General features: G+C 69.1%; 174 protein-coding genes, 1 tRNA gene and 1 pseudogene (1 of these 176 only partly in view). 88 read left to right on the top strand and 88 right to left on the bottom strand.

Going from position 1 to position 184999, the window contains the following annotated elements; all coding sequences use genetic code 11:
* Positions 1-439 (top strand): PEPxxWA-CTERM sorting domain-containing protein (locus DJ019_RS11900; RefSeq protein WP_133255295.1); only part of this gene is annotated, 439 nt, incomplete at its 5' end.
* Positions 440-672: 233 nt separating this feature from the next.
* On the opposite strand, the gene DJ019_RS11895 is transcribed toward DJ019_RS11900, so the two are convergent.
* The gene (locus DJ019_RS11895; RefSeq protein WP_276310009.1) at positions 673-936 is read right to left on the bottom strand and encodes a hypothetical protein; all 264 of its coding nucleotides are present in this window, start codon (positions 934-936) and stop codon (positions 673-675) included.
* Between the two features lie 288 nt (positions 937-1224).
* Between DJ019_RS11895 and DJ019_RS11890 the strand changes: the two genes are divergently transcribed.
* The 12 genes from DJ019_RS11890 to DJ019_RS11835 all read left to right on the top strand — a co-directional run bounded on the left by DJ019_RS11890 (position 1225) and on the right by DJ019_RS11835 (position 13619).
* The gene (locus tag DJ019_RS11890; RefSeq protein WP_111276245.1) at positions 1225-1653 is read left to right on the top strand and encodes a single-stranded DNA-binding protein; all 429 of its coding nucleotides are present in this window, start codon (positions 1225-1227) and stop codon (positions 1651-1653) included.
* A gap of 449 nt (positions 1654-2102) precedes the next feature.
* Complete coding sequence (locus tag DJ019_RS11885; RefSeq protein ID WP_111276244.1) at positions 2103-2279, top strand: helix-turn-helix transcriptional regulator; 177 nt, start codon at positions 2103-2105, stop codon at positions 2277-2279.
* A gap of 698 nt (positions 2280-2977) precedes the next feature.
* Positions 2978-3358: a hypothetical protein gene (locus DJ019_RS11880; RefSeq protein ID WP_111276243.1), complete on the top strand. Its 381-nt coding sequence runs from the start codon at positions 2978-2980 to the stop codon at positions 3356-3358.
* Complete coding sequence (gene mobF / locus DJ019_RS11875; RefSeq protein ID WP_111276242.1) at positions 3358-6192, top strand: MobF family relaxase; 2835 nt, start codon at positions 3358-3360, stop codon at positions 6190-6192. The genes DJ019_RS11880 and mobF overlap by 1 nt, the downstream gene beginning before the upstream one ends.
* A gap of 83 nt (positions 6193-6275) precedes the next feature.
* Entirely contained in the window at positions 6276-6884 is a 609-nt protein-coding gene (locus tag DJ019_RS11870; protein WP_111276241.1) for a hypothetical protein, read from the top strand.
* Between the two features lie 35 nt (positions 6885-6919).
* The gene (locus DJ019_RS11865; RefSeq protein ID WP_111276240.1) at positions 6920-7207 is read left to right on the top strand and encodes a hypothetical protein; all 288 of its coding nucleotides are present in this window, start codon (positions 6920-6922) and stop codon (positions 7205-7207) included.
* Between the two features lie 89 nt (positions 7208-7296).
* Positions 7297-7500: a hypothetical protein gene (locus tag DJ019_RS11860; protein WP_111276239.1), complete on the top strand. Its 204-nt coding sequence runs from the start codon at positions 7297-7299 to the stop codon at positions 7498-7500.
* A 477-nt stretch (positions 7501-7977) separates the two neighbouring features.
* Complete coding sequence (locus tag DJ019_RS11855; protein WP_165843989.1) at positions 7978-8766, top strand: glutathione S-transferase family protein; 789 nt, start codon at positions 7978-7980, stop codon at positions 8764-8766.
* A gap of 22 nt (positions 8767-8788) precedes the next feature.
* Positions 8789-9772, top strand: coding sequence for an NADP-dependent oxidoreductase (locus DJ019_RS11850; protein ID WP_111276237.1), 984 nt, complete (start codon positions 8789-8791; stop codon positions 9770-9772).
* A 70-nt stretch (positions 9773-9842) separates the two neighbouring features.
* Positions 9843-10460 (top strand): TetR/AcrR family transcriptional regulator, encoded by a 618-nt coding sequence (locus DJ019_RS11845; RefSeq protein ID WP_165843988.1) that lies wholly within the window; start codon positions 9843-9845, stop codon positions 10458-10460.
* A gap of 104 nt (positions 10461-10564) precedes the next feature.
* Entirely contained in the window at positions 10565-11176 is a 612-nt protein-coding gene (locus tag DJ019_RS11840; protein WP_111276235.1) for a glutathione S-transferase family protein, read from the top strand.
* A gap of 100 nt (positions 11177-11276) precedes the next feature.
* Entirely contained in the window at positions 11277-13619 is a 2343-nt protein-coding gene (locus DJ019_RS11835; protein ID WP_111276234.1) for a TonB-dependent receptor, read from the top strand.
* A 289-nt stretch (positions 13620-13908) separates the two neighbouring features.
* On the opposite strand, the gene DJ019_RS11830 is transcribed toward DJ019_RS11835, so the two are convergent.
* Both DJ019_RS11830 and DJ019_RS11825 read right to left on the bottom strand, forming a co-directional pair.
* Positions 13909-15219: a tyrosine-type recombinase/integrase gene (locus DJ019_RS11830; RefSeq protein ID WP_205854146.1), complete on the bottom strand. Its 1311-nt coding sequence runs from the start codon at positions 15217-15219 to the stop codon at positions 13909-13911.
* 82 nt (positions 15220-15301) lie between these two features.
* Positions 15302-15377: transfer RNA gene (locus tag DJ019_RS11825), tRNA-Ile, on the bottom strand.
* 113 nt (positions 15378-15490) lie between these two features.
* Here DJ019_RS11825 and DJ019_RS11820 point away from each other — a divergent pair.
* Positions 15491-16234 (top strand): SIMPL domain-containing protein, encoded by a 744-nt coding sequence (locus tag DJ019_RS11820; protein ID WP_111276232.1) that lies wholly within the window; start codon positions 15491-15493, stop codon positions 16232-16234.
* On the opposite strand, the gene DJ019_RS11815 is transcribed toward DJ019_RS11820, so the two are convergent.
* From DJ019_RS11815 to DJ019_RS11805, 3 genes are all read right to left on the bottom strand, one after another.
* Complete coding sequence (locus DJ019_RS11815; RefSeq protein WP_133255294.1) at positions 16231-16749, bottom strand: hypothetical protein; 519 nt, start codon at positions 16747-16749, stop codon at positions 16231-16233. The genes DJ019_RS11820 and DJ019_RS11815 overlap by 4 nt on opposite strands.
* On the bottom strand, positions 16694-17050 hold the full coding sequence (gene panD / locus DJ019_RS11810) for an aspartate 1-decarboxylase (RefSeq protein ID WP_111276230.1): 357 nt from the start codon (positions 17048-17050) through the stop codon (positions 16694-16696). Before panD ends, DJ019_RS11815 begins: the two co-directional genes overlap by 56 nt.
* Before the next feature lie 192 nt (positions 17051-17242).
* Positions 17243-18118, bottom strand: coding sequence for an alpha/beta hydrolase (locus DJ019_RS11805; protein ID WP_111276229.1), 876 nt, complete (start codon positions 18116-18118; stop codon positions 17243-17245).
* A gap of 170 nt (positions 18119-18288) precedes the next feature.
* On the opposite strand from DJ019_RS11805, the gene DJ019_RS11800 reads away from it, so the two are divergent.
* The gene (locus DJ019_RS11800) at positions 18289-19533 is read left to right on the top strand and encodes a serine hydrolase domain-containing protein (protein WP_111276228.1); all 1245 of its coding nucleotides are present in this window, start codon (positions 18289-18291) and stop codon (positions 19531-19533) included.
* A gap of 4 nt (positions 19534-19537) precedes the next feature.
* On the opposite strand, the gene DJ019_RS11795 is transcribed toward DJ019_RS11800, so the two are convergent.
* Positions 19538-19894: a hypothetical protein gene (locus tag DJ019_RS11795; RefSeq protein ID WP_111276227.1), complete on the bottom strand. Its 357-nt coding sequence runs from the start codon at positions 19892-19894 to the stop codon at positions 19538-19540.
* A 115-nt stretch (positions 19895-20009) separates the two neighbouring features.
* Between DJ019_RS11795 and DJ019_RS11790 the strand changes: the two genes are divergently transcribed.
* Entirely contained in the window at positions 20010-20231 is a 222-nt protein-coding gene (locus DJ019_RS11790; protein WP_111276226.1) for a flagellar basal body rod C-terminal domain-containing protein, read from the top strand.
* 70 nt (positions 20232-20301) lie between these two features.
* On the opposite strand, the gene DJ019_RS11785 is transcribed toward DJ019_RS11790, so the two are convergent.
* On the bottom strand, positions 20302-20754 hold the full coding sequence (locus tag DJ019_RS11785) for a DUF6152 family protein (RefSeq protein WP_111276225.1): 453 nt from the start codon (positions 20752-20754) through the stop codon (positions 20302-20304).
* Positions 20755-20809: 55 nt separating this feature from the next.
* The gene (locus DJ019_RS11780) at positions 20810-21673 is read right to left on the bottom strand and encodes a hypothetical protein (RefSeq protein WP_111276224.1); all 864 of its coding nucleotides are present in this window, start codon (positions 21671-21673) and stop codon (positions 20810-20812) included.
* A gap of 127 nt (positions 21674-21800) precedes the next feature.
* Between DJ019_RS11780 and DJ019_RS11775 the strand changes: the two genes are divergently transcribed.
* The gene (locus DJ019_RS11775) at positions 21801-22421 is read left to right on the top strand and encodes a TIGR02466 family protein (protein ID WP_111276223.1); all 621 of its coding nucleotides are present in this window, start codon (positions 21801-21803) and stop codon (positions 22419-22421) included.
* 13 nt (positions 22422-22434) lie between these two features.
* Here the strand turns inward: DJ019_RS11775 and DJ019_RS11770 are convergent, their stop codons facing one another.
* From DJ019_RS11770 to DJ019_RS21195, 7 genes are all read right to left on the bottom strand, one after another.
* Positions 22435-24072, bottom strand: a complete 1638-nt coding sequence (locus tag DJ019_RS11770; protein WP_111276222.1) for a M28 family metallopeptidase — start codon at positions 24070-24072, stop codon at positions 22435-22437.
* Positions 24073-24173: 101 nt separating this feature from the next.
* Positions 24174-26102 (bottom strand): RNA polymerase sigma factor RpoD, encoded by a 1929-nt coding sequence (rpoD, locus tag DJ019_RS11765; RefSeq protein ID WP_111276221.1) that lies wholly within the window; start codon positions 26100-26102, stop codon positions 24174-24176.
* A 401-nt stretch (positions 26103-26503) separates the two neighbouring features.
* Positions 26504-29047, bottom strand: coding sequence for a TonB-dependent receptor (locus tag DJ019_RS11760; RefSeq protein WP_133255293.1), 2544 nt, complete (start codon positions 29045-29047; stop codon positions 26504-26506).
* Between the two features lie 79 nt (positions 29048-29126).
* Entirely contained in the window at positions 29127-31043 is a 1917-nt protein-coding gene (gene dnaG, locus DJ019_RS11755) for a DNA primase (RefSeq protein ID WP_111276219.1), read from the bottom strand.
* 46 nt (positions 31044-31089) lie between these two features.
* Positions 31090-31950: an RNA polymerase sigma factor SigJ gene (sigJ, locus tag DJ019_RS11750; RefSeq protein ID WP_111276268.1), complete on the bottom strand. Its 861-nt coding sequence runs from the start codon at positions 31948-31950 to the stop codon at positions 31090-31092.
* Positions 31951-31960: 10 nt separating this feature from the next.
* Positions 31961-32518, bottom strand: coding sequence for a hypothetical protein (locus DJ019_RS11745; protein WP_111276218.1), 558 nt, complete (start codon positions 32516-32518; stop codon positions 31961-31963).
* 2 nt (positions 32519-32520) lie between these two features.
* Complete coding sequence (locus DJ019_RS21195) at positions 32521-32913, bottom strand: hypothetical protein (RefSeq protein WP_205854145.1); 393 nt, start codon at positions 32911-32913, stop codon at positions 32521-32523.
* Between the two features lie 133 nt (positions 32914-33046).
* Between DJ019_RS21195 and DJ019_RS11735 the strand changes: the two genes are divergently transcribed.
* The gene (locus DJ019_RS11735) at positions 33047-33448 is read left to right on the top strand and encodes a GxxExxY protein (RefSeq protein ID WP_111276217.1); all 402 of its coding nucleotides are present in this window, start codon (positions 33047-33049) and stop codon (positions 33446-33448) included.
* Between the two features lie 323 nt (positions 33449-33771).
* Here DJ019_RS11735 and carA read toward each other — a convergent pair whose 3' ends face one another.
* Complete coding sequence (carA, locus tag DJ019_RS11730; RefSeq protein WP_111276216.1) at positions 33772-34941, bottom strand: glutamine-hydrolyzing carbamoyl-phosphate synthase small subunit; 1170 nt, start codon at positions 34939-34941, stop codon at positions 33772-33774.
* 202 nt (positions 34942-35143) lie between these two features.
* Here carA and DJ019_RS11725 point away from each other — a divergent pair, with 202 nt between their 5' ends.
* The 3 genes from DJ019_RS11725 to DJ019_RS11715 all read left to right on the top strand — a co-directional run bounded on the left by DJ019_RS11725 (position 35144) and on the right by DJ019_RS11715 (position 36838).
* A complete protein-coding gene (locus DJ019_RS11725) occupies positions 35144-36082 on the top strand; it encodes a sensor histidine kinase (protein ID WP_111276215.1) in 939 nt (312 codons plus the stop codon).
* 10 nt (positions 36083-36092) lie between these two features.
* Complete coding sequence (locus tag DJ019_RS11720) at positions 36093-36530, top strand: DUF1330 domain-containing protein (protein WP_111276214.1); 438 nt, start codon at positions 36093-36095, stop codon at positions 36528-36530.
* Between the two features lie 62 nt (positions 36531-36592).
* A complete protein-coding gene (locus tag DJ019_RS11715; RefSeq protein WP_111276213.1) occupies positions 36593-36838 on the top strand; it encodes a DUF1272 domain-containing protein in 246 nt (81 codons plus the stop codon).
* Between the two features lie 3 nt (positions 36839-36841).
* On the opposite strand, the gene DJ019_RS11710 is transcribed toward DJ019_RS11715, so the two are convergent.
* Complete coding sequence (locus DJ019_RS11710) at positions 36842-37957, bottom strand: response regulator (protein ID WP_111276212.1); 1116 nt, start codon at positions 37955-37957, stop codon at positions 36842-36844.
* Positions 37958-38116: 159 nt separating this feature from the next.
* Between DJ019_RS11710 and DJ019_RS11705 the strand changes: the two genes are divergently transcribed.
* A complete protein-coding gene (locus tag DJ019_RS11705) occupies positions 38117-38818 on the top strand; it encodes an HAD family hydrolase (RefSeq protein WP_111276211.1) in 702 nt (233 codons plus the stop codon).
* A gap of 85 nt (positions 38819-38903) precedes the next feature.
* On the opposite strand, the gene DJ019_RS11700 is transcribed toward DJ019_RS11705, so the two are convergent.
* From DJ019_RS11700 to DJ019_RS11685, 4 genes are all read right to left on the bottom strand, one after another.
* Positions 38904-39638, bottom strand: coding sequence for an anti-sigma factor (locus DJ019_RS11700; protein ID WP_111276210.1), 735 nt, complete (start codon positions 39636-39638; stop codon positions 38904-38906).
* Positions 39635-40192: a sigma-70 family RNA polymerase sigma factor gene (locus DJ019_RS11695; RefSeq protein WP_240606454.1), complete on the bottom strand. Its 558-nt coding sequence runs from the start codon at positions 40190-40192 to the stop codon at positions 39635-39637. Before DJ019_RS11695 ends, DJ019_RS11700 begins: the two co-directional genes overlap by 4 nt.
* Positions 40193-40277: 85 nt before the next feature.
* Positions 40278-40691 carry a cupin domain-containing protein gene (locus DJ019_RS11690; RefSeq protein ID WP_111276209.1) on the bottom strand — a complete coding sequence of 138 codons (414 nt, stop codon included), beginning with the start codon at positions 40689-40691 and terminating at the stop codon, positions 40278-40280.
* Positions 40692-40728: 37 nt separating this feature from the next.
* The gene (locus tag DJ019_RS11685) at positions 40729-40974 is read right to left on the bottom strand and encodes a hypothetical protein (RefSeq protein WP_240606453.1); all 246 of its coding nucleotides are present in this window, start codon (positions 40972-40974) and stop codon (positions 40729-40731) included.
* A gap of 222 nt (positions 40975-41196) precedes the next feature.
* Here DJ019_RS11685 and carB point away from each other — a divergent pair, with 222 nt between their 5' ends.
* Complete coding sequence (carB, locus tag DJ019_RS11680; protein WP_111276207.1) at positions 41197-44487, top strand: carbamoyl-phosphate synthase large subunit; 3291 nt, start codon at positions 41197-41199, stop codon at positions 44485-44487.
* Between the two features lie 3 nt (positions 44488-44490).
* Here the strand turns inward: carB and DJ019_RS11675 are convergent, their stop codons facing one another.
* Positions 44491-44757 carry a hypothetical protein gene (locus DJ019_RS11675; protein WP_133255292.1) on the bottom strand — a complete coding sequence of 89 codons (267 nt, stop codon included), beginning with the start codon at positions 44755-44757 and terminating at the stop codon, positions 44491-44493.
* Positions 44758-44920: 163 nt separating this feature from the next.
* Here DJ019_RS11675 and DJ019_RS11670 point away from each other — a divergent pair, with 163 nt between their 5' ends.
* The 12 genes from DJ019_RS11670 (at position 44921) to DJ019_RS11620 (ending at position 56763) form a co-directional block, all read left to right on the top strand.
* Positions 44921-45601 carry a VIT1/CCC1 transporter family protein gene (locus DJ019_RS11670; protein WP_240606452.1) on the top strand — a complete coding sequence of 227 codons (681 nt, stop codon included), beginning with the start codon at positions 44921-44923 and terminating at the stop codon, positions 45599-45601.
* 70 nt (positions 45602-45671) lie between these two features.
* A complete protein-coding gene (locus DJ019_RS11665) occupies positions 45672-46658 on the top strand; it encodes a hypothetical protein (RefSeq protein ID WP_111276204.1) in 987 nt (328 codons plus the stop codon).
* A 223-nt stretch (positions 46659-46881) separates the two neighbouring features.
* Positions 46882-47055 (top strand): hypothetical protein, encoded by a 174-nt coding sequence (locus DJ019_RS20960; protein ID WP_165843987.1) that lies wholly within the window; start codon positions 46882-46884, stop codon positions 47053-47055.
* Positions 47056-47275: 220 nt separating this feature from the next.
* Positions 47276-48061 (top strand): SDR family NAD(P)-dependent oxidoreductase, encoded by a 786-nt coding sequence (locus DJ019_RS11660; protein ID WP_111276203.1) that lies wholly within the window; start codon positions 47276-47278, stop codon positions 48059-48061.
* 55 nt (positions 48062-48116) lie between these two features.
* Complete coding sequence (locus DJ019_RS11655; RefSeq protein ID WP_111276202.1) at positions 48117-48617, top strand: P-loop nucleotide/nucleoside kinase family protein; 501 nt, start codon at positions 48117-48119, stop codon at positions 48615-48617.
* A 181-nt stretch (positions 48618-48798) separates the two neighbouring features.
* Positions 48799-49272 (top strand): transcription elongation factor GreA, encoded by a 474-nt coding sequence (gene greA, locus DJ019_RS11650; RefSeq protein ID WP_111276201.1) that lies wholly within the window; start codon positions 48799-48801, stop codon positions 49270-49272.
* Between the two features lie 10 nt (positions 49273-49282).
* Complete coding sequence (locus tag DJ019_RS11645; protein WP_111276200.1) at positions 49283-50254, top strand: mitochondrial fission ELM1 family protein; 972 nt, start codon at positions 49283-49285, stop codon at positions 50252-50254.
* A 132-nt stretch (positions 50255-50386) separates the two neighbouring features.
* Positions 50387-52912 (top strand): beta strand repeat-containing protein, encoded by a 2526-nt coding sequence (locus DJ019_RS11640; RefSeq protein ID WP_205854144.1) that lies wholly within the window; start codon positions 50387-50389, stop codon positions 52910-52912.
* A 156-nt stretch (positions 52913-53068) separates the two neighbouring features.
* The gene (pseG, locus tag DJ019_RS11635) at positions 53069-54091 is read left to right on the top strand and encodes a UDP-2,4-diacetamido-2,4,6-trideoxy-beta-L-altropyranose hydrolase (protein ID WP_111276198.1); all 1023 of its coding nucleotides are present in this window, start codon (positions 53069-53071) and stop codon (positions 54089-54091) included.
* A 40-nt stretch (positions 54092-54131) separates the two neighbouring features.
* Positions 54132-54776: a class I SAM-dependent methyltransferase gene (locus DJ019_RS11630; protein ID WP_111276197.1), complete on the top strand. Its 645-nt coding sequence runs from the start codon at positions 54132-54134 to the stop codon at positions 54774-54776.
* Positions 54773-56020 carry an NAD(P)-binding protein gene (locus tag DJ019_RS11625; RefSeq protein WP_240606451.1) on the top strand — a complete coding sequence of 416 codons (1248 nt, stop codon included), beginning with the start codon at positions 54773-54775 and terminating at the stop codon, positions 56018-56020. Before DJ019_RS11630 ends, DJ019_RS11625 begins: the two co-directional genes overlap by 4 nt.
* Entirely contained in the window at positions 56017-56763 is a 747-nt protein-coding gene (locus DJ019_RS11620) for a WbqC family protein (protein WP_111276196.1), read from the top strand. Before DJ019_RS11625 ends, DJ019_RS11620 begins: the two co-directional genes overlap by 4 nt.
* Here the strand turns inward: DJ019_RS11620 and DJ019_RS11615 are convergent.
* Entirely contained in the window at positions 56727-58253 is a 1527-nt protein-coding gene (locus DJ019_RS11615; RefSeq protein WP_240606450.1) for a flavin-containing monooxygenase, read from the bottom strand. The genes DJ019_RS11620 and DJ019_RS11615 overlap by 37 nt on opposite strands.
* 166 nt (positions 58254-58419) lie before the next feature.
* Between DJ019_RS11615 and trxB the strand changes: the two genes are divergently transcribed.
* Genes trxB through DJ019_RS11600 form a run of 3 tightly spaced genes read left to right on the top strand, consistent with a single transcriptional unit; the run spans position 58420 to position 60287 of the window.
* Entirely contained in the window at positions 58420-59433 is a 1014-nt protein-coding gene (gene trxB / locus DJ019_RS11610) for a thioredoxin-disulfide reductase (protein WP_111276194.1), read from the top strand.
* A gap of 7 nt (positions 59434-59440) precedes the next feature.
* On the top strand, positions 59441-59926 hold the full coding sequence (locus DJ019_RS11605) for a GNAT family N-acetyltransferase (protein WP_111276193.1): 486 nt from the start codon (positions 59441-59443) through the stop codon (positions 59924-59926).
* A 37-nt stretch (positions 59927-59963) separates the two neighbouring features.
* Entirely contained in the window at positions 59964-60287 is a 324-nt protein-coding gene (locus DJ019_RS11600) for a hypothetical protein (RefSeq protein WP_111276192.1), read from the top strand.
* Between the two features lie 3 nt (positions 60288-60290).
* On the opposite strand, the gene DJ019_RS21555 is transcribed toward DJ019_RS11600, so the two are convergent.
* Entirely contained in the window at positions 60291-61493 is a 1203-nt protein-coding gene (locus DJ019_RS21555) for a cell wall hydrolase (protein ID WP_205854143.1), read from the bottom strand.
* A gap of 163 nt (positions 61494-61656) precedes the next feature.
* On the opposite strand from DJ019_RS21555, the gene DJ019_RS11590 reads away from it, so the two are divergent.
* Positions 61657-64023 (top strand): hybrid sensor histidine kinase/response regulator, encoded by a 2367-nt coding sequence (locus DJ019_RS11590; protein WP_111276190.1) that lies wholly within the window; start codon positions 61657-61659, stop codon positions 64021-64023.
* 9 nt (positions 64024-64032) lie between these two features.
* Here DJ019_RS11590 and DJ019_RS11585 read toward each other — a convergent pair whose 3' ends face one another.
* The gene (locus tag DJ019_RS11585) at positions 64033-64812 is read right to left on the bottom strand and encodes a hypothetical protein (protein ID WP_111276189.1); all 780 of its coding nucleotides are present in this window, start codon (positions 64810-64812) and stop codon (positions 64033-64035) included.
* Positions 64813-64856: 44 nt separating this feature from the next.
* Entirely contained in the window at positions 64857-66884 is a 2028-nt protein-coding gene (locus tag DJ019_RS11580) for a PAS domain-containing hybrid sensor histidine kinase/response regulator (protein WP_111276188.1), read from the bottom strand.
* A 373-nt stretch (positions 66885-67257) separates the two neighbouring features.
* Here DJ019_RS11580 and nadA point away from each other — a divergent pair, with 373 nt between their 5' ends.
* From nadA to DJ019_RS11560, 4 genes are all read left to right on the top strand, one after another.
* Positions 67258-68343 (top strand): quinolinate synthase NadA, encoded by a 1086-nt coding sequence (gene nadA, locus DJ019_RS11575; RefSeq protein WP_111276187.1) that lies wholly within the window; start codon positions 67258-67260, stop codon positions 68341-68343.
* Positions 68343-69851: an L-aspartate oxidase gene (locus DJ019_RS11570; protein ID WP_111276186.1), complete on the top strand. Its 1509-nt coding sequence runs from the start codon at positions 68343-68345 to the stop codon at positions 69849-69851. The genes nadA and DJ019_RS11570 overlap by 1 nt, the downstream gene beginning before the upstream one ends.
* A gap of 58 nt (positions 69852-69909) precedes the next feature.
* Entirely contained in the window at positions 69910-70764 is an 855-nt protein-coding gene (nadC, locus tag DJ019_RS11565; RefSeq protein ID WP_111276185.1) for a carboxylating nicotinate-nucleotide diphosphorylase, read from the top strand.
* 93 nt (positions 70765-70857) lie between these two features.
* On the top strand, positions 70858-71385 hold the full coding sequence (locus DJ019_RS11560; protein WP_240606448.1) for a Rid family hydrolase: 528 nt from the start codon (positions 70858-70860) through the stop codon (positions 71383-71385).
* 3 nt (positions 71386-71388) lie between these two features.
* On the opposite strand, the gene DJ019_RS11555 is transcribed toward DJ019_RS11560, so the two are convergent.
* Complete coding sequence (locus DJ019_RS11555; RefSeq protein WP_111276184.1) at positions 71389-72075, bottom strand: DJ-1/PfpI family protein; 687 nt, start codon at positions 72073-72075, stop codon at positions 71389-71391.
* A gap of 81 nt (positions 72076-72156) precedes the next feature.
* Between DJ019_RS11555 and DJ019_RS11550 the strand changes: the two genes are divergently transcribed.
* Complete coding sequence (locus DJ019_RS11550; protein WP_111276183.1) at positions 72157-73092, top strand: GlxA family transcriptional regulator; 936 nt, start codon at positions 72157-72159, stop codon at positions 73090-73092.
* On the opposite strand, the gene DJ019_RS11545 is transcribed toward DJ019_RS11550, so the two are convergent.
* The gene (locus DJ019_RS11545) at positions 73089-73634 is read right to left on the bottom strand and encodes a DUF1003 domain-containing protein (RefSeq protein WP_111276182.1); all 546 of its coding nucleotides are present in this window, start codon (positions 73632-73634) and stop codon (positions 73089-73091) included. The genes DJ019_RS11550 and DJ019_RS11545 overlap by 4 nt on opposite strands.
* Positions 73635-73696: 62 nt before the next feature.
* On the opposite strand from DJ019_RS11545, the gene DJ019_RS11540 reads away from it, so the two are divergent.
* Positions 73697-74515, top strand: coding sequence for an SDR family oxidoreductase (locus DJ019_RS11540; protein WP_111276181.1), 819 nt, complete (start codon positions 73697-73699; stop codon positions 74513-74515).
* Here DJ019_RS11540 and DJ019_RS11535 read toward each other — a convergent pair.
* Complete coding sequence (locus DJ019_RS11535; protein ID WP_111276180.1) at positions 74478-75410, bottom strand: cell wall hydrolase; 933 nt, start codon at positions 75408-75410, stop codon at positions 74478-74480. The genes DJ019_RS11540 and DJ019_RS11535 overlap by 38 nt on opposite strands.
* A 431-nt stretch (positions 75411-75841) precedes the next feature.
* Here DJ019_RS11535 and DJ019_RS11530 point away from each other — a divergent pair, with 431 nt between their 5' ends.
* Positions 75842-76021 (top strand): hypothetical protein, encoded by a 180-nt coding sequence (locus DJ019_RS11530; RefSeq protein ID WP_111276179.1) that lies wholly within the window; start codon positions 75842-75844, stop codon positions 76019-76021.
* A 151-nt stretch (positions 76022-76172) separates the two neighbouring features.
* On the opposite strand, the gene DJ019_RS11525 is transcribed toward DJ019_RS11530, so the two are convergent.
* On the bottom strand, positions 76173-77144 hold the full coding sequence (locus tag DJ019_RS11525) for a hypothetical protein (RefSeq protein ID WP_111276178.1): 972 nt from the start codon (positions 77142-77144) through the stop codon (positions 76173-76175).
* Positions 77141-77485, bottom strand: a complete 345-nt coding sequence (locus DJ019_RS11520; RefSeq protein WP_111276264.1) for a PadR family transcriptional regulator — start codon at positions 77483-77485, stop codon at positions 77141-77143. Before DJ019_RS11520 ends, DJ019_RS11525 begins: the two co-directional genes overlap by 4 nt.
* Before the next feature lie 119 nt (positions 77486-77604).
* Between DJ019_RS11520 and DJ019_RS11515 the strand changes: the two genes are divergently transcribed.
* From DJ019_RS11515 to uvrB, 3 genes are all read left to right on the top strand, one after another.
* On the top strand, positions 77605-78510 hold the full coding sequence (locus DJ019_RS11515; RefSeq protein ID WP_111276177.1) for an alpha/beta fold hydrolase: 906 nt from the start codon (positions 77605-77607) through the stop codon (positions 78508-78510).
* A gap of 68 nt (positions 78511-78578) precedes the next feature.
* Positions 78579-79127 (top strand): cytochrome b, encoded by a 549-nt coding sequence (locus tag DJ019_RS11510; protein WP_111276176.1) that lies wholly within the window; start codon positions 78579-78581, stop codon positions 79125-79127.
* A gap of 102 nt (positions 79128-79229) precedes the next feature.
* Positions 79230-81473, top strand: a complete 2244-nt coding sequence (gene uvrB, locus DJ019_RS11505; protein ID WP_111276175.1) for an excinuclease ABC subunit UvrB — start codon at positions 79230-79232, stop codon at positions 81471-81473.
* Between the two features lie 111 nt (positions 81474-81584).
* On the opposite strand, the gene DJ019_RS11500 is transcribed toward uvrB, so the two are convergent.
* Positions 81585-82340 carry a hypothetical protein gene (locus tag DJ019_RS11500; protein ID WP_111276174.1) on the bottom strand — a complete coding sequence of 252 codons (756 nt, stop codon included), beginning with the start codon at positions 82338-82340 and terminating at the stop codon, positions 81585-81587.
* Positions 82341-82789: 449 nt separating this feature from the next.
* Between DJ019_RS11500 and DJ019_RS11495 the strand changes: the two genes are divergently transcribed.
* Positions 82790-83077, top strand: a complete 288-nt coding sequence (locus DJ019_RS11495) for a hypothetical protein (RefSeq protein WP_111276173.1) — start codon at positions 82790-82792, stop codon at positions 83075-83077.
* Positions 83078-83363: 286 nt separating this feature from the next.
* On the opposite strand, the gene DJ019_RS11490 is transcribed toward DJ019_RS11495, so the two are convergent.
* Complete coding sequence (locus DJ019_RS11490) at positions 83364-83630, bottom strand: GNAT family N-acetyltransferase (RefSeq protein ID WP_111276172.1); 267 nt, start codon at positions 83628-83630, stop codon at positions 83364-83366.
* A 62-nt stretch (positions 83631-83692) separates the two neighbouring features.
* Here DJ019_RS11490 and DJ019_RS11485 point away from each other — a divergent pair, with 62 nt between their 5' ends.
* Together DJ019_RS11485 and DJ019_RS11480 are read left to right on the top strand one after the other, a co-directional pair.
* Positions 83693-84259, top strand: a complete 567-nt coding sequence (locus DJ019_RS11485) for a DUF3617 domain-containing protein (RefSeq protein WP_133255291.1) — start codon at positions 83693-83695, stop codon at positions 84257-84259.
* Positions 84260-84359: 100 nt separating this feature from the next.
* Positions 84360-84848, top strand: coding sequence for an SRPBCC family protein (locus DJ019_RS11480; RefSeq protein ID WP_111276170.1), 489 nt, complete (start codon positions 84360-84362; stop codon positions 84846-84848).
* A gap of 4 nt (positions 84849-84852) precedes the next feature.
* On the opposite strand, the gene DJ019_RS11475 is transcribed toward DJ019_RS11480, so the two are convergent.
* From DJ019_RS11475 to flgK, 4 genes are read right to left on the bottom strand one after another with little or no spacing between them, the layout of a single operon-like run.
* On the bottom strand, positions 84853-86043 hold the full coding sequence (locus DJ019_RS11475) for an acetyl-CoA C-acyltransferase (protein WP_111276169.1): 1191 nt from the start codon (positions 86041-86043) through the stop codon (positions 84853-84855).
* 48 nt (positions 86044-86091) lie between these two features.
* On the bottom strand, positions 86092-87282 hold the full coding sequence (gene mnmA / locus DJ019_RS11470; RefSeq protein ID WP_111276168.1) for a tRNA 2-thiouridine(34) synthase MnmA: 1191 nt from the start codon (positions 87280-87282) through the stop codon (positions 86092-86094).
* 45 nt (positions 87283-87327) lie between these two features.
* Positions 87328-88257 carry a flagellin gene (locus tag DJ019_RS11465; RefSeq protein WP_111276167.1) on the bottom strand — a complete coding sequence of 310 codons (930 nt, stop codon included), beginning with the start codon at positions 88255-88257 and terminating at the stop codon, positions 87328-87330.
* Between the two features lie 10 nt (positions 88258-88267).
* The gene (gene flgK / locus DJ019_RS11460) at positions 88268-90364 is read right to left on the bottom strand and encodes a flagellar hook-associated protein FlgK (RefSeq protein ID WP_111276166.1); all 2097 of its coding nucleotides are present in this window, start codon (positions 90362-90364) and stop codon (positions 88268-88270) included.
* A 384-nt stretch (positions 90365-90748) separates the two neighbouring features.
* On the opposite strand from flgK, the gene DJ019_RS11455 reads away from it, so the two are divergent.
* The 4 genes from DJ019_RS11455 to sciP all read left to right on the top strand — a co-directional run bounded on the left by DJ019_RS11455 (position 90749) and on the right by sciP (position 94838).
* Positions 90749-92341: a flagellar hook-length control protein FliK gene (locus tag DJ019_RS11455; RefSeq protein WP_111276165.1), complete on the top strand. Its 1593-nt coding sequence runs from the start codon at positions 90749-90751 to the stop codon at positions 92339-92341.
* A 5-nt stretch (positions 92342-92346) separates the two neighbouring features.
* Positions 92347-93081 carry a flagellar hook assembly protein FlgD gene (locus tag DJ019_RS11450; protein WP_111276164.1) on the top strand — a complete coding sequence of 245 codons (735 nt, stop codon included), beginning with the start codon at positions 92347-92349 and terminating at the stop codon, positions 93079-93081.
* A gap of 53 nt (positions 93082-93134) precedes the next feature.
* Positions 93135-94385, top strand: a complete 1251-nt coding sequence (locus tag DJ019_RS11445) for a flagellar hook protein FlgE (RefSeq protein ID WP_111276163.1) — start codon at positions 93135-93137, stop codon at positions 94383-94385.
* Between the two features lie 168 nt (positions 94386-94553).
* Complete coding sequence (gene sciP, locus DJ019_RS11440) at positions 94554-94838, top strand: CtrA inhibitor SciP (RefSeq protein WP_111276162.1); 285 nt, start codon at positions 94554-94556, stop codon at positions 94836-94838.
* 74 nt (positions 94839-94912) lie between these two features.
* Here sciP and DJ019_RS11435 read toward each other — a convergent pair whose 3' ends face one another.
* The gene (locus DJ019_RS11435; RefSeq protein ID WP_111276161.1) at positions 94913-95269 is read right to left on the bottom strand and encodes a RusA family crossover junction endodeoxyribonuclease; all 357 of its coding nucleotides are present in this window, start codon (positions 95267-95269) and stop codon (positions 94913-94915) included.
* Between the two features lie 81 nt (positions 95270-95350).
* Here DJ019_RS11435 and fumC point away from each other — a divergent pair, with 81 nt between their 5' ends.
* Both fumC and DJ019_RS11425 read left to right on the top strand, forming a co-directional pair.
* Positions 95351-96742 carry a class II fumarate hydratase gene (gene fumC, locus DJ019_RS11430; protein WP_111276160.1) on the top strand — a complete coding sequence of 464 codons (1392 nt, stop codon included), beginning with the start codon at positions 95351-95353 and terminating at the stop codon, positions 96740-96742.
* A complete protein-coding gene (locus DJ019_RS11425; RefSeq protein WP_111276159.1) occupies positions 96742-97170 on the top strand; it encodes a GNAT family N-acetyltransferase in 429 nt (142 codons plus the stop codon). Before fumC ends, DJ019_RS11425 begins: the two co-directional genes overlap by 1 nt.
* 84 nt (positions 97171-97254) lie before the next feature.
* On the opposite strand, the gene DJ019_RS11420 is transcribed toward DJ019_RS11425, so the two are convergent.
* On the bottom strand, positions 97255-98223 hold the full coding sequence (locus DJ019_RS11420; RefSeq protein WP_111276263.1) for a polyprenyl synthetase family protein: 969 nt from the start codon (positions 98221-98223) through the stop codon (positions 97255-97257).
* Between the two features lie 176 nt (positions 98224-98399).
* Here DJ019_RS11420 and DJ019_RS11415 point away from each other — a divergent pair, with 176 nt between their 5' ends.
* Positions 98400-99143 carry a tRNA1(Val) (adenine(37)-N6)-methyltransferase gene (locus tag DJ019_RS11415; protein ID WP_111276158.1) on the top strand — a complete coding sequence of 248 codons (744 nt, stop codon included), beginning with the start codon at positions 98400-98402 and terminating at the stop codon, positions 99141-99143.
* Positions 99144-99230: 87 nt separating this feature from the next.
* Here DJ019_RS11415 and DJ019_RS11410 read toward each other — a convergent pair whose 3' ends face one another.
* Positions 99231-99539 carry a GNAT family N-acetyltransferase gene (locus DJ019_RS11410; RefSeq protein ID WP_111276157.1) on the bottom strand — a complete coding sequence of 103 codons (309 nt, stop codon included), beginning with the start codon at positions 99537-99539 and terminating at the stop codon, positions 99231-99233.
* Positions 99540-99772: 233 nt separating this feature from the next.
* On the opposite strand from DJ019_RS11410, the gene rsgA reads away from it, so the two are divergent.
* Together rsgA and DJ019_RS11400 are read left to right on the top strand one after the other, a co-directional pair.
* Positions 99773-100849: a ribosome small subunit-dependent GTPase A gene (gene rsgA / locus DJ019_RS11405; RefSeq protein WP_111276156.1), complete on the top strand. Its 1077-nt coding sequence runs from the start codon at positions 99773-99775 to the stop codon at positions 100847-100849.
* Positions 100850-100927: 78 nt separating this feature from the next.
* The gene (locus DJ019_RS11400) at positions 100928-101938 is read left to right on the top strand and encodes a hypothetical protein (protein WP_133255290.1); all 1011 of its coding nucleotides are present in this window, start codon (positions 100928-100930) and stop codon (positions 101936-101938) included.
* A gap of 18 nt (positions 101939-101956) precedes the next feature.
* Here the strand turns inward: DJ019_RS11400 and DJ019_RS11395 are convergent, their stop codons facing one another.
* Positions 101957-103114, bottom strand: a complete 1158-nt coding sequence (locus DJ019_RS11395; protein ID WP_111276154.1) for a mechanosensitive ion channel family protein — start codon at positions 103112-103114, stop codon at positions 101957-101959.
* Between the two features lie 117 nt (positions 103115-103231).
* On the opposite strand from DJ019_RS11395, the gene DJ019_RS11390 reads away from it, so the two are divergent.
* On the top strand, positions 103232-104863 hold the full coding sequence (locus DJ019_RS11390; RefSeq protein ID WP_111276153.1) for an NAD(P)/FAD-dependent oxidoreductase: 1632 nt from the start codon (positions 103232-103234) through the stop codon (positions 104861-104863).
* 262 nt (positions 104864-105125) lie between these two features.
* Here the strand turns inward: DJ019_RS11390 and ilvC are convergent, their stop codons facing one another.
* Together ilvC and DJ019_RS11380 are read right to left on the bottom strand one after the other, a co-directional pair.
* A complete protein-coding gene (ilvC, locus tag DJ019_RS11385; RefSeq protein WP_111276152.1) occupies positions 105126-106145 on the bottom strand; it encodes a ketol-acid reductoisomerase in 1020 nt (339 codons plus the stop codon).
* A gap of 90 nt (positions 106146-106235) precedes the next feature.
* Positions 106236-106808, bottom strand: a complete 573-nt coding sequence (locus DJ019_RS11380; RefSeq protein ID WP_240606447.1) for a hypothetical protein — start codon at positions 106806-106808, stop codon at positions 106236-106238.
* Between the two features lie 212 nt (positions 106809-107020).
* Here DJ019_RS11380 and arfB point away from each other — a divergent pair, with 212 nt between their 5' ends.
* On the top strand, positions 107021-107446 hold the full coding sequence (arfB, locus tag DJ019_RS11375) for an alternative ribosome rescue aminoacyl-tRNA hydrolase ArfB (protein ID WP_111276150.1): 426 nt from the start codon (positions 107021-107023) through the stop codon (positions 107444-107446).
* Positions 107447-107449: 3 nt separating this feature from the next.
* Here arfB and DJ019_RS11370 read toward each other — a convergent pair whose 3' ends face one another.
* Positions 107450-107626: a YegP family protein gene (locus DJ019_RS11370; RefSeq protein ID WP_111276149.1), complete on the bottom strand. Its 177-nt coding sequence runs from the start codon at positions 107624-107626 to the stop codon at positions 107450-107452.
* A 119-nt stretch (positions 107627-107745) separates the two neighbouring features.
* Here DJ019_RS11370 and DJ019_RS11365 point away from each other — a divergent pair, with 119 nt between their 5' ends.
* On the top strand, positions 107746-108306 hold the full coding sequence (locus DJ019_RS11365) for a hypothetical protein (protein ID WP_111276148.1): 561 nt from the start codon (positions 107746-107748) through the stop codon (positions 108304-108306).
* A 4-nt stretch (positions 108307-108310) separates the two neighbouring features.
* Here the strand turns inward: DJ019_RS11365 and DJ019_RS11360 are convergent, their stop codons facing one another.
* The 7 genes from DJ019_RS11360 to DJ019_RS11330 all read right to left on the bottom strand — a co-directional run bounded on the left by DJ019_RS11360 (position 108311) and on the right by DJ019_RS11330 (position 116241).
* The gene (locus DJ019_RS11360) at positions 108311-109087 is read right to left on the bottom strand and encodes a sulfite exporter TauE/SafE family protein (RefSeq protein WP_111276147.1); all 777 of its coding nucleotides are present in this window, start codon (positions 109085-109087) and stop codon (positions 108311-108313) included.
* A gap of 83 nt (positions 109088-109170) precedes the next feature.
* Positions 109171-111759 carry an ATP-dependent chaperone ClpB gene (gene clpB, locus DJ019_RS11355; RefSeq protein WP_111276146.1) on the bottom strand — a complete coding sequence of 863 codons (2589 nt, stop codon included), beginning with the start codon at positions 111757-111759 and terminating at the stop codon, positions 109171-109173.
* Positions 111760-111879: 120 nt separating this feature from the next.
* Complete coding sequence (locus DJ019_RS11350; protein ID WP_111276145.1) at positions 111880-113826, bottom strand: alpha/beta hydrolase family protein; 1947 nt, start codon at positions 113824-113826, stop codon at positions 111880-111882.
* A 75-nt stretch (positions 113827-113901) separates the two neighbouring features.
* Positions 113902-114333 carry a DUF1178 family protein gene (locus DJ019_RS11345; protein ID WP_111276144.1) on the bottom strand — a complete coding sequence of 144 codons (432 nt, stop codon included), beginning with the start codon at positions 114331-114333 and terminating at the stop codon, positions 113902-113904.
* A gap of 9 nt (positions 114334-114342) precedes the next feature.
* Positions 114343-115158 carry a carbon-nitrogen hydrolase family protein gene (locus DJ019_RS11340; RefSeq protein ID WP_111276143.1) on the bottom strand — a complete coding sequence of 272 codons (816 nt, stop codon included), beginning with the start codon at positions 115156-115158 and terminating at the stop codon, positions 114343-114345.
* Positions 115159-115177: 19 nt separating this feature from the next.
* Positions 115178-115435: a glutaredoxin 3 gene (grxC, locus tag DJ019_RS11335; protein ID WP_111276142.1), complete on the bottom strand. Its 258-nt coding sequence runs from the start codon at positions 115433-115435 to the stop codon at positions 115178-115180.
* A 32-nt stretch (positions 115436-115467) separates the two neighbouring features.
* Positions 115468-116241 (bottom strand): ComF family protein, encoded by a 774-nt coding sequence (locus tag DJ019_RS11330; protein ID WP_111276141.1) that lies wholly within the window; start codon positions 116239-116241, stop codon positions 115468-115470.
* On the opposite strand from DJ019_RS11330, the gene DJ019_RS11325 reads away from it, so the two are divergent.
* Positions 116240-117079 carry a methyltransferase domain-containing protein gene (locus DJ019_RS11325; protein ID WP_111276140.1) on the top strand — a complete coding sequence of 280 codons (840 nt, stop codon included), beginning with the start codon at positions 116240-116242 and terminating at the stop codon, positions 117077-117079. The two genes, DJ019_RS11330 and DJ019_RS11325, sit on opposite strands and share 2 nt — an antisense overlap.
* 101 nt (positions 117080-117180) lie before the next feature.
* On the top strand, positions 117181-118083 hold the full coding sequence (locus DJ019_RS11320) for a hypothetical protein (RefSeq protein ID WP_111276139.1): 903 nt from the start codon (positions 117181-117183) through the stop codon (positions 118081-118083).
* On the opposite strand, the gene DJ019_RS11315 is transcribed toward DJ019_RS11320, so the two are convergent.
* From DJ019_RS11315 to mutT, 4 genes are all read right to left on the bottom strand, one after another.
* A complete protein-coding gene (locus tag DJ019_RS11315; protein WP_111276138.1) occupies positions 118080-119099 on the bottom strand; it encodes a beta propeller repeat protein in 1020 nt (339 codons plus the stop codon). The two genes, DJ019_RS11320 and DJ019_RS11315, sit on opposite strands and share 4 nt — an antisense overlap.
* Positions 119099-119515, bottom strand: coding sequence for a secondary thiamine-phosphate synthase enzyme YjbQ (locus DJ019_RS11310; RefSeq protein WP_111276137.1), 417 nt, complete (start codon positions 119513-119515; stop codon positions 119099-119101). Before DJ019_RS11310 ends, DJ019_RS11315 begins: the two co-directional genes overlap by 1 nt.
* Positions 119515-120858, bottom strand: a complete 1344-nt coding sequence (locus DJ019_RS11305; RefSeq protein ID WP_111276136.1) for a sensor histidine kinase — start codon at positions 120856-120858, stop codon at positions 119515-119517. Before DJ019_RS11305 ends, DJ019_RS11310 begins: the two co-directional genes overlap by 1 nt.
* An 83-nt stretch (positions 120859-120941) precedes the next feature.
* Positions 120942-121346, bottom strand: a complete 405-nt coding sequence (gene mutT / locus DJ019_RS11300; protein WP_111276135.1) for an 8-oxo-dGTP diphosphatase MutT — start codon at positions 121344-121346, stop codon at positions 120942-120944.
* Positions 121347-121632: 286 nt separating this feature from the next.
* Here mutT and DJ019_RS11295 point away from each other — a divergent pair, with 286 nt between their 5' ends.
* Positions 121633-123075, top strand: a complete 1443-nt coding sequence (locus DJ019_RS11295) for a DEAD/DEAH box helicase (protein ID WP_111276262.1) — start codon at positions 121633-121635, stop codon at positions 123073-123075.
* A 57-nt stretch (positions 123076-123132) separates the two neighbouring features.
* A complete protein-coding gene (locus DJ019_RS11290) occupies positions 123133-125049 on the top strand; it encodes a glycosyltransferase family 2 protein (protein WP_111276134.1) in 1917 nt (638 codons plus the stop codon).
* On the opposite strand, the gene argJ is transcribed toward DJ019_RS11290, so the two are convergent.
* Both argJ and DJ019_RS11280 read right to left on the bottom strand, forming a co-directional pair.
* On the bottom strand, positions 125027-126475 hold the full coding sequence (gene argJ, locus DJ019_RS11285; protein ID WP_165843986.1) for a bifunctional glutamate N-acetyltransferase/amino-acid acetyltransferase ArgJ: 1449 nt from the start codon (positions 126473-126475) through the stop codon (positions 125027-125029). The genes DJ019_RS11290 and argJ overlap by 23 nt on opposite strands.
* Complete coding sequence (locus tag DJ019_RS11280) at positions 126472-127413, bottom strand: peptidylprolyl isomerase (RefSeq protein WP_111276133.1); 942 nt, start codon at positions 127411-127413, stop codon at positions 126472-126474. The genes argJ and DJ019_RS11280 overlap by 4 nt, the downstream gene beginning before the upstream one ends.
* 145 nt (positions 127414-127558) lie before the next feature.
* Between DJ019_RS11280 and DJ019_RS11275 the strand changes: the two genes are divergently transcribed.
* Positions 127559-128728, top strand: a complete 1170-nt coding sequence (locus DJ019_RS11275) for an acetyl-CoA C-acyltransferase (RefSeq protein WP_111276132.1) — start codon at positions 127559-127561, stop codon at positions 128726-128728.
* 197 nt (positions 128729-128925) lie between these two features.
* Here the strand turns inward: DJ019_RS11275 and DJ019_RS11270 are convergent, their stop codons facing one another.
* Both DJ019_RS11270 and DJ019_RS11265 read right to left on the bottom strand, forming a co-directional pair.
* Positions 128926-129486, bottom strand: a complete 561-nt coding sequence (locus DJ019_RS11270; protein ID WP_111276131.1) for a hypothetical protein — start codon at positions 129484-129486, stop codon at positions 128926-128928.
* 81 nt (positions 129487-129567) lie between these two features.
* On the bottom strand, positions 129568-130920 hold the full coding sequence (locus DJ019_RS11265) for a sensor histidine kinase (protein ID WP_111276130.1): 1353 nt from the start codon (positions 130918-130920) through the stop codon (positions 129568-129570).
* A gap of 267 nt (positions 130921-131187) precedes the next feature.
* On the opposite strand from DJ019_RS11265, the gene secA reads away from it, so the two are divergent.
* Complete coding sequence (gene secA / locus DJ019_RS11260; RefSeq protein ID WP_111276129.1) at positions 131188-133944, top strand: preprotein translocase subunit SecA; 2757 nt, start codon at positions 131188-131190, stop codon at positions 133942-133944.
* A 21-nt stretch (positions 133945-133965) separates the two neighbouring features.
* Here the strand turns inward: secA and DJ019_RS11255 are convergent, their stop codons facing one another.
* Complete coding sequence (locus DJ019_RS11255) at positions 133966-135594, bottom strand: GMC family oxidoreductase (protein WP_111276128.1); 1629 nt, start codon at positions 135592-135594, stop codon at positions 133966-133968.
* Positions 135595-135626: 32 nt separating this feature from the next.
* Positions 135627-136829 (bottom strand): aminotransferase-like domain-containing protein, encoded by a 1203-nt coding sequence (locus DJ019_RS11250; RefSeq protein WP_111276127.1) that lies wholly within the window; start codon positions 136827-136829, stop codon positions 135627-135629.
* A 295-nt stretch (positions 136830-137124) separates the two neighbouring features.
* Between DJ019_RS11250 and DJ019_RS11245 the strand changes: the two genes are divergently transcribed.
* Positions 137125-138507, top strand: a complete 1383-nt coding sequence (locus DJ019_RS11245; protein WP_111276126.1) for a flavin-containing monooxygenase — start codon at positions 137125-137127, stop codon at positions 138505-138507.
* Between the two features lie 3 nt (positions 138508-138510).
* Here DJ019_RS11245 and DJ019_RS11240 read toward each other — a convergent pair whose 3' ends face one another.
* Positions 138511-140382 (bottom strand): alkyl/aryl-sulfatase, encoded by a 1872-nt coding sequence (locus tag DJ019_RS11240; protein ID WP_111276125.1) that lies wholly within the window; start codon positions 140380-140382, stop codon positions 138511-138513.
* Between the two features lie 152 nt (positions 140383-140534).
* Between DJ019_RS11240 and DJ019_RS11235 the strand changes: the two genes are divergently transcribed.
* Positions 140535-142025: a serine hydrolase domain-containing protein gene (locus tag DJ019_RS11235; protein ID WP_111276124.1), complete on the top strand. Its 1491-nt coding sequence runs from the start codon at positions 140535-140537 to the stop codon at positions 142023-142025.
* Here the strand turns inward: DJ019_RS11235 and DJ019_RS11230 are convergent.
* From DJ019_RS11230 to DJ019_RS11220, 3 genes are all read right to left on the bottom strand, one after another.
* Positions 142022-142624, bottom strand: coding sequence for a hypothetical protein (locus tag DJ019_RS11230; protein WP_133255289.1), 603 nt, complete (start codon positions 142622-142624; stop codon positions 142022-142024). The genes DJ019_RS11235 and DJ019_RS11230 overlap by 4 nt on opposite strands.
* A 94-nt stretch (positions 142625-142718) precedes the next feature.
* Positions 142719-143771: a DUF2855 family protein gene (locus tag DJ019_RS11225; RefSeq protein WP_111276122.1), complete on the bottom strand. Its 1053-nt coding sequence runs from the start codon at positions 143769-143771 to the stop codon at positions 142719-142721.
* A gap of 21 nt (positions 143772-143792) precedes the next feature.
* Complete coding sequence (locus DJ019_RS11220; RefSeq protein ID WP_111276121.1) at positions 143793-145187, bottom strand: carotenoid oxygenase family protein; 1395 nt, start codon at positions 145185-145187, stop codon at positions 143793-143795.
* A gap of 111 nt (positions 145188-145298) precedes the next feature.
* On the opposite strand from DJ019_RS11220, the gene DJ019_RS11215 reads away from it, so the two are divergent.
* The 4 genes from DJ019_RS11215 (at position 145299) to DJ019_RS11200 (ending at position 151423) form a co-directional block, all read left to right on the top strand.
* Complete coding sequence (locus tag DJ019_RS11215) at positions 145299-145898, top strand: TetR/AcrR family transcriptional regulator (RefSeq protein WP_111276120.1); 600 nt, start codon at positions 145299-145301, stop codon at positions 145896-145898.
* 48 nt (positions 145899-145946) lie between these two features.
* Positions 145947-147098, top strand: a complete 1152-nt coding sequence (locus DJ019_RS11210; RefSeq protein ID WP_111276119.1) for an epoxide hydrolase family protein — start codon at positions 145947-145949, stop codon at positions 147096-147098.
* 39 nt (positions 147099-147137) lie between these two features.
* On the top strand, positions 147138-148145 hold the full coding sequence (locus DJ019_RS11205) for a beta-eliminating lyase-related protein (RefSeq protein ID WP_111276118.1): 1008 nt from the start codon (positions 147138-147140) through the stop codon (positions 148143-148145).
* A 323-nt stretch (positions 148146-148468) separates the two neighbouring features.
* On the top strand, positions 148469-151423 hold the full coding sequence (locus DJ019_RS11200; RefSeq protein WP_165843985.1) for a TonB-dependent receptor plug domain-containing protein: 2955 nt from the start codon (positions 148469-148471) through the stop codon (positions 151421-151423).
* A 135-nt stretch (positions 151424-151558) separates the two neighbouring features.
* Here DJ019_RS11200 and DJ019_RS11195 read toward each other — a convergent pair whose 3' ends face one another.
* Both DJ019_RS11195 and DJ019_RS11190 read right to left on the bottom strand, forming a co-directional pair.
* Positions 151559-152557, bottom strand: a complete 999-nt coding sequence (locus DJ019_RS11195; protein ID WP_111276116.1) for an NAD(P)H-dependent flavin oxidoreductase — start codon at positions 152555-152557, stop codon at positions 151559-151561.
* 86 nt (positions 152558-152643) lie between these two features.
* A complete protein-coding gene (locus tag DJ019_RS11190; protein WP_111276115.1) occupies positions 152644-153603 on the bottom strand; it encodes an acetyl-CoA carboxylase carboxyltransferase subunit alpha in 960 nt (319 codons plus the stop codon).
* A 162-nt stretch (positions 153604-153765) separates the two neighbouring features.
* Here DJ019_RS11190 and DJ019_RS11185 point away from each other — a divergent pair, with 162 nt between their 5' ends.
* Positions 153766-154539, top strand: coding sequence for a glycine zipper family protein (locus tag DJ019_RS11185; RefSeq protein ID WP_111276114.1), 774 nt, complete (start codon positions 153766-153768; stop codon positions 154537-154539).
* Between the two features lie 29 nt (positions 154540-154568).
* Here DJ019_RS11185 and DJ019_RS11180 read toward each other — a convergent pair whose 3' ends face one another.
* Positions 154569-155480, bottom strand: a complete 912-nt coding sequence (locus DJ019_RS11180; RefSeq protein WP_111276113.1) for a site-specific tyrosine recombinase XerD — start codon at positions 155478-155480, stop codon at positions 154569-154571.
* Positions 155477-156664: a hypothetical protein gene (locus DJ019_RS11175; RefSeq protein WP_111276112.1), complete on the bottom strand. Its 1188-nt coding sequence runs from the start codon at positions 156662-156664 to the stop codon at positions 155477-155479. Before DJ019_RS11175 ends, DJ019_RS11180 begins: the two co-directional genes overlap by 4 nt.
* 68 nt (positions 156665-156732) lie before the next feature.
* Here DJ019_RS11175 and DJ019_RS11170 point away from each other — a divergent pair, with 68 nt between their 5' ends.
* On the top strand, positions 156733-157281 hold the full coding sequence (locus DJ019_RS11170) for a shikimate kinase (RefSeq protein WP_111276111.1): 549 nt from the start codon (positions 156733-156735) through the stop codon (positions 157279-157281).
* Positions 157278-158390, top strand: a complete 1113-nt coding sequence (gene aroB, locus DJ019_RS11165; RefSeq protein WP_111276110.1) for a 3-dehydroquinate synthase — start codon at positions 157278-157280, stop codon at positions 158388-158390. Before DJ019_RS11170 ends, aroB begins: the two co-directional genes overlap by 4 nt.
* A 104-nt stretch (positions 158391-158494) precedes the next feature.
* Here aroB and DJ019_RS11160 read toward each other — a convergent pair whose 3' ends face one another.
* Together DJ019_RS11160 and DJ019_RS11155 are read right to left on the bottom strand one after the other, a co-directional pair.
* A complete protein-coding gene (locus tag DJ019_RS11160; RefSeq protein ID WP_111276109.1) occupies positions 158495-161464 on the bottom strand; it encodes a TonB-dependent receptor plug domain-containing protein in 2970 nt (989 codons plus the stop codon).
* 354 nt (positions 161465-161818) lie between these two features.
* Positions 161819-162070: a DUF3297 family protein gene (locus tag DJ019_RS11155; RefSeq protein ID WP_111276108.1), complete on the bottom strand. Its 252-nt coding sequence runs from the start codon at positions 162068-162070 to the stop codon at positions 161819-161821.
* A 95-nt stretch (positions 162071-162165) separates the two neighbouring features.
* On the opposite strand from DJ019_RS11155, the gene DJ019_RS11150 reads away from it, so the two are divergent.
* Positions 162166-164376 carry a S9 family peptidase gene (locus DJ019_RS11150; RefSeq protein ID WP_111276107.1) on the top strand — a complete coding sequence of 737 codons (2211 nt, stop codon included), beginning with the start codon at positions 162166-162168 and terminating at the stop codon, positions 164374-164376.
* A 19-nt stretch (positions 164377-164395) separates the two neighbouring features.
* Here the strand turns inward: DJ019_RS11150 and DJ019_RS11145 are convergent, their stop codons facing one another.
* Entirely contained in the window at positions 164396-165148 is a 753-nt protein-coding gene (locus tag DJ019_RS11145; protein ID WP_111276106.1) for a class I SAM-dependent methyltransferase, read from the bottom strand.
* A 113-nt stretch (positions 165149-165261) separates the two neighbouring features.
* Here DJ019_RS11145 and DJ019_RS11140 point away from each other — a divergent pair, with 113 nt between their 5' ends.
* Positions 165262-166053: a hypothetical protein gene (locus tag DJ019_RS11140; protein WP_111276105.1), complete on the top strand. Its 792-nt coding sequence runs from the start codon at positions 165262-165264 to the stop codon at positions 166051-166053.
* 12 nt (positions 166054-166065) lie between these two features.
* Here the strand turns inward: DJ019_RS11140 and DJ019_RS21675 are convergent.
* The 3 genes and pseudogenes from DJ019_RS21675 to DJ019_RS11130 all read right to left on the bottom strand — a co-directional run.
* A pseudogene (locus tag DJ019_RS21675) lies at positions 166066-166164 on the bottom strand (PEPxxWA-CTERM sorting domain-containing protein); the annotation flags it as partial.
* Positions 166165-167315: 1151 nt separating this feature from the next.
* Positions 167316-167591, bottom strand: a complete 276-nt coding sequence (locus DJ019_RS20780; RefSeq protein ID WP_133255288.1) for a hypothetical protein — start codon at positions 167589-167591, stop codon at positions 167316-167318.
* A gap of 292 nt (positions 167592-167883) precedes the next feature.
* Positions 167884-168261: a glycine zipper 2TM domain-containing protein gene (locus DJ019_RS11130; protein WP_111276103.1), complete on the bottom strand. Its 378-nt coding sequence runs from the start codon at positions 168259-168261 to the stop codon at positions 167884-167886.
* A gap of 180 nt (positions 168262-168441) precedes the next feature.
* On the opposite strand from DJ019_RS11130, the gene DJ019_RS11125 reads away from it, so the two are divergent.
* Positions 168442-169215: an SDR family NAD(P)-dependent oxidoreductase gene (locus DJ019_RS11125; protein ID WP_111276102.1), complete on the top strand. Its 774-nt coding sequence runs from the start codon at positions 168442-168444 to the stop codon at positions 169213-169215.
* A gap of 6 nt (positions 169216-169221) precedes the next feature.
* On the opposite strand, the gene DJ019_RS11120 is transcribed toward DJ019_RS11125, so the two are convergent.
* On the bottom strand, positions 169222-170208 hold the full coding sequence (locus DJ019_RS11120) for a hypothetical protein (protein WP_133255287.1): 987 nt from the start codon (positions 170206-170208) through the stop codon (positions 169222-169224).
* 2 nt (positions 170209-170210) lie between these two features.
* Positions 170211-170867, bottom strand: a complete 657-nt coding sequence (locus DJ019_RS11115; RefSeq protein WP_165843984.1) for a PEP-CTERM sorting domain-containing protein — start codon at positions 170865-170867, stop codon at positions 170211-170213.
* Positions 170868-171087: 220 nt separating this feature from the next.
* On the opposite strand from DJ019_RS11115, the gene DJ019_RS11110 reads away from it, so the two are divergent.
* The 3 genes from DJ019_RS11110 (at position 171088) to DJ019_RS11100 (ending at position 173724) form a co-directional block, all read left to right on the top strand.
* Complete coding sequence (locus tag DJ019_RS11110) at positions 171088-172218, top strand: sensor histidine kinase (RefSeq protein WP_133255286.1); 1131 nt, start codon at positions 171088-171090, stop codon at positions 172216-172218.
* A gap of 1 nt (position 172219) precedes the next feature.
* Positions 172220-172963 (top strand): LytR/AlgR family response regulator transcription factor, encoded by a 744-nt coding sequence (locus tag DJ019_RS11105; RefSeq protein ID WP_111276098.1) that lies wholly within the window; start codon positions 172220-172222, stop codon positions 172961-172963.
* A 437-nt stretch (positions 172964-173400) separates the two neighbouring features.
* Complete coding sequence (locus DJ019_RS11100; protein ID WP_111276097.1) at positions 173401-173724, top strand: hypothetical protein; 324 nt, start codon at positions 173401-173403, stop codon at positions 173722-173724.
* Positions 173725-173733: 9 nt separating this feature from the next.
* Here the strand turns inward: DJ019_RS11100 and DJ019_RS11095 are convergent, their stop codons facing one another.
* Entirely contained in the window at positions 173734-174294 is a 561-nt protein-coding gene (locus DJ019_RS11095) for a class I SAM-dependent methyltransferase (RefSeq protein ID WP_111276096.1), read from the bottom strand.
* A gap of 70 nt (positions 174295-174364) precedes the next feature.
* Positions 174365-174886 carry a DUF1993 domain-containing protein gene (locus DJ019_RS11090; RefSeq protein ID WP_111276095.1) on the bottom strand — a complete coding sequence of 174 codons (522 nt, stop codon included), beginning with the start codon at positions 174884-174886 and terminating at the stop codon, positions 174365-174367.
* A 141-nt stretch (positions 174887-175027) separates the two neighbouring features.
* Between DJ019_RS11090 and DJ019_RS11085 the strand changes: the two genes are divergently transcribed.
* On the top strand, positions 175028-175426 hold the full coding sequence (locus DJ019_RS11085; RefSeq protein ID WP_111276094.1) for a YciI family protein: 399 nt from the start codon (positions 175028-175030) through the stop codon (positions 175424-175426).
* 3 nt (positions 175427-175429) lie between these two features.
* Here the strand turns inward: DJ019_RS11085 and DJ019_RS11080 are convergent, their stop codons facing one another.
* Positions 175430-175888 (bottom strand): MarR family winged helix-turn-helix transcriptional regulator, encoded by a 459-nt coding sequence (locus DJ019_RS11080; protein WP_111276093.1) that lies wholly within the window; start codon positions 175886-175888, stop codon positions 175430-175432.
* Positions 175889-176005: 117 nt separating this feature from the next.
* Here DJ019_RS11080 and DJ019_RS11075 point away from each other — a divergent pair, with 117 nt between their 5' ends.
* Positions 176006-176425: an organic hydroperoxide resistance protein gene (locus DJ019_RS11075; protein ID WP_476742282.1), complete on the top strand. Its 420-nt coding sequence runs from the start codon at positions 176006-176008 to the stop codon at positions 176423-176425.
* 4 nt (positions 176426-176429) lie between these two features.
* Here the strand turns inward: DJ019_RS11075 and DJ019_RS11070 are convergent, their stop codons facing one another.
* From DJ019_RS11070 to DJ019_RS11045, 6 genes are all read right to left on the bottom strand, one after another.
* Positions 176430-177335, bottom strand: a complete 906-nt coding sequence (locus DJ019_RS11070) for a phytanoyl-CoA dioxygenase family protein (RefSeq protein WP_111276091.1) — start codon at positions 177333-177335, stop codon at positions 176430-176432.
* Between the two features lie 61 nt (positions 177336-177396).
* Positions 177397-180048 (bottom strand): methionine synthase, encoded by a 2652-nt coding sequence (gene metH, locus DJ019_RS11065; protein ID WP_111276090.1) that lies wholly within the window; start codon positions 180046-180048, stop codon positions 177397-177399.
* The gene (locus DJ019_RS11060) at positions 180048-180512 is read right to left on the bottom strand and encodes a DUF6882 domain-containing protein (RefSeq protein ID WP_111276089.1); all 465 of its coding nucleotides are present in this window, start codon (positions 180510-180512) and stop codon (positions 180048-180050) included. The genes metH and DJ019_RS11060 overlap by 1 nt, the downstream gene beginning before the upstream one ends.
* Complete coding sequence (locus DJ019_RS11055; protein WP_111276088.1) at positions 180512-181573, bottom strand: homocysteine S-methyltransferase family protein; 1062 nt, start codon at positions 181571-181573, stop codon at positions 180512-180514. The genes DJ019_RS11060 and DJ019_RS11055 overlap by 1 nt, the downstream gene beginning before the upstream one ends.
* Positions 181570-182502, bottom strand: coding sequence for a methylenetetrahydrofolate reductase [NAD(P)H] (gene metF / locus DJ019_RS11050; RefSeq protein WP_111276087.1), 933 nt, complete (start codon positions 182500-182502; stop codon positions 181570-181572). Before metF ends, DJ019_RS11055 begins: the two co-directional genes overlap by 4 nt.
* Positions 182499-183470: an ArsR/SmtB family transcription factor gene (locus DJ019_RS11045; protein WP_111276086.1), complete on the bottom strand. Its 972-nt coding sequence runs from the start codon at positions 183468-183470 to the stop codon at positions 182499-182501. Before DJ019_RS11045 ends, metF begins: the two co-directional genes overlap by 4 nt.
* Positions 183471-183543: 73 nt before the next feature.
* Here DJ019_RS11045 and DJ019_RS11040 point away from each other — a divergent pair, with 73 nt between their 5' ends.
* Positions 183544-184050, top strand: a complete 507-nt coding sequence (locus tag DJ019_RS11040) for a P-loop NTPase family protein (protein ID WP_111276085.1) — start codon at positions 183544-183546, stop codon at positions 184048-184050.
* Here the strand turns inward: DJ019_RS11040 and DJ019_RS11035 are convergent.
* Positions 184047-184999, bottom strand: partial view of a calcium-binding protein gene (locus DJ019_RS11035; protein ID WP_111276084.1) — the 3' end only. The gene runs 1426 nt beyond the window's last position; the window shows 953 of its 2379 coding nt (coding positions 1427-2379); its start codon lies off the right edge, out of view; the stop codon is at positions 184047-184049. The genes DJ019_RS11040 and DJ019_RS11035 overlap by 4 nt on opposite strands.

Here is a 184999-nt window from a genome sequence, read left to right as displayed (position 1 = left end):
CCCCGAAACGCCAGATATCATCGCGATCCAATCTGGAAGCTTGAAAACAATATCGTTTTCGAAAGCCGTTTCTAACGTCTATTTGGCGCTTGTGAGTTGGAACAACAACTCCGGCACCTTTAATCAGCCGATTACGCCCGTGAGCGCTGGATGTGGCTTCTTTGGGTGCGGCGATTTCACGAATGTGACCGACTACAGCTTCACGAGTCAGGGCGAACTCCACGGCATACTCAAGTTCGCCGGCAACTTCAGCAGCGTCTCGTTCACCGACAACTCCGAAGACTGGCACGGAATCACGGTTGGCATTGGAGGCCTCGCGCCGGCGGCGCCCGGCGGTGGCGCGGTGCCTGAGCCTGCGACCTGGGCGCTGCTGATCATGGGATTTGGTGGCGCGGGAGCGATGCTCCGCCGTCGCAGCGCTGCCGCTGCCGCTGCCTAGTTCCAACGCAAGCCGCAGTCTCCAGCCCCAGCGGCAACGCTGGGGCTGTCGCCGCGCCTAGCTCGGCCCCGTTCATCATCAACCCCGTCTTGGCCCGACATGGCAAACGCCATGATGGCAAGATCAGTCTTCTCGCGGGGGCGGCCAGCTCAATTCCCGCCAGCGCGGAGAGCAAGATTCCCACCGGGCTGACCTGCGAAGGTCCTGTTGAGCTCCGCGCCTGATGGAGCCCGTCAGACGATCCCAAGCGCGCGCATAGCCTCGGCTACCCGGATGAAGCCTACGATGTTCGCCCCTAGGACGTAGTCGCCAGGAGCGCCGTAGGCCTCAGCCGTTTCCGCGCAGCGGTCGTGGATCCCTCGCATGATTGCAGCAAGCCGGGCCTCCGTCTGTTCAAAGGTCCAACTGTCGCGGGACGCATTCTGCTGCATTTCAAGCGCAGAGGTCGCGACGCCACCGGCGTTGGCCGCCTTCCCGGGGACGCCCAGCGCACTCACGAGGCCAGTTCATACACCTGGTCTCAGTTCTGGCTTGAACGAACCGGTCCGCTGGCGGCCCCCGCGATCGATCTCGGAAACCTGACGTATGCGTTCGTCGCGCGAAATCGACCTGCCTTGCAGGCGGGCCTGCTCGGGTCCCACCCATCTTCGGCTAGCGCCTGCAGACCGGTTCCCCCGGGCCCGGATTTCGCGCGCCGCCCTGCCCCACGTCGAACGGCTCCGTGATCGCGGGATGGCCCCGCGAGCGGCCGGGCTCCTCCCGGCCTTCGGAACGGAGACAAGACGATGTTGAACAAGACCCAACTCATCGGCCGCCTGGGCGCCGACCCGGAAGTCCGCAGCCTCAACGACGGCGCCAAGGTCACCAACCTGCGCCTCGCCACCACCGAGACCTGGAAGGATCGCGAGACCGGTGAGCGCAAGGAGCGCACTGAGTGGCATCGTGTGACGGTGTGGGGTGACGGCTCCGCAAACTACCTGTCGCATGCGCGAAAGGGCGCCATGGTTTTGATCGAGGGCCGGCTCTGCGCCCGCAGGTGGACCGATGCCAACGGCGCCGAGCGCACCTCAACCGAAGTGGTCGTGCAGCCTCGCGCTGGTGGCCAAGTCCGGATCCTGGGTAGCCGTCCCCATGATCGAAATCGCCCACCCAAGCCGAGCACCCGCCAGCGAACCCCAACCGCTCGTCGCCTCCAACCGAGCACGTCGAACTGAACGCCTAGATTCATTAGTGGCCCGCCCTTGACGGGCGGGCCATCTCCCACGCCGCGACACGGCCACTAGGGCGATCAGGTCGCGCCCTCCGCTCCTGTGCCGTCGACTCAACTTCGCTTCCGGCAAGCCGGCAATAGTCCGCCCAGAAACAGGGCGAAGCGGCCCAGTCATAGTTGAGACACGTGACATGAGGTGCGGCAGGCTGTCGCAGCCATGCCGGCTAGTCGGACTTTGCGCGCCGCAAAATTGCCGGCGCCTATAAGTCTTAGCTCTTGCAGAAGGCTACTTAAGCCCCCCGAAGGGGATGCGAGATTCCGAGCATCTAGTCAATTGAAAATGCTCGTTAACCGCAACTTTTGTTCCTCGCTTGTTCCCGACTTTCCGACCCATCCTACGTGGGCCAGCACGCCGCTGGCGGCCCATCTCGGGCTTCGCACATAGGAGCGTTGATGAACGCAAATACCCTGATCGGTTGGAAGACCCTGCGCCCCATGGTGGGCAACCTGGGCCGCACCACTTGGTGGCGGCTTGTTCGAGCGGGGGAGGCCCCGGCTCCCATCCGGATTTCGCCAGGCCGCGTCGCCTGGCGCTTGACTGACATCCTCGACTGGATCGCGTCCCGCTGACGCACGGCGGCCTGACGCACAACGCCGGGGGCGGCAGCGACTGCTGCCTCCGGCATTTCCGAAAACCCCAATCTGTGAGCGCAACCATGCATGTGCATCTTGCGGCTACGGCCTCATCTGGCCGGGCCCTATCCACCGAACCCGCTAACTTCATCGTAGGTGATGCGTACCTTCAGCGTAGGTACTTCGTACCTTCGCACCGTGGCGTCGCATGTCGCCGGGGGCACATTGTAGCGATGGCGCCCCAGTCTGCGCCTAGCTTCCGGCATCGTGCGTGGCCGTTTGTAGATCAGCTGTCGCCGACTGTAGATCGCGTGTTGCCACTTGTAGATCGGTTGTGGCCGGAAATCTACTTCCGCGCGCATTTCGGCTTCCGCCGCTCGCGCTATGAGCGCGTTTCTGTCGTACGGCGATGTATTGGCGTCGAATGGGCGTCGAATGAGCGTCGTATGCGTGTCGAATACGGCCCCTTCGGGCGTTACGCTCGACGTCGGCCCGCATTTGCCCTCCTGCCGCCCAGCGAATTCCGCCTCTCTCAGCCCTTAAATTGGCTGATACACCATACGCACCCTCGCGGTGCCGCTAGCCAATTGATCTAGCTGGACTTTCTCCAACTCAAGCTCACGACAGTCGTAGTGCTCGCGAACTACAGAAGCGGCGCTTCCGCCGCCCAAACCCTCATGACTTCAAGGTGTTAGATGTATCACAATTCTACTACGAAGAGCGGCGCGCTTTCCGACCCCATCCAGCTGCGCCTCAGCCCGGTCATGGTGCTTTCGCTCCGGACCGCGGCCCAGGCCCACGGTCGCAGCCTCCACGACGAAATCCGGGATCGGCTTGAGCGGGTCGACAAATTCGACCTTCAGATCCAGGGCCTCAGAGCCGAGCTCGCCCTTCAGGGCGCCGTCGATCCTCGGCCCGAGGATCGCATCCTCCACCGCCTGCTTCAACTGCTGGGCATGGTCGCGGAGGTGCTGAGCTTCCTGCGCCGCAGTCGTCCCGTCGACATCGAGGCGGCCCAGCGGGAGGTGGAACGCCACAAGCTTCCCGTCTGGGCTCGCCGACGGGAGGACCGCTGATGCTGACGCACAAGGTTCTCACCCGGCAGGACGTCGGCGACGTGGCCAGCTATTACGGTGACGGCGCCGACGACTACTACGCCAAGGAGGGCGAGGCGCAGGTCTGGCAGGGCACGGGCGCCGAGTTGCTCGGTCTGGTCGGCGAGGTCGATGCGGACCGTTTCCGCCAGCTCCTGGCGGGCCAAGTCGAGCCTGGCGGACCGGCCTCGCGCCGCTCCACCCGGGACGACGCCAAGACCCGGATCGGCATCGACCTGACGTTCTCGGCGCCCAAGAGCGTTTCGTTGCTGGCGCTGATCGGCGGGGACGCTGCTGTGGTCGCCGCGCACGACCGGGCGGTGACGCTCACGCTGGAGGATGTCGAGCGACGCGCGGAGGCTCGGCAAAAGATCGATGGAGTTTCGCGGATCGAGAAGACCGGCAACCTGATCATCGCCAAGTTCCGCCACGAAACCACACGGGCCTACGATCCGGCCCTGCACACCCATGCGGTGGCGATGAACTTGACCCGGCGTGCCGACGGCGAGTGGCGAGCGCTGCACAATGACGAGATCATCCGCGCCACCGCCTACATGGGCGCGGAGTACCGCGCCCACCTGGCGCGCGAGCTCGAGACCCTAGGCCATGAGCTTCGGTATGGGCCTCAAGGCACGTTCGAGCTGGCGCGCTTTTCTCGGGAGCAGATCGAGGCCTTCAGCGTACGTAGCCGGGAGATCGAGGCGGAACTGGCGCTTAAGGGGCGAACCCGTGGGAGCGCCTCGCGAGCCGAGCGCCAGGCAGCGACTATGAAGACCCGCGGGCGCAAGGAACCCCACCTTGACCGGGCCCAGCTCCATGCCCAGTGGGTGGAGCGCGCGCGCGAAGCCCAGTTGGACCTGCAGGCTGCCCCCCGGCCGAGGGGCCTCTTCAAGATGCTCCAGAAGTTCTGGTCGCCGGCCAAGGTGGCCGAGCACGTCAAGGCGCGCCTCGCCGTGGAATCGGCCATGCGGCACATCGGCGAACGCGAGGCGGCCGTCTCCCATGAGCGCCTGATCGCCAAGGCGTTGGAATACGGCATGGATGGCGTTCGGTCCGGGGCGATCTTCACTGCCATCCGTGAGGCTGTTGCGGAGGGTGAGATCGTCGCCGAAGCGCCCCGCTTCTTCGCCGCAGGCGAGCGGGGCGAGGCTGCCCGCACGGTCGATGATCTGGTGCGTGACCTGATGACCGAGGGCCAGCGCGAGCCTGTGGCCCTCGCGCTGGTGCAAGACGCCATCGTGACGGGAAGGCTCATCGAGGCCCCTCGCCGCTACGCCACCCCCGAAGCCATAGCACGCGAAGAGAAGGTGCTGCGGATCGAGCGGGAGGGCCGCGGCGCCCTCATCCCACTCGCGAAGGACGAAAGTGCCCTGGAGCGCCTCCTGCGGACAAAGCTGAATGCAGGACAGTTGGATGCGGTCAGGGTCATGCTGACCACCCCGAACCGCGTGGTCGGCATCGAGGGGCTCGCGGGCACGGGCAAGAGCTTCATGTTGAAGGCAGCGGCCGCCGAGGTCGAACAGGCGGGCCACAAGGTGCAGATGCTCGCGCCCTATGGCGGCCAGGTGAAAGCACTTCGGGAGTTCGGACTCGAAGCCAGGACCGTCGCCTCGTTCCTGAACTCACAGCGCAACAGCCTAGACAGCAAGTCCGTGCTGGTGATCGACGAAGCCGGCGTCATGCCCGCTCGCCAGATGGCCAAGGTGCTCGAGGCCGCCGAGGCGGCAGGCTCGCGCGTGGTGCTGATCGGAGACCGCGCCCAGACCAAGGCGATCGAGGCCGGCCGGCCCTTCGACCAGCTGATCCGGGCGGGCATGCCCACGGCTGGCATGAAGGAGATCCAGCGGCAGTCCAATTCCCTCCTGCGTGAAGCCGTGGGATTAGCGGCCGAGGGGGCGGCGAAGGCTGCGCTGGAGAAGCTCGGCGACGTGATAGAAATCCGCGACGCCGGGGCGCGCCGGCGAACGATCGCAAAGGACTATGCTCGCCTCTCACCTGAAGCGCGCAAGGAGACACTTATCCTCTCGGGCACCAATGAAGGCCGGCGCGAGATCAAGACCCGGGTACGCGAAGCGCTGGGGCTCGCTGGCCAGGGCAAGGTGCTGGAGTGTCTCGTGCGGCGCGACACCACCCAAGAGGAACGGCTGTTCGCCAGGAACTATCACGTCGGCGACCGGGTGCAGCCGGAGCAGGACCATCGCGCCCTGGGCCTGAAGAGGGGCGAGCTCTACACGGTCGAGGACACGATCGCCGACAAGCTGACGCTCCGGAGCCCCACGGGTCGTCAGCTGCGCATCGATCCGGCTGAACTGCGGAATGTCTCGGTTTACGAGACGGTCCGCCAGGAACTGGCGCGCGGCGACGTCGTACGGATCACGCGCAACGATGCGGCCAAGGACCTGGCAAACGGCGACCGCTTCACGGTGACATACGTCGGCTCGCAAAACGTCTTCCTGGAGTCAGGCAAGCGGGAAGTCAGTCTGCCCCGTGATCGGCCCATGCACATCGACTGCGCCTACGCGACTACAGTCCACAGCAGCCAGGGCCTTACCGTGGACCGGGTGCTGATCGAGGCCGAAACCAACCGCAAGACTACCTCCGGTGACACCTTCTATGTCGCGATCTCACGGGCCCGGCTTGAGGCGCACGTCTACACCGATGACGCACAAGGTCTGCCGCGCGCGATCGATCGGGAGTTCCAGAAGTCGGCGGCGCTCGACTTGCAGCGGCAGATCGATCGCCCATCGAAGGCCGGCGGCGACTGGCAAAGAGAGCGCGTGTCTAAGCCCGCAGGCGATTGGGAGATGGAGCGGTGATGCCGAAGTCCGCATCTCCGCCGTCAGCAGGAGGAGGAGGAAGGGTCTGAAGGGGCGCGAAACGCGCATCAGAGGAGCACCACGTGCCGCCGACCCCGAACACCCTCCACGCCACCCGCCAGGATGATGGCCTGCCCCCGGACCTCGCCGCCTTGATCGACGCCGAGATCTACGCCTGCGAGCGGGTAGCCACCCACCCGACCCAGTATCACTACGAACTTCAAGACCGGCTCCAGGCCCTAGGTGAGCGTCTCGGCTACATCTCCAAGCTTGAGTACTGGACGCCCGCGATCCTGGATGGCCGGCGGGGCCAGCTCGATGTGGTTTGGACCGCCCGGGATGGACGCCGTGGCGTAGCCTTCGAACTCGACGCCAGTTGGCGGCGCAGGTCGATTGTGAAGCTGCTTCATATGGCGGCGACCCATTACCCGGTGTGGATCGTATACGGCGACCCGTACATGACCTTCGCGCCCGAGGACTACGCCCTAGACCGGTTGATCCTCATCGAGCCCGACCTTGCCAGATTGCCGCCCCTCTGCCGCGCACGGCCGGGGCGTGAGCGGTTGGAGGCATATCGGCTCGAACAGCGGGCGCTCAAGGCTGAGCGGCGATTGGCGGAGGCGGCGGCTCGTCGCGAAGCCGAGGAGACCAGCAAACCTGCTCCGGAAGCGAAAGAGGAAGGACGGGCGTGAAGGGGCGCGAGAACGCGCAACAAAGGAGTGCATCCGTGCAGCCCCCTCGGACCACCGACACCCCGCAATGCAACCACACGGGCGATGATGCTCAGAGCGTCGGCTCGCCCTTCGGCCCGGCGACGGCGCGCCTTATCCGCTGGTTCCTTTACGGGATATGCCTTCTCGGCGGCGCGGCGACGGGGACGTCGATCGTGACCCTCCTACTCTACCAGCCTACCGACTGGCGCTGGGCATGGCTGGGCGCCGGTGGCCTCTTGACGGGGGCCTGCGCGGTCGGACTCAGCGGCTACTTCCCGCGGCCTGATGGCAATGCGTCGTGAGGGCACGCCGTCAGGGACGCCGTCGGCGCAAACACCTCCGCGTCCTGCACCGGGCGCAGTCCGGATACTGCGCCGGCTGCGGACAGCTCATGGACCTGGGCGTCGCACTGCCACCCGACAGTCCGCTTCGGCCGTCGTTCGATCACTACGATCCCGCGCATCTCGGCGGCCGGCGGACCGTTCGGAATGGCTTGCTCAAGCACCAGCAATGCAACGAGCGGCGCGGATCCCACTTGCCGACCGGCTGTGACATGATCTGGCACTGGCTCGTCCTGGCAAAGCTGGACGGCTGAACATCCCGTCGCCATCGGTAAGGGGGCGTGGAGCGGCGATCTGCGCTGGAAGCAGACAGTCCGGGCTTCTGAGAAGCGCCAGTTGCGGTCGTTGGCATCGCTCCGGAAACAGGACCTTCGCGGCTGTGACCGAAGGCACGGAGCCGTCCCCCCGGCCGACCTTGGGTTTGGTCACTGCATTCGATTTCGCCGGTCTATGACTTAAAGAGTAGCCCTTCGGCGCGCCGGACTTCAACGAGGGCGCCGGTCATGTCGGCGCTCTTTCTTCGCTCTGGGCGTTGGTGGGCGTAGGCGACCCGCCAAGCCACGGCCACGATAGCGATCATCGCCGTCGCCGCCATACCGGTTACCCGCGGTGGTGCCGGAGGTTCGGCGCTTTGCAAGTGGCGCCCGACTTGCGCCGACCCGTTAGTGACGATACCGTTACTTAATCACGCGACCGGTCGGCCAACCGGAATGACAAGGCAGGGGACGCACATGACAATCGAACTCAACCGGCGCGCCGGTCTCGCGGCATTGGCCAGCTTGGCGGCTGCGCCGGTGGCGGCCGCCGCTGCGACACAGGGCAAGGGCTCGCCTCTGCCGCCCATCAGCATCTACCACCTCGAGGGCCGCCGCTCGGAGCGGGTGGTCTGGCTGATGGAAGAGCTGGGCTTCCCCTACAAGCTGGAGTTCAAGCGCGGCGACCTGATGGGATCGATGGCGCTGATCAAGGCGTTCAGCCCAATCGTGCCGATGGCGCCCACCGTGAAGTACGGCGACCAGGTGCTGGTCGAGTCCGGCGCGATCATGGAACTGATCCTCAACCGCCACGCGCCCGGCAAGCTGCAGCCCGATCTCGGGAGCGCGGACTATCCCCACTACCTGATGTGGATGCACTATGCGGAGGGTTCGCTGGCCGCGAAGCTGTTCTCAGACTATCGCGCCTGGATGCAGCAACCGCCGAAGGAGCGCTCGCGGCTGGTGGACTCCGAGGCGGTCGTCGAGTTCGCGGAAGAGTTCTTGAAGGCGCACGAATGGTTCGGCGGCGCGGCTTTCTCGGCGGCCGACATCATGATGCTGTTTCCGCTTCGGGTGGCGACCGAGCTCAACATCGTCGATGCGGTGCAATTTCCTAAGGTGGCGGCGTGGAAGGCGCGGGTCGAGGCCCGCCCGGCCTACCAGCGCATGCTTGCCAAGGCGCGCCCGGACGGGATGATCGGCATGCTGCGCGCCCTGCCCCAGCACGCCCCGTCCGGTCCCCGGTCGCCCGGCCCGACCCGCTAACCCACTTTGGAGATGAGCTGAGATGACCGCAGCACGCCAGGTCCACCTCGTCCGCCGTCCGAACGGCGTCCCGGTCGCCGACGACTTCGCGGTGGTCTCGGTCGATGTCCCCGACGCCGGCGACGGCGAGGTACAGGTCCAGAACCTGCTGATGTCGGTCGACCCCTACATGCGGCCACGCCTCACGGCGGACCAGCCGCTGAACGTCGCCATGATCGGCGGCGGCATCGGCCGGGTCGTACAGTCCCGCAACCCGAAGTTCGCCGAAGGAACGCTGGTCCGCCACGGCGTGGGGATGCAGGAGCGCTTCATCTCGGACGGCAAGGGCCTGCAGGCCCTGAACCCCGACCCAGCGCTGTCGCTCAGCGTCTACATGCACGCCCTGGGCGGCACGGGCATCACCGCCTACGGCGGCCTGCTGGAGGTGGGCGCGCTGAAGGTCGGCGAGCAGGTGTTCGTCTCGACGGCTGGCGGCGCCGTGGGTTCGGTCGTGGCCCAGATCGCCAAGATCAAGGGCTGCTATGTGGTGGGCTCCACCGGCGCGGACGACAAGGCCGCCTGGTTGAGGGACGAGGTCGGGCTGGACGCCGTCATCAACTACAAAGTCCAACCGCTGAAGACGGCCCTGGCCGAGGCCATGCCCAAGGGCATCGACGTCTACTTCGAGAACGTCGGCGGCTCGCACCTAGACGCCGTGCTACCGCGGATGAACGTGCGGGGCCGGATCCCGGTCTGCGGCATGATCTCGACCTACAACGGCGGCGGCGAGGGCGTGCGCAACCTGTCGGCCATCATCTACAGCCGCGTGCGGATGGAAGGGTTCGTGGCTAGCGACTTCCCGCACCTGCAGACCAAGTTCGTGGAGGACATGACCGGCTGGCTGAAGGACGGCCGCATGAAGTACCAGGAGACTATCCTGGACGGCTTCGAGCGCGCGCCCGAGGGGTTGATCGGCCTGTTTTCCGGACTCAACAGCGGCAAGATGCTGATCCGCGTTGCCGACTGATCGCACGCTGGACGCGCAGGCCTCCGCTCGGGATGATGACAGGGTTGGCCGACTGAACGGGCGGGGGCTTGTGACCACATCCAATCGAACCGGGCCTGACGGCGCCAAGATCGTGCAGAAGCGTCTGAAAGGCTCGGAGCGCCGCGACGTGTTCCTGGACGCCGCCGCCGCGATTGTGCTCGAGCAGGGCGTGGCGTCGGTGACGATGGAGGGCGTGGCCCAGCGGTGCGGGGTGAACAAGTCCCTGCCCTACCGCTACTTCGCCGACCGTGACGCCGTGCTGGCGGCGCTGTTCGACCGCGAGCAGGCCAACTACGCCGCCCGCTGGACGCAGGAACTGCCGCAGGACGCCACCTTCGACGCGGCGGTCCGGGCGGCGCTGCGCCACTGGTGCGTCCGGTCGGACGAGAGCGGCGAGCTCTTCCTGCGCCTGGTCACCGACAGCGGCCGGTTGCGCGAGCGGGCGCGGGAGATGCAGGAGGCCAACGCTAAGGGCTGGGCGCTCGGCCTCAAGCGCGCCTATGGCCTGCCGGACGACGTGGCCCTGCAGTACGCCTGGTTCATGGTGACCGGCGTCACCGGCTTCCTCGCCGCGCGGAACGGCGACGACGAGGCGCTGATCGAGACGATCACCGTGGCAGTGGTCGCCGGCGCCGAGGCGCTCAAGGCGAAGCACGCCAGAAAGTGAACTGATCCTGCCCTGCGCCGGGCAAAGAAGGCTTGCGCACACGCCTTAAGTAACGGTACCGTTACTCTTATAGAGCTGCTCAGGAGGCGGCCGGGAGGGAAACGATGAAGCTCTACGGCGAAGACAATCCGGCGCCCAATCCGCGGCGCGTCCGCATCTTCCTGGCCGAAAAGGGCGGGAGCGTCGAACACGTCCGCGTGCCGATGCGCGAGCGCGGCCACAAGGCGGCCGACTTCCTGGCCAAGAACTCGCTGGGCCAGCTTCCGACGCTGGAACTGGATGACGGCACGTTCCTCAGCGAGAGCGTCAGCATCTGCCGCTATCTGGACGAGACTCTGCCCGGTCCATCGCTGTTCGGCTCGACCGCCCGCGAGCGCGCCGAGGTCGACATGTGGATCCGGCGGATCGAGTTCCAACTCATGAACCCGATCGGCCAGATCTGGCGCCACACCCATCCGCTGACTGCCGCGTTGCTGACCCAGTTCAAGGACTTCGGCGAGTCGAACCGGCCGCGCATCGAACAGATCTATCACTGGCTGGACAGCGAGCTGGCCGGGAAGGCGTTCATCGCTGGTGAGGCCTACTCCATGGCGGACATCATCGCCCTGACCACCGTCGACTTCGGCCTCTTCATCGGCGTCCCGATCCCGGCGGACTGCGCGAACGTCCTCGCCTGGCACGGCCGCGTCTCGGCCCGCCCGAGCGCCAGCGCCTAGTCGAACCACCATCCGGCCAACCTTGCCGTCGCCATTAAGTGACGGTAACGTGACTTAACATAACAACGCCGCCCGAGGCGATGAGGGGAAGGAACGAGAGATGACCGCTCGCACGAGCACGCGTCCGCAACGGGCGCTTCTGGCCGGCGCCGCCGTCGCGGCGCTGGCGTCCGCCCTGGCCGGATCGGCCTCGGCACAGGCGACGGCCACCATCGACGAACTGGTGGTGACCGCCCAGAAGCGCGCCGAGAATGTCCAGGACGTTCCGCTGTCGATCACCGCGGTGAAGGGCGAGGCGCTGGAGGCGCTGCACGTCACCCAGGCCCAGCAGCTGACGCTGATCGACCCGTCCGTTCGCTTCAAGCAGAGCCTCAGCAACAGCGCCTCGGGCTTCCTGATCCGCGGCATCGGGACCAGCAGCTTCTCGGCCGGCATCGAGCAGAGCATCTCCACTGTGGTGGACGGCGTGGTCCTGGCCGACCCCGGTAGCCTGTCCACCCTGGCCGACGTCGAGCGCGTCGAGATCCTGCGCGGACCGCAGGGCATGCTCTTCGGCAAGAACGCCTCGGCCGGCCTGGTCCACTTCATCACCAAACGTCCCGTGCTGGACGACAATTCCGGCAAGGTCCGGGTCGAAGTCGGCGAGCGCGGCGAGCGCAACTTCGAGGCCATCGGCAACGTTGCCGTCGGCGACACCGCGGCCCTGCGCCTGGTGGTGGTCCACAACGAGCGCGACGGGATCATCAAGAACGTGGCGCGCGGCGGCGACGATACCGACCCGCGCAAGGTCACCGGCGTGGCGCTCAAGTTCCAGTGGAAGCCTACCGAGAACCTGACCGTCTTCGCCCAGGCCGACCGGTCGCAGAGCGACACTTTCTGCTGCGCCTCCACCTGGCGGAAGGTCACGCCCGGCTATGCGCCGGCGGTCACGAACGCTCAGTACGGCATCGTCGCCGGGCCGAAGAATCTGGCCGTTGCGGCCAACGGCGACTTCTTCGGCAGCAGCCGCGCCCAGGGCCTGGCGCTGCATATGGACTATGACGTCTCAGGCTTCACGCTCAGCTCGATCTCGGCCTATCGCGAGGCACGCCGGGTCGGCTTCTACGACGGCGACCTGACGCCGGTCAGCTACATCGACCTCAACGGCGGCGCCGGCGACACCAAGTGGTTCACCCAGGAACTGCGCCTGACCTCGCCGATCGGTGAGCGCTTCGACTACGTGTTGGGCCTCTACTACTACAACTCGACGGCGGACTCGGAGATCACCCAGCGGGGCCAGCTCACCTGGATCCTGCCCGCCTCGAACGGCCAGGTGTTGCGGGTCGTCCCGACCCAGCCGGCGGGCACGGTCTTCCAGACCTCGACCTTCAACACCATCGGCTCGGACAGCTACGCGGCGTTCGGCCAGGGCACGTTCCACGTCACCGACAAGCTGGACATCATCGGCGGCCTGCGCGGAACGCATGACGTGGTGAAGCTGAACTACCGCCGCGACCCGGTGACAGGCACGGTGTTCATTCCGGGTTCGGTCGCCCTGCGCTTCGACCAGGACATCAAGAACGACAACCTCTCGTGGCGCATCGGGCCGCGCTACAACGTCACCGACGACATCATGATCTACGGGACGGTGTCGAAGGGCTACAAGGGCCCCGGCTTCAGCGGCCTGGGCGCCACCGTTGCGGGCTCGAACCAGCGGGTGCTGCCGGAGATCCCGACCAGCTACGAGATCGGCATGAAGTCGACGTTCTTCGACCGTCGCCTGCAGGTGAACATCTCGGCCTACGACACCAAGGTGAAAAACTTCCAGGCCCAGGTGTCGGACCTCTCCAGCCCCACCTATTCCAGCCGCATCACCAACGCCGGCTCGATCAAGACCAAGGGCGTCGAGGTCAATGTCGTCGCGCGGCCGATGGCCGACCTGAACGTGACCTTGGGCGGGGCCTACACCCATGCCCGCTACCTCGATTTCAATGGCGTGCAGTGCTACTTCGGCCAGCCCAAGGTGGCGCAGGGCGGCCCCTGCACGGCCCCGCCGGCCAACCCCACCTCGATCGACGGCTTCTTCAACGCCAAGGGCCTGCGCCTGGCCGCAGTTCCGACCTGGGTTTTGGGCTCGACCGTGTCGTACGAGCGCCAGCTCAGCGAGAACATCCGCGGCTTCGCCCAGGCGAACTGGAACTGGCAGAGCGACACCAACTATTCCGCCAACGGCGATCCGGGCACGATCCAGAAGGCCTACAGCCTGGTGGGCGGCCGCGTGGGCGTGAGCGGGCCGGACGATAAGTGGACCTTCGCCATCTACGCCTCGAACCTGTTCGACAAGCGCTGGGCGGCCCAGATCACGCCCTCGCCGGTGACCACCCTGAACCCGGGCGGCTACTTGCAATACTTCAGCCCGGACTCGGTCCGGCGGGTGGGAGCGAGCTTCGAGACGCGCTTCTGATCCGCCAAAGGGGCCGTCGCGGGGGAAGCGCGGCGGCCCATCGGGTTTGAGCTGCCTGGGGGCGATGAGGTGGGCCTCCCGCGACCCTTGCGTTTGCCGGTTGATGCATGAGCCGGTGGATGCGCTCCAGAGGCGCCTCCGTCTCGGGGCTCGGAGCCAATGGCCAGCGGCCAAGCTGCGGACGGTCGAGATATCGGGATGGGGCGGTTAGGGCACATTGGCGCGACGATCCCGATCGACAGCTTTGCGCCACGAGTTCGCATTGGCACTGCGGCGTCCCGCCCTGCCCTCACACCACCTTCAATCCGCCGCTTCGCCGCTGCGGCGACGCTATCCGCTCCAGATGGGAGGACCACCAGTTCATCATCTCGCGCCGGCCGGACAGCCATTCGGCGGCGTTATAGATCGAGCGCACGTCGCCCTCGCAGTGGGCGAGCTGCATCTCAATCCAGTCACGATTAAACTCGCGCTCGTTGAGCAACGTTGACGCCGTGGAGCGGAAGCCATGCACCGTGGCCCGGCCGTGATAGCCCATCCGGTAGAGCGCGTAGATCATGGTGTTCTCGGAGAGCACCTTGCTGCGGGTGGGCGCCGGGAACAGGAACGCCGACCTGCCCGACGTCTCCTTGATGTCGCGCAGGATCCGCACAACCTGCGGCGAGAGCGGCACCAGGTGGTCCCGACGCATCTTCATGCGCTCGGCCGGAATCCGCCACAGCGGCCGGTCTCCATCCAGATCCTCGAACTCGCTCCAGACGGCAAAGCGGACCTCGGAGGTGCGGACGAAGGTGTGGATGACCAGTTGGAGTGCGAGGGTTGTCTGCGCGGCGCCGTCGTACGCCGCCAGGCGCTGCATGAACTCCGGCAGTTCGTTGGGACGCAGCGACGCGCGCCGCTTCGGCGCGCCTGGACTCCTCAGGGCGCCTCGCAAGTCCGCCGCGGGATCGCGCCGGCAACGGCCCGTCGCCACGCCGAAGCGGAAGATGCCGCTCGCCATCTGCAGGACGCGACGCGCCATTTCCGGCGCGTCGCGGGCCTCGATCCGTCGAACCGCTTCCAGCAGTTCCACGGGCTCGATCTCGGCGATCGGCCGCTTCCCCAACGCGGGCATCAAGTCGGCATCAAGCCGGGCTCTGAGCCGCTCTGAGTAGCTGTCGACCCAACCTTCGCGACGCGCGTCGAACCAGTCGTTCGCGACGGCTTCGAACGTGTGACCGGCCGCGATCTTCGCCTTCACCTTGGTGACCTTGCGCTCGTGCGAAGGATCGATGCCTTCGGCCAACAGGTCTCGGGCGGCTTCAGTGGCCTTGCGCGCGTCGCGCAGCGAGACGGTCGGGTACGCACCCAACGCCAGCAACTTTTGCTTCCCGCCGAACCGGTACGCGAGGCGCCAGAGCCTGGAGCCGTTCGGATTCACGAGCACGAAGAGGCCGTCGCGGTCGGCGATTTTTCGTGGTTTCGATTCGGACTTCAGGGTCCGGAGCTTGGCGTCTGAGAGGGACATGGCTGTTGGTATCGCGGCGAGAAGTGTTGGTATCAAGCACTTTTCGTACCAACAATGTTCACGGCCACGGGTGAAACGGCGCGAAACCGTAGCCACCGACAAATTCCGAATTTTGCATGTATAACAATGCGTTAACGGGGCTTAACCGGATCTTCCGAGACCGGCTGAAACCGGCTGCTGGTGGGCCCGGCAGGACTCGAACCTGCAACCAGACCGTTATGAGCGGCCGGCTCTAACCATTGAGCTACAGGCCCCTGCAGCGCAGGCCGGGGCGTTACCACGGGCTGCACGTCGCTTAAAGCTTGCGTTCAGGTTGGAACTGCGACGCTTGCCGACAATTCCTCCCCTACACGGACCGGAGACCCCGATGAAGACCCTGATGCGCGCCGCCACGCTGGGCCTCGTGCTCTCGACCGCCGCCGCCGCGCCCGCCGCGCTGGCCCAGGCGACGCCCCCGGCCGCGGAAAGCATGTTCCGCGCCACGACGCTCAACCTGTCGGCCTATGGCGAGACGAAGGTGGCGCCCGACATGGCGACCATCACCCTGGGCGTGATGACCGAGGGCAAGACCGCCGCCGAGGCCATGCAGGCCAATGCGACCCGGATGAACGCGGTGATGGCCAGCCTGCGCAAGGCCGGCATCCCCGACAAGGACATCCAGACCTCGAACCTCAACCTGAACCCGCAGTACCGGTACCAGGAGAACCAGCCGCCGCTGCTGGTCGGCTACCAGGCCTCGAACAACGTCACGATCACGGTGAACGACCTGAAGCGGCTGGGTCCGGCGGTCGACGCCTCGGTGGCATCTGGGGCCAACCAGGTGCACGGGATCAGCTTCGGCCTGCAGGACTCCACGGCGGCCGAGAACGCGGCGCGCGAGGCCGCCGTGAAGGCGCTGGCCGCCAAGGCGGACCTCTACGCCCGGGCGACGGGCCACAGGGTGAGCCGGCTGGTCAGCCTGAGCGAAGGCGGCGGCTATGCGCCCCAGCCGCCGATGCCGATGGTGGCCTACGCCGCCAAGCGCGAAGCGATGGACGCCGGGACCTCGATCGCCGGTGGAGAGCTGAAGGTGCGGATCGACATCACCGGGCTCTACGAGCTGGCGCGCTAAGGCGCCGGCTTCGAGACCTTCGCCCGGCGGAAGGCGCCTTCCAGGCGGTCGGCCATCATCCGGCCCGGGAAGGCGCGGTCGCCCTCCATCATGGCGGCGTAGACCAGATCCGTACCGGCGATGGGCCCCGCGGCCCAGCCGACCCCGCGCGAGGCGTCGGCGGTGGTATTGCAGGAGAGCGCTCGCGGCTGGCGATCCTTCGCAGTCGCCTTCAAGAGATCCTCCACCTGTCGCGCCCCGGGGGCGTCGCAGGCCGGGAAGGTCTTCGCGCAGGTGGTGGCGGTGTTGTAGCGGTAGAGCAGACGCCCGGATCCAGCCTCGGCGATCAGCACGCAGCTGTTGGGGTCGCCGATCGCCCGCGAGACGGCGGCGTCCAGCTCGCCCTTGTCCACGCCCGGAGGCGCGGTCGGCGAGCAGGCGGCGAGGCTGACGGCCGCCAGTGCGGCGGCCGCGAGGACCTCAGGCGGCCTTCTTGATCTCGTTGTCGTCGTCCAGCAGGACCACAGTCGGGGCATAGTTCCGCGCTTCCTCGGCCGGCAGCATGCCATAGGTCACTACGATGACCTTGTCGCCCTTCTGCACCAGGCGGGCGGCGGCGCCATTGACGCCGATCACACGCGAGCCGCGCGGGGCCTCGATGGCGTAGGTGGTGAAGCGGGCGCCGTTGGTGATGTTGAGGACGTCCACCTGCTCGTGCGGCAGAATGCCGGAAGCGTCGAGCAGATCCCGGTCGATGGCGATCGAGCCCTCGTAGTCGAGGTCGGCCTGGGTGACCGTGGCGCGATGCAGCTTGGCCTTCATCAGGGTGAGCAGCATAGGCGTAGCGTCCTCCTGCATGCCGGACTTCGTCGGCGAGCGGGCATATACGCACGTGAAGCGCCGCATTCAATGCGGCATCGCAGCAGCCGTAACGCTGGGGCAATCACGCCGGCTTTCCCTTACGACGTACAGGATCGCGGCCAATGCGAGCCCCGCGAACCCGTTCCCGCTGCCGCGCCGCAGCACGGATCAGTCCGCGGCCGCCGCGTGCCGGCGCAGGAAGTCGGTCATCTCCTCCAGCACCGGCGCACGCCCTCTCAGCGGGCGCGAAAGGGCCAGCACCATGCGGACGTGATCCACGCCAGGATAGTGCCGCTCCTCGACCGGCACGCCCGCCGCGCGGAGGCTCCGGGCCAGCGCGATCGTATTCTTCGGCCAGACCATGCTGTCGGCCTCCCCGGTCGCCAGGAATGCGGGCGGCGACTGCGGGCCGACGAAGGCCAGCGGCTGGGTGGACGGCAGGTCGGGCGCGCCACCGAAGATGCGCTCGGTGATGTCGCTGCGGATCGGCAGGAAATCGTAAGGCCCCGACAGCCCGGCGATCGCCCTCACCCGCGCCGGATCGACGCCGGCGGCGGAAAGGTACCGGCGGTCCAGGCCCAGCATCACCGCGTTGTAGGCGCCGGCCGAGTGCCCGACGAGGACGATGCGGTCGGGGTCGCCGCCGAAGCGGGGCGCGTTCTCGACGCTCCAGCGCACCGCCTGCGCGCCATCCTCGAGGAAGCCCGGGTACTTGACCTCGGGATAGAGCCGGTAGTCGGCGACCACGGCGACGAAGCCCTTCGAAGCCAGGGCCCGACCCACCCAGTTATAGTCCTGCCGCCGGCCGCTGTCCCACGACCCGCCATAGAAGAACACCGCGACGGGCGCCTGCCCCCGCGCACCGCGTGGCGCGTAGACGTCCAGCATCTGCCGTGGTCCGGCCCCATAGGCCGCCCCGCGCACGACATGCGAGGCCGGATCCTTCGGCGACAGCGTCGCGAACATCGTCAGCGGCGAACAGGCCGAGGTCAGGGTCGCGAGCGCGGCGGCCAGGGCTGAGCGTTTGGAGAGCGGGGGCGGCATGGGCTCCACTCACGTACGGAGACGATCGCGGGCGCGCAACGTCCGCGGCCCTTGCCGGGGTCTACGCGGCCCGGTCGCCCACAGATGCAGCCGAATTTCCCCGCGGTCAGCCTTGACGTCACCCCCCGCGACCGGCGCAATGAACTGAACAGTGATAAGGGAGGCGATCCATGGACGGTGCTCAGGCCCCGGCTGGTTTCAATCGGGATGCTCTGGCCCAGGTGGGTCCGGCGCTGAAGGGTATCGTGGACCAGGGGGCGCTGTCGGGGATCGTGACCCTGACCTGGCGCCGCGGCGAGGTGGCGCAGGTCAATACGATCGGCCACCGCGACATCGCCGCCGGCCTGCCGATGGAGCGCGACACCCTCTTCCGCATCGCCTCGATGACCAAGCCGGTCACCTCGATCGCCGCCATGATGCTGATCGAGGAAGGCAAGCTGAAGCTGGACGACCCGATCACCCGCTGGATGCCCGAGTTCAAGGACATGCGGGTTCTGAAGAACGCCGCCGGCCCGCTGGACGAGACCGTGCCGGCGGCGCGCGAGATCACGGTGGAGGACCTCTTCACCCACCGCTCGGGCCTCGCCTACGGCTTCACCTCCATGGGCCCGATCGCCCACGCCTATGACAAGCAGCTCGGCTCGCCGCTGATCAACGCCCTGTCGCCCGACGCCTGGCTGCAGGCGCTGAGCGAGCTGCCGCTCAGCTACCAGCCGGGCGAGCGCTTCCACTACAGCCACTCGACCGACGTGCTGGGCTTCCTGGTCGCCCGCATCGAGGGCAAGCCCCTGGGCGAGGTGCTGAAGGCGCGGATCTTCGATCCGCTGGGCATGTCCGACACCGGCTTCTGGCTGGCGCCCGAGAAGCACGGCCGCCTGGCCAAGCTGTACGAGGCCAAGGCGGACGGCAGCCCGCTGAAGGACGTGTCGATCCCCCACTCCGAGACGCCGATGGCCTTCGAGGCGGGCGGCGGCGGCCTGATCTCCACCGCCGACGACTATCTGAAGTTCGCCCGCATGATGCTGGGCCGCGGCGAGGTGGACGGCGTGCGGCTGGTGAAGGCCGAGACCATCGACCTGATGTGCGCCAACCGCCTGACGGACGTGCAGCGCACCCACGACTTCCTGGGAATGCCGTTCTGGATGAGTCAGGGCTTCGGCCTCGGCGTCTCGATGATCCTCGACGCCCAGAAGCACGAGTGGATGGGCGCGGGCGCGGAAGGGGCGTTCGGCTGGCCGGGCGCCTTCGGCACCTGGTGGCAGGCCGATCCGAAGAACGACATGATCCTGGTCTACCTGATCCAGGACTCCATGCCGCTGGGCCCCGAGGCGGTCACGGCCATGCAAGGGCAGCGACCCACCGGCCGCATCGCCCTGCCCGTCTTCCAGAAGATGACCTACGCCGCCCTGAGTTGATCGCTCAGCGCGGCGGCGTCCGCGGCGCTGCGCAGATCGGCCGATCTCCCACCTTGTCGCCGATGAGGCTGCCGTCGCGGGCGGCCTCGCGGCGGGCGATGTTCAGCGCCCTGCCCTCGGGCGGCGGCGTCTGCTCCTTGGCGCAGATGGAGACCCGGACCCGCTGGCCGCCGTCGGGGCAGGTGCAGATGTCCTCGCGCGGGTCGAGCCGGCTGCCGGGGACCTTGCAGACGGCCGGGATCAGCTGACCGCCGACCTCGATGCACTGGATCGTCCAGGTGGGCGGATTTTCCGTCACCGGCTGGGCGCCCGCCGCGCCCGCGGCCATGGCGAAGACGGCTGTAAGGATGTGACGTCGCATGGGAGGCTCCTGGGGCATTTCGAGGATACGCCGGCTCCACACCCTCGGCTTCGAAAAACTGCGTTCACCACGTCTGCGAGCCTGGGGTTAACCGCCGCCATGGCAGCGTGGCGGAATGGACCCGATCGCAACCGCCCGCTACGGCCTGATGGCCGCCACCCAGCGCTTCGAGAGCTCGGCGGTGCGCGTCGCCACCCAGGGCGTCGAGGGCTCGGACGTGGACGTCGGCCAGGAGATGGTCGGCATGATCGAAGCCAAGACCGCCTTCTCGGCCAATATCTCGGTCATCAAGTTCGCCCAGGACATGTGGGACTCGCTGCTCGACCTGCAGCGCTGAACCGATCGCTCTCGGCGACGAAAAAGGGGAGCCTCGCGGCTCCCCTTTCCGTATCCGGCAGGCGGCGGCCCTACTTGTCGTTGGGGTCCGAGCCGTCCTTCGGGGCGCCCGTGCCCGACGAGCCCATGAACAGCTTGCGGCCATCCGGGAAGGTCACGTCGCGGCCGTTGGCCTTGCAAGCCGGACGGCAGAGCTTGTCCTTGGACTGATAGCCGCGAACGATGATCTCGGTGCCCGGCGGCAGCGACGCCTTGGTGATCCCCGACCGCATCAGGGTGTTGGGCGTGCCGCCCTCCACCATCCACGCCGTCGTCTGGCCGGTCTTCGGGTCGACCGCGTTGATGTGCACCCAGGCGTGCGGGTTGATCCACTCCACGCGGGTCACCTTGCCGCGCAGGAGCACGGGGGCCTTGCCATCGAACTCGGCGGCGAAGGCATGGTGGGCCCATGCGGCGCCGCCCACCGCGGCGGCGGCGAGGGCCGCGCCGAGCGCCCCCGCGATGATCAGTTTCTTGTTGTCCATCTTGCGCCTCCAACGCCGGATGATCGTCTTTGTCAGGCCGGGCGACGAGCCCGGATTATTTCAGCGGCTCCTTGCGGAGATCGCCGTACATCAGCTCCTCCACGAACTCGACGCATTTGAACTGGCCGAGCCGGGCGTCCTCGCCCTGCCGCTTGTAGAGGTTGAAGCTCATCTTCCACGGCCGGGTGAAGGTGGCCGGATCCGTGATGGTGGCCTCGTATCGCATGGTCATGGGACCGGTCGGCGTCCAGCGCTCGACCACCGTCATCTGGTCGGAATGGTGGTTGCCGGCCCGGTCGAACCAGGAGCGGTCGTTCATGCCCGTCACGGTGACGACCAGGGTGTCGCCTTCCCACTTGGCGACCGACTGGCCCATCCACGTATCCACCGGCGCCGGGCCGGGATCGGTGAACAGCATGTTCCGGACCGCGCCCGCGTATTCGTAGGCGACCAGCATCGACTTCTCGGACTGGAAGATCTGGAACGGCAGATGCATGTAATTCGCCCGCGGCACGCCGGGCAGGTAGCATTTCACCTCCGGGTCGCGCTCCAGGTAGTTGGCGCGGTTCTCGTCGCGCAGCGCCTTGGCCTCGGGCTTGTAGGGGATCTCGCCGCCTTCGACGATGCCGGGACCCGCGGGAACCGCGCCGACCGCGCCCAGCGCGACCACGGCCTTGGCCGGAACCGGCACGAAGGGGCCAGGCCGTAGCTGCAGCGCCGCCCGGGCGCCATGGGGCTCGATGTCCCAGCCGGCGGTGTTCATCACCTGCCAGACGCCATTGAGGTCGGGCTGGCTGGTTCCCGGGATGCGGGGCGCCTTGTAGGCCGCGGCGGCCTTGGCCTTGCCCTGCGCCTGGACCGCCGCCGGCGCGCCCGCCAGCAGGCCCGCCACAGCCAGCGCCGTCACGATGCTCTTCATGCCCTCGTTCCCCCAACGGCGGCCTTGTTGGTCGGCCACCTGTGTTTCACCCGAGCCTAGTCGCGGATCGGGCGGTTCGCCAGCGCGGGAGCTTTGCGCCCGGCCCGGGCTGCGCTAAGCCGCCCGCATGCCTCTGCGCCCGCTCTTCGCCACGCCGATCTACGAAGCGACCCTTACAACAGACCGGTCCTTCGAAAATTTCAATGCCGAGATTTTGGATGCCTGCCGCCTGCTGGAGGCCGAGGACCAGGCCGGCCGTCGGTGGTGTCGGGAGCACAGCTACGGCGGCTATACCTCCTATGCCTCCCTGAACGACCTGCCCCAGCGGATGAGCGTCTTCGGCGAGTTGAAGGCGAAGCTCGACCGCCACGCCAAGGCCTTCGCCGAGGCGCTGGACTTCGATCTCGGCGGCGGCCGCCTGCGGCTGGACAGCCTGTGGGTCAACGTCCTGAAGCCGGGCGCGGGCCATACCAGCCACATCCACCCGCACAGCGTGCTCTCGGGCACGGTCTATGTGGACATCCCACCCGGCGCGAGCGCGCTGAAGATAGAGGATCCGCGGCTGCCGATGATGATGGCGGCGCCGCCGCGCCGGAAGGACGCCCCCGAGGCGGTCCAGCCCTTCGTCTATCTGCAGCCCCGGCCCGGCACGATCTACATGTGGGAAAGCTGGCTCCGCCACGAAGTGACGACCAACCGCGCGAAGACGGCGCGGGTCAGCGTCAGCTTCAACTACGGCTGGCGCTGACCCACCGTTCGGATCAGTCGGCGATCGTCTGCTTCGGCGCGAACTTGCCCGCGAAGAAGTCGCCCTTGTTCCACAGCGGCCGCTGGTCCGCGTCGGCCAGTTCGCGGGCGATCTCGTAGTTGATGCGGGCGAACTTGGCGCCGGCGGCGTAGTCGATCCCCTGGCCCAGGTCGTCGCAGGGCTTGTGGTAGCAGTCCTTCAGGAAGCCCCGGAACTTGGCCTCGCCGCCGTTCTGGAAGCCGGTCATCAGGAAGGTCGACGGCACGCCCACCTCAACGAAGCGGAAGTGGTCCGAACGGGTGAACAGCCCCTCCTCCGGCATGGGGTCGGCCGACAGCGACACACCCATCCGTTGCGCCGCGCGCTGCACTGCGGGACCCAGGCTGGACCGCTCGGCGCCGAAGGCCACCACGTCCAGGAAGTCGTAGGTCAGGATCGGCATGTCGAGGTTGACGTTGGCCACCATCGGCCCGGCCACCGTGGGATTGCGGGCGAAGTACTCGGCGCCCAGCAGCCCCTTCTCCTCGGCCGTCACCGCCAGGAACAGCAGCGAGCGCTTCGGCTTCTGACCGGATTCCTGGAAGGCCCGCGCGACCTCCAGGGTCGTGGCGATGCCGCCGGCGTTATCCAGGGCGCCGTTGTTGATCTCGTCGCCGTTGAGGGGCGGCGTGATCCCGATGTGGTCCAGGTGGGCCGACAGGACGATCACCTCGTCCTTCAGCTTCGGATCGGAGCCTTCCAGCAGGCCGGCGACATTGGCGCTCTGGATGACCTTCATCTCGGTGCGCAGCGTCACATCCATGGCGGTCGCCAGCGGGAAGCGGGGCACGACGCCCTTCGGCTTGTCGGCTTCGGCGATCACCTGGGCGAAGGTCTTGGGCGCGCCGGCAAACAACTTCTCGGCGCCCTTGACGCTGATCGAGCCCAGGCCGGGCGTCCCGGGCGCCACGTCGAAAGCCGTCCCATCCGGCTTGCGCCAGGTCATCGCCCAGGCCTGCCACGAGCGTGCGCCTTCGGCGAACGGCCGCCGCAGCTCGTCCTTGGGCGTCGAGAGGAAGATCACCCCTACCGCGCCCGCCTTGGCCGCCGCCATCCGCTTGGTGCGGGCGTTGCCGTAGTAGGCGCGCTCCTCGGTCTGAAACCCGGGCGGGCCGCCGGACAGGACGACGACGATTTTCCCCTTGGCGTTCAGGCCCTTGTAGTCGTCGTGCTTCTTCTCCGGCGCGACCACGCCATAGCCGGCGAACACCAGCGGGGCGGAGACCTTGTGGTCGGCCGCCCCGGCATTGCGGCCGAGCAGGACCTCTTCGCCGAAGGCCAGGGGGCTGGCCGAACCGTCCTTGGCCCGAACCACGAACTCGCCCTTGTCGGCGGCGCGGAAGGCCACCATCGGCACCTGCTGGAAATAGCTCCCCTTGTCGCCCGCCGGCTTCAGGCCCAGCAGCGCGAACTGCGAGGCCACATAGTTCGCCGCGATGTCGTAGCCGGGGGAGCCGGTCTCCCGTCCCTGCAGCAGGTCGGACGCCAGGAATTCCACGTGCGCCTTCACATTGGCGGCCGAGCGTTCAAGGTCCGGAGCGGTTTGCGCCGCGGCGGGCGCAGCGAGGGCCAGCGCCACAGCGGTGGCGGTCAGAAGCTTCGGAAGACGCATAAGAAAGAACTCCCCGGACTTGCGGCCGGGGAGTCTTAGAGCATCGCGCGCGGGGCGCCAGTCCTAGCTGTCCAGGAAGCTCCGCAGCTTCCCAACAGTTCTTAGGAATCCAGGAAGCTTCTCAGCTTCCTGGACCGGCTGGGGTGCTTCAGCTTGCGCAGGGCCTTGGCCTCGATCTGACGGATCCGTTCGCGGGTCACCGAGAACTGCTGGCCGACCTCTTCCAGGGTGTGGTCGGTGTTCATGCCGATGCCGAAGCGCATCCGCAGCACCCGTTCTTCGCGCGGGGTCAACGACGCGAGCACGCGCGTCGTGGTCTCACGAAGGTTGCTCTGGATGGCCGCGTCGATCGGCAGGACCGCGTTCTTGTCCTCGATGAAGTCGCCCAGGTGGCTGTCTTCCTCGTCACCGATCGGCGTCTCGAGGCTGATCGGCTCCTTGGCGATCTTCAGGACCTTGCGCACCTTCTCCAGCGGCATGGCCAGCTTCTCGGCCAGTTCCTCCGGGGTCGGCTCGCGGCCGATCTCGTGCAGCATCTGGCGGCTGGTGCGGACGATCTTGTTGATCGTCTCGATCATGTGCACCGGGATGCGGATGGTCCGCGCCTGGTCGGCGATCGAGCGGGTGATCGCCTGCCGGATCCACCAGGTGGCATAGGTGGAGAACTTGTAGCCGCGGCGGTACTCGAACTTGTCCACCGCCTTCATCAGACCGATGTTGCCCTCCTGGATCAGGTCCAGGAACTGCAGGCCGCGGTTCGTGTACTTCTTGGCGATGGAGATCACGAGGCGCAGGTTCGCCTCGACCATTTCCTTCTTCGCCTGACGGGCCTCGCGCTCACCCTTCTGCACCGTCTGGACGATGCGGCGGTAGTCGTCGATCGGAACGCCCGTCTCCTGGGCCAGGGCCGCGATCTCATTGCGGATGTCGCCGATCTGGCCGCCGTCGTTCTCGGCGAACTTGGTCCAGCGCACGCCCAGCTGCTTGACCATGTCGGTCCAGTCGGGGCGCATCTCGTTGCCGAAGTAGGCCTTCAGGAACTCGGTCCGGCTGATGCCGTAGCTGTCGGCCAGGCGCAGCAGGCGGCCTTCCAGGACCATCAGGCGCTTGTTGATCGCATAGAGCTGCTCGACCAGCGCCTCGATGCGGTTGTTGTTCAGCTTCAGCGTCTTCAGGTGCTGGACGATGGTGCCGGCCGCGGCCTGGTAGGCGGCGCGGTCCTTTTCCGAGAGGTCCTCGCCCTTCAGCTTTTGGCCGACCAGCTTCTCCTGCAGCAGGCGGAAGGCTTCGAACTCGGCCGCGATGGCGTCCAGGGTCGCCATCACGCCCTCGCGCAGCTCGGCCTCCATCGCGCTGATGGTCGGGCCGGCGCCGTCGTCGAAGTCGTCGTCGCTCTCGCCTTCGCCCTCGGCCTTTTCCTCGCCTTCGGCTTCTTCGCTCTCCTCCGCGGCCTCGGCCGGCGTGGCTTCAACGGCGGGGTTCTGGCCACCGTAGGTCTGCTCGAGGTCGATCACCTCGCGCAACAGGATGCGGCCGCCTTCCAGCTCCTCGCGCCACACCATGATGGCTTCGAAGGTCAAGGCGCTTTCGCACAGCCCGCGGATCATGGTGTCGCGGCCGGCCTCGATGCGCTTCGCGATGGCGATTTCGCCCTCGCGCGACAGCAGCTCCACCGAGCCCATTTCGCGCAGGTACATGCGCACCGGGTCGTCGGTACGGTCGTAGGCGGGCTCCTTCGTCGTCTCGACGACGGCGCTCTCCTCGCGGACCGCGACTTCGCCGCCCTCCGCGTCGTCCTCGGACTCGACGACGTTGACGCCCATCTCGCTCAGCATGGCGAGGGTGTCTTCGATCTGCTCCGAAGTGACTTCTTCGCTCGGCAGAACCTTGTTCAGCTCGTCCATCGTGACGTAGCCGCGGGTCTTGGCCTGCTTGATGAACTTCTTGACCGCCGCATCCGTCAGGTCGAGCAGCGGACCATCGCCGCCCGTGGTTTCCGGGGTTTCGGCTTCGGCCGTGTTTGCGCTCATCTAATTCTCCGAAATCGGCGACCGCCCCGTGCAAGAGACAGGCCGAAAATGGTGGCCGGCGGAAAAGGCTGAAGGGGCCGCGACGTTACGACCCGCCATCCGCCAAAATCGTTCCCGTTCTGATCGTGCGCACGCCAGCGGAGACGCCTGAACCCAACTGGACACGCCACAGGAAATTGCGCCGCGGAGCACTCTCCGCCGCGACCCGTGGCCGTGTCCGCAGGCTCCCCAAGGGGGAGAAACGGCGCGACCGCTGGGATTTCCGCACATCGAGGGAGACATCATCATCCGCGAAGGGGGCGCGTCCGAGTTCGCAACGGCCCGTCGATGTCTGTCGTAAGCGCGCTAAATCCGCATCCCGCAGATGGCGCGCGAGTCGCCAGGAGTCAAGGTCGGCCGGTTCAGAAGAAGACTTTGCGGAAGCTGAGACGCACCGTCCGCCCCAGTGGATCCACCAGGTCCGGCTGGTAGCTTACAGGCGTCGCTCCGACAGCATCGCGCACCCGGATCCGCTCGTCGAACAGGTTGTCGACCGACAGGGAAACCCGGGCGCCCCGCAGGAAGCGGTTCCCGCGGGCGAAAGGCTGCATCCCCAGGTCCGCGAACAGCCGCAGGTTCACCGTGGTCAGGTCCGAGAAGGTCAGGTCCTGGCCGCCAAAGGCCGCGCCATTGACCTTCGTCCCCTCCTGCCAGCGCGCCGTCAGGCGCGCGCCCAGCCCATTGCGGGACACGCCGGCCTGAACGTCGACCTGATGCCGCGGCTCGCCACCGGACTGGCCCAGGGCGGAGCCGTCCAGCAGGTCGAGCGCCGGCACGCCCGGACGGATGAGGATCTCATCCTCCAGCCGCCAGGTGTGAAACGCCGCGAACTGGATCGCCCCGCCGCCAAACCGACCACCACCGAAGCCGCGGCCGACGGGGCCACCACCGGGCGCGCGGCGTTCGGCGCCTTCCGTCGGAGCCTGGCCGCCCGGGCGGGGCGGCGCCGGGTCGCCGGCGGGCTGCTGTGGCCCCTGGCTGGCGCCCGGCCCGCGCGTGCTCCGCAAGGGGCGGCTATAGTTGAAGCCCCAGCGCAGCTCCTCCTGATCGCGGCGCGCGAAGTTCACCGGACGCACGTCGACCTGCAACAGCCGCCCGTCCGCGCCGCGCACGAACCGCTCGGGGAAGGCCGCCTCGATCTCGGCTGTCGCCGCGGGGAAGGCCGAGATCAGGTCTTCCGTGCGCGAGCGGTTGTAGTCGGCCCGGAACACCAGGTCCGTGTCCTTCAGGGGGCGCAGGGTCAGCCCCAACTTCATCACCTGCCGGCTGTCGGCGACCAGGAATGGATTGCCGCCCGAGACCTGCGTCACCTCCACCGTTTCGCCACGGGTGAAATCGAAGACGCGCACGAGCGGCGTAGCGATCTCGGGATCGCCCAACTGCTGCACCGTGGGCGCGCCGTCCTCCTCCGTGAACGAGGCGATGATGCGCACCGGTTCAATCGGGGACCAGTTCACGCCCCCGCCGAAGGTCGTCAGCGTTCCGAAGTCCGACAGCTCATCGACGGCGACGTTCGCATTCAGCGAAAGGTCGCCGATCCTGCCCAGCACCCCGCCGCGGCGCGCGAGTGGCAGGTCCAGGTTCGCCTTAGCTCGGCCGACGTCGCGCGACAGGTCGGCATCGCGCCGGACGCCGCTGCGCACCGACCAGCTGTCGGACTTGAGCGTTTCCGCCCCGATCGTGAAGGCTGCGGACAGCGGCCCTGCCGGCAGTTCGGCCAGCGTCCCGTTCAGCAACAGCTCGGCGTCGGCGGACGTCACTGTGGAGCGGGCCCTGTCAGGCGCGCGATAGACCAGCAGGCTCGCTGGTGTCGGCGCGAACGGATCGGCCTGTCCCGCGTTCACCGCCGCCTGCAATGCGTCGCTGCCGAGGCCGCGCTCGGTGAGGCTGCGCGTGCGGCCAAGGTCGGCGTTGGCGGTGAGGGTCCAGCGCCACCCCGATACGGCCCCGTTGGCCGAGCCGCCGACATGGGCGCTGAGTCCGTCACCGATCCGCTGGAGGGCGCCGCGGGCGAGATCGTATCGGACCACGTCCAGGGCCTCGCCGGTAGGCGAGTATGGGCTGCCGGCCGGCACAGACACGCGGGTACTTCCCAGCCCCAGCATCCCGCGGCTCTCGGTGCTCTCGAGGCTGCCGTTCAGGCTCATGGACACGCCTTCGCCCAGAGTCCGGGCGAGCACGGTGTTGAGCGCCAGGCTCGATGTTTCAGGCAGCAGGGTCCGATAGGGCCGCAGGTCGGCGCCGGCCGTCGCGGCGGAATTGTCGATGAGGTCGCGCTCGCTCTCGAGCAACGAGGTGGCGCGGGCTGCCTTCACGTCGACCTGCAGGCGGGTGTCGCGCTGGATCCTCAGGCTGTTGACGTCCGCGTCGACGGCGGCGCGGCCGCCCTCCGTGGGAACGCGCAGCCCCACCTCGGTGGTCACGGCGTTGAAGCGGCGGCGCAGGACGAAGTTCACCACCCGCTGGTCAGCCCGGTAGCCGTAGCGAAGGGCCACTTCTTCGGGCAGGATCTCGACGCGGACGATGGCTTCCGGGGGCAGGTCGCGGATCTCGGCGAAGCTGGAGACCCGGGCGCCGTTCACCAGCGTGATCGGTCGCCCGCCACCCCGCCCCCGGCCGCTGGCCAGTTGCGGCTCCAGGGCGGCCAGCAGGTCGGCGACCGAACTTGCGCCGAGGCTGCGGATCTCGCGCGGGCCGAGGGTGATCTCAGGCGGAATGTCGCCGATGACAGACCCGCGCGGCTGGGCGGCGGCCTCGATCACCAGCTCATCGACTTCGTACTCGGCGTCCAGTTCGGGATCCGGACTGCGGGCTGAAGCTCCGGCCTGGGCGTGCGCCATGCCAGCGCCGAACATCAGGGTCGCGAGGCCAAGACCCAGCCCTCGCGCGAACTCACGACAATGCAAGCGATACTCCTCGACCCGACGTCCCGTGGCGCACTAACTCACAAACGGCCGACTTGGATCATTCCGTCGCAGGATGTCGTCAGTGCGGTAGAACGGGGCGGGCGTCCTCTCCGCCGTGCGCCCAGTCGCTGTTGATCAGCCGGCGCAGATGGTCGCGCTCGGCCTTCAGGCTGATCAGGGTGCTGGCGTCCTGGTCGCGGGACAGGTCCCGCGCTGCGGACTCCACGGCCCGCTCCAGGCTCTCCAGCTGCATGAGCAAGTCGAAAGCTTGCCGCCACAGTTCGCGCGCCCGCTCCCCACTCTCCTTCAGGAAGGGCGCAGCCACCCCGGCCCGCGCCGCCTCGCGCTCCACCCGGGCCAGGTCTTCTGGCGTAAAGCCGCTGGCCAGAAGGCGACGCTGCAGCGCCTCCATCTCCAGGTGATCGGTCTCGTAGCGCAGACGAACGAGCTCATGGGCGAGCCGGTCCAGCTTCTCGTCGCCAAAGCCACGCGAGCCCACCAGCTCGATGGAATCGTCCAGGACGGCCGGGTCCTTCACCGCCGCGATGGCCAGGGCCGCCGACAGGGCCCGCGGCGCGGCCCGCAGCCGCTCGGTCGCCTGCTTGGTCTCGGCGATGGCGCCCGACGGCGCGGCCCGCCGGCGCTTGTCCCAGCCGGCGCGCGACATCTCCCGCGCCGCCGCGCCCACCGTGTAGACCGGCTCCCGCGTCGGCCACAGGGCCTCGTAGCGGGCCAGCAGGTCCTCCTTGTAGGCGCCCGCGAGGTCCGCGTCGGGGATCGAGGCCGCCAGCTTGCGCAGCCGCACCTTCAGCGCCGTCTTCCGCTCGGGCGTGTCCAGCGGCTCGGCCTCGTCGCGCTCGCGGACAAACAGCGCCTCGGCGAAGGGCGTGGTCTTCGATAGCTGCGCCTTCAGCGCCGCCGCCCCCTGCTCGCGCAGCACGTCGTCAGGGTCCTTGCCGCCCTCGACGATGGCGAAGCGGAAGCTGCGCCCGGCCTTCAGCAGCGGCAGCGCCCGGTCGATCGCCCGCGACGCCGCCTGCCGGCCGGCCCGGTCGCCGTCGAAGCACAGCGTCGGCTCCGGGTGGTGGCGCCACAGCACCTCCATCTGGTCCTCGCCCAGCGCCGTGCCCATGGCGGCCACCGCCGCCACGCCCGCCCGGTGGCAGGCGATGACGTCCATGTAGCCTTCCACCACCACCAGCGGCGGGTCCTCGTCCGCCTTGGCCGCCGCCAGGATCTTGCGCGCCTCCGACAGGCCGTAGAGCTGGTGGCCCTTGTGGAAGACCGGCGTCTCGGGACCGTTCAGGTACTTGGCCCGCGCCTGCGGATCCATCGCCCGGCCGCCGAACGAGACCACCCGGCCCCGGGCGTCCAGGATCGGGAAGATGATCCGGTCGCGGAAGCGGTCGTAGGGCGCCCCGCCGTCCTCCGGCGCGATCAGCAGGCCGGCCTCGACCAGTTCGGCCGGCCGCGCCCCCTTGGTGACCAGGTAGTCCTTCAGGGCTGTCCGCCCCGAGGGCGAGAACCCCAGCCGGAACCGCCCCCACTCGCCTTCCGGCAGGCCGCGCCGCTCGAGATAGGCCCGCGCCTCGCGCCCCGGCGGGCGGCGCAGCTCGGCCTCGAACCACTGGGCGGCCAGCTCCAGCCAGTCGGCGAGGCCCTGGCGCTTCTTCTCCTGTTCGGCGCCGCGCGGGTCGACCGCCGGCAGCGGCACCCCCGCCTCCGCCGCCAGCCGCTCCACCGCCTCGGCGAAGCTCAGCCGCTCGGTCTCCTGCAGGAAGGTGATGAGGTCGCCGGTCTTGCCGGACGAAAAGTCGAAGAACTGCCCTTTCTCGTCGTTCACGTAGAACGAGGGGGTCTTCTCCTTGTTGAAGGGCGACAGGCCGACGTACTCGCGGCCCTGCTTGCGCAGCTTCACGGTGCGGCCGATCACGTCGGACGGCCGAAGCCGCGACTTGATCTCCTCCAGGAACCGCTCGTCGAACCGCCCGACCATCAGACGGAACCGCTATCACCGCTGGCCCCGCCGTGCGAGCGGACAGTCACGCCACGTGGCGCAGCTTCTCTGGATTTCTCACCTGATAGATGGCGGAGATCCTGCCCTCCCCATCCATCTCGAACGCCATGGTGGCCGGACCGTCGTCGTAGTGGATGACGAAGCCCATCAGGCCATTGATCCGCGCGGGGGCCAGGCGCTCCAGCGTGGGCAGCGCATGGCGCCAGTGCAGCCCTTGGAGCAGGTCGAGAATGTCATCCCGCCCCACCAGCACCCGGAGGGCGGCCTTCCGCTTGCCCCCGCCGTCGGTGACCATGATCGCATCCTGCGCCAGCAGGTCCGTCAGGCCGCTCATGTCCGCGCGCGCAGCGGCGGCCATGAAGGCGCCCGCAAGCTGCAGCGCGCGTTCCCGATCCACCGCGAACCTCGGCCGCGCATCCCGCACGTGCTCCCGCGCGCGGCTGGCAAGCTGGCGCACCGCCGCCTCGCTGCGCTCCAGAGTCCGGGCGACTTCGGCGTAGTCCTGGTCGAACACGTCGTGCAGCAGGAACACCGCCCGCTCCAGCGGCGACAGCCGCTCCAGCGCCAGCAGGAAGGCCACCGAGACCTCCTCGGCCTTCTCCACCGGATCCTCCATCAGGGGCTCGATCAGCGGCTCGGGCAGCCAGGGGCCCTTGTAGGCCGCCCGCTCGGCCTTGGCGGCGCGCAGCCGGTCGATGCAGAGCCGGGTCGTTGCGCGCACCAGCCAGGCCGCCGGATCGGCCACGTCGGCCGGCGCGCGCCGCCAGCGGATCCAGGCGTCCTGCACCGCGTCCTCGGCCTCGGAGACCGACCCCAGCATCCGGTAGGCCAGCCGCTTCAGCCGGCCCCGGTTGGCCTCGAAGGCGTCGGTCAGGCCTGCGTCCATGGCCGCCACCCTACGCCGCCAGGGCCGCCGGAGCCATGTGCGGCGCCACCGCCTCGCCGGCCACGGTCACCTTCGAGCAGGCCTTGCCGTAGCCCAGGGCGTATTTCAGCGTCGGGTACATCCGCGCCCCTACCAGGGCCAGGCCGATGGCCACCAGCGCCTTGTCGCCCCAGCGGCGGACGATCTCGTCGCGCAGCGGATCGCACGCCTCCATGTCGCGCGCCAGGCTGGCCTTGGCGAAGCGGTAGGCCAGGGCCGCCGTCTCGCCCATGGCCGTCTCGTCCCCGGCCAGGATGGCGCGGAGCACCTTCGGATCGACGCCGTTCGCCGTCGCGATGTCCACCGAGACCTGGGTGCACGGCCCGCAGTCCTCCGACAGCGTACCCACCAGCCCGGCCGCGATGAGGGCCTCGTGCGGGGCGGCCTTCACGTCCGCCGCCCGCGTTCCCAGCATGAACTTCACGAGGCTGGCCGGGCTCACGCGCAGCACGTGGCGCATGTAGCTGGCGTCATAGCCGAAGCTCTTCTCGAACCCGTCGATCCAGCGGGCGAGCATCATCCTGATCATGGTCAGGCTCCTTTCGGTTTGCGGAGAAGGGCCAGCGCCAGGGGGATGGCCGCGAACAGGTAGACGCCGATCAGGTCCTGGCGGATGTCGGCCAGCGGGTCGGCCCCGCAGGTGGCGTCATAGACATGGATCGCCGCGTGCATCGTCAGCCACGCCGCCGCTACGCTCAGCGCGGGCCAGCCCTGCGCCGGCCGCCAGGCGAACCAGCCGAGCGCACCGGCGCACATGACGTAGATCGCCCCGATGTCGCGCACGAAGTGCGGGTTGAACGGCCCCGTCGCCGGAACGCCCGGCACCGCGTCGTACCAGCCCAGCGGCGCCAGCAGCATCATCGCGCCGTTGGCGAGGAACCCCGCACCCAGCCCCCCCGAAACCCACCGGTCCCAACTCCGCATCACCCGCTCCCGAACCATTCGAAACCCAGGACGCGGCAACCGGCGCGGCTGTGACATAGAAACCAAACGAAACATCGGAGGCGATAAATGTTCTTGCATTGTTCCCTTGAGGGCCGACTGATATGCCTCGGACATGTCCGACGATCAGACTGACCCGAAGTCCGCGCTGCTCTGCGAACAGCAGACATTCCAGATCCGCGGCGCGGTCTTCGAAGTGAACCGCGTGATGGGACGAGGGTTTCTGGAGGCCGTCTACCAGGAATGCCTGGGCCTGGAATTCGCGAAGCGCGGCATTCCGTTTCGGGCAATGCCGAAGCTTCGTTTGGACTACAAGGGGACGCAGCTTCAGCAGACCTACCAGCCGGATTTCATTTGCTTCGAGCTGGTCGTCGTGGAGTTGAAGGTCGCACGAGAGATCGCGCCCGAACACCGCGCCCAGCTCCACAACTACCTCAAGGCCACTGGGCTTCGGACCGGATTGCTCGTGAACTTCGGAGGATCAGGCCCGGCGACAATCGAGCGCATTGTCCACTAGCGGCCACCGACCAGCACTGACCATCACGGACGTGGCGACCGCGCCGAAGGCGCATTCCAACCAGATCCGGGTGTGTGCAGCTGTCGTCCGTGATGGTCAGTGCTGGTCCGTGGTCAACTATCCAACAGCGCCCGCAGCTCTACTTCGCCTGTCCATCAGGCCGAAGCTTGAGCGAATTGTCCATTGAGGACCACGGACCAGCGCCGACCATCACGGACAGTCCCGATCAGCCAGATCCGTTTCGAAGGCGCCTTCGGCGCGGTCGCCATGTCCGTGATGTTCGGTGCTGGTCCGTGGTCAGCTATCCAACAGAGCCCGTAGCTCTACTTCGCCTGGTCCATCAGGCCGGCGAAGCGTTCGAAGAGGTAGAGGCTGTCGGTCGGGCCCGGCGAGGCTTCGGGGTGGTGCTGGACCGAGAACACGGGCCGGTCCTTCAGCGCCAGGCCGGCGTTGGTGCCGTCGAACAGGGACACGTGGGTCTCCACCACCGGCTCGGGCAGGCTGTCGCGGTCCACGGTGAAGCCGTGGTTCATCGACACGATCTCGACCTTGCCGGTCGTCAGGTCCTTCACCGGGTGGTTCGCCCCGTGGTGGCCCTGCTCCATCTTCACGGTCTTCGCGCCCAGCGCCAGCGACAGCATCTGGTGGCCGAGGCAGATGCCGAACACCGGCTTGCCGCTCTCCACCAGCTTGCGGATTTCCGGAACCGCGTACTCGCCCGTCGCGGCCGGGTCGCCCGGGCCGTTCGACAGCAGCACGCCGTCGGGGTTGCGCGCCAGGATCTCCTCGGCGGTCGTCTTGGCCGGCACCACCGTCACTCGCGCGCCCACCGAGACCAGACCCCGCAGGATGTTGCGCTTGACGCCGTAGTCCACGACCACGACCTCGTACTTCGGCTTGTCGCCCGCCTTGGCGTAGCCGCCGTTCCAGTCCCACAGGCCCTCGTCGTAGGTGAAGGGCTGCAGGCAGGAGGCGTCCTTGGCGAGGTCCAGGCCGACGAGGCCGTTCCAGGCCCGCGCCTTGGCCTGCAGGGCGTCCAGGTCGAACTGGCCGTCGGGATTGTGGGCGATGACCGCGTGCGGCATCCCCTGCTCGCGGATGCGCCGGGTCAGGGCCCGGGTGTCCACGCCGGCCAGGCCGATCACGCCGCGCCGGGTCATCCAGGTCTCGAGGTCGGCGTCGGCCCGCCAGTTGGCCGGCCGGGTCGGCACGTCCCGGAAGATGGCGCCGCGGGCCGCCGTCTCGGCCGAGCCCGACATCTGCTCGATGTCCTCGACGTTCGTGCCGACATTGCCCACGTGCGGGAAGGTGAAGGCCACGATCTGCGCCATGTACGACGGGTCGGTCAGGATCTCCTGATAGCCGGTCATGGCGGTGTTGAAGCACACCTCGCCGACCGCATCGCCGACCGCGCCGACGCCCACGCCTTGCAGGACGGTCCCGTCGGCCAGCACCAGAACGCCGGTGACGCCAGGCAGAAGGTCACGGCTCATGGAGGGCTCCTTTTTAGGGTCGTCATCGGGCGGACGCGGGACCGGTTCCCTCGACACGTTCCGGGCAAACGGCCGCGTACCTAGTGAGTCGGCGGAGCCGGGTCAATGCGACTTCGGGACAGCGCCCGCCTTGGTAGGAATTATATTGCGAATTCTATTTCTAATTGTACCGTCGTCGCAGTAGGGGCAGTGGGCGCCTGATGTGAAGCGTACGGCGACGAGCACCACGGACTGGGCCGCCGCGGCCGCCAGGGTTCCAGGCGTCATCCTGGCGCGCGGGCTGGAAGCTTTGGCCCGCCTGTCCCAATCGGCCGCGGAGCGGCTGGATCCCCATCCCACGGCCTCGCCTGAGCCGCCCGCCGCGCGCGTGGGCAGTCCGCTGCAGGTCGCTCGGGCGGCGCGCCTCAACGCCATGGGCGAGATGGCCGCCACCCTCGCGCACGAGCTCAGCCAGCCGCTGGCGGCGATTTCGAACTATGCCGCCGCCGCCCACCGCCTGGCCCCCGAGGGTCGCGCCGACGGCGATCTCGCCGATCTGCTGGCGCGCGTCACCGACCAGGCGGACCGCGCCGCCCGCATCGTCGCGCGCATCCGGCAGGGCGCGGGCCAGGGCGAGCTGACCGCCTCGCCCGAGGCCCTGCCCGACCTGTTCGCCGAGATCATCGACGTGGCCATGGCCGACGTGGCGAAGGAAAGCGTGATCCTTCGGTACGAGTTCGACCCCGACGCGGAACTGGTCCTGGCCGACCGGGTGCAGGTGCAGCAGGTGGTGCTCAACCTGCTCCGCAACGCCTTCGAGGCGATGGCGGACGCCTCCTGGCGCGAGTTGCGGATCGGGGCCGCGCCGGAGGGCGAGCACCACGTCCGCATCCATGTGATCGACAGCGGCGCCGGCATCCCGCGCGAGCTGGCCGACCGGCTGTTCGAGCCGTTCGTCACGGACAAGCCGCAGGGCATGGGTGTCGGCCTGTCGATCTCACGGGCCATCGTCGAGGCGCACGGCGGGCGCATCTGGGCCCAGCGCGCGGCGGGCGGCGGCGCGGCCTTCTACTTCACCCTGCCGCGCGCCGCGGCGGCCCGGCCAAGTCCGCAGACCGTAGCCGTGCGCCATGGTAAGGCCGCGTTGCGCCCCGCGACCTGAGGACCCTCACATGGCTGACAGCTACATCGACCCCGACCGCCAGGCCTGGGAAGTCTTCAAGTCCCTGCCGCGGGACGAGCCGATCCAGATGCTCAACCTGATCCGGCTCAAGCCCAAGGCCGAGTATCCCCCAGGCCACCCTGACCACGGCAAGGACCTCACCGGTCTCGACGCCTACCGCGCCTACGGCCGCACGACGGCTCATATCTTCAAGCGCCTGGGCGGACGGCAGGTCTGGGCGGGTAAGCCGCAGGTGATGGTCACCGGTCCGGCGGCCGAGGCCTGGGACCTCGCCTTCATCGCCGAATATCCGAACTCGGACGCCTTCATCGCCATGGTGCGCGATCCCGAGTACCGCGAACTTGTGCAGCACCGGACGGCCGGCGTGGCGGATTCCCGCCTGCTTCGGCTGGCGCCGGTGGAACCCGGCGAAGGCTTCGGGGAGTAGGCGGCAGAAAACGAGGGAAACTCGTCATATCTGCCAGGCAAGCCTTCTGGCAGATTGAGGCCATGCTCGCTCTGCGCCCCAACTGCGAATGCTGCGACCGCGACCTCCCGCCGGAGAGCACGGAGGCCCGCATCTGCTCATTCGAATGCACCTTCTGCGCCGTCTGCGCCGATACACGGCTGGGCGGCCGCTGCCCCAACTGTGGTGGCAATCTCGTTGGACGGGCGGTTCGTCCGCCCGCGGCGCTTGCGAAATTCCCGGCCTCGACCGAGCGGGTCCTGAAAGCGCACGCAGCCTGCGCCACCTGAAGGTCAGGCGGCCTGCGCCGGCAGGGCTTGTTGCAGGGCGGCGAACAGCGCCTCCACCCGGATGGGTTTGGCGATGTGCCCGTCGGCGCCCGCCGCCGCGCTGGCGTTCCGGTCGTGTGGCGAGGTGTTGGCGGACAGGACGATCATGGGGGTCCTCGCCCGTCCCGCCTGGGCCTCCTCCGCCCGGATGGCGCGGATCGCCGCCAGGCCGTCGACGACCGGCATCCTGAGGTCCATCAACACGACGTCGAACCCACCGGTGCGCCAGGCCTCCACCGCCTCGAAGCCGTTCTCCACCGTCACCACCTGCATGCCGGCCGCTTCCAGCATCAGCTCGATGACCTTGCGGTTGGTCGGATTGTCGTCGGCCGCCAGCACGCGCAGCGGCCGGTCGGGCGCGGCAGGCGGGCGCTCGTCCGGGGCAAGGTCGGCGTCGCCGTAGTCCAGCAAGCCGTTCACCAGCCGATCGAGCTGGCGCGCGGCCGCGCGGATGTCGGCGACGAGGGCCCGCTGGGACGGGCAAAGGTCTGTGGCGTCCAGCGCCTGGGCCAGACCCGCCACACCATTCAGCGGCGTGCGCAACTCGTGACTCATGTCGGCCAGGAACTCGGCCTTGGCCCGGTGCGCCGCCTCGGCGTGGGCCAGCGCCTGCTCCAGCGCCTCGGCCTGACGCTTCATCTCGGTGATGTCCACCCTCAGGCCGATCACCCCGCCGTCCGAGGTGCGCCGCTCCTCGATCATCAGCCAGCGCCCATCGGCCACCTGCTGCTCGTGGCGCTCCCCGGTGGCCGTGGCCAGCTTCGCTTCTCGCGCCGCGAGCCAGGCCTCCTCGCGTCCGATGGCGTCGGGATAGTCGCCGCGCCGCACCCCTTCGCGCAAAGTGTCGAGCAGCCGCGCACCGGGACGGAAGAGATCCGCCGAGCGATGGTAGATCTCGGCGTAGCGCCGGTTCCAGAGGACGTAGCGCCCCTGGGCGTCCAGGAAGACCACACCCTCCGGAATGGCGTCGATCACGTCGCGCAGGCGGGCCTCGGCCTGAGCGGCGTGCGCACGCGCTTGGGCCAGGGCGTGTCCGCCCAGCAGCCGCGCCACCCACGCGCCAAACCGGCCCAGGCCCATACTCAGTCTCCGAATCGATCGAGGACGAGCCTGGGCGTGGACGTTCGCGGAGGCGCGAAAGCCCCCACGCGAGACCGGAAATCCGCCCTGGGCGCCCTTTCTCCGCACAGCCCAGGCAGGCGATTGCACAACCAGCGGGCGCGGCCGTATTAGCGGCGCATGCGCATCACGACGGTCGGCCTCGATGCCGACGACACGCTTTGGCACAACGAGACCATCTTCCGCCTGACCCAGGATCGGCTGCGGGAGATGCTGTCCGGTTTTGCGGACCATTCGACCATCAACGCCCGCCTGGCCGAGGTCGAGAAGCGGAACCTGCGGCTCTACGGATACGGGGTGAAGGGCTTCACCCTCTCGATGATCGAGACCGCTATGGAGCTGACCGGCGGCAATCCGCCCGGCCGCCTGATCGCCGACATCCTGGCCGCGGGCCGCGAGATGCTGTCCGAACCCGTGGAGCCCCTGCCCGGCGTCGACCAGGCGTTGGCGGACCTTTCGGAGGCGGGCTACCGGCTGGTCCTGATCACCAAGGGCGACCTCCTCCATCAGGAGCAGAAGCTCGCCGCTTCAGGCCTCGGCGACCTGTTCGCGGCCGTGGAGATCGTCAGCGAAAAGGACGCGACCACCTACGCCCGCGTGTTCGATCGCTACGGCAGCGGCGCGGCCGAGGCCGTGATGGCGGGCAACTCGCTGAAGTCGGACGTCCTGCCGGCGCTGGAAGCCGGCGCCTGGGGCGCCCACATCCCCTACCCGATCACCTGGGCGCACGAGATGGCCGACGCGCCCAACGGGCATCCCCGCTTCGCCGAGCTGGCGAGCATCTCCGAGCTGCCGGGCTGGATCGCAGGACTGGGAAAGTAGGAACCAAGCAGAGATCGACTCCTGCCGTTCGTACCTTTCGTGGTTCCAAGAACGAAAAAGGCCGGCTTCGCAGCCGGCCTTTCCGTTAGAGCCTCGACAGCTTGCCGACGCCGATGACCGGACCGCTGGGCCCGTCGGGGTTCTTCGAGCCGCCGGGCGGTTCGACCGACACGGCCAGGGCCGCGCCTTCGGACATCTTCTGCATGACCTCGGTCGGCAGGGCGATGACCTTGGCCTTGCCGGACTCCACCAGGCCCAGGGACTTCGGATTGTCCTGGCCGGCGATCAGCCACAGCTCGTGCACCTTGTCGCGGTCGGACTGTTCCGGCAGCAGCGAGGTGACGATCAGGGCCTTCCGATCGGGATCGTACGAGGCCACGAACAGCGGCTGTGCGCGGCCTTCCTGGCTCACCATGCTGGCGCTCAGGAGCTGGCCCTGCGGCGCCACGGGGACTGGGCGATCCACGGTGACCGGGGGCTGGTTCACCTGCACGACCACGGCCGCGAGGCTGGCCGCGGCCAGGGCGAAGCCACCCACCGCCGCGTTCCGCCAGAAGCGGAGACGGCTCAGGATCTGGCCGTTGTCGTTGGCCGGCAGCAGGCGTTCGATCCGCGGCCAGAGGCCAGCCGGAGCCGTCACCGGCTCGACGGAGTCGAGCATGGGCGCCAGGCGCCCGCGCCAGGCCTCCACATCGGCGGCGAAGGCAGGATCGCGGGCCATCCGCTGTTCGGCGTCGGCGCGTTCGCGGGCGTTCAGCACGCCGAGCGCGTGTTCGGCCGCGAGGGCTTCGTCTTCTGTCAGGTCAGGGGCTTCGCTCATGACTGGAGGCACCCCTTCAGCTTCGCCAGTCCCCGACGGATCCAACTCTTCACGGTGCCGAGCGGAGCATCCATCCGCTTGGCTAAGGCTTCGTAAGTCACGCCCTCGAAAAACGCCGTGCGGATGACTTTTTCCGTGCGATCGTCCAGTTCGCCGAGGCAGGCGGACAGGCGATTGCGGTCATCCGCCGCGGACAGCAGCGTCTCGGCGCTGTCCGATCCATCGGCGATCTCCAGTTCGTCGACGGGCTCGGCATAGGCCATCGGTCCACGCGCCCGCAGGCGGTCGATGGCCCGGTTACGCGCAATCGTGGACAACCAGGTCATCACGCTCGCACGCCCAGAATCGAACCGATCTGCGCGTCGCCAGATGGTGACGTACACGTCCTGCAAAACGTCCTCACTCTCCTCGCGGTCGGAGAGGATACGGAGGCAAACCCCAAAAAGCTTCGCGGAGGTGGCGTCGTACAATTGTCGCAGGGCGTCGCGCTCGCCCGCGGCGATGCGCGCCATCAGCGGATTCAGCACGTCGGCGGAGGTGGCGGCGCTGGCCAAGTCAGACCCTATGGTTGCGTCGCCTGCGGCGAACGGTCACGCCGGAAGCTGCCCTTCAACGCGAAAAGACGCAAGCATTCCCGCGCTACGGGCGCCGCAGGATCGTGACCGCCGCGCCGGGCGGCGCCTGGTCGATGGTCAGGAGGCGGACAGGCTCGCCCCCGAGCGCCTCGGCGCTGTGCCACTGGTCCACCGCATCCACGACCCACTCACCGGCCGCGAGCTCGCGCACCTGGCCGGTGTCGAGGTTGGTGACTTTCAGCCGCCCGGCAAGCACCTGCACCAGCCGCGGATAGGGGTGCTTGTGCGGCGGCAGGCCGGCCCCAGCGGCGATCACCGTCTGGCCGACCGTGATTCTCAGGTCGCCGCCCGGCGCCCGGATCGGCTGGCCGCTCAGGGTCTGCTCGACCACGACCGGCTGGCCGACAGGGGGTGGCGATTGCGCCATGGCAGGCGCGGCGACGGCGAAGGCGGCGACGACAGGGGTGGCGCGGATCATCCCGCCAGCGTGGCGCAGACCTCAGCGGGAGGGAAGCCTAAGCCGCCGCGCTGCGCAGAGTGGCCTTGCGGGTGGCGGCGCGCTTTTCCTTCGCCCGCTCCATCCGCGCCTCGCGCCGCTGCTCCGCCTCGGCCTCCAGCGCGGGCAGCAGCTCGGCGGCGGCCGCCTTCTGCTTGTCTCCGCCGGCCTCCGAGAGCCGCCGCGCGTTGGCCAGCAGGTTCACGACTTCCTCGTCGCTGAGGGTCGGGATTCTCTCCAGCAGGCTCATGGGAACTCCATCCATCTGCGCCCAATCCTGGGCGCTCTGAATCGATAGAGCGCGAACGGCGGCTTAGTTTCATGATTCAAAACAGAAAAATCCGGGAACAATTTTCGCGCCCGCGACTTGCCGCCCCACGTGCTTGCGCCAGGGGGGCTCCCTCGATAAATGGGCGCCTTAACCTGCATGTCTAACCGGTGACGGCGCGTCCCATCCTGGCGCGGCCGTCCTTTCGCGCGAAAAAAGATGCCCAAACGCACCGACATCTCCTCGATCCTCATCATCGGCGCGGGGCCCATCGTCATCGGCCAGGCGTGCGAGTTCGACTATTCGGGCGTGCAGGCGTGTAAGGCGCTCAGGGCCGAGGGCTACCGGATCATCCTGGTGAACTCGAACCCGGCGACGATCATGACCGATCCGAACGTCGCCGACGCCACCTACATCGAGCCGATCACGCCGGAGATGGTCGAGAAGATCATCGAGAAGGAACGGCCCGACGCCCTGCTGCCGACCATGGGCGGCCAGACGGCGCTGAACACCGCCCTCGCGCTCGAGGAACGCGGCGTCCTGAAGAAGTTCGGGGTCGAGATGATCGGCGCCAAGGCCGAGGTGATCGACAAGGCCGAGGATCGCCAAAAATTCCGTGACGCCATGGACAAGCTGGGCCTCGAGAGCCCCAAGTCCAAGGCCGCGCACACGATGGAAGAGGCCATGGAAGGCCTGGAGTTCGTCGGCCTGCCGGCGATCATCCGCCCGTCGTTCACCCTGGCCGGGACCGGCGGCGGCATCGCCTACAACGTCGAGGAGTTCAAGGAGATCGTCGAGCGCGGCCTCGACCTGTCCCCGACCACCGAGGTGCTCATCGAGGAGAGCGTCCTGGGCTGGAAGGAGTACGAGATGGAGGTCGTCCGCGACAAGGCGGACAACTGCATCATCGTCTGCTCCATCGAGAACATCGACCCGATGGGCGTGCACACCGGCGACTCCATCACGGTCGCCCCCGCGCTGACGCTGACCGACAAGGAATATCAGCGGATGCGCAAGGCCTCGATCGACGTCCTGCGCGAGATCGGGGTCGAGACCGGCGGCTCCAACGTCCAGTGGGCGGTGAACCCCAAGGACGGCCGCATGGTCGTCATCGAGATGAACCCGCGGGTCAGCCGCTCGTCGGCGCTGGCTTCGAAGGCGACGGGCTTCCCGATCGCCAAGGTCGCCGCCCGCCTGGCCGTCGGCTACACGCTCGACGAGCTGATGAACGACATCACCGGCGCCACGCCCGCCTCGTTCGAGCCCAGCATCGACTACGTGGTCACCAAGATCCCGCGCTTCGCCTTCGAGAAGTTCCCGGGTTCCGAGCCCTACCTCACCACCCAGATGAAGTCGGTGGGCGAGGTCATGGCCATCGGCCGCACCTTCGCCGAGAGCCTGCAGAAAGCCCTGCGCGGCCTGGAGACCGGCCTGTCTGGCCTCGACGAGATCGCCATCGAGGGCGGCGAGGACCCCGAGATGGGCCACGCGGCCGTCCTGCGCGCCCTGGCCACGCCGACGCCCGACCGCCTGCGCGTCATCGCCCAGGCCTTCCGCGCTGGCCTGACCTGCGACGAGATCCACGGCGCCTGCAGCTATGAGCCCTGGTTCCTGCGCCAGATCGAAACCCTGGTCCGGACCGAGGAGCAGGTCCGCGCCAACGGCCTGCCCACCAGCGCCGCCGAATTCCGCCGGCTCAAGGCCCAGGGCTTCTCCGACGCCCGGCTCGCCCGCCTGACCCACACCACCGAGAAGGAGGTGCGCGAGCAGCGCCGGGCCCTCGGCGTGCGGCCCGTCTTCAAGCGCATCGACACCTGCGCCGGCGAGTTCCGCGCCGACACGCCCTACATGTATTCGACCTACGAGACCGGCGCCCTCGGCCAGACTCCCGACTGCGAGAGCGAGCCGTCGGACCGCAAGAAGGCCATTATCCTCGGCGGCGGCCCGAACCGGATCGGCCAGGGGATCGAGTTCGACTACTGCTGCTGCCACGCCGCCTTCGCCCTCGACGAGATCGAGGTCGAGTCGATCATGGTGAACTGCAACCCCGAGACCGTCTCGACCGACTACGACACTTCCGACCGCCTCTACTTCGAGCCGCTGACGGCCGAGGACGTGCTGGAGCTGATCGAGACCGAACGGGCCCGTGGCGAGCTGATCGGGGTGATCGTGCAGTTCGGCGGCCAGACCCCGCTGAAGCTGGCCAAGGCGCTGGAAGACGCCGGCATCCCGATCCTGGGCACCAGCCCCGACGCCATCGACCTGGCCGAGGACCGCGAGCGCTTCCAGCAGCTCCTGCACAAGCTGAAGATCGCCCAGCCGGTGAACGCCCTGGCCCGGAGCCGCGACGAGGCCTTCGAGGCGGCGCATAAGGTCGGCTACCCGGTCGTGATCCGCCCGTCCTACGTCCTGGGCGGCCGCGGCATGGAGATCGTCCGCGACGACGAACAGCTCGAGCGCTACATCAACACCGCCGTGCAGGTGTCGGGCGACAGCCCGGTGCTGATCGACCAGTACCTCTCGCGCGCCACCGAGGTGGACGTGGACGCCATCTGCGACGCGAACGGCGAGGTCTTCGTGGCCGGCGTCATGGAGCACATCGAGGAAGCCGGCGTGCACTCCGGCGACAGCGCCTGCTCGCTGCCGCCGTTCTCCCTCCGCGACGAGACCATCACCGAGCTGAAGCGCCAGACGGTGGCCATGGCCAGGGCGCTGAACGTGCGCGGCCTGATGAACGTGCAGTTCGCCATTGAGGAGCCGGAGAGCGCCAGCCCGCGCATCTACGTCCTGGAGGTGAACCCGCGCGCCAGCCGCACGGTGCCCTTCGTGGCCAAGACCATCGGCGAACCCGTGGCCGCAATCGCCGCCAAGGTGATGGCCGGCAAGCCGCTCTCGGAGTTCGGCCTGACCGACAAGCCCTATGACCACATCGCGGTGAAGGAGGCGGTCTTCCCGTTCGCCAAGTTCCCGAAGGTGGACACGATCCTGGGCCCCGAGATGCGCTCGACCGGCGAGGTCATGGGCCTGGACTGGATCCGCCCCGGGGAGGGCCCCGGCCCCGCATTCGCCCGCGCCTTCGCCAAGAGTCAGTTGGGTGGCGGGACCACCCTGCCGACCAGCGGATGCGTGTTCGTCTCGGTGAAGGACTCGGACAAGCCGTTCATCAAGGAAGCGGTCCGCCTCGTGCTGGACCAGGGTTTCCGCGTCCTCGCGACCTCCGGCACCGCGGCCTACCTGGCCGAACAGGGCCTGAAGGTCGAGGTGGTGAAGAAGGTGCTGGAAGGCCGCCCGCACATCGTCGACGCCATGAAGAACGGCGAGGTCCAACTCGTCTTCAACACCACCGAAGGCAAGCAGTCGCTGCTGGACAGCTTCGAGATCCGGCGGACGGCGCTGATGGGCAAGATCCCGTACTTCACCACGGCCCCGGCCGCGGTGGCGGCCGCCCGCGCCATCGCGGCCACGGCCGAGGCGCCCCTCGAGGTCCGGCCGCTACAGAGCTACGCGTAGACGCTATTCCTCCTCTGGAGCGTCGGGCTCGTCCTCGGTTCCGGCCTCCAGGATCTTCATCGCGTCGTGGAAGCGCTTCAACGCGCCGACCGAGGCCTGGACCCGCTGGGTCGCGGCCTGCACATCGCCCTGAGCGCCGTTGATCACGGCGAGGTTCGTGCTGGCGATGGCGTCGGCCAGAGCCTTGAGGCACCCCTTCAGCGCGGCGAAGTCGGCCGCCACATCCGGCCCCTCGTCGCCGTCGTCGATGAAGTCGTCGAGATGGACCATGCACGCCTCCGAAAGTTCGGGCCCGATGTGAAGCGGCCTGCGCCGGATGTCCATGCCCCGACGATCCAGATCAAGGCGGCTGGCGTCGGCCGCGCCTATGGGGTGAAGTGCTCGTCCGCTTCGACGGGCAATCATGAGAGTCACGCACATGGCGCCGCGGCACATGGAACGACACGCCATCGCGCGGATCGGCTGGCTGCGCGCCGCCGTGCTGGGCGCGAATGACGGCATCGTCTCGACGGCCAGTCTCGTGGTGGGTGTCGCCGCGGCCTCGCAGGGACGTTCGGAGGTGCTGATCGCCGGCGTCGCGGGCCTCGTGGCCGGCGCCTTCTCGATGGCCGCCGGCGAGTATGTCTCGGTGAGCTCCCAGGCCGACACGGAGAACGCGGACCTGGCGCGGGAGCGCGGCGAACTCGCCAGCCAACCGGCCTTCGAGCGCGAAGAGCTGGCGAACATCTACGTGGCCCGGGGCCTGGAACGGGAGCTGGCGTTCAAGGTCGCCGATCAGCTCATGGCCAAGGACGCCCTGGGCGCCCACGCCCGCGACGAACTCGGCATCTCCGAGATCACGGCGGCCCGCCCCATTCAGGCGGCGATCACATCGGCGCTTACCTTCGCGGTGGGGGCTGCCCTCCCCCTGGCGGCGGCGATGCTGGCGCCAGAGGGGCGCATCGTCATGGTCGTGTCGGTCGCCGCGATCCTGTTCCTGGCGGTCCTCGGCGCGATCGGCGGCCGCGCTGGCGGAGCGGGACTCTGGAAGCCGGTGGCGCGGGTCACCTTCTGGGGCGCGCTCGCGCTGGCCGCCACTGCCGGGGTCGGCGCCCTGTTCGGCGTCGCCGCCTGACTACGCTCATGCCCTGGAGCTATGCGCCGGGCGGATTTGCGGACCGGCGGAGGGTGCTAGCCTTTCACCGATGACCAGAGCTTTCGACCACGGGCGGAAGATCGCGCGCCGCACCCTGCTGGCGGCGGGCCCGGCCCTGGCCGCCGGCCAGGCCCTCGCCTCATCGCCCCCGGACGTCCGGGTGCGTGGCGGCAAGGCCTATTCGGAGTCGGCGATGGTGATGTCGGTGGCCGCCGACGGCTCCAGCGCCATGACCCTGCGGTTCTGCAGGTTCCCGGTCGAGGGGCTGACCTGGCTCTGGTGTCACATCCTGGTCGATGGCCAGCTCTACGCCTTCACCCGCCATGACCTGCCGTGCACGGGCGAGCGCCTGGCCGACACCCCCGCGGCCGCCTATGGCGCGGCGCCGCTGAAGGCTGGACTCGCGCGTACGGGTCGGGGGCGCGACCTTTCCGACGTCCAGCTTCACGCGGACCTGCGCTTCCACCGCAGCCGGAACGCGCCCCATGGGCCCGGCGCCGTCCACGGACGCTTCATGGGTCGGTTCTACCCGGTCGACGCCCTGGATACCCAGGTGCTGGAGGGGCGCGACGAGGTCTACGGCGCCTTCCGCGCCCAGGTCGAGATCGCCGGCCGCCGGTTCGTTCACGAAGGCCCCGCCAAGTTCCACGAGCAGCGCCAGACCGCGCCGCGCTTCGAGACACCGTTCTGCTACGCCTGGCTGGCCGGTCCGACCGCCGCCGCGACCACCCTCCTCATCCCGCCAGGCGCCACCGGCGGCTGGCGGTTCGATGGCGTCGAGGCTCCCCTGGCCGACATGACCCTCGACCCGCCAGGCAGCGAACGCCGCGCGGCGTGGCGTCTGAAGGACGGGCGCGTGCTGCCCGGCCGGCTACGCGCCCTCATCCGCTACGAGATCCCGATCTACGACCGGAATTGGCAGGGCAGCTTCGTCACTGGCGAGTGCGACGGCCGCCCGGTGGTGGGCGCGATGAACGACTGGCCCGGCCCGCCCGACATCTACGCCGCAGCCGCCACGCGCGGCCAGCGGTGGTAGGCGCTGGGGCGTCGCCACACCACCGCTTGTCCATTGACCATCGTTCTTCGTGGGCGCAGACTCTCTGCATCGCCTGACTGAGACAGGCGGCAAGGGCGCACCCCGGTGGCCCGTCTCCGCTTCGGCCCTCGCTGAAGCGCCGAACTTCCGGGGGACGCCCTCGGCGTCTGCCGCAGACTGGCGTGGAGCGACAGAACTCCACAACGGATTGCGAGGAAGAGTCATGCATACCGAGCCGCATACCGGCGAAGTACGTCACCACAAGCCGAAGCACCTGGCCGAGAAGTTCGAGGGCATGGTGGGCGTCATCATGGTCGCCGCCATCGTCCTGCTGGGGGTCGGCCTGATCTTCGGCATCCTGACGGCCGGCGACACGACGCCGAAGTGGATGCAATAGGTCGCTGATCGCCCGCGCGCCGGATCGAGACTGGACGCCGGCGCGCTCCTAGGCCCCTGAGACCGCCGGCCCGGCGCCGCCCGGCCGGCGGAGGGGTTTTTCTGGCCGCGGCGGCGGCCCGGCGCCGCGCCAAGTCGGCCGCGGTGATGGAAGTGCATTGGCGCCGCGAGGTCAGCCGCGCTACCACTCCAACTTATCAACGATAAGGGAGGAGGCGAAGATGGCGGGCCGTGTGAGCGGGAAGGTGGCGCTGGTCACCGGCGGCGCGAGCGGGATCGGACGCAGCGCGGCCGAGAAGCTGGCGTCGGAAGGCGCGACGGTGGTGGTCACCGATGTGCAGGACCACCTTGGCGCAGAGGTCGCGGCCGGAATTCAGAAGGCCGGCGGCAAGGCTGAATTCATCCATCACGACGTGACCAGCGAAGACGCCTGGATCGAAGTGGTCGCGCAGGTGAAGGCGCGCCACGGCCGGCTCGACATCCTGGTCAACAACGCGGGCATCGGCCTCGGCGGATCGGTGCTCGAGATGACGCTGGCCGACTGGAAGAAGCAGAATGCAGTCAACCTCGACGGCGTCTTCCTGGGCGTGAAGCATTCCATCCCGCTGATCCGCGAGGGCGGCCGCGGCGGCAGCATCATCAACATCTCGTCGGTAGCCGGCCTGAAGGGCGCGCCAAACCTCGCCGGCTACTGCGCCACCAAGGGCGGCGTCCGGCTCTTCACGAAGTCCGTGGCCATGGAATGCGCTGGGGCCAAGGACGGCATCCGCGTAAACTCGGTGCACCCGGGGATCATCGAGACTCCCATCTGGACCACCGTCCTCGGCGGCCAGCCGGGCGTGAACGCCCCGCCGGATCTGGACGCCATGTCCGAGTTGGCCGTCCCCCTGGGCGTGAAGGGCGTGCCCGAGGACATCGCCAACGGCATCCTGTGGCTGGCTTCCGACGAGAGCCGCTACGTGACCGGCGCCGAACTGGTGATCGACGGCGGGCTGAGCGTTCGCTGAGCCGGTTCGAACGTCGACTGTCGACGGGGGGCCGTCCATCCTCTAGACGGCCCTCATGTCCGCCACCCTGCACGTGATCTTCGGCCCCTCGGGCGCCGGCAAGACGACCTACGCTCACGCCTTCGCCCGCCGCGAGAAGGCGGTCGCCTTCATCCTCGACGAGTGGATGGCGAAGCTGTTTGCGCCCGACATGCCGGATCCCATCGAATACGACTGGATGATCGAGCGGGTGCAGCGCTGCGAGGCGCAGATCTGGTCGACGGCGGCCGGCGTCCTGGCCACGGGAACGCCGGTGATCCTCGATATCGGCCTGCTCCGTCGGGCCGATCGGGCCCGCGTGCGGGAGATCGCGGCCGCCGCCGACCTGCCGCTTCAGTTCCACTTCGTGACCGCCGACGTGGAGGTTCGCCGGGCGCGGGTCGCCGAGCGCAATGTGGTCAAGGGCGACAACTTCGCCATCGAGGTCTCGCCCGCCATGTTCGACTTCGCCGAGGGGGTGTTCGAACACCCCAGCCCCGAGGAACTCGCGGGCGCCATCGTCAGCGAGAGCGAGTAGCGCTCCCCCCCAAGGGATCGGCAGAGGTTTCGGCTCGCCGACGCCGCCCGGATTCCCAGACCGCCGCAGAGCGGGGACCTGCGCCCTTGATTTTTGCGGCGCACAATCCTAGCATTTCTGCCCCCGGGTCGCGTGCGCCAGCGGCCGGGTTGGGGATCACCACGGCGAACCTCGAGTCACGATGGAAAAAGTTCCGATGACCGTGGAGGGCTACAAGGCCCTCGACGAAGAACTGAAGCGTTTGAAGACGGTGGAGCGGCCGGCGGTGATCGCCGCCATCGCAGAAGCGCGTTCGCACGGCGACCTCTCCGAGAACGCCGAGTACCACGCCGCCAAGGAGCGCCAGGGCTGGATCGAAGGCCAGATCGCCGAGATCGAGGACAAGATGGCGCGCGCCCAGGTGATCGACGTCTCCAAGCTGTCGGGAAGCCAGGTGAAGTTCGGCGCCACCGTCTCGGTGGTGGACGAGGACACCGAGGAGGAGGCCCGCTACCAGATCGTCGGCGAGCATGAGGCCGACGTGAAGCGCGGCCGCGTCTCGGTCACCTCGCCGATCGCCCGGGCGATCATCGGCAAGGAGACCGGCGACGTCGTCGAGGTGAACACCCCCGGCGGCGTGAAGGCCTACGAGATCACCAAGGTGGAGTGGGTCTGAGGCCGACGCCGTGACGGCCGGCCGCCCCTTGCGGATCTGGGCCGTCTCCGACGGCCGGGCCGGCATTGAAGCCCAGGCCCTTGGCCTCGCCGAGGCGGTCGCGCGCCTTCGCCCTGCCCTGATCACCCGCAAGCGGATCGGCTGGCGGGGCGGGCTTGGCCGTCTGCCCTGGCGGATGATCCCCCCCGCGGCCCGCACGGGCGACGCCATCGCGCCGCCCTGGCCCGACATCTGGATCGCGGCCGGGCGAGCCACCCTGCCGCTCTCGACACGAATGCTGGACTGGGCGGACGGGCGAACCTTCGTCGTCCAGACCCAGGACCCGAAGGCTCCGCTGGCCAGGTTCGACCTGGTTGCGCCTCCGCAGCACGACGGCCTGACGGGACCGAACGTGTTCCCAATACTCGGCGCGCCGAACCGGATCACTCCCGAGGCCCTGGCCCTCGAGTTCGCCCGGTTTCAGGAGCGCCTGGCGCCGCTGCCTCATCCGCGAGTCGCCGTGGTCGTCGGAGGGCGCTCGAAGGCTCACCGCCTGCCCGCCGATCATGCCCGGCGGCTGGCCGGCGACATCGCCCGGATGATCGATGAGTCTGGCGGCTCGCTCATGCTGAGCTTCACGCGCCGTACGCCGGCGCCCGCGCGCGCGGCGATGTCAGGCGAACTGTCGAGCCTGCCGGGCGTGGTCTGGGATGGAACGGGCGAGAACCCCTACTTCGCCTTCCTGGCGGCGGCCGATGCGATCCTGGTCACCGAGGACTCTACGAACCTGGCCACGGACGCCGCCGCCACGGGAAAACCGCTGTTCATCCTTCCCATGCCCGGACACAGCGCCAAGCTCGCCCGCTTTCATGCCGAACTCGAGCGGCGGGGGATCGCCCGCCCGTTCGCCGGCGCCCTGACACCCGTCGATGCGTATGAGCCGCTCGCCGAGACGGACCGCTTGGCCCGCGAACTGTTGCGCCGATACGACGGATCGGCGTGACGACCTTTCCCGGACTCAACCTCCGGCAATGGATTCTTGCCCGGCTCGCCTGGCTCGGTAACTTTAGCTAAGGATTTGTGGATAGCCTCCCGGCAAGGGACGCAATCTGATTCGAACCGCGGGGGCCGCACAGTGGCGACGTACTTCTTCGAAACCATCACGGATGCTCAGGCGCTCGCTTATACGCCAGCTGACCAGCTCATCTTCACGACGCAGACGGTCTCCGCCTCCCAGGTCGCGGTTGTTTTCGTCCCGTTCACGATCAACACGCCGGACTATGTGATCCTGCAGGCGCCGTTCCGGAGCATCACCTTCTCTGACTCCGGCCTTCGCAACGAGTCCGACTTCCTGTTCGCCGATGGCTCCAAGCTCTTCGTCGGCCGCACGGTCGATGATTCCTTCACGGGCGGCGCCGGTAACGACGGCCTCTACGGTGGAGCCGGAGACGACACGCTCAACGGCGACGCGGGCAACGATGTGCTGCAAGGCAACCAGGGCAACGACTCCCTGGTCGGCGGCGCCGGCGACGACGTCATCTACGGCGGCAAGGACAACGACCAGATTACCGTGGGTGCCGGCACGGGCGCTCCGGGCATCCTGCAGTTCGGCCAGGGCAACCTCGGGGATGACTCGATCACCGGCGGGGCCACTGCCGACCTCCTGCTGGGCGGCCAGGGCAACGACAGCATCGACGCGTCCTCCGGCGGCGGCGACTTCCTGCTCGGCAACCTCGGCGACGACACGCTGGTGGCGGGCAGCTCGGCGGACACGCTCGGCGGCCAGGACGGCGTGGACTCCATCCAGGGCGGCGGCGGCTCCGACAGCCTGGACGGCGGCGAAGGCGCCGACACCATCGAGGGCGGCGCGGCCAACGACACCATCATCGGCGGGGGCGGCAATGACGTCATCCGCGCCCTGGCGGGCGTGAACTCGATCGTCGGCGGCGCCGGCGACGACAACATCGACGCCGACGGCGGCAACGACATCGTCGACTCCGGCGACGGACACGACACGGTCGACGCCGGCAATGGCGACAACACCGTCTCGGCCGGTTCCGGCAACGACAACATCACCACGACCGATGGCTCGGACAGCATCAGCGGCAGCGACGGTGACGACACGATCGCGGCAGGCAATGGCGACAACACCATCGCGGGCGGATCGGGCGCCAACTCGATCACCTCCGGGTCCGGTGGTGACGTGATCACGACCGGCGACAGCGACGACACGATCAATTCGGGCACGGGCTCCGACACGATCACCGCTGGCGCAGGAGCCAACAACATCACCCTGTCGGGCGGCTCGGTCACCACGGGCAGCGGGAACGATACGATCACCGCTAGCGGAGCTGGGACGGGCAGCTATTCCACCGGCGGCGGCAATGACGACGTGACCGGCGGCACGGGCGCCGACAGCGTTGACCTTGGGGACGGCAACGACGAGTACACGAGCACGGCTGGCAACGACACGGTCAACGCCGGCCTGGGCAACGACACGGTCACGACCGGAACGGGCGCCGACGTCATCAACCTCGGTGACGGCACGAACAACTCGGCCGACGGCGGCGAAGGCAACAACAGCATCACCGGCGGCACGGGCGAGGACTCGATCCGTGGCGGGACCGACAACGACACCCTGACGGGCGCCGCGGGTAACGACACGATCGCCGCGGAGGACGGTCTCGACATCATCAACGGCGGGGCCGGCGACGACGACATCACCTTCGTCGGCCGCGGCTCGGTCATCGGCGACGCCGGGAACGACGACATCAACGGCAGCACCAGCGACGACGACAGCATCATCGACGGCGGGACGGGCGACGACACGATCGCGGCCGGGACCGGCAACGACACCGTGGCAGGCGGCACGGGCGACGACGACATCACTGACGCCGGCGGCGCCAACTCCATCACGGGCGGCGGCGGCAACGACGACATCACCGCCGGCTCGGGCGCGGACACCATCACCACGTCGACCGGCAACGACACGATCAATGCGGGTGGCGGCAACAACTCGGTGATCGGCGGCGGCGGCGCCGACAACATCACCGCGGCTGCCGGCAACGATACGATCACGACCGGCTCGGGCGCCGATACGATCAGCGCCGGCGACGGCGCCAACCTGATCTCCGCGGGCGACGGCGCCAACAACATCACGGCCGGCGCCGGAGCCGACACCATCACCAGCGGAGCGAACGACGACACGATCGTCACGGGCAACGGATCGAATTCGGTGAATTCCGGCGGAGGGGCCGACACCATCACCGGCGGCACGGTGGCCGATACGATCACGGCTGGCGCCGGGGTCGATGAGATCGCCGGCGGTACGGGAGCCGATCAGTTCAATATCGGCAGCGGCGAAACGGGGATCACCGCGGCCACCGCCGACGAGATCACCGACTTCGAGAGCACCGACGTGTTCGAGTTCGGTCTCGCGGCCGGCAGCGGCACGAACTACTCGGAAAGCTCGGCTGCGAACTTCACCGACGCCCTCACGGCCGCCAATGCAGCCATGAACGGCACGATCCTCTACCACTCGGTCGAGGTCGGCGCTGACGTCTACGTCTTCATCGACTTCAATGGAGACGGGACGGCCGATGGCGCCGTCTACCTGTCGGGCACGGCCAACACGGACATCAGCTCGGCGAACATCATCTAGGCGGCGTCTCAACCGTCAGGAGCGGGGCCGCCCTTTGGGGCGGCCCTTTGCTTTTGGGCCGCATCAGCGCAAATGCACCGGCATGAGCGCGCTTTCCCGTGACGCGGTGCGCCCGGCCTGCCGTGATGCCGCCCCGTTCGAGGGCGATGGACAGCCATGACCGGCCCGCGAATCCTGTTCGTCGTCGACGCCGGCCCCAGCGTGGGCGGCGGTCACGTCATGCGCTCGCTCACCCTCGCCCGGGCGCTGGAGGCGCAGGGGGCCAGCTTCACCTTCGTCGGCCCGCCGGCCGTCAGCGAACTCCTGGACGCCTTCGCGCCCGACGCGGCCCGCATCGCGGCCGAGGACCTGGCGGCCGCCGCCGTGCGGGAATCCTTCGATGCGATCGTTTTCGATCACTATGGCCTTTCGGAGCCCGACCACCGCGCGATGGCCCAGGGCCGGCCGGTCCTGGTCATCGACGACCTCGCCAACCGCCCGCTCGGGGCGGACATCGTACTCGACGCGGGTCCCGGCCGGCGGGCCGAGGACTACAACGGCCTGATCCGCGCCCACGCCAGGCTGCTGCTCGGCCCGACCTTCGCGCCCGTCCGCCCGGAATTCGCGGCGCTTCGCGAGCCCGCGCTCGCCTGGCGCGGGGAGCCGGTTCAGCGCATCCTGATCGCCATGGGACTGACCGACGTCGGCGGGATCACCGCGCGGATCGTCGAGCGGGTGCGCCCGCGGGTGACCGACGTCGGGCTCGACATCGTGCTGGGCGGCGCGGCGCCCTCCATGGCCGGGTTGGCCAAGGTGGCCCGGCGCGATCAGCGCCTGCTGCTCCACGTCGACACGCCGCACATGGCCCGACTGACCGCCGAGGCCGATATCGGGATCGGCGCGCCCGGATCGTCGACCTGGGAGCGCTGCACCCTGGGCCTGCCGTCGCTGCTGATCGTGCTGGCCGACAACCAGCGGGCCGCCGCCCAGGCGGTGGCCGAGCGTGGCGCCGCCCTGGTGCTGGATGTCGCCGATCCCGACTTCGAGGCCGCGTTCGACCGGGCCTTCATGCGCCTGCTGCGCGACCCGGCCCTGCGCCGAAACCTCGCCACGTCCAGCGCCGCCCTGTGCGACGGCCTGGGCGCCGGCCGCACCGGCGAAGCCTTCCTGAACCTGATCGGGACGCGGAAAACCAAATAGCCTTAACGGAGTGTTCGCTTCCCCGGTCCAGAGATGGATCATGCGCGCGCTACCTGAGATTCGCGGCCTGAAGTATCCCGACGAGTTCGTCGTCCGGCACTTCTTCAAGCGTGGCCTGCACACTCGCAAGGGTCGCGTGCTGGAGCTGGGCTGCGGCGTCGGCAACAACCTCTCCCTCTATCTCACCTATGGCTGGGATTGCACCGGCGTAGACCTGGACGCTGGAGCTCTCGCCGACGCCCGCTTCAATCTGGGCGATGCGCCGGCATGGGTGCAGGCCGACCTGTCCGCCGGACTGCCGCCGCTGGACGGCCGGTTCGACGCGGTGATCATCCCGAACCTGCTCTGCTATCTCACTCTCGCGCAGGCGCGAGCAGTTCTGACGGGCCTGAAGACGGCCATGGCGCCGGGCGCGGAGCTCTTCGTGCGGACCCGGCTCGTCGACGACTATCGCTATGGCCGGGGCGTGGAGGAGGAGGCCGACGGCTTCCGTCTGGCCACCCCCGAAACCGGCGAAGATGGCCTGTTCAACCGCTTCTACACGCCGGCCGGCCTGGTGGAGCTGCTCGTCGAGACCCTCGCGCTGACCGATCGGACGGAACTGGCGTGCCGGTTCGACAACATCCAGTCGGGTCGTCGGGTGCCCGGCAACAGCGACCTCGTCGTGTGGGGATCTGTCCCATGAAGAGCGTGAAGATCATCGGCGGCGGCCTGACGGGCATCCTCGCGGCGTTCGAAGCCCATCGCCTGGGCGCGCGGCGGATCTCGATCCACGAACGCTTCGACCGACTTGGCGGCATCTCGCTCTCGGACGAACGGAACGGCCTGGAGATCCGGGAGGGCTGCATCTACTTCGGCGGCGCCGACGATCCGCTGCGCCGCCTTCTGGAGACCCAAGGCCAGCGCTTCGTGGAGTTCGAGAACCGCTTCGGATCGGTCAGCCCTGGGGAAGACGGTCTCGTCTACACAGAGGACTTCGGTGGCCCCGCGCTGCCGGCCGACAGCTTCCAGGTGACGCCGCCGGCAGGCGACAGCCTGGCCGATCGCATCGCCGCCTACCCTTCCGAGATCGCCTGGCCCCTGATGCGCTATGCGCGCTGGCACCTGGGCTTCGATCTCGAAGAAGCCCACGGCGACGCGGCGATCCCCATGGCGATCAACCGCGTCGTGCCCCTAGGCGTCGATTTCGCGGCCCTCGCCGAGGCGAAGCACAACGACCCGCTGACCAACGAACTCCTGGCCATCCCGCGCCGGCAGTGGGGCCGCACGGCCAATCTCGTCTGCAGCCTCCCCGAGGGCGGCTTTCCCGCCATGCTGCGCAACTGCGAACAGCGCCTCGCGGCGCTCGGCGTGTCGATCCACCCTGAAAGCCTCGTACCGCCGCGCCAGGCCCTGGCGGCCATGTCGGATGACGAGGTCCTTGTCTGGGCGGGCAATCCGACCCCGCTGTTCAAGGCCATGGGCGTGCCGACGCCCAAGCTGCTGCCCAAGAGCTTCGCCACCTACACCTTCGCCGCGCGGTGGAGCGGCGCCTGCCCGTTCTACGTCCAGAACTTCACCGCCGAGGGCGCCTGTTTCCGGATCTACGTCTACGAGAGCGCCGGCCAGACGCTGATCACGGCCGAGTGCGTGGCTGAGGCCGGCGACGCCGATCTCAGGGCGGAGATCTCGCGATTGCTTGCCGGGTTCGAAGGTGAGCTGCAGCTGGGCCAGATGCTCGCCACCTCGATCAAGCCGCGCTGGATCTACCATTCGATCGACGCCATGCAGCGGCTCACCCAGCTCCGCGCGGCGCTGGCTGACAGGTTCGGTTCCGCCTTCGTCCCGGCGGCCTGGGAGCCCTACGCCAAGGCCGAGAAATTCGCCCTGGTTAACGCACGCCTCGCCGCCGCGCTGGGCCTGGCGACGGAGCAGGTCGCCGCCGCATGAGCGCCCCCGGCCCGCGCCGGATCGCGGCGATCATGCAGCCGACCTACCTGCCCTATCTCGGCTATTTCCACCTGATCGCCGCCAGCGACGTCTTCGTCTTCCTGGACGACGTCCAGTTCGCGCGCCGATCCTGGCAGCAGCGCAACCGCATCCTCGGCGCCGCCGGCGAGGTGATGCTGACCGTGCCGGTCGCGAAGGCCGAGCGAGACGCGCCGATCAGCGACATCGTCATCTCCGACGCCGAGCCCTGGCGCGAGAAGCACCTGGCCTCGGCCCGCCACGCCTATGCGAAGCGGCCGTACTTTCAGGAGGGCATGGATTTTCTCGAGGCGCAGCTTGGCGCCCCCGCCACGCGGCTGGCCGATCTCAACTGCGGTTTGATCGAGGCGGCCGCCGAACGTCTCGGCTTACAGACCCAGTTCGTGCGGGCCAGCGCGCTGGCCACCTCGGGTCAGCGGTCGGACCACCTGCTGGCGATCTGCCGCGCCGTCGCGGCCGACGAATACCTCTCGCCGATGGGCTCGCAGGACTACATGGAAGACGATGGCGTGTTCGCCGCCGCCGCCGTTCCGGTCCGCTTCCAGGGGTTCGTGGAGATCCCCTACCCTCAGGGGCGGACGCCGTTCACCCCGTACATGGCCTTCCTCGATGCGGTCATGAATCTCGGCTTTGCCGGGACCCACGACCTCATCGAGCGAATGATGGCTCAGGCCGCCTTGGACGCCGCCGGGCCGCCCGCGTAGACGAAGGCCGCGTCGTCGAGGTCGATGAGCGGGAGTTCGTCCTTCTCACGCCAGTAGTCCTGGCTGTGCTGCCACTCGGGCTTGTCGCCACGCCTGGGCAGGAGGTGCATGCCGCGCATCAGATAGCCGGGGTTGAAGTTCTCCGGATCGATCCAGGTGGAGAGCGGCATGTCCTTGTCTTCCGGCCGCAGCGCGACCGAGACCTTCTTCACGCCCTTCGCGTCCATATGGTTCAGCAGCCGGCAGACGAAGTCGGCGATCAGGTCCGCCCGCAGGGTCCAGCTGGCGCGGAAGTAGCCGAACACCCAGACCATGTTGGGCACGCCGGTGAACATCATGCCCCGGTAGGTGACCGTGTCGGCGAAGTTCAGCGGCTTGCCGTCGACGACGAAGTTGATGTCGCCCAGGACGTTCAGGTTGAAGCCCGTGGCGGTGATGACCACGTCGGCCTCGAGCAGCTCACCCGACTTGAGCTGGATGCCGCCTTCGACGAACCGCTCGATCTCGTCGGTGACGACCGACGCCTTGCCCTGATTGACCGCCTGGAAGATGTCGCCGTCGGGGACGAAGGCGATCCGCTGGCGCCAGGGGCGATAGCTCGGCGTGAAGTGCTTGGCGGTCACTTCCGGGCCGACGAAGGCCGAGACGCCGGCGAGCAGTTCCTGTTTCACCGTCTCCGACTCTTCGAACGCGCGGCGGGTGAACTGGTCCTGATCGTGCAGCAGCTTGCGGCGGACGATCTCGTGAATCCACGTCTCGTCGATCTTGAGCTCGCGCAGGATGTCGGCCAGTTCGTTGGCGTTGCGGCCCGGGATGAAATAGGTCGGCGAGCGCTGCAGCAGGGTGACGTGCCCACAGTCGTCCGCAATGTTCGGCAGGAGAGTCGCCGCGGTGGCGCCGGACCCGATGATGACGACCTTCTTGTCCTTCAGCGACAGGTCCTGCGGCCAGGTCTGCGGATGGACGATCCGGCCCTTGAAGTCCTTCATGCCCGCCCACTCGGGCGTGTAGCCTTCGGACTGGCGATAGTAGCCCTGGCACATCCACAGGAAGTTCGCGGTGAAGGCCACGGATTCTCCCGTGTCGAGCCGCTCGGCCTCGATGGTCCAGAGATTGTCGCGGCTCGACCAGGTCGCGGTCGTGATGCGGTGGCGATAGCGGATGTGCTGGTCGAGGTCGTTCTCCTCGATCACCTCGCCCATGTACTTGAGGATCTCGTCCGCCGTCGCGATCGGCGGGCCGACCCACGGCTTGAACCGATAGCCGAAGGTGTAGAGGTCGCTGTCGGACCGGATGCCGGGATACTTGTGCGTCAGCCAGGTGCCGCCGAAGCTCTCCAGCGTCTCCAGGACGACGAAGCTCTTGCCCGGGCATTGCTGCGCCAGATGGTAGGCGCCCCCGATGCCGGAAATGCCGGCGCCGACGATCAGCACGTCGAAATGTTCAGTCGTCGCGGACGCCCTTGGCGCCACGTTCGTCGCAGTCGTCACATCCACCTCCCGGTTCATGTCGTTGGGCGCGCAGTGTCGAGACCGCGCGCGCCGCCACCTTGATCGAGATCAAGATAGGTTATCAACGATAATATAAATCGCGCCGCCGTGAAGCCGGATTCGTTCGGCCGTCGCACAGGCTCGGAATCGTCACTACATTGCAGGCATGTCCGAAGCTCGACCCGAACCCCGCTCCGTCCGCTGCCTGATCGTGGGCGCCGGCCCCGCCGGCTACACGGCCGCCATCTACGCCGCGCGCGCACTGCTGAAGCCCGTGCTGATCCAGGGCATCCAGCCCGGGGGCCAACTCACCATCACCACCGATGTGGAGAACTATCCGGGCTTCGCCGACGTGATTCAGGGCCCCTGGCTGATGGAGCAGATGCAGGCCCAGGCCGCCCACGTGGGGACCGAGATCGTCAGCGACATCGTGACGAAGGCCGACCTGTCCCAGCGCCCCTTCCGGCTGGAGACCGACAGCGGCCAGGTCTGGCTGGCCGAGACCCTGATCATCGCTACGGGCGCCCAGGCCAAGTGGCTGGGCCTGGAGACCGAGCAGAAGTTCCAGGGCTTCGGCGTCTCGGCCTGCGCGACCTGCGACGGCTTCTTCTACCGCGGCAAGAACGTGGTGGTGGTCGGCGGTGGCAACACCGCGGTGGAGGAGGCCCTGTTCCTCACCAATTTCGCCGCCAAGGTGACGGTCGTGCACCGCCGCGACGAGTTCCGCGCAGAGCGGATCCTGCAGGAACGCCTGTTCAACCATCCGAAGGTCGAGGTGATCTGGGACCACGCCATCGATGAGGTCCTGGGCGACACCGAACCGATGGGCGTCACGGGCGTGCGCCTGAAAAACGTGAAGACCGGCTCCACCCAGGTGGTCCAGGCGGACGGCGTGTTCATCGCCATCGGCCACGCCCCGGCCAGCCAGCTCTTCCAGGGACAGCTTGAGACGGACGCGTCCGGCTATCTGAAGGTGAAGCCCGGGACTGCCTCCACGGCGATCCCCGGTGTCTATGCCGCCGGCGACGTCACGGACGACGTCTATCGCCAGGCGGTCACCGCCGCCGGCATGGGCTGCATGGCCGCGCTCGAGGCCGTCCGGTTCCTGGCCGAAGAGGATCACAAGAAAGCCCACCAGCCGATCAGCCACGGCGAAGCCCAGAAGATCGGGGCCTGGTAGGACGGCCATGATCCGCTTTGCCCGCGCCCTCGACCGACCCGCCATCGCCGACGTGGTCGAGGCGGCGTTCGGGCAAGCGGACGAGGCGCGGCTGGTGGAACGGCTACGTGACGCCGGCGACGTCCTCTTCGAGCTGGTGGCCGAGGAGGCCGGCGCGGTGACCGGCCACGTCCTGTTCAGCCGCCTGTGGGTCGACCGGGCCGAACTGTTCGCCGCCCTGGCTCCGCTGGCCGTGCGCCCGGGCCTGCAGCGCGGGGGCGTCGGCTCGGATCTCGTGCGGCGGGGCCTCGAGCAGGCGCGCGAATTTGGAGCCCATGGCGTCCTCGTACTGGGCCACCCGGCCTACTATCCGCGCTTCGGGTTCGCGGCGGAGACGACGGCGCACGTAAGGGCGCCCTACAGTGGGAGTCCGAGCTTCATGGGCCTTGCGCTGGAGCCGGGAGCCTTCGACGCGCCCATGCACGTGGCCTATCCGGACGCCTTCTCAGGCTAGGCTCGCCACTGCCTCCGCGTCGTGATGTAGTGCCAGGATGCAGGCCGCTTTCCTTCTTTCAGCGCTTGTCGCCGTTCCCATTCAGCCGGTCATCGCGCCGAAACCTGAGCCGGCTCCGGTCGTGCGACTTGCCAGGCCCGCCACCGATTTCGTGCCGGCCTACGCCCACGCGCCGCCCCCGCGGATACCCGGGGTCGCGCGCACGGCCATCGATCGCCGGCTCGACGACGACGTGACGAGTTCCTTTGGCTTCATGTGCGGCTTGAAGCCGGGCGCGGAGAGGAGCGGCTCGGCGGCCGCCCATGGCTACGATCCCACCGGCCGCTTCGTCGGCGCCCGGCTCAGCTTCGCCTTTCGCTGAGGCTTAGCTGCCCGGCTGGGCGATCGTGGCGGCCGCAGGCGCACCGGCGGCGGTCGCGGACTTCGCGTCCATGTCGCGCTCGAGCGCCTCCAGGCTCTGGTTGATCCGCCGCACCTCGTCGGGGGTCGGAGGGCGGCGCGTCGACAGCAGAGTCCCGCGCACGCGGGTGCGGTCGCCGCCCGGCGCCGTGGGGTCCGAGACCGTGTAGGTCCGCACCTCCCCCGCCACGGCCAGGGTGATCTTCCGCTCGCCGGGCACGCCCTGCGTCTCGGGCGAGAAGAGCCCGCCCTGCGTCCGTCCGTCGATGCCGCCCAGGATCGCCGGCGACAGATAGGCCTCGCCCCCGGCATAGCGGCCTGTGAAGGCGGGCGGCTCGCCCCACGGCCCCGTCCAGCGGTAGAAGATGTGCTGACCCACCTGGGCCATCTTGACCAGCGTCGGAGCCCAGTATGGCGCCACGTACTGTGCGTGATAGTGCGTCGCCGACCCCACCGTCTTGTCGACATGGCCGTTCAGCGCCCGCTCCGCGACGGCGCGCGCCCGCTTCCACAGCGCCGGAACCGGCGCATAGGCCAGGGAGCCGTCGCAGGTGAAGGTGAACTGGCAACCGGTGGCGCGGGCCGAGCCTTGATAGACCACGCCGCAGACCGTCTTTGGATACGCCGGATGCCGCATCCGATTCAGCACGACCTGGGCGACCGCTTCCTGGCCGACCTGGGGTTCCCGCGCCGCTTCGTAATAGACGGCCTGCGCCAGGCACTCGACCGCCCGCGCCCGATCCTCGCCCGAAGCCTTGAGCACGAAGGGCTTCATCGGCCGGATCGGCAGCTCCGCGAATGGGCGCAGGGCGTTCAGCTCCTCCGCCGTCTGCCCGTCCGCCGTGGCGAACCCCAGCGACGGCGCCTGATCGAGGTCGAGGCTGCCCCAGCCCTTGGGACGGGCCCAGAAGTCCGGCGCCCGCGAACCCGGATCGTGCCGCAGCGCCAGAGCCCGCATGGCCGGATCCATGCCGGACGCCAGTCTCAGCAGAGCGCCGTCCGACAGGTCCCGCGATACGAGGCGCACCGTCTCCGCCTGGCTCAACCCGCCATCGGCGGGCGCACAGGCAGGCCCGGCGGCCAGCACCGTCAGAGCCAGGGCGGCCCCGATCTTCACCCGCGAAGCACGGAGGGGATGGCGCGAGAATGTCTTCAGGGTCTTCCCCACGGTGCGTCCAAGGCGTCGCATATAGGCCCAAACCGGCGATATTTGGACTCGTGACAGGCAAAATTCGTGCAAGCGTCACGACGCGGGCGGGTCAACGGCTGATGGTTGCAACCCTAATGGCCCCGGCCCATGCTGAAGGGCTTGAAGGGGGCCTGATTATCCAATGACGCCGCCGCTATGGCCGCTGCGGTTGATCCCGAGGCGCTCGCCCGGGATCCTGGCGAGCCTGGGGATCAGCGTCGTCGCCCTTGGCGCGGCCGTCGCTGTCCGCGTGCTGGTCCTGGGTTTCGACCGAGGACTTGGCCTGTCCGTCACCTACTTCCCGGCCCTGATCGTGGTGACCCTCGCCGCCGGCGCCCGGTGGGGCTGGGCTGCGCTGGCCGCGGCGGTCGGCCTGCACCTCATCTCCCCGAGCGCCTTCGCGATCCCCAGCGACGCCCTCGCCCTGCTGGGCCTCTTCGTCCTCTCGGGAGCTATCACGGTCCTGGTGGCCGCAGGGTTCCGCGAGGCGCTGGTCCGCCTGGACGAGGCCGCCGAGGCCGAGGCGGCGGCGCAGCAGACCGTCATCGCCACCGAAGACCGGTTCCGCGCCCTGGCCGACAGCGCGCCTATCCTGATGTGGGTGACCCGGGTGGACGGCCGCCGGGAGTTCGCGAACCGCGCGTATGTCGACTTCCTGGGCGTGGGCTACCAGGACGCGATCGAGTTCGACTGGCGCAACGTGCTGCACCCCGACGACATCGCGCGCGTTCTACGGGAGCAGGCCGAGGGCGAAGCTTCGCGCAGCCTCTTCACGCTGGAGGCGCGCTACCTGCGCCACGATGGGCAGTACCGCTGGGTGCGATCGGTCTCGCAGCCGCGCTGGGGGGCCGACGGGGCGTTCGCCGGCTTCGTCGGTGTCGGCTACGACGTCACCGAGCAGCGCCGCGCCGAGGACCTGCTGCGCGAAAGCGAGCACCGCTTCCGCACCCTGGCCGACAGCGCGCCGATCATGATGTGGATCTCGGGCCCAGATAACCGACGCGAGTTCGTCAATCAGACCTACCTCGATTTCCTCGGCGTGGATTTCGCCACGGCGACCTCGGGCCGCCTCTTCGAGAAGGTTCATCCCGAGGACGCCCAGCCCCTCCGTCGCGACGCCGCCCGCCAAGGCGCCGAGGGAGGATCGATCACCGTCGAGGCAAGGTTCCGCCGGGCCGACGGCGAGTGGCGCTGGCTGCGCACCATCTCGAAGCCCCGGCTGGGTCCTGACGGAGAACTGCACGGCTATATCGGCGTCGCCTATGACACCACCGAGGCTCATCGGGTCCAGGGCGACCTCACCCGCATCAACGATCTGCTGGCCGAGCGCGTGGACGCCGCGCTGGCCGAGCGGGACGAGGCCGAGGCTGCGCTCCAGCGCGCGCAGAAACTCGAAGCGGTCGGCCGGCTGACCGGCGGTGTGGCCCATGACTTCAACAACCTCCTCACCGTGGTGATCGGCGCGCTCGACCTCATGCAGCGCCGGCCCGACGACGCGGTTCGCCGCGAGCGCATGATCGAAGCGGCGCTCGGCGCGGCGCGGCGCGGCGAGCGGCTGACCCAGCAACTTCTGGCCTTCTCCCGTCGCCAGGCGCTGAAACCCGAGCCGGTGGCCGTCGACGCGCTGCTCCTGGAGGGTGAGCCGCTGCTCCGTCGCGCGGTGGGCGAGACCGCCAGCCTGTGTCTGGACCTGCAGGCGCCGGGCGTCGTGGCCAACGTCGACCCGAGCCAGTTCGAGGCGGCGGTCATGAACCTGGTGGTCAACGCCCGGGACGCGACGCCCCCCGGTGGAGCCATCCGCATCGAGACGGCGGCGGTGCGCCTGGCCGCGCGGCAGATCGACCCCCTGGACGCAGGCGACTATGTCACCGTAGCCGTCCAGGACACGGGCGCGGGGATGGACGAAGCCACCATCGCCCGGGCCTTCGAACCCTTCTTTACGACCAAGGCGGCGGGGCATGGCACCGGCCTCGGCCTCTCGCAGGTCTACGGGTTCGCCCACCAGAGCGGCGGGGCGGTCACCCTCCACTCGGTGCGGGGCGAGGGAACCCGCGTCTGCCTCTACCTGCCCCGGGCGCCGGTCGACGCCGCTGCGCGGCCCGAGGCCGAGGCCGGCGCGACCGCCGCCGTCGGCCCGGCCCTAAAGGTGCTGCTGGTGGAGGACGACCCGCAGGTGGCGGAGCTGGCTGAAGCCATGCTGCGTGAACTCGGCCACAAGGTGACGCTCTGCGGGCACGCCGCGGCCGCGCTGGAGGTCCTCGACTCCGGAGAGCCCTTCGACCTAATGCTGACCGACCTGATCATGCCCGGCGCGCTGTCGGGCGTGGACCTCGCCCGCGAGGCCGTTGCGCGACGTCCCGATCTGCCAGTGATCCTGTCGTCCGGGTACACGGGCGAGGTGCTATCGGCCGCGGAGGAGTCGTCCTGGCCGCTGCTGCGCAAGCCCTATGGCCAGGACCAGCTCGCCCGGATGATCGCCGACGTGATGGCGTCGTCGGCAGGCGCCTGAGGCGCGACGTCAGGATCGGTAGAAGGCCTCGAAGCTCTCCAGTGGCGCGCCGGTGGCGAGGACGCTCAGCGGAAAGACCTTCCAGGGCGCCGACGGGTCCAGGCCCGGCAAGGCCGACACGACCGCGTCCCGCACCCCAGGCCGCACGCCCTCATCGCTGCCGATCAGCTGGCCCCAGAGCGAGTTGCCGTCCAGCCGCACAGGCTCGTCTCCGACCGACCGGCGCGATGCCCCATAGTCCGGAGGAAAGACCCGGCGATAGGCTTCGAGATTGTAGAGCCAGGATCGCCCGCGGATGTGGCTGGCCTGGGGCAGCCTGACCCGGACATGCGCCACCAGCGCCGCCATCTCGGCCTTGCGTCGGGCCAGCTTCGCGGCCGAGAGCGGCCCGCCCGCCTCGCAGGTGTCGGCGTTGCGGAAGTGGATGTGCACCGCTCCATCCGCCGAGGCCGCGTCGTCGCAGGCGAAACAGCCGAAGCCCGTCCGGCCCGGGCCCGGATACGTTTCCGGTTGAGCCGCGACGAACGTCGCCTGGACGATCGCAACCTGCTCCGACAGGTCGGCGGCCCGCTCCAGCGCCTCGGCGAACGGCGCCCAGGCCGGCGCAACCCCGGCGCTGATTCGGCCCAGGCCGAAACGCCTGTGCAGATTGGTGTGTCGCAAGACCATATCGCCCAGTGGCGCGCCGGTCAGCTCAGCCATCCGCCGCGCCAGCCTGAGCTGCACCTCGAACACACCGGCCAGCCGCGCGGCGCGCGTCGCTCGATCGGGCGGACTCTGAGACGGCATGGACCAAGCCTAGCCTCCGCGGCCGCCCATTTCAGCCGACGATTTCAGACCGCGGAGCCAGACTGTCTGGCGCCCGCCGCAGCGGACGCGACCACCCTGAGCAGTTCGTCGGCGTTGATGGGCTTTGAGATATGGCCGTCGGCGCCGGCCGCTCGGGAGGCGCTGACGTGCTCGGGCATGGCGTTGGCCGTGAGCACGAAGATCGGCGTGCGCAGGGCGCCGGCGGCCGCCTCCCGCGCCCGGATCTCGCGAACGGCCGTCAGCCCGTCCATCACGGGCATCTGGACGTCCATCAGGACCATGTCGAAGCCCCCTCCGGCGAAGGCCTCCACAGCCTCGGCGCCGTTCTCGACGCAGGCGAGATCCACGCCGGCCGAACCGAGGATCAGTTCCACCACACGGCGGTTCGTCGGGTGGTCCTCGGCCAACAGCACCCGCAGGCCGCCGACCGACACATCGTCTTCGAACTCGGCTTCCACCCGTTGGGGCGACGGCGTCGCCGACCTCGGCAGATCCAGCGTCAGCGTGAATGTCGCCCCGCGCCCGGGTTCGGCCTCGGCGTCCAGCGCCCCGCCCATGGCGTCCGCCAGGGCCCGCGAGATCGCCAGTCCCAGCCCACTGCCGCCGAAGCGCCGCGTGATCGATCCGTCGGCCTGCTCGAATCGCGCGAACAGGCGGCTCTTGGCCTCCGCGTCGAAGCCCATCCCGGTGTCGGAAACCCGGAACTCGAGCCCCCGGCCAGACGCCGCTGCGCCGACATGCAGGCGAACCCCGCCGTGCGTCGTGAACTTCAGCGCGTTGCCGAGCAGGTTCGACAAGATCTGGCGTAGGCGGGCGGCGTCGCCGACGTAGCACCCCGTGGCCTCCGGCGTGATCTCCACCTCAAGGTCCAGCCCCTTGGCCTGGGCGGCTGCGTCGAAGAGCGCCGCGCAGGCCGTCACCGACGAGGCCAGGTCGAACGGCTCGGGCCGCAGCTCGAACTTGCCCGCCTCGACCCGTGCCAGGTCGAGAATGTCGCTCAGCAGGGTCTCCAGCGTGCGCGCCGAGCTCTCGATGATCGAGACCATCTCCCGCTGCGGACCGGTCAGCGGCGTCCGCGCCAGGGCGCCCGCCACGCCCGCGACCCCATTCAGCGGCGTGCGGATCTCGTGGCTCATGTTGGCCAGGAACTCGGACTTGGCGAGGTTCGCCGCCTCCGCCCGCGCCTCCACCAGCTCGGCGCGCGCTTCGAGATCCGCCGAGATATCCTCCACGATCGACCAGATGTAACGCTGACCATCCGGGCCGGTCAGCGTCATGCCGTTGAGTCGAAGGGGCGTGCGGACGCCCGACTTCGTCACATAGTCCTTGTAGTAGGGACCGTAGCGGCCATGTCGCTCGAGCGACGCAAGCTGGGCCTCCTCGTCCGCCGCATATTCCTCCGGCGTGAGGGTCCAGTAGTCGAGCGTCAGGAGCTCTTCGCGGGCGTAGCCGGTGAGCTGGCAGAAGGCGTCGTTGAACTCCACGTACCGCCCGTCGAATGTCGTCAGGACGATGCCCAACGACGACAGCTCGAACAGCTTGCGCAGCTTCTCCTCGCTGGCCCGCAGATCATCATCCGCCTGCTTCCGGCGGGTGATGTCGGAGGCTATGCCGAGGTAGCCGGTGATCTCGCCGGTCGCGCCCTTCAGCCCCGTTATGTTCAGCAGCACCGACAACCGGCAGCCGTCCTTCCGGACGTAGGTCCATTCGTGCTCGTTGGGCAGGCCCAGTCGGGCCTTGACCACGAAAGTGTCGAAATCGGGCGTGACCGGCAGGCCCACCTCGGCGCCGAACTGCGTGGCCCGCGCGATCACCTCCGCTTCAACGTGAAGGACTTCCGGCGTGTAGCGGCCAATCATCTCCTCGGCCGCGTAGCCCAGCATCCGCTCGGCGGCTCGGTTGAATTCGGTGATCACGCCAGAGGGATCCGTGGCGATGATCGCGTAGCCGGCGCTGTCGAGGATCGCGGACTGGAGCTTCAGTCGCTCGAGAAGCTCGGGCTCCACCTCGATCTTCCCGGTCGTCAGGGCTGGCGTCTCCGATGGGCGCACGATCTATCCGAATATTGCGAATCTCATTCAAGCGAGCATCTACAACAGTTAACCGAGAATTATGCAGCACAACGTCGCCCAGTTATCGCTAGAGTTGCGCAGCTAACTATTCACACCGCATCGAAGATATATTTTCGACGAACTTCGATACTGCATCGCAGTTCGCTGAGCGTCTGGCGGTCGCACCGCACCCCCTGCCCCGGGGTCATCCGATCCACGGCCGTCACGGAATCACCCTTGCGCGCGCCGACATCAGCGCTATATGTGTCTGGCAGGTTATGCTCGAATTGAGCAAAAGCCTGAGGCGCCCGGGTCGCCCTGGCGCGTTTTTATAGGCCTGAGAAATGCTCACTTTGAGCATAAGGAGGGTTCCATGGCCGCCGACGGTTTCCAGTTCGCGTTCACCCCTGAGATCGAAGCTCAGACCTCTCCCATGTGGGAGAAGGTGAAGCGCCACGTCACGCCCATGGAGTGGCGTCTCCACGCTCCGCTCATCGCCGAGATCAACCGGCTGAAGCGCGAGAAGGACGCCGTCATCCTCGCCCACAACTACATGACGCCCGAGATCTTCCACGGGGTCGGCGACTACGTGGGCGACAGCCTGGGCCTGGCCAAGGAGGCCGCCCGCTCGGACGCGAAGATCATCGTCCAGGCCGGCGTGCACTTCATGGCCGAGACCTCCAAGATCCTGAGCCCCGAAAAGCGCGTCCTGATCCCGGACCTGCGCGCGGGTTGCTCGCTGGCCAGCTCGATCACGGGCGCGGACGTGCGCCTGATCAAGCAGCGCTACCCCGGCCTGCCGGTGGTCACCTATGTGAACACCACAGCGGACGTGAAGGCCGAGACCGACATCTGCTGCACCAGCGCCAACGCCGTGCAGGTGGTGGAGGAAGCCGCGCGCCAATGGGGCGTCGACCGGGTGATCCTGATCCCGGACGAGTTCCTGGCCCGCAACGTCGCCCGCCAGACCGATATCGGCATCATCGCCTGGAAGGGCCGCTGCGAGGTGCACGAGCGCTTCACGGCCGCCGACATCCTGGAGATCAAGGCCGCCTATCCGGACGCCGAGGTGCTCGCGCACCCGGAGTGCCCGGCCGAGGTGCTGGAGGTCTCGGATTTCGCCGGCTCGACCGCGGCGATGAACGACTACGTGCTGCAGCGGAAGCCGAAGCGCGTCGTGCTGATCACCGAGTGCTCGATGGCCGACAACGTGGCCGCCGATGCGGTGGGCACCGAGTTCGTGCGCCCCTGCAACCTGTGCCCGCACATGAAGATGATCAGCCTCGAGAACATCTACGAGGCCCTGCTGCACGAGCGCTACGAAGTCACCGTGGATCCGGCGATCGCTGATCGCGCACGGCTGGCGGTCCAGCGGATGGTCGACCTGCCGCCGCCGGCCCAGCCGGCCCGCTACGACCTCGTGAAGGCCCGCCACCACGTGGACGTGGAACTGATCTGATGGAGCGCATCCGCCACGATGGCGTGGTGGTGGTCGGCGCGGGGCTGGCGGGCCTTACCGCCGCCCTGGCCGCCGCGCCCGCCAAGGTTCTCGTCCTGACAGGGGCCCCGCTCAGCTTCGGGTGCTCATCGGCCTGGGCCCAAGGCGGGGTGGCGGCCGCGCTGTCGGCCGACGACGCCCCTGCCCTGCACGCCGCCGACACGGTGACCGCCGGCGCGGGCCTGGTCGTCCCCGAGGTCGCCGGGCTGCTGGCCGAGGAGGGCCCCGCCGCGGTGCGTCGGCTGGCCGACCTCGGCGCGCCCTTCGACCGGACGCCGGACGGCGGCTTCGCCCAGAGCCTGGAAGCCGCCCACAGCCGGGCACGCGTCGCCCGCGTGAAGGGCGACCAGGCCGGCCGGGCCATCATGGACGCGGTCGTCGTCGCCACCCTCTCCGCCCCGCACGTTCAGGTCCGGACGGGCGCGAAGCTAGCGGGCCTGATCCAGGACGCCACGGGCCGCGTGCGCGGCGTGGTGGCCCGGATCGACGGGCAGCCGGTGGAGATCCTGGCCAATGCGGTGATCCTCGCCACCGGCGGCATCGGCGGCCTCTATGCCGTCACAACCACCCCGGCCGAGCTAACCGGCGACGGCCTGGGCCTGGCCGCCCTGGCGGGCGCGACCATCGCCGACCCCGAGTTCGTGCAGTTCCACCCCACGGCCATCGACATCGGCCGCGACCCCGCGCCGCTGGCCACCGAAGCCCTGCGCGGCGAAGGGGCGAAGCTGGTCGGCGTTGACGGGCGGCCGTTCATGGCCCGCTACCACCCCGACGCCGAGCTGGCGCCGCGCGACGTCGTGGCCCGGGCGATCCATGCCGAGCGCGAGGCCGGCCGCGGCGCCTTCCTCGACGCTCGCGAGGCGGTCGGCGCGCATTTCCCCGAAGAGTTTCCCGCGGTCTTCGCGGCCTGCCTGGGCGGTGGCGTCGACCCGCGCGTCCAGCCGATCCCCGTGGCGCCGGCCTGCCACTACCACATGGGCGGCATAGCCACGGACGATGAGGGGCGAACCAACCTGCCCGGCCTCTACGCCGCCGGCGAATGCGCCTCGACGGGCGTGCATGGGGCCAACCGTCTGGCGTCCAACTCGCTATTGGAAGCTGCGGTGTTCGGCGCGCGCGCCGGCCAGGCCGCCCGCGACGAGACGCCCGGCGTCGCGCCATTGCTCCGCGCCCAAGCCGCGCCCGAACTGCCGGCCGAGGCCCTGGCCAGCCTGCGGACGGCGATGAGCCAGGATGCTGGGGTGGTGCGCGACGGCGTCGGCCTCGGCCGCCTGCTGACGCACATCGACGCCCTGCGCGCCGTGCACGGGGAGGTTCCCGCCCTCGTGGCCGCCCGTCTCGTCGCCGCGAGCGCCCTGGCGCGGCGCGAGAGCCGGGGCGGCCACTTCCGGTCCGACTTCCCGACTGCGGCTGCGCCAGAGCGCACCTTCGTCACCCTGCCGCAGAGCGCCGCCTGCAAGGCCGCCTGAGCATCACCTTGATCCAGCCGTCCGGCCGGCGCATCACTCTGGCGGCCGTGGAGACCCCATGACGATCGAGCCCCTTCCCGACCTCCTGCTCTCCCCGGTGATCCGGGCGGCGCTCGCCGAAGACCTCGGCCGCGCGGGCGACATCACCGCCCGGGCCTGCGTGCCGGCCGACGCGACGCTGACCGCCGACTTCGTCTGCCGGCGCGGCGGCGTGGTGGCGGGCCTGTCGGTCATCCGTCTGACCCTTGCCGAGCTCGATCCCACCGCCACCGTCGAGCCGCTATCGGCCGACGGCCAGGCCGTCCCCGCCGGCACCGCCCTCGCCCGCGTCAGCGGCAACGCCCGCGCCATCCTCGCCGCCGAGCGCACCGCGCTGAACATCCTGGGGCGCCTGTGCGGCGTGGCGACTCTGACCCAGGACTTCGTCGACGCCATCTCCGGGACCCGCGCCAAGATCACCGACACGCGCAAGACCACGCCGGGCCTGCGCGCGCTGGAGAAGTACGCCGTGCGCTGCGGCGGTGGCGTGAACCATCGCTTCGGCCTCGACGACGCCATCCTCATCAAGGACAACCACGTGGCCGCCTGCGGCTCGGTCGGCGAGGCGGTGCGCCGGGCGAAGGCCTACGCCGGCCATCTGGTGAAAGTGGAGGTCGAGGTCGACAGCCTGCTGCAGCTCCGCGAAGCGCTGGCCCACGATCCCGACGTCATCATGCTCGATAACTTCGGCCTGGAGGACATGCGCGAAGCGGTGACGCTGGTGAATGGCCGGGTGACGCTCGAAGCCTCGGGCGGCGTGTCGCTGGAGACGGTCCGGGAGATCGCCGAGACCGGCGTGGACGTGATCAGCATTGGCGCCCTCACCCATTCGGCGCGGGTGGTCGACATCGGGCTGGACGCGGTCACGGCATAGCCCGAACCTGCGTTGGTCGCTCCCGGGTCGGCCTTCGTCGCATTGCCGAGGCTTCATTTTGCGGCGCCTTCGATCGGCGCGTAAGGGGCAGGCATGTTCAAGCTCGCCGCCCTCGCCATCGCCCTGCTCACCCCGGCCGCCGCCCAGGCCCAGTCGCCCGCCCCCACGGACTACCCCAAGCGGATTCCGGCGCCGGGCGGCGAGGTGGTCATTCCGGTTCCGGGTTTCCAGCGCGCCTATGACGACTACAGGTACGCGCCCTCCCGGCGCGCCGGCGACTTCGTCTACATCTCTGGCGTGGTCGCCGGCCCCAACGGCGCGGCCGACCGCGGTCCGGAGGCCTTCAAGGGCTACGCGCGCCGCGCCTTCAAGGCCATCGAGGCCAACCTCAAGGCCCACGGCCTGACCTTCGCGGACGTGGTGATGGTCAACACCTTCCACGTCTGGGACGGTCCAGGCTTCAAGGGCACGCGCGACGAGCAGTTCGCCGCCCTCAGCGCCGTGAAGGACGAGTTCATGGGCCCGCCGCACCCCGCCTGGACGGCGGTCGGCACGACGGGCCTGCTGGCGGACGACGGGGTCGTCGAGATCCAGATGATCGCCTACGCCCCTCGGAAGTAGGGCTCAGGCCGGCTCCATCCGGCTGGCCGCCTCGGTCGCGGCGGCGAAGCGGGTGTCGGCCAGGGCGGCCATGCGCGCCTTCACCTCGGCCAGGATCTCAGGCCTCGCCAGCTCGGGACGGCCGGCGTTGAAGGGCGGGTCGGGCGCGTATTCGAGGCCAAGCTGGATCGACTGGGCGTAGTCCTCGCCGGCCAGCTCGGCCAGCAGCACCAGCGCGAAGTCGATCCCGGCGGTGACGCCACCCCCGGTGATGAGATTGCCGTCCCGGCAGACGCGCTCCTCGCTCACGGTGGCGCCGAAGGGCTCCAGCAGCGGCCGCCAGGCCCAGTGACAGGCCGCGCGCTTGCCCTTGAGGAAGCCGGCCGCGCCCAGGATCAGCGAGCCCGTGCAGACGGAGGTGAGGTACTTCGCACCGGCGCCCAGCCGCCGGATGTCGCGCATGAACGCCTCGTCCAGCATGGCGTCAGCGGTTCCGAACCCGCCCGGCACGATGAGCACGTCGCAACGCTCGATCTTCGAAAGGTCGGCCAGCTTCGTGAAGGTGAGCCCCTCGGCCTCGATGTCCCTCCCGCCGACCGAGGCCACGGTCAGGTCCGCGTCCGGCGTGCGGGTCAGCACCTGATGCGGCCCGGTGAAATCGAGGTGCGTGACGCCCGGATAGAGGGCGATGACGATCTGGGTGCGGGCCATGGGCGCCTCCGTGCGGTTGACGTGGAGATCGTAGGCGCGGCATGGTTTGGCCGAAATGACATTGTTCCCACGGAATCTGCCATGACACGCCGCATCGCGGTCGTGATCTTCCCGGGCTTCCAGCTCCTGGACGCGGCAGGCCCGCTCTCGGCCTTCGAGATCGCCGAGCGCCATCGGCCCGGCGCCTACGCGATCTCGGTCCTGGCGCCCGGAGGCGGCGACGTCGCCAGCTCGTCCGGGGCCCGCATGGCGGCCGAACCGCTGTCGGACGGACCGTTCGACACGATCCTGATCTCCGGTGGCGACGGGACCCGGTCGCTCGACGAGCTGCGCGAGATCATCCGCTGGATCCGTCACGTGGAGGTCCGGCGCCCGGCGAGCGTCTGCTCGGGCGCCTATGTGCTGGCTGAGGCCGGCCTGCTGGACGGTCGCCGCGCCACCACCCACTGGAGCCGCACCGACGACTTCGCCCGCCGATATCCGAAGGTGAAGCTGGACGCCGACCGCATCTTCATCCGCGACGGCGACGTCTGGACCTCGGGCGGCATCACGGCGGGGATCGACCTGTCGCTGGCGCTCATCGAGGAGGATCTCGGGACGGGAGTGGCGCGTAGCACCGCACAGCAGCTCGTGGTCCATCAACGCCGGCCGGGCGGCCAGTCGCAGTTCTCGGCGCTGGTCGAGCTGGGCGGTCGCACCGGGCGCTTCTCAGACTTGATGGACTGGATCCGCGACCACCTCAGCGAGCCGCTGCCGGTGGAGCGCCTGGCCGAGCAGGCGGCCATGAGCCCCCGCAATTTCGCCCGCGCCTTCACCGCCGAGACTGGCACGACACCGGCCAAGGCGGTCGAGCGCCTGCGCCTGGAGGCGGCGCGTACTGCCGTGGAGACGGGCCACGATCCCATCGACCGGGTCGCCGAAGCCACGGGATTTGGCGATCCGGAACGGATGCGCCGCGCCTTCCTGCGTGCTTTCGGCCAGCCGGCGCAGGCCCTGCGGCGGGCCGCGAGACATTAGTCGCTGATCCCCTGCGCCCGCAGGATCCGCAGGCTCTCGTTCTGGCGCTTGATGATCCCCAGCAGCTCGCGCTGGCGCAGGGCGTCCACCTTGTCGTGCAGGTGCATGATCTCCAGCTCGGCCCGCAAGTTGACGACATAGTCGTGCTCGGCCGCCTCGCGGTCCCGCTTCGCCGCGCGGTTCTGGCTCATCATGATGATCGGCGCCTGCACCGCCGCCAGGGTCGACAGCATCAGGTTCAGGAAGATGAAGGGATAGGGATCGAAGGCCAGGCCGACACCACGGGTCGCGACGTTCCACCCCATCCACACGACCAGCGCCGCCGCAAAGCCGAGGATGAACCCCCACGATCCGCCCACTGAGGCCACCCTGTCGGCCAGCTTCTCGCCGGGCTTGCGGTCATCGATCTTCAGCTTTTCACTGATGCCCGTGGGCGCCTCGGTGGCGATGAGGTTGATCACGCTCCGCTGGACGTCGGTCAGATCGTCCCACGGGCATCCGAGCAGGTCTCTGGAAAGCTGTTCTCGGGCGTCGACCGCCATCGGATTCCTCCTCACATGCGCCGTGCCGATGTAGCCTCGCCAACCTTCAGGGGGACTCACCGATGGCGGCAAGCGGAAGGGCGCGGGCGGACGGCCGACGCACGATCTTCATCACCGGCGGCGCCAGCGGGATCGGCCTGGCGACCGCCAAGCGCTTTTCGCGGGAGGGCTGGTTCGTGGGTTTCGCCGATATCGACGCCAAGGGGCTCATGGCGGCGCTGGAAGCGATCGGCGCCGCCAACGGTTCCACCCACCGGCTCGACGTGCGCCACCGCAGCGCGTGGAGAGCCGAACTCGCCGCCTTCGCCAAGCTGACCGACGGTCGGCTGGATGTCCTGCTGAACAACGCCGGCCTTGCCAGGGGTGGCTACCTGGAGGCCCAGTCGGCCGAAGAGGTGGACCTTCAGATCGACGTCAATCTGAAGGGCGTGCTGAACGGCTGCCAGGCCGCGTTCGACCTGCTGTGCGCCACGCCGGGGGCGATGGTCGTGAATGTCGCGTCCGTGGCGGGGGTCGTCGCGCCGCCCCGGATGGCGGTCTACGCGGCCACGAAGTTCGCCGTCCGCGGCCTGTCCGAGGCGCTGGAGGCCGAGTACGCGCGCGTGGGCGTGGGCGTCCGCTGCATCCTGCCCTGGTTCATCGACACGCCGCTGCTCGACAAGGCGCGGTTCTCAGGCAACGAGGACCTGCGCGTCTCGCTCCGCCACCAGAAGGTGCCGGTCTATCCCGTGGAGGAGGTCGCCGAGGCCATCTGGAGATCCGTCCACGGCAAGGGGCTGCACCACCTGGTGGGCGGCCAGGCGCGGCGGATCGGGTTCCTGAACCGGCTCGCGCCAGCTCTGGTCAGGAACCGCCTGCGGCGACAGGTTGAGGAGATGTGAGGCGCGCCTCGACGGCGGCCGGCCTGGCGGCGTCGTCGGCCGCCGGCGCCGCGGGCTTGGGGGCCGGGGTGGCGTTCGGAGAAACGTCCAACGACGCCTCCACCGCGGCCTCGAGCGCCGGCGTGACCCGCAGGTCGCCGACCTGGGCGGCCGGCGCCGACACCAGTGTGATCGCCTCGGCCACCGGCGCGGCCGGGCTGCCCTTCCGGCGCGGCGAGAACTTGTAGAACACGTGCAGGCCCACCTGCGTCACGCGGGCCATGTGCGGCGCCCAGATCGGGGAGACGTGCGTCGTGTGGAAGTGCGTGGCCGCGCCGACTTCGGCCCGGATGGCGCCGGTCAGGGCGCGCGTGGCGACGTCGCGAGCCGCCTCCCAAGCGCCCGGCTCGCGGCGGCGGCGCATCGAGCCGTCACAGGCGAAGCTGAACTGGCAGCCGGAGCGCCCGGCGCCCTGGAACACCACGCCGCAGACCGTCTTCGGGAAGGCCGGATGCTTCACCCGGTTCAGCACGACCTGCGCCACGGCGGCCTGGCCGCGGACGCTCTCGCCGCGGGCTTCATAGTAGACGGCCTGGGTAAGGCATTCGAGATCCGCGCGCTGGCGGGCCTTGGCCGCACCGCGATCGGCGTCGAAACGGCTAGCCACCGCCTGCGCATCCGCGCCGGGCAGGAAGCCGTATTGAACAAGGCCGGTGCGCAGGCCTTGCGCGTTGGCTTCGAGGTGCGAACCCGCATAGCCGCGCGTTGCCGCATCAGCCATCTGGCGCGCATGTGCGTATTCGGCCGCGTGGCCGCCCATGCCGGCGGCCAGGTAGATCGCGCCCAGGCCCAGGCCCATGCCTGCGCCCGCCAAAGCGGCGCTGAACAGCGTACGCCCTTCGGCGCGCGCCTTCATTCCATACTGCAAAACTGACGGTCCTCAGCGACGAGGGCCAGCGCGCCCCCCAACTCAGATGTCGCCCCGGGCGCCCCTGCTCTTGCTGGCGGCGGCCGCGGCCAGCCTGGCCCCGAGTTCCGTGATGGGGCAGGCGACGGCAAATGATGAAGGACCTATGAATGCGGAAGGGCCGTCTGGCAAGAATTTTTTGCACCGCAGCATTAACGGCGCCCCGCCGCCAGGCGCTGGCTGAGATGCGTCCGATCGCGCACAAGCCTGAGAACCCTGGGGAATTTCGAATTGTTCCCGCGAGGCGCGATCTGTTCTTCTCTTAACACTCAATTCTTCTGAAACCGCGCGCGTTAACCTTAGGGCGACCGTCCGGCAAGCTTGGGCGGAACCCATCGGTCGCGTGGCTGTTCTGCCTCCGAAGTTCCTAGGAGACCGCCATGCGCCTGCCCCTCATCCTGATCTCGGCGTCGGCCGCCCTCGCACTGGGCGCCTGTGGCCACAACACCGAGCAGCGCGCCGCCACCGGCGCGGTGGCCGGGGCCGTGGTCGGGGGGCCGGTCGGCGCCGCGGCGGGCGCCGCCGCGGGGACCGTCATCAGCAAGACGGTGGACAACTAGGGCGCGCCACTTCCTCGCACCGCATCCGTTGCGCGCCCTCTCCCGTACCTCCCGCAGGCAGCGGGAGGCGCGGGATGCGCAACCTCATCATCGCGGTCCTGACGCTGGTCGGCGTCATCCTGGTCGCAACCAGCGTGGCGCGGGGCGGCTACTAGGCCAGGTGAGCCACGCCGCCTCCGGTCCGGAATGCCCGCCAGGCCGCCGACGCGTCCAACGCCAGCTTCACCAGCACCGCGATCAGGGCGACCCCCAGTGATACCCGCACCACCAGGTCGATGTTCGCCTGCACCTCCAGCGCCCGTTCGGCCGACAACTTGGCCGACGACACGCTGACCCAGTTCCCCGCCCGCAGCAGCGGGATCAGGATCGCGGCGCCCAGCAACCCTCGCCCCACCGACAGCGCGGCATGGACGCCGGTCCAGCCGGGCCTCGCCAAGGCCAGCAGATTGATCGCCAGCTCGACGACGCTGTAGAGCGCGACCGGCCAGAAGAACGTCGCCCAGGCGGCCGACAGCTCCACCTCCAGCTCGCCCCAGGGGACGAGGTTGCTGAACCGGATCAGCCCGAACCACCACAGCAGGAAGACGATCTCCAGGCCGATCTCAGTGACAATCTCGAACGTCGACCGCGCCTTGGCCCTGGGCGGCGGCAGGTCGCGAGGCGTCCAGCGATAGAGCGCTCGGGCCCAGCCCAGTCGCTCGGCCGCCACCGCCGCCAGAGTCACGGAGCCGAACGCGGTCATCAGTGTCGTGAACACCCCCGGCAGCGCCACCCTTATGGCGCCGTCGCTGTTCTGGAAGGCGATCTCCAGCGCGATGGCCACCACATAGACCGCCGCCACCACGCCCAGCACAACTTTCAGCACCGCCCACCACATCGGGAACATCTCGGGCCCGACCAGATACTGGACCTGCCGGAACCGCCCTGCGACGACCAGCGGATTGCCCCGCTCCAGAAGCAGGGCCTCCGCCTCGCCCACGGTGAGCGGCCGGCCCAGCTCGGCCTCCCGCGCCTCGACGGCCGACAACAGCTCGTCCCGCAACTCGGCGACGATATCGGCGCGCTGGCCCTCCGGCAGCGCGCGGCCGACCGCCGCCAGGTACCGTTCGATCAGGTCGCTCATCGCGTGTTCCCCTTCAGGATCGCGTCCACCGAGGCGTTCAGCGACGCCCATTCCTTGACGAGCCGGCCGAGTACGGCGCCCCCCTCGTCAGAAAGTCGGTAGAAGCGTTTGTTGCGGCGCTCCTCCTCCCGCCACTCGCTGGTGAGGAGGCCCTGGGCCTCCAGCCGTCGCAGCATCGGATAGAGCGCCCCCTCGTCGATCTCGACGCCCGCATCCCCCAGCGCCCGTCGCAGCGTGTAGCCGTAGTGCTCGGACCGGAGCTGCCCCAGGACCGCCAGAATCAGCGACCCGCGGCGCAGCTCCTGCCGGAGTGTCTCGAAGATGTCGGCGTCGCTTGGCATCGTGCTGTGCGGCATACACTGTGCGGCGCACAGTGTCTAGATATACTGTGCGCGACACAGCACTCGCGGGTTGTGGTGAGCGTGTTAGCCTACGCCGTAAATCCAAGAGGAACCGCCCAATGCTCCGCGCCGCTCTCGCCGCCGCCACCCTGCTGTTGGCCGCCGCTCCTGCGGCCGACGCCGCGCCGCGGGACCGGACCGCCACGAACGGCGACGTGAATATCCACTACGCCGTGGAGGGCGAGGGTCCGCTCGTGGTGCTGATTCACGGCTTCCCAGACTACTGGGGCACCTGGACGCCGCTGATGGCCGAGCTGAACAAGGCCGGCTACCGGACCGCCGCCCTCGACCTGCGCGGCTACAACCTCTCGGACAAGCCCATGGGCGTCGAGGCCTACGCCATGCCGAACCTGGTGGGCGACGTGGCGGCGGTCATCGCCGCCGAGGGCCGGAAGGACGCCATCGTCATCGGCCACGACTGGGGCGCGGCGATCGCCTGGCGCGTGGCCTTCCAGCGGCCGGAGCTGGTGAGGCGTCTGGTGATCATGAGCGTCCCCCACCCTGCCGGCATGGGCCGCGAACTGGCGACCAACAAGGCGCAGCAGGAAGGCTCGAACTATGCCCGCGTCTTCCAGCAGGAGGGGTCGGAGAAGGCCCTGAACGCCGAAGCGCTCGCCGCCTGGGTGAAGGACCCGGCGAAGCGCGCCGCACAGGTCGAAGCCCTCAAGCGATCCGACTTCGCGGCGATGATGAACTACTACCGCGCCAACTACCCGCGCGCCGGCGGCGCCCCGCCGGCCGACCCGCAGCCGCCCGTGGCCAGCATGCGCGTGAAGGTCCCGACCCTGGTGATCCACGGCATGAAGGACACCGCCCTCAACGCCGCCGGCCATTCGGGGACCTGGGACTTCATCGACGCCGACACCACCATCGTCATGGCCCCCGCCGCCGGCCACTTCGTGCAGCACGACGCCGAGGCTCTGGTCAATCGGACGGTCCGCGACTGGCTCGACGCGCGGCGGTAGCCATCTGATCTCGATCAACGCGGCCGCGCCGGCCTACGGTTAAGCCCCGCCGAAGTCCGGAGTTCGCCATGTCCCTCACCAACACCCGTACCAGCTACGGCTGGGTGGCCATCGCCCTGCACTGGATCTCGGCCGTCGGCGTGATCGCGCTCTACCTCTTGGGCGAACGGCTTGAGGAAGCCGAGGACCGCGCGGCCAAACTGGTCGCCATGACCAACCACGTGTCGGTGGGGATGCTGCTCTTCACCTTCCTGGCCGCCCGGCTGATCTGGACCGCCACCCAGCCGGCCCCGGCCCCCCTGGAGCGCAAGCGGCCCCTGCAGATCGCGGCCAAGGCGATCCAGGGCCTGTTCCTGCTGATGATCCTGGTCCAGATCGTCACTGGCCCGCTGGTGATCTGGTCCAACGCCCGGGGTATCGCGATCTTCGACTGGGGCATGATCCCCAGCCCCTTCCCGGCCAAGGTCCCCTGGCTGCACGAGGCGGCCGAGGTCGCCCACAAGGTCGCGCCGAACGTGCTCTGGCCGCTGCTGGCCCTGCACGTCCTGGGCGCGCTCAAGCACGTGGTCATCGACCGCGACGCCACGCTGAAGCGGATGCTCTGGCCCACGCGGTGAGCCCGCCGAACTGAGGGGCTGCCGCCACCCTCCTGTCAGCAGCCTGCAGACGCGCCGCGCGTTCCGGTGGCGTCCGCCGCCCGGAGACCTTACTTTCGCGCCATGCCCCGCACCGCCGCCCCGGCCGGGGGCGTCGCCGATATGTCGGCCGCCTTCGACTACGACGAGAACACCATGCCCATGCTCTGGAAGCCGCACCGCCCGGTGCGCCCGGAGAAGAGCGAGGGTGGGCGGAAGTTCAAGCTGGCCTCCGCCTACCAGCCCGCCGGCGACCAGCCGCAGGCGATCCGCGAGCTGGTGGCGGGGATCGAGGCCGACGAGCGAGACCAGGTCCTGCTCGGTGTCACCGGCTCGGGCAAGACCTTCACCATGGCCAAGATCATCGAGGAGACCCAGCGTCCGGCGCTGATCCTCGCGCCCAACAAGACCTTGGCGGCCCAGCTCTACAGCGAGTTCAAGAGCTTCTTCCCCGACAACGCGGTCGAGTTCTTCGTCAGCTACTACGACTACTACCAGCCCGAGGCGTACGTCCCCCGGACCGACACCTACATCGAGAAGGACAGCTCGATTAACGAGCAGATCGACCGGATGCGCCACTCGGCCACCCGCGCGATCCTGGAGCGTGACGACGTCATCGTCGTGGCCTCCGTCTCCTGCATCTACGGCATCGGCTCGGTCGAGACCTATTCGGCCATGACCTTCCAGATCCAGCCCGGGGACCGGATCGACGAGAAGAAGCTGATGGCCGACCTGGTGGCCCTGCAATACAAGCGCAACGACCAGGCGTTCGAGCGCGGCGCCTTCCGCCGCCGCGGCGACACCATCGAGATCTTCCCCGCCCACTATGAGGACCGCGCCTGGCGCATCAGCCTCTTCGGCGACGAGATCGAATCCATCACCGAGTTCGATCCGCTCACCGGCAAGAAGACCGCCGACCTGGCCGGCGTGAAGATCTACGCCAACAGCCACTACGTCACGCCGCGCCCGACGCTCCGCCAAGCGATCAACTACATCAAGGCCGAGCTGAAGGAGCGCCTCGACTGGCTGGTCGCCAACGGCAAGCTGCTGGAGGCCCAGCGGCTGGAGCAGCGCACCACCTTCGACATCGAGATGATCGAGGCCACCGGCTCCTGCGCCGGCATCGAGAACTACAGCCGCTACCTCACCGGCCGCCGGCCGGGCGAGCCGCCGCCGACCTTCTTCGAATACATCCCCGACAACGCTCTGCTCTTTGTCGACGAGAGCCACCAGACGGTGCCCCAGATCGGCGCCATGTACCGGGGCGACTACCGCCGCAAGTTCACCCTCGCCGAATACGGTTTCCGCCTGCCCTCCTGCATGGACAACCGCCCCCTCAAGTTCGAGGAGTGGGACGCCATGCGGCCGGACAGCGTCTTCGTCTCCGCCACCCCGGGCCCGTGGGAGATGGAGAAGACGGGCGGCGTCTTCGCCGAGCAGGTGATCCGCCCCACCGGCCTGATCGACCCGCCGGTCGAGGTGAAGCCGGTGTCGAAGGACGGCTTCAGCCAGGTGGACGACGTCATCGACCAGGTCCGCCAGACGGTCGCCCGCGGCTACCGGTCCCTGATCACCGTCCTCACCAAGAAGATGGCCGAGGACCTCACCGAGTACATGCACGAGCAAGGCCTGCGCGTGCGCTACATGCACTCCGACGTCGACACCCTGGAGCGGATCGAGATCATCCGCGACCTGCGGCTCGGCGCCTTCGACGTGCTGGTGGGCATCAACCTGCTGCGCGAGGGCCTCGACATCCCCGAGTGCGGCCTCGTCGCCATCCTCGACGCCGACAAGGAGGGCTTCCTCCGCTCGGAGACCTCACTGATCCAGACGATTGGCCGCGCCGCGCGGAACGTCGACGGCCGGGTGATCCTCTACGCCGACCACGTGACCGGCTCCATGGAACGCGCCATGGCCGAGACGAAGCGCCGCCGTGAGAAGCAGGAGGCCTACAACCTCGAGCACGGCATCACGCCCGAGAGCGTGAAGAGCCAGATCAAGGACATCCTCGCCAGCCCCTACGAGAAGGACCACGTCACCGTCCAGGCCGGCGTGGCCGAGGGGGAGAAGCCGTTCTTCGGCGACAACTTCAAGGCCACCCTCAAGGATCTGGAAGCCCGGATGCGCGAGGCCGCCGCCAACCTGGAGTTCGAGACCGCCGCCCGCCTGCGCGACGAGATCAAGCGCCTGAAGATGCTGGACCTCGAGTTCGCCAACGAGATGCTCACCGGCGAGGGCGAGGCCGTCGACAAGGGCGCCGTGAAGCGCGTGAAGGCCGAGGTGCGGGCCGAGAAGGCCGAGGCGTTCCGGAAGGGGCGGCGGAAGTAGGGGCCCGCCTACAGGTCCCGGTCCCGGCGCACCACGAACACGGCGACCACAATGATGGCGACGGCCATCACGACGAACGGAAGAAGCGCTTCGAGCGGGGTCATCCGGCGCCTACGCGAACACGTCCGACAGCCGCTCGCTCGTCACCCCCTGCCGGCGTCGCCACACGGCTGCGCCGAGGCCGGTCATCAGGGCGGTTTCGAGGGTCGCTTCCAAGCGCGCTTTGATGAGCGTCGGCGTCGTGCCCTCCACGCCCAGGTCGCCGGCGGGGGTCGTGAACAGCAGGTAGTTTTCCAGGAAGATAGGGAAAGTCAGCAGGACCGCAGTGCTGAAGTACGGCCAGACCTGCCCCTCCATCCGCGCCCACGACCCAGCCGGCGAAGGCCCCCCGGACCCGGTGAGGCGTCCGATCGGCCACAGCATCAGCCGCGCGAAGACAAAGACCCCAAGCCCCATGACCGCCATCAGGGCCAGGTACCGCGCCGCCACCGGGGCGCCATCGCCGCTCTCCGCCGCCGGGACCACCTGTGCGGCGCCGTCCCAATAGAGCTCCACCGCGGCAAGCAGCACCACGAACGCCGCGAGCGCTCGCACCCGCGGCGCCTGACCGGTCAGCAGCAACGCCAGCGCCCAGCCCGAGGCGGTCGCCGTGAGCAGCGCTTCCAGCCCCTGGTAGGCCCAGAAGCCCGCGTCGGCGCGCGTCCCATCGATATCGACGCCCGCCGCCCGCGCGGCCAGATCCAGCGCGGCGCCGGCGGCCATCAGCGCGGCCCACGCCGCCCACGCGCCCGCCGGCTGTCCCAAAACGGCCCGCAGCGCCGCCACCGCCAGCGGCCCATCCTTCACGTCGAAGTCTCGCCTGTTCACCCGCGCAGCATACTCCAGGCGAGCCCGCAAATCCTGCGCGTCCGTCGTCGGAGGGATGGCGTTCGACGCGCCGACCGTTTGTCGCAGGCGCAGGAGAAGCAGACCCTCTCGGTCACCAACGCCGCCGGCCAGGTCGCCCCGGGCCAAGCCTATCGCGTCGAGACCGCAGGCCGGAAGGTCCCGGTCGCCAGAGCGCCAGCAGAGTAGCGCGAGCGGCGAATACTCGACGGCCCCAGACCTCGGCCGACCATCGTCGCTAACCAAACACCGTGGCGCCGAGTCCTCACCCGATCCTGTACCAGGGTTAACTGGCGCCGTTCATGCGACCGACAGGGAACCTGTGCTGTCTCAGGACGTAAGCTCTCTTGAGCAGCAAGGCATGATCGGCGGCCAAACCATCCCGGGTTGGCGACCGTTCAAGACCTTGGGGATCGATGAGGTACGTAAGGATGTCGCCGTCTCTCGCCGTGGTCGCCACCAACGACCTGAAGACCGTTTCGCCGAAGACCGAGACCGTGGCCGAGCGCGTGCGCCGGCTCCAGGCCGAGGCGCGCCAGCTCGCGAAGGATCATGTGAAGGCCCTGACGGCCGCCATGGTCGACCTGGAGCAGCTCGCCGCCGAGATCGCGGAAGGCGGCGACGCCTACGCCCCCGGCGTGCGCGACGTGGCCCGCCGCCTGGTCGAGGACCTGGAAAGCCGCGTCCAGACCCTGGAAGCCATCTCCGCCCGGACCTGAGCAGGCACGAGGTCTGTCGCAAAGTTCTCCTCCTGGCGTCCGAGGCAGTCTCAGGGGTCGAACCGTTGCGGAACTTGAGGCTCCTCGCCAACGTGGCCGCATGGGATGGCGCCTGTTGGATCACGCCAGCAAAGTGGCGTCCGCGTCTCCTCTGCGGCAGCCGCTACACTAAGCTGGACCCCCGCCATCGTCGGACTGGCCTGCGTACTCGCAGTGAGGTCAATCGCAGCATAGGTCGCCCCCTCCCGGCAGTCCGGGAAGTCCGCTCCCCGCCCCCCGTACCTGCCTACCCCACCAGCTCCCGGAACGCCTTGCTCCGCTGGAGCCAGGCCGCGGCGTATCCGCAGATGGGGGTGATCTTCAGGCCCTGGTCCTTGGCCTTCTGGGCCACGGCCTCCATCAGCCGGCCCGAGGCGCCTGTGCCGCGCAGGGCCGGCGGGGCGAAGACGTAGTCGATGTAGAGGCGCCCGCCCGACAGGCGGTAGTCCGCGTAGGAGGTCTCGCCCTGCTCGTCCATCTCGTAGCGGGCGCCGGTGTCACGAAGGTCGGCCATTGATCAGTCTCCTCGGGCGCGTCAGGTTCGCCACGTTGGGGAACGTCATCGGAGGGATCAAGATGCGTGCTGTGGCGATCGTGTGCGTGGGGGCCCTGGCCCTCGCCGCCTGCCAGAAGAAGACGGACGAGGCGGCGAAGACCGGCGAGGAGACCCAGGCGTCCGCCGCCGCGCCGGCCGCGGCGCCCGCGGGACCGCCGCGCCGCAAGCCGGGGCTCTGGGTCCAGACCATCAACGCCGAGGGCATGACCCAGGAGACGAAGCTCTGCCTCGACGAGACGGTCGAAAAGAAGATGACCCTCTGGGGCCAGCAGATGGGCGAACAGGTCTGCGCGAAGAACGAGATCACCCCCGCCGCCGGTGGCTGGAAGGTGGAGTCCGAGTGCGACTTCGGCGAGGCCGGCAGGAACGTCACCAGCGGCACGGTCACCGGCGACTTCAATACGAAGTACGTGATGAAGCTGACCACCACGACCACCGGGGCCAAGATGATCCAGGCCAACGGGACCCAGACCATGGAAATGACCGGCGCCTGGCAGGGCGCCTGCCCGGCCGACATGAAGCCCGGCGACATGCTGCTGCCCGGCGGCATGAAGATGAACATCGCCAGCATGCCCGGCCCGAAATAGCCCGACCGGCAAAAGCGCGGGGGCGTTGTCGGAACCGGCGCGCCTCCTGCGTCCTCGGGAGCAGGAACCCACCCGCCTGACCCCCAAGGAGAGACGTCAGATGGCCATCCCGATCGACATCGCCCCCAACCACGACAACGAGCTGGTGCTCGCTCGCATCATGGAGGCGTCGCCGGAGCAGCTCTACAAGGTGTGGACGACGCCGGAGCGATTTCCGGAGTGGTTCTGTCCGAAGCCGTGGCGCGCCGAGGTGACGAAGATGGACCTGCGGCCGGGTGGGGCGTCCGAGACGACCATGTACGGCCCCGACGGCGAGGTCTTCCCGAACCGCGGCGTCTACCTGGAAGTCGTGCCCAACGAGAAGATCGTCTTCACCGACGCCTTCACCGAGGGCTGGGTCCCGGCCGACGGCGGCGGCATGATGACCTGCGTCCTCACCTTCGAGCGCCGGCCCGACGGCAAGACCCTCTATCTCGCCCGTTGCGGCCACCCGACCGTCGAGAAGAAGGCCCAGCACGCGCAGATGGGCTTCCACGAAGGCTGGGGCGTCGTCGCCGACCAGTGCGAGGCCGTCGCCCGGACGATGTGAGGCCTCAGGCCAACTCCACCGCCATCGCCGTCGCCTCGCCGCCGCCGATGCAGAGGCTGGCCACGCCGCGCTTGCCGCCCCGCGCTTCCAGCGCGGACAGCAGGGTGGCGAGGATCCGCGCGCCCGACGCCCCGATCGGGTGGCCGAGGGCGCAGGCGCCGCCGTTGACGTTCAGCTTCGCCCGGTCGATCCTCAGCTCCCGCTCGGCGATCATGGCCACCACGGCGAAGGCCTCGTTGACCTCGAAGAGGTCGACGTCGTCCACGCTCCAGCCGGCCCGCTTCAGGGCCTTCTGCATGGCCGGCACCGGGGCGGTGGTGAACAGGCCCGGCTCGTGGGCGTGGGCGGCGTGGCCGGCGATGCGGGCGACGATCTTCATCCCCAGCTTCCGCGCCACGCTCTCGCGGGTCATCACCAGGGCCGCGGCGCCGTCGCTGATCGAGCTGGCGTTGGCGGCGGTGATGGTGCCGTCCTTGGCGAAGGCGGGCTTCAGGGTCGGGATCTTGGCCGGGTCGGCCTTCAGCGGCTGCTCGTCCTTGTCGACGACGGTCGCGCCCTTGCGGTCGGTGACGGTTACGGGAACGATCTCGCGGGCGAATGCGCCGCTCTCGGTGGCCGCCTTCGCCTTGGCCAGGCTGGCGATGGCGTACTCGTCCTGAGCCTCCCGGGTGAACTGGTAGGTGCGCGCGGTCTCCTCGGCGAAGCTGCCCATCAGGCGGCCCGGCTCGTAGGCGTCTTCCAGTCCGTCCAGGTACATGTGGTCGTACATGGTGTCGTGGCCGATCCGCGCCCCGCCGCGGTGCTTGGTCATCAGGTACGGCGCGTTGGTCATGCTCTCCATGCCGCCCGCGACGATCACGTCGACCGATCCGGCCGCAAGCGCGTCGTGCGCCAGGATCGCGGCCTGCATCCCCGAGCCGCACATCTTGTTGACCGTCGTGGCCTCCACCGACTTCGGAAGCCCCGCGCCCAGCGCCGCCTGGCGCGCCGGCGCCTGGCCGAGCCCGGCCGGCAGGACGCAGCCCATCAGGATCTGCTCAATGGCTTCGGGCGCGGCGCCCGAGCGCTCGACGGCGGCCTTCACGGCGGCGGCGCCGAGCTCGGTGGCCTTCGCGCCCGAAAGCACGCCTTGGAAACCGCCCATCGGCGTGCGGGCATAGGCGGCGATGACGACGGGGTCTGAGGTCTGGGTCATGGCGGAGATATAAATTCACCAACCGCTGAGAACCAGCTTTCCGCTAGGTCAGGGTCGATCAGCGTTCCGGACGGTCCCGGCGATGAACCCGCCGCCGAGCACGCGCGTCGGCGCTTCCGGCGCGTAGAGCACGCAGGCCTGGCCGGGCGCGACGCCCTCTTCCGCCGTGTCGAAGGCGAGACCGGGAACGCCATCCACCAGGGCCAGCCGCCCCGCCACCGGCTCTCGGGTCGACCGCACGCGGGCCAGCACCGGCCGGCCGGCCTCGCAGGCCGCCTCCATCGAGGCGGCGTCGCCGATCCAGTTGGTCTCCTTGAGCGTCAGCGTCCGCGTCAGCAGCGCCTCGCGCGGCCCGACCACGACCTGGCGCCGATCCGCGTCGATCCGGACCACGAACAGGGGATCGCCGACGGCGACATTCAGCCCGCGCCGCTGGCCGATGGTGTAGCGGGTGACGCCCTCGTGACGGCCCAGCACCCGGCCGTCCAGATGCACGATATCGCCCGGCTCCGCGCCGTGCGGCCGCAGCCGGTCGATGACGGTGGTGTACCGGCCCTCGGGGACGAAGCAGATATCCTGGCTGTCGGGCTTGTCGGCCACCGCCAGCCCCAGCTCGGCCGCCGCCGCCCGCACCGCCGGCTTCGGCAGAGCGCCCAGCGGGAAGCGCAGGTAGTCGAGCTGCTCGGCCGTGGTGGCGAACAGGAAGTAGGACTGGTCGCGCGCCGGATCGACCGCACGGTGCAGCTCCGGCCCCGCGGGTCCGACCTCGCGGCGCACATAGTGGCCGGTGGCCATGGCCTCGGCGCCCAGTTCGCGCGCCACGTCCAGCAGGTCGCGGAACTTGACCGTCTGGTTGCAGCGCACGCACGGGATCGGCGTCTCACCGCGCAGATAGGCGTCGGCGAAGTCCTCGATCACCTGCTCGCGGAAGCGGCTTTCGTAGTCGAGGACGTAGTGCGGAATGCCGATGGCCTCGGCGGCCGTCCGGGCGTCGTGGATGTCCTGGCCGGCGCAGCAGGCGCCCTTCTTCTGGATCGCCGCGCCGTGGTCGTAGAGTTGGAGCGTCACGCCGACGACATCATAGCCGGCCCTGGCGAGAACGGCGGCGGTCACCGTGGAATCGACGCCACCGGACATGGCGGCCACGATCCGCGTCCCGGCCGGCAGGCGCACAGCCGCGCGCGCGGCCTCCACGAGGCCGTCACTCAGGCGGTCAGGCAGGAGCACGGGCGCGTTCATCGGGGCCCATATAGCGTCCCAGCCCCCTCAACGGGAGGGTCCGCGTCAGCGCAGGAAGTTGAGCAGCGAGGAATCCTGAAGCGCCTGCAGGACATAGGCGGCGGACTGGACCGAGAACTGGGCCTGCTGCAGCTGGGTCGCGGCCTCGGCCATGTCGGCGTCGGTGATGTCGCCGAGCATGCCCGCCAGCGAGTTCTGGCGGATCTCCAGATCCTCGGCGATGGTCTCCAGCCGCTTCTGGTTGGTGCCGTTCTGCGCTGCCTGGATGGTGACGTCGGACCGGATCTGCTCCCAGGACGCCAGCTGCCCCTCGATGAAGGTGCGCTGGGCATTGGTCATGGCGCCGTTGAACGGCCCGCCGGCGCCTTCGTTGAAGGACTGGAACGTCTGGAACGCGGTCATCATCGCCGTGCCGATATCGTCGGCGAGAAGGCCGGTGGTGATCGTGGTGGACTCGTCCAGCTTGGCGGTGACCTTGAAGTTGTCGTTCTGGAAGAAGCTGGAAATCGGCGGCCCAGCCGTGAGGTCGCTGAGCGCGGTCACGGTCACCGGCCGGGTGTCGACCTGCCCCCCGGCGAAGAGGTACTTGCCCCCGTACCGCGCGTTCATCGCCTCGGCGGCGTTCCGGAGCTGCGCCTGCACGTCTTCCACGAGCGTGTCGACCCGACCCGACGCGAGGGCTTCGTTGAAGAGCTGGCGCACCTGCTGGGCGGCGTCGGCGACGCGGACCAGGGCCGTATCCTGCGTCGCGAGCTTGTCGGTCAGCAGCTTGTTCTGGTCCTGGTAGGCCTCGAGCCGGGTCTGCACAGTCCGCATGGCCGTGATGAGCTCGGAGGACTTGGCGTAGTCCTTGAGGTTCTGGCCGTTCTTCTGGGTGGCGACCTTGTTGCCCGCCTCCGCCTGCCGCTGCTGGGCGATGAGCAGGTTTGCCAGGATGTTGGAATAGTTTCCGGAAGTGGTGACGCGGGTGACCATGGCGGACTCCTCAGACCATGTTCACCAGCACCTCGAAGAGGTCGCTGGCAGCCTGGATCATTCGTGCGGAAGCGTTGAAAGCCTGTTGATAGGTGGTCATGTTGACGAGCTCCTCGTCGAGGTTGACCCCCTCCACGGACTGACGGCGGTTGTTGGCTTCGGTGGCGACGGCCTCGGCGCTGGCTTGGCGCGTCTCGGCGGCGGCGGCCCCACGGCCGATCGCGCCCCCGAATTCGGCGGCATAGCGGGCCACCGACATGGTGACCTGCCCCAGCGAGCCGGCCGCCTGGAACAGGATAGGCGTCTCGCCGGATTCCGCGATGCCCTGGGCCCCTCGGCCGTCGCCGGCCCGGATGGCGACCTGACCGACGGCGACGCTGAGGTCGGCCTTGCCCACAGCCATCTTCGTCGGATCACCGTAGATCGCCGACGAAATCTCGAACCGGCCCGCGCGCATCGAGCGTTCCTGCGTACCCAGTCCGAACAGCTCGCTGATCGACGGTCCGCCAGCGCCCCGTTCGGTGTTGTCGGTGACCACCGAGAGCTGAGCGTCCAGCCCCGAGGCCGGGGTGAACGACATGACGCCGTTGGCGTCGAGGCCGAACGAACCGTAGAGGCCCACGCCGGTCCCGGCGTTGTTCAACGAGGCCAGCAGGTCGCTCATGTTGGGCGCCGCAGGCACGTTGACCGTGACCTCCTGGATCGGGCGGCCGTCCGAATACGACAGGCGCAGGGTGATCGGGTCGCCCGCCGTGAAGCCGTGAGGATCGGTCGTCTTCAGGCCCGTGGCGTAGTTGGTGAAGCCGGTCGTCTTCACGAGGTCGTTGAGACCGAAGAAGTGCGAGAAGCCGCGCCCGGTCTTCTGCGACGTGCCCTCGTCGATGACCAGGCCGTTGCCGGCGCCGGCATTGAGGGTCAGAGCGCCGCCGGAAAAGCTGGCCGTGCCCGCTCCACCAAGCGCTCCGTTCAGGTCCGCCAGGAAGGTCGCCGGCGTGAAGGCCACACCCGGGCCGCCGTTGACGGACATCGTACCGGCGTCGAAATCGATCGCCACCGACCGCTGCAGGGCCCCCGCGGCGTTCACGACACCGATGGTGGAGGTCCCGGTGAAGCCGTTGACCGCGGTGGGCAGGTCGAGCCCGGTGTTGCGCCCCGACAGCGAGGCCGGCGCAGGGTAGGCGGCCGCGGCATTGTGGGCGGCGTTGAGCTGGTCGACCGCGCGGCTCACAAACTCGCCCATCTGATCGTAGAGCTTGGGAAGCTCCACGTCGCGAAGCTCCATCAGGCCGCGCAGCTCGCCGCTGGAAACCAGGATGGGCTGGCTGGTCGGACTGCCGTCGGGCTGTGCGCTGATATAGCCGGGCGTGGCGTCACTCGAGTTGTAGCTGAGCTTGGCCGCCCGATCTCCCGCCAGCAGGACACCCTCGACGGAACGGATATCCACGCCGCCGCCCGCGCGGGCGCTCACGCGCACGTTCATCAGCCCGGCCAGCTCATCGAGCAGCTTGCTCTGGATATTCTCGGAGCCGGTGGGGTCGGCGCCGCCCAGCCGCGCGCGCTGGATGTCCTTGTTGAGCTTGCTGATCTCTTCGAGCAAGGAGTTGGCGCGTTCGACGCCGGCCTTGACCTGGGTCTCCACCGTATCGCCAAGCGACACGATCTGGCTGTTGATGCGCCCCGCCTCGGTCAGGAAGTCCTGGATGCCGGACAGAGCCTGGGAGCGCTGGAGGGTCGATGACGGATCATCGGACACCGACGCGAACGCCGCGAACACCTTGTCCAGGCGGTTGAAGAAGAAGCCTTCGCCACCCGGATCGCCGAACAGGCTCTGGGCATTGTCGAGGTACTGGGAGATGGCGCCCCAGCGTTCGGACTCCGACGCCGCCGTCAGGGACGCCAGCTGCAGGTACTGGTCCGTGATGCGCTTGACGCCATTGATCTTCACGCCCATGCCCCGCCCGTCGACGACGAGGGGCTGCTGATCGACCGCCTTGCGCACGTAGCCGGGCGTGTTGACGTTGGCGATGTTGTCCGAGACCGCGCGCAGGGAGGCCTGGGCGACCTGTAGGCCCGACGAGGCGGTCAGGAGGGTGGCGCTGAGCGACATCTGTTAAGGCTCCGCCCGGCAAAGGCTGACGTTCAACCCGGCGAATTCTGCCGGGAGAAGGGTGAACACCCGCACGTCAGGCCGGAAAATTTTCAATAATTTCAGCATGGTCCTTCCTTGGACCCGATCGGTTCAGGAATGACAGCGCAAGACCGGCGCCAGTCGGGACAACCGGCTCGGAAGGGCGGCAGGTAATGTCCCACCAGGGCGGCTCCGGCCCGGCAAATTCCTCCCTCGCCGACCAGCAACCACGCCCTCAGAAAACCTCTTTATCTTTTTATTTCAACATCTTGCGGAACTGGCGCGGAGGTTGCTCAGGGACAACCGAATGAGCCCGGCGCAGGACGCGCTTCCCTCAAGATCAGAAGCCCTCGCCTCACCGCCATGACCGCGCCAGCGCTCAATCCTGCCCAGTTCATGCCGAGCGGCCTCACGGCCCCGGCGAACGGCGCCGCCAAGCAGGCCGCCGGCCCGCAGGCGGGCTTCGAGGCCCTCATGGCCGCACTCTTCCCCGTCGCGCAGACCGAAGCCACGCCGACGCCGCAAGGCATGGCGGCCTCCGCGATGGCGCCCCAGCCCGGCATTGCCGCGCTCGCTTCGACTGAAGAGGAAGCCGACACCGTCGCCGCGGACCAGGCTCCCGGACTGGAAGCCGACGCAGTCGCGACCGCCGACCCCACCATCGCCGTTGGCGCCGAGTACGTTGCGATCCCGGCGGCCGTCACGGTGGCTGTGGACCAGGAGACCTTCCCCGCCGACGGGGGCGCCGCGCTTGCGCCGGGAGGCAAGGCGGACGCTACGAACCCTGACCCGCTGGAGCGTCCGCTCGGCGCCAAGGCGCGCCCTGGCCGACCGGAACATGCCCAGGCGCCGCAGGGTAGCCCCGCGGTGGCCTCGCAGGCCGTGGCCACGGAGGTGGCCGAGGGCGACGTCGACGCCGCAGCGGACCCGGCCGCCACGACGCCCCCCTCCACCCTGCCCCGCATCCCTGAGACCGCCGCCAAGCCGGCGGAGCCGCCGGCCTGGGGAACGCACAAGATCGCGGGTTCGCCTGCAGCTCCCGCCCTGGCGAACGCCAACACGAACGCCGGCCTGACTGAAAAGGCCGAAGCGCCGGCCGCCGACGTTCAGCCCGAGGTCGCGGAGACGAGCGAACCCGCTGCCTCTGCGAGCGAGCAGACCAAGGCCCCCGCCACGTTCGCCCTGCCCCAACGGGCCGAGGCGGCGCCGCCGGCGACAAGCCCACCTCGCACCGGGCGGGGGGAGCGGACAAAGGCCTCCGCGCCGTCCGCCGTGGAAGGCGGCGACCTGCGAGGTCGCGACAACATCGAGACCCCGGCCCAGGGCAAGGCGGCCGACGCGGTGGCGAAGGCTGCTGGCCCATCGGCGGCCCCTGCCCCGGAACCGAAACCTCCAGAGGCGGCGGCCACCCCGGATGCGCCGGACGCAGCCGTTCAGGCCGAGGCGCGCGCGACTGAAGCCCAGTCGGCTCCCGTGGAGGAGACGACATCCCGCCAGGTGCGCGGCGCGCCCGAGACGGTGGCCAACCTCGCCGCGCAGATCGTCAAGAAGCTGGAGTCCCGGACCACCCGCTTCGACGTCGAGCTCGATCCCCAGGGACTGGGCAAGGTGGACGTACGCGTCGAGATCGGCGCCCACGGCCGGATCACCGCGGCCATGACCTTCGAGAACCCGCAGGCCGCCCACGATGTGAAGGCCCGCTCCGCCGAACTGCAGCGCGCGCTCGAACAGGCCGGCTTTGATCTTTCAGGATCGGCCCTGTCGTTCGACGTCGCCCAGGACCAGGGACGCGGACAGGGACGCGCCTGGCAGGAGCAGAGCGACGCGGGTTCGACCTTCCGCGGGCAAGCGTTCCGCGCGGCTCTCGAGACGGCTGGCGAGGCCGACCAGGCCGCTAACCCGGGCGCCTTGCGCCTCCGCCGGGGCGTGAACTCCGGCCTGGACCTCAGGATCTGACCGCCATGGCCGTCGACGCCGTCAACTCCGCAACAGCCGCCAGCGCCACGGGCCGCACCCGCCTGGCGGAAAACTTCGACACCTTCCTCAACCTGCTGACCACGCAGCTCAAGAACCAGGATCCGCTGTCCCCGATGGACTCGACCCAGTTCACCCAGCAGCTGGTTCAGATGACGGGCGTCGAGCAGCAGCTCCTGACGAACGATCTGCTCGAGAAGCTGGTGACCAACACCGGCTCCGGCGTTTCGACCGCCGTCAGCCTGATCGGCAAGGAAGTCCGGGCCGAGGCCGATGTCGCGGCGCTCAAGAACAAGAAGGCCGAGTGGACCTACGCCCTCGATCGCGACGCCACGGACGTGAAGCTCGAGGTCCTCGACGAGAAAGGCCGCGTCGTGCGGTCGGTCGCTCCGACCGACAACAAGGCCGGCGACCACACCTTCACCTGGGACGGCAAGAACGCCGCCGGCAGCGACTCGGCCGAAGGGACCTACACCCTGCGCGTCACCGCCAAGGACTCCCAGGGCTCTACCGTCACCTCCACGATCTACGCCGATGGTCTCGTCACCGGCGTGGAGCAGAGCGACGGATCGACCCTCATCACCATCAAGGGCGCTCAAGTCCCCTGGGACAAGATCGTCCGCATTCGCCAGCCGGCTGAAGCCGCGACCCAAACGGCCGCGACCACCGGCGATCCCACCAACACCACGGACGGCAAAACGCCGTCTCCAGCGGCGGCCTGATGGGCCGGTCCTTCGCAGCACGCGGATCCGCTTCAGGAGAACGGAACTAAGTCATGTCCATCAATTCTGCCCTTCTCGCGGGCGTGTCGGGCCTGGTGGCCAACTCGTCGGCCCTGGCCGCGATCTCGGACAACATCTCCAACGTCAACACGGTCGCCTACAAGCGCAACCAGGTGAACTTCGCCAACGTCGTCACCGCACAGGCGGTGAAGGGGCGCTACTCGGCCGGCGGCGTCCAGGGCGTCACCCGGCAGTTCGTCAGCCAGCAGGGCCTGATCCAGTCGTCGGGTTCGGCGACGGACCTCGCCATCTCGGGCGACGGCTTCTTCATCGCGACGAACAAGGGCGCCGGCCTCACCGCTGCGGACCAGCGGGTGTTCACCCGCCAGGGCTCGTTCAGCGTCGACGCCGACGGCTACCTCAAGAACGACGCCGGCCTCTACCTGCAAGGCTGGCCGCGCCAATCCGACGGGACCTACAACGTCAACCCGTCGCAGCTGAACAACCTGCAGTCCATCAACGTGAAGAACCTGGGCGCGGCGGTCACGCCGACCACCCAGCTCGGCGTCAGCGCCAACATCGACAAGGTCAACGCGACGGACCCCACGCCGATCGACATCGATATCATCGACGCCGCCGGCGGCCGTCACACCCTGCGGATGACCTTCACCCAGAACGCGGTGAACGACTGGGATCTCGACATCGAGACCGTTCCGACGGCCACCGACGCGACCTTCACGCCGGCCAACCCCATTCCGGTGACGTTCAACACCGACGGCACCATCAACACCGTGGGCGGCGTGGCGCCCGACGCCTTCACGCTGAACACGGTTTGGGATGCCGCCCTCGGCCTGCCGAACCAGGACATCGCCGTCGATTTCACCAAGCTGACCCAATACGACGACACCTCGACGGTGAACTCGATCATCAACAACGGCGCGGGCGTCGGCAACATCGTCGCCATCGAGGTCAGCGAGGAAGGGATCGTCTCGGCGATCTACGACAACGACCAGATCCGCGACGTGGCCAAGATCGGTATCGCCACCTTCCCCAACTCCGACGGCCTCGCCCAGGCGAGCGGTAACGCCTACCGCGCCACGCTGATCGCCGGCGAAATGACCATCAAGGAAGCCGGGGTCGGCGGCGCGGGCCGCGTCTCGCCCTCAAGCCTCGAAGCTTCCACCGTAGACTTGTCCGCAGAGTTCACCGGACTGATCCAGACGCAGAAAGCTTACTCAGCATCATCGAAGATCATCACGACTGCTGATCAGATGTTGGAAGAACTAATCAACATCAAGCGGTAATATTGAGCCTTAACCAAGCCTGAATTCTCGAGTCCGTTTTAGCTGTATTAAAATGGTACACGGAGGCGCGCATGATCAGGCGTTTCTTTACCAAGGCGATTCAGCGGCTGTTAGGGGCCGCTGGATATGCTGCGCGTCAATCAGTGATGGTGAGGCGGTAGAAAGCCCATGTTGCAACAACAGACGCGCACGAACAGCCGCGGCGAGACCTACGTGATCGGGCCGACGGGCGCGCCCCTGACGAAGAACGACCTGCCGCCGCCGAACACCGGCCGTTGGGTGATCCGCCGCAAGGCGGAGGTGGTCGCCGCTGTCCGCGGTGGACTGATCACCCTCGAGGAAGCGCTGGAGCGTTATTCGCTGACCAACGACGAGTTCCTGTCCTGGCAGCGTTCGATCGAGCGGCACGGAATGGCCGGCCTCCGGACCACCCGTCTGCAGCAGTATCGCTGAACCGTCTCCCCTAGAGACGAGTTCGCACATCGCCGGCCGCGCCTTCCTCACCCCGGGCGCGGCCGGTTCGCGTTTCAGGCCAGCTTTCGCACCGTCACCGTGATCCGCTCTCGATCGCCTGGCTTTCGCTCCACCAGCAGTCGCGCCACCTGGGCGTCATCGTGGAAGGCGTAGCCCTTGATGGCGTCGAGGATCGCCTTGGCGAGGTTGTCGAGGTCGAGCCAGGGCGGCTCGCCCACATACTCCATCCCGATCTCGACCGCATAATCTCCCCAGGCCGGCCGGGAGCCCCGCCAGGCCTTACGGAAGAACTCGTAGATCAGCGGCTTGTAGTACTTCGCCTGGGTGGTCAGGCCATCAACGGTGAGTTCCAGGAACCCTTCGGCCTCGCGGGCGCGCACCTTTCCGTGCTGGGTCCAGGATTCACTCATGGGCCCTGCATACCCGTCCGGCGCCTTGCAGTCTCGCGCGGCGGAGGTAAACGGTACGCCCGCTGAACCAGAGGGATACCGATGAGCGCGACCCGCACCGAAACCGACACCTTCGGCCCGATCGAGGTCGCCGCCGACCGGTACTGGGGCGCGCAGACGCAGCGCTCGCTGGGGAACTTCAAGATCGGCTGGGAAAAGCAGCCGAAGCCGGTCATCCGGGCGCTGGGCATCGTCAAGCGCGCCGCCGCCGAAGCCAACATGGAGCTCGGCAAGCTCGATCCCGAAATCGCGAAATACGTCATCGCCGCCGCCCAGGAGGTGATCGACGGCAAGCTGGACGACCACTTCCCGCTGGTGGTCTGGCAGACCGGCTCGGGCACCCAGTCGAACATGAACGCCAACGAGGTCATCTCGAACCGCGCGATCGAGATGATGGGCGGGACCATGGGCTCCAAGAAGCCGGTCCATCCGAACGACCACGTCAACATGAGCCAGTCGTCGAACGACACCTATCCGACGGCGATGCACATCGCCTCGGCGGAAGAGGTCGCGCGCTCGGTGATGCCGGCGCTGGAGCACCTGCACGCCGCCCTCAAGGCCAAGGCGGCCGCGTTCGACCACATCATCAAGATCGGCCGCACCCACACCCAGGACGCCACCCCGCTTACGCTCGGCCAGGAATTCGGCGGCTACGCCCACCAGGTGAAGATGTCGGTCCGCCGCGTGAAGGAGACCCTCTACGGGCTCTACGAGTTGGCCCAAGGCGGCACCGCCGTCGGCACCGGCCTCAACGCGCCGATCGGGTTCGCCGAGAAGGTCGCTGAGAAGATCGCGGCCATCACCGGCCTGCCCTTCGTCACCGCCCCCAACAAGTTCGAGGCCCTGGCCGCCCATGACGCCATGGTGTTCAGCCACGGCGCCCTGACCGCCGCGGCGGGCTCCCTGTTCAAGATCGCCAACGACTTGCGCTTCCTGGGTTCCGGCCCGCGCGCCGGCCTGGGCGAACTGGCCCTGCCCGAAAACGAGCCCGGCTCGTCGATCATGCCCGGCAAGGTGAACCCCACCCAGGCCGAGGCCCTGACCATGGTCTGCGCCCACATCATGGGCAACCAGACCGCCATGGCCTTCGCCGGCAGCCAGGGCCATTTCGAGCTGAACGTCTTCAACCCGGTGATGGCCTACAACTTCCTGCAGTCGTGCCGGCTGCTCTCCGACGCCGCGATCTCGTTCACCGACAACATGGTGGTCGGGACCGAGGCCCGCGAGGACAACATCAAGGCCAACCTCGAGCGCTCGCTGATGCTGGTCACGGCCCTCAACGGCAAGCTCGGCTACGACAACTGCGCCAAGATCGCCAAGGCGGCCCACAAGAACGGCACCACCCTGCGCGAGGAGGCCGTCGGCGGTGGGTACCTCACGAACGAGGAGTTCGACGAGTGGGTGCGCCCGGAGAAGATGATCAGCCCGGGCTGATGGTCCAGCTCGTCCGAATAACGGACGACCTGCCAGAAGGCTTCGGCGCCTTGCGCGCCGAGGCCGACGCCGAGGGGCATCGCCACTTGAGCCGCCTCGCGACCGAGCTGGCCGAGACTCCGGGGATGTTCACCGCTCTGCTTGCTGCGTTCGACGACGGCGTACTCGTCGGCATCGGCGGCCTGACGCCGGAACCCGAGGCGCGTCCCGGCGAGGCCTGGCGCATGCGCCGGCTCTATGTGAGACAGCGCGCCCGCCGATGCGGCGTCGCCCGTACGATCGCCAACGCGCTCCTGTCCGAGGCCTTGACCCTTACTCGCCTCGTGACCGTCCATGCGGGCAACCCGGACGCCGCGCGGTTCTGGGAAGTCCTAGGGTTCGAGCGCGTCGAAGGGCGCCGTTGGAGCCACCAGTTCTTCGCCGGCTGACGGTGGTCGGGGAGCGCGCTCCGCCAGTTCCGCCTAACCTGGACCTGTCGACCCAGTCAGAAGCCACACGGCGGCCAGCGCCCTCTATGCGCGCCGGGCCACGGCGAAATCGGCCAGATCCTGCAACGCCGGCCGCCAGCTGTTGGACGCGAAGTCCGCGATGGCGGCCTTCGCGCTGTCGGCGTACCGCGACGCCAGGTTCAGGGTGTCCTCAAGGGCGCGGGTCTCGGTCATCAGCACGATGGCCCGTTCGAGGTCGGCGTCCGTCTGTTCCCGACGGTCGACGGTGCGAACCCAGAAGTCGCGTTCGGCTGCGCCGGTGCGGCCCATAGCCAGCAGCAGCGGCAGGGTGACCTTGCCTTCGCGGAAGTCGTCGCCCGGGTTCTTGCCCAGGGTCCCGGCATCGCCGGAGTAGTCCAGTGCGTCGTCCACGAGCTGGAACGCGAGGCCCAGGTCCTGTCCGAACCTGCGCAGCGCGCGGCAACGCTCGGGCGAGGCGCCGGCGGAGATGGCGCCGGCTTCGGCGGCGGCGGCGAACAGCTCGGCGGTCTTGGCCTTGATGATCTCGATGTAGACGTCCTGGCTGAGGTCCAGGTCGTGGCTCCGGGTGAGCTGCAGCACCTCGCCCTCGGAGATCACGCGGCTCGCGCGGGCCAGCACCTCAAGCGCCGGCATGGAGCCCGCGTCGACCATCAGCTCGAAGGCCCGGGCAAACAGGAAATCGCCCACCAGGACGCTGGCCGGAGCGCCCCAGATCAGGTGCGCGGCCACCCGCCCCCGGCGCAGTTCCGAGGAGTCCACTACGTCGTCGTGAAGCAGCGTCGCGGTATGGATGAACTCGACGGCCGCGGCGAGCTTGAGGCAGGCGTCGTCCCGGGCGCCGGCGAGACGCGCGGCCGCGATGGTCAGCAGCGGGCGCAGACGCTTGGCCGAGCCCGCGATCAGGTGATCGGCCAGGGCCGGGATCACCGGGACGGGACTGTCCATGTGCTCGCGTATCAGCGCGTCAACCGCGCGCATGTCGGGCGCAGCAAGCTTCAGCAGCGTGTCCAGCGAGGGTGGCGCGGCGACGGCCTGGGCGGCTTCCAAGACGGACAGTTCCTATATCAACCTGTAGCGTCCGGGCCCCACCAGCCGCCGTTTGCCGGGACAATGGTGACGCGATAGGGCACGGTCAAGCGACGACGCAATAGCCGCTTTCGCCCCCTTCTACACCAAGGCGCGCCCCGATGGATGCCGTGACCGAAGATCGCCTGCTGGACGGCGCCGTGCGGCTGCGCCAGCCCGCCCGCGGCTATCGGGCGGGAATGGACGCGGCCCTCCTGGCGGCCGCCTGCGACGCCACCCCAGGCCAGCGCGTCATAGAGGCCGGATGCGGCCCCGGGGCGGCTTTGCTGGCGGCCGCGGTTCGACGCCCGGGGGCCCACTTCACCGGCGTGGAACGCGATCCGCGGGCCTTGGCCTTGGCGCAGGCGAACATCGGATCGAACGACCTGGCCGGACGGGTGGAGGCCCTGGCCGGAGACGTGGGGCAGCGCTTCTCGGTTCTCGGCCTTCCCCCCTTCGACGCGGCGCTGGCCAATCCGCCGTTCTTCGACAATCCGGCGGCTCTTCGCGCCCCTGCCCCCGAGAAGGCGGCGGCCTGGATCGCCGACGAGGGCCTGCTCGGCTGGACCGAATTCCTCCTGAAGGCTGTACGCGAAGGCGGGACGATCACGATCATCCACCGCGCCGATCGCCTGGCCGATCTCCTCGGTCTCCTGGCGCCCAAGGCCGGATCCTTCCAGATCCGCCCGATCCACCCCTTCGCGGACGCCCCCGCCAAGCGGGTCCTGCTGCGCGCGGTGAAAACCGGCAAGGCGCCATTGCAGCTGCTTCCGCCCCTGGTTCTGCACGATCGCGAAGGCCCCAAACACAGGCCGGAGGTGGAGGCGATCCTGCGGGGCAAGGCCAGCCTGGACTGGCACGCATAGGGTGCACAGCGACGCCGGGGGAGGCGTCTGGGCGCAACGGCAGCGACGCCTGATCGTCGATGACGGGCGCCTAGCGGCGGCGGCCTCTCAGCCGATACCCAGCTTGGTCTTGTAGGTCTCGTGCACGATATCGTTCCATTCCGGGTGCTTGCGGATGTAGCCCGCAATGAATGGACAGAGGGGGATCACCTTGAGCTGGTGCTCGCGGGCATAGCCAAGGGCCGCCTTCGCCAGCGCGCTACCGACGCCCTTGCCCTCGAAGGCTTCGGGAACCACGGTGTGAGGCAGGATGATGCCCTGGTCGACAAGCTGGTACTCCGCGAACGCGACCTGGCCGTCGAGGGCCACCTCGAAGCGATGCTCGATCGTGTTGTTCGCCACCTGGACGTCGGCCATCGCACTCTCCAATTCCGCCGCATCCTTGACGCAGCGCCCGCCCGCCGCCAAGGTCCGCCCGTCCTTGGAACCCGCCAGCAAGGGAGGTTGTGACATGTCGCCCATTGTCCGCGCAGCCCCTCGCTGCGTCGCCGTCCTCTGCGCCTGAAGCGCGAGAGTCTCCGGGGCTTCGGGTCCTTCGGGGATTTCGGCGGCCGACGCCTGATCGGCTCCCGACCTCAAGGACAATTCAATTGCTGACTTCCTATGGCTGGAGCGACGAGCTCCGGCAGGCTTTTGCTCCCTATGCAGCCCAGGGCCTCGCCCCTGGGCGGATCGTCGTCCAGCAGCGCGGCGGCTACCGCCTCGTCACCGAGGAAGGCGAGATCGAGGCCCGCGCGTCCGGCAGCTTGATGAAGGCCGCCCGCGACGAAGACCGCCCCGCCGCGGGTGACTGGGTCGCTTTCGAACCTCGCCCGGGCGAAACGACCGCCCTCGTCCGGCATGTGCTGCCGCGCCGGACGGCCTTCATCCGCAAGGCGTCCGGCCGCGTCGGCGGCGCCCAGGTCGTCGCGGCGAACGCCGACGTGGCGTTCCTGGTCACCTCGATGAATGCCGATCTGAACCTGCGGCGGCTCGAGCGCTATCTCGCCACGGCGTACGAAAGCGGGGCCGACCCCCTCATCGTGCTCACCAAGGCGGACCTCGTCGACGACATCGACGCGGCGGTCGAGCAGGTGGAAGCCATCGCCTTCGGCGCGCCGGTGCTGGCGATCTCCGCACGTACGGGGCGAGGCCTGGACGCCGTCGCGGCGCACCTGCCTCCGGGGCGCACGGGCGTGCTGCTCGGCTCCTCAGGGGCGGGGAAGTCCACTCTGCTGAACGCGCTGGCCGGAACGGAACGGATGGCCACAGGCGAGATCCGAGAGGACGACGCGCGGGGCCGACACACGACGACCCACCGGGAGCTCGTCCTGCTCCCCTCCGGAGGGCTCATCCTGGACACGCCAGGGATGCGCGAGCTCGGACTCTGGGACGCCGAAGCGGGTGTCGCCACGGCCTTCGAAGACGTGGAGGCGCTGGCCGGTGAGTGTCGGTTCAGCGACTGCAGCCATGAGGGCGAGCCCGGATGCGCGATCCGCGCGGCCATCGCCACCGGGGAGCTCTCGACCGAGCGTCTGGCCGCGTACCGGAAGCTTCAGGCCGAACTCGCCTTCGAACACCGCCGGGGCGACGCGCGGGCCGAGCGGGAAAACCGCAAGCTGTGGGCGTCGCGCCACAAGACGGCGCGGGCCTGGATCAAGCAGAAGCGGAAGGGGCCGGACGACTGACCGGCCTTGGGCGCACGCGTCAAACTGTCCGCCGTCGGGCGACGTGCGGACAGCGTCGCGAGCGACTACAGAGGCGCGATGTCCACAGTTCGGGAATCGCCCTCGCACGTCTCGGCCCGATCGCCGCCGTCCCAGCCCCGCGAAAGCGCCGGCGCACGGGTCGTGGTTGCGGCGACGATGGAAGACTACATCGTCGAGCTTCTCTCCGAGACTCCTGAACCGCGCGACCGCGCCCGTCAGCAGGCGCTCACCGACCAGTTCCTGGCCCCCGCGCTCGCCGTCATCGAGACCCTGATGCTGGAGCTCCGCGCCGGGCTCGACCCGGCGTTGCGCGACCGCGACCCGACGTTCGCCGGCAAGCCCTATCCTCTGGGCCAATGCCTGCAGATCACCGAGGCCGTCCACGCGCGCCTCTTGAACGTGGAGGCCTCGGAGGTCTCCGCGCGGGCCGCGGAAGGTCTCGCCGCACTCAGGGCGTTCCTCGCCGCCGGCGGCCAGATGAGACGCGCATGGGGCGATCTGCGGGACCAGTACTTCCAGAACGCGCTGATCGTCGGCACGCTCTACGTGGACGTCTCGAACGACACCGTGGTCGTCACCAAGCCGCCGGTGGAGATCCTGCCGTTCGACCAGGCGGGATTCCGCCCCATCGCCGACTATGCCCACTATGCCCGGATCGCGGGGCGCTATTGGCGCACGCGAACCCTTCCGAACCATCTGGTCCCCGAGCTCTCGCCCTACCTGCCCCTCATCGAGGTGCTGCCGACGGGGCGGCTGCGCCTCGGGGCGTTCAACCGCTACATGCTGGGCCTCACCCTTTCCAAGACCTTCACCCCGGCCGAGGACGCGCTGTCCGCCCCGCCCTTGCCGCCAGGCCTCTTCGCGGGTCTCTCGGCGGCGGTCCGCGACGGGCCGGCCGTCTTGGCGGAGAGTCCCAGCGCCGGCCGGGCGGCGGCCTTGGCGAGCTGTCGCGCCTACCGGACGGAGGGGCGCGCGGCGTGCGCCGCCACGTACAACAGGGCCCTGGCCGCCGGCCGGGCCATCAACAGGCTGCTGGCCGGCGTCGTCGTCATCCCGGAGGTCGGATGAACGGCTCGGGGCGCGGGCTCAGCGAGCGTCGTCGCGCCGATGATGCACGTCCGTGGCGTACGGCATGATCATCCGGCCGTCCGGAGCCGCGGTGAAGGTGGTCTGGGTCGGATAGGCGAACTCCAGCCCTTCCCGCGCAAAGCTTTTCAGGATCGCCAGGCCGATCCTGTGCCGCACCATGTAGATCTCGTCCCACTCCGGGTCGAAGACGTCGAACTCCACCTCGAAATCGAGCGAACTGGGGCCGAACGCCACGAAGCCCGACCGAACGAAGGTTCCGCCCTCGGCCTCCACGATGCCGCGAAGGATCTCGGGGATGCGCGCCGCCAGGTCCGGGTCGGTCTGGTAGATCACGCCGATCGCGAACTTGAGCCGCCGGTGGGTGAGGGTCTGGTAGCTGCTGATCTCCTTCTGCAGAAGGTTGGCGTTGGAGATCACCTTCTTCTCGCCGGTGATCGCCCGCAGGCGGGTGCTCTTCAGCCCGATCTTCTCAACGGTCGCCGTCGTGGTGTCGTAGTGGATCGTCTCCCCCATCCGGAACGGCTTGTCGAAGATGATCGACAGCGCCGCGAACAGGTCCGAGAAGATGCCCTGCGCCGCCAGGCCGATGGCGATGCCGCCGATACCAAGGCCGGCCACCAGGCCGGCGACATTCACCCCGACATTGTCCAGCACCACGATCGTCGCCACCGCGAACAGGGCGACGCTGACGAGCAGCCGGATGATGCTCATGGCGTTGGCCAGGGTCTCGCCCTGCCCGTCCTCGCCAGTGCGTCGCTCGATCAGGCCGAGGACGACCTCCCGGATCCAGATCGCCGCCTGGAACGCCGCCACGACCGTGAAGAGGAAGTCGATGGTGTGGGCCACCGGCGCTGGCGGGTTCGCATAGCCCGCCACCAGCTTGGCCGACGCCATGATCATGAACGCCTGGGTGGTGCGGCTGCCCGCCCGGCCGATCAGCGCCCGAAACCCTAGGCTGTCGCCAGGACGATCCTTCAGCCGCGCCACGAGGCTGCGGGCCACGCCCAGCACCACATAGACGGTCAGCCCCGCCAGAAGCGCGATGATGATCTCCGTCCCATGAGCCACGACCCAGGCGTGAAGATCGCGCCACACCTGCTCTGGCGATACGGACACCTTCGGCAGCGCGACGGCGGGGGCCTTCTCGGCGGACATGCCTTCTCCTGAATCGGCTCGGACGAGGCTGAATAGCCCATTTGCCGCGGCCAAGGTTCCATCCTTGCGGACTGCGCACGATGCACAGGGGCGAACGAGACGCTACATAGGCGCGCGATGCTGCGGATCTCCGAACTCAAGCTGCCCCTCGACCACGCGGCGGAAGACCTGCCCGCGGCCATCGCCGCCCGCCTGGGCGTGAGGCCGTCCGATCTCCTGCACTGGGCGGTCTGGAAGCGGGCGCACGATGCGCGGAAGAAGACGTCGATCCTCAAGGTCTACATCGTCGACGCCGAGGTGCGGGACGAGAGCGCGGTCCTGAAGCGGCTGGCGGGCGATCCGCACGTGCGTCCGACGCCGGACACCAGCTACAGGCCCGTGGCCAAGGCGCCGGACGCGCTGCCCCTGCGGCCGGTGGTCATAGGCGCCGGGCCGTGTGGCCTGTTCGCCGGGTTGATCCTGGCCGAGATGGGCTTCCGTCCGATCATCCTCGACCGCGGCAAGGTCGTCCGCGAGCGGACCAAGGACACTTGGGGCCTCTGGCGCCGCAGCGAGCTGAACTCGGAGTCCAATGTCCAGTTCGGCGAGGGCGGGGCGGGCACCTTCTCGGACGGCAAGCTCTACAGCCAGATCAAGGACCCGCGGTTCCTGGGGCGAAAGGTGCTGACCGAGTTCGTCCAGGCCGGCGCGCCTTCCGAAATCCTGACCGAGGCGCACCCCCACATCGGCACGTTCCGGCTGGTGACGATGGTGGAGAGCCTGCGCGCCAAGATCGAGGCTCTGGGAGGCGAGTACCGCTTCCAGCACCGTGTCACCGACATCGAGCTGGACCGGGCGAGCGACGGAGCCCGGCGGGTGCGCGGGGTCCATCTGCACACCGGCGAGTTCCTTGAGGCGGATCAGGTCGTCCTCGCCGTCGGCCATTCGTCGCGCGACACGTTCCAGATCCTCCACGACCGGGGCGTCCACATCGAGGCCAAGCCGTTCTCGATCGGCTTCCGGATCGAGCATCCGCAGTCCTGGATCGACCGGGCGCTGTTCGGCCCGTGCGCGGGCCATCCGGACCTCGGCGCGGCCGCCTATTCCCTCTCCCACCACTGCTCGAACGGTCGGACGGTCTACAGCTTCTGCATGTGTCCGGGCGGCACGGTGGTCGCCGCGACATCGGAGCCCAACCGGGTCGTCACGAACGGCATGAGCCAGTATTCGCGCAACGAGCGGAACGCCAACTCCGGCTTCGTCGTCGGCATCACGCCCGCCGACTATCCCAGCGGCCATCCGTTGGCGGGCATCGACCTGCAGCGCGACCTGGAGAGCCGCGCCTTCGTGGCGGGCGGCGGCGACTACTACGCCCCGGGTCAGCTCGTGGGCGACTTCCTGGCGGGCAGGGCCTCGACGGCCCTGGGCAGCGTGATCCCCAGCTATCGGCCGGGCGTCCGTCCCACAGACCTGGCGTCGGTGATGCCGGACTATGTGATCGAGGCGATGCGCGAGGCCCTGCCCGTCTTTGGCCGGAAGATCCCGCGCTACGACGACCCGGAGGCCGTACTCACGGGCGTCGAGACCCGGACGTCGTCGCCCATCCGGATCACGCGCGGGCCGGATCTCCAGAGCCTGAACGTGAGGGGCCTGTTCCCGGCCGGCGAAGGCGCGGGCTACGCGGGTGGCATCCTTTCGGCCGGCGTAGACGGCATCAAGGTCGCCGAGGCGGTGGCCCGGGCGATCGTGGGCGAAGCGGCCGCGGCCTGACCGTCAGCGCGCCAGCCAGCGGGCCGGGAGACGATACTCGGGCCGCGTGGGCCGCAGGATGTCGAGCCCCACCAGAAGGCCCAGCCCCAGGAACCGGAACATGATCCGCAACGTCTGCATGGAGCCCTCCTGATCGATCCCGCAACGATCAGCAAGGCTTCCGGTTGCACGGAGTCGATGACGAGACGATGTCAGCCCGAAAAACAGAGCGGCCCGGGATTGCTCCCGGGCCGCGCCGTTGTCTCGCTGAATGTCGCCGCAACTAGTTGCGGGCGGTATCCACCAGCTTGTTCTTGGTGATCCAGGGCATCATGGCGCGCAGGCGCTGGCCGACTTCCTCGATCTGGTGCTCGGCGCCGCGACGGCGGGTGGCCTTGAAGCTGGGCGCGCCGACCGCGTTCTCCTGCATGAAGTCGCGGACGAAACGGCCCGACTGGATGTCCTCCAGCACGCGCTTCATCTCGGCCTTCGTCTCGGCCGTGACGATGCGCGGGCCGGTGACGTACTCGCCGTACTCGGCGGTGTTCGAGATCGAGTAGTTCATGTTGGCGATGCCACCTTCGTAGATCAGGTCCACGATCAGCTTCACCTCGTGCAGGCACTCGAAGTAGGCCATCTCGGGGGCGTAGCCCGCCTCGACCAGCGTCTCGAAGCCGGCGCGGATCAGTTCCACGAGGCCGCCGCACAGCACGGCCTGCTCGCCGAACAGGTCGGTCTCGCATTCCTCGCGGAAGTTGGTCTCGATGATGCCCGAGCGACCGCCGCCGATGGCGGAGGCGTAGGCCAGGCCCAGGTCCATGGCATTGCCCGTGGCGTTCTGGTGCACCGCGATCAGGCACGGCACGCCGCCGCCCTTCTGGTACTCGCCGCGCACGGTGTGGCCCGGGCCCTTGGGCGCGACCATCAGCACGTCGACGCTGGCCTTCGGCTCGATGAGGCCGAAGTGCACGTTCAGGCCGTGGGCGAACAGCAGGGCGGCGCCGTCGCGGATGTTGGGCTCGATCTCGTTCGTGTAGATGCCGCGCTGCAGCTCGTCGGGCGCCAGCACCATCAGCACGTCCGCCCACTTGGCGGCTTCGGCCACGCTCATGACCTTCAGGCCGTCGGCCTCGACCTTCTTGGCGGTCGCCGAGCCGGGCTTCAGCGCCACGGCCACGTTCTTCGCGCCGGAGTCGAACAGGTTCAGCGCGTGGGCGCGACCCTGGCTGCCATAGCCTACGATGGCGATCTTCTTGTCCAGGATGCGGGAAATGTCGGCGTCGCGGTCGTAGTAGACGCGCATGTTTGTTCTCCTAGGACAATGAAACCTGCCGCATCCGCGCAACGGCGGCGCAGCAAAGCCGGGGGTGTGAAGCGTTTTTTTGCGAGGAGGTCAAGGGAGCCCGCCGTCGCGGGGCGCCGGCCGGGTCAGGTCGAAGGCGATCCGGAAATGCCGGCCCGGCCGATTGAGCTCGTAGGCCAGGGTGGCGCCGGGCTGGATCTCCAGGGCCCAGACGTTGGTCAGCGAGGCGGTGAGGTTCTGGCGCTCGAACAGCGCCTTCGAGAAGGCGTCCGCCGGGAACTCCTGGCGCGAGGCGGTGCCGGGCCCGGCGGTCGCCCCGCCATATTGGCTGACCGCGTCCTCGGTCCCGTCGGCGTGGCGGTGGTCGTGCTTCAGGACCAGGCCCTGGCCGGTGCGGGTGACGACCCAGGTGCGGGAGCGATCGGCGCCCACCGCCACCGGCATGCGGACCTGGTCGGTGGTGCAGTCCTGCACGCGGACGCTGATCGGCCCCGCGAAGGCCGCGTCGGCGGCCGTGGGCGGCGAGGCGAGGCGCCCCTCGAAGCTCTGGCCGCACAGCGCGCGCAGGCGCTCGAAGAAGGCGTCCGACGGCGACGGGTCGGCCGGCGCACGCTGGAACGCGGCGCAGCCCAGGAGGATGACGGCGAGGAGGAAGCGGTTCATGATCCTCATAGACACTGGAGAGCGGGCCAAAAAGAAGCCCCGTCCGGATCCCGGCGGGGCTGGTGTGCGGTCTGTGCTTGCGTCTCTAGACTAGCGCGCAACATCCCTCACCGGCCCACGGGGAGCGGTCCGAGTAAGGCTTACGAGCTGCGAAAGGGGCGCGCGCATGCGACATGCTTACCTTGGCGCGCGAAGCTTGGCAAAGACGGTCCATGATCGAGGTCACGCCTCACATCACCCTCGCGGACGACGAGGTCCAGGTGCGGGCGGTCCGCGCCTCGGGGCCTGGCGGTCAGCACGTCAACAAGGTTTCGACGGCGATCGAGCTCAGGTTCGACGTGCGCGCCTCGCCGTCCCTGCCCGAGCCGGTGCGCGCGCGACTCTACAAGTTGTCCGGAAACCGGCTGACCATGGACGGCGTCCTGGTGCTGGTCGCCCAGGAGCACCGGAGCCAGGAGATGAACCGCCAGGCCGCCGTCGAGCGGCTGCTGGACCTGGTCCGCGAGGCGGCCAAGCCCCCGCCCCCGCCGCGCAAGAAGACCAGGCCTACCTACGCCTCGAAGCTGAAGCGGCTGGAGGGCAAGTCGAAGCGATCGAGCGTGAAGGCGATGCGGGGGCGTCCGCGGGGGGACGACTGAGCCCTACTCGACCTCGGTGACCTCGGCCGCCGGCACGTACTTCTTGATGCTCTCGATCGCGTCCTTCGCGCCGGACTTCGAAGCGTAGCCCTCGGTCGAGAAGATGGTCTCGCTATTGTACTTGAACCGGACGCGGAACTCGCCGGCCTTGTCCTTGTAGATCTCGAACTTGTGGGCCATCTGGCGCCTCCTTGGAAACAGAACCCCCGAGGCGTCAGGATAGGCCTGCGCAGGCGCATACGGTCAAGGCGCCCACGGCGCTGGCAACCTTTGGCCGCAATCGCCTATAAGGTGGCCCCATGTTCCGAGCGCCCCTGATCGCCAGCCTTGGCCTTGCCGCCGGCCTGGCCGCCTGCACGCCCTCCCTCGGCCCGCCCCCGCCCGGCGGTCCCCCGCCCCGGCCGACGCCGACGCGGCCGCCGCCGATGGTCGGCGGCGCGGAGTTCTCGGCCAGTGATTTCGCCTGGTCGCAACGCCCCGGGCAGAACGTGATCGCGGGCCGCGTGACCTATCGCCAGGGGTCGGTTCGCTTCACCTGCGCCGGCGCCACTGTGGTTCTAACCCCGGAAACGCGCTGGTCGACCCGGCGTATGGCGGCCCTCTACGGCTCCACCGAACGCGCCGCCCTGCCGGCCGACGAGGTCCGGGCCCGCACGCCCAATGCGCCCCCCGGCGACGCCGGTCCGTTCGTGAAGCGCACCACGTGCGACGACGCCGACCAGTTCGCCTTCGGCGGCCTGGCCGACGGCGCCTGGTACGCCATCACAGTGGCCCGTCCGGCCGTCGGCAAGGGCGAGACGGTGGCCCTGATGCGCCGTGTCGTGGTGCGGGGCGGACGGCTGGTGAACGTGACGCTCTGATCGGTCAGAGCCAGCCGACCAGCCGCGCGGTCTGATATCCCGCCAGCGCCAGGACGAGGCCGCCGACCGCAAAGGTCAGCGTCCGGATCGGCGCGATGCGGACGACGAGGCCCGCCAGCGGGGCGGCCAGCAGCCCGCCCAGGATCAGGCCGCCCACGGCCGAGAGGTGTTGGCCGAGGCCTTCCGCCTCCTTCCAGTGGCCGCTCAGAAGCGCCGCCAGGAAGGCCGCCGAAATGGTGGCGGTGACGAAGAATTCCGCGGCGTTCGCCGTGCCGATGCTCTCCCTGGGCTCGGCGCCCGAGCCGACCAGCGCGCTGCTGACCGTGGGGCCCCAGCCGCCCCCGCCCACCGCGTCCAGGAACCCGCCGACGCCGCCCAGCGGACCGCTCCAGCGGGCCGGGAACGGCCGCGGCGTGGTGGCCCGCCAGGCGCGGTAGATGATCAGCACGCCCATGAGCGCGAGGTAGCCGGTGATGAAGGGCTTCAGTACGCCCCCATCGATGGAAGTCAGCACGAAGGCGCCGATCGCGCCGCCGATGCAGCCGCCCAGCGCAAGCGGCGCGAACAGCTTCCAGTTCACGTTGCGATTGACCGCGTGGGAGCCGGCCGAGGCGGCCGTCGTGAACACCTCGGCTGCATGGACCGTGGCGGAGGCTGTCGCCGGTGGCACGCCGAAGCTCAGCAGGACGGTGGACGAGATGACGCCATAGGCCATGCCCAGGGCGCCATCCACGATCTGGGCCAGGAAGCCCACGAAGGCAAAGATCAGGAAGTCGTGCATCGGGTCCGCTCCGCGAGGCGCGGACCTTCTGCATTTATTCCTACTTAGTCGATAGGCTTAGGCTAACAGGCTGTCCAGAAATTCTAGTGCACGCGGGCGCGGCCGATCTCCAGGCCGCCACCCTCGCCCACCCGGACGTCGATGACCGTCCCGTCTTCCAGGTCGCCCTGAAGGAGCTTGCGGGCGATGGGATCGATCAGGTCCTTCTGGATCACCCGCTTCAGCGGCCGGGCGCCATAGACCGGATCGTAGCCGCGCTCGCCCAGCCAGTGCAGCGCTGCGTCGTCGAGGGCCAGCGACATGCGCCGGTCGGCGAGCAGCTTCTCCACCCGCTGGAGCTGGATCTTCACGATGCCGTCCATCTCCGAGCGGCCCAGCCGCTTGAAGAGGATGATCTCGTCGATCCGGTTCAGGAACTCGGGGCGGAAATGCCTGCGGACATCCTCCATGACAGCCGGCCGGGCCTTCTCGACATCCTCGCCGTCATCAAGGGCGGCCAAGTGCTGCGAGCCCATGTTCGAGGTCATGATGATCAGGGTGTTGCGGAAGTCGACCGTCCGGCCCTGGCCATCGGTCAGGCGACCGTCGTCCAGCACCTGCAGCAGCACGTTGAAGACGTCCGGGTGAGCCTTCTCGACCTCATCGAACAGCACCACCTGGTAAGGCCGCCGGCGCACCGCCTCGGTCAGCGCCCCGCCCTCGTCGTAGCCGACGTAGCCGGGAGGCGCGCCGATCATGCGGCTGACCGAGTGCTTCTCCATGTACTCGCTCATGTCGAGGCGGGTGATCGCCTGCTCGTCCGAGAACATGAACTCGGCCAGCGCCTTGGTGAGTTCGGTCTTGCCGACGCCCGTGGGGCCCAGGAACAGGAACGAGCCGATCGGCCGGTTCGGGTCCTGCAGCCCGGCGCGCGCCCGGCGCACGGCGTCGGAGACGGCGACCAGCGCCTCCTCCTGGCCCACCACGCGGCCGCGCAGGCTGTCTTCCATGCGCAGCAGCTTCTCGCGCTCGCCCTCCAGCATCTTCTCGACCGGCACGCCGGTCCAGCGGCTGACCACGGCGGCGATCTGCTCGGCGTCCACGACCTCGGGGGTCATGGCGTCGGCCTGGCCCTCCGCGGCCTCAGCCTCGGCCAGCCGCTTCTCGAGCTGCGGGATCTCGCCATAGGCGATCTCCGACGCCCGTTGCAGGTCGCCCCGCCGCTGGGCGGCGGAAAGCTCTGCGCGCAGACGATCCAGCGCCTCGCGCGCTTGGGCCGCCGAGCTGACCTTCTCCTTTTCCGCCTTCCAGCGGGCGGTCATCTCGGCCGACTGCCCTTCGAGGTCGTCCAGCTCTTCCTCAAGCTTCTCGAGACGTGCCTTGGAGGCCGCATCGGTCTCCTTCGACAGGGCCTCGCGCTCGATCTTCAGCTGCACGACCCGCCGGTCGATCTCGTCCAGTTCCTCGGGCTTTGAGTCCACCGCCATCCGCACGCGGCTGGCCGCCTCGTCCACCAGGTCGATGGCCTTGTCCGGCAGGAAGCGGTCCGTGATGTAGCGGTTCGAGAGCGTCGCCGCGGCCACGATGGCGCTGTCCGAGATGCGCACCCCGTGGTGGACTTCGTACTTCTCCTTCAGGCCGCGCAGGATCGAGACGGTGTCCTCCACCGTCGGCTCCTCCACGAACACGGGCTGGAAGCGGCGGGCCAGCGCGGCGTCCTTCTCCACATGCTTGCGATACTCATCGAGCGTCGTGGCGCCGACGCAGTGCAGCTCTCCGCGGGCCAGGGCCGGCTTGAGGAGGTTCGAGGCGTCCATCGCCCCGTCGCTCTTCCCGGCGCCCACCAGGGTGTGCATCTCGTCGATGAACAGGATGATCGAGCCCTCGGCCGCGGTCACCTCGTTCAGCACCGCCTTCAGCCGCTCCTCGAACTCGCCGCGATACTTCGCGCCGGCGATCAGGGAGCCCATGTCGAGGGACAGAAGCTTCTTGTCCTTCAGCCCCTCGGGCACGTCACCGTTGATGATGCGCAGGGCGAGGCCTTCGACGATGGCCGTCTTGCCGACGCCCGGCTCGCCGATGAGGACAGGATTGTTCTTGGTCCGGCGCGACAGCACCTGGATCGTGCGGCGGATCTCCTCGTCCCGGCCGATGACCGGGTCGAGCTTGCCGTCCTTCGCGGCCTGGGTCAGGTCGCGCGCATAGCGCTTCAGGGCGTCATAACCCTCCTCGGCCGAGGCGGAGTCGGCCGTGCGACCCTTGCGGACCGCGGTCGCGGCGTCCTCCAGGCCCTTGGCCGTGACGCCGGCGGCCTTCAGCACATTGGCCGCCTCGCCGCCTTCCTTGGCGATGGCCACCAGTAGGCGCTCGGTGGTGACGAAGGCGTCGCCCGCCGCCTTGGCGCCCTGTTCGGCCTCCGCGAACACGCGCGCCGTTTCGGGCTTCATGTAGAGCTGGCCAGAGCCGCCCTCCACCTTGGGCAGCTTGCCCAGGGCGGCCTCGGCAGCCTTGTCCACTTCATCCGGCCGACCACCGGCGCTCTGGATCAGGGTTCGCGTCAGCCCGTCGCGCTCCTCCAGCAGGACTTTGAGGATGTGCTCCGGCGCAAGCTGCTGATGTCGCCGCGCGAGCGCCAGGCTCTGCGCCGACTGGATCGCCTGCTTGGCGCGGTCGGAATAGATGTCGATGTTCATTCAGGTCCCCACTCAGGCGGAAACTCAGACGGCCGCCTCCTGGAAGCACGACCGCCCGGCTCAACGGATGTAGTGTGGCCCCGGCGCCACACAAGGCGCCTTGCGCAGGATCAAGCGCCGTCAGTTCGGAGGATTGTGCTTCTCGACGAAGGCCATGGTCGCCGCGAGCATTTCCGAGCGGGTTTCGCCACGCGACAGCCAGTGATCCTCGCCCTTCTGGACGATCAGTTCGTAGGGCTTGCCGGCCTTCTTGAGCGCATCCGCCATGATCTGGCTCTGCTCCAGCGGCACGACCGTGTCGTCGCGGCCGTGGATGATGAGGATGGGGATGTCGATCTTGCTGGCCTGAAGGGCGGGCGAGACCTCTGCGAGCGCCGGATCGTTCAGGCTTGTCACGCCCATGAAGCGTTTCCAGTACCGCTGCGCCGCCTTGCCCTCGTCATCCACCATGCGACGCAGATCTGATACGCCCGCGACCGAAACGGCGCAGCGATAGATCCCACGGTCCAACGCCGCGCCCGCCAACGCGGCATAGCCCCCGTAGCTGGCGCCGACGATGCAGACGCGTTTGGGATCGACGACTCCCTGCCCGATCAGGTGGCGGACACCGTCCGACAGGTCGGTCTGCATCTTCTTGCCCCATTGGCCATAGCCGGCTTCGAGGTGGCTCAGTCCCAGGCCGTCTGAACCACGGAAGTTCACCTGCAGCACCGCATAGCCGCGGGACGCCATGGCCTGGGCCCACCAGTCGAATCCCGGCTCGTCGCGCGCGGCTGGACCGCCATGCGGGAAGACGATCAGGGGGAGGCCCTTCGGCGCGCGCCCTTGGGGCGTGGTGAGGTATCCGCTCAGGTCCAGGCCGTCCGCGGCCTTGAACCGGATCGCCTGGACCGGCGCGATGTCCTCCGCTGACAGCTTCTGGTAGCGACCGCCCAGCCATTCGGCCCGCTTCGTTGTCAGGTCGACCAGGGCATAGGCGGGCCCCTCGGTCGGCGAATCGGCCAGCACGACGATCTTCTTGCGATCCTGGGACCAGGATTCGAGCGTCACACGATCCCCCTTGAAGGCGTTCCGGACGCCGTTCCAGGCCGCCTGATCGCGGGGATCGAAGAAGGTGTAGCGATCCTCGTCGCCGACCAGGGCGTGGTATCCGATCAGGCGGCTGGTCGCCGGGTCGACAATCAAGCCGTCGGCATTGTCGATGGGCAGCGTCTCGCCCCACCCCGCGGTCGAAATCTCGCGGAACGTCATGCCCTTCTCGCCGTCCTCGCCGACGACGACCGATTTTCCGTCCCGGCCCAGTCCGGCCAGGAACGGTGGCGAGATCTTGGCGACGACAGCATGCGCGACCGGCCATCCGGCTCCGTCGCGGAGGCGCAGGGTCCAGCGCCCGCTCTCTGTCTCCCAATCCGCCTTGGCGATCACCTGGCCGCCTTCGTCCAGGACCATGCGCACAGTGTGCCGCGTACCCACCTCAAGCAGCTCGGGCCGGTCGGTCTTCAGGTTCATCCTGAAGTACGTCAGCGTGCCCCAGTTCTGGGGAAAGGTGATGCCCGGCAGGAACAGCGTCGGCGCGCCGTTGATCATGTGCACCCTGGGCGGCCCCGCCAGCACATTGAGCGACGCCCCCAGGTTTTCATTCCGGTCGCGAATGTTGGTGCCCGAGCCGCCCTGGCTGATCGAGCCCTGCAGCAATGGAAACACCTTCTGGCTCGGCAGATTGTACCGATAGCCCATCATGTATTCGCTGCGGTCGCCCGTCATGCCCAGGATCTGCGCCGTGCGGGAGGTGGAGACGATCAGGTTGTCGTTGCCCACCCAATCGAGGCGACGGACCTTGGCCGCGCCCACCGCGCGCAGCGTCATCTCACCGCCTGCAATCGGTCGCACGCCGAGCAGCCGCTGCTCGCCGTTCGAGATCGCGACCGCCAGCAACGTCCCGTCCGGGGATATCTCGATGCGTTCGATCGAGGGGAGACCGCCGTACGCCTCCAGAGGCGCCGCCGTGGCGCACGTAAACAACCCGAGCGCCGCCACAAGGCCCGCCGCCCAACGCACAAAACGCATATCGATAAAGCCCCCGCCCCTACGCAATCACAGATTGCCGTGACGGCTGGCGCTCCGCAATACGCTAAGGCGGAGCTAGTTCAGCTCTTCCTTCTTCAGGGGCTCTGCCGGCAGCGGGGCGACCGGAACGCCATCCTCGACCAGCTCGCGGACCTCCTTCGGCGTCGCCTGGCCATAGATGCCGCGGTCCTCGGCGCGGCCTTCGTGGATCGCGCGGGCTTCCGAGGCGAAGGCGTCGCCGACGTCGTCAAAGTTCTCTTCCACGTGACGGCGCACGCGGCCGGCGGCCTCCATCATCATGGCCTGCAGCTTGGCGGGACTCGCCTCGCGGACGGTCCTCTTCGTGCCCGTGACCGCCGGGGCCATGATCTGTTTGCGGACCATCTTGGAGGCGCACATCGGGCACTCGATCAGGCCGCGCCCCTGCTGGTCGTCAAAGTCGGCCGACGACGAGAACCAGCCCTCGAATTCGTGTTCGTGTTCGCAGGTGAGAGCGTAGCGGATCATCTGGTTCGTCTAGGGGCCGGCGAAGGCCCGGGCATTGATCAAATTCGGTATAGCCGCCCGAGCCTTAGCGGCCGCGGCCGGGTCGATGTCGGCCAGAAGCACGCCCGGCTCGTCATGGTCAAGCTTTGCAATGACCTCGCCCCAGGGCTCGACGACCAGCGAGCGGCCGTACGTGCCCCGTCCGTCCTCGTGGTAGCCGCCCTGCGCGGCGGCCAGCACCCAGGCTCCGGTCTCGATAGCGCGGGCGCGCATCAGCACCTCCCAATGGGCCTCTCCCGTTGGCCGGGTGAACGCGGCGGGAATGGTGATCACCTCAGCGCCCGCCAGGGCCAGGGCGCGGTGCAGCGCCGGGAAGCGCAGGTCGTAGCAGATGGTGAGGCCCATCTTCACGCCGTCGACGTCCGCGACCACCGCCCGGTCGCCGGGCTCGTAGGTGGCCGACTCCCTGGCCGTCTCGCCGGTCGGCAGGTCCACGTCGAACATGTGCAGCTTGTCGTAGGTGGCGGCGATCCCGCCGTCGGGCGCGATCAGCACCTGCCGGTTCGCCGCCTTGCCGTCCTCGCGGAGCACCAGAGCCGAGCCGACGTCGATCCAGACGCCCAGGTCCCGCGCCGCCTCGCGCAGCCCGTTCACCACCGGGTCGTCCGCCAGGAGGGTGAGCTGCGGCAGCAGGGCCTCGCGGTCCTTCTGCAGGATGTTCGTGCCTTCGGGGGTCAGGATGAAGCGGGCGCCGCCTGCGGCCGCCTCACGGACCAGCGGCAGCACATGCTCCAGCGCCGCCGCATGGGTGGCGGGCGTGCGGGTTTGGACGAGGGCGACCTTCATGGCCGCCCCTATAGCGCGATCAGGCCGCCTGGAGCAGCGGGTCGAGCTTTCCGTCGCGCTCCAGCGCCATCATGTCGTCGCAGCCGCCGATGTGGCGTTCACCGATGAAGATCTGCGGGAAGGTCATGCGGCCCGACCGCTGGACCATCTCCTGCTTCTTCTCGGGATCGAAGGCGGCCTCGATCTCGGTGAACTCGACGCCCTTCTGCTCCAGCAGGCTCACGGCGCGGATGCAGTAGGGGCAAAAGGGCTTGGTGTAGATGGTGACCTTGGGCATGGCGCTCCAACGGGCAGGGTGTCAGCAAAGCTTCATATGGTGAGTCCGGCGGCGGCCTGAACCCTGGCCACCACGGCCAAATCGACGCGGGCCGCGCCGGCGGCCTTGAGGGCCCGCGCGCAGCCCTCGGCAGTGGCGCCGGTGGTGAGGACATCGTCGATCAGCAGGATCCGCAGCCCCTCCACCTGCCCCTGCCGACGGGCGGGCACATCGAACGCCCCGGCGACATTCCGCCGGCGGCCGGATCCCGACTTGCCGCCCTGGGTCGCCGTCGCTCTCCGGCGCACCAAGGCGTCCGGCAGGTAGGTCGTACCGCTCAACGCCGCCAGCGGACGCGCGATCTCGGCAGCCTGGTTGTAACGTCGCCGAAGCAGGCGGAGCGGGTGCAATGGGACCGGCACGATCGCGTCGGCGCCTTCGATCAGGTCGTGGGCGCTGCGGGACAGCCAACGGGCGAACAAGGGCGCTAGGTCCAGCCGGTCGGCATGCTTGAGCTGCAGGATCGGCTCCCGCGAGGTCTCGTCATAGAGGCACGCCGCGCGCGCCGCATCGAATGCGCGCGGCTTGGCCAGGCAGGCGGCGCAACGAGCTCCGGTGTCATACTCGAAAGGCGTTCCGCAACCGTCGCACACAGGCCCGTCCAGAAAGTGGATGCGGCTCCAGCTCTCCGCAGAGAACCCGCCCGCCAGCGGCCGCGGGCCGCCGTCCAGGGTCTGGGGCGGGAACAGCATGTCGAGCGCCCCGCGCCAGGCGGCCTGAAACCGGGGCTTCCAAGTCGCGGCGAATTCGCCATGTTCCGCGTCCATGTCGGCCTCATCCCCCGCGAGCCCGCCCAGGCTCTTCGACCGCGCCCTGCACCGCAAGCGTCTGGACCGCGCGGCCCGGGACTATGCGAACGCCGACTTCCTCCAGCGCCGGGCGGCCTTTGACGTCGCCGAGCGCCTGGCGCCCATCATGCGCACCTTCCCCCTGGCCGTCGACCTCTCGGCGCGCGGGGGCGCGTTCCGCGAAGCGCTAGCTATGGAGGCGCCCAACAAGGTCGATGTGCTGATCGAGGCCGACCTCTCGCACCGGATGCTCTCCGGCCGGGGCGGGGTCCAGGTCGTGGCTGACGAGGAACGCCTGCCTTTCGTCGACGCGAGCCTCGACCTGATCGTCTCGACGCTGGGCCTGCACTGGACGAACGACGTGGTCGGCGCGCTGGTCCAGGCGCGCCTGGCGCTGAAGCCGGACGGTCTCTTCATCGGGGCGTTCCTCGGCGGCGTGACCCTGACCGAGCTGCGCCAATCGCTGGTGGCGGCCGAGAGCGAGATCCTGGGCGGCGCCGGCAGCCGCGTCTCGCCGTTCGCCGACGTAGCGGACGCTGCGGGCCTGCTGCAGCGCGCGGGATTCTCGCAGCCCGTGGCCGACGTCGACACCGTGACCGTCACTTACGATCACCCGCTGAAGCTGATCCTCGACCTGCGCCAGATGGGCGAGACCAGCGTGCTCGCCGACCGCCACCCCAAGCCCCTGACCCGCCGGCTGCTGGAACGGGCGTCCGAGATCTACTTCGAGCGGTTCGGCACAGACGATGGGCGCATCCCGGCCACCTTCGAGATCGTCACCCTGACCGGCTGGGCGCCGGCGCAAGCTGCGCCATAAGCCTTTGTTCACCATGCCTCGCGACAGTCGGCGCGGGGCCAGCCGCGGTCGATGAGGGCCAGGCCGGCAATGGGGGGCGGTCGTCAGGGGGAGTGTCTGGCGTGCGTCCAAGGAATCTGCGCCGTCTGCTGGTCGGCGCCATCGCCATCACGCTCGCCGGCTGCGCGACGAGCTCCGCTCCGCCTGTGAAGCACAGCGGTGGCGGGAGCAGCGGCAGTCTGGCCTATCTGGACGTCGGCCTCGCAACCCAGGCCGGCGCCTTCGAGGCCTACACCCGCAGGGCGGCGGCCATCGACCCGGCCTTCTCCGGCCCCGACGAGATCGGCGCGCGATTGCGCACCGCCGCCGGGTACGAGCCACGCCAGCTCGAGGCCAGCATGATCGCCTATGCCGCCCTGGCGGCGATGCAGGAGCCACAATTCGTGAGGGGCGTCCGCGCGGCCAGCCGCGACCTCGGCCGACGGCTGGTCAACGATCCCGACAGCGCCCTGGCCCTGCCCGGCGGGACGGCCGCAGCCGCCCGCGCCAATGCCGCCCTCGTCCAACGTGGCCAGGCCCTGGCCAGCGCCGGCGCGCGGGTGAAGAAGACGTCGTACTCGATCCAGCATCAGGCGTGGTCGCGTGCCCGGGTGCCGAACGGACCGCAGCGGCTGGCGGCCGTGAAGTCGGCGGCGGGTTACCGCGCAGACCCTGGCGACAGGACCCGCCTGACGTCGGCGCTGGCGGACGGCGGTCGGCGGGGTGGTGGCAGCCCGGTGGTCAACCGGGCGGTGGCCGTCGCCGCACTCACCATCCTTGGCCAGGACGGCCCCGCGCGCAGTCTGATGAGCGAGCGTCGGAGCGGCCAGTGCCTGCGCACGGCCAAGCTCAACTTCCACCAATGCCTCGCAGCGGCCGGCACACATTACGAGGACATCTATTGCCTGGGGGTCCATGCCATGGCGGACCCCGGTCAGTGCGTCGTCGACGCCACCCGGCCAGTGCGGCGGGCCAGCCTGGACTAGGGTCGCCAGACGCCGACCCGGCCCTTGCCGCCGGCGGCGACGCAGGTTCCTTGGCCGCAGGCGATGGCGTGGAACGCCTCGTCATCGACCTGCCGCCAGGTCCGTCCCGCATCTTCGCTGACGGAAGTCCCGCGCGGGCCGACGGCGATCAGGGTGCGACCGTCGAGTCGGCCGACGCCTTCCATCAAGCGCGGTGTCCCGGCATGCGGCGGCAAGCTCCAGCCCGCGCCGTCGGCGGTGACCGCGATGCCGGGTCCCGGCCGGAGTTCGTCTTTGTAGTCGCCGCCGACCACCACCGCTCGCCCCGGCCCCAGGGCGAGGCCTCCGAACAGCCCGGCCGTGCCGCTCGCCACCATCGGCGTCTCAGACACGCTCCAGGTGACGCCGTCGTCGGTCGAGCGGTGAACCCGCCCCTTTGCAAGACCGCCCGAGACGATCCAGAGGTCCGAGCGCCCGCCGACGAACAGCGCCGAGTTGCTGGCGGCGAAGGCGGCTTCGCCGGGAGCCACCGGGGGCCCGGGAATACGGACCCACTTCCGTCCGCCGTCGCGCGTCCGCAGCAGGAACCACCGGCCATCCACTGGATCGCCGAGGACGTAGCCGGTCCGCCGGTCGCGGAACACGATGGTGTCGAAGAAGGCCCCGGGCTCGACGACCTCATGCACGGCAATCCAGGTGCGGCCGCCGTCGGTCGAGCGGAACAGGCGCGCCAGGCCCTTCGCCGCCTCCCCGGCGCTCATCAGCACCTGCGTCCGGGCGTCGGGCGTGGCCACCCCGCGGAAGTCGTAGCTCTCGCCGCCAGGCGTCGGGAGCCGTCGCCAGCTGACACCACCGTCGCGACTGACCGCGTAGGTTCCCTTCGAGCCCGAGACATGCAGCGTCCCGTCCGGTGACACCGCGGCGGCGCGGAGCGTGACGTCGGTGCGGTCCAGCGTCGAGACGCGCCACCCCGCGCTCCAGGCGCTGGGAGCAAGCGCCAGCGCGATCAGAGCGCCAAGACCCCAGCTCCGCATCATCAGTCCCCCAAGAGATGCAGCGCCAGCTCGCGCCGATGCGGCCGCTGGCGGTGTTCGAAGAGATAGACCCCCTGCCAGGTCCCCAGGGCGAGGCGACCGCCGATCAGCGGGATCGAGAGCTGCACGCCGGTCAGCACCGCGCGCAGGTGCGCCGGCATGTCGTCCGGGCCTTCGTCCTGGTGGCGGTAGGCGGAGCTCTCGGGGGCGACCCGGGCGACCCAGTCCTCGAGGTCGCGCCGGACGTCTGGATCGGCGTTCTCCTGGATGACCAGCGATGCCGAGGTATGGCGGCAGAAGAGGGTCAGGAGGCCAGCGTCCATCCGTTGCGCCAGCGTCCAGTCAGCCACCTGGCGAGTGATCTCCAGCAGCCCTTGGCCGGGTGTGCGCACCTCCAGCAGATGCACGGCCTGGCGCATCAGGCGAGACGCGCCTTCATCGAACAGACCAGGCCCTCAGGGCGGAACTCCAGCCGCACGGCGCCCTTCAACTCCTCGGAAAGCCCCTGCTCCAGCAGCCGAGTGCCGAAGCCCCGTTTGATACCCGCCCTTACAGGAGGGCCGCCCGTTTCCCGCCAGGTGAGAGCCAGCGTCTCGCCGTCGACGGTCCAGCGGACCTCGACCCGCCCTTCGGGCGTGGAGAGCGCCCCGTGCTTGACTGCGTTCGTGGCCAGCTCGTGCATCGCGAGGGCCAGAGCCACGGCCGCCTTGGGTTCCAGCATCACCAGCGGGCCGCTGGCCGTCAGGCGTCCCTCGCCGGGGTCGTGAGGCGCCACGGCGCTTCCCAGGATCTGGCTGATCGAACCACCATCCCAGTCCTGGCGGGTGAGGACATCGTGCGCCGAGGCCAGCGCCGCGAGCCGCCCCTCGAACGCCTCGCGCGCCAGCCGCGAGGCGCCGCTCGTCCGGAACGACTGCCAGGCGATGGCCTGGACGATGGCCAGGGTGTTCTTCACCCGGTGGTTCAGTTCGTTGACCAGCAGCCGCTGGTGCTGTTCCGCCGCCTTCCGCTCGGTGATGTCGACGTTCGTGCCGACCATCCGCACCGGCGCGCCGTCGGCGCCGAAGACGAAGCGGGCGGCGCCCTCGATCCAGCGGACCGCCCCGTCGTCGCGGACAATCCGGAACTCGTAGTTAACGAGGTCCCGTCCGGCGGCGATGGCGTCGGCCGTCTCGGCGTCGATGCGGGCGAGGTCCTCCGGGAGGACGCGCCGACGGAAGTGGCTGGTATGGCCCTCGAAGGTCCCGCGCGCGAGGCCGAAGATGTCCTCCATCTCGCCGGTCCAGGTGGCCGCGCCGCTGGGGATGTCCCAGTCGAAGATGCCGATGGCGTGCGCGCCCACCGCGAGCCCCAGGCGCTCGCGCGCCTCACGCGTCGCCTGTTCGGCCAGCACCCGCTCCGTCACGTCGATTACGCAGACGCCCAGGCCCTCGTCGCCTAGGGGCGCGACCCGGTATTCCTGATAGTGGCCCGGTCGGTTCTCGGATGGCCGGGTCAGCCGGCCCGCCACCCGGTCATCCATCCCCCGCCGCAGCACGACCGTGAACGGAGAGCGCTCGGCGCCCGGGAACAGATCCCACAGCGAGCGCCCCAGCACTTCCGAGGCCGGTCGTTCGAAATAGGTTTCCGCCGCCTCGTCGTTGAGCAGGGCGACGCGCCAGTCCCGATCGAGCACGTAGTAGACGTCGCCGATCCCGGCGACCACGGCCGCGAGGCGGCTGTCATCCTGCAGGCGGGTGTTCGACTGGCTCAAGGCGCTCATGGGTCTGCCACTCGCCCCATGAAGGCACAGGAGGGTTAACCCGTCACGACCTCAGATGCACACGGCTCAATCGGCGCGTACAGTCAGACGAGATCGCGGAGCCAGGCCACCAGCGGCGCATCCGCCGGCGGCATCGGATAGCGGTCCATACCGTTGGGCTTCACCCAGGCCATGGCCTTGTGCTCGCGGTTGGTGACGATCCCTTCCCAGCGTCGCACGAGATAGAGCGGCATCAGCAGGTGGAAGCTCTCGTATTCGTGGCTGGCGAACACGAAGGGCGCGAGGCAGGCGTGGCTGACCCGGATCCCCAGCTCCTCCTCCAACTCGCGGATCAGGCAGGCTTCGGGTGTCTCGCCCGGCTCGACCTTGCCGCCGGGAAACTCCCAAAGGCCGGCCAGTTGCTTGCCCTCGGGGCGCTGGCAGATCAGCACCCGCCCGTCGGGATCCACCAGGGCCGCGGCGGCCACGAGAACGATCGATTTGGTCATGCTCGCGGTGTTTCACGGCCTGCGGTCGAAGTGCAACTACCCTGACTATTCCGAGCCGATGGGTTGACTTTAACGGCGCGAACCCCGATGTGCTCCTTGCGTTCTTCGGGACGCTATCTGCGCTCCAGCCGCGTGGGGCCTCCTTTCGAGGCTCAGCCTGTCGAGCGCCGTGAGGCTTTCTCACCCGATGCGCCCATCACGCGGGGCGTCTCTCCAAAGACCGGCGCTTTGCGACCCGCGGATGAACCGTGAGGTCGTGTTCGGCGCATACGTGAAAGAATACCCTTTGACTCAATTCACCGACCTTGGCCTGGCCAAGCCGCTCCTCAAGGCGCTGGCCGACGAGGGCTACACCCAGCCGACGCCGATCCAGGCGCAGGCCATTCCCGGCGTCATGTCCGGCCGCGACCTGCTGGGCATCGCCCAGACCGGCACCGGCAAGACCGCCGCCTTCGCCCTGCCGATCCTCCACCGCCTGGCGGAAGACAAGAAGCCCGCCCCGCGCCGCAGCGCGCGGGTCCTGGTGCTGGCGCCGACCCGCGAGCTCGCCACCCAGATCGGCGAGAGCTTCAAGGCCTACGGCAAGCATATGGGCGTCACCGTCGCGGTCGTCTTCGGCGGCGTGAAGTACGGTGGCCAGATGCGCGCCCTGGCGCCCGGCGTCGACGTGCTGGTGGCCACCCCCGGCCGCCTGCTGGACCACCTGGGCGAGAAGTCGATCACCCTCGACGGCGTCGAGATCCTGGTGCTCGACGAGGCCGACCAGATGCTCGACATGGGCTTCATCGTCCCGATCCGGAAGATCGTGAAATACGTGCCCAAGATGCGGCAGAACCTGTTCTTCTCCGCCACCATGCCGGCCGAGATCGAGAAGCTGTCGGCCGAGATCCTGAACCCCAATCCGCTCAAGGTGTCGGTGACGCCGCAGGCGACGACGGTGGAGCGGATCAACCAGCGGGTCCTGTTCGTCGAGCAGCAGCGCAAGCGCGCCCTGCTGGCGGAACTGTTCGACGACGCCGGCTTCAAGCGCGTGATCGTGTTCACCCGCACCAAGCGCGGCGCCGACCGCGTGGCCCGCGGGCTTGAGCAGGTGGGCGTCGAGGCCGTCTCGATCCACGGCGACAAGAGCCAGGGCCAGCGCGAGCGCGCGCTCGCCGCCTTCAAGGCCGGCGAGGTCCGGGCCCTGGTGGCCACCGACATCGCCGCCCGCGGCATCGACATCGACGCGGTCAGCCACGTGGTCCAGTACGAACTGCCGAACGTGCCCGAAGCCTACGTCCACCGGATCGGCCGCACGGCCCGCGCCGGCGCCGACGGCTCGGCCGTGGCGTTCTGCGCCGACGACGAGCGGAACCTGCTGAAGGACATCGAGAAGGTGACGCGCCAGCGGATCCCCTCGTTCGACCGCCGCAACGACCGCCACCTCGGCGCCGCGACCGCGGCGATGCCGGAACCGACCCGCGAGAAGTCCGAACGCGCCGCTCGTCCGCAGGGGCAGAAGCAGGGTCAGGGCAAGGCCCAGCCGCACCGCGGCGGCCATGCGCCCAAGCGCAACCGCAACCATGCCGACGCCAAGCCGGGTCACCGGCCCGAGGGCGGCGGCCGTCCCGCGCAGGATGCGGCGAAGCCAGGCTTCAAGGGGCCGAGCCGTCGCCGTCGTGGGGGCGGAGGCGGCGGGAAGTCGGAAGGCGGCGGCGGATCGGGCCGCAGCGTCTGGTCGAACTTCTAGCGTCCGACTATTCACGGAGGCGGACGGCGCGTGAGCCGTCCGCCGATCCCGTGAGTCATGCCGCCCAGCCTCCGCGCCACCGCCGCCGCCACCCTCAGGGTCGTCCGCCGGTGGCCGCCTGTGCACGCTGTCGTGCACGCCCTGGCGCTACAGATCATCAAGACCCGCTGGGGCGAGCGGTTCGTCCGCGGCGTCGTGGGCCCTGAAGCCCAGACCGACGCCGAGTATCGCGCCTGGGTCGCCGCCCATGACACCCTGAGCGACGAGGATCGCGACGCGATCCGGCGGCACATCGACCGGATGCCGGAGCCGCCGCTGATCTCAGTGGTCATGACGGCCTACAGGTCCGATCCCTACCTGCTGCGCGAGGCGGTGGCCTCGGTGCGGACGCAGCTCTACCCGCATTGGGAACTCTGCATCGCCGAGGACCGCTCGCCCGGCGAGGAAACCTGGCGTCTGCTCAGCGAGCTGTCCGCCGAGGACGATCGGATCAGGATCGTGCGGCGGGACGTGAACGGCGGCATCGCCGCAGCCACCAATTCCGCGCTGGCGCTGGCCACCGGCGAGTTCGTGGCCTTCCTGGACCATGACGACCTGCTGGCCGAGCGAGCCCTCTACGAAGTCGCGGCCGAGCTGGAGACGCATCCCGACGCGGCGCTGATCTTCTCGGACGAGGACAAGATCGACGAGCGCGGCCGGCGCTCCCAACCCCATCACAAGACCGACTGGAACGCCGAGCTGATGCTGGGCGTGAACGCGGTGAACCACCTGACCGTCATCCGCCGCGACCTGCTCGCCGACCTCGGTGGACTGCGGGAGGGCTTCGACGGCGCCCAGGACCACGACCTGGTGCTCCGCGCCGCCGAGCGGGCGACGCCGGCGCGCATCCGGCACATTCCCTGGGTGCTGTACCACTGGCGCTGGCAGGGCAAGCAGGGCTCATTCTCGCGGGCGCGGGCCGCCGAGTGTGCGGCCGCCGCGGCGCGCGCTGTCGGTGAACATCTCTCGCGGACGGGCCAGCCGGCGGACGTGCAGGAGATGGCCGGAGCCGCGCGCTGGCTGCGGGTCCGCCGGCCGGTCTCCGAGCCGCGGCCGCTCGTCAGCATCATCGTCCCCACGCGCGACCGGGCCGAACTGGTCGCCCAGTGCGCGGACGGCGTACTGAACCGCACCGCCTATGCGCCGCTCGAACTGATCATCGTCGACAACGGCAGCGTCGAGCCCAAGACGCTGGCGCTGTTCGAGACCCTGAGGCGCGATGCGCGGGTGCGCGTCCTGCCGGCGCCCGGGCCGTTCAACTTCTCGGGTCTCAACAACCTGGCGGCCGCCGAGGCGCGGGGCGACGTGCTGGTCCTGCTGAACAACGACATCTCGATGATCGGCGACGACTGGCTGGACGAGCTGGTCGCCCAGGCCATGCGGCCGAACGTGGGCGCGGTGGGCGCCAAGCTGTTCTATCCGGACGGCAGCCTGCAGCACGCCGGCGTCGTCCTGGGCGTGGGCGACGTCCCGCAGCGGGTGGCCGGACACCTCTACGCCGGCGCCGGGGCGAACCATGTCGGCTATCAGGGGCACCTGGCGCTTGCGCGGAACGTGTCAGCCGTGACGGCCGCGTGCCTCGCCATCCGCAAGGACGTCTATCTGTCGGTCGGCGGGATGGACGCCGAGCATCTGGCCGTGGCGTTCAACGACGTCGACCTCTGCCTGAAGGTTCGGGCCGCCGGCTACGACATCGTCTGGACGCCCCACGCCGCCCTCTATCACCACGAGAGCGCCAGCCGGGGCTCGGATCTGGCGCCCGAGGCGGCCGCGCGGTTCCAGCACGAGGTCCAGGTGATGCGCGACCGCTGGGGCCCCGTGCTGGACGCCGACCCGTTCTATGGGCCGGTGTTCGACAAGCGCTTCACCAACTACCGGCTGGGCGATCCGCCCCACCGGGTCGCGCCGTGGCTCAGGACCGATAGTCGCCGTTGATCTCGACGTACCGCTTGGTGAGATCGCAGGTCCAGACGGTGGAGCTGGCCCGGCCGACGCCCACGTCCACCGACACTTCCAGCTCCTGCTTCTTCATGTAGGCGCTCATCTTGGCCTCGTCGTAGCTCTTGGCGATGAGGCCGTCCTGGGCCGCCCAATGGGGCCCGAACTTCACGCTCATGGAGTCCCGGTCCACCGGCTCGTCGGCCTTGCCCACGGCCATGACGATGCGGCCCCAGTTGGCGTCCTCGCCGGCGAAGGCGGTCTTCACCAGCGGGCTGTCGGCGATGGACTTGGCGATCCTGCGCGCCGAGGCGGCGGTCTCGGCGCCCGTCACAGTGATCTTGATGAACTTGGTCGCGCCTTCGCCGTCGCGGACGAGCTGGTGCGCGAGGTTCAGCAGAACCTGTTCCAGCTTGTCGCGGAAATCCGCCAGGCGCCTGTCGCCCGCGCGGCTGATCTTCGGGGCGCCCGACTGCCCGGTGGCGAACAGCAGGAGGGTGTCGTTCGTCGAGCGGTCGCCGTCCACGGTCACCGCGTTGAAGGTGTTGCGGGTGTAGAGGTTGCACAGCGCCTGCAGCGCGCCGGGCGAGATCGCAGCGTCGGTGACCACGAAGGCCAGCATGGTCGCCATGTCGGGCGCGATCATGCCCGAGCCCTTGCAGATGCCGCCGATGCGGACGGTCACGCCATCGATCTTCGCCTCGGCGTAGGCGCCTTTCGGGAAGGTGTCGGTGGTCATGATCGACCGGGCCGCGCCGCCCCAGTTGTCCTCGGCCAGGCGGCTCTCCAGCTCTGGCAGGCGGGCGACGATCTTGGCGTCGTCCAGCAGCACGCCGATCACCCCCGTGGAGGCGACCATGACGTCGCGCTGGCGGCAGTCGAAGCGCTTGCCCACGGCGGAGGCGACCCGGCGGACCGCGTCGGCGCCCGGGCGGCCGGTGAAGGAGTTGGCGCAGCCGGCGTTGACGACCAGGGCCTTCACACCCTCGCCCTTCGTGGCTTCCAGGTGGCGTTTGCACCAGTCGACCGGCGCCGAGCCGACGCCGTGGCGGGTGAAGACGCCTGCGCAGCTGGCCCCTTCCGGGAAGCTCATCACCAGCAGGTCGTCGCGCTCGTGCTTGTAGAAGCCGGCGCGTCCCGTCGCCATGACGAGACCCTTGATCGGCTTCATGCGGGGGAACGGCACGGCCAGCGGCGACACAGGCATGGCGGCCTTGTCGACCTTGGCGGTGGCCGCCGCCGCGCTCGAGGCGGCGCCGTCGAAGGCCCGGGCGGACTTGTCGGCGCGCTTGAGCGCCGCGCGCTTCAGGGCGCTCGCCAGCGGATCGAGCGCGCGCTCGATCGTCTGGCCCACCACCTCGACCGGCTTGGCGGCTTTCTGCGCGGCCTTCGGGGCCGCGGTCTTGGTCGGCTTGCGGCTCATGAGGAGGCTCCCTTGGTCTGGGGCGGGGCGTTGGTGGGCTTGGGCGCGGCTTTCGGCGCGTCGGCGGGCGGAACGGCCTTGGGCGCGCCGGCTTCCGGCTTGAGCAGGGTTTCGAGCTTCGCCTTGGCGCGCAGGCGTTCCAGGAGGTCGCGGATGCGGTCGTAGGTCAGGAACCGCACGATCTGCGGCCGCGCCGCCTCCAGCGAAATCGGCTGCTCCTGGCGCACATCCTCGACCCGCACAAGCGCGACGCCGCCCTCCACGGGGATCGGCCCCACGAGCTGGCCAGCGCGCGCGCCGTTCAGCGCGGTCTCATAGGCCTCGGGCATGACGTCGGTGGTGAAGTAGCCGAGGTCGCCGCCGTTGAAGCGAGTGGCGGCGTCGCGGGAACGCTCCATCGCGAGGGCTTCGAAGGAAGCGCCGGCCGCCAGCAGTTTCTTCACCTGCTCGGCCTCGGCGGGCGTGGCGAGCACGATCTGCCGCGCGCGGATCTCCAGGGTGGTGCGGGCCAGCTTCTGCTGCTCTTCGTAGAGGCCCCTGATATTCTCCTCGGTCACGGCGTCCGCGACCGTGCGCTCGACCAGCATGTCGCCCAGTACGCGGTCGCGGGCGGCGGCCAGCCGGCGTTCGGCCACGGGGTCCTTGTCCAGCTTGCGGCGCACGGCCTCGGCGGCCAGCAGCTTCTGGTCGATGACCTCGTCCGTCATCTGGCGGAACAGGTCGGAGGTCGGGTCCAGCGGCTCCCCCTCCCCGATGAGGCCCTGGGCCACCGCCTCGCGTTTGACGTCCGAGACCCAGACGGTCTTGCCGTCGACCTTGGCCACCGCCCGGTCGCCGCGTTCGGGCGGCGCGTCGCCTCCACCGCCGCGGTCGCAGGCGGCCAGGCCGAGGCTCAGGGCGGCGACGGCGCCTGCGATGCGGAAGAGCCCTGCGGCCAAGAGCGGTTCTCCGAGGGAGAGACGAAAGCGCCGGGCGGCGCCGACCGTCCCTAGCCATTTCCCTCACGGGATGCAAAAGAATGCCGTCGAGAGTTCAGGGGCCGACCGGACCCTCAAAAAAGCATTGCCTGGAGGATCATTTCAAATGCGCGAAGCCGTTGTCGTCTCCTACGCCCGCACGGGCCTGGCCAAGTCGGGCCGGGGCGGGTTCAACATGACCCCCACCGTCTCGATGGCCGCCCACGCGGTGAAGCATGCGGTCGGCCGGTCGGGCATCGACCCGGCCGACGTCGAGGACGTGTTCATGGGCAACGTGGCGCACGGCGGCGGCAACGTGGGCCGTCAGGCGGCCCTGCTGGCCGGCCTGCCGATCACCACCTCGGGCGTGACGGTCAACCGCTTCTGCTCGTCGGGCCTGCAGACGATCGCCATGGCCGCCAACTTCATCCGCAACGACGGCGCCTCGGTCGCCGTGGCCGGCGGCGTCGAGTCGATCTCGATCCCCAACCCGGGCCAGGGCCAGGGCAACTTCGACCCGCGCCTGACCGAGATGTACCCGGCGATCTTCATGCCGATGATCGACACCGCCGACATCGTGGCCGAGCGCTACAAGGTCAGCCGCGAGTCCCAGGACGAGTATTCGCTGGAAAGCCAGCGCCGCATGGCCGCCGCCCAGCAGGCCAACAAGTTCGCGGACGAGATCGTCCCGATGCAGACCAAGATGAAGGTCGTGAACAAGGAGACGAAGGAAGAATCCATCGTCGACTACACGGTCACCAAGGACGAGTGCAATCGCCCCGACACCACCCTGGAAGGCCTCCAGAAGCTGGAGCCGGTGAAGGGCCCGGGCAAGTTCATCACCGCCGGCAACGCCAGCCAGCTCTCGGACGGCGCCGCCGCCGTGGTGCTGATGGAAGGCAAGGAAGCCGAGCGTCGCGGCCTGAAGCCGCTGGGCGTGTTCAAGGGTTGGGCCGTCGCCGGCTGCGAACCTGACGAGATGGGCATCGGCCCGGTCTTCGCGATCCCGCGCCTGCTCGAGCGTCACGGCCTGAAGGTCGACGACATCGATCTGTGGGAGCTGAACGAAGCCTTCGCCAGCCAGTGCCTCTACAGCCGCGACAAGCTGGGCATCGACCCGGCCAAGTACAACGTCAACGGCGGCTCCATCGCCATCGGCCACCCCTTCGGCATGACCGGCGCCCGCCTCGCGGGCCACGTGCTGCAGGAAGGCAAGCGTCGCGGCGCCAAGCACGTGGTGGTCTCCATGTGCATCGGCGGCGGCATGGGCGGCGCGGGCCTGTTCGAGGTCTACTGACCTCAAACAGGACCGGTCACGCCGCCCATCACTAAGAGTGGCCGAAATCGCTCACCGCGATTTCGGCGCGGCGGCGCGGGCCTGTTCGAGGTCTACTGACCTCGTCCACCCATGCGATTTTGGAGGGCGGCGCTTCGGCGTCGCCCTTTTTCGTGATGGGTATGTCTTTGATCGTTGCGTAGCGGCGGAACGGGCGCTCAGCCGGAGCCGCGCCAGTCGGCTTCGGCGGGCGGCAGCGACGGCTGCGGCGGCTCGGTCTCAAGCGGCGGCGGATCGACATTGAGGGCGAGGCAGAGCCGGGCGACGACCAGCGGCAGGGGATGGGCCACGAAGCCCGGCTCGCGGGCCTCCTCGTCCATGTACCGCTCCAGTTCGATGAAGGCGTCGATCTTGTCGTAGGGCTCGTACTCGTCCCAGGCCACGCGCTCGATCGCCTGGCGGACCTGCTGCTTGCGCACCTCGACGCGGGCGGCGTCGTAGGTGTCCGGTGAGGGGCCGCTGTCTCGGTCTGACTCTTGGGCGCGGGCTTGGTCGCGACGGGCCTGCGCGAGGTCGCGCTTCAGCTTGATCTTCAGGGCCAGGGTCTGGCGATAGGACCGGGCCATGCGCTGGTAGCTGCGGGCGAACTCGTTCTGGACCTGCGGGTCCTCCGCAGCCTCGGCCCGGGCGGCGAACAGCCGGGCCATGGAGAGGTCCAGGGCGGCGAGCTCGGAGAGCCCCGCCGTCTCGGCCTCGGTGATGTCGAGCGCGTCCAGCATTCACCGGACAGCAAAACATGCCGGTACGTCAGAAGCGGACGCAGAGCGGGGGCGTGGGTGGAGATTCTTCTGGCCGCCGTTCTAGGACGACATCCTGGGGCCTTGCGTTCCGCACCGCAGGCGCACCGACAGGCCCGATGGCGGGTAGTCGAAGGTGATGTCGCCGCCCAGATCGCCGCGGGCCAGCTTGGTCATCAGGCGCGTGCCGAATCCCGGCGCCGATGGCGGCGAGCAAGGCGGCCCGCCGGCCTCGATCCACGCGATCTCGGCGCCGTCGTCCGCGGCGCGCCAGAGCACATCAACCGTCCCGCCGGCCGCGCTGAGCGCGCCGTATTTCGCGGCATTGGTCGAAAGTTCATGGACGATCAGGCCCAGCGCCAGGGCCTGGTGCGACGCCAGCGGGAACGTCGGCCCGTCCAGCCGAACCCGGTCGCCGTAGGCCAGGGTCTCGCGGGCGATCACCTCGCTGAGGTCGGCGTCGCTCCACGAGCGGGCCGTGAGCACGTCGTGCGTGCGCGCCAGGGCCACGATGCGCCCCTCGAAGGTGTCGATGAAGCTGCGCAGGCTGGGCGCGGCGCGGGCGGTCTGCACCGCGATCGACTGCACCGTGGCCAGGTTGTTCTTCACCCGGTGGTTCAGTTCGGCGATCAGCAGGCGCTCCTGCTCGCGGGCCGCCACCTCGGCGGTGATGTCGCGGCAAGTGCCGAGCACGCGCTCGGGCTCGCCCCGCTCGTCAAACACCACCTGGCACGAGCCGCGCAGCCAACGGCTGCCGTCGGCGCTGCGATGGGTCACCTGATAGCGCCCCTGCTCGGCGCCCTGAAGCGCGGCCGTATAGGCGGCCAGGACCTCCGGCCGGTCATCCGGATAGAGGAGACTGTCGTAGAGGACGAAATCGATGGGGGTGTCCGCGCCGACACCGAACAGGGCCCGCATCCGGGCGTCCCAGAAAATCCGATCATTGCGGATATCGTATTCCCAGAGCCCGAGCTCAGTCGCGTCCAGCGCCATCTCCAGCTTGCGGCGATGGTCGTCGGCGGCCTCCTCGGCCAACTTCTGGCGGGTCACGTCGATGAGGACGAAGCCGATGCGCGGATTGTCGCCCTTCAGCGGCGCGAGGCTGCTGAGAAACCAGCCCGACATGCCGTCGTGCTCGAACGCGTACTCGCGGCGCTGCGGCGTCCGCGTCCGCCAGCACTCCCAGAGCACGCCCATGCGCTGGTCGATCTGCTCGGGCGTGAGGCCCATGTCGCGCCCGCTGCGCCCGATCATCTGCTCGGGCGTGCGCCGGTAGAACGCCGCGGTCGCGCCATTGACCGCCGCATAGCGATAGTCGTCCGCTTCCAGCTCGAACACGCCGGACAGCACATCCGAGGAGTCGAACAGCGCGCGCAGCAGCGCTTCGGCTTCGGAAAGTGTCGTCGACGACAGCACGGGCGGGCGGCTCCCTGGCTTGCGTCCCTACAAAGACCGCGTCGAGGCGGGTGGCAAGACCCGGCCGTTCCGGAAGCGCGACACGCGACGGCGCCCCGACACCGACGGGGGGATCGATCGGTTTGTCGGCGCATTTCGCGTACGCTGCCGCCCAGGGTGGGCCGCGCGTTGACTTGAAGGGGGCCAGTCCTTAAGTCAGCCACGCCCCAAAAGAGCGCCTTCTGATTGGCGGGCGAAGGGCCCATCGCCGCCTTACGGACACTTCCCTTGAGCATTTTCCAACGGTTTTTCGGCTCCTCCAACGACCGTAAGGTCAAGGCCTTCATTGCCCGCGTCGGCAAGATCACGGCCCTCGAGCCGCAGATGCAGGCGCTGTCCGACGACCAGCTCCGGGCCAAGACCCAGGAGTTCAAGGACCGGATCGCCAAGGGCGCGAGCCTTGACGACCTGATGGACGAGGCCTTCGCCGTCGTGCGCGAAGCCGCCCGACGGGTCCTTGGCCAGCGGCACTACGACGTGCAGCTCGTGGGCGGCATGATCCTGCACAAGGGCGGCATCGCCGAGATGCGGACCGGCGAAGGCAAGACCCTGGTCGCCACGGCGCCGACCTATCTGAACGCGCTCTCGGGCAAGGGCGTGCACGTCATCACCGTGAACGACTACCTGGCCCAGCGCGACAGCGAGTGGATGGGCCAGGTCTATCGCTTCCTCGGCCTGTCGGTGGGGGTGATCGTCCACGGCCTGTCGCAGGGCCAGCGGCAGGCGGCCTACCAGAGCGACATCACCTACGGCACGAACAACGAGTTCGGCTTCGACTACCTGCGCGACAACCTGGTCTACGACGCTTCCGAGATGGTCCAGCGGGGCCACAACTTCGCGATCGTCGACGAGGTGGACTCGATCCTGATCGACGAGGCGCGCACGCCGCTGATCATCTCGGGCCCGACCGAGGACCGTTCGGATTTCTACCGGACCATCGACCTGGTCATCAAAGAGCTGGTCCAGGACAAGGCCACCTACGACTTCGACGAGAAGCAGCGGCAGGTGATCCTGACCGAATATGGCTCGGAGAAGGTCGAGGAGATGCTCGCCGAAGCCGGGCACCTGGCCGAGGACTCCGCGGGCCTGTACGACCCGGCCAACATCTCGGTCGTTCACCACGTGAACCAGGCGCTGCGCGCCAACGTGATCTATGTGCGCGACAAGGACTACATCGTCCGCGCCGGCGAAGTGATCCTGATCGACGAGTTCACCGGCCGCATGATGCACGGCCGCCGCCTGTCCGAAGGCCTCCACCAGGCCATCGAGGCCAAGGAAGGCGCCACCGTCCAACCCGAGAACCAGACCCTGGCCTCGGTCACCATCCAGAACTACTTCCGCCTCTACTCCAAGCTCTCGGGCATGACCGGCACCGCCTCCACCGAGGCGCAGGAGTTCATGGACATCTACAAGATGGACGTGGCCGAGATCCCGACGAACCGGCCCGTCCAGCGCATCGACGACGACGACGAGGTCTATCGGACGGCGCGGGAAAAGAACGAGGCGATCATCAAGCAGATCGTCGATTGCTACACGCGCGGCCAGCCGATCCTGGTCGGCACCGTGACGATCGAGAAGTCCGAGCAGCTATCCGACCTGCTGAAGGCGCACACCTTCGAGAAGGACGGCAAGACGATCCGGGGCATTCCGCACAACGTGCTCAACGCCCGCTTCCACGAACAGGAAGCCGGGATCGTGGCCGACGCCGGTGTGCCGGGCGCGGTGACCATCGCCACCAACATGGCCGGCCGCGGCACCGACATCCAGCTGGGCGGGAACGTCGACATGCGCCTGGCCAAGTGGCGCGACGAGCAGCGCGGCCTGGGCATAGAGGTCACGCCCCAGCAGGCGCTGGACAAGAAGGCCGAGATCGAGGCCGACATCAAGGACCTGAAGGAGCAGGCGCTGGCCGCCGGCGGCCTCTTCGTCCTGGGCACGGAGCGCCACGAGAGCCGCCGGATCGACAACCAGCTCCGCGGCCGGACGGGCCGCCAGGGCGACCCCGGCCACTCCAAGTTCTTCCTCTCCTGCGAGGACGACCTGCTGCGCATCTTCGCCGGCGACCGGCTGGACTCGATCATGCGCACCTTCGGCGTCCAGGAAGGCGAGGCGATCACCCACAAGTGGCTGAACAGCGCCATCGCCACGGCTCAGAAGCGCGTCGAGCAGCGCAACTACGAAATCCGCAAGAACCTGCTGAAGTACGACGACGTCATCAACGACCAGCGCAAGGCCGTCTTCGAGCAGCGCCAGGAGTTCATGGAGACCCAGGACCTCCAGGAGATCATCCGCGAGTTCCGCGTCGACACCATCAGCGACCTGGTGAACCGGCACCTGCCGCCGAAGGCCTACGCCGAGCAATGGGACATCGAGGGCCTGGACGCCCAGGTTCAGCACATGCTGGGCCTTGAGCTTCCGCTCGCCGAGTGGGCGGCCGAGGAAGGCATCGCCAACGAGGAGATGGAGGAGCGGATCGTCCAGGCGGCCGACGCCCGCGCCGCCGAGCGCAACGCCCTGGTCGGCGACCACATGCGCAACGTCGAGAAGAGCTTCCTGCTCCAGACCATCGACGCCCAGTGGCGCGAGCACCTGATGCACATCGACCACCTGCGTACGGTGATCGGCCTGCGCGGCTACGGCCAGCGCGACCCGCTGAACGAGTTCAAGACCGAGGCCTTCTCGCTGTTCGAGAAGCTGCTGGTGGACCTGCGCCAGAACGTGACCCGCTGGCTGATGACGGTGGAGTTCCAGTTCGAGGCGCCGCCGCCCCCGCCCTCGCAGCCGACGTTCGAGGTGCACCTCGACCCGTTCACGGGCGAGAACGAGGCCGAGCACGGCTTCGTGCCCGACGGCATCTCGTCGGAACAGCGCCAGGCGATGCCGGTCACCTCGCTGCCCGACGGTTGGGAAGACACCGGCCGCAACGCCCCCTGCCCTTGCGGCTCGGGCAAGAAGTTCAAGCACTGCCACGGGGCGCTGGTCTGACCGGCGCCTGAAGGCGCGCCGCTACGCCGAGTCTTCCAGCACGAAGCCCGCGCCGCGCTCCGCGATCATGATCGTGGGCGTGTTGGTGTTGCCTGAGGTGATGGTCGGCATCACCGAGGCGTCGATGACGCGCAGGGCCTCCAGGCCCATCACCCGCAGGCGCGCGTCCGTCACCGCCAGGGGATCGGAGGCCAGGCCCATCTTCGCCGTGCCGACGGGGTGGAAGATCGTCGTGCCGATGTCGCCGGCGGCCCTGGCGAGCGCTGCGTCGTCGTCGCCGACCGCCGGCCCCGGCAGATATTCCTCCGGGCGGTAGGCCGCGAGCGCCGGCTGGCGCATCAGACGGCGGGTGACGCGGATGGCGTCGGCGGCGACGCGGCGGTCTTCCTCGGTGGCCAGGTAGTTCGGCGCGATCACCGGCGCGGCGGCCGGGTCCGCCGAGCGCAACCGCACCTCCCCGCGCGACGTGGGGCGCAGGTTGCAGGCCGCCACCGTCACCGCCGGGAACGGGTGCAACGGCTCGCCGAAGCGGTCCAGGGACAGGGGCTGGACGTGGAACTGGATGTTCGGCCGCTCGTGCTCGGGCGACGAGGTGGTGAAGATGCCGAGCTGGCTGGGCGCCATGGTCAGCGGGCCGGTCCGGAAGAGCGCATACTCCAGCCCCATCAGCCCACGCCGGACCAGCGAGCGGTACATGACGTTGAGGGTCGGCACGCCGGTGACCCTGTAGATCGCCCGCTGCTGCAGGTGGTCCTGCAGGTTGCGGCCGACGCCGGGCTTCTCCAGCACCACCGGCACGCCGTGGCCGGACAGCAGCTCCCCGGGCCCCACGCCCGAAAGCTGGAGGATCTGGGTGGAGCCCAGCGAGCCGGCCGACAGGATCACCTCGCCCTGCGACCGCGCCTCCATCACCTGACCGCCCCGGCGGAAGCGGACGCCGACCGCCCGGCGGCCCTCGAACAGGACGCGCTCGACGGTCACGCCGGTCTCGAGCCGCAGGTTCGGCCGCCTCAGCGCGGGGGTGAGAAAGGCCCGGGCCGCCGACCAGCGCAGGCCCCGGCGCTGGTTCACGTGGAAGGGGCCGACCCCGGTGTTGTCGCCGGTGTTGAAGTCGGGCGTCGAGGGCACGCCCATCTCGTTGGCCGCCTTGGCGATGGCGTCGAGGACAGCCCAGCGCACGCGCGGCGCCTCGACCCGCCACTCGCCGCCCACGCCATGGTGCTCGCCCTCGCCCAGGAAGTGGTCGTCGAGGCGGCGGAACACCGGCCGCACGTCGTCCCAGCCCCAGCCGGCGACGCCGAGCTGGCGCCAGTGGTCGTAGTCGGCCGCCTGGCCGCGCATGGAGATCATGGCGTTGATGGCCGACGAGCCGCCGACCACCTTGCCCCGCGGATACTTCAGAGCCCGGCCATTTAGGCCCGGCTCGGCCTCGGTCTCGAACATCCAGTCCGAGCGCGGATTGCCGATGGCGAAGAGGTAGCCGACCGGCACGTGGAACCAGACCCAGTCGTCCTTGCCCCCCGCCTCCAGCACCAGCACCCGATTGGCGGGGTTCGCGGAGAGGCGGTTGGCCAGCACGCAGCCGGCCGAGCCCGCCCCGACCACGATGTAGTCGTACGCGCCGTCCAGGGTGTCCGCAGGCTTCGCCATGGCTACTCCATGGGGCAAGTCGGCGCAGACCGCTAGCTGGCCCTGGCCCTCGGGGAGCCGTGGGCCATGCGCGCGTCGATGGCGCGGGCCAGGCGGCGGATCCCCTCGTCGATCGCGTCGGGCGGCGGCAGCGAATAGCTGAGGCGAAGGGTCGCCGCGTCGGGCTCCACGGCGAAGAACGGCGCGCCGGGCACGAAGGCCACCCGCTCCTCGGCCAGGGCCGCCTCCAGCAGCGCCGCCCCGTCGAAGCCGTGCGGCAGCTCCACCCAGACGAACATCCCGCCCTGGGGCCGGGTCCAGGTGACGCCCATGGGCATGTGCCGGGCGAGCGCGGTCTGCATGGCGGCCGCCCGCTCGCGGCCGGCGGCGCGCAGGCGCTCCAGGTGCGAGTCCCAGCCCTCGGCGACGACGCGGGCGGCGACCATCTGGTTGATCGTCGAGACGTGCAGGTCGCCGCCCTGCTTCAGCAGCACCAGCTTGTCGATCACCGCCCGCGGCGCGCAGACCCAGCCGAGCCGCAGCGCCGGCGACAGGGTCTTGGAGAAGGTGCCGCAGTAGAGGGTCCGCGCGTCCTCGATCGAGCCCGTCCGGGCGATGTCGAGCGCCAGGATCGACGGCTCGGCGCCCCCGGCGAAGCGCAGGTCGCGGTAGGCCGCGTCCTCGATCACCACGACGTCGCGCTCATGGGCCATGTCGAGCAGGGCCGTGCGCTCGGCGCGGGTCAGGGTGCGGCCCGAGGGATTGGCGAAGTCGGGGACGATGTAGGCCAGCTTCGTCCAGGCCGGCGGCGGCTGCGCGAGGTCCGCGTACGACGGCTCGTAGGCGTTGAAGGCGCCCAGCGCGCCCAGGTAGGTCGGCCGCTCGGCCAGCACCGTGTCGCCGGGGCTCAGGAACAGCTTGCCGATCAAGTCCAGCGCCTGCTGCGAGCCGGCGGTGATCAGGATGTTGCCCTCGTCGCACGGCGCCCCGGCGGCGGTCATGCGCGCGGCGATCCAGCGGCGCAGTTCGGGCAGGCCCTCGCTCACCGAATACTGCAGCGCCTGGGGCGCGGCCTCGGCCAACACCTCGGCATAGGTGGAGGCGATGCGCCCGGCCGGGAACAGCGCCGGATCGGGGATGCCGCCGGCGAACGAGATGATGTCGGGCTGGTCCAGGAGCTTGAGCAGCTCCCGGATCTCGGACGCGCGCACCCGCGCCATCCGATGACTGAAGCGATCGTTCCAGGGGGTGGTCATAGAAGTCTCCATCGGGCTTGGGGCGCGGATGGAGAAAGAGCCTGGCCGATCCATCCGCAGGGACTGCGGGGGATCGTCGGGGCCGGCGGCGGATCAGCCGCGCATGGCCTCGCAAACCCCCGCGCGGGGGGCGGCTACCTCAAGGGCTTGGGGCGACCGGCGGCTCATGATGTCCGATGCATAGCGGCTCACGGCGCCGCTGTCACGGGCCACTGGCGTCGCAGTGGCCTCATCCCTTGGCGGACGTGACGGCAAGGCGTCAGGCTGCTGGGCAACGAGTTCAGGAGGAAGCGTCATGGCCGCCTTGCCCAAGGCCTGCATTATCGGCGCCGGGTGTTCCGGCTTCACCACGGCCAAGCGGCTGCAGGATCTGGGCGTGCCGTTCGACTGCTTCGAGATGTCGGACGACATCGGCGGCAACTGGTACTTCAACAACCCGAACGGCAAGTCGGCCTGTTACGAGAGCCTGCACATCGACACCTCGAAGTGGCGCCTCGCGTTCGAGGACTATCCCGTGCCGGCCGACTGGCCCGACTTTCCGCACCACCGCCAGCTGCTGCAGTATTTCCACGACTACGTGGACCACTTCGACCTCAGGAAACGGATTACCTTCAACACCGCCGTCGAGCACGCCGAGCGGACGGCCGACGGGCTGTGGCGGGTGAAGCTGTCGACCGGCGAGACGCGCCTCTACGACGTGCTGTTCGTCTGCAACGGCCACCACTGGGACCCGCGGACGCCGGAATATCCCGGCCACTTCGACGGGCCACACTTCCACGTCCACAGCTACCGCACGCCGTTCGACCCGGTGGACATGCGCGGCAAGAGCGTGGTCGTCGTCGGCATGGGCAACTCGGCCATGGATGTGGCCTCCGAGCTGTCGCAGAAGCCGATCGCCAGGAACCTCTGGGTCGCCGCCCGGCGGGGCGTCTGGGTGCTGCCGAAGTACATGGACGGCAAGGTGGCGGACAAGGCGTCCATGCCCCACTGGATGCCGCGCAAGCTGGGCCTGGCCCTGGCGCGGAAGAAGATCAAGCGCGCGGTCGGGCGGATGGAGGACTACGGCCTGCCCAAGCCCGACCATGAGCCGCTGGAGGCGCACCCCTCGGTCTCGGGCGAGTTCCTGACCCGGGCCGGCTGCGGCGACGTGAAATTCAAGCCGAACATCGCCGAGTTGATGGGCAGGCAGGTGAAGTTCGAGGACGGCAGCGTCGAGGACGTGGACGTGATCGTCTACGCCACCGGCTACAAGATCAGCTTCCCCTTCTTCACCGACCCGGCTCTGCTGCCCGACGCCGAACACCGCTTTCCGCTGTTCAAGCGGATGATGCAGCCGGGCGTGCCGAACCTGTTCTTCATGGGCCTCGCCCAGCCGCTGCCGACCCTGGTGAACTTCGCGGAGCAGCAGGCGAAGCTGGCCGGCGCCTACCTGGTCGGAAAGTACCGCCCGCCCGCGCCGGACGAGATGCGCCAGGTGACCGCCGCCGATGAGGCGCTGCACCTCGGCCCCTACTACAAGTCGGCCCGGCACACGATCCAGGTGGACTTCGGCATCTACGTTCACGACCTCCTGAAGGAGATCGAGAAGGGCGAGAAGCGGGCCAAGGCGGCGGGCAACACCCTGCCCGTCCCGGCGCGGGCGGAAGCCGCCGGCGCGCCCGCGATGGCCGCGGAGTAGCCGTTACCGCGTCACGATCGGGAAGTTGGCGCGGGGCGGGCTCAGGTAGCCGAGCAGGCGATTGAGGGCGCCGGCGTCGCCCGACGTCGCCGCCTTCGAGAGGTCGGCGCCCATCAGCGCCCCGCCGAGGAACTGCGCCCGCGGCAGGGTGTAGACGGCGTCGGCCGGGCCCGTGGGGTTGGACTCGTGCGTCAGCACCGCGTGCTTCAGGCGGACGCGGAAGCGCTCCTTGCGGTCCGGGAAGACGAGGTCGACGGTCAGCGCCGCGTCCTTGGCCTTCTCCGGATCGAGGCGCACGGCGAGCAGCTCCAGCAGCATCGGCGTGGGCGTGTTGCGCACCATCTCCAGCGCCGCGGCACCGGCGGGCGACGGCTTCACGCCCTCCCGCAATTCCTGCGCGCCGGCGAGATACATGTTCCGCCAGATGGCGCTCTCGGCCCCCGCGCCCTGGCGCTCGTAGACCTGGGCCAGGAGCTGGCGGGCGGCGGTGTTGGCGGCGTCGGCCATGACCAGCCGGTTGGCGAGCTCGCCGGCCCAGCGGTCGTCGCCCTTGGCGTAGGCCTCCTGGGCCGCAGTGAGGACCTTTTCAGGGCCGCCCATCAGGGCGACGTAGCGGGCCGCCTCGTCGGCCGGCTCCAGCGGCGCGAGGTGGACCGGGTTGGCGTCGTACCAGCCCATGTAGCGCTGATAGACCGCGCGCGAATTGAAGCTGAGCGTGCCGTAGTAGCCGCGATTGTACCATTCGCTGTCCAGCGCCTCGGGCAGCTTCAGACGGTTGGCGATCTCGTTCGGCAGATAGCCGTCGTTCATCAGCCGGACCGACTGGTCGTGCAGGTACTTGTAGAGGTCGCGGTGCTTTTCCAGGTACTCGGCGATCACCGGCCGACCCCAGCGCGGCCAGGCGTGGCTGGTGAACACCACGTCGGACTTGTCGCCATAGAGGCGAATGGATTCCGACAGGTAGTCGGCCCAGGCCTTCGCGTCCCGGACCAGCGCCCCGCGAGGGGTGAGCACGTTGTGCAGGGTGGCGTTGGCGTTCTCGGCCAGGCACAGGGCCTTCAGGTCAGGCAGGTAGATGTTCATCTCGGCCGGCGCTTCCGTGCCGGGCGTGATCTGGAACTGCAACCGCACCCCGTCGACGACCAGCTCCTGTCCGGTCCGGACGATGTCGACGGTCGGTGGGACCAGGGTCTGCGTCCCCGCGCTGACCGCGGGGCCGATGCCCGAGCTGAGCTGGCCGGTCGGGCCTTTGGGCAGGAAGCTGCCGAACTGGTAGGTCGCGCGGCGCGCCATGGCCGGGCCGGCGATGATGTTCTCGCTGACCGCATGCTCCAGGAACCCGTGCGGCGCGATCACCTGCACCTTGCCGGCGTCGACGTCGGCCTGGGCGACCATGCCCCGGGCGCCGCCGAAGTGGTCGGCGTGGCTGTGGGTGTAGATCAGCGCCACCACCGGCCGGGCGCCGAGCTTCTCGTTCGCGAGGTCCAGCGCCGCCTTGGCCGCCTCGGCCGAGGTCAGCGGATCGATGACGATCCAGCCCGTCTTGCCGGCGATGAAGGTGGCGTTCGAGATGTCGAAGCCGCGCACCTGCCACACGCCCTTGGTGACCTCGAACAGGCCGTGCTTCGCCAGCAGGCCGGACTGGCGCCACAGGCTGGGGTTGGCGCTGGCCGGAGCCGGGGCCTTCAGGAAGTCGTAGGCGGCGAGGTCCCACACGACGCGGCCGTCGGCGGCGAGGATCTTCGGATCGGTCCGCGTGCCGACGAAGCCCTTCTCGGCGAAGGCGTAGTCCTGGCGGTCGGCGAAGTCGGGCGCGGCCTGGGCGCTCCCCGCAAGCACCAGCGTGGCGACAGCTCCGATCAGGGCGTTCTTCATGACGTCTCCTCCCCCGCCGGTCATGCGCCGGCGCCTCTGTCCTGACTAGTGGGACAGCGACTTTGAGATTGTCACGGATTACCCATTCCGCGCGCCTTGACTTCGACGCCCCGCCCGGCTGGCATCGGCGCCTCCTCCAGCCGGAAGCCCCCATGTTCAAGTTCCTGCGCCTGGCCGCCCTCGCCCTCGGCCTCGTGTGCCTGGCCACACCCGCAGCCGCCCAGACCGAGGCCCAAAAGGCCGCCTTCGCCGGGGTCGACCCGCTGTTCGAGACCTGGATGCGCGAGCAGCACGTCCCGGGGCTGGTCTATGGCGTCGTCATGGACGGCAAGCTCGCCTACGTCCGCGCCCTTGGCGTGCAGGACGTGACGTCGAAGGCGCCGGTGACGCCCGACAGCGTTTTCCGCATCGCCTCGATGTCCAAGAACTTCACCGCCCTGGCGGCCTTGAAGCTGCGGGACCAAGGGAAACTCACCCTGGACGCCCCGGCCGAGACGATCGTGCCCGAGCTGGCCGGGCTCGCGTACCCCACGACGGACAGCCCGGAGGTCACGGTCCGCGACCTCCTTACCCACAACGCCGGCTTCGTCACCGACGACCCCTGGGGCGACCGCCAACTGGACATGACCGAGGCCGATTTCTCGCGCTTCGTGGCGGCGGGCGTGCCGTTCTCGCGGGCGCCGGGGATGGCGTTCGAATACTCCAACTTCGGTTACGCGCTCGCCGGGCGGGTCGTCACCAACGCCGCCGGGATCAACTACGCCGACTACATCGAGGGCGCGTTCCTGAAGCCGCTGGGCATGCGCTCGAGCACCTACGACCAGGCCCGGGCCCCGGCGGGCCGGCGGGCGATCGGCTATCGCTGGGAAGACGGCGCCTGGAAGGAAGAACCCTCCCTGGGCCCGGGCGCCTTCGGGGCGATGGGCGGGCTGATGACGACGGCCAACGACTACGCCCGTTACATGGCCTGGGAGCTGGCGGCCTGGCCGGCGCGCGACGGGCCAGAGGACGGCATCCTGAAGCGGTCGAGCATCCGCGAGATCGTCCGGGGGCAGAACTTCCCCTCAGTGGTGGCCAGGGCCGAGCCCGGCGGCTGCGACCGGGCGCGGGCCTACGGCATGGGAACCATCGTCTATGCCGACTGCGTACTGGGCCCGCACTTCACCCACTCAGGCGGTCTGCCAGGCTATGGCTCCAACGTCCTCATGCTGCCCGAGCGCGGCGTCGGCGTGTTCGCCTTCGCCAACCGGACCTATGCGCCGGCGTCACTGGTGGTGCGGGAGGCCGCCATCGCCCTGGTGAAATCCGGCGCCTTCCCGACGCGAACCGCGCCGCCCAGCGCCGGCGTGAGGGCCATGGCCGACGCGGCGGCGAAGATCTATGCGGCCGGCGATGTCCTGGCGGCGCGCGAGGCCCTGGCCATGAACCTGCTGCTGGACCGCGACGTGGCGCACCGCAACGCCGAGCTCGCGGCGCTGAAGGCGAAGCTCGGCACGTGCCGGGCGCCCGAGCCGATCGTCACGGACACGGCCACGGCGGCCACCGTTCGCTACCCCTGCGAGCGCGGGACGCTGCAGGCGCGGCTGCTGCTCGCGCCCACCGCGCCCGCCTCGCTGCAGGTGCTGGAGTTCAGCGCGCCCTAGACGGACCAGCCGTCGAGAGCCCGAATGGCGGCGCCGACGTCGAAGGCGTGGGTCAGGATAATCTGCCCATCGGTGGGCATCGGATACGGCAGGATCGTGAACACGCCGTCGTCGGTCGGCAAGGGGAACGGCAGGATGGTGAAGCCGCCATCGTCGTCCTCCGGCAGAATCTCCGCCGGCTCGCCGTTGGGGCCAGGCGTATAGGCGAGGACATAGCCGTCCTCGTCGCCATCACCGTCGTAGTCGATGCCGATCCGCGCCCCGCCCTTGATGGCGTCCTGGCTGACGATCACCGCATCGTCCCCGAGCTTGCCGAGGTCTAGCGCATCGTTGCTGAAGTCGTAGTCCAGGATCACGCCAAGGCGTTCGGGCTCGTCACCGGAGAGGCCATTCGAGACCAGGACGAAGACGTCGGACCCGCCGGCCCCAATGGCCGTGGCGCCGCCCTCGACGGCAAGGGTGTCGTCCCCCGACGTGCCCACGACGGCGCGGACTCGTCCGCCAGGTGTGGGCTCGCCGACAGCGATGGACGGCGGTGCGCCGGGCGCAGAACCGGTGGGTACGATCCAGCTTGTCGCGGACAGATCGATGGTCGGCATGAGGGCTCCCCAAGAACAGAACTGGGGAAGCTGTGCCTCAGTCGCGCGCGAGAGTCCAGTATTTATGCAACAAGTTATTAGTGACTGAAAACGGTCATGAATCGGGCCTGACGATATGGCCCTCGTCAGGGGCGACCTGACCCGCCACGAGGTGGGCGTAGAGCCCCTGCAGCGCCTCGGGCCCGGCGTGGCGCTTGAGCCTCAGCCAGGGATTGCCCGCCACGAAAGCGGCGAGCGCCGCCGCGAACCGGGACTCCAGCTCGGCGGGTCCCCAGTCCTTCATCCGCTGCCGGATGCGGTCGGGGGCGAAGAAGAACACGGGCGCAGGGCCTACCGGGGTCGGCCTGGGCCCGGCCATGGCGTCCCAATGGGTCAGGCCGACGCCGAGGCTGGTCGCCAGGGCATCGCCGAGCGCGGCATGGACATCCGCGGTCACCGTGGCGCGACCGGCGAAATCGACGTAGGCCGCCGGCCCCTCGGCTCGCAGGCTGGCGACGTCGTCGTAGGTCACGACCTGGTCGTAGAGCCCTGAGGCCTGGAGCGTCGCCACATGCGCCGGCGAGGTCAGGCCGATGACCTTCAGGCCGCGCCGGCGAGCGAGCCAGGCCAGGCCCATGGCGGTCTTGCTGGACGCGCTGGAGAGCACGAGGCTTTTCAGGGGCGCCTCTGAGAGCTGGTCGTCGATCAGGAAGCTCGTCATGAGCAGCGGTCGCAGCAGCGAGCGCCAGTCGTCATCTGCGGCCGGCGGCGCTTGCTGATAGGCATTGTAGGTGGGCGGCAGCTCCGCCCGATGGGCGGAGACCTCCACATAGCCGCTCGGCCGCTTCTCGAGCCGCGCCACAACATGGCTCGACATCGGCCAGTAGCCGAACAGACGCAGGCCCACGGGCGCATCGGCGGTGGCCGAGCGGACCACCCGTGCGAACCCCCAGACGGGGATGCGCCCCCAGCCCTCCGGCGCGGGGAAGAAGCGCCAGTAGCCGATCTGGTCGCCGACGGCGCCGTAGGTGACGTTGTTGGCCGTGAGCGCGAAGCTCTCGATCTGGAGCAGGGCCTCCCCGTCCGCCAGCGGCGCGTCCGGATCCATCGGCGCAAGCCGTGTCTTCGTCAGATCGCCGCGGTCGACGAGGAGGTCCCAGCCCTTCATTTCCATGCTCCCCGATGGCTCCTACGAGAGGTCGGCCCAGTTGCCGTGGAAGCCGAAGGGCACCCGGCGGGGAACCTCGGCCACGGCGATCGGCCCCTTGGCGATATCCTGCGCCTCGAAGATCGCCAGATCCGACCGATTCTCCGCCGCCCGCCAGATCACGGCCGTCAGCCAGCCGTCACCCTCGGGCGCGTCGGCCGAGCGGGGGACGAAGACCGGTTCGGACGTGAGATCGCCGCCCGTCAGCTCGTAGACCTGACGCTTGCCGGTCTGGAAATCCATGTGGGCGAGGGCGCTCTGCTTGACCGTGCCGCTGCGCGTCGGGTCGGCGGCGTACCAGCCGTGACGGTGCTTCAGGGTCTCGACCCGCATGTCCACGCGGGGGAACTCGCCGTCCAGGTCGTCCAGCGGGGTCTCCTTGATGGCGTCCGAGTTCCCCGCAAGGTCGAAGGTCCAGCGGACCAGGCGCGCGGCGGCCTTCTGGCCCGGCGATCCGTCGGCATTGGGGAACAGCGGCGCCACGTCGTAGCGCATCACGTCGCAGAAGATCTTGTCGCCCTCCTCCCACGAGTTCAGCGGGTGGAAGACGTAGCAGGCCTCGGTGTTGAACCAGCGGATCGTCGAGACGTCGGCGTCCCGGCGCATCACGCCCACATAGCTGCCCTTCTCCGGCTCCCAGGCGAAGGCCGGCTTGCCGCTCATGGCCCGCTCCAGGCTGGCCGTCAGCGGCAGGATCGGGAACAGGGCGTGGTTCTCGGTCACCATGAAGTCGTGGACCATGCAGGCGAAGGGCGCCTGGAAGTCGCTGCGCCGGACGACCTTGCCGTCCTTGTCGGTGACGCCGTAGCTCATGCCCGCCGACAGCGGCATCTGGCCGACGCCATAGGCGAACCAGACCATCTCGCCGGTCTTGGGATCGAGCTTCGGGTGGGCCGTCACCCGTCCGCCGTAGGGGCGCACATAGCCGCGCGAATCCAGCGTCTTCGGGTCGACCTCGAAGGGGTGGTGCCCCTCCTCCAGCGCCATCAGCTTGCCGGCGTGCCAGACGATGTTGGTGTTGGCCACGCCGCCCTCATTGCCCATCGCCAGCGGGTCGGTGGTCATCGGATTTCCGAAGCTCCCGAACAGCGAGCGGCCGTGCTCGTGCTCCAGCTCCCACTTCGGCGTGCGGACATAGCGGTTGCGGTACCCGACCTTGCCGTCCGCCACGTAGAAGCCGTGGATCATGCCGTCGCCGCCGAACCAGTGATGGTTGGGATCGCGGGGCTCGAACTGCGGATTCGGGCCGATGCGGAACAGCGCCCCGCGCATGGCCGCCGGGATCTCCCCCTTCACCGTCAGGTCGAAGTCGTCCTCGGACCGGATGGGCGCGAAATTGCCCGCCAGATACGGATTGATGCGTGCGTCGCCGTCCATGACCGATCCTCCCTGCCCCCTGTTTCCGTGGGGCCTTGTTGTAACTTACGTTGTAAATTCATTATCCAGGCGCTAGCCCTTGGCAAGCCCCTTTCCGAACCAGCGAGTCGAATGCCGCGCGTCCTGTCCGAAAGCGATGTCGCCGATTTCCGCGAGCGGCTCTGCGCCGCGGCCGAGCGGCTGTTCGCCGAGAAGGGCCCGGACGCCGTGACCATGCGCCAGCTCGCCTCGGCGCTGGGCGTGTCGCCGATGACGCCCTACCGCTACTTCCGCGACAAGGACGACATCCTGGCGGCGGTGCGGACCAACGGCTTCAACCGTTTCGCCGAGGCGCTGGAGAAGGCGCGGGACGGCGCGCGGAGCCCGCGAGCGAAGGGCGCGGCGGTGGGGGAGGCCTACATCGACTTCGCCTTCGAGCACCCCCACACCTACAAGCTGATGTTCGACCTCAACCAGCCGACAGGGGGCGACTATCCCGAGCTGGTCGAGGCCGCCGGACGCGCGCACGAGACCATGACGGCCTGGGTGAAGGACCTCGTGACGGGCGGCGACCTGCAGGGCGACGCGGACGAGATCGGAACGATGTATTGGGCCGCGACGCACGGCGCGATCGTGCTCGAGATGTCCGGCAAGCTGCCCGAGGGCGCGGCGCGCAGCCTGGCCGACCGCATGGGCTCGACCCTGGCGCGAGGCCTGCGACCCGGCGCTTGACGGCCCTCGCGGCAGCCGCAGGAGTGTGCGCGCATCCGGGAGGCGCACATGGCTGAGATCAAACCCTTCGAGGTCCGCTGGACCGAGGCCGAGGTGGAGGCCGTTCTGGCCCAGGTGCGGGCCTATCCCTGGCCGCCAGCGCCGCAGGTCCCCGACGGCTGGGCCTACGGCTGCGACGGCGGCTACCTGAGGGACTTCTGCGCCCACTGGACCGACCGTTACGACTGGCGCGCGGCCATGGCGGACCTCAACCGCTTCCCGCAGTTCACGGCGCGGGTGGAGGACTTCGACCTTCACTTCCTGCACGTGGTCGGCGAGGCGGGCGGAAGGCGGCCGCTGCTGGTGACCCACGGCTGGCCGGGCTCGCACTACGAGTTCTGGCAGGCGATCGAGAAGCTGGCGTTCCCGTCGCGCTTCGGCGGCGACCCGGCCGACGCCTTCGACGTCGTGGTCCCGTCCCTGCCCGGGTTCGGCTTCTCGTCGAAGCCCACGCGACCGATCGGCCAGCGGACCACGGCGCGGCTGTTCAACACGCTGATGACCGAGGTCCTGGGCTATTCGTCCTACCTCGCCCAGGGCGGCGACTGGGGCGCCATGGTGACCTCGTGGCTGGGCCGCGATCATGGGGCCAGCGCGCGCGCCATCCACCTCAACATGCTGGGCTTCCGGCCGCACGGCGGACCGCAGGACGAGGCCGAGGTCGCCTGGGCCCAGCGGCAGGCCGGGGCGATGGAGCTGATGGGCGCCTATTTCCGACTGCAGGCGTCCAAGCCGCAGTCGATCGCCTGGATGGCGGCCGGCAACCCGGTGGGCCAGGCGGCCTGGATCCTCGAGCGGTTCCACGACTGGTCCGACCTGTCGAGGAAGTCGCTGGACGAGGCCTACGGGAAGGACCGGCTGCTCACCAACATCATGCTCTATGTGATGACCGGCAGCTTCACGACGGGGGCCTGGTACTACCGCGGCCTGCTGGAAGAAGGCGGCGTCGCCTTCCAGCCCGGCGAGCGTGTGGAGACACCGACCGCCTTCGCCAATTTCCCCGGCGAGCCGCTCTACAGCGCCCCGCCCCGCTCGTTCGCCGAGCGGGCCTACAACATCGTCCGCTGGTCCGACATGCCTTCGGGCGGCCACTTCGCGGCGATGGAAGAGCCGGAGCTCTATGTGGACGAGGTGAGGACCTGGGCGCGCGAGATCGGCTGAGGCTGGCGCGCGTGAAGCGGGCCGCCTAAGACCGCCGCCATGGCCCGCTACGACTTCGCTTCCGACAACACCGCCCCCGCCGCGCCTGAAGCCATAGCGGCGCTGGCGGCGGCCAACACCGGCTTCGCGTCGGGGTATGGGACCGATCCCGTCACCGCGCGGGCGGCCGACCTGGTGCGAGCGATGCTGGACGCCGACGCCGAGGTCCGGTTCGTGGCGTCGGGCACGGCGGCCAACGCCATCTCGCTGGCGGCGCTGTGCCAGCCGTTCGAGGCCGTGCTGGCGCACGAGCACGCTCACATCTGCACCGACGAGACCGGTGCTCCGGGCTTCTTCGGCCATGGCTTGGGTCTCGTGGGCCTGACTGGAGCTTCCGGAAAGATCGATCCGGCCGCCCTCACCGGCCCGCTCGCCGCGCCGGACCTGTCCCATCGCCAGTCGCCCGCGGCGCTGTCGATCACCAACGCCACCGAATACGGCACGGTCTATGCGGCCGAGGAGGTGGCCGCCCTGATCCAGCCGGTGAAGGCCAAGGGGTACGGCGTCCATCTCGACGGCGCCCGCCTGGCCAACGCGGCTGCGGCGGGATTCGACCTGAAGGCCATCCGGGGCCTGGGCGTCGACATCCTGGTGGTTGGCGGGACCAAGGCGGGGATGCCGCCGACCGAGGCCGTGGTCATCTTCGACCGGGACATCGCACGCCGTTTCGACGCGCGCCTGAAGCAGGCGGGGCAACTCCCGTCGAAAGGCCGGTTCTACGCCGCGCCTTTCATCGGCATGCTGGAGGACGGAGCGATCTTCCGCCACGCCGCCCATGCCAACGCCATGGCCGGAAAGCTGGCCGGGCTGACGCCCTTCAAGGTGCGGCATCCGGTCGAGGCCAACGCCGTCTTCGTCGAGATGGACGACGAGCGCCTCGCCCAGCTCCATCGCGGCGGCTGGTTCGTCTACCGCTTCCTGGACGGGTCGGTCCGGTTCATGTGTTCGTGGGCGACCACCGAGGCGGCGGTCGAGGAAATGGCCGAAGCGCTCCGCCGGCTCGCCTGACCAGGATTGCCGGTTTGTTGCAGATTCCGGGGGTAGCCATGCCCCTGGTTGGCCGATGTGTGGCGGAAAGTCCGCACATCCGCAGAAAACCGTAATGATCCCCGACCGTTCGTCGTGAGTGTGGCGGCTTTTCGTTGCTCGCATGTCGGGTGCATGACAGCTTCCGGCCACCTTTCCGGGGGTGCGCGCCTCGAATCCGTCGTCGTCGAACACGTCGGCGCATCGGGGATTCTGCGTCTCCGGAGGGGCAAGCGCCGGCAAAAGACCGGCGCGCCCCACCCCACTCATTTCCCAGGCCGGGGGGCCGCAGAATGAAAGTTGAGATGAACACGATGCTCCGAGGCGCGCTGCTCGCGTCCGCCGCAACGGTCGGCCTGATGGCCGTCCCCTCCTACGCCCAGGCCCAGACGGGCGGTGAGTCCGTCGACGTGGGCGAGATCGTCATCACCGGCTCGCGCATCCGTCGCGACACCTTCTCGGCGCCGCAGCCGATCGCCGTCGTGACCGCGGAAGCGATCCGCGAGTCGGGCAACACCTCGATCGGCGACATCCTGCTGGAACAGCCGACGATCAACCCGGCCACCAACCAGCAGAACTCGTCCGGCACGCTGTTCCTGTCCGGCCAGACGCGCGCCGACATCCGCGGCCTGGGCCCGACGCGCACGCTCGTCCTGATGGACGGCCGCCGCCTGCCGTTCTCCGACGCCTCCTCGCCGGCCGTCGACCTGAACACCATTCCGTCGCTGATGGTCGATCGTATCGACACCGTGCCGGGCGGCGTCTCGGCCGTCTACGGCTCTGAAGCCATCGCCGGCGTCGTCAACTTCATCATGAAGAAGGAGCAGGACGGCCTCGAGCTCGACATCCAGGGCGGCATCTCCCAGGAAGGCGACGGCGAGGAATTCCGCGCCGGCTTCAACTGGGGCAAGAAGTTCTTCGACGATCGCCTGAACGTCCTGGTCGGCGGCGAATACGCCAGCCTCGACAAGATCATGCAGGAAGACCGGGACGAGCTGTTCCCGGGTATCCGTCGGAACAACGCCACGGGCGTGACGGTCCAGAACGTCATTCCGACCAGCCGCTCCAACACCGCGCCGACGGCCACCTTCCAGCTCATCCCGGGTAATGTCGTGGGCACCGCCCGTGCCGTCACCCTCGACTATCGGAACCCCGCGAGCGTCGTTCGCCTGTCGAACGCGTGCGGCACCGCTACGGTCCAGCCGACCTGTCAGGACGAGGCCCTGTTCTACAGCGGCGTCTACAACGCCCTGCAAGGCAAGGCGAACCGCGGCGTCCTGCGGACCTACGTCGACTACAAGATCACCGAAACCTTCAAGGCGTTCGTCGATGCGTCGTACGTCAAGGTCAGCGGCTACGGCATGTTCCAGCCCGCGTTCTCCACGGCGACGGGCGGCGGCACGATGCCGATCTTCCTGCGCGGGGACAACGCCTACCTGAACGGCGGCGGCGCGACCGCCGCGGCGCTGCGGACCGAATGGCTCGCGGCCGGCAAGACCTTCACACAGGGCTCGACCGCCGCGGTCGGCAAGTTCTGGCAGGAGTTCGGCGGCCGGGACGTCAAGACCGAGCGCGAACAGTACCGCGTCGCCGGCGGCATCCAGGGCTCCTTCGAGACCTTCGGCCGCAAGGTCGACATGGACAGCTACGTCCAGTACTCGCGCCTCGACGGCCGGACCACCTCCTACAACGTGCCGAACGTCGCCCGCGTCCAGCAGGCGACCGACGCGGTGCTGCTGAACGGCCAGATCGTCTGCCGCGACGCGGCCGCTCGCGCCGCCGGCTGCGCCCCGTGGGACCTGGTCAATGGCGCGTCGCGTGAAGCCGTCCTGTGGGCCAACGCCAACTCGACCACGGATCAGAAGGTCACCCAGACCGTCGCCGGTCTGAACTTCACGACCGATCTGTTCGAGCTGCCGGCCGGTCCTGTCGGCCTGGCCTTCGGCTTCGAATACCGCAAGGAGACCAGCTTCTTCGAGCAGGACGCCCTGGGCGCTTCCGGCGCGCTGTTCTTCAACGCCATCGGGACCCGTGAAGGCGCCTACAACGTCAAGGAAGCCTACGGCGAAGTCCGCATTCCCCTGCTGAAGGACATGCTGCTCGCCGAAGAGCTGTCGGTGGAAGTCGCGGGCCGCGTTTCGGACTACTCGACGATCGGCGGCACCGACCAGTACCGCATCGGCCTGAACTGGGCCCCGGTGAAGGACGTTCGCTTCCGCCTGTCGGAAGCCACTGCCGTCCGCGCGCCGAACATCATCGAGCTGTTCTCGCCGCAGAGCCGGAACTTCACCACCGCGGCTCAGGACCCCTGCGACGCGGCCGTGTTCCGGGGCGCCACGGCGGCCCAGCAGGCCGCCCGTCGCGTCACCTGCGCCGCCGCCATCCCGGGCTGGAATTCGGCGACCTTCCAGTCGAACTTCGGCACCGGCCGGCCCTCGCTGGCGCTGCTGCAAGGCGGCAACCCGAACCTCGGGCCGGAAGAAGCCCACACCTACCAGTATGGCGTCGTGATCCAGCCCCGCTGGGTTCCGAACCTGCAGATCTCGGCGGACTTCTTCAAATACAACATCACCGACCAGGTCGGCACGATCCCGATCAACACCCTGTTCCAGGCGCTCTGCTACGACGACGCCACGCAGCCGGTTGACCAGAACCGCTTCTGCTCGAACATCCTGCGGGATCGTGACGGCTCGCTGACGGGCGTTGTCGGCGGCGTGTCGGAAGTGATGCTGACCAACCAGAACGTGGCCAGCGTGAAGGTCGAGGGCTGGGACTACTCGATCGCCTACGGCTTCCGCACCGAAGACGTGTTCGGCAAGGACTACGGCAACCTGGCCTTCCGCCTGGACGCCACCTGGATGTACCGGTTCGCCCTCCAGGGCCTGCCGGGCCAGGCGTTCACCCAGCTCGCGAACACCATCAACAACGCGACGCCGGAGTGGAAAGCCAACGGTTCGATCCGCTGGTCGAACGAGAAGCTGTCGGTCACCTGGAACACGATCTGGATCGACTCCATGATCTCGAACAACGCGTTCCAGCCGAACCAGCTCGACCCGTACTACACGGGCGACTACTGGCGGCACGACCTGCGCGCCAGCTACAAGGTGAACGATCAGATCCGCGTCCGCGCGGGCATCATCAACCTGTTCGACGAGTATCCGCCGGAACTGCCGGAAGTGTACACCGGCACGGGCACCGGCTCGTCGCAGTACGACAACCGCGGCCGGTTCTTCTTCGTCGGCGCGAACATGGAATTCTAAGCCGCGACGCCGGCCGGGGCCTTCGGGCGCCGGCCGGCTCCGGACGAACTCCAGACAAGTACAGTCCAGATATGCGAAGAGCCGCCGGGTCGCCCCGGCGGCTCTTTTCTTTTGCCTGCGATGAAGCGGGGTGGATCAGGCCACCGCCGCCGCCTTCCGGACCACCGCGTTCGCAAGACGCCCGGTGATGATCTCCTCGGCCTCCCGGACCATCCGAGAGATCAGCTCGGCGCAGGTCGGGATGTCATGGATCAGCCCCTGGACCTGGCCAGCCGACCAGATACCGTAGTCGGGGTCACCCTCCTCGTAGACGACCCGGCCGCGAGCCCCGGCCACGAGGTCCTTCACGTCCTCGAACTTCGCGCCGCCCCGACGCTCGATGGCCACCACCTCGTCGCTGACGGCGTTCTTCGCCACCCGAGCGGTGTTGTGCATTGTCCGGAAGATCAGGTTGGTCTGCCGCTCGTCGTTGGCGACGATCTGCTCCTTCACCTTCTGGTGGATCGGGCTCTCGACCGTGCACATGAAGCGCGTGCCCATGTTCACGCCGTCCGCGCCCAAGGCCAGCGCGGCGACGAGGCCGCGCGCATCCCCAAGGCCGCCCGAGGCGATCATCGGGATCTTCACCTTGTCGGCCGCGGCCGGGATCAGGATCAGGCCGCCGACGTCATCCTCGCCCGGATGGCCGGCGCACTCGAGGCCGTCGATGGAGATCGCGTCCACGCCCATGCGTTCAGCCGACAGCGCGTGTCGGACGGCGGTGCACTTGTGGATCACCTTCACGCCATTGGCCTTGAAGTGGTCGACGTGCTCCTGCGGCTTGTAGCCGGCGGTCTCGACGATCTTCACACCCATGTCGATGATCGCCTGGCGGTACTCGGCGTACGGCGGCGGGCTGATCGCGGGCAGGATCGTCAGGTTCACGCCGAACGGCTTGTCGGTCAGCTTGCGGCAGCGGTCGATCTCGCGCCGCAGGTCGTCGGGCGTCGGCTGGGTCAGGGCCGTGATGAAGCCCAGGCCTCCGGCGTTGGCGACAGCCGCCACCAGCTCGGCGCGGCCGACCCATTGCATCCCGCCCTGCACGATCGGGTGCTCGATCCCGAAGGTCTCGGTGAAGCGCGTCCTGAGCGCCATTGGCATCCTCCCAAACGATTGTTCGAGAGGCAGTTGAACCCCCGGACGTGGCGTCAGGCAATCCCGCCCTTGAGCGCCGCTCGACCCTACTGGAGGCCGCTGCGGCCGATGGCGTAGAAGCGTTCCGCCCGGCGCGCCTTCAGCTCGTCGGCCGACAGCCCCTCCAGCCCCTTCAGCTCCTGCTCCACGGCGTCGCCCACTGCGGTCATCGCCGCCTCGGGGTCCGAATGCGCGCCGCCGGCCGGCTCGGGGATGATCCGGTCGACGATCTTCAACTTCAGGAGATCCTGGGCGGTGATCTTCATCGCCTTGGCGGCCTCGGCCGGCGTGCGCGCGCCGCGCCAAAGGATCGAGTTCGCGCCCTCCGGCGGGATGACCGAGTAGATCGCGTGCTCCAGGATCAGCACCCGGCTGCCGCAGGCGATGCCCAGCGCGCCGCCCGAGCCCCCTTCGCCCGTGACCACGGCGACCATCGGAACTTCAAGCATCAGCGCCTTCTCGGTCGAGCGGGCGATCGCCTCGGCCACCCCGCGCTCCTCGGAGGCCATGCCGGGATAGGCGGCCGGCGTGTCGACGAAGCTGATCACCGGCAGCTTGAACCGCTCGGCCATCTCGAACAGCCGCACGGCCTTGCGGTAGCCCTCGGGGCGGGCATAGCCGAAGTTGTGCTTCACGCGGGTGACGGTGTCCCGCCCCTTCTCGTGCCCCATGACCACGACGGGCTGGCCACGGAAGCGGCCGATGCCGCCCATGATGGCCTGGTCGTCGGCGAACTTTCGATCACCGCGCAGTTCCTCGAAGTCGTCGATCAGGGTCGCGGCGTAGTCGACGAAGTGCGGGCGGTCGGGGTGGCGGGCGACCTGCGTCTTCTGCCAGGCGTCGAGATTGGCGTAGGCCTCGCGACGCATGGCGTGCGCACGCCCCCGCAGCGCCTCGATCTCTTCGTCCAGCGAGCCCGGGCTCGACTCGGAGAGCCTGGAGAGTTCCTCGATCTTGGCTTCGAGCTCGGCGATCGGGCGCTCGAACTCGAGGTAGTGCGCGGCCATCAGGCGTCCGTCCGTAAGAGGCTGCCGCCCCGGGAAGCGGCGGAAAGTAGGCGCGAACCGGCGCCGTCACAAGCGGTACGGCTTACCCAGGGTTCCGCGGCGGCGGAACGCGGCCGGTCGACCGGCGTTTCCCGGCCCATCGAGGAGACCAGGAGGCAACAGATGAACCGGAATATGAAGATCGCAATGGCCTCGGCGCTGGCCCTCGCCACCGCCCTGCCGGCCGCGGCGCAATCCTATCGGCCGACGGACGAATACCTGCGCCAGCAGCGCGAGTACGAGCGCGAGCGGGTGCAGTACGACCAGACGCGCGACGACTATCGGGAGGCGCGCCAGGACTACCGCGAGTCCCGCCGCAACTATCGCATCGCGCGCCGCGACTATGAACGTCGACTGGCGGAGTGGGAGCGGGCCCGCGGCATCTACGACCGTCGCTATGGCGCCGGAGCCTATGCCCGCATGTATCCGCGGCCGGTGTGGGACCAGACCTATTGGACCCGCTACGAGACGCCGCCCTACGCCGGGTACTACGGCCGCAACGTCTCGGCCAACGTGCGCTGCGACAACAACAATTCGACCGTAGCCGGCGGCCTGATCGGCGCCCTGGCCGGGGCCGTGCTCGGCTCCAACGTGGCCGCGCGCAACGCCCGGACCGAGGGCGCGGTTCTCGGCGGCCTGGTGGGCGCCGGTGTCGGCGCGGCCGTGGGTAACGCCAACGACCGCTACAAGTGCGACAGCCGCGGGCCGTACTTCAGCTACGACGACACCGTGCCCTACCGCGAGGGGCGCACCCGCTACTCCAGCGCCTACAACTACGACTACTACAGCCGCCAACGCTGCCGCCTCGCCCCCGCCCCGGTGGACGCCTACGGCCGCGACATGCGCTACGTCCGGGTCTGCCCCGACGGCGACGGCCGCTATCGCATCACGGGCTGAGTGAAGTCTGGGGCCGCCTCGCGCGGCCCCTACTTCTTCGCCAGCGGATGCTTGGTCGCCACCACCTCGCGCAGTCGATCGGTGGCGACGTGGGTATAGATCTGGGTCGTCCCGATGTCTGCGTGTCCGAGCAGCTTCTGGACGACCCGCAGGTCCGCGCCACCCTCCAGAAGGTGGGTGGCGAAGGCGTGCCGCAGGACGTGGGGGCTGACACGCACGGGATCGATCCCGGCGTCGGCGGCGGCCTCGTCCAGCACCTGGGCGAACCGGCGCGGCGTCAGGCGGCCAGCCTTTCCCCGCGACGGAAACAGCCAGGGGTTGGCCTTGTCGCCCTTCGGCAGGAACTGTGGTCGAACGTCCAGATAGGCTTTCACCGTAGCCCGGGCCGTGTCGTTGAGCGGAGCCAGCCGTTCCTTGCCGCCCTTGCCCTCCACGATCAGATAGGCGGGATCGCGCGCCAGGGCGGCGAGCGGCAGCGCCGTCAGTTCTGAGATGCGCAGGCCCGACGCATAGGCCAGTTCCACCATGCAGCCGAACCGCAGCCCCTGGGCGCCATCCCGCGCAGCCGCGGCGGCGATCAGGCGGTCCATCTCTTCGCGGCTCAGGATCTTGGGGAGCGGACGGCCCTTCTTCGGCGCCTCGACCCGGCGCGAGGGATCGTCCGTCCGCCAGCCCTCCCCCAGGACAAAGCGATAGAACTGCCGCACCGCGGCGCGGCGCCGGGCCGCGGTGGCCGGGGAGAGCCCGCGCGCGCCAAGGTCGGCGAAATAGGCTTCCACATCCTCCGCCGAGGCGCCGTCCAGACCTGGGCCACGGGCCGCCAGAAAGGCGCCGGCGTCGGCGAGGTCGCGGGCGTAGGCGTTCAGCGTGTTGCGCGCGGCGGCCCGCTCCACGGACATCATCTCAAGGAAGGCCTCGGTCCAGTCGCCCCCCCTGCTCATTTCAGGCCGGCCAGGCCTTCCAGGACGAACAGCCGCGCCTCGTCGGCGAACCCCGCCCGCGCCAGGACACGGACGATGCGGACGCGATCAGGCAGGGCCGGCCCCGCGACGCCGGCCTCCGCGCTGGTCCAGAGCGCCAGCAGCGCGGCCTCGCCCGCGCGCCGCGCGTCGGCGGCGGCTTCCAGGGCCAGGTTGCGACCGGCAGGCGCCTTGCCCTCCGGGATCGCGAAGGCCGATACGCGCAGGCGGTCTGGGCCCGGCAGGTCGTTGGCGAGGGCCGCCAGCAGCAGCGCAGCGCCCTGAAGGCGTGGTCTGGTCTTCGCGTCCGCGTCCGCGGCGGCGGCGATCAGGGCGGAGAGCGCCCCTTCCGGTGGGAGCCCCTGTAGGACGGAGGCGCCGAGCCCGCCGATCTGTGCGTCGATCGCGGAGGTGTCGAAGACCGGCGGGGGCGGCTCGGCGCCCGACAGCGCGGCGGCGACCGCCGGCGAGGGCTTTGCGGCCGCGAGGTCAAGGTTCAGCGAGCGGGACAGCGCCAGGTCGAGCCCATTGCGCAGGGAGGCGGCCCCGGGGGCAGCGCCCGCCAGCTTCGCCGTCATCAGACGGCCGTAGACGACGTCGCGGCCCTGCGCCTGGGCGAGGTCGAAGGTGAGCTGGGCCTGGGCGGGCTGCCCCGCCTCGGCCTGGCAGAAGGCCCGCAGACGCAGCCAGTACGCCTCGCCCCGACCGGTCGCCAGACCCTCGGCGATCCGGCAGGCGCGTGGAGCGTCGCCGGCCAGCAAGGCCGCCTCGGCCGCCGCCCGCGACAGTTCGGCGTTGCGCTCCAGCCCCGGCGCGCGGTCGAGGATGCGCGCCGCGGCCGCGACGTCGCCCAGGGCCAGCAGGGCCGAGGCTCGCTGGCCGGCCAGCGTATCATCGCCCGCCGAACCTTCAGGTCCGCGCGCGCCGGTGGCGAGGAGTCTTCGCGCCAGCACCGCCGCAGCGGGCGACAAGGGCCGGGCGCCGAGCAAGGGCAGCACCGTGCGCGCCGTCTCCACCGGTGTTCCAGCCCACAGATCGGCGGGCAGGCCGGTGTCGCGGCCCGGTGTCGAGAAGGCGTCGGGAGCGGCCAGAGGGACCACCTCGACCTGGGCGACGGCCGGCGTGGCCACGGCGAGGACGGCGGCGAAAAGCACGGTGCGCAACATGGGCCCACCTTACCCACGCCCTTCCGTTGGCGCGAGCTCACAGGCTCGTGTAAAGGCTGCGCGCTCAGATGGACCGCTACGAACCCCTCCGCCGCCGCACGATCGCGCTTGTCGGCCTCATGGGCGTCGGCAAGTCGAGTGTCGGCCGGCGCCTCGCCAGCGCACTGGGCCTGCCCTTCCGCGACGCCGACACCGAGGTGGAGGCCGCCGCCGGCCGCACCATTCCCGAAATCTTCGCCGAGATGGGCGAGCCCGCGTTCCGCGACGGCGAGCGCCGAGTGATCTCGCGCCTGCTGGAAGGCCCGCCACACGTGCTGGCCACCGGTGGCGGCGCCTTCATGAACCCCGAGACGCGCGCGCTGATCAAGGAACGCGCCATCTCGGTCTGGCTCAAGACCGACCTCGACGTTCTGGCCCGAAGGGTCGGGCGCAAGGACAACCGGCCGCTGATCGCCGGCAAGGATCCCATGGAGGTCCTCAAGGCCCAGGCCGAGGTCCGCTATCCGGTCTATGCCGAGGCCGATATCACCGTCGAGACGGGGGACGCCGCGCACCACGTCACCGTCGGCCAGGTGATCAGCGCACTTTCCGACTACCTTGGCGAGCCAGCCGCATGAGCCGGACCATTCCCGTCGGCCTTGGCTCCAGGGCTTATGACGTCGTCGTGGGCGACGGGCTGCTGGACACCGCCGGCCGGTTCATTGCTCCGTTCCTGAAGCGCGGCCGGACCGCTGTGGTCAGCGACGAGACGGTCTGGGCGCTGCATGGCGAGCGCCTGACCGCGGCGCTGGCGTCGGCGGGCGTCACCGCCCTGCCCGTGATCGTGCCTCCGGGAGAGCAGACCAAGAGCTTCGAGGGCCTGGCCGACGTGTCCGACCGGCTCCTGGCCCTCGAGCTGGATCGCGGAGACCTCGTCACCGCGTTCGGCGGCGGGGTGGTGGGCGACCTGGCCGGCTTTGCAGCCGCGATCTACAAGCGCGGCATCGATTTCGTTCAGATCCCGACGACCCTGCTGGCCCAGGTGGACTCCTCGGTCGGCGGAAAGACGGCGATCGACACCCCGCGCGGCAAGAACCTGGTGGGCGCGTTCCACCAGCCGCGGCTGGTGCTGGCCGACCTCGGCGTGCTCGCCACCCTTCCCGACCGGGAGATGCGGGCCGGCTATGCCGAGGTGATCAAGTACGGCCTGCTCGGCGATTTGCGGTTTTTCGAGTGGCTGGAAGCGAACGCCGCCGCGGTGCTGGCGCGCGAACCTGAGGCCCTGGCCCAGGCGGTGGCGCGCTCGGTAGAAATGAAGGCCGAGATCGTCGCCGAGGACGAGCGGGAGCAGGGCCGGCGGGCGCTGCTGAACCTCGGGCATACCTTCGGTCACGCGCTGGAGGCCGAAACCGGATACGGCTCGGCGCTGCTGCACGGCGAAGCGGTCGGCGCCGGCATGGCGCTGGCGCTGCGGTTCTCGGCCCGCCAGGGTCTCGTCAGCGGCCAGGACGCCGAGCGCGGCGTGCGCGCCGTCGCCGCCGGCGGCCTGCCGACGCGGCTTGACGAGGTCCCGGGTCATCCCTTCGACGCGGCGCGCCTCGTCGCGCACATGGCGCAAGACAAGAAGGCCGAAGCGGGCCGCCTGACCTTCATTCTGATGCGCGCACTTGGCGACGCCTTCACGGCCAAGGACGTGGACGCCGCCGCGGTTCGCGACTTCCTCATCGAAGAGGGCGCCCGGGGATAGTCTCCCGGACGCGAAAAGGCCCTCCCGCGGCGAGCCGGCGGAAGGGCCTCCCGATCAGGCCACGCCCCGCGGCAAGCCAGCGGGGCGGACCATCACTCTCCGGACTAGAAGCGCATGCCCGCGCCGACGAAGAAGAACCGGCCGCGGTTGTCGTACTGCGACGACCCGATGCCCGTGCCGGTGTAGGTCTCCGGCAGCGCAGGCGGGTGGCGGTCGAAGACGTTGATCACCCCGGCCCGCATCGTGATCTCGTCGCGGATCTTGTAGGTCACCCGCAGGTCGTGCCGCCAGTAGTCGCCCGTGTAGTACGGGTCGAGCTGGTTCGGCTGCAGCGCGCTGTTGGCGATCATGGAGTCGATCCACAGGGTGCTCCAGGTGACCGACGCCTTGTCGTTCGACCAGCGGATCGTCCCGTTCGCCTTCCACTCGGGCAGGCCGTTGTTGATGCTGTTGGCGAGCTGGGTGTACGCCTGCCCCGGCAGGCCCTGGAGCTGGAACCCATACATCCAGGTGGCGTCCAGGCGCAGGGCGATGTTGCCGTAGTCCTTGCCGAACAGATCCTCGGTGTGGAAGCCGTAGGCGATCGAGTAGTCGTAACCCTCGACCTTCACCTTGGCGACGTTCTGGTTGACCAGGATGACTTCCGACACCCCGCCGACGATGCCGCTGCCGCCGTTGCCGGTGGGGTCGCGACGGATCTGGGCGCAGTACTGGTTCGACGCATAGGGAACAGTCGCGTCGTCGTAGCAGAGCTGCTGCAGAAGGGTGTTGATCGGGATCGTGCTGATCTGGCCGTCGATGTTGTACTTGAAGAAGTCGACGGAGATCTGAAGGTTCGGGATCCAGCGGGGCTGGATCACGACACCGTACTGGTAGGTGTGGGCGGTCTCGGGACCGAGGTCCGGGTTACCCCCCTGCAGCAGGGCCAGCGACGGGCGGCCGGTGCCGAAGTTCGACTGGAAGGTCGCCGAATTCCAGCCCGGGATGGCGGCGGCGCAGGTGACGCGACGGGCGGCCTGCTGGGCCGCCGTGGCGCCGCGGAAGACCGCGGCGTCGCAGGGGTCGGTGGCGGCGGTGGTGAAGTTGCGGCTCTGCGGCGAGAACAGCTCGATGATGTTCGGGGCGCGAACGGCGGTCGCTTCCGACAGGCGGAAGCGGACGTCCTTCACCGGCGACCAGTTCAGGCCGATCCGGTACTGGTCGGTGCCGCCGACCGTCGAGTAGTCCGACACGCGGCCGGCCGCCTCGATGGTGAGCTCCTCGGCGAACGGAACGCCCTTCAGGATCGGCACCCGCACTTCGCCGTAGGCTTCCTTGACGTTGTACTCGCCTTCGCGGGTCCCGATGGCGTTGAAGAACAGGGCCCCCGACGCCCCCAGGGCGTCCTGCTCGAAGAAGCTGGTCTCCTTGCGGTATTCAAAGCCGAAGGCTGCGCCCACAGGGCCGGCCGGAAGCTCGAACAGGTCGGTGGCGAAGTTCAGGCCGGCGACCGTCTGGGTGATCTTCTGGTCGGTCACCGAGGTGGCATTGGCCCACAGGACGGCTTCGCGCGAGGCCCCGTTGACCAGGTCCCACGGGGCGCAGCCCGCGGCCCGGGCGGCGGCGTCGCGGCAGACGACCTGGCCGTTCAGCAGCACCGCGTCGGTCGCCTGCTGGACGCGGGCGATGTTCGGCACGTTGTAGGAGATCGTCGAACCATCCAGCCGCGAGTACTGGACGTAGCTGTCCATGTTGACCTTGCGGCCAAAGGTCTCGAACGAGCCGTTGATCCCACCGGCGATGCGGTACTGCTCGCGCTCGGTCTTCACGTCCCGGCCGCCAAACTCCTGCCAGATCTTGCCGACGTTCGCGGTCGAGCCCTGGGTGAGGGTCTTGCCGGCCGCGAGCCACTCGGTCCGCAGCGCCGCGGCGGTCGCGCCGCCGCCATTCAGGTAGGCGTTGTCGCCACGCAGGACCACCGGCATCGTGCCGCCGCCGGCGGCGTTCGAGAACGCCGGCACGAAGATACCGTAGCCCGACACCTTCACGTAGGAGGCGTCGACGAACGCCTTGAAGGTCTCGGTGATCTTGTAGTCGACGTAGGTCCGCAGGACGCCGCGGGTCCCCTTGCCCTGCAGGGCGTTGTAGATGCCGCTGTAGATCAGCGCCTCGTCCTGGCAGTTGGGCTGAACCGTCGCGGTGGCGCAGTTGTTCGACAGGCGCACGACGTTAGTCGGGTTGCGGTAGTCGAGCGTCACGGCGCGGGCCGTGCCGATCACGTTGCCGCCGACGAGCTGGAAGGTCGCGTAGGGCGAGAGGTTGGTCCGCGAGTTCGGAATCACCGTTTGCGTGGTCACGCCGGCGGCGTTGTTGCGGCGGATGCCCGGGTAGGCCCAGTCCCGGTCCTCTTGCATGATCTTGTCGAGGCTGGCGTATTCGCCCCCGACCAGCACGTTCAGGCGGTCGTCGAGGAACTTGCCTCCCCAGTTGAAGCCGACGCGCAGTTCCTCGCCGTCGCCTTCCTGGGAGATGCCGCCCTGCAGGTCGATCTCGAGGCCGTCCTGCTGCTTCTTCATGATGAAGTTGACGACGCCCGAGATGGCTTCCGAGCCGTACACGGCCGAGACGCCGCCGGGGACGATGTCCACCTGCTCGATCATCAGCGACGGGATCGTGTTCAGGTCCACGGCGGGGGATGAGGCGTCGGAGAACGGCAGTCGGCGGCCGTCCATCAGGACGAGCGTCCGGGTGGCGCCGAGGCCGCGGATGTCGGCGCGGGCCTGGCCCGCCAGGAACAGCGTGCCCGACGTCGTCTGCTGGTTCTGGTTCGGGTTGATGCTGGGCGTATCCAGGAGGATGTCGCCGATCGAGGTGTTGCCCGACTCGCGGATCGCCTCGGCCGTCACCACCTGGATCGGCGACGGCGAAGAGAAGGTGTCGCGGCGGATGCGCGAGCCGGTGATGACGATCTCGCCGAGTTCGGCGCCCTCGCCGGCCGCGGCCTGCGCCTGGGCCGCGCCGGCCCAGCCGGTGGCCATGGCGCCGCAGATGATCGAAGTGGCCAGCAGGCGCTGGCGCGTCGAATGGAACTTCAAGTCACAATCCCTCCAATGACCCGGAGCCGCGCGGCCGCCGGGCGTGCGTTGGTTCACAGCGTTCACGGTTGGAGGGGGGCGTTTTCCCGAGCGACGCCCCCAGCCGCTGCCATCGCCGCCGTCTAAGCAGGTGGCCGGCGACGGCTTAGGGAGTTCGCTTCAGGAGTTACATGAGAATGCTTCATGTAACCGGCGCGCGCCGGCTGCATGAAGCCTCAAGCATCTGACGAAAAATAGAAAATTGGACCGGGAACGCCGGGCCGAGGTCGCAATCGCCGACTTGGCCCGGGTCACCAAACCGTCATTGTCCCGCAAGCTGTGGCGCCCGCGACACGCGAGGTGACACCTCGCGGCTCAGCCTTCGCGGAAGTAGGGTTCCACAGGGCCCTGGAGCTTCACGGTCAGAGGATTGCCGTGGCGGTCCTTGGACGCGCCAACCGACAGGCGCACCCAGCCTTCGCTGACGCAGTATTCCTCGACGTTGGTTTTGTCCTGCCCCTTGAACCGCACGCCCACGTTCCGCTGCAGCACGTCAGCGTCGTAGTACGGGCTGTCCGGGTTCACGCTCAGGCGATCGGGGGGCGTGTCGGAGGTCTTTTCGCTCATGCCGGGGAGGTCGCACGGCGAGGCCCTGGGTTCAAGGTTTACGATCGCCCTGGCGCAGATTGCCAAGGCGCTTCGGACCCTGTTCAACAGCGGTCATGAAGTTCGCTGTCGCCGCCGTCGCGGCTCTCCTCGTCGCCGCCCCTGCCGTGGCCGAGCAACTCCCCGCCAAGCGCATCTTCGAGAGCCCCGACATTTCGGGCCCGCGCGCCCGGGGCGTGAAGCTGTCCCCCGACGGGAAGGCCGTCACCTACATCAAGACCCGCGCCGACGACCTCACCGTCAGCGACCTGTGGATCGCCGACGTGGCCGGGGGCGCACCCCGCCTGCTGCTCGACGGCAAACTGCTGGCCCCGACCGACCGCGAGCTGTCCGAGGCCGAGAAGGCCCGCCGCGAGCGGGCCGGGGTCGCGACGCGCGGGGTCGTCGACTACGCCTGGGACAAGCAGGGCCGGCTGATCCTGGCCCCGGTGGAGGGTGACCTCTGGGTCTACGACCTGGCCACGAAACAGGCTCGCCAGCTCACTCGCACGCCCGCGGACGAGATCGACGCCAAGGTCTCTCCCAAGGGTGGCTACGTCTCGTTCGTCCGCGACGACAACCTCTACATCACGCCGGCGGGCGGCGGGGCGGAACGGGCGCTGACCGAGGGCGGGACCGAACTGAAGAGCTGGGGCACGGCGGAATTCATCGCCCAGGAGGAGATGGACCGCTCGACCGGCTACTGGTGGAGCCCCGACGACAAGGCCGTGGCCATCGCTTTCGTGGACCAGACCGGGGTCGATATCGTGGAGCGCCCGGAGGTGAACGCCACCGGCGCCCGCGTGGTCCCCCAGCGCTATCCGCGCCCCGGACGGCCGAACGCGGTGGTCGAACTCCACGTCCAGCCGCTGGCCGGGCCGCGCGTGAAGGTGGACCTGGGAGAGAACCCCGACATCTACCTGGCTCGCGTCGCCTGGGCGAAGGACGGCCGGACCCTCTACGTCCAGCGCCAGACGCGCGACCAGAAGCGCTTGGACCTGCTCGCCGTCGATCCTGCGACCGGCAAGGGCCGGGTGATCCTCAGCGAGACCAGCCCGCACTGGGTGGACCTCACCGACGACTTCAGGCCGCTCGCCGACGGCACGTTCCTGTGGTCGTCGGAACGGTCGGGCTACCGCCATCTCTATCTCTACGCCGCCGACGGCCGGCTGATCCGCCAGATCACCCGCGGCGACTGGCCCGTGCACGAGATCGAGGGCGTGGACGAGACGGCCAGGGCGGTGATCTTCTCAGCGTTCCGCGAAACCCCTGGAGAGCGCCGGATCTGGCGCGTCTCGTATTCGAGCCCGGCCGAGCCGAAGCCGGTCACCTCGGCCGGCGGCTGGTGGACCGTGACCGTGGCCGACAAGGGCGGCGCCTTCGCCGGGACCTATGAGGACCCGAAGACCCCTCCCCAGACCGCGCTCTACCGGGCCGACGGCCAGCGCGTGCGGTGGATCGAGGAGAACGCGCTTAAGGACGGGCACCCCTACTGGCCCTACGTCGACCGCCTGCGGACGCCGAGCTTCGGGACGATCAAGGCCGCCGACGGCTCGGACCTGTGGTGGTCGCTGCGCACGCCGCCAGGCTTCGATCCGGCCAAGAAGTATCCGGTGATCGTGCAGGTGTACGGCGGCCCGTCCGGCCCACGCGTCGCCAGCAACTGGCACACGCCGGAGGACCAGATCCTGCTGGACGCCGGCTACATCCTCTTCCGGCTCGACAACCGCGGCGTCGGCTATCGCTCGGTCGCGTTCAAGACCGCGATCGACCGGCGGCTGGGCCAGCTCGAAGTGGACGATCAGATCGCCGGCGCCAATCACCTGAAGTCGCTGCCCTACGTCGACGGCGCGCGGATCGGCGTCACCGGCTGGTCGTACGGCGGCTACATGACCCTCTTGATGCTGACCGCGCCGGACAGCCCGTTCAAGGCCGGGGTCTCAGGCGCGCCGGTCACCGACTGGAAGCTGTACGACACCCACTACACCGAGCGGTTCATGGGCACGCCCGCCGACAACGCCCAGGGCTATGCGGCGACCGAGGTGGTGTCGCGCCTGCCGCGGCTGAAGCCCGACTCGCTGCTGTTGGTGCACGGGATGGCGGACGACAACGTCACGTTCGACCACTCGACCCGCGTGCTGTTCGCCCTGCAGGCGGCAGGCACGCCCTTCGAGACCATGGTCTATCCGGGCCTGCGCCATCGCGGCGGCTGGACCCCGGCGAACCGAATGCACCGGGCCCTGATGACCCGGGACTTCTTCGACCGGAAGCTGAAGGCGGGCGACTGACGCCGCCCGCCCCGGCCGGTCACTTCGGCTTGCGGAACTTGTAGACGAACTGGTCGGTCTTTCCGCGGATCGCCGGGTCGAAGACGTTGGCGGTATGCGGATCGGCTGCGTCCTTCAGCAGCGCGTTCTCGCCCTCGAACTTGAAGCCCGCCGCCTCGACCTCGGCCTTCACGATCGACGGATCGATCCGGTGCACCTTCATCGCCGCCCCAAGGCCGGACCCTGGCAGGGCCACATGGTCGACGATCACATAGAGGCCGCCCGGCTTCAGGGATTTGAACACCTCGGCGTTGACCTTCTGCGCCGTGTCCTTCGGGAACGGTGTGAGGTGGAAGTCGTGATAGTTCTGAACCGTCAGCACGAGGTCCAGACTGTCCGGCAGGTCGAGATCGGCGAACGTCGAGGTGATCGGCGTGACGTTGGCGTACGCCCCGGCGACCTTCTTCTGGTTCTCGCCATAGCTCGCCTGGAACTTGATGAACTCCTCGGGCTGGTAGGCATAGACGTGTCCCTTCGGCCCGACCGCGGCCGAGAGGATGCGAGTGAAGTAGCCGCCGCCCATGACGAGGTCGGCCACCTTCTGACCCGGCTGCACGGCGGACCACTCCAGCAATTCGCCAGGCTTGCGCGCCGCGTCGCGTCCGACCTCTTCCGCCGGCCGGCTCCCGTCCGCCAGGGCCGCCGCGATATGCGCCGGGGGCGCCGACCAGGCCGGGGCTGCCGCCCCCAGGCTCACCGCCGCCGCTGCGGCCATCATCCATATGCGGGCCATGCCTCGCCTCCCAATGTTATGCTGAACGCGGTCTAGCACCCGCGACCGCCCGGCCCCTAGCTGTCTGCGCGGAACGGCCGTATCTTTGCGACGCGTGTCAGTCAGGAGCCGTCGTGATCAGAGCGATCATCGGGGGCGCAGTGGCTGCTGCGCTTCTTTCGGGCGAGACCGTCGCCGCCCGCCCTTCCCAACTCCCCAATCCCGCCTGGGTGGTCACCCCCACCGAAGCCGGCTGTCGCGTGGAACTCGAGCTATCGGGCCGGTCAGGCGCCGTGGCGCCGGTCAGCCTGACCTCGGACGGGGAACTGTTGAGCCTGCGCTTCTCCAAGGCCGATCTGCCGGCGCGGGCCTTCCTGCCGATCCGCATCGACAAGGCCCCGTACGCCAACCTGATGCTGCGGTCCGAGGACGACACGGGCGAGCTTGTGCTGTCGGAGGAGACCGAGCGCGCCCTCCGAAAGGGCGGGACCCTCGGGATCGCCTGGCTCGGCGCAGAACCCATGACGACGTCGCTGACGGGATCGGAACAGGGTCTGGTCGACCTCAGGACCTGCGGCGCGCAGGCCGCGAGCCGTCATCGCGAGCGGGCCGCCGCACAGCAGGCCGCCAGGGATCGCGCGGAAGCCGAGGCCCGGGCCAGGGCCATCACCGAGGCCCAGCTCGCGGCCGTCCGCGCCCAGACCGAGGCTGCGGAGGCCCAGCGCCGGCAGGTGGAAGAGGCTGCGGAGCGGCAGCGCCGCCTGGAGGCCGCAGAGGCCGAGCGCGCCTATCAGGAGGCGCGCCAGCGGGCCTACGAGGAGGAACGCCGCAGGGCCTGGGAACGCCAGCGGGCCTATGACGACGCAGAGGCGCGCTGGGAGCCGCCGGCCCGCCCGTATCAGCCCCGCTACGATGAGCGCTACTGACCGGTCGGCGCCTCAGGCCACCCGGGCGACGATCCGGCGGCGCCGGATCACATAGCCGACGGCCCCGAAGCCCAGGATCATCATCGCCCAGCTCGAAGGCTCGGGGATCGCGCCGGGTCCGCCAGGGACGAGCGCCGTGTCGCCAGGGCCGCCGCCGCCGGGCTCGTCACGAGGCCCGCCACCGCCGGGAGGATCGATCGGCAGGAAGGTCCCGCCGCCGCCTGGGGGGCCACCCGTCGGAGGTTCGGTCCCGGGAGTCCCGGGTCCGGGAATTCCGGGGCCAGGGCCCGGAGGCGCTGGATCGAACGGATCGGGGCCCGTCGGACCGGGGTCGAAAGGATCCGGATCGGAGGGTCCGGTCTCGGTCGGGCCGGGGCCACCGCCACCGCCGCCGCCGCCGCCGCCGCCGCCGCCGGAGCCGCCAGAGCCACCGCCACCACCGCCCCCGCCGAAGCCAAGGCCTTCGGGCGGGGCCAGGTCGTCTCCGCCTCCGGGACCGGGGTCAAGGAACGTCGTCCCGCCGCCGGGAGGCGTACCACCGCCGGGAAGCGTGCCGGAGTCACCGCCGTCGGAACCGGACGGACCGGAATTGTCGGGCTGGCCCGGAGGCGAGGTGTCGCCGGAGTCGCCCGGCGAGTCGGATGGACCCGAGAGGTCGCCAGGGCTCGGCGTCGTCAGCGGGCCATCGGGCCCCTGCGGACCGCCGCCGCCCGTTTCCGTCGGTCCCGTTCCGCCCTGACCGCCGGTCGCGCCACCCGTGTCGCCGCTCCGGAACAGACTGATCCGGCCGCCATCCAGAACGCCCTGCCCTTCCATCAGGCTGGGCGCGGCGATGGCGCTGGCCGAGAACATCATGAACATCACCGGCCCGTGCCGATGCATTCGGCGGTGCCAAGGCTCGCCAGGGCAGAACTCGGGCCGAACGGCCGGATGCCAGGGGGCCAGCGGGCAGATCTCGCCGTCGGGACCGAGCACGCGGCCCGGCCAGGCCCAGCTCCACAGCCAGCTCAGTCGCCACCAGCGGCTGACCCCGCGGTCAACGCCCGTGGGCCAGGCCCAACCGAAGACGGTGGCCATCAGTCCGTGGCGGCGTCCGAACCGCTCGTCATGCAGCGCGGTGGGCCACATCCAGCCCAGCACCCCACCGATCAGCGCGGGCCGGCGATCCCTCTGGTGTTGCGGTTGCGGCCACAGCCAGGTCAGCAACGCCGCGGCCACGCCGCGCTTGCGGCCCCGGGGCCCGCCATCAAAGGTCCCAACGGTCATGAGCCCAGGCTCCCCGCGACGGCGCGATCGCGAATATCGTTCGAAGGGAGACGCAAGACGGACTCGACGCTGTGATCACCAAGCTGCGACTGGCGCTGCGCGCCGCCGCTTATGGTGAAGGTGCCACATTTTTGCCAAACGGTCGTTAACCGTGCGGCAGGCGCGACGGTTTGTCTCGCCTCGACAGAGGCTTCAGCCAGCGCAAATGGGCCGCCGGCGCACCCGGCGCCGCGGCTCCAACCACCCAGACTGGCGATCATGGTCGCCATCATGAGACCGCTCCTGACCCGTTCGCCGTGCGGGGGACACGGCGCAGGAAACCAACCTCGACGCTGCGACGCCGGGGGGAGCGTCACAACGAGAGACAATCCACCGGCGGAAATGTCGCCCCAAAGGGGGAACGGCGCAGGCAGATCGGGCTCTCACCTGCAAATACGTGGCCAGCTTCGCCGTGGATGACTCGAAATCCACAAAATGGGTAAGGACGCTGCGCGCGCCCTCTTACGCACGCGAAGAGGCGCCCGCGCTCGCGGACGCCTCGACCCGTTCGGCAGTCGGCTGAACTCAGTAGCGATAGCCGTAGCGGTCGCCGCCGTAGCGGTAGCGGTTGTCGTAGTCCCGCCCGTAGTAGGTCCGGTCGTAGCTGCGGTAACGGCTGTCGCGGGAGTAGGGCTGGCTGGACCGGTAGCTGTAGCCGTTCCGGTAGTAGCGACGGTCCTTCTTGCCGTCGTTCACCGCCGCGCCCAGGGCTGCGCCGGCGACGGCGCCGATGGCCACGGCCTCGGTCTTGCCATCCCCGATGGCGGCGCCGGCGACACCGCCCAGCACGGCGCCGAGCAGGGCGCTCTCGGTCTTTGAGGCGGCGGCGGCCTGGCTCGCGGGCAGCGCCACCGCGCCCGCCACGGTCATGGCCATCGCGGCCTTCATCAGCTTGTTGGTCATGGCTCTGGTCTCCTTCTGCGCCGGTCGGGAAGCCCCTCTCCGGCGATGTTGGAGCCGAACCTAAGCGGCCCGGCCTGAACCCAATCGGAGGCGAGCGTTCATCCCGGCGTCAGGAAACGATGGACTTCCCTCCCGCCGCGGCAGCCGCGCTTTGTTCGCCAGCTAAGAGGAGAAAGCCCCATGACCTATCCGCTGCCGAACGCGTCCGTCGACCTCACCGGCCAGGTGGCCCTGGTGACTGGCGCATCGTCGGGCCTGGGCCTGCGCTTCGCCCGCGTGCTGGCGGCCTGCGGAGCCAAGGTCGCTATCGCCGCGCGGCGGGCCGATCGCCTGGAGACGCTGGCCGCGGAAATCCGCAATGCCGGCGGCGAAGCCCTGCCGGTGTCGCTGGACGTGACCGACGCCGACCAGCTCGTCTCCGCCGTCGCCCAGGCCGAGCAGGCGTTCGGCACGGTGACGATCCTGGTGAACAACGCCGGCATTCCCGACGCCCAGCGCGCTCACAAGATGCCGCTGGAGCTGATCGACCGGGTCATCGACGTGAACCTTCGGGCCCCGTGGATCCTATCCTGCGAGGTCGCGCGCCGGCTGATGGCCGCCGAGAAGCCGGGCCGGATCGTCAACATCGCCTCCGTAGCCGCCTTCAACTACGCCGGCGGCGGGGCGGCGCTCTATTCGGTAACGAAGATGGGCGTGGTCCGGATGACCGAGGCCCTGGCCGTCGAGTGGTCTCGCAACAACATCAACGTCAACGCCATCGCGCCCGGCGCTTTCTCGTCGGAGATGATGGACGGCATGCTCTCGCGGGTCGGCGACATCTCGCAGGGCTTCCCGCGCAAGCGGATCGGCGACCCTGCCCAGCTGGACAGCACCCTGCTCTACCTGGTCTCGCCTGCCTCGGACGCCGTGACGGGCACCTGCATCAAGGTCGATGACGGCCAGGGCTCGCGCTGAGGCCTGTCAGTCCAGGCTCGCCTGGATCGCCCGGTAGTCCAGCGCGGCGGCGGCGGCGCGCAGCTTCGGCTCCAGGCGGGGATGGCCATGACCGCCCTCGGCCGGCGCGCCGACCATCACGAGCTGCACGGCATCCTTCGGCGCGGCCGGATCGAAGTAGGCCGGGTTGGGCCGCACGTAGTGCGTCGCCCCTGTGGCGGCGCAGTCTCCGAACGGCTCCCGGAGCCGGGCGCTGACGCAGGCCGGCGCGCTGCGCTCCTGTGAACTGAGCGCGGCGAGCGCGGCGGTTTGCTGGTCGAGGGTCGCCTGCATCTTCGGGTGCGGGACACCGCCGATCTGGGCGATGGTGGCGCGGGTCTCGTCGATCAGGCCCTGGAGCCGCTCACCCTTGGTGACATAGGTCCACGGCAGCCGGCCGGTCCGGGCGACCAGAACCACGTCCCGGATGCCGACGCGGAAGACCGGAAAGCCCTGAGCCGTCCCCACCTGCAGGGGCAGGTGCTGAACGGTCCTGGACGCGTCCTCGCCACCGTTCGAGTTTGCGTAGAGCGCCATCAGGTCGTTGACGAAGATGCGGAACGTGGGCCCCTCCAGCCGACCCATGTAGGTCCCGGCCGCGTCGGGCTTTGCCCCACTCTCCAGGTCGATCTCCTGCGGGATCAGCACCGCCTCGGCCCGCGCAGGTTGGCGGGCGGGAAAGCCATCCTGCGGGCCGTGGATCGAGACCGAGCGGCGGATGCTAAAGCCGCGGGGGTCGTGGAGGGCCGGCGTCGCCAACGCGCGCTCCACCAGGGCGCCGACCTTGCCGGCCAGCGCCTTTCGCGCGGGCGCGGGCAGCGACGGGTCCGTCACCTGGACCGAGAACGGCGTCACCCGCCCCCTGGCCGCGGCAGAGGCTGCGCTCTGCTCCGCCGCCGCCGGAGCGGCGAGGAGACACGCCGCCGCCAGAACCAGACCCGCGGCGCGCCAGCTCCATCGATGCCCGCGCGCCACGGTCAATGCCCCGTGAGGGCGTAGCGCCGCCGCGACTGGCGCAGCAGTGCGCCCGAGCCGAAGAAGCCGATGAGCAGCATCGCCCAGGTCGCGGGCTCGGGCACCGCGCCTGCGGCCCGTGTGCCCGTCACCAGGATGTTGTCGAAGATGACCCCGCGATTGAAGGCGAAGTAGTCGGACTGATACTGGAACCGCAGCGTCACGGCCTGCCCGGCGAACTGCGTCAGGTCGAAGGCGACCGAACCTCGCTGATCGCCGGAAAGCGCAGTCGGCCCCAGCTTCGAGAGACTGTTGCCCATGGGGCCGTAGAAGCCGGGCGTGGTCGGCACAAGCAGGCCGTTCGGCGGATCGACCTCGCCGGTGGCCGCCACGACGTTGAACCCGTCGTACCGATATTCGGACAGGATGTCGTAGTCGAACGTCATCGTCGCATCGGTGTAGTCCGTCAGGTCGAGCACGAGCTGGTACCAGGAGTAGTCGTAGTTCTTGGACCCGTTCACGTTGCCGGCCTGGCCGTCCTTCACAGCGAACCGACCGCCGACGGACTCGTTCGCGCCGAGGCCGTTCGTGAAGGTCTGGCGGAAGATCTGGGCCGCCTCGGCGGACGTGGACATGAGGGCCGCGGCGGCAAGGGCGGCAAGGGCGGGACGCAGGTTCAAGGGACTAGGCTCCATCGATATCGGTCGTTGCGGTCGGGGCGGAACCTGACCGGCCGAGGGCGCCGCGTCAGCCGCGCTGAGACCGGCGCCGGACCGCCCGCGCCGGGGCGACGAAACCCGCCGGTCGCACGACAAACTCCGCCGCCCCTTGTCGACGGGACCCGCGCAGGGCGCGACGAAGCCGGGCGTCCGACCGCCACTTGTGCGCTATGGTCGCGCGATGATCCCGCCTGCGGCCCGCCACCTCGACAGTCAGACCGTGCGCCAGGCGCTCTGGCTGACGCTCGCGGTCTGGACGCTGGACGTCTTCCTCTACGTGCTTCCGTCCTCACTGAATGGACCGGTCGCGGCCTCGTCGTGGGCGAGCGTCGTGCTGGTGGCGACGACCGGCGCGCTCCTCACTCCGGCGGTGTACGTCGTAACGGCCCGCACGCGCGCCAGCGCGGCGCTCACCCGATACCTGGCGCTGGCGGGGATCTCGATCGTCTGCGGCGCCCTGACCTCTCTGTCCGACCTCACGCTCGGCGAGTTGCTCCGGCGGCTTTTCGACCCCGACGGGCCGATGATGGACGCGGCGCAGCGGCGGTTCCGAGGCGTCACCAACCTTCTCGGCCTGTCCTGGATGTTCGCTCTGCTGGGCGGACTGTTCATGATGCTGCACGCCAACACGGCGGTCCGCGACCGCGAGCGCCAGCTCGCCGACGCGCGCGCGAAGGCGGCGGAGGCGGAGGCGGCGGCCACCGCCGCCCGACTGGCGGCCCTGCGCTACCAGCTCAATCCGCACTTCCTGTTCAACACCCTGAACGCGGTGTCCTCCGCGGTCATCACCGGCCGCAACGCCGAGGCCGAGTCGATGCTGGAGAGACTGGCCGAGTTCCTGAGGGTCACCCTGGCCGCGGATCCGGCGGGCCTCACGCCCCTGGAGGACGAGTTCGCCACCTTGCAGGCCTACCTGGAGATCGAGAGCGTCCGCTTCCGTGACCGCCTGGGCGTGGAGTTCGCCTGCCCGCCCGAGCTGCGGCAGGCCCTGGCCCCCAGCTTTCTCCTGCAGCCCCTGGTCGAGAATGCGATCAAGCACGGCGTCTCGCGCACCACCCGGCCGGTCACAGTTCGCCTCGAGGCCGCGCGGGATGGCGACGACCTGGTGGTGCTTGTGGAGGACGACGCCGAGGGCGGCGGCGAGCCCGCCCGCGGCGCGGGGCTTGGCCTGCGCAACGTGCGCCAACGGCTGGAGGTGCTCTACGGCGAGCGCGGCGTCCTGCAGACCACCGCGCGGGAACGCGGGTTCCTGGTCATGATCCGAATGCCGCTGCAGTGGGCCACGGCTCCAGGCGTCGCGGCGGCGGCCTGATATGCGGGTGCTTCTGGTCGACGACGAGCCCGCGGCGCTGGAGCGGCTGGAGGCGCTCCTGGCGCAGATCCCTGGCGTCGAACTGGTCGGCGCGGCGACCAACGGGCGGGATGCGCTGGAGGCGATGCAGGCGCTCGCGCCCGACCTCGTGCTCCTGGACATCCAGATGCCGGAACGCAGCGGCCTGTCGGTGGCCGCAGCGCTCGATCCCGACCAGCGGCCGGAGATCGTCTTCGTCACAGCCTTCGAGATGTATGCGGCAGACGCGTTCGAGGTGGAAGCGGCGGACTATCTCCTGAAGCCCGTGCGCTTCGACCGCCTCCGCCAGGCCGTGGAGCGCGCGAGGCGCCGGCGCGACCTCAAGGCCGCGGCGGCGCAGGCGCCCGAGGCCTTGGAATCCGCATCTGAGCCCGCGGCCTTCTGGGTGCAGACGCGCCACGGCCATGTCCGCGTCGCGGCCGAGGATATCGACTGGATCGAAGCCGCTCGCGACTATGTCCTGCTGCACACCGCGACCCGCAGCCACATGCATCGGGCGACGATGGCGGCGCTGGAACAGACCCTCGACCCCCAGATGCTGACCCGGGTCCATCGCTCGGCCTTCGTCAATCTTGCCCGCGTGCAGGAGGTGCAGCGGCTGGGCAAGGGGCTGGTCTCGCTGGTGGTGCGCGACGGGGTCTCCGTCGCCGTGGGGCCCACCTATGTCCGGGCGATCCTGTCCCGACTCGGGGTGAACCAGGGCTAAAGCCCATCGCGCACGAAAAAGGGCCCGCGAGGGCCCTGGCTTGTGCGGCGTGCCGAAAGTCTCAAGCCACGCCCACCATGCCGACCGTTGCGAACCCGCACACCAGGCCGAACATCGCCGTCATCAGGACAGCGGGCGTGGCGCGATGGATCAGGGTGCGGAGGTTAGAGAGCAGCATCGTCTTGCCTTCAGTCTGGGGAACCCCGTGGGGAGCGGGGCCGTCCTTTGGGACGATCATGAGATACCAGTGTCGCTGAATCGTTCCGATCGGTGAGTTCGCATGGCAGCTCTGCGTTTTCGCAACGGACGGCTGGGCGGGACAGCACCGCTCGGGCGGAAGTGGACTGGTTTTGCGGCTTGGCCGATCGCCGCTTCGCGCGCAGGATGCACGCGGGCGCGGCGCCTCCCTGACGCCATTCGCCCGCGGGGACTGTTCCATGTTGGCCATCATCCTGGCGACGGCGTTGCAGACGGCGACGCCCAGCCTCTCGGACCCGGGCGAGGCGATCCACATGCGCGCCGATCCCGGCCGCCCCGCCACCACCGTTGCGCCGGCCGAGGTGGAGGCGCCGATCCGCTATGGCCTGCGGGAAGGCAAGGGCGATCTGAAGTCCAAGCGCGTCTGCTTCAACGATCCGATCCTCGGCTCCAAGATCCCCACCCGGCGCTGCATGGACCGCGCGGAGTTCGAACGTCGGCGCGAGGAAGCGCGGGACCACACCACGAAGATCCAGATGGACGCCCGGATCGCGAACAACTGAACCGGCGCCTCAGTCCTTCCGCGCGACGAGCGTGAAGCGGTACTCGGTGGCGATGTTGTTGCGTTCCCGGAGCATGGTCTCGACGTCGGCCCGACTCAGGCTCCTATCCTTCAGGGCGGTATCGATGGCCGCCTCCAGGATGATCCTGGTCTCGGTCAGTTCAAAATCGACGCCGGTGTAGAGCGCCAGTGGCGTGTTGGAGTAACCACCGTCACGCCAGGCGATGTTCTTCCGACGGTCGAACAGTTTCAGCATCTCGGGCGTGACCGCCCGCACGTGGGTGGGGTCGCCCAGGAAATGGTCGTGGCGCGGATGCGGCACGCGGATGTGCGCCGTCCCGCCGGGCTGGAGGATCCGGTAGAGCTCCTTCATGATCGCCAGGAACACCTTGGGATCGCCGCCCATGTGCTCCAGGGAGTGGATGAAGAGCACCTGCTCAGCGCAGTCATCGGCCCACGGCCAAGGCGTCTGCTCCAGGTCCCACACCTCGTCGGGCTCGGCCTCGGGCGCCGAGTCGACGTTGACGTAGCCGGGCATCTTCCGGAGCCCGCAGCCCATGTTGAACATCATGGGTCCGGTTTACGCGGTCGGACGCGCGGCGCCCAGCGCCGCCCCCGTCCGAGGGCGGCGCCAGGACAGCTCAGGCGGTCTGAACGGGCGTGCCACCCGCCAGGAAGTCCATCTTGCCGAGCGGTACGCCGGCCTGCCGCAGGAGCGCGTAGGCGGTGACGACGTGGAACTGGAAGTTCGGCAGCGAGAACTGGAACACGAAGTCCCTGGCCGTGAAGCTCAGCGTCATGTTCGGGAACTTCAGCGTGATGACGCGGTCTTCATCCCCATTCACCTGCTCAGGCTTGATCGTCTCGAGGAACGCGACGGTCTTGGCGATCCGTTCCTTGGCTTGGGCCCAGGTCGTCTCGGTGTCCGGGAAGCTCGGCGGATCGATACCGGCGAGCCGCGCCGCGCCGCCCTTGGCGCCGTCGCTCGCCATCTGGATCTGCCGCATCAGCGGATGCATGTCGGGTGCGAGGCGCGCATCGAGATAGGTCTGGGGATCGACGCCGGTCGTCGCCGCATGCGCCTCGGCCTTGTCCAGGAACGCCGCGAGATTCTTCAGCATCCGCACATAGCCGGGGATGGCGGCGTCGTAGAGCGAGACCATGGGGAACTCCAAGCTTCCTGTTGAGGCAGTGAGATGGGGGGCCGCGCAACAAGCGCCACCATGGCGAGCAGAAAAATTGTCGGCTCGCCGGAGCGGCGACCGTCCTAGTCTCGACACGACAGCACGAGATGGGGACGACCGATGCTCTACGCGCTTCTGGCCTATCACGAGGAACAGGTCGTCCAGGCCTGGAGCGAACCCGAGGACCACGCGCTGATGGCGGAACTCAACGCCGTCCATGGCCGACTGACTGCCGCCGGCCGCCTGGGTCCGGCCGCCCGTCTGGGGGCCACCGCGCTTGCCGCCACGGTCCGCGGCGGCCTGGTGACGGACGGCCCGTTCGCCGAGACGAAGGAACATCTGCTGGGGTTCTATGTGATCGAGGCCGCCACACGGGAGAAGGCCGTCCGGGCGGCCAGGGACCTGCAGGCCGCCAATCCCTCAGCCGTCTATGAAGTGCGGCCGATCGTGCTCTACCTGCCCGGAGCGCCCTTCCCTGTGACCGACGCCGGCCTGGACTTCGTCCGGCCCAAGGACTGAGCGTCAGGCGTTCGTGGACCCGGCGCGATCCAGGGCTGCGCGCAGCGCATCCAGGCCCGCGCGGATCTTGCCGTACTCCTCGGGACCGATGCCCGAGGCGGCGGCCAGTTCGGCCGGCACGGCGCAGGCCGGCTTCTCCAGCGCGCGCCCCTTGGGCGTCAGCCGGATACGCACCTGCCGCTCGTCATCCGGGTCGCGGTCGCGGGCGACGAGGTCCATCGCCTGCAGGCGCTTGAGCAGCGGTGTCAGCGTGCTGGATTCTAGGCCCAGCCGCCGCCCCAAGTCGCCGACAGTGACGCCGTCGGCCTCCCACAGCGCGACCATGGCCAGGTACTGAGGATAGGTCAGGCCCAACCGGTCCAGCAGCGGCCGGTAGAGGCGATTGAAGGCGTGCCCGGCCGAGTAGACGGCGAAGCACAGGAAATCGTCGAGGCGGGGCGACGGGGGATCGGTGGCAGGCATTCTCCCAATATAAATCGTGCACGATTTTATCGCCAGCGGTTGACGACGTGGCGCCTAGAGACCATTTCAATCGTGCACGATATAATCGCAACCAAGTGACAGGAGCCCATCATGTCCGTGAACGTCCTCTATCGCACCGCCGCCCGCGCCACCGGGGGCCGCGACGGCCGCGCCGCCACCCTCGACGGTAGCCTCGACGTGTCGCTGGCCACGCCCCGCGAGCTCGGCGGCGGCGGCGGCGCAGGCAATAATCCTGAACAGCTCTTCGCCGCCGGCTACGCGGCCTGCTTCATCGGCGCCATGAAGTTCGTCGCCAGCCAGGGCGGCCCGAAAGTCCCGGCCAACGCCACGGTGACCGCCGAGGTCGGCATCGGCCCGCGCGCGGCGGGGGGCTTTGGCCTGACTGTGGCGCTGAACGTCGACCTACCCGGCCTCGACCGCGCCGACGCCGAGTCGCTGGTGGCCAGGGCGCACGAAGTCTGCCCCTACTCCAACGCCACCCGCGGCAACGTGGACGTGGCGCTGTCAGTCGCCTGAGCCGTCAGACGGGCTCCTCGGCAGGGCGGGTGCGGGCGACGACGGCCTCCAGCAGGTCGGCGCCGCCCAGGCTCGCCACCGGCGCGCCATCGCCCAGCGCGTACTCCGGCGGAACCGCCTCGGGACCCTGCCCGGGCGGCAGCGGCGGCGTGTAGTAGCCGAGGGCATAGCTGCCCATGGCGTAGCCGAGCAGCGCCTGAAGCTGCGGATCCAGCGTGCGCGCGATTTCGGGCGGGCAGGAGAGATACTGGTTCTCCTCCTGCCGTAGCCATCCCAGGCAGTAGGTGATGTTGAGGCCCCACCGGTCGCCCTGGCTGCGGTTCTCGCCGCCCGCGTGGAAGACACTCCCGGTGTAGACGAGCACCGATCCCGCCTTCATCTCGGCCTGGACGATCTCGGACGGCTCGGCCTTGCGGTCGTCGTCCCATTTCGTCGAGCCGGGGACGACCTGGGTGGCCCCGTTCTCCTTGGTGAAGTCGGTCAGGGCCCAGATCGTGTTGAGCTGCGGTTCGACCTCGCGGACGTGCCGGCCCCACGCCCAGCGGTCGCGGTGGATCGGCTGGCCCGCCTGGCCAGGCATGATCCGGATGAGCTGGGTCAGGTGGAGCTGGTAGCGGTGGCAGTTCGGCCCCAGCACGGCCTGGCACTGAGCGTTGATGCGCGGGTCCATTACGAGGCTGCGCGCCAGCGGCGATCGGGCCACGAGGGCGCCGGTGCGCGTAGTCCGGTTTCCGCTGAAGGCGTCCTGGCCCGGAGGCGTCGCCTCGACGTAGGGCCGGAGCTCGGCGACCAGGGCCGCGACGTCATCGGGCGACAGCGCGCCGTCGAGGATCAAGGCCCCGTCCCGCTCCAGTATGGCGGTGACCTGATCGGCCGGCGCGTCCGCCGGCAGGTGGACGAGTTCGGGCATGGGCGTTCCTCCGGGCCGTTCGGCCTCTCTCGCCCATCCTGGACTGCGCAGGCCGGCCCTGTCACGCCGGCTCGTAGTTGAGGATCGGCGCGAGCCAGCGTTCGGCGGTCGCGAGATCCCAGCCCTTGCGGCGGGCATAGTCCTCCACCTGGTCGCGCTCGATTCGGCCGACGCCGAAGTAGTGCGCCTCCGGATGGGCGAAGTAGAGACCCGAGACCGCGGCCGGCGGCGTCATCGCGAAGCTTTCGGTCAGCTCGATCCCCGCCGCGTCGGTCGCCGACAGCAGCTTGAACAGCGTCGCCTTCTCGGTGTGGTCGGGTTGGGCCGGATAGCCGGCCGCGGGCCGTATGCCGCGGTACTGCTCGGCGATCAGGTGATCGAGGTCGAACGGCTCGTCCGGCGCGTAGCCCCAGAGTTCGGTGCGGACCTTGCGATGCATGGCCTCGGCGAAGGCCTCGGCCAGGCGGTCGGCCAGCGCCGTGAACAGGATCGCCGAGTAGTCGTCGCCGGCGTCCTTGAACGCCTTGGCCTGGGCCAGCTCGCCGTGGCCGGCGGTGACCGCGAAGCCGCCGATGTAGTCGGCGCGCGCGCCCACGGGAGCGATGAAGTCCGACAGCGCCACGTTCGCCTGGCCGGGCCCGGTCTTCAGCATCTGCTGGCGAAGGGTGTGCAGGCGGGCGAGCTCGGTCGACCGGGACTCGTCCGTGTAGACGACCACGTCGTCGCCGTCGGCGTTGGCCGGCCAGAAGCCGACGACGCCACGGGCCTCCAGCAGGCCCTCCTGGATGATCCGGTCCAGCATCCGCTGGGCGTCGGCATAGAGGTCGGTCGCAGCCTTGCCGACCACGTCGTCCTCGAGAATCGCTGGGAACCTGCCCACCAGCTCCCAGCTCGCGAAGAACGGCGTCCAGTCGATGTGGCGGCGCAGTTCCGGCAGGTCGTACGGCGTGAACGTGCGCGTCCCGAGGAACGTCGGCTTCGGCGGGTCGTAGGCGGTCCAGTCGGGCGTGAAGGCGTTGTCGCGCGCCTCCTGGATGGTGGCCCGCGCCCTATTGCCCTGACCGCGCGCGAACTGTTCGCGCACCTTCGCATAGTCGGCCTCGGTCTCGGCCAGGAACCGCGCCTTCTCGGTCGGCGACAGCAGGTTGGAGACCACGCCGACGGCCCGGCTGGCGTCCAGCACATAGGTCGTCGAGCCGGCCGGATAGCGCGGCGAGATCTTCACCGCCGTGTGGGTCTTGGACGTGGTCGCCCCGCCGATCAGCAGCGGCATCTTCATGCCCCGCCGCTCCATCTCGGAGGCCACGAAGACCATCTCGTCCAGGCTGGGCGTGATCAGGCCCGACAGGCCGACGATGTCGACCTGGTTCTTCTCGGCCTCATCGAGGATGCGGTCGGCCGGGACCATGACGCCCAGGTCGATGACCTCGTAGTTGTTGCACTGCAGGACCACGCCGACGATGTTCTTGCCGATGTCGTGGACGTCACCCTTGACGGTGGCCATCAGGACCTTGCCGGCGCTCTGGCGCTCGCCGCCGCCCTTCTCGGCCTCCATGAACGGCATCAGGTAGGCCACGGCCTGCTTCATCACCCGCGCCGACTTCACCACCTGCGGCAGGAACATCTTGCCCGCGCCGAACAGGTCGCCGACGACGTTCATGCCGTCCATCAGCGGGCCTTCGATCACGTGCAGCGGTCGCTCGGCCTGGAGCCGGGCCTCTTCGGTGTCCGCCTCGATGAACTCGGTGATGCCGTGAACCAGGGCGTGGCTGAGGCGCGCCGCCACCGGCTGCTCCCGCCAGGCCAGGTTCACGACCTTGGCCTCGCCCTTCTGCCCCTTGTACTTCGGCGCGAGGTCGACCAGCCGCTCGGTGTTGGAAACGCCGTCCTTCGATGGGCGATTGAGGATCACGTCCTCGACGGCCTCGCGCAGTTCCGGCTCGATGTCGTCATAGACCGGCAGGTCTCCGGCGTTGACGATGCCCATGTCCATGCCCGCGGCGATGGCGTGGTAGAGGAAGACCGAGTGGATCGCCCGCCGCACGGGCTCGTTGCCACGGAACGAGAAGCTGACGTTCGAGACGCCGCCCGAGATCCGCGCATAAGGACAGACGTCCTTGATCCGCCGCGTGGCCTCGATGAAGTCGAGGGCGTAGTTGTCGTGCTCCTCGATCCCGGTGGCCACCGCGAAGATGTTGGGGTCGAAGATGATGTCCTCGGGCGGGAAGCCCACCTTGTCGACCAGCAGGTCGTAGGCGCGCTTGCAGATCTCCACCTTGCGGGCTGCAGTATCGGCCTGACCCACCTCGTCGAAGGCCATCACCACCACGGCCGCGCCATAGCGCAGGCAGGCCTTGGCCTGCTCCAGGAACTTCGCCTCGCCCTCCTTGAGGGAGATCGAATTCACGATCGCCTTGCCCTGGACGCACTTCAGGCCGGCCTCGATGACCTCCCACTTGGAGCTGTCGATCATCACCGGAACCCGCGCGATGTCAGGCTCGGCCGCCATCAGGTTCAGGAACGTCCGCATGGCCGCCACCGAATCCAGCAGGCCTTCGTCCATGTTGACGTCGATGACCGCCGCGCCCGCCTCGACCTGCTGGCGCGCCACCGAGAGGGCCTCGGGATAGTTCCCGTCGGCGACCAGCTTGCGGAATTTCGCCGAGCCGGTGACGTTGGTCCGCTCGCCGACGTTGATGAAGGTGGGGCGCATCAGCTCACAAACTTGATGGATCGAATGAGGAAGTAGATCGCCCCGTTCGCGGACGGCGCGCAGTAGCCGCCCTCGGCGTCCAGGACGCGGGCGGCGATGACGGTGAGCATCCAGCCCAGGCGGTCGAGATCGTCGCTGACCAGCAGTTCGGTGGTCAGTTCCTCGATGCCGTTCTCGGCGCCGAAATCCCGGACCCGGCGCATGGCGTCGGTGCTGGCCTCGGGCCACTGCGGGTTGGCCCAGCCCCACAGCCAGTCCTCGGCGGTGATGCTCCCCGCCACCTGGATCTCGGCGATCACGCGCGGGCCCGCGGCGTCGGAGAACGTCAGCGTTCCGGCGGCCGTGTCGTAATCATAGCGGAGCCACGAGCCCAGATCGTAGGTCTCGTCCATCCGTTTCTGTTTGGCGTCGAAGGCGGCGAACGCCTCCTCGCACCACGCGTCGTACCAGTCTGGCGATTTCATCAGGCGAGCTCGAACGGCTCCAGGCCGGCCAGCCGCATGGCGCGGGGCCGCTCCGGGACCTGGCGCGGCTTCATCCCCTTCACCGCCTCGGCCACGTGCCGGATGTGATCCGGCGTGGTGCCGCAACAGCCGCCAAGGATGTTGACCAGTCCGTGCTCGGCCCACTCGTGCAGCTGGTGGCCGGTCTGGTGCGGTTCCTCGTCGTACTCGCCCATGGCGTTGGGCAGGCCCGCGTTGGGATAGGCCGAGACCAGGGTGTCGGCCACGCGCGCCAGCTCGGCGATGTGCGGCCGCATCAGGTCGGCGCCCAGGGCGCAGTTGAGGCCGATGGCGAACGGCTTGGCGTGGCGCACCGAGTTCCAGAAAGCCTCCACCGTCTGCCCGGAAAGCGTACGGCCCGACCGGTCGGTGATGGTGCCCGAGATCCAGATCGGCACCGGCTCGTAGCCTTCGTCCTCGAGGTCGAGGATCGCCTTGATCGCCGCCTTGCAGTTCAGGGTGTCGGTGATCGTCTCGACCAGGAACATGTCGACGCCGCCCTCGTGCAGCGCCCGCACCTGCTCGGAATAGGCCTCGTAGACCTGGTCGAAGGTGACCTTGCGCGCGCCCGGGTCGTTCACGTCCGAGCTCATGGACAGCATCACCGGCAGCGGACCGATGGAGCCGGCCACGAAGCGCGGCTTGTGCGGCTCCTTCGCCGTCCAGCGGTCGGCGACCTCGCGGGCGATGCGGGCCCCTTGCAGGTTGATGTCCCGGACCGCGGCTTCCATCCCGTACTCGGCCTGGCCGATGGTGGTGGCCGAGAAGGTGTTCGTCTCCGAGATGTCGGCGCCGGCGGCGAAATACTGGTCGTGGAGGTCGGCGATGATGTCCGGCCGCGTGATGCAGAGCAGGTCGTTGTTGCCCTTGAGCTGGCCCGGCGCGTCCTTGAACCGCTCGCCGCGGTAGTCGGCCTCGGCCAGGCCCCGCTTCTGGATCATCACGCCCCAGGAGCCGTCGAGGATGAGCACGCGCTCCTTGGCGGCCGCCTTCAGCGCCGCGATGCGTTCCTGTCGGGTCATGCCGCAGCTTCCTTGGGTTCCGGCGCCGGCTCGCGCACGCCCAGCACTCGGCAGATGGCGTAGGTGAGATCGGCGCGGTTGAGGGTGTAGAAGTGGAAGTCGCCGAAGCCTTCCTCGGCGAGGCGCGCGCACATCTCCGAGGCCACCGAGGCGGCGATCAGGCGGCGCGTCTCCGGATCCTTGTCGAGGCCGTCGAACAGGTTCCCCAGCCAGCCGGGCAGCTGGATGCCGATGGGGCCGGACATCTTCTTCAGGCCCGCATAGTTGGTCACCGGCATGATGCCCGGCGAGATCGGAATGGTGACGCCCGCCTTGCGGACCCGGTCCATGAACCTCAGGAAGCCGTCGACGTCGAAGAAGAACTGGGTGATCGCCCGCGTGGCGCCGGCGTCGATCTTGGCCTTCAGCACATCGATGTCGTGGTCGATGGACGGGCTCTCGGGGTGGACGTGCGGATAGAGCCCGACGCTCACCTCGAAGTCGCCGATGGCGCGGATGCCGGCCGTCAGCTCGGTGGCGTTGGCGTAGCCGTCGGCCCGGGGCGTATAGGCGCCGCCGATCTGGCCGGGCGGGTCGCCGCGCAGGGCGACGATGTGGCGGATGCCCGAGGCCCAGTAGTCGCGGATCACCTCGTCCACCTCGGCGCGGGAGGCCTCGACGCAGGTCAGGTGCGCGGCCGGCTTGAGGGCCGTCTCCTGCAGCATACGCAGCACCGTGCGATGCGTGCGGTCGCGGGTGGAGCCGCCGGCGCCGTAGGTCACCGACACGAAGCTCGGGTTCAGCGGCTCGAGGCGGCGGATCGCCTCCCACAGCTTCTCCTCGGCCTCCGCCGTCTTGGGCGGCGAGAACTCGAACGAGACGTTCGGACGCGGCTGGCCGCCGACGCCCGCGCGGGCGATCGGGCCCAGGGCTGTGTCGGTCGGACTCATGCGGCGCTCCTCAAGGCAGTCGGGGCGCGTTGTGCGGCCCAGATCTTAACAGTCAGTCCATCGGCCCGGGTCGGCGGCAGGGCGCAGTGCTCGGTCTGAGGCAGCCCGGCCTCCGCCAGCCAGCGGCCTATTTCCTCGTCCGAGAAGCCGAGGCGGCGGTGCTGGTGCTGCTCGCGCAGGAACTCGTGCTTGTGCGGGGCGAAGTCGACGATCACCAGCTTGCCCTCCGGCGCCACCACCCGGGCCGCCTCCTTCACGGCGGCCGCCGGATCGCCCAGGTAGTGCAGCACCTGGTGCACGACCACCAGGTCGGCGGAGGCGTCGGGCAGCCGGGTGTCGAAGATGTCGCCATGGCGCAGCTCGACGTTGGTCAGGCCCGCCTCGGTGGTGTTGCGCCGGGCGATGTTGAGCATCTGCTGCGAGAGGTCGAGACCCAGCGCCTGCTCGGTATGCGGCCCCAGCAGGGTCAGCATGCGTCCCGTTCCGCTGCCGAGGTCAACGAGCCGGCGGAAGCGCTTCGGCCCAGCCACCTTCAGCACCTGGGCCTCGACATCGGCGTCCGAGACATACAGCGAGCGAATCTGGTCCCACTGGGCGGCGTTCTCGGCGAAATAGGCCTGGGCCGCCGCGGACCGCTCGGCCTGAACGTCGTCCAGCTTGCGGCGGTCGCGCGCCAGCCCCGGATCGTCGGGATTGAGCCGCGCCAGCACCTCCCCGATCACCTCGCGCTGGCGGCCCGCGGCGGCGAGCCGGTAGAACACCCAGGCCCCGTCCGGGAACCGCTCAACAAGGCCAGCCTCGGCCAGAAGCTTCAGGTGGCGCGAGACCCGCGGCTGGCTCTGGTCGAGAACCCGGCAGAGTTCCAGGACCGCCAGCTCCTCCCGCTCCAGCAGCGCAAGGATGCGCAGACGGGTCGGCTCGCCCGCCGCGCGCAGCACGTCCACAGCCTGTTTCGCCGACAGCTTCATCACGCATAAAGATATCTTTATATGTGATGCCGTCAAGCCTCCGCCGATATCCGCGTCCGGGCTATAAGGCCCCATGCGGCGCGTCGCGATCATTGGCAATTCGGGAGGCGGCAAATCCACCCTGGCTCGCCGTCTGGGCGAGGCGCTGGACCTGCCCGTGATCCACCTCGACGTGCTCTACTGGAAGCCCGGCTGGCGGGAGTCCGACGACGACGCGTTCGCCGCCCGTCAGGCCGAGGCGCTGGCTGGCGACTCCTGGATCTGCGACGGCAACTTCACGGGCACGCAACCGCTGCGCATGGCGCGGGCGGACACCATCGTCTGGATCGACCTGCCGCCGCTTCTGTGCCTCTGGCGCGCGATCCATCGGATGCTCACCTATCGACGTGGCGGGCGGCCGGACATGGCCGAGGGCTGCGACGAGAAGCTCGACCTCGCCTTCTACGCCTTCATCCTCACCTTCAACCGCAAGGTTCGCCCGCGGATCGAGGCCGCGCTCGCCGCGCACGGCGCACACGCCCGCGTCGTCCGCCTTCGGAGCGACCGGGAAGTCGCCGCGTTCCTTGCGCAGGTCCGCTAGGCCCCGAAGATCCACCCAGGCGTCAGGCTGCCGAGTTGCACCCCGACCAGCACCATCTGCCCGCCGCCGGTCATGCTGATGACCGTGTCGGCTCCATCCTGGGCCACCGTGTACTGGGTTCCTGGATCGAGTAGCACCCGATCGCCCTCCGACAGGTTGAAGTCGAGCACCCGGTCGATTCCGGCGTCCCCGAACGTGTGGAAGAGGTCGGCCCCGGCGCCGCCGGAGACTGTGTCGTCGCCCTTGTCGCCGGAGACATAGTCGTCGCCCGCCCCGCCCCAGAGAACATCGCGATCCTGGCCGCCTCGTAGCGTGTCGTTTCCCTCGCCGCCATCGCAGGTGTCGGAGCCCAGGTTTCCGTAGACCAGGTCGTTGCCGGACTCCCCGAACAGGCGGTCGCTGTCCTTGCCGCCGACCACCCAATCGTCGCCACCGCCGCCGCTTCCGGTGTCGTTACCCTCGTTGCCGTTGATGTCGTCGAAGCCCGACGAACCTCGGATCCAGTCTGAGCCGGCGTCACCGCGCAGGTAGGACGCGCCGCCGCTCTCAGACGACGAGGGATTGCTGGCGTAGACAACGTCGTTGCCGTCGCCGGCATAGATCGTGTCGCCGCCGCCGTTCCCGTGGATCACGTCGCTGCCGAAGTACCCCCGGATCAGATCGGGGCCGGCGCTGCCGGTGATATGGTCGCTCCTTCCGAACGCGATCGCGAGGAAGGCCGACGTTGCGTCGGCGTCGATCGCATCCACCAGACTCTTCAGGAACGCGCCCGGGGTGGTCGCATTGATCTGCAGTGCGCCCGTCCGGATGGCCAGGTTGGTCACCAGGCCGACGAGCGCGCCGTCCCCGCCCACACCGAAGTCCGCGCCACCGAAGGTCATGTCGATGCCGGGACCGTCCAGTACGATCCGGGTCGGCGACACGTCATCGACATCATCGCCGTCGAGAA

Source organism: Phenylobacterium kunshanense (genome assembly GCF_003254525.1).
Lineage (GTDB): Bacteria > Pseudomonadota > Alphaproteobacteria > Caulobacterales > Caulobacteraceae > Phenylobacterium > Phenylobacterium kunshanense.
Note: the sequence above shows the minus strand (reverse complement) of the source record. Positions and strands in the feature narration are given on the sequence as shown.

Excerpts from the sequence above, each read along its gene's own strand:
- DJ019_RS11190 (WP_111276115.1), bottom strand. The coding sequence starts at position 153,603 with ATGGCCGCGCACTACCTCGAGTTCGAGCGCCCGATCGCCGAGCTCGAA.
- DJ019_RS11665 (WP_111276204.1), top strand. The coding sequence starts at position 45,672 with ATGACCAGAGCTTTCGACCACGGGCGGAAGATCGCGCGCCGCACCCTG.
- DJ019_RS11250 (WP_111276127.1), bottom strand. The coding sequence starts at position 136,829 with ATGACCACCCCCTGGAACGATCGCTTCAGTCATCGGATGGCGCGGGTG.
- DJ019_RS11275 (WP_111276132.1), top strand. The coding sequence starts at position 127,559 with ATGCGCGAAGCCGTTGTCGTCTCCTACGCCCGCACGGGCCTGGCCAAG.
- DJ019_RS11325 (WP_111276140.1), top strand. The coding sequence starts at position 116,240 with ATGTCGGCCTCATCCCCCGCGAGCCCGCCCAGGCTCTTCGACCGCGCC.
- DJ019_RS11625 (WP_240606451.1), top strand. The coding sequence starts at position 54,773 with ATGAAGAGCGTGAAGATCATCGGCGGCGGCCTGACGGGCATCCTCGCG.
- DJ019_RS11550 (WP_111276183.1), top strand. The coding sequence starts at position 72,157 with ATGACACGCCGCATCGCGGTCGTGATCTTCCCGGGCTTCCAGCTCCTG.
- DJ019_RS11555 (WP_111276184.1), bottom strand. The coding sequence starts at position 72,075 with ATGGCCCGCACCCAGATCGTCATCGCCCTCTATCCGGGCGTCACGCAC.
- DJ019_RS11410 (WP_111276157.1), bottom strand. The coding sequence starts at position 99,539 with ATGGCCGACGTCCAGGTGGCGAACAACACGATCGAGCATCGCTTCGAG.
- metH (WP_111276090.1), bottom strand. The coding sequence starts at position 180,048 with ATGCGCCCCACCTTCATCAACGTCGGCGAGCGGACCAACGTCACCGGC.
- DJ019_RS11290 (WP_111276134.1), top strand. The coding sequence starts at position 123,133 with ATGCCGCCCAGCCTCCGCGCCACCGCCGCCGCCACCCTCAGGGTCGTC.
- DJ019_RS11455 (WP_111276165.1), top strand. The coding sequence starts at position 90,749 with ATGACCGCGCCAGCGCTCAATCCTGCCCAGTTCATGCCGAGCGGCCTC.
- mnmA (WP_111276168.1), bottom strand. The coding sequence starts at position 87,282 with ATGAACGCGCCCGTGCTCCTGCCTGACCGCCTGAGTGACGGCCTCGTG.
- DJ019_RS11175 (WP_111276112.1), bottom strand. The coding sequence starts at position 156,664 with ATGTTGCGCACCGTGCTTTTCGCCGCCGTCCTCGCCGTGGCCACGCCG.
- DJ019_RS11605 (WP_111276193.1), top strand. The coding sequence starts at position 59,441 with ATGATCCGCTTTGCCCGCGCCCTCGACCGACCCGCCATCGCCGACGTG.
- DJ019_RS11715 (WP_111276213.1), top strand. The coding sequence starts at position 36,593 with ATGCTCGCTCTGCGCCCCAACTGCGAATGCTGCGACCGCGACCTCCCG.
- DJ019_RS11700 (WP_111276210.1), bottom strand. The coding sequence starts at position 39,638 with ATGAGCGAAGCCCCTGACCTGACAGAAGACGAAGCCCTCGCGGCCGAA.
- DJ019_RS11045 (WP_111276086.1), bottom strand. The coding sequence starts at position 183,470 with ATGAAGCTGTCGGCGAAACAGGCTGTGGACGTGCTGCGCGCGGCGGGC.
- DJ019_RS11360 (WP_111276147.1), bottom strand. The coding sequence starts at position 109,087 with ATGCACGACTTCCTGATCTTTGCCTTCGTGGGCTTCCTGGCCCAGATC.
- metF (WP_111276087.1), bottom strand. The coding sequence starts at position 182,502 with ATGAGTCCGACCGACACAGCCCTGGGCCCGATCGCCCGCGCGGGCGTC.
- DJ019_RS11270 (WP_111276131.1), bottom strand. The coding sequence starts at position 129,486 with ATGCTGGACGCGCTCGACATCACCGAGGCCGAGACGGCGGGGCTCTCC.
- DJ019_RS11095 (WP_111276096.1), bottom strand. The coding sequence starts at position 174,294 with ATGATGTTCAACATGGGCTGCGGGCTCCGGAAGATGCCCGGCTACGTC.
- DJ019_RS11085 (WP_111276094.1), top strand. The coding sequence starts at position 175,028 with ATGCTCTACGCGCTTCTGGCCTATCACGAGGAACAGGTCGTCCAGGCC.
- DJ019_RS11860 (WP_111276239.1), top strand. The coding sequence starts at position 7,297 with ATGGACCTGGGCGTCGCACTGCCACCCGACAGTCCGCTTCGGCCGTCG.
- DJ019_RS11570 (WP_111276186.1), top strand. The coding sequence starts at position 68,343 with ATGGAGCGCATCCGCCACGATGGCGTGGTGGTGGTCGGCGCGGGGCTG.
- DJ019_RS11620 (WP_111276196.1), top strand. The coding sequence starts at position 56,017 with ATGAGCGCCCCCGGCCCGCGCCGGATCGCGGCGATCATGCAGCCGACC.
- DJ019_RS11150 (WP_111276107.1), top strand. The coding sequence starts at position 162,166 with ATGAAGTTCGCTGTCGCCGCCGTCGCGGCTCTCCTCGTCGCCGCCCCT.
- DJ019_RS11330 (WP_111276141.1), bottom strand. The coding sequence starts at position 116,241 with ATGGACGCGGAACATGGCGAATTCGCCGCGACTTGGAAGCCCCGGTTT.
- carA (WP_111276216.1), bottom strand. The coding sequence starts at position 34,941 with ATGAGCCGTGACCTTCTGCCTGGCGTCACCGGCGTTCTGGTGCTGGCC.
- trxB (WP_111276194.1), top strand. The coding sequence starts at position 58,420 with ATGTCCGAAGCTCGACCCGAACCCCGCTCCGTCCGCTGCCTGATCGTG.
- clpB (WP_111276146.1), bottom strand. The coding sequence starts at position 111,759 with ATGAACATCGACATCTATTCCGACCGCGCCAAGCAGGCGATCCAGTCG.
- DJ019_RS11520 (WP_111276264.1), bottom strand. The coding sequence starts at position 77,485 with ATGCCAAGCGACGCCGACATCTTCGAGACACTCCGGCAGGAGCTGCGC.
- dnaG (WP_111276219.1), bottom strand. The coding sequence starts at position 31,043 with ATGGTCGGGCGGTTCGACGAGCGGTTCCTGGAGGAGATCAAGTCGCGG.
- sigJ (WP_111276268.1), bottom strand. The coding sequence starts at position 31,950 with ATGGACGCAGGCCTGACCGACGCCTTCGAGGCCAACCGGGGCCGGCTG.
- DJ019_RS11185 (WP_111276114.1), top strand. The coding sequence starts at position 153,766 with ATGAACCGGAATATGAAGATCGCAATGGCCTCGGCGCTGGCCCTCGCC.
- pseG (WP_111276198.1), top strand. The coding sequence starts at position 53,069 with ATGACCGGCCCGCGAATCCTGTTCGTCGTCGACGCCGGCCCCAGCGTG.
- DJ019_RS11660 (WP_111276203.1), top strand. The coding sequence starts at position 47,276 with ATGGCGGGCCGTGTGAGCGGGAAGGTGGCGCTGGTCACCGGCGGCGCG.
- DJ019_RS11685 (WP_240606453.1), bottom strand. The coding sequence starts at position 40,974 with ATGGATGGAGTTCCCATGAGCCTGCTGGAGAGAATCCCGACCCTCAGC.
- DJ019_RS11885 (WP_111276244.1), top strand. The coding sequence starts at position 2,103 with ATGAACGCAAATACCCTGATCGGTTGGAAGACCCTGCGCCCCATGGTG.
- DJ019_RS11060 (WP_111276089.1), bottom strand. The coding sequence starts at position 180,512 with ATGAAATCGCCAGACTGGTACGACGCGTGGTGCGAGGAGGCGTTCGCC.
- DJ019_RS11780 (WP_111276224.1), bottom strand. The coding sequence starts at position 21,673 with ATGAAGAGCATCGTGACGGCGCTGGCTGTGGCGGGCCTGCTGGCGGGC.
- DJ019_RS11495 (WP_111276173.1), top strand. The coding sequence starts at position 82,790 with ATGTCGCCGTCTCTCGCCGTGGTCGCCACCAACGACCTGAAGACCGTT.
- DJ019_RS11710 (WP_111276212.1), bottom strand. The coding sequence starts at position 37,957 with ATGGGCCTGGGCCGGTTTGGCGCGTGGGTGGCGCGGCTGCTGGGCGGA.
- DJ019_RS11365 (WP_111276148.1), top strand. The coding sequence starts at position 107,746 with ATGTTCCGAGCGCCCCTGATCGCCAGCCTTGGCCTTGCCGCCGGCCTG.
- uvrB (WP_111276175.1), top strand. The coding sequence starts at position 79,230 with ATGCCCCGCACCGCCGCCCCGGCCGGGGGCGTCGCCGATATGTCGGCC.
- DJ019_RS11705 (WP_111276211.1), top strand. The coding sequence starts at position 38,117 with ATGCGCATCACGACGGTCGGCCTCGATGCCGACGACACGCTTTGGCAC.
- DJ019_RS11585 (WP_111276189.1), bottom strand. The coding sequence starts at position 64,812 with ATGCCGTCTCAGAGTCCGCCCGATCGAGCGACGCGCGCCGCGCGGCTG.
- argJ (WP_165843986.1), bottom strand. The coding sequence starts at position 126,475 with ATGAGCCGCAAGCCGACCAAGACCGCGGCCCCGAAGGCCGCGCAGAAA.
- aroB (WP_111276110.1), top strand. The coding sequence starts at position 157,278 with ATGAGCCGGACCATTCCCGTCGGCCTTGGCTCCAGGGCTTATGACGTC.
- DJ019_RS11100 (WP_111276097.1), top strand. The coding sequence starts at position 173,401 with ATGTTGGCCATCATCCTGGCGACGGCGTTGCAGACGGCGACGCCCAGC.
- DJ019_RS11775 (WP_111276223.1), top strand. The coding sequence starts at position 21,801 with ATGCCTCTGCGCCCGCTCTTCGCCACGCCGATCTACGAAGCGACCCTT.
- DJ019_RS11225 (WP_111276122.1), bottom strand. The coding sequence starts at position 143,771 with ATGAAGGGCTGGGACCTCCTCGTCGACCGCGGCGATCTGACGAAGACA.
- panD (WP_111276230.1), bottom strand. The coding sequence starts at position 17,050 with ATGCTGCTCACCCTGATGAAGGCCAAGCTGCATCGCGCCACGGTCACC.
- DJ019_RS11745 (WP_111276218.1), bottom strand. The coding sequence starts at position 32,518 with ATGATCAGGATGATGCTCGCCCGCTGGATCGACGGGTTCGAGAAGAGC.
- DJ019_RS11105 (WP_111276098.1), top strand. The coding sequence starts at position 172,220 with ATGCGGGTGCTTCTGGTCGACGACGAGCCCGCGGCGCTGGAGCGGCTG.
- DJ019_RS11840 (WP_111276235.1), top strand. The coding sequence starts at position 10,565 with ATGAAGCTCTACGGCGAAGACAATCCGGCGCCCAATCCGCGGCGCGTC.
- DJ019_RS11600 (WP_111276192.1), top strand. The coding sequence starts at position 59,964 with ATGCAGGCCGCTTTCCTTCTTTCAGCGCTTGTCGCCGTTCCCATTCAG.
- DJ019_RS11340 (WP_111276143.1), bottom strand. The coding sequence starts at position 115,158 with ATGAAGGTCGCCCTCGTCCAAACCCGCACGCCCGCCACCCATGCGGCG.
- DJ019_RS11545 (WP_111276182.1), bottom strand. The coding sequence starts at position 73,634 with ATGGCGGTCGACGCCCGAGAACAGCTTTCCAGAGACCTGCTCGGATGC.
- DJ019_RS11090 (WP_111276095.1), bottom strand. The coding sequence starts at position 174,886 with ATGGTCTCGCTCTACGACGCCGCCATCCCCGGCTATGTGCGGATGCTG.
- DJ019_RS11415 (WP_111276158.1), top strand. The coding sequence starts at position 98,400 with ATGGATGCCGTGACCGAAGATCGCCTGCTGGACGGCGCCGTGCGGCTG.
- rpoD (WP_111276221.1), bottom strand. The coding sequence starts at position 26,102 with ATGAGCGCAAACACGGCCGAAGCCGAAACCCCGGAAACCACGGGCGGC.
- DJ019_RS11805 (WP_111276229.1), bottom strand. The coding sequence starts at position 18,118 with ATGCCGCCCCCGCTCTCCAAACGCTCAGCCCTGGCCGCCGCGCTCGCG.
- DJ019_RS11510 (WP_111276176.1), top strand. The coding sequence starts at position 78,579 with ATGTCCCTCACCAACACCCGTACCAGCTACGGCTGGGTGGCCATCGCC.
- DJ019_RS11155 (WP_111276108.1), bottom strand. The coding sequence starts at position 162,070 with ATGAGCGAAAAGACCTCCGACACGCCCCCCGATCGCCTGAGCGTGAAC.
- DJ019_RS11800 (WP_111276228.1), top strand. The coding sequence starts at position 18,289 with ATGGACGGTGCTCAGGCCCCGGCTGGTTTCAATCGGGATGCTCTGGCC.
- DJ019_RS11790 (WP_111276226.1), top strand. The coding sequence starts at position 20,010 with ATGGACCCGATCGCAACCGCCCGCTACGGCCTGATGGCCGCCACCCAG.
- DJ019_RS11690 (WP_111276209.1), bottom strand. The coding sequence starts at position 40,691 with ATGATCCGCGCCACCCCTGTCGTCGCCGCCTTCGCCGTCGCCGCGCCT.
- DJ019_RS11235 (WP_111276124.1), top strand. The coding sequence starts at position 140,535 with ATGTTCAAGTTCCTGCGCCTGGCCGCCCTCGCCCTCGGCCTCGTGTGC.
- DJ019_RS11310 (WP_111276137.1), bottom strand. The coding sequence starts at position 119,515 with ATGCGCCAGGCCGTGCATCTGCTGGAGGTGCGCACACCCGGCCAAGGG.
- nadA (WP_111276187.1), top strand. The coding sequence starts at position 67,258 with ATGGCCGCCGACGGTTTCCAGTTCGCGTTCACCCCTGAGATCGAAGCT.
- DJ019_RS11490 (WP_111276172.1), bottom strand. The coding sequence starts at position 83,630 with ATGGCCGACCTTCGTGACACCGGCGCCCGCTACGAGATGGACGAGCAG.
- DJ019_RS11255 (WP_111276128.1), bottom strand. The coding sequence starts at position 135,594 with ATGGCGAAGCCTGCGGACACCCTGGACGGCGCGTACGACTACATCGTG.
- DJ019_RS11080 (WP_111276093.1), bottom strand. The coding sequence starts at position 175,888 with ATGCCTGCCACCGATCCCCCGTCGCCCCGCCTCGACGATTTCCTGTGC.
- DJ019_RS11560 (WP_240606448.1), top strand. The coding sequence starts at position 70,858 with ATGTTCAAGCTCGCCGCCCTCGCCATCGCCCTGCTCACCCCGGCCGCC.
- DJ019_RS11480 (WP_111276170.1), top strand. The coding sequence starts at position 84,360 with ATGGCCATCCCGATCGACATCGCCCCCAACCACGACAACGAGCTGGTG.
- DJ019_RS11350 (WP_111276145.1), bottom strand. The coding sequence starts at position 113,826 with ATGCGTTTTGTGCGTTGGGCGGCGGGCCTTGTGGCGGCGCTCGGGTTG.
- DJ019_RS11315 (WP_111276138.1), bottom strand. The coding sequence starts at position 119,099 with ATGATGCGGAGCTGGGGTCTTGGCGCTCTGATCGCGCTGGCGCTTGCT.
- arfB (WP_111276150.1), top strand. The coding sequence starts at position 107,021 with ATGATCGAGGTCACGCCTCACATCACCCTCGCGGACGACGAGGTCCAG.
- DJ019_RS11215 (WP_111276120.1), top strand. The coding sequence starts at position 145,299 with ATGCCGCGCGTCCTGTCCGAAAGCGATGTCGCCGATTTCCGCGAGCGG.
- DJ019_RS11055 (WP_111276088.1), bottom strand. The coding sequence starts at position 181,573 with ATGACCCGACAGGAACGCATCGCGGCGCTGAAGGCGGCCGCCAAGGAG.
- DJ019_RS11855 (WP_165843989.1), top strand. The coding sequence starts at position 7,978 with ATGACAATCGAACTCAACCGGCGCGCCGGTCTCGCGGCATTGGCCAGC.
- DJ019_RS11400 (WP_133255290.1), top strand. The coding sequence starts at position 100,928 with ATGTCCACAGTTCGGGAATCGCCCTCGCACGTCTCGGCCCGATCGCCG.
- DJ019_RS11305 (WP_111276136.1), bottom strand. The coding sequence starts at position 120,858 with ATGAGCGCCTTGAGCCAGTCGAACACCCGCCTGCAGGATGACAGCCGC.
- flgK (WP_111276166.1), bottom strand. The coding sequence starts at position 90,364 with ATGTCGCTCAGCGCCACCCTCCTGACCGCCTCGTCGGGCCTACAGGTC.
- DJ019_RS11465 (WP_111276167.1), bottom strand. The coding sequence starts at position 88,257 with ATGGTCACCCGCGTCACCACTTCCGGAAACTATTCCAACATCCTGGCA.
- DJ019_RS11770 (WP_111276222.1), bottom strand. The coding sequence starts at position 24,072 with ATGCGTCTTCCGAAGCTTCTGACCGCCACCGCTGTGGCGCTGGCCCTC.
- DJ019_RS11880 (WP_111276243.1), top strand. The coding sequence starts at position 2,978 with ATGTATCACAATTCTACTACGAAGAGCGGCGCGCTTTCCGACCCCATC.
- DJ019_RS11485 (WP_133255291.1), top strand. The coding sequence starts at position 83,693 with ATGCGTGCTGTGGCGATCGTGTGCGTGGGGGCCCTGGCCCTCGCCGCC.
- DJ019_RS11125 (WP_111276102.1), top strand. The coding sequence starts at position 168,442 with ATGACCTATCCGCTGCCGAACGCGTCCGTCGACCTCACCGGCCAGGTG.
- DJ019_RS11675 (WP_133255292.1), bottom strand. The coding sequence starts at position 44,757 with ATGGTCCATCTCGACGACTTCATCGACGACGGCGACGAGGGGCCGGAT.
- ilvC (WP_111276152.1), bottom strand. The coding sequence starts at position 106,145 with ATGCGCGTCTACTACGACCGCGACGCCGACATTTCCCGCATCCTGGAC.
- DJ019_RS11210 (WP_111276119.1), top strand. The coding sequence starts at position 145,947 with ATGGCTGAGATCAAACCCTTCGAGGTCCGCTGGACCGAGGCCGAGGTG.
- DJ019_RS11530 (WP_111276179.1), top strand. The coding sequence starts at position 75,842 with ATGCGCCTGCCCCTCATCCTGATCTCGGCGTCGGCCGCCCTCGCACTG.
- DJ019_RS11145 (WP_111276106.1), bottom strand. The coding sequence starts at position 165,148 with ATGGCCCGCATATGGATGATGGCCGCAGCGGCGGCGGTGAGCCTGGGG.
- DJ019_RS11070 (WP_111276091.1), bottom strand. The coding sequence starts at position 177,335 with ATGCCCGAACTCGTCCACCTGCCGGCGGACGCGCCGGCCGATCAGGTC.
- DJ019_RS11850 (WP_111276237.1), top strand. The coding sequence starts at position 8,789 with ATGACCGCAGCACGCCAGGTCCACCTCGTCCGCCGTCCGAACGGCGTC.
- DJ019_RS11475 (WP_111276169.1), bottom strand. The coding sequence starts at position 86,043 with ATGACCCAGACCTCAGACCCCGTCGTCATCGCCGCCTATGCCCGCACG.
- DJ019_RS11425 (WP_111276159.1), top strand. The coding sequence starts at position 96,742 with ATGGTCCAGCTCGTCCGAATAACGGACGACCTGCCAGAAGGCTTCGGC.
- DJ019_RS11450 (WP_111276164.1), top strand. The coding sequence starts at position 92,347 with ATGGCCGTCGACGCCGTCAACTCCGCAACAGCCGCCAGCGCCACGGGC.
- nadC (WP_111276185.1), top strand. The coding sequence starts at position 69,910 with ATGACGATCGAGCCCCTTCCCGACCTCCTGCTCTCCCCGGTGATCCGG.
- DJ019_RS11130 (WP_111276103.1), bottom strand. The coding sequence starts at position 168,261 with ATGACCAACAAGCTGATGAAGGCCGCGATGGCCATGACCGTGGCGGGC.
- DJ019_RS11435 (WP_111276161.1), bottom strand. The coding sequence starts at position 95,269 with ATGAGTGAATCCTGGACCCAGCACGGAAAGGTGCGCGCCCGCGAGGCC.
- grxC (WP_111276142.1), bottom strand. The coding sequence starts at position 115,435 with ATGCCCAAGGTCACCATCTACACCAAGCCCTTTTGCCCCTACTGCATC.
- DJ019_RS11395 (WP_111276154.1), bottom strand. The coding sequence starts at position 103,114 with ATGTCCGCCGAGAAGGCCCCCGCCGTCGCGCTGCCGAAGGTGTCCGTA.
- DJ019_RS11835 (WP_111276234.1), top strand. The coding sequence starts at position 11,277 with ATGACCGCTCGCACGAGCACGCGTCCGCAACGGGCGCTTCTGGCCGGC.
- DJ019_RS11720 (WP_111276214.1), top strand. The coding sequence starts at position 36,093 with ATGGCTGACAGCTACATCGACCCCGACCGCCAGGCCTGGGAAGTCTTC.
- DJ019_RS11735 (WP_111276217.1), top strand. The coding sequence starts at position 33,047 with ATGTCCGACGATCAGACTGACCCGAAGTCCGCGCTGCTCTGCGAACAG.
- greA (WP_111276201.1), top strand. The coding sequence starts at position 48,799 with ATGGAAAAAGTTCCGATGACCGTGGAGGGCTACAAGGCCCTCGACGAA.
- DJ019_RS11670 (WP_240606452.1), top strand. The coding sequence starts at position 44,921 with ATGGAACGACACGCCATCGCGCGGATCGGCTGGCTGCGCGCCGCCGTG.
- DJ019_RS20780 (WP_133255288.1), bottom strand. The coding sequence starts at position 167,591 with ATGATGGCGACCATGATCGCCAGTCTGGGTGGTTGGAGCCGCGGCGCC.
- DJ019_RS11535 (WP_111276180.1), bottom strand. The coding sequence starts at position 75,410 with ATGAAGGCGCGCGCCGAAGGGCGTACGCTGTTCAGCGCCGCTTTGGCG.
- DJ019_RS11205 (WP_111276118.1), top strand. The coding sequence starts at position 147,138 with ATGGCCCGCTACGACTTCGCTTCCGACAACACCGCCCCCGCCGCGCCT.
- DJ019_RS11110 (WP_133255286.1), top strand. The coding sequence starts at position 171,088 with ATGATCCCGCCTGCGGCCCGCCACCTCGACAGTCAGACCGTGCGCCAG.
- DJ019_RS11200 (WP_165843985.1), top strand. The coding sequence starts at position 148,469 with ATGAACACGATGCTCCGAGGCGCGCTGCTCGCGTCCGCCGCAACGGTC.
- mobF (WP_111276242.1), top strand. The coding sequence starts at position 3,358 with ATGCTGACGCACAAGGTTCTCACCCGGCAGGACGTCGGCGACGTGGCC.
- DJ019_RS11445 (WP_111276163.1), top strand. The coding sequence starts at position 93,135 with ATGTCCATCAATTCTGCCCTTCTCGCGGGCGTGTCGGGCCTGGTGGCC.
- mutT (WP_111276135.1), bottom strand. The coding sequence starts at position 121,346 with ATGACCAAATCGATCGTTCTCGTGGCCGCCGCGGCCCTGGTGGATCCC.
- DJ019_RS11230 (WP_133255289.1), bottom strand. The coding sequence starts at position 142,624 with ATGCCGACCATCGATCTGTCCGCGACAAGCTGGATCGTACCCACCGGT.
- DJ019_RS11220 (WP_111276121.1), bottom strand. The coding sequence starts at position 145,187 with ATGGACGGCGACGCACGCATCAATCCGTATCTGGCGGGCAATTTCGCG.
- DJ019_RS11890 (WP_111276245.1), top strand. The coding sequence starts at position 1,225 with ATGTTGAACAAGACCCAACTCATCGGCCGCCTGGGCGCCGACCCGGAA.
- DJ019_RS11525 (WP_111276178.1), bottom strand. The coding sequence starts at position 77,144 with ATGAGCGACCTGATCGAACGGTACCTGGCGGCGGTCGGCCGCGCGCTG.
- DJ019_RS11795 (WP_111276227.1), bottom strand. The coding sequence starts at position 19,894 with ATGCGACGTCACATCCTTACAGCCGTCTTCGCCATGGCCGCGGGCGCG.
- DJ019_RS11515 (WP_111276177.1), top strand. The coding sequence starts at position 77,605 with ATGCTCCGCGCCGCTCTCGCCGCCGCCACCCTGCTGTTGGCCGCCGCT.
- DJ019_RS11380 (WP_240606447.1), bottom strand. The coding sequence starts at position 106,808 with ATGAACCGCTTCCTCCTCGCCGTCATCCTCCTGGGCTGCGCCGCGTTC.
- DJ019_RS11345 (WP_111276144.1), bottom strand. The coding sequence starts at position 114,333 with ATGATCCGCTACGCTCTCACCTGCGAACACGAACACGAATTCGAGGGC.
- DJ019_RS21195 (WP_205854145.1), bottom strand. The coding sequence starts at position 32,913 with ATGCGGAGTTGGGACCGGTGGGTTTCGGGGGGGCTGGGTGCGGGGTTC.
- DJ019_RS11785 (WP_111276225.1), bottom strand. The coding sequence starts at position 20,754 with ATGGACAACAAGAAACTGATCATCGCGGGGGCGCTCGGCGCGGCCCTC.
- DJ019_RS11195 (WP_111276116.1), bottom strand. The coding sequence starts at position 152,557 with ATGGCGCTCAGGACGCGCTTCACCGAGACCTTCGGGATCGAGCACCCG.
- carB (WP_111276207.1), top strand. The coding sequence starts at position 41,197 with ATGCCCAAACGCACCGACATCTCCTCGATCCTCATCATCGGCGCGGGG.
- DJ019_RS11390 (WP_111276153.1), top strand. The coding sequence starts at position 103,232 with ATGCTGCGGATCTCCGAACTCAAGCTGCCCCTCGACCACGCGGCGGAA.
- DJ019_RS11590 (WP_111276190.1), top strand. The coding sequence starts at position 61,657 with ATGACGCCGCCGCTATGGCCGCTGCGGTTGATCCCGAGGCGCTCGCCC.
- sciP (WP_111276162.1), top strand. The coding sequence starts at position 94,554 with ATGTTGCAACAACAGACGCGCACGAACAGCCGCGGCGAGACCTACGTG.
- DJ019_RS11655 (WP_111276202.1), top strand. The coding sequence starts at position 48,117 with ATGTCCGCCACCCTGCACGTGATCTTCGGCCCCTCGGGCGCCGGCAAG.
- DJ019_RS11245 (WP_111276126.1), top strand. The coding sequence starts at position 137,125 with ATGGCCGCCTTGCCCAAGGCCTGCATTATCGGCGCCGGGTGTTCCGGC.
- DJ019_RS11370 (WP_111276149.1), bottom strand. The coding sequence starts at position 107,626 with ATGGCCCACAAGTTCGAGATCTACAAGGACAAGGCCGGCGAGTTCCGC.
- DJ019_RS11630 (WP_111276197.1), top strand. The coding sequence starts at position 54,132 with ATGCGCGCGCTACCTGAGATTCGCGGCCTGAAGTATCCCGACGAGTTC.
- DJ019_RS11180 (WP_111276113.1), bottom strand. The coding sequence starts at position 155,480 with ATGAGCAGGGGGGGCGACTGGACCGAGGCCTTCCTTGAGATGATGTCC.
- DJ019_RS11820 (WP_111276232.1), top strand. The coding sequence starts at position 15,491 with ATGAAGACCCTGATGCGCGCCGCCACGCTGGGCCTCGTGCTCTCGACC.
- DJ019_RS11170 (WP_111276111.1), top strand. The coding sequence starts at position 156,733 with ATGGACCGCTACGAACCCCTCCGCCGCCGCACGATCGCGCTTGTCGGC.
- DJ019_RS11240 (WP_111276125.1), bottom strand. The coding sequence starts at position 140,382 with ATGAAGAACGCCCTGATCGGAGCTGTCGCCACGCTGGTGCTTGCGGGG.
- DJ019_RS11540 (WP_111276181.1), top strand. The coding sequence starts at position 73,697 with ATGGCGGCAAGCGGAAGGGCGCGGGCGGACGGCCGACGCACGATCTTC.
- fumC (WP_111276160.1), top strand. The coding sequence starts at position 95,351 with ATGAGCGCGACCCGCACCGAAACCGACACCTTCGGCCCGATCGAGGTC.
- DJ019_RS11815 (WP_133255294.1), bottom strand. The coding sequence starts at position 16,749 with ATGCCCCGACTGTGGTCCTGCTGGACGACGACAACGAGATCAAGAAGG.
- DJ019_RS11040 (WP_111276085.1), top strand. The coding sequence starts at position 183,544 with ATGCGGCGCGTCGCGATCATTGGCAATTCGGGAGGCGGCAAATCCACC.
- DJ019_RS20960 (WP_165843987.1), top strand. The coding sequence starts at position 46,882 with ATGCATACCGAGCCGCATACCGGCGAAGTACGTCACCACAAGCCGAAG.